At 66.9% G+C, this 230,686-nt stretch carries 198 protein-coding genes, 1 other RNA gene, 1 pseudogene and 1 riboswitch (1 of these 201 cut by a window edge); of the genes and pseudogenes, 83 read left to right on the top strand and 117 right to left on the bottom strand.

What is annotated here, in order from left to right; translation table 11 throughout:
* From WIX41_RS12910 to WIX41_RS12855, 12 genes are all read right to left on the bottom strand, one after another.
* Positions 1 to 1,303 carry the 5' portion of a BatD family protein gene (locus tag WIX41_RS12910; protein ID WP_339448142.1) on the bottom strand. It extends 368 nt beyond the left edge of the window, so 1,303 of the gene's 1,671 nt are visible here — the first part of the coding sequence; the start codon lies at positions 1,301 to 1,303; its stop codon lies beyond the left edge, outside the window.
* Positions 1,300 to 3,024: a VWA domain-containing protein gene (locus WIX41_RS12905; protein ID WP_339448141.1), complete on the bottom strand. Its 1,725-nt coding sequence runs from the start codon at positions 3,022 to 3,024 to the stop codon at positions 1,300 to 1,302. The genes WIX41_RS12910 and WIX41_RS12905 overlap by 4 nt, the downstream gene beginning before the upstream one ends.
* Entirely contained in the window at positions 3,021 to 4,028 is a 1,008-nt protein-coding gene (locus WIX41_RS12900; RefSeq protein WP_339448139.1) for a vWA domain-containing protein, read from the bottom strand. The genes WIX41_RS12905 and WIX41_RS12900 overlap by 4 nt, the downstream gene beginning before the upstream one ends.
* The gene (locus WIX41_RS12895; RefSeq protein WP_339448137.1) at positions 4,025 to 4,486 is read right to left on the bottom strand and encodes a DUF4381 domain-containing protein; all 462 of its coding nucleotides are present in this window, start codon (positions 4,484 to 4,486) and stop codon (positions 4,025 to 4,027) included. The genes WIX41_RS12900 and WIX41_RS12895 overlap by 4 nt, the downstream gene beginning before the upstream one ends.
* Entirely contained in the window at positions 4,483 to 5,409 is a 927-nt protein-coding gene (locus WIX41_RS12890; RefSeq protein WP_339448135.1) for a DUF58 domain-containing protein, read from the bottom strand. Before WIX41_RS12890 ends, WIX41_RS12895 begins: the two co-directional genes overlap by 4 nt.
* A gap of 7 nt (positions 5,410 to 5,416) precedes the next feature.
* Complete coding sequence (locus WIX41_RS12885) at positions 5,417 to 6,448, bottom strand: AAA family ATPase (protein WP_409187389.1); 1,032 nt, start codon at positions 6,446 to 6,448, stop codon at positions 5,417 to 5,419.
* A gap of 98 nt (positions 6,449 to 6,546) precedes the next feature.
* Entirely contained in the window at positions 6,547 to 6,828 is a 282-nt protein-coding gene (locus tag WIX41_RS12880; RefSeq protein WP_339448133.1) for a YkgJ family cysteine cluster protein, read from the bottom strand.
* A gap of 148 nt (positions 6,829 to 6,976) precedes the next feature.
* Positions 6,977 to 8,953, bottom strand: coding sequence for a type IV pilus secretin PilQ (locus WIX41_RS12875; protein WP_339448131.1), 1,977 nt, complete (start codon positions 8,951 to 8,953; stop codon positions 6,977 to 6,979).
* A gap of 20 nt (positions 8,954 to 8,973) precedes the next feature.
* Positions 8,974 to 9,474, bottom strand: coding sequence for a pilus assembly protein PilP (locus WIX41_RS12870; protein ID WP_409187501.1), 501 nt, complete (start codon positions 9,472 to 9,474; stop codon positions 8,974 to 8,976).
* Positions 9,475 to 9,509: 35 nt separating this feature from the next.
* Complete coding sequence (locus tag WIX41_RS12865) at positions 9,510 to 10,184, bottom strand: type 4a pilus biogenesis protein PilO (protein WP_339448127.1); 675 nt, start codon at positions 10,182 to 10,184, stop codon at positions 9,510 to 9,512.
* Positions 10,181 to 11,005, bottom strand: a complete 825-nt coding sequence (locus WIX41_RS12860; RefSeq protein WP_339448125.1) for a PilN domain-containing protein — start codon at positions 11,003 to 11,005, stop codon at positions 10,181 to 10,183. The genes WIX41_RS12865 and WIX41_RS12860 overlap by 4 nt, the downstream gene beginning before the upstream one ends.
* Positions 11,005 to 12,063 (bottom strand): pilus assembly protein PilM, encoded by a 1,059-nt coding sequence (locus WIX41_RS12855; protein ID WP_038686523.1) that lies wholly within the window; start codon positions 12,061 to 12,063, stop codon positions 11,005 to 11,007. Before WIX41_RS12855 ends, WIX41_RS12860 begins: the two co-directional genes overlap by 1 nt.
* Positions 12,064 to 12,286: 223 nt before the next feature.
* Here WIX41_RS12855 and WIX41_RS12850 point away from each other — a divergent pair, with 223 nt between their 5' ends.
* Together WIX41_RS12850 and WIX41_RS12845 are read left to right on the top strand one after the other, a co-directional pair.
* A complete protein-coding gene (locus tag WIX41_RS12850) occupies positions 12,287 to 14,707 on the top strand; it encodes a penicillin-binding protein 1A (RefSeq protein WP_339448122.1) in 2,421 nt (806 codons plus the stop codon).
* A 92-nt stretch (positions 14,708 to 14,799) separates the two neighbouring features.
* Positions 14,800 to 15,447: a hypothetical protein gene (locus WIX41_RS12845; RefSeq protein ID WP_339448120.1), complete on the top strand. Its 648-nt coding sequence runs from the start codon at positions 14,800 to 14,802 to the stop codon at positions 15,445 to 15,447.
* A gap of 17 nt (positions 15,448 to 15,464) precedes the next feature.
* Here WIX41_RS12845 and WIX41_RS12840 read toward each other — a convergent pair whose 3' ends face one another.
* From WIX41_RS12840 to WIX41_RS12775, 14 genes are all read right to left on the bottom strand, one after another.
* Positions 15,465 to 17,105, bottom strand: a complete 1,641-nt coding sequence (locus WIX41_RS12840) for a YadA-like family protein (protein WP_339448118.1) — start codon at positions 17,103 to 17,105, stop codon at positions 15,465 to 15,467.
* Positions 17,106 to 17,117: 12 nt separating this feature from the next.
* The gene (locus WIX41_RS12835; protein ID WP_339448116.1) at positions 17,118 to 17,819 is read right to left on the bottom strand and encodes a hypothetical protein; all 702 of its coding nucleotides are present in this window, start codon (positions 17,817 to 17,819) and stop codon (positions 17,118 to 17,120) included.
* 17 nt (positions 17,820 to 17,836) lie between these two features.
* Complete coding sequence (locus WIX41_RS12830; protein ID WP_339448114.1) at positions 17,837 to 18,964, bottom strand: CfaE/CblD family pilus tip adhesin; 1,128 nt, start codon at positions 18,962 to 18,964, stop codon at positions 17,837 to 17,839.
* Positions 18,961 to 21,654: a CS1-pili formation C-terminal domain-containing protein gene (locus WIX41_RS12825; protein WP_339448112.1), complete on the bottom strand. Its 2,694-nt coding sequence runs from the start codon at positions 21,652 to 21,654 to the stop codon at positions 18,961 to 18,963. Before WIX41_RS12825 ends, WIX41_RS12830 begins: the two co-directional genes overlap by 4 nt.
* Before the next feature lie 51 nt (positions 21,655 to 21,705).
* On the bottom strand, positions 21,706 to 22,218 hold the full coding sequence (locus WIX41_RS12820; RefSeq protein ID WP_339448110.1) for a CS1 type fimbrial major subunit: 513 nt from the start codon (positions 22,216 to 22,218) through the stop codon (positions 21,706 to 21,708).
* 431 nt (positions 22,219 to 22,649) lie between these two features.
* Positions 22,650 to 23,927: a citrate synthase gene (locus tag WIX41_RS12815; protein ID WP_339448108.1), complete on the bottom strand. Its 1,278-nt coding sequence runs from the start codon at positions 23,925 to 23,927 to the stop codon at positions 22,650 to 22,652.
* A 323-nt stretch (positions 23,928 to 24,250) separates the two neighbouring features.
* Positions 24,251 to 24,517, bottom strand: coding sequence for a type B 50S ribosomal protein L31 (locus WIX41_RS12810; protein ID WP_339448106.1), 267 nt, complete (start codon positions 24,515 to 24,517; stop codon positions 24,251 to 24,253).
* Between the two features lie 113 nt (positions 24,518 to 24,630).
* Complete coding sequence (locus tag WIX41_RS12805; RefSeq protein ID WP_339448104.1) at positions 24,631 to 25,569, bottom strand: nucleoside hydrolase; 939 nt, start codon at positions 25,567 to 25,569, stop codon at positions 24,631 to 24,633.
* A gap of 197 nt (positions 25,570 to 25,766) precedes the next feature.
* Positions 25,767 to 27,878, bottom strand: a complete 2,112-nt coding sequence (recG, locus tag WIX41_RS12800; RefSeq protein ID WP_339448102.1) for an ATP-dependent DNA helicase RecG — start codon at positions 27,876 to 27,878, stop codon at positions 25,767 to 25,769.
* A 7-nt stretch (positions 27,879 to 27,885) separates the two neighbouring features.
* Entirely contained in the window at positions 27,886 to 28,272 is a 387-nt protein-coding gene (locus tag WIX41_RS12795; RefSeq protein WP_339448100.1) for a RidA family protein, read from the bottom strand.
* A gap of 368 nt (positions 28,273 to 28,640) precedes the next feature.
* Entirely contained in the window at positions 28,641 to 30,800 is a 2,160-nt protein-coding gene (locus tag WIX41_RS12790; protein ID WP_339448098.1) for a RelA/SpoT family protein, read from the bottom strand.
* Positions 30,801 to 30,913: 113 nt separating this feature from the next.
* Entirely contained in the window at positions 30,914 to 31,213 is a 300-nt protein-coding gene (gene rpoZ, locus WIX41_RS12785) for a DNA-directed RNA polymerase subunit omega (protein ID WP_409187388.1), read from the bottom strand.
* 112 nt (positions 31,214 to 31,325) lie between these two features.
* Positions 31,326 to 31,991 (bottom strand): guanylate kinase, encoded by a 666-nt coding sequence (gene gmk / locus WIX41_RS12780; RefSeq protein ID WP_339448096.1) that lies wholly within the window; start codon positions 31,989 to 31,991, stop codon positions 31,326 to 31,328.
* Positions 31,988 to 32,848, bottom strand: a complete 861-nt coding sequence (locus WIX41_RS12775) for a YicC/YloC family endoribonuclease (RefSeq protein WP_409187387.1) — start codon at positions 32,846 to 32,848, stop codon at positions 31,988 to 31,990. The genes gmk and WIX41_RS12775 overlap by 4 nt, the downstream gene beginning before the upstream one ends.
* 120 nt (positions 32,849 to 32,968) lie before the next feature.
* Between WIX41_RS12775 and rph the strand changes: the two genes are divergently transcribed.
* From rph to pepQ, 7 genes are all read left to right on the top strand, one after another.
* The gene (rph, locus tag WIX41_RS12770; RefSeq protein ID WP_339448093.1) at positions 32,969 to 33,697 is read left to right on the top strand and encodes a ribonuclease PH; all 729 of its coding nucleotides are present in this window, start codon (positions 32,969 to 32,971) and stop codon (positions 33,695 to 33,697) included.
* Entirely contained in the window at positions 33,694 to 34,083 is a 390-nt protein-coding gene (locus WIX41_RS12765; protein ID WP_339448092.1) for a VOC family protein, read from the top strand. Before rph ends, WIX41_RS12765 begins: the two co-directional genes overlap by 4 nt.
* Positions 34,080 to 34,673, top strand: coding sequence for an RdgB/HAM1 family non-canonical purine NTP pyrophosphatase (gene rdgB / locus WIX41_RS12760; RefSeq protein WP_339448091.1), 594 nt, complete (start codon positions 34,080 to 34,082; stop codon positions 34,671 to 34,673). Before WIX41_RS12765 ends, rdgB begins: the two co-directional genes overlap by 4 nt.
* 58 nt (positions 34,674 to 34,731) lie before the next feature.
* Positions 34,732 to 35,937, top strand: coding sequence for a radical SAM family heme chaperone HemW (hemW, locus tag WIX41_RS12755; protein WP_409187500.1), 1,206 nt, complete (start codon positions 34,732 to 34,734; stop codon positions 35,935 to 35,937).
* Between the two features lie 83 nt (positions 35,938 to 36,020).
* The gene (locus WIX41_RS12750; RefSeq protein WP_339448088.1) at positions 36,021 to 38,528 is read left to right on the top strand and encodes a DUF1631 domain-containing protein; all 2,508 of its coding nucleotides are present in this window, start codon (positions 36,021 to 36,023) and stop codon (positions 38,526 to 38,528) included.
* Entirely contained in the window at positions 38,525 to 38,872 is a 348-nt protein-coding gene (locus WIX41_RS12745) for a PilZ domain-containing protein (protein ID WP_339448086.1), read from the top strand. Before WIX41_RS12750 ends, WIX41_RS12745 begins: the two co-directional genes overlap by 4 nt.
* Positions 38,873 to 38,954: 82 nt before the next feature.
* On the top strand, positions 38,955 to 40,280 hold the full coding sequence (pepQ, locus tag WIX41_RS12740) for a Xaa-Pro dipeptidase (RefSeq protein WP_339448084.1): 1,326 nt from the start codon (positions 38,955 to 38,957) through the stop codon (positions 40,278 to 40,280).
* A 527-nt stretch (positions 40,281 to 40,807) separates the two neighbouring features.
* On the opposite strand, the gene WIX41_RS12735 is transcribed toward pepQ, so the two are convergent.
* Positions 40,808 to 42,136, bottom strand: coding sequence for an aminopeptidase P N-terminal domain-containing protein (locus WIX41_RS12735; protein ID WP_409187499.1), 1,329 nt, complete (start codon positions 42,134 to 42,136; stop codon positions 40,808 to 40,810).
* Positions 42,137 to 42,143: 7 nt separating this feature from the next.
* Positions 42,144 to 42,692 carry a UPF0149 family protein gene (locus tag WIX41_RS12730; protein ID WP_339448080.1) on the bottom strand — a complete coding sequence of 183 codons (549 nt, stop codon included), beginning with the start codon at positions 42,690 to 42,692 and terminating at the stop codon, positions 42,144 to 42,146.
* 130 nt (positions 42,693 to 42,822) lie between these two features.
* Here WIX41_RS12730 and WIX41_RS12725 point away from each other — a divergent pair, with 130 nt between their 5' ends.
* From WIX41_RS12725 to WIX41_RS12690, 8 genes are all read left to right on the top strand, one after another.
* Positions 42,823 to 43,044: a TIGR02449 family protein gene (locus WIX41_RS12725; RefSeq protein WP_214901773.1), complete on the top strand. Its 222-nt coding sequence runs from the start codon at positions 42,823 to 42,825 to the stop codon at positions 43,042 to 43,044.
* The gene (locus WIX41_RS12720; RefSeq protein ID WP_339448073.1) at positions 43,041 to 43,334 is read left to right on the top strand and encodes a cell division protein ZapA; all 294 of its coding nucleotides are present in this window, start codon (positions 43,041 to 43,043) and stop codon (positions 43,332 to 43,334) included. The genes WIX41_RS12725 and WIX41_RS12720 overlap by 4 nt, the downstream gene beginning before the upstream one ends.
* Positions 43,335 to 43,438: 104 nt before the next feature.
* Positions 43,439 to 43,623, top strand: a non-coding RNA gene (gene ssrS, locus WIX41_RS12715) — 6S RNA.
* Between the two features lie 70 nt (positions 43,624 to 43,693).
* The gene (locus tag WIX41_RS12710; RefSeq protein WP_339448071.1) at positions 43,694 to 44,269 is read left to right on the top strand and encodes a 5-formyltetrahydrofolate cyclo-ligase; all 576 of its coding nucleotides are present in this window, start codon (positions 43,694 to 43,696) and stop codon (positions 44,267 to 44,269) included.
* Positions 44,270 to 44,277: 8 nt separating this feature from the next.
* Positions 44,278 to 44,754: an EVE domain-containing protein gene (locus WIX41_RS12705; protein ID WP_339448069.1), complete on the top strand. Its 477-nt coding sequence runs from the start codon at positions 44,278 to 44,280 to the stop codon at positions 44,752 to 44,754.
* Between the two features lie 25 nt (positions 44,755 to 44,779).
* Positions 44,780 to 45,427 (top strand): ribose-5-phosphate isomerase RpiA, encoded by a 648-nt coding sequence (rpiA, locus tag WIX41_RS12700; RefSeq protein ID WP_339448067.1) that lies wholly within the window; start codon positions 44,780 to 44,782, stop codon positions 45,425 to 45,427.
* Positions 45,428 to 45,473: 46 nt separating this feature from the next.
* Positions 45,474 to 45,929: a DUF192 domain-containing protein gene (locus tag WIX41_RS12695; RefSeq protein WP_339448066.1), complete on the top strand. Its 456-nt coding sequence runs from the start codon at positions 45,474 to 45,476 to the stop codon at positions 45,927 to 45,929.
* A gap of 120 nt (positions 45,930 to 46,049) precedes the next feature.
* Positions 46,050 to 46,895 carry a SirB1 family protein gene (locus WIX41_RS12690; RefSeq protein WP_409187386.1) on the top strand — a complete coding sequence of 282 codons (846 nt, stop codon included), beginning with the start codon at positions 46,050 to 46,052 and terminating at the stop codon, positions 46,893 to 46,895.
* Positions 46,896 to 46,977: 82 nt separating this feature from the next.
* Here WIX41_RS12690 and WIX41_RS12685 read toward each other — a convergent pair whose 3' ends face one another.
* Positions 46,978 to 47,169 carry a rubredoxin gene (locus tag WIX41_RS12685; RefSeq protein ID WP_339448064.1) on the bottom strand — a complete coding sequence of 64 codons (192 nt, stop codon included), beginning with the start codon at positions 47,167 to 47,169 and terminating at the stop codon, positions 46,978 to 46,980.
* Positions 47,170 to 47,241: 72 nt separating this feature from the next.
* Between WIX41_RS12685 and thiE the strand changes: the two genes are divergently transcribed.
* Together thiE and hemL are read left to right on the top strand one after the other, a co-directional pair.
* Entirely contained in the window at positions 47,242 to 47,889 is a 648-nt protein-coding gene (gene thiE, locus WIX41_RS12680) for a thiamine phosphate synthase (protein ID WP_339448062.1), read from the top strand.
* A complete protein-coding gene (hemL, locus tag WIX41_RS12675; RefSeq protein ID WP_339448060.1) occupies positions 47,886 to 49,178 on the top strand; it encodes a glutamate-1-semialdehyde 2,1-aminomutase in 1,293 nt (430 codons plus the stop codon). Before thiE ends, hemL begins: the two co-directional genes overlap by 4 nt.
* Before the next feature lie 143 nt (positions 49,179 to 49,321).
* Here hemL and azu read toward each other — a convergent pair whose 3' ends face one another.
* Positions 49,322 to 49,780, bottom strand: coding sequence for an azurin (azu, locus tag WIX41_RS12670; protein WP_409187385.1), 459 nt, complete (start codon positions 49,778 to 49,780; stop codon positions 49,322 to 49,324).
* A gap of 114 nt (positions 49,781 to 49,894) precedes the next feature.
* Here azu and WIX41_RS12665 point away from each other — a divergent pair, with 114 nt between their 5' ends.
* Positions 49,895 to 50,509 carry an HAD-IA family hydrolase gene (locus WIX41_RS12665; RefSeq protein WP_339448057.1) on the top strand — a complete coding sequence of 205 codons (615 nt, stop codon included), beginning with the start codon at positions 49,895 to 49,897 and terminating at the stop codon, positions 50,507 to 50,509.
* Positions 50,510 to 50,543: 34 nt separating this feature from the next.
* Here WIX41_RS12665 and WIX41_RS12660 read toward each other — a convergent pair whose 3' ends face one another.
* Positions 50,544 to 51,773: an acetylornithine transaminase gene (locus WIX41_RS12660; protein WP_339448056.1), complete on the bottom strand. Its 1,230-nt coding sequence runs from the start codon at positions 51,771 to 51,773 to the stop codon at positions 50,544 to 50,546.
* Between the two features lie 64 nt (positions 51,774 to 51,837).
* Here WIX41_RS12660 and WIX41_RS12655 point away from each other — a divergent pair, with 64 nt between their 5' ends.
* A complete protein-coding gene (locus tag WIX41_RS12655; RefSeq protein WP_339448055.1) occupies positions 51,838 to 52,710 on the top strand; it encodes an ion transporter in 873 nt (290 codons plus the stop codon).
* Between the two features lie 345 nt (positions 52,711 to 53,055).
* Positions 53,056 to 53,448: a hypothetical protein gene (locus WIX41_RS12650; RefSeq protein WP_339448054.1), complete on the top strand. Its 393-nt coding sequence runs from the start codon at positions 53,056 to 53,058 to the stop codon at positions 53,446 to 53,448.
* Between the two features lie 963 nt (positions 53,449 to 54,411).
* Here WIX41_RS12650 and WIX41_RS12645 read toward each other — a convergent pair.
* Complete coding sequence (locus WIX41_RS12645) at positions 54,412 to 55,230, bottom strand: SDR family oxidoreductase (RefSeq protein WP_339448052.1); 819 nt, start codon at positions 55,228 to 55,230, stop codon at positions 54,412 to 54,414.
* A gap of 108 nt (positions 55,231 to 55,338) precedes the next feature.
* Here WIX41_RS12645 and WIX41_RS12640 point away from each other — a divergent pair, with 108 nt between their 5' ends.
* Complete coding sequence (locus WIX41_RS12640; protein ID WP_339448051.1) at positions 55,339 to 56,046, top strand: hypothetical protein; 708 nt, start codon at positions 55,339 to 55,341, stop codon at positions 56,044 to 56,046.
* A gap of 234 nt (positions 56,047 to 56,280) precedes the next feature.
* Here WIX41_RS12640 and WIX41_RS12635 read toward each other — a convergent pair whose 3' ends face one another.
* A complete protein-coding gene (locus WIX41_RS12635; protein ID WP_339448049.1) occupies positions 56,281 to 56,943 on the bottom strand; it encodes a phosphotransferase in 663 nt (220 codons plus the stop codon).
* A gap of 56 nt (positions 56,944 to 56,999) precedes the next feature.
* Here WIX41_RS12635 and WIX41_RS12630 point away from each other — a divergent pair, with 56 nt between their 5' ends.
* Positions 57,000 to 58,991, top strand: a complete 1,992-nt coding sequence (locus tag WIX41_RS12630) for a bifunctional DedA family/phosphatase PAP2 family protein (protein ID WP_339448047.1) — start codon at positions 57,000 to 57,002, stop codon at positions 58,989 to 58,991.
* 24 nt (positions 58,992 to 59,015) lie between these two features.
* Here WIX41_RS12630 and WIX41_RS12625 read toward each other — a convergent pair whose 3' ends face one another.
* From WIX41_RS12625 to WIX41_RS12615, 3 genes are all read right to left on the bottom strand, one after another.
* A complete protein-coding gene (locus tag WIX41_RS12625; protein WP_339448045.1) occupies positions 59,016 to 59,627 on the bottom strand; it encodes an LON peptidase substrate-binding domain-containing protein in 612 nt (203 codons plus the stop codon).
* A 10-nt stretch (positions 59,628 to 59,637) separates the two neighbouring features.
* Positions 59,638 to 61,002, bottom strand: a complete 1,365-nt coding sequence (gene mpl / locus WIX41_RS12620) for a UDP-N-acetylmuramate:L-alanyl-gamma-D-glutamyl-meso-diaminopimelate ligase (RefSeq protein WP_339448044.1) — start codon at positions 61,000 to 61,002, stop codon at positions 59,638 to 59,640.
* 262 nt (positions 61,003 to 61,264) lie between these two features.
* Complete coding sequence (locus tag WIX41_RS12615) at positions 61,265 to 61,828, bottom strand: adenylate kinase (RefSeq protein WP_339448043.1); 564 nt, start codon at positions 61,826 to 61,828, stop codon at positions 61,265 to 61,267.
* Positions 61,829 to 61,966: 138 nt separating this feature from the next.
* On the opposite strand from WIX41_RS12615, the gene WIX41_RS12610 reads away from it, so the two are divergent.
* Positions 61,967 to 63,223 carry a 6-phosphofructokinase gene (locus WIX41_RS12610; protein ID WP_339448041.1) on the top strand — a complete coding sequence of 419 codons (1,257 nt, stop codon included), beginning with the start codon at positions 61,967 to 61,969 and terminating at the stop codon, positions 63,221 to 63,223.
* A gap of 361 nt (positions 63,224 to 63,584) precedes the next feature.
* On the opposite strand, the gene WIX41_RS12605 is transcribed toward WIX41_RS12610, so the two are convergent.
* Positions 63,585 to 64,088, bottom strand: a complete 504-nt coding sequence (locus tag WIX41_RS12605; protein ID WP_339448039.1) for a hypothetical protein — start codon at positions 64,086 to 64,088, stop codon at positions 63,585 to 63,587.
* Between the two features lie 348 nt (positions 64,089 to 64,436).
* On the opposite strand from WIX41_RS12605, the gene WIX41_RS12600 reads away from it, so the two are divergent.
* Positions 64,437 to 66,464 carry a sodium-translocating pyrophosphatase gene (locus tag WIX41_RS12600; RefSeq protein WP_339448037.1) on the top strand — a complete coding sequence of 676 codons (2,028 nt, stop codon included), beginning with the start codon at positions 64,437 to 64,439 and terminating at the stop codon, positions 66,462 to 66,464.
* Between the two features lie 90 nt (positions 66,465 to 66,554).
* Here the strand turns inward: WIX41_RS12600 and WIX41_RS12595 are convergent, their stop codons facing one another.
* From WIX41_RS12595 to WIX41_RS12580, 4 genes are read right to left on the bottom strand one after another with little or no spacing between them, the layout of a single operon-like run.
* Positions 66,555 to 67,223, bottom strand: coding sequence for a hypothetical protein (locus WIX41_RS12595; protein WP_339448035.1), 669 nt, complete (start codon positions 67,221 to 67,223; stop codon positions 66,555 to 66,557).
* A 44-nt stretch (positions 67,224 to 67,267) separates the two neighbouring features.
* Positions 67,268 to 68,491, bottom strand: coding sequence for a helix-turn-helix domain-containing protein (locus WIX41_RS12590; protein WP_339448033.1), 1,224 nt, complete (start codon positions 68,489 to 68,491; stop codon positions 67,268 to 67,270).
* Between the two features lie 9 nt (positions 68,492 to 68,500).
* Positions 68,501 to 69,007, bottom strand: a complete 507-nt coding sequence (locus WIX41_RS12585; protein WP_339448031.1) for a hypothetical protein — start codon at positions 69,005 to 69,007, stop codon at positions 68,501 to 68,503.
* A 24-nt stretch (positions 69,008 to 69,031) separates the two neighbouring features.
* Positions 69,032 to 69,556 (bottom strand): hypothetical protein, encoded by a 525-nt coding sequence (locus WIX41_RS12580; RefSeq protein WP_339448029.1) that lies wholly within the window; start codon positions 69,554 to 69,556, stop codon positions 69,032 to 69,034.
* A gap of 184 nt (positions 69,557 to 69,740) precedes the next feature.
* Between WIX41_RS12580 and ppa the strand changes: the two genes are divergently transcribed.
* Entirely contained in the window at positions 69,741 to 70,277 is a 537-nt protein-coding gene (ppa, locus tag WIX41_RS12575; protein WP_068853925.1) for an inorganic diphosphatase, read from the top strand.
* A 153-nt stretch (positions 70,278 to 70,430) separates the two neighbouring features.
* Positions 70,431 to 71,552, top strand: a complete 1,122-nt coding sequence (locus tag WIX41_RS12570) for an HDOD domain-containing protein (protein WP_339448026.1) — start codon at positions 70,431 to 70,433, stop codon at positions 71,550 to 71,552.
* A gap of 151 nt (positions 71,553 to 71,703) precedes the next feature.
* On the opposite strand, the gene WIX41_RS12565 is transcribed toward WIX41_RS12570, so the two are convergent.
* The 5 genes from WIX41_RS12565 to thiC form a co-directional block, all read right to left on the bottom strand.
* Positions 71,704 to 74,556, bottom strand: coding sequence for a TonB-dependent receptor (locus WIX41_RS12565; protein ID WP_339448024.1), 2,853 nt, complete (start codon positions 74,554 to 74,556; stop codon positions 71,704 to 71,706).
* Between the two features lie 68 nt (positions 74,557 to 74,624).
* A complete protein-coding gene (locus tag WIX41_RS12560) occupies positions 74,625 to 75,506 on the bottom strand; it encodes a helix-turn-helix transcriptional regulator (RefSeq protein WP_339448022.1) in 882 nt (293 codons plus the stop codon).
* A gap of 123 nt (positions 75,507 to 75,629) precedes the next feature.
* Positions 75,630 to 77,936: a winged helix-turn-helix domain-containing protein gene (locus WIX41_RS12555; protein ID WP_339448020.1), complete on the bottom strand. Its 2,307-nt coding sequence runs from the start codon at positions 77,934 to 77,936 to the stop codon at positions 75,630 to 75,632.
* Between the two features lie 272 nt (positions 77,937 to 78,208).
* Positions 78,209 to 78,886: an ion channel gene (locus WIX41_RS12550; RefSeq protein WP_339448018.1), complete on the bottom strand. Its 678-nt coding sequence runs from the start codon at positions 78,884 to 78,886 to the stop codon at positions 78,209 to 78,211.
* Between the two features lie 89 nt (positions 78,887 to 78,975).
* Positions 78,976 to 80,853: a phosphomethylpyrimidine synthase ThiC gene (gene thiC / locus WIX41_RS12545; protein ID WP_339448016.1), complete on the bottom strand. Its 1,878-nt coding sequence runs from the start codon at positions 80,851 to 80,853 to the stop codon at positions 78,976 to 78,978.
* A gap of 113 nt (positions 80,854 to 80,966) precedes the next feature.
* A riboswitch (TPP riboswitch) is annotated at positions 80,967 to 81,068 on the bottom strand.
* 98 nt (positions 81,069 to 81,166) lie between these two features.
* Between thiC and WIX41_RS12540 the strand changes: the two genes are divergently transcribed.
* Positions 81,167 to 82,738: a BCCT family transporter gene (locus WIX41_RS12540; protein WP_339448014.1), complete on the top strand. Its 1,572-nt coding sequence runs from the start codon at positions 81,167 to 81,169 to the stop codon at positions 82,736 to 82,738.
* A 186-nt stretch (positions 82,739 to 82,924) separates the two neighbouring features.
* Here WIX41_RS12540 and ggt read toward each other — a convergent pair whose 3' ends face one another.
* Positions 82,925 to 84,643, bottom strand: coding sequence for a gamma-glutamyltransferase (gene ggt / locus WIX41_RS12535; RefSeq protein WP_339448013.1), 1,719 nt, complete (start codon positions 84,641 to 84,643; stop codon positions 82,925 to 82,927).
* An 87-nt stretch (positions 84,644 to 84,730) separates the two neighbouring features.
* Positions 84,731 to 85,063, bottom strand: a complete 333-nt coding sequence (locus WIX41_RS12530; protein WP_339448012.1) for a hypothetical protein — start codon at positions 85,061 to 85,063, stop codon at positions 84,731 to 84,733.
* Here WIX41_RS12530 and ilvC point away from each other — a divergent pair.
* From ilvC to leuB, 9 genes are all read left to right on the top strand, one after another.
* Positions 85,049 to 86,113, top strand: a complete 1,065-nt coding sequence (ilvC, locus tag WIX41_RS12525; protein WP_339449480.1) for a ketol-acid reductoisomerase — start codon at positions 85,049 to 85,051, stop codon at positions 86,111 to 86,113. The two genes, WIX41_RS12530 and ilvC, sit on opposite strands and share 15 nt — an antisense overlap.
* Before the next feature lie 38 nt (positions 86,114 to 86,151).
* On the top strand, positions 86,152 to 87,888 hold the full coding sequence (gene ilvG, locus WIX41_RS12520) for an acetolactate synthase 2 catalytic subunit (RefSeq protein ID WP_339448011.1): 1,737 nt from the start codon (positions 86,152 to 86,154) through the stop codon (positions 87,886 to 87,888).
* Entirely contained in the window at positions 87,872 to 88,132 is a 261-nt protein-coding gene (locus tag WIX41_RS12515; RefSeq protein ID WP_339448010.1) for an ACT domain-containing protein, read from the top strand. The genes ilvG and WIX41_RS12515 overlap by 17 nt, the downstream gene beginning before the upstream one ends.
* 201 nt (positions 88,133 to 88,333) lie before the next feature.
* Complete coding sequence (locus tag WIX41_RS12510) at positions 88,334 to 89,431, top strand: threonine dehydratase (RefSeq protein ID WP_409187498.1); 1,098 nt, start codon at positions 88,334 to 88,336, stop codon at positions 89,429 to 89,431.
* Positions 89,428 to 90,981: a 2-isopropylmalate synthase gene (locus WIX41_RS12505; RefSeq protein ID WP_339448007.1), complete on the top strand. Its 1,554-nt coding sequence runs from the start codon at positions 89,428 to 89,430 to the stop codon at positions 90,979 to 90,981. Before WIX41_RS12510 ends, WIX41_RS12505 begins: the two co-directional genes overlap by 4 nt.
* Positions 90,982 to 90,991: 10 nt before the next feature.
* Entirely contained in the window at positions 90,992 to 91,774 is a 783-nt protein-coding gene (locus WIX41_RS12500; RefSeq protein WP_339448005.1) for a methyltransferase domain-containing protein, read from the top strand.
* Between the two features lie 48 nt (positions 91,775 to 91,822).
* On the top strand, positions 91,823 to 93,244 hold the full coding sequence (gene leuC, locus WIX41_RS12495; RefSeq protein ID WP_339448003.1) for a 3-isopropylmalate dehydratase large subunit: 1,422 nt from the start codon (positions 91,823 to 91,825) through the stop codon (positions 93,242 to 93,244).
* Complete coding sequence (gene leuD / locus WIX41_RS12490) at positions 93,244 to 93,822, top strand: 3-isopropylmalate dehydratase small subunit (protein ID WP_339448001.1); 579 nt, start codon at positions 93,244 to 93,246, stop codon at positions 93,820 to 93,822. Before leuC ends, leuD begins: the two co-directional genes overlap by 1 nt.
* Entirely contained in the window at positions 93,812 to 94,870 is a 1,059-nt protein-coding gene (gene leuB / locus WIX41_RS12485) for a 3-isopropylmalate dehydrogenase (RefSeq protein WP_339447999.1), read from the top strand. Before leuD ends, leuB begins: the two co-directional genes overlap by 11 nt.
* 282 nt (positions 94,871 to 95,152) lie before the next feature.
* Here leuB and WIX41_RS12480 read toward each other — a convergent pair whose 3' ends face one another.
* Together WIX41_RS12480 and WIX41_RS12475 are read right to left on the bottom strand one after the other, a co-directional pair.
* Entirely contained in the window at positions 95,153 to 98,311 is a 3,159-nt protein-coding gene (locus tag WIX41_RS12480; protein WP_339447997.1) for an efflux RND transporter permease subunit, read from the bottom strand.
* Between the two features lie 4 nt (positions 98,312 to 98,315).
* Complete coding sequence (locus WIX41_RS12475; protein ID WP_339447995.1) at positions 98,316 to 99,446, bottom strand: efflux RND transporter periplasmic adaptor subunit; 1,131 nt, start codon at positions 99,444 to 99,446, stop codon at positions 98,316 to 98,318.
* A gap of 123 nt (positions 99,447 to 99,569) precedes the next feature.
* On the opposite strand from WIX41_RS12475, the gene WIX41_RS12470 reads away from it, so the two are divergent.
* From WIX41_RS12470 to WIX41_RS12460, 3 genes are all read left to right on the top strand, one after another.
* A complete protein-coding gene (locus WIX41_RS12470; RefSeq protein WP_339447993.1) occupies positions 99,570 to 100,241 on the top strand; it encodes a TetR/AcrR family transcriptional regulator in 672 nt (223 codons plus the stop codon).
* 136 nt (positions 100,242 to 100,377) lie between these two features.
* Positions 100,378 to 101,025, top strand: coding sequence for a protein-L-isoaspartate O-methyltransferase family protein (locus tag WIX41_RS12465; RefSeq protein WP_339447991.1), 648 nt, complete (start codon positions 100,378 to 100,380; stop codon positions 101,023 to 101,025).
* A 16-nt stretch (positions 101,026 to 101,041) separates the two neighbouring features.
* Positions 101,042 to 102,406 carry a TolC family outer membrane protein gene (locus WIX41_RS12460; RefSeq protein ID WP_339447989.1) on the top strand — a complete coding sequence of 455 codons (1,365 nt, stop codon included), beginning with the start codon at positions 101,042 to 101,044 and terminating at the stop codon, positions 102,404 to 102,406.
* 188 nt (positions 102,407 to 102,594) lie between these two features.
* On the opposite strand, the gene waaA is transcribed toward WIX41_RS12460, so the two are convergent.
* Positions 102,595 to 103,893 carry a lipid IV(A) 3-deoxy-D-manno-octulosonic acid transferase gene (waaA, locus tag WIX41_RS12455; protein WP_339447987.1) on the bottom strand — a complete coding sequence of 433 codons (1,299 nt, stop codon included), beginning with the start codon at positions 103,891 to 103,893 and terminating at the stop codon, positions 102,595 to 102,597.
* 97 nt (positions 103,894 to 103,990) lie between these two features.
* Between waaA and WIX41_RS12450 the strand changes: the two genes are divergently transcribed.
* Entirely contained in the window at positions 103,991 to 104,911 is a 921-nt protein-coding gene (locus WIX41_RS12450; RefSeq protein WP_339447985.1) for an LpxL/LpxP family Kdo(2)-lipid IV(A) lauroyl/palmitoleoyl acyltransferase, read from the top strand.
* A gap of 149 nt (positions 104,912 to 105,060) precedes the next feature.
* Here the strand turns inward: WIX41_RS12450 and WIX41_RS12445 are convergent, their stop codons facing one another.
* From WIX41_RS12445 to WIX41_RS12425, 5 genes are all read right to left on the bottom strand, one after another.
* Positions 105,061 to 105,495 carry an REP-associated tyrosine transposase gene (locus WIX41_RS12445; RefSeq protein ID WP_339447983.1) on the bottom strand — a complete coding sequence of 145 codons (435 nt, stop codon included), beginning with the start codon at positions 105,493 to 105,495 and terminating at the stop codon, positions 105,061 to 105,063.
* A 199-nt stretch (positions 105,496 to 105,694) separates the two neighbouring features.
* Positions 105,695 to 107,043 (bottom strand): IS3 family transposase gene (locus WIX41_RS12440; RefSeq protein ID WP_409187384.1). Its coding sequence is split into 2 segments (ribosomal slippage): positions 105,695 to 106,587 and positions 106,587 to 107,043, totalling 1,350 coding nucleotides; the frame shifts between segments, so codons are not numbered across the junction.
* A 61-nt stretch (positions 107,044 to 107,104) separates the two neighbouring features.
* Entirely contained in the window at positions 107,105 to 108,427 is a 1,323-nt protein-coding gene (locus WIX41_RS12435) for an O-antigen ligase family protein (RefSeq protein ID WP_409187497.1), read from the bottom strand.
* On the bottom strand, positions 108,408 to 109,520 hold the full coding sequence (locus WIX41_RS12430) for a glycosyltransferase (protein WP_339447977.1): 1,113 nt from the start codon (positions 109,518 to 109,520) through the stop codon (positions 108,408 to 108,410). Before WIX41_RS12430 ends, WIX41_RS12435 begins: the two co-directional genes overlap by 20 nt.
* A 16-nt stretch (positions 109,521 to 109,536) precedes the next feature.
* On the bottom strand, positions 109,537 to 109,734 hold the full coding sequence (locus WIX41_RS12425) for a zinc-finger domain-containing protein (RefSeq protein ID WP_339447975.1): 198 nt from the start codon (positions 109,732 to 109,734) through the stop codon (positions 109,537 to 109,539).
* Positions 109,735 to 110,060: 326 nt separating this feature from the next.
* On the opposite strand from WIX41_RS12425, the gene WIX41_RS12420 reads away from it, so the two are divergent.
* Positions 110,061 to 113,402 carry a GH92 family glycosyl hydrolase gene (locus WIX41_RS12420; RefSeq protein WP_339447973.1) on the top strand — a complete coding sequence of 1,114 codons (3,342 nt, stop codon included), beginning with the start codon at positions 110,061 to 110,063 and terminating at the stop codon, positions 113,400 to 113,402.
* Between the two features lie 493 nt (positions 113,403 to 113,895).
* Here the strand turns inward: WIX41_RS12420 and WIX41_RS12415 are convergent, their stop codons facing one another.
* Positions 113,896 to 116,184: an NADP-dependent malic enzyme gene (locus tag WIX41_RS12415; RefSeq protein WP_339447971.1), complete on the bottom strand. Its 2,289-nt coding sequence runs from the start codon at positions 116,182 to 116,184 to the stop codon at positions 113,896 to 113,898.
* A 253-nt stretch (positions 116,185 to 116,437) separates the two neighbouring features.
* A complete protein-coding gene (locus WIX41_RS12410; RefSeq protein ID WP_409187383.1) occupies positions 116,438 to 117,787 on the bottom strand; it encodes a dicarboxylate/amino acid:cation symporter in 1,350 nt (449 codons plus the stop codon).
* Positions 117,788 to 118,049: 262 nt separating this feature from the next.
* Between WIX41_RS12410 and WIX41_RS12405 the strand changes: the two genes are divergently transcribed.
* The 4 genes from WIX41_RS12405 (at position 118,050) to WIX41_RS12390 (ending at position 123,283) form a co-directional block, all read left to right on the top strand.
* Positions 118,050 to 119,216, top strand: coding sequence for an OprO/OprP family phosphate-selective porin (locus tag WIX41_RS12405; RefSeq protein WP_339447969.1), 1,167 nt, complete (start codon positions 118,050 to 118,052; stop codon positions 119,214 to 119,216).
* A gap of 154 nt (positions 119,217 to 119,370) precedes the next feature.
* The gene (locus WIX41_RS12400; protein WP_339447967.1) at positions 119,371 to 119,568 is read left to right on the top strand and encodes a hypothetical protein; all 198 of its coding nucleotides are present in this window, start codon (positions 119,371 to 119,373) and stop codon (positions 119,566 to 119,568) included.
* The gene (locus WIX41_RS12395) at positions 119,565 to 120,548 is read left to right on the top strand and encodes a hypothetical protein (protein WP_339447965.1); all 984 of its coding nucleotides are present in this window, start codon (positions 119,565 to 119,567) and stop codon (positions 120,546 to 120,548) included. Before WIX41_RS12400 ends, WIX41_RS12395 begins: the two co-directional genes overlap by 4 nt.
* An 86-nt stretch (positions 120,549 to 120,634) precedes the next feature.
* Positions 120,635 to 123,283 carry a hybrid sensor histidine kinase/response regulator gene (locus WIX41_RS12390; protein WP_339447963.1) on the top strand — a complete coding sequence of 883 codons (2,649 nt, stop codon included), beginning with the start codon at positions 120,635 to 120,637 and terminating at the stop codon, positions 123,281 to 123,283.
* Positions 123,284 to 123,438: 155 nt separating this feature from the next.
* Here WIX41_RS12390 and WIX41_RS12385 read toward each other — a convergent pair whose 3' ends face one another.
* From WIX41_RS12385 to WIX41_RS12365, 5 genes are all read right to left on the bottom strand, one after another.
* On the bottom strand, positions 123,439 to 124,101 hold the full coding sequence (locus WIX41_RS12385) for a hypothetical protein (RefSeq protein ID WP_339447961.1): 663 nt from the start codon (positions 124,099 to 124,101) through the stop codon (positions 123,439 to 123,441).
* A gap of 233 nt (positions 124,102 to 124,334) precedes the next feature.
* On the bottom strand, positions 124,335 to 124,991 hold the full coding sequence (locus tag WIX41_RS12380) for a response regulator transcription factor (RefSeq protein ID WP_339447959.1): 657 nt from the start codon (positions 124,989 to 124,991) through the stop codon (positions 124,335 to 124,337).
* Positions 124,992 to 125,052: 61 nt separating this feature from the next.
* A complete protein-coding gene (locus WIX41_RS12375) occupies positions 125,053 to 126,111 on the bottom strand; it encodes an ABC transporter substrate-binding protein (RefSeq protein ID WP_339447957.1) in 1,059 nt (352 codons plus the stop codon).
* Complete coding sequence (locus tag WIX41_RS12370) at positions 126,108 to 127,493, bottom strand: sensor histidine kinase (protein WP_339447955.1); 1,386 nt, start codon at positions 127,491 to 127,493, stop codon at positions 126,108 to 126,110. Before WIX41_RS12370 ends, WIX41_RS12375 begins: the two co-directional genes overlap by 4 nt.
* Positions 127,480 to 128,169: a response regulator transcription factor gene (locus tag WIX41_RS12365; protein WP_339447953.1), complete on the bottom strand. Its 690-nt coding sequence runs from the start codon at positions 128,167 to 128,169 to the stop codon at positions 127,480 to 127,482. The genes WIX41_RS12370 and WIX41_RS12365 overlap by 14 nt, the downstream gene beginning before the upstream one ends.
* 215 nt (positions 128,170 to 128,384) lie before the next feature.
* Between WIX41_RS12365 and WIX41_RS12360 the strand changes: the two genes are divergently transcribed.
* The 3 genes from WIX41_RS12360 to phbB are packed head-to-tail and all read left to right on the top strand — an operon-like array spanning position 128,385 to position 131,677.
* Positions 128,385 to 129,566, top strand: a complete 1,182-nt coding sequence (locus WIX41_RS12360) for an OprO/OprP family phosphate-selective porin (RefSeq protein WP_339447951.1) — start codon at positions 128,385 to 128,387, stop codon at positions 129,564 to 129,566.
* Positions 129,567 to 129,594: 28 nt separating this feature from the next.
* Positions 129,595 to 130,920, top strand: a complete 1,326-nt coding sequence (locus WIX41_RS12355; protein WP_409187496.1) for a CitMHS family transporter — start codon at positions 129,595 to 129,597, stop codon at positions 130,918 to 130,920.
* Between the two features lie 16 nt (positions 130,921 to 130,936).
* Entirely contained in the window at positions 130,937 to 131,677 is a 741-nt protein-coding gene (gene phbB / locus WIX41_RS12350; RefSeq protein ID WP_339447947.1) for an acetoacetyl-CoA reductase, read from the top strand.
* A 90-nt stretch (positions 131,678 to 131,767) separates the two neighbouring features.
* Here phbB and WIX41_RS12345 read toward each other — a convergent pair whose 3' ends face one another.
* Both WIX41_RS12345 and rsgA read right to left on the bottom strand, forming a co-directional pair.
* A complete protein-coding gene (locus tag WIX41_RS12345) occupies positions 131,768 to 133,036 on the bottom strand; it encodes a flavohemoglobin expression-modulating QEGLA motif protein (protein WP_339447946.1) in 1,269 nt (422 codons plus the stop codon).
* 129 nt (positions 133,037 to 133,165) lie between these two features.
* Positions 133,166 to 134,257: a ribosome small subunit-dependent GTPase A gene (rsgA, locus tag WIX41_RS12340; RefSeq protein ID WP_339447945.1), complete on the bottom strand. Its 1,092-nt coding sequence runs from the start codon at positions 134,255 to 134,257 to the stop codon at positions 133,166 to 133,168.
* 148 nt (positions 134,258 to 134,405) lie between these two features.
* Here rsgA and WIX41_RS12335 point away from each other — a divergent pair, with 148 nt between their 5' ends.
* Genes WIX41_RS12335 through WIX41_RS12320 form a run of 4 tightly spaced genes read left to right on the top strand, consistent with a single transcriptional unit; the run spans position 134,406 to position 137,347 of the window.
* A complete protein-coding gene (locus WIX41_RS12335) occupies positions 134,406 to 135,680 on the top strand; it encodes a pyridoxal phosphate-dependent aminotransferase (protein ID WP_339447943.1) in 1,275 nt (424 codons plus the stop codon).
* 1 nt (position 135,681) lies between these two features.
* Positions 135,682 to 136,305, top strand: coding sequence for an SGNH/GDSL hydrolase family protein (locus WIX41_RS12330; RefSeq protein WP_339447941.1), 624 nt, complete (start codon positions 135,682 to 135,684; stop codon positions 136,303 to 136,305).
* A gap of 17 nt (positions 136,306 to 136,322) precedes the next feature.
* Positions 136,323 to 137,003 carry a methyltransferase domain-containing protein gene (locus WIX41_RS12325; protein WP_409187495.1) on the top strand — a complete coding sequence of 227 codons (681 nt, stop codon included), beginning with the start codon at positions 136,323 to 136,325 and terminating at the stop codon, positions 137,001 to 137,003.
* A complete protein-coding gene (locus WIX41_RS12320; protein WP_339447937.1) occupies positions 137,000 to 137,347 on the top strand; it encodes a hypothetical protein in 348 nt (115 codons plus the stop codon). The genes WIX41_RS12325 and WIX41_RS12320 overlap by 4 nt, the downstream gene beginning before the upstream one ends.
* Positions 137,348 to 137,558: 211 nt before the next feature.
* On the opposite strand, the gene WIX41_RS12315 is transcribed toward WIX41_RS12320, so the two are convergent.
* Positions 137,559 to 138,338: a polysaccharide deacetylase family protein gene (locus tag WIX41_RS12315; protein WP_339447935.1), complete on the bottom strand. Its 780-nt coding sequence runs from the start codon at positions 138,336 to 138,338 to the stop codon at positions 137,559 to 137,561.
* Between the two features lie 57 nt (positions 138,339 to 138,395).
* Between WIX41_RS12315 and grxD the strand changes: the two genes are divergently transcribed.
* Positions 138,396 to 139,322, top strand: a complete 927-nt coding sequence (grxD, locus tag WIX41_RS12310) for a Grx4 family monothiol glutaredoxin (RefSeq protein WP_339447933.1) — start codon at positions 138,396 to 138,398, stop codon at positions 139,320 to 139,322.
* A 170-nt stretch (positions 139,323 to 139,492) separates the two neighbouring features.
* Here grxD and WIX41_RS12305 read toward each other — a convergent pair whose 3' ends face one another.
* The gene (locus WIX41_RS12305) at positions 139,493 to 140,032 is read right to left on the bottom strand and encodes a DUF924 family protein (protein ID WP_339447931.1); all 540 of its coding nucleotides are present in this window, start codon (positions 140,030 to 140,032) and stop codon (positions 139,493 to 139,495) included.
* A gap of 53 nt (positions 140,033 to 140,085) precedes the next feature.
* Positions 140,086 to 140,862 carry an AMP nucleosidase gene (locus WIX41_RS12300; protein ID WP_339447929.1) on the bottom strand — a complete coding sequence of 259 codons (777 nt, stop codon included), beginning with the start codon at positions 140,860 to 140,862 and terminating at the stop codon, positions 140,086 to 140,088.
* A 185-nt stretch (positions 140,863 to 141,047) separates the two neighbouring features.
* On the opposite strand from WIX41_RS12300, the gene WIX41_RS12295 reads away from it, so the two are divergent.
* The 6 genes from WIX41_RS12295 (at position 141,048) to WIX41_RS12270 (ending at position 146,986) form a co-directional block, all read left to right on the top strand.
* The gene (locus tag WIX41_RS12295) at positions 141,048 to 142,457 is read left to right on the top strand and encodes an amidohydrolase (protein ID WP_339447927.1); all 1,410 of its coding nucleotides are present in this window, start codon (positions 141,048 to 141,050) and stop codon (positions 142,455 to 142,457) included.
* 41 nt (positions 142,458 to 142,498) lie between these two features.
* A complete protein-coding gene (locus tag WIX41_RS12290) occupies positions 142,499 to 143,752 on the top strand; it encodes an amidohydrolase family protein (RefSeq protein WP_409187494.1) in 1,254 nt (417 codons plus the stop codon).
* An 80-nt stretch (positions 143,753 to 143,832) separates the two neighbouring features.
* Entirely contained in the window at positions 143,833 to 144,468 is a 636-nt protein-coding gene (locus WIX41_RS12285) for a 2-hydroxychromene-2-carboxylate isomerase (RefSeq protein ID WP_339447923.1), read from the top strand.
* Positions 144,469 to 144,551: 83 nt separating this feature from the next.
* Complete coding sequence (locus tag WIX41_RS12280) at positions 144,552 to 145,496, top strand: DegV family protein (RefSeq protein WP_339447921.1); 945 nt, start codon at positions 144,552 to 144,554, stop codon at positions 145,494 to 145,496.
* Between the two features lie 105 nt (positions 145,497 to 145,601).
* Positions 145,602 to 145,940, top strand: coding sequence for a hypothetical protein (locus WIX41_RS12275; protein ID WP_339447919.1), 339 nt, complete (start codon positions 145,602 to 145,604; stop codon positions 145,938 to 145,940).
* 185 nt (positions 145,941 to 146,125) lie between these two features.
* Positions 146,126 to 146,986, top strand: a complete 861-nt coding sequence (locus tag WIX41_RS12270; protein ID WP_339447917.1) for a PA4780 family RIO1-like protein kinase — start codon at positions 146,126 to 146,128, stop codon at positions 146,984 to 146,986.
* Positions 146,987 to 147,077: 91 nt separating this feature from the next.
* Here the strand turns inward: WIX41_RS12270 and fghA are convergent, their stop codons facing one another.
* The 6 genes from fghA to WIX41_RS12240 form a co-directional block, all read right to left on the bottom strand.
* A complete protein-coding gene (gene fghA, locus WIX41_RS12265) occupies positions 147,078 to 147,908 on the bottom strand; it encodes an S-formylglutathione hydrolase (RefSeq protein WP_339447915.1) in 831 nt (276 codons plus the stop codon).
* Between the two features lie 17 nt (positions 147,909 to 147,925).
* The gene (locus WIX41_RS12260) at positions 147,926 to 149,035 is read right to left on the bottom strand and encodes an S-(hydroxymethyl)glutathione dehydrogenase/class III alcohol dehydrogenase (RefSeq protein WP_339447913.1); all 1,110 of its coding nucleotides are present in this window, start codon (positions 149,033 to 149,035) and stop codon (positions 147,926 to 147,928) included.
* Between the two features lie 55 nt (positions 149,036 to 149,090).
* Positions 149,091 to 149,366, bottom strand: a complete 276-nt coding sequence (gene frmR / locus WIX41_RS12255) for a formaldehyde-responsive transcriptional repressor FrmR (protein ID WP_339447911.1) — start codon at positions 149,364 to 149,366, stop codon at positions 149,091 to 149,093.
* 173 nt (positions 149,367 to 149,539) lie between these two features.
* Entirely contained in the window at positions 149,540 to 149,689 is a 150-nt protein-coding gene (locus tag WIX41_RS12250; protein ID WP_339447909.1) for a hypothetical protein, read from the bottom strand.
* A gap of 38 nt (positions 149,690 to 149,727) precedes the next feature.
* The gene (locus WIX41_RS12245; RefSeq protein WP_339447907.1) at positions 149,728 to 150,711 is read right to left on the bottom strand and encodes a glycoside hydrolase family 43 protein; all 984 of its coding nucleotides are present in this window, start codon (positions 150,709 to 150,711) and stop codon (positions 149,728 to 149,730) included.
* 105 nt (positions 150,712 to 150,816) lie between these two features.
* Entirely contained in the window at positions 150,817 to 151,653 is an 837-nt protein-coding gene (locus tag WIX41_RS12240; protein WP_339447905.1) for an outer membrane beta-barrel protein, read from the bottom strand.
* 272 nt (positions 151,654 to 151,925) lie between these two features.
* Between WIX41_RS12240 and WIX41_RS12235 the strand changes: the two genes are divergently transcribed.
* Complete coding sequence (locus tag WIX41_RS12235; protein ID WP_339447903.1) at positions 151,926 to 152,330, top strand: VOC family protein; 405 nt, start codon at positions 151,926 to 151,928, stop codon at positions 152,328 to 152,330.
* 9 nt (positions 152,331 to 152,339) lie between these two features.
* Here WIX41_RS12235 and WIX41_RS12230 read toward each other — a convergent pair whose 3' ends face one another.
* On the bottom strand, positions 152,340 to 153,245 hold the full coding sequence (locus WIX41_RS12230; RefSeq protein ID WP_339447901.1) for a LysR family transcriptional regulator: 906 nt from the start codon (positions 153,243 to 153,245) through the stop codon (positions 152,340 to 152,342).
* Positions 153,246 to 153,348: 103 nt separating this feature from the next.
* Between WIX41_RS12230 and WIX41_RS12225 the strand changes: the two genes are divergently transcribed.
* Positions 153,349 to 154,401, top strand: a complete 1,053-nt coding sequence (locus WIX41_RS12225) for an NAD(P)-dependent alcohol dehydrogenase (protein WP_339447899.1) — start codon at positions 153,349 to 153,351, stop codon at positions 154,399 to 154,401.
* Positions 154,402 to 154,581: 180 nt separating this feature from the next.
* Here WIX41_RS12225 and WIX41_RS12220 read toward each other — a convergent pair whose 3' ends face one another.
* The gene (locus WIX41_RS12220) at positions 154,582 to 155,946 is read right to left on the bottom strand and encodes a glutamate--cysteine ligase (RefSeq protein WP_339447897.1); all 1,365 of its coding nucleotides are present in this window, start codon (positions 155,944 to 155,946) and stop codon (positions 154,582 to 154,584) included.
* 233 nt (positions 155,947 to 156,179) lie between these two features.
* Here WIX41_RS12220 and WIX41_RS12215 point away from each other — a divergent pair, with 233 nt between their 5' ends.
* Complete coding sequence (locus WIX41_RS12215) at positions 156,180 to 156,878, top strand: VIT1/CCC1 transporter family protein (protein WP_339447895.1); 699 nt, start codon at positions 156,180 to 156,182, stop codon at positions 156,876 to 156,878.
* A pseudogene (locus WIX41_RS12210) lies at positions 156,878 to 157,003 on the top strand (AraC family transcriptional regulator); the annotation flags it as partial. The gene WIX41_RS12215 and the pseudogene WIX41_RS12210, both read left to right, overlap by 1 nt.
* A 35-nt stretch (positions 157,004 to 157,038) precedes the next feature.
* Here WIX41_RS12210 and yihA read toward each other — a convergent pair.
* A complete protein-coding gene (gene yihA, locus WIX41_RS12205; RefSeq protein ID WP_282244244.1) occupies positions 157,039 to 157,662 on the bottom strand; it encodes a ribosome biogenesis GTP-binding protein YihA/YsxC in 624 nt (207 codons plus the stop codon).
* A gap of 155 nt (positions 157,663 to 157,817) precedes the next feature.
* Here yihA and WIX41_RS12200 point away from each other — a divergent pair, with 155 nt between their 5' ends.
* The 4 genes from WIX41_RS12200 (at position 157,818) to WIX41_RS12185 (ending at position 161,096) form a co-directional block, all read left to right on the top strand.
* Positions 157,818 to 158,612, top strand: coding sequence for a c-type cytochrome (locus tag WIX41_RS12200; protein WP_339447893.1), 795 nt, complete (start codon positions 157,818 to 157,820; stop codon positions 158,610 to 158,612).
* A 108-nt stretch (positions 158,613 to 158,720) separates the two neighbouring features.
* A complete protein-coding gene (locus tag WIX41_RS12195; protein WP_339447891.1) occupies positions 158,721 to 159,368 on the top strand; it encodes a thiol:disulfide interchange protein DsbA/DsbL in 648 nt (215 codons plus the stop codon).
* A 106-nt stretch (positions 159,369 to 159,474) separates the two neighbouring features.
* Positions 159,475 to 160,305 carry a thiol:disulfide interchange protein DsbA/DsbL gene (locus tag WIX41_RS12190; protein ID WP_339447889.1) on the top strand — a complete coding sequence of 277 codons (831 nt, stop codon included), beginning with the start codon at positions 159,475 to 159,477 and terminating at the stop codon, positions 160,303 to 160,305.
* Between the two features lie 53 nt (positions 160,306 to 160,358).
* Complete coding sequence (locus tag WIX41_RS12185) at positions 160,359 to 161,096, top strand: endonuclease/exonuclease/phosphatase family protein (protein ID WP_409187493.1); 738 nt, start codon at positions 160,359 to 160,361, stop codon at positions 161,094 to 161,096.
* Positions 161,097 to 161,129: 33 nt separating this feature from the next.
* Here the strand turns inward: WIX41_RS12185 and WIX41_RS12180 are convergent, their stop codons facing one another.
* The 3 genes from WIX41_RS12180 to WIX41_RS12170 form a co-directional block, all read right to left on the bottom strand.
* On the bottom strand, positions 161,130 to 162,008 hold the full coding sequence (locus tag WIX41_RS12180) for an EamA family transporter (protein WP_339447885.1): 879 nt from the start codon (positions 162,006 to 162,008) through the stop codon (positions 161,130 to 161,132).
* A 43-nt stretch (positions 162,009 to 162,051) separates the two neighbouring features.
* The gene (locus WIX41_RS12175; protein ID WP_339447883.1) at positions 162,052 to 162,921 is read right to left on the bottom strand and encodes an EamA family transporter; all 870 of its coding nucleotides are present in this window, start codon (positions 162,919 to 162,921) and stop codon (positions 162,052 to 162,054) included.
* Positions 162,922 to 163,060: 139 nt separating this feature from the next.
* A complete protein-coding gene (locus WIX41_RS12170; RefSeq protein WP_339447881.1) occupies positions 163,061 to 163,537 on the bottom strand; it encodes a VOC family protein in 477 nt (158 codons plus the stop codon).
* Between the two features lie 313 nt (positions 163,538 to 163,850).
* Between WIX41_RS12170 and fhuE the strand changes: the two genes are divergently transcribed.
* Positions 163,851 to 166,019 (top strand): ferric-rhodotorulic acid/ferric-coprogen receptor FhuE, encoded by a 2,169-nt coding sequence (fhuE, locus tag WIX41_RS12165; RefSeq protein WP_339447879.1) that lies wholly within the window; start codon positions 163,851 to 163,853, stop codon positions 166,017 to 166,019.
* A 95-nt stretch (positions 166,020 to 166,114) separates the two neighbouring features.
* On the opposite strand, the gene WIX41_RS12160 is transcribed toward fhuE, so the two are convergent.
* Together WIX41_RS12160 and WIX41_RS12155 are read right to left on the bottom strand one after the other, a co-directional pair.
* Positions 166,115 to 168,985 (bottom strand): TonB-dependent receptor, encoded by a 2,871-nt coding sequence (locus WIX41_RS12160; protein WP_339447877.1) that lies wholly within the window; start codon positions 168,983 to 168,985, stop codon positions 166,115 to 166,117.
* Positions 168,986 to 170,242: 1,257 nt separating this feature from the next.
* A complete protein-coding gene (locus tag WIX41_RS12155) occupies positions 170,243 to 170,731 on the bottom strand; it encodes a hypothetical protein (RefSeq protein ID WP_339447875.1) in 489 nt (162 codons plus the stop codon).
* Positions 170,732 to 170,773: 42 nt separating this feature from the next.
* Between WIX41_RS12155 and WIX41_RS12150 the strand changes: the two genes are divergently transcribed.
* Positions 170,774 to 171,049: a hypothetical protein gene (locus tag WIX41_RS12150; protein ID WP_339447873.1), complete on the top strand. Its 276-nt coding sequence runs from the start codon at positions 170,774 to 170,776 to the stop codon at positions 171,047 to 171,049.
* 532 nt (positions 171,050 to 171,581) lie between these two features.
* Here the strand turns inward: WIX41_RS12150 and WIX41_RS12145 are convergent.
* Entirely contained in the window at positions 171,582 to 171,995 is a 414-nt protein-coding gene (locus tag WIX41_RS12145) for a hypothetical protein (RefSeq protein WP_339447871.1), read from the bottom strand.
* Between the two features lie 675 nt (positions 171,996 to 172,670).
* On the bottom strand, positions 172,671 to 173,078 hold the full coding sequence (locus WIX41_RS12140; RefSeq protein WP_339447869.1) for an ExbD/TolR family protein: 408 nt from the start codon (positions 173,076 to 173,078) through the stop codon (positions 172,671 to 172,673).
* 204 nt (positions 173,079 to 173,282) lie between these two features.
* On the opposite strand from WIX41_RS12140, the gene WIX41_RS12135 reads away from it, so the two are divergent.
* Complete coding sequence (locus WIX41_RS12135; protein WP_339447867.1) at positions 173,283 to 175,262, top strand: transglycosylase SLT domain-containing protein; 1,980 nt, start codon at positions 173,283 to 173,285, stop codon at positions 175,260 to 175,262.
* A 199-nt stretch (positions 175,263 to 175,461) separates the two neighbouring features.
* Positions 175,462 to 176,703 (top strand): multifunctional CCA addition/repair protein, encoded by a 1,242-nt coding sequence (locus WIX41_RS12130; RefSeq protein WP_339447865.1) that lies wholly within the window; start codon positions 175,462 to 175,464, stop codon positions 176,701 to 176,703.
* Here WIX41_RS12130 and WIX41_RS12125 read toward each other — a convergent pair.
* The 6 genes from WIX41_RS12125 to WIX41_RS12100 form a co-directional block, all read right to left on the bottom strand.
* Positions 176,700 to 179,678 (bottom strand): autotransporter domain-containing protein, encoded by a 2,979-nt coding sequence (locus WIX41_RS12125; RefSeq protein WP_339447863.1) that lies wholly within the window; start codon positions 179,676 to 179,678, stop codon positions 176,700 to 176,702. The two genes, WIX41_RS12130 and WIX41_RS12125, sit on opposite strands and share 4 nt — an antisense overlap.
* A 150-nt stretch (positions 179,679 to 179,828) precedes the next feature.
* Positions 179,829 to 180,896, bottom strand: coding sequence for an acyltransferase family protein (locus WIX41_RS12120; protein WP_339447861.1), 1,068 nt, complete (start codon positions 180,894 to 180,896; stop codon positions 179,829 to 179,831).
* Positions 180,893 to 182,041 (bottom strand): N-acetylglucosamine-6-phosphate deacetylase, encoded by a 1,149-nt coding sequence (nagA, locus tag WIX41_RS12115; RefSeq protein WP_339447859.1) that lies wholly within the window; start codon positions 182,039 to 182,041, stop codon positions 180,893 to 180,895. The genes WIX41_RS12120 and nagA overlap by 4 nt, the downstream gene beginning before the upstream one ends.
* On the bottom strand, positions 182,041 to 183,069 hold the full coding sequence (locus tag WIX41_RS12110; RefSeq protein WP_409187382.1) for an SIS domain-containing protein: 1,029 nt from the start codon (positions 183,067 to 183,069) through the stop codon (positions 182,041 to 182,043). The genes nagA and WIX41_RS12110 overlap by 1 nt, the downstream gene beginning before the upstream one ends.
* A 7-nt stretch (positions 183,070 to 183,076) precedes the next feature.
* Positions 183,077 to 184,144 carry a LacI family DNA-binding transcriptional regulator gene (locus tag WIX41_RS12105; RefSeq protein WP_339447857.1) on the bottom strand — a complete coding sequence of 356 codons (1,068 nt, stop codon included), beginning with the start codon at positions 184,142 to 184,144 and terminating at the stop codon, positions 183,077 to 183,079.
* 42 nt (positions 184,145 to 184,186) lie between these two features.
* On the bottom strand, positions 184,187 to 185,479 hold the full coding sequence (locus WIX41_RS12100) for a sugar MFS transporter (protein ID WP_339447855.1): 1,293 nt from the start codon (positions 185,477 to 185,479) through the stop codon (positions 184,187 to 184,189).
* 370 nt (positions 185,480 to 185,849) lie between these two features.
* On the opposite strand from WIX41_RS12100, the gene WIX41_RS12095 reads away from it, so the two are divergent.
* The 3 genes from WIX41_RS12095 to WIX41_RS12085 all read left to right on the top strand — a co-directional run bounded on the left by WIX41_RS12095 (position 185,850) and on the right by WIX41_RS12085 (position 192,175).
* Positions 185,850 to 186,866 carry a glucokinase family protein gene (locus tag WIX41_RS12095; RefSeq protein WP_339447853.1) on the top strand — a complete coding sequence of 339 codons (1,017 nt, stop codon included), beginning with the start codon at positions 185,850 to 185,852 and terminating at the stop codon, positions 186,864 to 186,866.
* Between the two features lie 152 nt (positions 186,867 to 187,018).
* The gene (locus WIX41_RS12090; RefSeq protein WP_339447851.1) at positions 187,019 to 189,724 is read left to right on the top strand and encodes a TonB-dependent receptor; all 2,706 of its coding nucleotides are present in this window, start codon (positions 187,019 to 187,021) and stop codon (positions 189,722 to 189,724) included.
* A 117-nt stretch (positions 189,725 to 189,841) separates the two neighbouring features.
* Complete coding sequence (locus WIX41_RS12085) at positions 189,842 to 192,175, top strand: beta-N-acetylhexosaminidase (protein ID WP_339447849.1); 2,334 nt, start codon at positions 189,842 to 189,844, stop codon at positions 192,173 to 192,175.
* 218 nt (positions 192,176 to 192,393) lie between these two features.
* Here WIX41_RS12085 and WIX41_RS12080 read toward each other — a convergent pair whose 3' ends face one another.
* The gene (locus tag WIX41_RS12080; RefSeq protein WP_339447848.1) at positions 192,394 to 192,768 is read right to left on the bottom strand and encodes a VanZ family protein; all 375 of its coding nucleotides are present in this window, start codon (positions 192,766 to 192,768) and stop codon (positions 192,394 to 192,396) included.
* Positions 192,769 to 192,784: 16 nt separating this feature from the next.
* Entirely contained in the window at positions 192,785 to 193,969 is a 1,185-nt protein-coding gene (locus WIX41_RS12075) for a class I SAM-dependent methyltransferase (protein WP_339447847.1), read from the bottom strand.
* A gap of 55 nt (positions 193,970 to 194,024) precedes the next feature.
* Here WIX41_RS12075 and WIX41_RS12070 point away from each other — a divergent pair, with 55 nt between their 5' ends.
* Positions 194,025 to 194,762, top strand: a complete 738-nt coding sequence (locus WIX41_RS12070; RefSeq protein ID WP_339447845.1) for a pteridine reductase — start codon at positions 194,025 to 194,027, stop codon at positions 194,760 to 194,762.
* 474 nt (positions 194,763 to 195,236) lie between these two features.
* Here the strand turns inward: WIX41_RS12070 and folK are convergent, their stop codons facing one another.
* Positions 195,237 to 195,722, bottom strand: coding sequence for a 2-amino-4-hydroxy-6-hydroxymethyldihydropteridine diphosphokinase (folK, locus tag WIX41_RS12065; protein WP_339447843.1), 486 nt, complete (start codon positions 195,720 to 195,722; stop codon positions 195,237 to 195,239).
* Positions 195,723 to 195,806: 84 nt separating this feature from the next.
* On the opposite strand from folK, the gene WIX41_RS12060 reads away from it, so the two are divergent.
* The gene (locus WIX41_RS12060; protein WP_339447841.1) at positions 195,807 to 196,544 is read left to right on the top strand and encodes a peptidase; all 738 of its coding nucleotides are present in this window, start codon (positions 195,807 to 195,809) and stop codon (positions 196,542 to 196,544) included.
* On the opposite strand, the gene WIX41_RS12055 is transcribed toward WIX41_RS12060, so the two are convergent.
* The 4 genes from WIX41_RS12055 to WIX41_RS12040 form a co-directional block, all read right to left on the bottom strand.
* Complete coding sequence (locus tag WIX41_RS12055; RefSeq protein WP_339447839.1) at positions 196,515 to 198,071, bottom strand: ATP-binding response regulator; 1,557 nt, start codon at positions 198,069 to 198,071, stop codon at positions 196,515 to 196,517. The genes WIX41_RS12060 and WIX41_RS12055 overlap by 30 nt on opposite strands.
* Before the next feature lie 3 nt (positions 198,072 to 198,074).
* Positions 198,075 to 198,515: a response regulator gene (locus WIX41_RS12050; RefSeq protein ID WP_339447837.1), complete on the bottom strand. Its 441-nt coding sequence runs from the start codon at positions 198,513 to 198,515 to the stop codon at positions 198,075 to 198,077.
* Complete coding sequence (locus WIX41_RS12045; RefSeq protein ID WP_339447835.1) at positions 198,512 to 200,332, bottom strand: sensor histidine kinase; 1,821 nt, start codon at positions 200,330 to 200,332, stop codon at positions 198,512 to 198,514. Before WIX41_RS12045 ends, WIX41_RS12050 begins: the two co-directional genes overlap by 4 nt.
* A 194-nt stretch (positions 200,333 to 200,526) precedes the next feature.
* On the bottom strand, positions 200,527 to 200,910 hold the full coding sequence (locus tag WIX41_RS12040) for a BON domain-containing protein (protein ID WP_409187492.1): 384 nt from the start codon (positions 200,908 to 200,910) through the stop codon (positions 200,527 to 200,529).
* 161 nt (positions 200,911 to 201,071) lie between these two features.
* Here WIX41_RS12040 and WIX41_RS12035 point away from each other — a divergent pair, with 161 nt between their 5' ends.
* On the top strand, positions 201,072 to 202,115 hold the full coding sequence (locus WIX41_RS12035) for an oxidoreductase (protein ID WP_339447831.1): 1,044 nt from the start codon (positions 201,072 to 201,074) through the stop codon (positions 202,113 to 202,115).
* Positions 202,116 to 202,132: 17 nt separating this feature from the next.
* Here WIX41_RS12035 and gnd read toward each other — a convergent pair whose 3' ends face one another.
* From gnd to WIX41_RS12000, 7 genes are all read right to left on the bottom strand, one after another.
* Positions 202,133 to 203,038: a phosphogluconate dehydrogenase (NAD(+)-dependent, decarboxylating) gene (gene gnd, locus WIX41_RS12030; protein ID WP_339447829.1), complete on the bottom strand. Its 906-nt coding sequence runs from the start codon at positions 203,036 to 203,038 to the stop codon at positions 202,133 to 202,135.
* A gap of 3 nt (positions 203,039 to 203,041) precedes the next feature.
* A complete protein-coding gene (locus tag WIX41_RS12025) occupies positions 203,042 to 204,328 on the bottom strand; it encodes a hypothetical protein (protein ID WP_339447827.1) in 1,287 nt (428 codons plus the stop codon).
* A 13-nt stretch (positions 204,329 to 204,341) separates the two neighbouring features.
* The gene (locus WIX41_RS12020; protein WP_339447825.1) at positions 204,342 to 205,016 is read right to left on the bottom strand and encodes a DUF2242 domain-containing protein; all 675 of its coding nucleotides are present in this window, start codon (positions 205,014 to 205,016) and stop codon (positions 204,342 to 204,344) included.
* Between the two features lie 127 nt (positions 205,017 to 205,143).
* A complete protein-coding gene (locus WIX41_RS12015; protein WP_339447824.1) occupies positions 205,144 to 207,321 on the bottom strand; it encodes a carboxy terminal-processing peptidase in 2,178 nt (725 codons plus the stop codon).
* Between the two features lie 607 nt (positions 207,322 to 207,928).
* On the bottom strand, positions 207,929 to 208,939 hold the full coding sequence (lipA, locus tag WIX41_RS12010) for a lipoyl synthase (protein WP_339447822.1): 1,011 nt from the start codon (positions 208,937 to 208,939) through the stop codon (positions 207,929 to 207,931).
* An 18-nt stretch (positions 208,940 to 208,957) separates the two neighbouring features.
* Positions 208,958 to 209,665: a lipoyl(octanoyl) transferase LipB gene (gene lipB / locus WIX41_RS12005; RefSeq protein WP_409187381.1), complete on the bottom strand. Its 708-nt coding sequence runs from the start codon at positions 209,663 to 209,665 to the stop codon at positions 208,958 to 208,960.
* Positions 209,653 to 209,931 carry a DUF493 family protein gene (locus WIX41_RS12000; RefSeq protein ID WP_339447820.1) on the bottom strand — a complete coding sequence of 93 codons (279 nt, stop codon included), beginning with the start codon at positions 209,929 to 209,931 and terminating at the stop codon, positions 209,653 to 209,655. The genes lipB and WIX41_RS12000 overlap by 13 nt, the downstream gene beginning before the upstream one ends.
* Positions 209,932 to 210,124: 193 nt before the next feature.
* Here WIX41_RS12000 and WIX41_RS11995 point away from each other — a divergent pair, with 193 nt between their 5' ends.
* Positions 210,125 to 211,186, top strand: a complete 1,062-nt coding sequence (locus WIX41_RS11995) for a lipid A deacylase LpxR family protein (RefSeq protein WP_339447818.1) — start codon at positions 210,125 to 210,127, stop codon at positions 211,184 to 211,186.
* A gap of 486 nt (positions 211,187 to 211,672) precedes the next feature.
* Here WIX41_RS11995 and WIX41_RS11990 read toward each other — a convergent pair whose 3' ends face one another.
* The 8 genes from WIX41_RS11990 to WIX41_RS11955 all read right to left on the bottom strand — a co-directional run bounded on the left by WIX41_RS11990 (position 211,673) and on the right by WIX41_RS11955 (position 221,915).
* On the bottom strand, positions 211,673 to 212,890 hold the full coding sequence (locus WIX41_RS11990) for a D-alanyl-D-alanine carboxypeptidase family protein (protein ID WP_339447816.1): 1,218 nt from the start codon (positions 212,888 to 212,890) through the stop codon (positions 211,673 to 211,675).
* Between the two features lie 99 nt (positions 212,891 to 212,989).
* Entirely contained in the window at positions 212,990 to 214,201 is a 1,212-nt protein-coding gene (locus WIX41_RS11985; protein ID WP_339447814.1) for a septal ring lytic transglycosylase RlpA family protein, read from the bottom strand.
* Positions 214,198 to 215,343, bottom strand: coding sequence for a lytic murein transglycosylase B (gene mltB / locus WIX41_RS11980; RefSeq protein WP_409187380.1), 1,146 nt, complete (start codon positions 215,341 to 215,343; stop codon positions 214,198 to 214,200). The genes WIX41_RS11985 and mltB overlap by 4 nt, the downstream gene beginning before the upstream one ends.
* Before the next feature lie 603 nt (positions 215,344 to 215,946).
* Positions 215,947 to 217,059: a rod shape-determining protein RodA gene (rodA, locus tag WIX41_RS11975; RefSeq protein WP_339447812.1), complete on the bottom strand. Its 1,113-nt coding sequence runs from the start codon at positions 217,057 to 217,059 to the stop codon at positions 215,947 to 215,949.
* Complete coding sequence (mrdA, locus tag WIX41_RS11970) at positions 217,056 to 219,119, bottom strand: penicillin-binding protein 2 (protein ID WP_339447811.1); 2,064 nt, start codon at positions 219,117 to 219,119, stop codon at positions 217,056 to 217,058. The genes rodA and mrdA overlap by 4 nt, the downstream gene beginning before the upstream one ends.
* Before the next feature lies 1 nt (position 219,120).
* On the bottom strand, positions 219,121 to 219,606 hold the full coding sequence (mreD, locus tag WIX41_RS11965; protein WP_339447810.1) for a rod shape-determining protein MreD: 486 nt from the start codon (positions 219,604 to 219,606) through the stop codon (positions 219,121 to 219,123).
* Positions 219,603 to 220,691 carry a rod shape-determining protein MreC gene (gene mreC, locus WIX41_RS11960; protein WP_409187379.1) on the bottom strand — a complete coding sequence of 363 codons (1,089 nt, stop codon included), beginning with the start codon at positions 220,689 to 220,691 and terminating at the stop codon, positions 219,603 to 219,605. Before mreC ends, mreD begins: the two co-directional genes overlap by 4 nt.
* Positions 220,692 to 220,868: 177 nt before the next feature.
* Complete coding sequence (locus WIX41_RS11955; RefSeq protein WP_038686189.1) at positions 220,869 to 221,915, bottom strand: rod shape-determining protein; 1,047 nt, start codon at positions 221,913 to 221,915, stop codon at positions 220,869 to 220,871.
* 274 nt (positions 221,916 to 222,189) lie between these two features.
* On the opposite strand from WIX41_RS11955, the gene WIX41_RS11950 reads away from it, so the two are divergent.
* On the top strand, positions 222,190 to 223,128 hold the full coding sequence (locus tag WIX41_RS11950; protein ID WP_339447805.1) for a carbohydrate kinase family protein: 939 nt from the start codon (positions 222,190 to 222,192) through the stop codon (positions 223,126 to 223,128).
* Between the two features lie 279 nt (positions 223,129 to 223,407).
* Here the strand turns inward: WIX41_RS11950 and WIX41_RS11945 are convergent, their stop codons facing one another.
* From WIX41_RS11945 to ubiE, 4 genes are all read right to left on the bottom strand, one after another.
* Positions 223,408 to 224,139, bottom strand: a complete 732-nt coding sequence (locus tag WIX41_RS11945) for a hypothetical protein (RefSeq protein ID WP_339447803.1) — start codon at positions 224,137 to 224,139, stop codon at positions 223,408 to 223,410.
* Between the two features lie 207 nt (positions 224,140 to 224,346).
* Positions 224,347 to 226,278 (bottom strand): M1 family metallopeptidase, encoded by a 1,932-nt coding sequence (locus tag WIX41_RS11940; protein WP_339447801.1) that lies wholly within the window; start codon positions 226,276 to 226,278, stop codon positions 224,347 to 224,349.
* 60 nt (positions 226,279 to 226,338) lie between these two features.
* Positions 226,339 to 227,205 carry a GGDEF domain-containing protein gene (locus WIX41_RS11935; RefSeq protein ID WP_339447799.1) on the bottom strand — a complete coding sequence of 289 codons (867 nt, stop codon included), beginning with the start codon at positions 227,203 to 227,205 and terminating at the stop codon, positions 226,339 to 226,341.
* Between the two features lie 68 nt (positions 227,206 to 227,273).
* Positions 227,274 to 228,035 (bottom strand): bifunctional demethylmenaquinone methyltransferase/2-methoxy-6-polyprenyl-1,4-benzoquinol methylase UbiE, encoded by a 762-nt coding sequence (ubiE, locus tag WIX41_RS11930; RefSeq protein WP_339447798.1) that lies wholly within the window; start codon positions 228,033 to 228,035, stop codon positions 227,274 to 227,276.
* A gap of 71 nt (positions 228,036 to 228,106) precedes the next feature.
* Here ubiE and WIX41_RS11925 point away from each other — a divergent pair, with 71 nt between their 5' ends.
* The gene (locus WIX41_RS11925) at positions 228,107 to 228,559 is read left to right on the top strand and encodes a nucleoside deaminase (protein WP_068854054.1); all 453 of its coding nucleotides are present in this window, start codon (positions 228,107 to 228,109) and stop codon (positions 228,557 to 228,559) included.
* A gap of 337 nt (positions 228,560 to 228,896) precedes the next feature.
* Entirely contained in the window at positions 228,897 to 229,229 is a 333-nt protein-coding gene (locus WIX41_RS11920; protein WP_339447796.1) for a hypothetical protein, read from the top strand.
* A gap of 36 nt (positions 229,230 to 229,265) precedes the next feature.
* Here WIX41_RS11920 and WIX41_RS11915 read toward each other — a convergent pair whose 3' ends face one another.
* On the bottom strand, positions 229,266 to 230,660 hold the full coding sequence (locus WIX41_RS11915) for an efflux transporter outer membrane subunit (RefSeq protein WP_339447794.1): 1,395 nt from the start codon (positions 230,658 to 230,660) through the stop codon (positions 229,266 to 229,268).
* Positions 230,661 to 230,686: the final 26 nt, after the last annotated feature.

Raw genomic sequence — 230,686 nt, 5'->3', positions numbered from 1 at the left:
CCCAGACCAGGGTCAGCAGCCACAGCACGGCGAAGCCGACCGCCGCCGCGATCCAACCCCAGGGCCGGCGATCCGCTGCGGCCACCATCACCGCGTCGGACGGCGTTGGCGCGGCGCCGGGCAAGGCAGAGGTGGTATCCAGCGCGGTCGGAGCAGGTGCCGTGGCCGGGGCACCGGCCGCCACGGCCACGCTCAGGTCCGGCAGCGTGGCGGTGCGCGCCTGGCTGCCGCGCACGTCCCACCACGCCATGCGCGGCCCGGGAATGACCAGCGTGCCGGGCTGGCGCGGCACCACCGAATAGCGGCGGGTGAGGGTCAGCCGCGGGGTGCTGCCGTTGAAGGTTTCGTCGTACTGCGGCGGCTCGGCGAACACCTGCGCGCCCGGGCCGACATCCAGCGGTGGCAGTTCGGGGAACTGCGCGCGGGTGGCGCCGTCGGCAACGGCCTCCACCACAACCGTGACCGCCTCGCCTGCGCGGCCCTGCGTGGGCGCGGCGGTATAGCGCAGGCGCAGGTCGTGCAGCGGCAGCCACGGCAGTGGTGCGGCGTCGGGCTGCGCGCGCACCTGCAGGGTGCGATCAGGCGCGTTGGCGCGAAGCCGGCCATCGCCGCCGAACAGGTCGTCGAAGAAGCCGCCGGCGCTGCGGCCGTTGAAGCGCGCGCCGCGCAGCACCAAGGGGCCGCTGCGTTCGGGAATCAGCAGGTAGCGGCGCTCGACCAGGTTGTAACGACGCCCGTTGATTTCACGGACCAGGCTGCGGTCTTCGCCGACGCGCTGCATCGACGCGCCTTCCGGCGCATCCACGCCCAGCTCGCCGGACAGCAACTGCGAGGCGTAGTACAGCCGCACCACCACGCCTACGCTCTGCTGTACGTATGGATTGGGGTCATCGACCTCCATTTCGACGAACGCGGTGGCATTGCCAGGCGCGGATGCGCTGGCCGCCACCGTCAGGCGCAGCGGCGCGGTCCGCGCCGCGCCCACCTGCAAGGCAGGAATGGTCAGCACGCCACTGCGCCGCGGGCTGAGTGCCACGCCGTACAGCGAGCGCGATTGCATGGCGCCCTGGCTCCACTGCACCTGGCGGCTGCTGGTCTGGCCACTGAGTTCGAAGTCGGCCTGCAGCGGCGCGTAATCCGGCGCGCCGGCATCGGTCTCGATGTTGAGCGTGACCGTGTCGGTGTCGCTGATCGCATCACGGTCCAGCCAGGCGCGGGGCTGCGCATGGGCCAGACTGCTCGCGCCGAGCAGCAGCCAGGCGCAGGCACGCCACCAACGTCGCGTGGAGGTTGCTGCGCTCATTGTCCTTCCCGTTTCCTGCGTTCGTTTTCCAGTTGGAATTTCTTGCGCAGCAGGTTGCCCGGTTCATCGGGCACCCGCCGCATCCACGCTTCGACCGCCTGCCGCTGCTCGCGCTGCTGCGGGGTCTCGGACGACTCGCGGCGCTGCGCTGGCGTTTTCCCGGCCTCGACCTGCTGCTTCTCCAGCGCCTGGCGCATGCGCTCGCGCTGGGCTGCATCGGCACGCGCCTGTTCGGCGGGGTCCGGCTTGCCGGCGTCGGGATCCTGCGGTGGCGTGCCCTGCCCCGGCTTCGGCTGACCCTGTTCGCCCTGCGTGGTGGGATCCTGCTTCTGTTGTTGCTGCTGCGACTGCTGCTGTTGCTGTTGCTGGTTCTGCTGCTGTTGCTGCTGTTGCTGCTGTTGCCCGGCACCCGGTGGCGGCTTGCGCTTGCGTGCGGCATCCACGGCAGCGCGGTTGGCCACGGCATCCGGCATGCCCGGGCGCAGTTTGAGCGCCTGGTCGTAGGCGGCAATGGCCGCGTCGTACTGCCCCTGCCGGGCCAGCGCGTTGCCCAGGTTGTAGCGGGCCTCGGCGCCGTTCACGCCTTCGAACTGCTGCTGCGCCGCCTGGAAATCGCCGCGTCGATAAGCATCGACCCCTTCGGCCACGCGCTGTTGGTCGCGCTGGTCGTCGCGCTGCCACCAGGAGCGTTCGGCGGCGTGCACGGGCGCCGGCAGCGCCATCGGCAGCATCACGCACAACAGGGCCACGGCCGCCACGCCGCGACGGCGGAAGGCCCACAGCGACAGCAGCATCAGCGGCGGCAGCAGCCAGAACCCTTCATCGCGCCAGGCCAGGCCCTGCCCCTGCGGGCTTTCGCGTTCGCCTGCACCGGTGCGGGGCTTCAATACCCCCAGCGACTGCAGGTCGCCATCGTTGTCGGCCATCGGCGCATAGCGCCCGCCGCCGGCATCGGCCACGGCGCGCAGGATGTCCGGTTCCAATTGCGCGCGGGCGATCTGGCCATCGCTGCTGCGGAAGGCCGCGCCCGCGGGCGTGCCCAGCCCGAGCACGGAGACGTGGATGTTCTGCGCCTTTGCGGCGGCGGCCGCAGCGCGCGCCGCGCCGTCGGCGCGGTCGGTCAACAGCAGGATGTCGCCGCCCTTGGCGCCGGACTGCTGCAGCAACAGCACCGCCGCTTCGATGGCGCGGTCGGCGCGTTGGCCATCGCGTGGCATCACATCCGGTGCGAGCGCATCCAGGTACAGGGCCACGTTGGCCGTGTCGTCGGTCAGCGGTGCAACGGTGAAGGCATCGTCGGCGTAGGCCAGCAGCGCCACTTCGCCTCCGCTGCGCTCGCGCAGCAGCGTGGCCAGCTTGGCGCGCGCCTGCAGCAGGCGCGATGGCGGCAGGTCGGTGGCGGTGATGCGCGAGGACAGGTCCAACGCCACCACCAGCGGCGCAGGCGATTCCCACAAGGGCTGGGGAAGCTGGCGCCAGCCGGGCCCGGCCAGGGCCAGCACCGCGAGCGTCCAACCGACCAGCAGCACCGCCAGGCCACCCCAGGCGCGGCGCCCGCCGGCCACCAGCAGGTGCGGCAACAGGTGCGCATCCACGTTCTGCCGCCACACGCTGCTGCGGTGGCGGCGCCAGGACCAGAGCAGCGCTATCAGCGGCAGCGCGGCCAGCGCCCAGAGAATCTCCGGGCGCGCAAGGTGCACGTGGGTCATCAGGGCGTTCATGCCCAACGCCTCGGCAACAGCCAGGCCAGCCCGCCCAGCAGCATGGCCAGGGCCAAGGGCCAGGCATAGCGTTCGATGTACGGGCGCACCGCGGCGCCTTCAGCGGTGATCGGCTCCAGGCGGTCAAGCTCGGCGTAGATGCCGGCCAGTTCGTCGGTATTGCGCGCGCGGAAGGCGCGGCCGCCGGTGAGTTCGGCAATGCGACGCAGCGTCGCCTCGTCCACCGGATCGTCGCCTGCGGCGATCTGCACGCCGAACAGGCTCATGCCACCGTCGCCACCGAACGCCACGGGATACACCCGTACGCCCTCTGCTTTGGCCAGTTCGGCCGCACGCAGTGGCTGCAACACGCCGGCATTGCTCACGCCATCGGTGAGCAGGATCAGTACGCGCTGGCCCTCGGGCTGTTCACGCAGGCGCTTGACCGCCAGCGCGATGGCATCGCCGATCGCGGTATCGCGCCCGGCCAGGCCCACTTCGCTGTCGGCGAGCTGGTTGCGCACGGTGGCCAGATCGGCGGTGATCGGGGTCAGGGTGTAGGCACGTTCGCCGAAGATCAGCAGCCCCACCCGGTCGCCCGCGCGTCGATCAAGAAAATCGGCCAGCACCGCCTTGGCGGCGGAAAGGCGTTCCACGACCTGGTTGCCCAGCATCATGTCCGGTTCGCTCATGCTGCCGGAGACGTCCACGGCCAGCATCATCTGACGCCCCTGCTGTGGCGGGCTGACCGGTTCGCCCAGCTGCTGCGGCCGGGCCAGCGCCACGCACAGGCTGGCCCAGGCCAGCCACAGCAACAGGCGTCCAACCCGCCACGGGCCTCCGCCACCGGCCTGGCCGAGCGCGGCCAGCGCGCCGGCGGCATAGGGCACGCGCAGCGCAGGTGACGGTGCGTTGCGACGCGGCCACCAGCGCATCAGCCACGGCAGCGGCAACGCCAGCAGCGCCCACGGCCAGGCCAACAGGTCCAACCACGGCAGCACGGAAGACAGGGTCTGCGCCATCATCGCGCGCGCCCGCTGATCAGGTCGAGGAAGCGGCCGCGCGCAAGGGCGCGCACGCGCTGGACAGCGGCGGCATCGAGCGTGCGGCGGTAGCCGCCATCCAGCAACAGCCGGCCCTCACCGTCGGAGAAGGCCCGGCTGCCGGGTGCATCCAGGAATTCAAGCCAGGCCTGGCCCTGCAGCAGTTCCGCGCCGGGTGAGTGACCGCGCGCGGCGCGGCGCAGCAGTTCGGCCATCGCGGCGACCTGGGCGCTGCTGGTATCGGCCGCGTCGACGGCGCTGTCGAACAGCTGCAACCATCGGCGTTGCTGGCGCCGACGATGCGCGCGCCACGCCCATGCCAGCAGCGCGGCCAGCGCCAAGGCGGCCAGCACCAGCCACCCGCCAGGCGGCAGCGGCCACCAGGACGGAACGGCAGGCAGATGCACGTCACGCAGTGGCAGCGAGGCGGCCGCGCTCATGCCACAACCGCCGATGGCAGCGGCCCGAGCCAGCAATCGCTGGCATCATCGGTGCTGACCACGTGCACCTGGATCCGGCGCGCACCGAGGCTGCGCTGCAGGGCTTCCAGCGGCTCCACGAAGCGTGCGCGCCAATGCTCGCGCACCGCGCTGTCGTGCAGGTCCAGCACGACCTGTTGGCCCTGCGGGAAGAACGGCAGGATGCCATCGGGCGGCGCAAGCTCCAGGGGATCGGCCAGCAGCATCAGCTGTACTTCGTGGTGCATGGCCAGGGCGGTCCAGCGCGGAACGTCGATCGCGGCGGCGCGTGCGGGGTCGGCCAGCACCACCACGCGCGCACCGGGACGCAGCACGCGCGCGGCCTGCTGCAGCGCGTGGTCCAGGCCCGCATCGTCTGGCGGTGGCGCGGCGTACCAGCGGGTCAGCGCATCCAGCACGCGCAGCACGCCGCGGGTGCCGCCGGCAGGCGGGACCGGCGCTTCAAGGCGGCTGCCACGCAGCGCGGACAGGCGGTCGCCCTGGCGCTGTGCCAGCCACGCGGCCACGGCACCGACCCGCGCAGCCTGCACCGATTTGAAACGCACCCGGGTGCCGAAGTACAGCACCGGGTCGGTATCGGCGACCAGCAGGGTCAGGCGCTCGCGCTCGGCCTGGAACAGTTTGGTATGCGCGCGCCCGGTGCGTGCGGTCACGCGCCAGTCGATGTGCCGCGCATCATCGCCGGCCACGTACTCGCGCGATTCGGCGTATTCCATGCCGCGCCCGCGCATCGGCGATGGCGCCTGGCCGGCATGGGCCAGGCGGCCACGCCGCGCCGGTGCCAGCCGGTGCGCGCTGCGGCGCAATGCGACCAGTTCGGCCAGGGTCGGCTGCACGCCGTTGCCCGCCAGCGCGGTGGCAACCGTGTCGTCCGAAGCGGTCATGCCGGTCTCAAGGCACCGGCACGCGGGCCAGCAGTTCGGCCACCAGCCGCTCGCCATCCCAGCCTTCGGCGGTAGCTTCATAGCTGGGCAGCACACGGTGGCGCAGCACGTCCGGGGCCACGCTGCGGACGTCTTCGGGGGTCACGAAGTCGCGGCCAGCCAGCCAGGCGCGCGCACGTGCACAGCGCTCCAGCGCGATCGAGCCGCGCGGGCTGGCGCCCCAGGCGATGCGCCGTGCCAGCGCCGGGTCGTAGCGGCCCGCGTCGCGGGTGGCCAGCACCAGTTCAATGAGATAGCGCTCCAGGGCCGGGGCCATATGCAGCGACAGCACCGCGCGACGGGCAGCGAATACGTCCTCCAGCGGCATGCGCGCCGGTGCGCCCGGGGGCGTGCCCAGCGCATCGCGGGCGCGCTCGCGGGCCAGGCGCAGGATCTCGGCTTCGGCGTTGGAATCGGGATAGCCGATCCGCACGTGCATCAGGAACCGGTCCAGCTGCGCTTCGGGCAACGGGAAGGTACCCTCCTGCTCGATCGGGTTCTGGGTGGCCATCACCAGGAACAGCGATGGCAGCGCATAGGTATGCCGGCCCACGGTGACCTGGCGTTCGCCCATGGCCTCCAGCAGCGCCGACTGCACCTTGGCCGGGGCTCGGTTGATCTCATCGGCGAGCAGGATGGGATGGAAGATCGGGCCGGGCACGAACTCGAAGCGACCTTCCTGCGGGCGCCAGATCTCGGTGCCGGTCAGGTCGGCCGGAAGCAGGTCCGGGGTGAACTGCACCCGCGAGAAATCGGCTTCGAGCCGGGCGGCCAGAGCCCGGATGGCGGTGGTCTTGGCCAGACCGGGCGCGCCCTCCACCAACAGGTGGCCATCGGCCAGCAAGGCCGTCAGCAGGCGCTCGACCAGGGCGTCCTGGCCGACGATTTCAGCCGACAGCGAATCGCGCAGTGCAAGGAAACCGGCATGCAGGCGGTCGTGTTCCGGGGCGGTGATGAGGGGCGTGGGGTCGATTGCGGGCATGGGGGGTGGCAGGTTCATGGCGTCCGTCTGACCCACGCAACAGGCGTAAGGTTCCGCACACATGATGGCAGGGCTGGCCACGCAAAGGGATCAAGATTGCCTGAACGCGACAACGGTTACCGGCCGGGAGGGTCATCGGCGGCGCCAGCGAAGATGGCGCGGCAGTAAGGACCGGCCATCCTGAAACGTCGACAGACCTGCGGCCGTTCGTCGTAGATGCCGCAGTTCATGCTGGCCCGGTCCAGTGCCGCGCACCAGCCGTCCGCGTCCTTGGCCATTACCCGCAGTCCTCCGGCAATCCGGGTGGTCAGCTGCGGCGGGATGCACTCGGTCGCATCCAGGACCACGGTCAACCGGCAACATTGCGCGGTACAACGGGAGCAATGGGGGGCTGACATGCGGGCCAGCATAGCGCGTAGCCCCGCCGCTGACCGCGAAGGGCGCCAAGCGCCCAAGTCGGCACAGCCCGCTGCCTTGACCCAAAAAAAGATCCGGTGCCACCATGGGCACCGGATCCTTTCACCAACCGCCTGCTGAAACGGCGATTTAGTTGGTTTTTGCCACGCGCAGCACCTTCGGGGTGACGAAGACCAGCAGTTCGGCCTTGTCCTTGTTGCGGCTGCGCTTCTTGAACAGGTTGCCCAGGAAGGGAACGTCGCCCAGGAACGGCACCTTGTTGACGCTGTTGCGGTCGGTGAACTCGTACACGCCACCGATCACGACGGTCTGGCCATCATCGACCAGCACAGCGGTGTTGACTTCGCGGCGGTTGATCGAGGGAACCTGGCCATAGCCGTCCAGCACGATGTAGCTCTCGACTTCATCCTTCTTGACCGCCATGTTCAGGAACACGCGGTTGTCGTTGGTGATGGTCGGGGTGACCCTCAGCTCGAGCAGCACTTCCTTGAACTGCACATTGGGCGTGGCTGCCTGGCCGCCGGTGCCACCGGTGATGGTGACGTAACCAATTTCCTTACCCTGCTTGATCACCGCTTCGCGCTGGTTGGTGGTCACCACGCGCGGGTTGGAGATCACTTCACCACGCGATTCCTGCTGCATGGCCGACAGTTCGACGTCCAGCAGGTAGCCGGCGTTGAGGATCGACAAGGCCAGCGAGCCCGGGTTGCTGGCCGCTGCAACCGGCAGATTCCAGTTCAGGCCGGGCGTGATGCTGCGCGGCGCACGCACCGGCACCGGGCCGGTACCACCGCCTGCGGCCCACTCGTTCAGCGCTTCCTGGTACTCGGTCGCGTTCTCGCCATCGCTGGTGATGTTCTTGTGGTTGGCGTCCGTGTTGCCGCTGAAGTACACGTTGTCGCGGCTGCCGGTGATACCGAACTTGGCACCCAGTTCACGCGCGAAGGTGTCGGTGGCGATCACGATGCGGCTTTCGATCAGCACCTGGTCGACCGGGCGGTCGATGACGCTGATCAGCTCGCGCATGCGCGCGACCTTCTTCGGGATGTCGCTGATCATCAGCGTGTTGGTGCGCTCGTCGGCCACCAGACGGCCACGCGAGGACAGGAAGCCGCTGTCTTCCTGCGAACTGCCGCCACCACCGCCACCGCTACCGCCGCCACTGCCGCCGCCGATGCCCTTGGCTTCGGTCAGCGCTTTGAAGATCTGCGCGGCGTTGTGGTAGTTGATCTGGACATAGTCGGTGATCAGGTCCTCACGATTTTCAATCGCGATGCGGGCGTCTTCCTTGTCCTGCTCGAACTTGGCCAGCTCGGCCTGCGGTGCCACCCAGACCACGCCGCCATCGCGACGCTTGTCCAGGCCTTTGGCACGCAGCACGATGTCCAGCGCCTGGTCCCAGGGCACATTCACCAGTCGCAGCGTGACATTGCCCTCGACCGTATCGGAAGCGACAACATTGAGGTTGGACTCCTCGGCGATCAACTGCAGCACGGTGCGTACCGGCACGTCCTGGAAGTTGAAGGTCACCGGCTTGCCGCTGTAGCCACGCTGGGCGATCGCAGTTGCCGCCTGGGTCACCGTGGTGGCGTTGATCGCACCGGTAGCCGGGGCGCTCTTGCGTGCGCTGATCTCAACCACATACTCGTTGCCGGTCTGGTAGGCCAGCGACTCGAAGGCCGTGTTGGTATCGAGCACCAGCTGCGTGCCGCCGCCGTAGGGCCGGGGATCGATGCGCTGCACCGGAGTGGCGAAGTCGACCACATTGATCGATTTCTGCAGGCTCTCCGGCAAGGTCGCGTTGCCGACGTCGATCACGACGCTGTTGCCCTGGCTGCGCAGGTCCGGATTGGCGCCCTTTCCATCGAACTGCAGGATCAGCCGGCCGCTGCCGTCTTCACCGCGTTTGAAGTCAATCTTGGACACCGCCAGCGAAGCCGGTGCGGCGGCCGGCGCAGCGCCAGCCCCCTGGGTCGTGGCTGCGGCCGCCGGCGTGGCGGCCAACAGGGTGCCATTGGCCACCATGAGCGCGACTCCCAGCGCGCACAGGTGGATCAGCTTCGGGCGCCGGACGGGGCGCTGCAGCATGGCGTTGGAAAAGGTCATCGTGCTATCCCCATAATCATTCATTGATCTTCAAGCGCAAGCGATGCAGGCCGTTCCAGCCAGCCGCCCGCGCCATCCGCCACCAGTTCAATCAGTTCGATCCGGTCTTCGAAGACCCCGGTCACCCGGCCGTCGCTCTGCCCCAGATAGACGCCCGGACGCACCCGATAGGTGACCTTGTCCGGTGCCATCACCAGCGCGACGAGTGCGCCGCCCTTGCCGATCGAACCCACCATGTCCAAGGCGTCCAGCGGGAAGGCTTCCAGCGGCTCCTTGCGGCGGTTCGGATCCGGGCGCAGTCCCGAGCCACCACCGGCCTGGGGATTGGCCCAGGCGTCGGTGAACGGATCGCGCATGCCCTGCGCGGAATACTCGAAGGTTTCGAACTGCTGCATGACGGGCAGCGGTTCCAGTGGCGGTGCCGGGCGGGCACGCACGTCGGCCACCCACTTTTCCAGGTTCGGCGCGTCACCGGGCGTGCTGGTGATGCTGCGTGCGCAGCCCGCCAGCAGGACCAGCATCAGCAGACCACAGACCCGTGCGGTACTGGAGAGACTCATCGCTTGCCTCCCTTCGGTGCTGCTGCCTGGGCGGCCGCTTTCTCCTGCGCTTCCATTTCCACGTCGTCCAGGTAACGGTAGGTCTTGACCGTGCCGGAAAGTTCCAGCGCACCGCTGCGCGCGGTGATGCCGGTCTTGGGGTCCTTGGGCTTGAGGTTGATGTCGTGCATGGTCAGGATGACCACGCGCGGCAACGAGGCCACGCCGCTGACGAATGCACCGAACTGGTGGTAGCTGCCCACCATGCGCAGGGCGATCGGCTTCTCGGCGTAGAACTCCTTGGGCACTTCCCCACCCGGCTGGAACAGCTCGTTGACCAGGCCGCTGGACAACGCGGTCTGCGAGATGTCGATGATCAGGTCCGGCATTTCGGTCTTGCTGGGCAGCTGGCGCAGCATCTGCTGCAGCACCTGTTCCATCTGGGCCAGCTGCTGCTTGAGCGGCTCCAGGTTGACCGCGCGGCCCTGTTCCTTCTCGAAATCGGCGCGCAGCGAGACTTCGGTCCGCTCCAGGGACTGCAGCTCTTCACGCTTGCCGCTGATCAGCACGAACCAGGCCAGCACGACGATCACCAGCGACAGCAGCGCACAGAAGACGATCTTCGCCCGCTGCGGCCAACTGCCGATGTTGTTGAAGTCCAGGTCCTTCAGGTTGACTTTCTTCTGGCTCATGCGGCCCCCTTCTGCGGCGTGCTGGACGCCGCCGGTTCGGTGGCCGGGGCGGGAACGATACGGCTGCCCGATGGCGCTGGCGCGGCGGGCTCGGCTGCCGGTGCGGGCGTGGCTGCCGGTGCAGCGCTTCCGGCCGGGGCCGGTGCCAGCGGGGCCACGGCGGGGGCGGCCGGCGCGGCATTCGGGTCGGTACCCGGTGCCACCACGGTGCCATCCAGCGCGATACCGTCAACCGCTTCGCTCTGCGCCGGCAGCGTCACCTTGACCACGAACACGTACGGCAGCGCGGAGATATCCGAAACGGGGCCGATCGGCTTGTTCTTGTCTGTTTCCGGCTTCCTGGCCTCGATCACCGACAGTTCCGGCTTGGTCATCCAGCCCGAATTTTCCAGGTTGCGCATGTAGGCGCTGACCCGGGCGTTGGACTGGGTGCGACCTTCCAGGGTCAGGACGTCGCCTTCCTGTTTCAACGCGGTCAGCACCAGGCCATCGGGAATGGTCCGGACCAGCGCGTCGAACAGGTGCACCATCTGCGAGCGCTTGGCCTGCAGCTGTTCGATCACCTTCTTGCGCGCCAGCAGGCGGTCCTTCTGGCGATCCAGGCGGTCGATTTCCTTGTTCTGCTCCTTGACCCGGGCGATCTCGGCCGTCAGGAAGGTGTTGCGATCGCTCTGGCCACTGATCTGGCGATCGTAGTAGAACCAGATCAGCGCAGACAGCACCACGCCTGCGATGGCCGCAAAGCCCAGCATGGTGATGAACTCACGCTGGCGTTGCCTGCGCCGCTCGGCGCGCCAGGGCAATAGATTGATTCTTGCCATCAGTCAAAGCTCCTCAGCGCCAGACCGGTGGCAATCATCAGCGCCGGGGCGTCCTGGGCCAGGGCATGTGCCTGGACCTTCGGACCCAGCGTCATCTGCGCCAGCGGATTGGCCACCACGGTGGCCACGCCCAGCTGTTCCTCCACCATCTCCGGAAGACCGGCCAGCGCCGCGCAACCGCCGGCCAGCACGATGTGGTCGACCCGGTTGAACTCGCTGCCTGCATAGAAGAACTGGAGCAGGCGGCTGATCTGCTGGACCGTGGCTTCCTTGAACGGCTCGAGCACTTCCATCTCGTAGCTTTCCGGCAGCCCGCCCTGACGCTTGGCCAGCCCGGCTTCCTCGTAGGTCAGCCCGTAGCGGCGCATGACCTCGTCGGTGAGCTGCTTGCCGCCGAACACCTGTTCGCGGCTGTACAGGCTGCGCCCGCCGCGAAGCACGTTCAGGGTGGTCATGGTGGCGCCGATGTCGACCAGCGCGACCACGCCATCGCTGGCGATCGGCAGTTCGCTGGCCACCAGCGCGAAGGCGTTTTCGACCGCGAAGGCCTCCACGTCCATCACCCGGGCGGTCAGGCCACCAAGCTCCAGCGCCGATTGGCGCAGCTCCACGTTCTCCGAGCGCGAGGCGGCCAACAGCACCTGGACCATTTCCGGGTTGTTGGGAATCGCGCCGAGCACCTCGAAATCGAGGTTCACTTCCTCGATCGGGTAGGGGATGTAATTGACCGCTTCGAGCTCGACCTGGGCTTCCATGTCGTTCTCGTCGAGGTCGGCCGGCATCGGGATGAGCTTGGTGATGACCGCAGAGCCCGCCACGGCTGCGGCGGCATGCCGGGCCTTGGTACCTGAACGGTTCACCGCACGCCGGATGGCCTCACCCACGGCCTCCACTTCCACGATGTTCTTTTCCACGACCGCATTCGGCGGAAGTGGTTCCACAGCATAGTGTTCCACACGGAAACGATTGCCACTGCGGGAAAGCTGCAAGAGCTTTACTGCAGTCGAGCTGATGTCGACGCCAATAAGCGGCGACTGGCTTTTTGGGATAAGCCCCACGGTTTCTCCCCTGCCGACGGGCACTTGGACGCACAACTGCGCCCGCGCATTAATAACGGTTTATTTGCAAATCGCAACCATCAACGTGCAAAACGCGCAGTAGCTCACGTTTCACTCGTCCCCTGACGGTAATCGAAATGCTCTCCCCGGGAACAACCCCAGCCGTTCCCTTGCGTAATCTATACTCTGCGGCCACGAAATTCGCAATCGGAATCTGACACTGATGACTCGCCTTCGCCGTTGGCTGCGCTGGTTGCTGGTCGCCTTCCTGGTCCTGGCACTGATCGGCGCTGCGGTCGCCGGGGGCCTGTACTACGCCATTTCCTCCCGTCTACCGGACGTGCAGACCCTGCGCGACATCGAGATGCAGGAGCCGATGTACGTCTATGCCGCCGACGGCAAGCTCATGGCGGTCTTCGGCGAGTCCCGGCGCACCCCGATCACCATGAAGGAGGTCCCGGAGCGCCTGAAGCAGGCCTTCCTGGCCACCGAGGACGCCCGCTTCTACGAGCACGGCGGGGTGGACTACAAGGGCATCGGCCGCGCGGTCTGGCTGCTGGCCACCACCAACGACAAGCGGGTGCCGGGTGGGTCGACCATCACCCAGCAGGTGGCCCGCCAGTTCTTCCTCAGCTCCGAGTACAGCTACACCCGCAAGCTGGCCGAGATCCTGCTGGCGCGCAAGATCGAGCAGGAACTGAGCAAGGACGAGATCTTCGAGCTGTATCTGAACAAGAGCTTCTTCGGCAACCGCGCCTACGGCGTGGCCGCGGCGGCCGAGTTCTATTACGGCAAGAAGCTGGGCGAACTGAGCCTGGATGAGATGGCTTCGCTGGCCGGCATCCCCAAGTTCCCCTCCAGCGGCAACCCGATCAGCAACCCCGAGCGCGCCCGCGAGCGCCGCGACTATTACGTGCTGCAGCGCATGGCCAACCTGGGCTTCATCAGCCAGGCCGAGGCCGATGCGGCCAAGGCCGTGCCCATGCACGCCAGCGCGCATGAGCCGCCGGTGCAGGTGGAGGCGCCCTACGTGGCCGAACTGGTCCGCCAGGAGATGATCGCCCGCTTCGGCGGCGACGTGCTCAACAAGGGCTACCACGTCACCACCACCATCAACGCCGACATGCAGACCGCTGCCAACCTGGCCGTGCGCGATGGCCTGCTGGAATACGACCACCGCCACGGCTGGCACGGGGTGGAGCAGCAGGTGGCGCTGGGCGCGGGCGACGATGCCGCCGCCCTGGCCGCGCACCTGCGCGGCATCAGCGCCCAGTCGGGGCTGCTGCCGGCCATCGTGGCCGGCACCGGCGCCGATGGCAGCGCCACGGTGGTGCTGGCCAACCGCACCGAGCAGGTACTGCCGGCCTCGGCGGCCAAGTGGACCAACAAGACCCCGGCCAAGCTGGTGCAGCGCGGCGATATCGTGCGCGTGCGCGCCGGCGCCAAGGAAGGCGAATGGCTGCTCGACCAGATCCCGCGCGGCCAGTCGGCGCTGGTCTCGCTGGACGCCGAAACCGGCGCGCTGAAGGCGCTGGTGGGCGGTTTCAGCTTCTCCGGCAACAAGTTCAACCGCGCCACCCAGGCACGTCGCCAGCCCGGGTCGAGCTTCAAGCCGTTCATCTACGCCGCCGCGTTCGACAAGGGCTTCAATCCCGCCTCGATCGTGCTCGATGCCCCGGTGGTGTTCCGCGACCGCCGCGGCAAGACCTGGCAGCCGCAGAACGACGGCGGCGGCTTCCGTGGCCCGATGCGCCTGCGCGAAGCGCTGGTGCAGTCGCGCAACCTGGTGTCGGTGCGCCTGCTCGATGGCATGGGCGTGGAGTACGCGCGCAAGTACATCAGCGAATTCGGCTTTGCCGAAGCCGAGCTGCCGCCGAACCTGTCGATGTCGCTGGGTACGGCGTCATTGACCCCGCTGTCGGTGGCGCGCGGTTATGCCGTGTTCGCCAACGGTGGCTCGCGCGTGGATACCTGGCTGATCGACCAGGTCAGCGACCGCGACGGCAACCTGGTGTTCAAGGAAAACCCAGCCCGGGCCTGCCGCGAGTGCGTGGGCACCAGTGGCGGCGCCCCGGTGAGCCAGGTGGTGGACGGCTTCAACTTCGGTGCCGCCGCCGCGCCTGCGCCGGCCGGACCGGCCAAGCCGGAGCAGCCGGCCGCACCGGCGGCGCCGGTGGATCCGAACGCGCGCACTGCGCCGCGCGCGATCGATGCGCGCACCGCCTACCAGCTGGTCTCGATGATGCGCGATGTGGTCCAGCGCGGCACCGGCACGGCGGCCAAAGTGTTGGGCCGCGAAGACGTGGGCGGCAAGACCGGTTCGACAAACGACCACCGCGATGCCTGGTTCTCTGGTTTCGGCGGCCCGTACGCCACCACCGTGTGGGTGGGCCGCGACGACTTCCGTTCGCTGGGGTACCGCGAGTACGGCGGCCGCGCCGCGTTGCCGATCTGGATCGACTACATGCGGGTGGCGCTGAAGGACACCCCCATCGCGCAGAACGAGCCGCCGTCCGGGATGGTCCAGGCCACGCTCAATGGGGCTACCGAGTGGGTCAAGGTGGAGGACATGGAGAAGCTGGCCGAGTACGACTTCAACACCCAGACCCCGCAGGCCGACGACGCGGCGTTTGATATTTTCTGAGCGCAGATGTGGTGCCGGCCGGCGGCCGGCACCACATCGATGTCACACGATCGGTGTACATTCGGTGGCAGGTCGTACGGGGACAAACGCTCATGCATCGGGCACGACAGCATGCGGAGAGCCAGACCCGCGAGCGCCGCCACCGGCTCGCCCACGAAGCCGCCCGGCTGATGGCTGAAGGCGGCATCCGCGATTACCACCAGGCCAAATTGAAGGCCGCCGGACGGCTGGGCATCCATGACGATGCCTCGTTGCCGCGCAATACCGAGATCGAAGACGCCCTGCGCGAGTACCAGCGCCTGTTCGCCGGTGCCGGGCATGGCGCGCAGCTGCGGCAACGGCGCGAAGCGGCGCTGCGTGCGCTGGAGTTCCTGCACGGTTTTGCCCCGCGCCTGTGCGGGCCGGTGCTGGACGGCACCGCCGATGCCAACAGCCCGGTGCAGCTGCAGCTGCACTGTGACGACCCCGACGCGGTGCAGCGCTTCCTGGAAGAGCACCGCATTCCGGCCGAATCGCGCATGCGCCGCCTGCGCCTGGACCGCGAACGCACGCTGGATGTGCCGGTGTGGGTGTTCAGTGCGGAGGAACTGACGTTCGACATGGCGGTGCTGCCCTACGATGCGCTGCGCCAGCCGCCGCTGTCGGCCATTGATGAGAAGCCCATGCGGCGCGCTTCGGCGGCGCAACTGCGCACGCTGCTGGCCGATGACGAGATCAGGGGCTATCTGGACAGCCCCTAGCCTCGCTTCGCAACGCCTTACCAGCCGATGCCCACGCCCAGCGCCACGGTGCTTTCGCCGCCCTGGCTGAAGGCGCCATTGAGGCTGAAGGTGGTGGCGGCACGCCGCTCCAGCACGCGCTGGTAGCCAACGGCCAGCGCCGATTCGCCATCGGCGTGGCCGATACCGGCGCCCAGCCGGTTCCAGGTGGGCAGCCCGGCGGTGTTCATGGCCATGGCCGCCTGCGCGCTGCCCATCGCCACCATCCGGTTCATCCGGCGGTCGAGGCGGTCGAAGCGGCGGTCGACCCCGGCCATCGCCTGGTCGGTATAGGCATTGGCGCGCTGCACGGCTTCGTCCACGGCGCGCGTATCAACCGGTGGCAACGGAGGCTGTACGGTAGACGCGGCCGATGCGGAAGCACCCTTGACGGCGCCCAGGACGGACGCGACCTCGGCGTCGGCGGGCACGCCGGGCGAGGCGTCGGGCACTGCGCCATCGGCCGCAGCGACCGCCTCGCCTGCTGCATCCGGCGCGGGCCGTGCAGTCGATGCGGCCCCCGGCTCGCCCCTGTCGCCGAGCGCGTCCTGCGTCGCGCTCACCGCATCATCGAGCGCGCCCAGCGCGCCGGCCACGGTGCCATGCCATTTGCCCTGCACGGCGAAGCCAGGTCCACGCACTCCACCTTCGGCGTCGATCCCGGTGCCAAGCACCGCCGCCAGAGCGGACAATTGCCGCAATGAAACGACGTCGTCGGCGGCGATGCCGGGCATCACGTTGGTGATCCGCCGGCGCATGCCCTGCCCGCCCACCGACACTTCGAACGGCTGCTGGACGATCGAGCCGAAGCCCAATGCCACGCTGTCGTGCGCCCCTTCCCAGACCTGGGTGGACGCGCCGATGGCCATCCCGTTTTCGGCCAGCACGCGCGAGCGCGAGCCAAGCGAGAAGCCGTCGTGGGCATCTTCCAGGACGATCGCCGCACGCCCCAGTGCGACCGAATTCCTGCCCAGCGAGGTGGCGAAGCTGCCGATCGCGGTCGAGCCTGCGCCCTGCGCCCGGGCATCGCTGCCCATCGCGGTGCCCAGGTGCCCGGCCTGCGCCGGCAGGCTCTGGTCGTCGGCCCCGACCCGGACATACCGCTGGGTGTACTCCAGCGCGGCCACGCGCCGGGTGGCGGCAAACAGCTGCGCACCGTTGATGGCCTGGCGGCTGTCGGCGCTGATCTCCCCCTCGCCCAACGCCACCAGCCGCGCACCGCGCAGGTGCACGGTGGCGTCCTTGCCGAAGCGCACCACATCGCCCAGGTCGGCGCTGACGCCCAGCACGCTGTCGCGCAACAGGCCGATGTCGGTGCGGTTGCGGGCGATCTGCGTGCCATTGCTGTTGACCTGCCAGAGCGCGTCGGACCACTCCGGGATCGAGGCCTGCACCGGCGGCGGCGCCTCGCAGTGGATCACGCGATCACGCGCGGGGTAACGCCCGTACACACCGGCCACGCCCACGCCCACCCCGAGCCCGCCAAGGAAGGACAGCGCGCGCGCCGAGGGCGACACGCCGTCGTCCTGTACGGCGCCCGGTGCCGGGTCAGGCGGCGCGGAAGGCAAGGTGGCGCCAGCAGGTCCTGGCAGCATCAGCGACAGCCCGATGGCGCCGGCAATGGAATGAAGGAGGTGCATGGTGGTTTCCTTTCAGGGCAGCAGGGTCTGCTGGTGTTCGCGATAACCATCGCGGCTGAGGCGGTAATGCACGCGCAACCGCGCGCCGGCCGCAGGCTGGAACGGCAGCGCCAGCGCGTCGCCCGGATAGACGCTGCGTTCGATGTCATGGGTGGTGCAGGTCGTGCCCGCACAATGCTCGATGCGGTCGATGCCCAGCCGCAGCGTGCCGCGGTTGTGCAGGCTGCCGTCGGCCAGCTGCATCTCGACCCGTCCCTCGGCGGGCAGAACGTTGACCAGTACGCCCCAGACCAGGCTGACCCCGATGGTGGCGCTGGCTGTCTCCGCCGTGTCGTCAGGTGCGTCAGGGTCCACCCCGCGCACCCCTTCGAAGTACACCCGGAACGCGGTTTCCTGCTCCACCGGCGTCAGCGCGATCACCCGCACCAGCCGGCTGCCGCCGCCGGCCAGGGCGAACATTCCCGGGGTCACGGCAATCGCTGCGGCGTCGCCGGGCGGCGCGTCCACTTCGTGTTCGACATCAGTCGCAGGCGAGACTACCCGCTTGACCGTGGCTTTGACGTACTGCGTGCGTGGTGTCTGCGCCTGCACGCGGATGCTGGTGGTGCGGCCAGCGTCGACGTGCACGCGCATCGGGTGCACGTCCAGATTGGCCGATACCGGTGCGGCAGGAAGCAGGGACAACAGCAGGACGGTAATGCGATGCGGGCGCATGGAAGCCTCGATGGAGTTCAGGGGCGGCGGGTCGGCAGGCGCATCTCGAGCGTGAGATCGCCCTGGTAGCGTCCATCGCGTTTTTCGGCGGCCGGTACCCGGGGGGTGATGAAGGTCAGCGGGGTGGGAACGCAGTGCACGGTCTGGTCCATGCCCGGCAGCAGCACCGGCCGCAGTTCGGCGCTGTCGATGTCGGCCAGCAGCGTGTCTGCACCGGGGTGCAGCGCGATCGATTGGCCGGCATGCAGCAGCTGCAGGCGGTAGTCGACGCGGTCGTGCGTCTGGCGCCCACCGCCCTGGTGCCAGACTGAAAAGTACTCGCGTGGTCGCCCGGGGGCGTCGGGTCCGCCATCGCGCGCGATCAGCACCAGCTGGCTGCTCAGCGAGCCCAGGCCGTCATACAGGCACATGTCCAGCACCCCTTCCCCACCCACGCTGGCCGGGGGCGGCTGTGCGCGCAGCTGCAGCTGCAGGTCCATCAGCGCGGCCGATGCGCCATGTTCGGGCAGGTAGATGGCGGCGCGGCCGGGATCGGTGACGTTCACCTCCAGCACGAACGCATGCCGGCCCAGCACGGCGCCGCCCAGGCCACTGCGCACGTCCAGGTGCAGCTCGGCCTGCCAGCGCCCCGCCACCAGCGCCCCGATCTCCGACGCCGCCACCTGCAGCGTCGCGGCGGTGCCCGCCGGCGCGACATGGCACTCGCGGGTCGCCGATGTCCACAGGGGGTACTCGGATTTGTCCCAGTAGTCGTCGCTGCAGGTCCGCTCCCACTCGACGCGCTCCAGCCACCCAGTGACGCCCACCTCCCGGCGCTGGCCACTACGCGGTTCGTGGAATTCCAGCAGGATCGGCTGCCGCCCGCCGGGGCCTTCGCCGCTGTCGCCGCGCGGGCACCGGCCGCGTGCCGGGGTATCGGTGCAGGTGACATGCAGGCGGCCGTGGCCGTGCTCCACGTTCTGGAAGCCCAGCAGGGTGCGCGGCGCCCACAACTGCAGCGGCTGCGGCGCCGCGCGGTCGAAAGCATGGGTCAATGTAGTGGTGGTGGTTCCGGGTGATGGAATGGTCACCGGTGGCCGCTGCGCGAGCGCCGGCACGGCGGGCAGCAGCGCCAGCATCACCGCCAGGGCGCGGACCGGGCTCATGGCGGACCTCGCAGAAGGCCCAGGGCGACCGGCGCGGATTCGTCCAGCAGCCGTTGCACGCGCGGCTGTTGCGCGATGCTGGGCGGCAGGGCCTCGCGCGCCAACGCCGCGCAGGCTACCTGCCCCACCAGCTGCACCACGCTGCGCTGTTCGCGTACGAGCAGCGGACACTGCAGCACGCGCCCGTCGAGCAGCAGGTACAGCACCGCTTCACGCTGCGGGAACTCGGCGATGAAGCCACCGTCGTGCCCGAGTCGCGGTACGGCAGCGTTGAGGATGCGTGCACCGGTCAGCGCGGTGCCCGTCGCATCGCGCGCGCTGCCGATGTAGGTGAAGGTTGCTTCCACGCCCACCGGCAATGCGAGCACGCGCCCGGGCAGCAGGAAGGGCTGGTGCGCCGCGCCAGGCCGCGCGACACGAACGGCGACGTCATGGTCGTGGCCGGCAACATCGTGGACTTCGACCCGATGCCGCTGGTAGCCACCGAGTGGCAACAGCCGGCGCTGACCGAAATGAAGCACCTGGCGTCGATTGGCGCCGGCCTGTACTTCGGCCGCTGCGCCATCCAGCCCCGCGGCATCGGCTTGCTCCACACTCACCGCCAGCCCCGCATCGGCGCCAGTGGCGCTGCCCCAGTAGACGCCACGCGGCGACACCGCCAGCGCCGACGCATGGCTGAAGCTGTAGGCAGTGCCGCTGTCGTGCGACTGCCGGTAGTGCGTCAGCACCGCACCGGTGTGGCCAAGGGGGGTGTCGGCGCGCACCGCCAGCAGGCCATCGGCGGCGCCGTTGTCCTGCACGCTGAGCTCGGCGGCGGCCTCGCGTGCGGCGCCTGCCTGCTCCTGCCGCCAGGACCGGGCCAGCAGCAGGCGCTGCTCCGCATCGCCATGGCGGGGCTGGTGGGCTTCCACGCCGATGCGGCGCAGGCGGCTGGTGCCGGCGCTGTGTTCCAGCCGCGACAGCGTGACCCCGAGCTGCAGGCCCTGGTCGCGTCCGTCTCCGCCCTGTCGCCAGGCGCCGAAGCGGGTAGCGACGCTCACGCCGCGCCATTGCCCGGTGAGGCTGAAAGTGGCCTGGACGCTGCGGGTGCGCTGCGCCACCGGTGCACCCACGGCAGGCGTGGCCGGTTCGACGTCAGGCCAGCGGTCGTTGTCGCCCGCAGGCGCGTACCACGCCTGTGCCGCCGTCCGCCGGCGGGTGTGCCCCACGTACAGGCTGCCGCCGGCGAGCGGCACGGTCAGCGACGCGCTGAGCGCGTCGGCGCAGCCAAGTCGGTCGCGGCTGGCTGCGGTGCCTGCGCGGCAGCGACTGCCGCGCAGACGCTGCCGGTACAGGCTCCAGGATGCTGAATTACGCAGGCTGAGCTGCTGCTGGTGGCCGCGGCTGCCGTCGCTGCCGATGATCGCCCCCATCTCGGCATGCAGATCGTGCGTGCCAACGCGATGGCGGGTACCGGTGCGCACTTCGGCGTAGCGACCATCGGCCATGTGCGCCACGCCCAGGCTCATGCCGAGCTGGCGAGCAAGCGGCAGGCGCAGGCCGGCCTGCAGGGCGCCGTTGCCGGCGTGGGCGGCGTTGTGGCGCGCACGTTGGCGGCCCCCCTGCACGAACCATTGCAGACCGGGCTCGCCCCAGTCCTGCGCGCGCGCGAACGGGAGGGTTTCGCTGCGCGCCAGGTGGCCGTCTTCGTGGATGCGCAGGGTGACGTCGTAGCTGCCAGCGGGAAACTGGCGGGTATCCAGGTCGCTGGCACCCGCGGGAAGATAGAAGGTCTGCAGCAGCCGCTCGCCATCGAATGCATCGACCCGCGCCGGGCGTGCCAGCAGTACGGTGAGCGGCGCGGCATCGATTGCCGCGTCCGCATCCACGTATGCCTGGGTGGTGCCCACGCGCAGCCCGTCGAAGCGCTCCAGCGGAAGCAGGCCCAGTCCGAACTGGCCGCCCTGGGTGCTGGCCAGGTTGCGGCGGTCCATGCGCCCGGCCTGCAGGTAATGGCGCCGCGCCAGGTCGTGCCGGTAGTAGAGGTCATCGAACTGGCCATGCGCACGCGTGGGTTGCCCCGGCCAGGCCTGTCGCGCGTAGTTCCAGCTGCCGCCGAGGTGGCCGGCGCGATCCACGCCCAGTACCGCGCTGCCATGTGCGTTGAGGGCGTATCGACGGCCACTGCCGCTGAGGGTGAGGCTCTGCTGGTGCAGCAACGCGTTTTCCGCCTGCTCGCTGAGGGCGTGCAGGCCGGCATCGGCGTGCTGCACGCGCGGCAGCCAGCGCAGGGCGGGAAACAGCAGCAGCGCGCCGTCGCCTTCGTCAAAGATGGCATGCACGTGGGTGGGATCCTCGGGCGGGGCGCGCCAGCCGCAACCGGGCTGCGGCTGGGCATGGGCACAGGCCAGGTGGCTGTCGCGCGGCAGCGGTGCACTCAAGGCCGGCCGCAGGGCCTGCTGCGCGGCCGCAGACAGATCAAGTGCGGCCAGCACCTGTTCGGGTTGTTCGAGTTGGATGTGGTCGAGGGTCACCCACGCGGGCCACAAGCCAGCCGACCGCCCAAACGCGCGCACGTCGACGCGTTCGCGCTGACCACTGACAAGATCTTCAAAACCGGCCGGCACCGGGCTCGCCTGGGCGGCCATGACGGCCAGCAGCAGGACGAGCGCCACCGCCAGCCGGACAAGGGCGGGAGCAGGAATGCGCATGGTGGAGCCGCACGGATGCCGACCCGCGAGGGTCGGCGCCGGCGTGGCAGGTCAGAGGCTGCTGGCCTTCTGCACAAGCACCAGGCTGACCGGGCCGTCGTACAGGCCGGCGGCGGTGATCGGGCCTGGCGTTGCCTGGGCCACGGTCAGCGGCATTTCGATGGAGGCACCGGGAATGGCGCCCTGGAACAACTCGTCGGCGGTGAACGCGATCGGCGCCAGGCCCAGTTCACGGCCATTGAGGCTGACCGCCAGCGGCACATCGACGGCGCCGGCCGCGGTGACATTGGGCTTCAGTACGGCCGATTCGGCCAGCCGCACATCCACGTCGAGGTTGGTGTCGTTGGAGAACACGCGCACGCGCTCGCTCCAGCTGCCCAGGCCGTGCCCGGGACGGTAAGGCAACTGCGCGGTATCGGGAAGCGAACTGCCGTCGGCCTTGAGCAGCGACAGGGTCGGGTCGACGTTTGCCCAGACCGTGATGTGCGCTTCGGCGGCATGGACGGACAGTGCGGCGGTAAAGATCGCCAGGCCCAACGCGGCCTGCTTCAGAGTGCGGTACATGTGTTTCTCTCCCGTGATTGAAAAGCGCCTCGTTCGAGGCGGTCATGGGCACGGCCAAGCGCAGTGCCGACGACACGGTCACGTTAGGCAAAGCGCGTGGTCGTCCCCACGCAACCATTCTTAAACCCGGCAAGCGGGAACCGGTTCTGCGACAGCGCGCGCGATACCGCTGCAACGCAAGCATTCCGAGCTGCTGCGATGCGCATGCAACGCTTGCTTGCCCTATGCTCGCCGCGGCACGGCGTGGTGTTGTGCGGTTGCTGAAGGCGACATTGCGGGTGCGAAGTGCGAAGTGCAGAAGCCTTCATTTGCGGAATCCTGCGCGCAGGGCCGGCAAACGAAGACCTTTGCTTCGTGCATTTGCTCCTGCCTTTCGCACCAAAAAAAACGCCCCCTTGCGGAGGCGTTCTTTCATGCATCACCGAGGCCGATCAGCCCTGGTAGTCACGCACGTCGTGGCCGGTGTAGACCTGGCGCGGACGGCCGATCTTCATTTCCGGGTCGACCTGCTGTTCCAGCCAGTGCGCGACCCAGCCGGAGGTGCGGCCCAGGGCGAACATGACGGTGAACATTTCGGTCGGGATCTGCAGCGCCTTGTAGATGATGCCGCTGTAGAAATCGACGTTCGGGTACAGCTTGCGGGCAACGAAGTAGTCATCCTGCAGCGCGGCCTGTTCCAGCTTCACGGCCACGTCCAGCAACGGATCCTGCACGCCCAGCTGCTTGAGCACCTTGCCGGTCATCTCGCCGATGACCTTGGCGCGCGGGTCGAAATTCTTGTACACGCGGTGGCCGAAGCCCATCAGGCGGAAGCCGGAGGTCTTGTCCTTGGCCTTGAGCACGGCCGATTCGACGTTGTCGGCCGAACCGATTTCTTCGAGCATCTTCAGCACGGCTTCGTTGGCACCGCCATGGGCCGGACCCCACAGCGCGGTGACGCCAGCGGCGACCGACGCGTACGGGTTGGCACCGGTCGAACCGACCAGGCGCACCGTCGAGGTCGAGGCGTTCTGCTCGTGGTCGGCATGCAGGATGAACAGCAGGTCCAGCGCCTTGACCACGTCCGGGTTCAGCTCGTACTGGCCATCGGCCGATTCGAAGGTCTGCTTCAGGAAACGGCTGACGTAATCCAGCGAGGTGTCCGGCGTGTTGGCCGGCAGGCCCTTGCCGTGGCGGTAGATCAGCGCCGACAGCGTCGGCACCTTGGCGATCAGACGCACGGCCGACTGGCGGCGCTGTTCGGCGTCGGACAGGTCCAGCGAGGCGTGGTACTTGGCCGACAGCTGCGCGATGGCCGCTGCCAGGATGGCCATCGGATGGGCATCCTTGTCGAAGCTGGCGATCAGGGCATTGATCGAGGCATCGACGTTGGCTTCGGCGGCCAGCTCATCGGTGAAGGCCTTCAACTGCTCGGCGCTCGGACGCTCGCCGTTGATCAGCAGGTAAGCCACTTCGACGTAGCTGGACTTTTCCGACAGCTGTTCGATGGGGTAGCCGCGATACAGCAGCACGCCCTTGTCGCCGTCGATATAGGTGATGGCGGACTTGCAACTGGCGGTGGCGGTGAAGCCGGAGTCGTAGGTGAAGAGACCGGTTTCCTTGGTCAGCTTCGAAATATCGACACAATCGTTGCCGAGCGTGGGTTTGATGACAGGCAGAACAACCGACGTGTCGCCGGCGTTGAGCGTGACCTGATCAAGATCGGACACTGTGTGCGCTCCTCAGGGGAAGGCGCCCACCCAAGCGCATGGGGCAGGCACGTGAAAGAAGTCCACAACCTGTGCTGTGGATCACGTCATTATCGCACAGCAACATTTGCCACGCCCTAGGACGGAAGTCGTAGACGCGCAGCCGTCCGGCCTTGTTGGCGCAGGCTCCATGGCACTCCAGCCGGGCCGGAATGGACACTGCGTTCCGCCTGGCAGCAGTAATTTATGAACCGCCGTTCATCCGCCAGCAGGGTTTCCCGCGCGCACAAAAAAACAACGGCCGCCGAGGCGACCGTTGTTTGCGTGCAGCAGCTTCGAAAAGCTTATTCGGCAGCAGCAGCCGCAGCCGGCTTGCCGAAACGCTTCTGGAACTTGTCGATACGGCCGCTGGTGTCGATCACCTTGTGCTTGCCCGTGTAGAACGGGTGCGAAGCGGAGGAGATTTCGATCTTGACGAGCGGGTACTCGTTACCGTCTTCCCACTTCACGGTTTCTTTCGACGCCATGGTGGAACGGGTCAGGATCTTGAAATCGGAGGTGACGTCCTGGAAAACGACGTCACGGTAGTTCGGATGGATATCGTCCTTCATGGGGCACACACCGTAAATAAGGTCAGGGAAACGCAAGAGCGGCATTATAGCCGGAGCCGCCGCCAGGGGCAAGCCAAGACCATATCCCGCGTGAAGAGACCGCCGCTGCGGCGTCAGACGACGCCGAGCGCACTCCGGACCTGGGCTTCAAAGCGCCCCTGGTCATAGGCCATCAGCAGCTGGGTGTTGTCCGGCTGCCCGGTCTGGCGGTTCCAGTCGACTATGGTAGCACCCCGGCTGTGCACACCGGCCAGTTCCACGTTCAGCGGGCGCGATTCGACCCGCAGCGCACCTTCCGGCTGCAGCGCCCAGGCCATGGCCAGGGCATCGGCAGCGAACCAGCGCTCGCCGCGGCTGTCTTCGGACCACAGGCGGGTCTGGCGCGAGATCAGCTCGTAGAAGCGGGCCTTGTCGCTGTCGAAGGCCAGCCACTGCTCGACATCCTTGTGCAGCAGGCCGTGGGCGACGGTGGCTTCCCAGTCGGCCACTTCGATGTGCGGGAAGCCGGTGAACACCACGTGGGCCGCTTCCGGATCGAAGGCGATGTTGAACTCGGCCGCCGGGGTGATGTTGCCGTGGCAGGTCACCGCCCCACCCATGACCAGGAAGCGCTTCACGCGCTGCGGCAGGGTCGGGTCGAGCTTCAGTGCCAGGGCAAGGTTGGTCAGCGGGCCAAGGGCGACCAGAAACAGCTCGCCGGCATACTCATGCGACAGGCGCAGGATGGCCAGCGCGGCATGCTCGGCCTCGGCCTGGCGCTTGGCGGCCGGCAGGTTGACGTCGCCGAAACCATCGGCGCCGTGCACGTGCGCGGCATCGACCGAGGGGTGCAGCAGCGGATCGGCGGTACCGGCGAACACCGGCACGTCTTCACGCCCGGCCACTTCACACAGTTTCAGCGCATTGCGGACCGTGTGGTCCAGGCCGACATTGCCGGCGGCAATGGTCAGGCCGACCACGTCGTGGCGCTCGTCGGCAAAGGCCATCAACAGGGCCAGGGCGTCATCGACACCCGGGTCGGTGTCGATCAACAGCGGAATCTTCTTGGTCATGCGTGCCGTCTTTGATGTAGCGGCAAGGGACTTTGGCACCCTCGCATGACAAATACAAGGCAGGGTCCGGCAGCGTCGTGGCCGGCCAACGGCCGGCGCTACCGGGTCGATTGATCCCGACGGTCGATTGATCCCGATCCCAATGGGCCCGTAACAGTTCGTAGCGCCGGCCGTTGGCCGGCCCATGCATGACCGTGCTACGCCGACGCATATCTGACCGCAGATCCGATCCAGCGCTCCACCACCCGATCGGCCACCACCGGCGCCTCGGCCAGCAACCGTTCGGCCAGCGCATGCACTCCCGGCAGCAGGTCTGCGTCGCGGGCCAGGTCGGCCATGCGGAACCCGGCCAGGCCGGTCTGGCGGGTCCCCAGCAGCTCGCCGGGACCGCGCAGTTCCAGGTCCTTTTCGGCGATGACAAAGCCATCGTTGGTCTGCCGCATGGTTTCCAGGCGTTCGCGCGCCATGGCCGACAGCCGCGCTTGGTAGAGCAGCACGCAGCGCGATACCGCCGACCCACGCCCGACCCGACCGCGCAGCTGGTGCAGCTGCGCAAGCCCCAACCGCTCGGCGTTCTCGATCACCATCAGCGAGGCATTGGGTACGTCCACGCCCACTTCAATCACGGTGGTGGCCACCAGCAGATCGATCTGCCCCGCCTTGAACGCGACCATGGTGGCCAGCTTCTCGCTGGCTTTCAGCCGCCCGTGCACCAGCCCCACCCGCACGCCCGGCAGCAGCGCCTGCAGCGACTCGAACGTGGCCTGCGCCGGGGTGGCATCAAGTTCTTCGTTTTCCTCGATCAGGGTGCATACCCAGTACACCTGCCGACCTTCGCGACATGCCAGGGCGATGCGCTCGATCAGTTCGGGGCGACGATCATTGTTCAGTGCCACGGTCTGCACCGGGGTGCGCCCGGGCGGCAGCTCGTCAATCGCCGACACATCCAGATCGGCGTATTCGGACATCGCCAGCGTGCGCGGAATCGGCGTGGCAGTCATCACCAGCTGGTGCGGCACACTGCGCCCGCCCGGCCCCTTGTCGCGCAGCGCCAGCCGCTGGTGCACGCCGAAGCGGTGCTGCTCATCGACAATGGCCAACGCCAGGTCATGGAACACCACTGTTTCCTGCATCAGCGCATGGGTACCCACCACGACCTGCGCCTGCCCGTTGGCGACCTGTTCGAGCACCTTGCTGCGCGCCTTGCCGGTGACCTTGCCGGCCAGCCAGGCGACCTGTACGCCCAGCGGTTCCAGCCAGCCGCGCAGGTTGGTGAGGTGCTGTTCGGCCAGCAGTTCGGTCGGCGCGGCCAGCGCGACCTGCTTGCCCTGCTCCACCGCCAACATGGCCGCCAGGGCGGCCACCACGGTCTTGCCCGAGCCGACATCGCCCTGCACCAGCCGCAGCATCGGGCGGGGTTGCGCCAGGTCGTCGCGGATCTGGGTGAACACCCGCTTCTGCGCGCCGGTCAAGGCGAACGGCAGCTGTTTGAGCAGGGCCTTGGCCAGCTTTCCGGGGCCGGCCAGCGGGGGCGCGTGGTGCGCCTGCAGGGCAATGCGCTGGCGGCGCAGGCTCAGGTGATGGGCCAGCAGCTCTTCCAGCGCCAGCCGGCGCTGTGCGGGATGGGTGCCTGCGGCAAGCGCGGCCAGGTTGGCATCCGGTGGCGGGCGGTGCACGGTCATCAGTGCGCTGCGCAGCGAGGGCAGCGCCAGGCCATCGAGCCAGCCAGGCGGCAACAGTTCCAGAGTGGATTCTTCGGGCAACCGGTCCAACGCCTGGCCGATCAAGCGGCGCAGCGTGGCCGGGCCGATGCCTTCGACGGTGGGATACACCGGGTCCAGGCTGTCGCCCAGCGCCGGGTCATCGGTACGGCCGAGGACCTGGTAACTGGGGTGCACGATCTCCAGCCCCAGCTGGCCCGGCTTGGGCGTGCCGAAACAGCGCAGGCGGGTGCCCACCGCGAACTGGGCCACCTGCTGCTGGCGGAAGTGGAAGAAGCGCAGCACCAGGGTGCCCTGCCCTTCGTCTTCCACCGCCACCTTCAACGTCGGGCGGAAGCGCATGCCGCGGTCCACCGCCACCACGCGGACTTCCACCTGCGCCGGCACGCCGCTGCGCAGATCCTGGATGCGGGTCAGCGCGGTGCGGTCTTCATAACGCAGCGGCAGGTGCAGCCACAGGTCCTGCAGCGAGGACAGGCCGCGCGCCGCCAGTTTGGCGGCCACGGCCGGCCCCACGCCAGCGAGCGCCGCCAGCGAGGCTTCGCCGGACGGCGCCAGCGCCGGGGTGACCGCCGGTCTGCGTGCCACGTGGCGGTCAGTCGATGACCATCACCGCATCAACCTCGAAGTTGGCGCCCTTGGGCAGGCCGGATACTTCGATGGTGGAGCGGGCCGGGAACGGCGCCTGGAAGTAGTCCTGCATGACCGCATTGACCTTGGCGAACTCGGCCAGGTCGGTCAGGTACAGGCCCAGGCGGACCACCTTGTCCAGCGAGCCGCCAGCGGCTTCGGCCACGGCCTTGAGATTGTCGAAGGCGCGGCGGGCCTGGGCTTGGACATCACCAACGCCGACGATGTCGCCGGTGGCCGGGTCCAGCGGAATCTGGCCGGAGAAATACACGGTGTTGCCGGCACGCACGGCCTGCGAATACGGACCGATCGCGGCCGGTGCGTTTTCGGTATTGATGATCTGGCGGGACATGGGGTGCCTCGTTATGTCGAAAGTGATGGGACATTGTACCGCCCCATGGTCGAGCCATCGGGGCGTATCGATCCCCATGGTGGGGCTATCGGGATGCATCGAAACCACGTAACCGTGGGTGTAGGTCCACGCCGCGCCCAATGACCCGATGGGCGCCATGTGGATGAACGCGTCGCCACGCGCCCGGGGAAATCCGCGTCAGGTGGGGCATGATTCTGTTGCGTGGACACCGCGCGCAGCGCGGCGCAAGCGTCCGAAGCCGGTTCCAGGCGGCGCCAGCGTTTTACCGACGTTTAGCGCCGAACGAAGCATGCCCGGACGTTCATGACGCCCGAGCGGAGAGCAGCCACGCAGGGCGTGGCTCTACGTCACTGGCGGCGTACGGATTGGACTACCGACAATCTGCGCAGGCGGCGCATCACTTCGGCCAGGTGGTTACGGTCGCGGACCTGGATGCTGAAAGCCAGCACCGCCGCGTTGAAATCGCGGTCCAGGTAGTCCACCCGCTCGATGTTGGAGTGGCTCTGCGCGATCGCTGCGGCCAGCTGGGCCAGCACGCCGGTGCCGTTCTCCACTTCCACCACCAGTGCGGTGTCGTAGTCGCCGGACACAGCGGTGTCCCAGCCGATCGGCACCCAGCGCTCGGGCGACTTGCGCAGCTCGGCCAGGTTCGGGCAGTCCATGCGATGTACCACGATGCCCTTGCCGGCAGTGTGATAGCCCATGATCTCGTCGCCGGGGATCGGCTGGCAGCAGTTGGCGAAGCTGACCACCCCACGCTCGCTGCCGTTGATCAGGATCTTTTCCTGCGAATGCTTCGAATGCGCGCCGCCGCGCAGTTCGGCATAGGCCATCAGCGCCTGCGCGGCCTGGTTGGGCATCCAGTTGCCCAATGCCACTTCGGCCAGCAGGGCCTCCAGGCGCGGGTAACGGTGTTCGGCCAGGAATGCATCCAAGCGCCCCTTCGGCAACCGCTCCAGCGAGCTGTCCATCGACTCCAGCGCGCGGTCGAGCATGCGGTGGCCCAGTTGCACGGCGTCTTCGTGTTCGAGCTGCTTGAGCTGATGGCGGATCGCGGTGCGCGCCTTGGAACTGACCACGAACTCCAGCCACTGCGGCTTGGGCGTTGCCGAACGCGCGGTGATCACTTCAACGGTCTGCCCGCTGACCAGCTTGGTGCGCAGCGGTACCAGCTTCTTGTCCACGCGCGAGGCCACCGCCATGTTGCCCACGTCGGTGTGCACCGCATAGGCGAAGTCCAGCGCGGTGGAATTACGCGGAAGCGCGAGGATCTTGCCCTTGGGGGTGAACAGGTAGACTTCGTCCGGGAACAGGTCGACCTTGACGTTGTCCAGGAACTCCAGCGACGAACCGGCGGCGCGCTGCGAATCGATGAGCTCCACGATCCAGGCGTGCGCCCGGCTCTGCGCGCTGTTGGGGGTGTCGCCACCGAACTTGTAGGTCCAGTGCGCGGCCACGCCGCGCTCGGCGATCAGGTCCATTTCCTCGGTGCGGATCTGCACTTCGATCGGCGAGCCGTACGGGCCGAACAGCACCGTGTGCAGCGACTGGTAACCGTTGGCCTTGGGGATGGCGATGAAATCGCGGAAGCGCCCATCCAGCGGCTTGAAGGTGGCATGCACCGAGCCCAGCGCGTGGTAACAGTTGGGAACGCTGCGCACGACCAGGCGGAACCCGAACACATCCATGACCTGGTCGAAGGATTTGTTCTCGTCGCGCATCTTGTTGTAGATGCTCCACGGGGTCTTGATCCGACTGACCAACCGGTGCTCCAGTCCTTCCTTGGCCAGCCGCTGCGACAGCTGCACTTCCACCTGCGCCATGGCCTCGCGGCGGACCACCGGCTGGCTGCGGATGTGCTTTTCCAGGATCGCATGGCGCCACGGGTACAGCGCCTTGAAGCCCAGGTTCTGCAGCTCGCTCTTGACCAGGCTCATGCCCAGCCGCTGCGCGATCGGGGCGTAGATTTCCAGGGTCTCGCGGGCGATGCGGCCACGTGCCTCACTGCTCTGCGCGCCCAGCGTGCGCATGTTGTGCAGGCGGTCGGCGAGTTTGATCATGATCACGCGCAGGTCGCGCGACATCGCCAGCAGCATCTTGCGGAAGCTTTCGGCAGCCGCTTCCTGGCGGTCGCGGAACTTCAGCTTGTCCAGCTTGGTGACCCCGTCCACCAGCTCGGCCACGGCTTCGCCGAATTCGGCAGCCAGCGCTTCGCGGGTCAGCGGGGTGTCTTCGATGGTGTCGTGCAGGATCGCGGCAATCAGCGCTTCCACGTCCAGGCCAAGCTCGGCCAGCACCTGCGCCACTGCCACCGGATGGGTGATGTACGGTTCGCCGGACTTGCGGGTCTGCCCGGCATGCGCGGAAGCCCCTACCTCCCAGGCACGACGCAGCAGCGGCAGCTGCTCGGGCGGCAGGTAATGGGCTGCACGTTCAAGCTGGAGGACATAGTCGGGTACGGCCGCGCCGGGGGACGTGGCGACCTTGGCAGAAGGGCCTGGGTTCATGGCTGGAAGACTATTCCAGCGACGGGATAACGGCAAATCATTGCCTCATGACCCAATGCAAACAGCCCGCACATGGCGGGCTGTCTGTGGCAACAACGAACGATCGCGTGCGATCAGTCGTCGTTCTTGGACATGTCTTCGTCGGCGACGACTTCGGCAGCGGCCCATTCCAGTGCTTCACGCTCGGCGCGCTCGCGTTCGGCCTTCTCGACTTCGTCGATCAGGGCGTTGTCGATCTTGCGGGCAGCAATTTCGCGCAGGGCGAGTACGGTCGGCTTGTCTTCGGATTCGCTGTTGTCCAGGGTGGCCTGGACGCCGTTGGCCAGCTGACGGGCGCGCTTGGACGCCATCATGACCAGCTCGAAACGGTTATCCACGACTTCCAGACAATCTTCTACGGTGATGCGGGCCATGCGGGCTCCCGGCAGCCGGTAAGGGCTGCTCAATCGAATGAGGGAAAGGGGACGGATTGTACCTGCCGGGACTGGACAAAATCAAGCCGACCGGTTACCCACCCCTTGTGAATCAGTCAGTTGCCGTTGCGTCCTGGGTCAACAGGGCCTGGATCAGGCCCGCGTGGCGGACCTTCTGGGCCTCCCGGCGCAGCCGGCTGGCGGTGAAGATGGCGCACAGTTCGTCCACGGCGGTCTCGAATACCTCGTTGACGATCACGTAGTCGAAATCGTTGAAGTGCAGCATTTCCTCACGGGCAGCGGCCAGGCGCTGGGCGATGACCGCCTCGCTGTCCTGCCCGCGCTTGCGCATGCGGTCCTGCAGGGCCTGCTTCGAGGGCGGCAGGATGAACACCGTGACCGTGCCCGGGACCAACTGGCGCACCTGCTGCGCCCCCTGCCAGTCGATCTCCAGCAGCACGTCCTGGCCGGCCGACAGCTGCGGCTCGACCGACTGGCGGGCGGTACCCTTCCAGTCGCCATGCACCCAGGCGTGTTCAAAGAAATCGCCCGCAGCGATCATCCGTTCGAACTCCGCGGCGCTGACGAAGTGATAGTGCTCGCCGTTCACCTCGCCCGGCCGCATGACGCGCGAGGTGAACGAGATCGACAGCGCGATCTGCGGGTCGCGCGCCAGGGTGGCGTTGACGATGCTGCTTTTGCCGGCCCCGGACGGGGCGGCCACGATGTACAGCGTGCCGCGGGCCGGCTCCGGGCTCTGGAGGGGCTGGCTGCTCATTCGATGTTCTGCACCTGTTCGCGGATCTGGTCGATCAGCACCTTCAGCTCGACGGCGGCGTTGGAGGTGCGGCTGTCCACCGACTTGGAGCCCAGCGTGTTGGCCTCGCGGTTGAACTCCTGCAGCAGGAAGTCCAGGCGGCGGCCGACCGGCTCGCGCTGCTTGAGCACGCGGCGGATTTCCACGATGTGGCTGCGCAGGCGGTCGAGCTCCTCGTCCACGTCCAGCTTCTGCAGCCACAGCACCAGTTCCTGCTCGGCGCGGCCGGGGTCGACCGGGTGCGGCAGGTCGGCCAGGCGCGCAGACAACTTGGTGCGCTGGCCTTCACGGATCAGCGGAATCAGGGTGGTGACCTCGGCGGCAATGCGCTCCACGCCATCGACGCGTTCCTGGATCGCCGTGGCCAGCTTGTCGCCCTCACGCTCGCGGGCGGCGACGAAGCCGTCCAGGCTTTCGTCCAGCAGGGCCAGCGCCTCGGCCTGCAGCGCAGCGGCGTCGACCGCCTCACCCTGCATCACGCCCGGCACCTGCAGCAGCTCGGTGAAGCTCACCTGCAGGCTGGGGAAACCCGGGGCCAGCCGGGACGCCAGCTCGCCGAGCTGGGCCAGCAGCACATCGTTGACCACCAGCGCACCGGTGACCTCCGGCGCGCGCAGGCGCATGACCAGATCGATCTTGCCGCGGCTGCAGCGGTTCGCGACACGTTCGCGCAGCTGCGGCTCCAGCGCACGCAGTTCCTCGGGCAGGCGTACGCCCACCTCCAGGAACCGGTGGTTGACCGAGCGCAGCTCACAGGCCAGCGTGCCCCAGGGTGTGGCGCGCTCGCCGCCGGCGTAGGCGGTCATGCTTCGAATCATGCGGGTTTCCGGTGCTCTCAAAGTGCAAATGGTACCCTAGCGCTTCCTTTGGAGCCTCCTCGCCTGCCGGTCCCCGGTCCGGGCGCGGTCCCGCATCCCTCGTCTTACCGGAAGCCATCCATGTCCGATCCCCGTCCCAGCGGCCGCCAGGCCGACCAGTTGCGCGAAGTGCGCATCGAACGCGCCTTCACCCGCCATGCCGAAGGCTCGGTGCTGGTCAGCTTCGGTGAAACCCGCGTGCTGTGCACCGCCAGCGTGGAAAACCGCGTGCCGGGCTTCCTGCGCGGCAAGGGCGAAGGCTGGGTCACGGCCGAATACGGCATGCTGCCGCGCTCCACCCACACCCGCAACGACCGCGAAGCGGCCCGTGGCAAGCAGGGTGGCCGCACGCTGGAAATCCAGCGTCTGATCGGCCGCACCCTGCGCGCCTGCGTGGATCGCGGCGCGCTGGGCGAACGCACCATCACCCTGGACTGCGACGTGCTGCAGGCCGATGGCGGCACCCGCACCGCCGCCATCACCGGTGCCTACGTGGCGCTGGTGGATGCGGTGAACTTCCTGCTCAAGCGCGGCGACATCAAGCGCAACCCGATCTTCGGCGCCGTCGCCGCGGTGTCGGTCGGCATCTATCGCGGCACCCCGGTGCTGGACCTGGATTACGCCGAAGACAGCGATTGCGACACCGACATGAACGTGGTGATGAACGACGGCGGCGGCTTCATCGAACTGCAGGGCACCGCCGAAGGCCACGCGTTCCGCCGCGAAGAGCTGGACGCGCTGCTGGCCCTGGCCGAAAAGGGCATCACCGACCTGTTCGCGGCCCAGCAGGCCGCGCTGGCGCAGCCGTGAACCGGCGCCTCGCCCTGGCCACCCTGGTGGTGGCCGATTACGACGAGGCGATCGCCTGGTACACGGGCAAGCTCGGCTTCCACCTGATCGATGACATCGACCAGGGCAGCAAGCGCTGGGTGGTGGTCGGCCCGGCCGATGGCAGCGCTGCCGCGCTGCTGCTGGCCCGCGCCAGCAACGAGGAACAACAGAGCCGGATCGGCAACCAGACCGGTGGCCGGGTCGGCTTCTTCCTCAACACCGACGATTTTTACCGCGACCATGCCGCCATGACTGCGCGCGGCGTGGAATTCCTTGAAGCCCCGCGCGAAGAGCCCTACGCCACCGTCGCGGTGTTCCGCGACCTGTACGGCAACACGTGGGACCTGCTGGAGCCCAAGCAATGAAACTGGTACTGGCCAGCGGCAACGCCGGCAAGCTGAAGGAACTGCAGGCCATGCTGGCCGGCCTGCCGCTGCAGATCGTGGCGCAGGCCGAGCTGGGCGTGAGCGATGTGCCCGAAACCGGCCTGACCTTCGTCGAGAACGCACTGATCAAGGCACGGCATGCCTGCGCGAGCACGGGCCTGCCGGCGCTGGCCGACGACTCGGGGCTGATCGTGGATGCGCTCGACGGCGCGCCCGGTCTGTACAGCGCGCGCTATGCAGGCAGCCCGACGAATGATGCGGCCAACAACGCCAAGCTGCTCGAGGCGATGCGCGATGTGCCGGCCGAGCGCCGCACTGCGCGCTTCTACGCGGTGATCGTGCTGCTGCGTCACGCCAATGATCCGCAGCCGCTGATCTGCGAAGGCAGCTGGGAAGGCGAGATCCTTGATGAACTGCGCGGCAGCCATGGCTTCGGCTACAACCCGCTGTTCCTGGACACGGTGCTGGGCCAGACCGCCGCTGAAATGGCGCCGGACGTGAAGAATGCGATGAGCCACCGCGGCAAGGCGCTGCAGGTGTTGAAGCAGAAGTTGTCGGCGTTGATTTGAATCGTTTGTTGACCATTTCCTGGGGGCCGGCCAACGGCCGGCGCTACCGATGAGCACGATGTCAGACCACCATTGCCACCCGGGCGAACGCTGCGACCACGACCACAGCGTGTCGCTGGTGCCGCCACCGCTGTCGCTCTACGTGCACCTGCCCTGGTGCGTGCGCAAGTGCCCGTACTGCGATTTCAATTCGCACCAGGCCAAGGGTGAACTGCCGTTCGAGGCCTACATCGATGCGCTGATCCGCGACCTGGACCAGGACCTGCCGCTGGTCTGGGGCCGGGTGGTCAACAGCGTGTTCTTCGGCGGCGGCACGCCCAGCCTGTTCCCGCCCGAGGCGATCGACCGTTTCCTGCAGGCGGCCTCGGCACGCCTGCGCTTCGCACCGAACCTGGAAGTGACCCTGGAAACCAATCCGGGCACGGCCGAACATGGTCGCTTCGACCGTTACCGCGCGTCCGGGGTAAACCGCATCAGCTTCGGCATCCAGACGTTCAACGATGAAGCGCTGCAGCGGTTGGGCCGCATCCACGACAGCGGCGAAGCCGAGCGGGCGGTGAAGCTGGCCCAGGACGCCGGCTACGACAACTTCAACATCGACCTGATGTACGCACTGCCACAGCAGACACTGGCCCAGGCCGAGCACGACCTGGAACGCGCGTTCGCGCTGCAGCCCACCCACCTCTCGCACTACCAGCTCACCCTGGAGCCGAACACGGTGTTCTTCGCGCGACCGCCGCAGGGCATTCCAGACGACGATTCGGCGTGGGACATGCAGGAACACTGCCAGCGCCTGCTGGCCGAGGCAGGCTACGCGCAGTACGAAGTGAGCGCCTATGCGCGGCCCGGGCGGCAAAGCCAGCACAACCTCAACTACTGGCGCTTCGGCGATTACCTGGGCATCGGCGCCGGCGCCCACGGCAAGATCAGTTCCGGTGCCGGACAGCAGGTGCTGCGCCGCTGGAAGCACAAGCACCCGCAGACGTTCATGGACACGGCCGGCACGGCCGCTTCGATCGGCGGCGATGAGGTGATTGGTGCCGACCGCCTGCCCTTCGAGTACATGCTCAACCTGCTGCGCCTGCATGAAGGCTTCCGGTTCAAGGATTTCGAGTCGCGCACCGGGTTGGACCGGGCACGGATCGCCGCGCCGCTGCAGGTCGCCCTCGCCAATGGCTGGATGACGGTGCGGGGCGACCACGTCCAGCCGACCGAGCTGGGCCGGCGCTTCACCAATGATGTGGTGGAATTGTTCCTGGGCTGAGGGTGTCGGGAGATCCCTTCTGGCGGGGGCCTTGGGAAAACGTTAGATTCTGTGCTCTCAGGGGAGCCGGAACCTAACAACGGATGTCTGCGTCCGCACCTTCATCGCCACCCGATCCGACCCGGTTCGCCAGCGTCAATGCACCCCCGCGCGTGCGCCGCCTGCTGGCCGCGCTGCACGCCCTGGCCGTGCAGACCCTGAGCACCCCGCTCAAGCTGACCATCGTGGAGCTCGAGCGCGAACTGTTCGGCGACGCCGAGCGCGCGCGCAACAGCCAGATCCAGGCCGATATCTACGCCCAGGCCCGGCGCCTGCACGATATCAACGCGCAGTTCGCGTCCCGCTTCCTGGACGCGCTGGCCACGACCCTGGCCAACCTGCGCGAACCGCGGATGCGGCACGCCTCCACCTCCAGCGCGCCGGTGTCGGCCACTACGCTGACCCTGGTCACCGACACCGATATCGACCGCGACATCGTGCTCGCCGACATCACCCGGCGCGAAGCGCAGCGCTCGGCCAGTGCGCTGCAGCTGCTGGGGCAACGCTTTGGCGTGCTGGCCGCCGGCCCGGCGTTCGACGTGGAGGACCTGCCATTCGGTCCCTACGCGCTGTGCCGGATCACCCGTGAGCTGGGCGAAGCGTTCGAGCTTGGCCTGGAAACCCAGCTGGCGCTGTACCGCGTGTTCGACCGCCAGCTGCTGGAACGGCTGGGCGAACTGCTGGAACGCGCCAACGTCCTGCTTACCCATGAAGGCGTGCTGCCCGGGCTGGTCTATATGCCGTACCTGGCACGCTCGGCCACCACCCGCCGCATCGTTACCGGCCCCCAACGCGGCCCGGGCACTGCGCCCGCGCGCGAACCCGGCGCGGTCGGACGTCCGCTCACCGGCTGGAGCGGCTCGCCCAGCACCGGCAGCTGGGCGGCGATGACCAGCGAAGCGATCGGGCAGATGGCGCCGCAAGCGGCGGCGGACGGCCCCGCCCCGGCGGCGCCGCCAGTGCCGGCGGAAGGCGTCCCGGACGACATGAACGCCCCGGCGCTGTCGGCCCTGCATCACCTGCTCGACGCCGCCCGCAACACCCAGGGCGCCGCCGGTCTCGGCCACGGCGGCCCTGTCGCCGCCGCAGGCACTTCGGTGGCAGGCGGCGACCGTGCGCCGGGCACCGCGCCGGATCAACCAGGTGCCGCCCCAAGCCCGGCTGCGACGGGCACACAGACCCCGGGCGCGTCGTCGTCCCAAACCGATCCTTCCGTGGACGGTGAGCGCCCGCCACCCGTGGCGATCTCCAGCGGCAACCTGCACGCCACCCTGGCCAAGCTGCAGGCGCAGTCGGCCGGCGTGCGCCGGACCATGGCCGACCTGCACAACGCGCTGCTGGCGCAGGTGCGCGCCGATCACGGGCCGCAGGCCTCGCTGACCGTCAAGGACACCGATACCTTCGACCTGCTGGACATGCTGTACGGGCAGATCCACCGCGAAGTCCGCCCCGACGCGGCCGCCGTGGACCTGCTCACCCGCCTGCAGGTGCCGGTGGCACGCGCGGCCCTGACCGACCCGGCATTCTTCGTCCGCGACCAGCATCCGGCACGCGAGCTGCTCAATGCGGTGGCCGAAGCCGGGGCCAACTGGCTGGGCGAGGACGATGTCGACCCGCAGCTCGTACAGAAGCTGGACCGCGCCGTTGACAAGGTGGTGACCGACTATGCAGGCGACGCGGCGGTCTTTGAAGCAGCCAACGACGAAATCCAGCAGCACTTCCGGGCCCTGGCGCACAAGGCCGAGCTGGCCGAGCGCCGCCATGTGGAAGCGGCGCGCGGCAAGGAACGGCTGGAATCGGCCAAGCAGCAGGCCGGCGCCAGTATCGAACAGCTGTGCGCGCAGGCCGCCCCACCGCGGTTCGTACAGTCGCTGCTGAAGCAGGCCTGGTCGGACGTGCTGACCTTGACCCTGCTGCGCAACGGCGAGGGCTCCGAACAATGGCAGGCGCGCGAACAGGAAACCGCCCGCATCGCCGAGGTCACCTGCCAGCCGCCCGGCAGCGCCGACAGCGATACCCAGCTCGGCCAGCAGGTCGAAGCGGCACTGCTGCAGATCGGTTACCACCAGGATGAAGCGGCGGCGATCGCGCGGCGGCTGTCCACCCCGGGCGGCGAAGACGACAGCAGCTCACGCACTGAACTGACCGCCCGCATCCGCGCGCGCACCCGGCTGGGAGAGCCGGCCGAAGGAAACGAAGCGCGGCGCGAGGCGCCGCTGGCACGCAGCCCCGCCGAGGAAGACTGGTACCGCCAGCTGCGCACCCTGCCGTTCGGCACCTGGTTCGAATTCACCACCAACCAGCAGGGTGACCTGCGCCGCCAGCGGCTGTCCTGGTACAGCCTGATCACCGACAACGCGCTGTTCGTCAATCCGCGCGGACAGAAGGTGGCCGAGCATTCACTCGACGGCCTTGCCCGGCTGATGGCGCATGGCCAGGCGCGCCTGGTCAGCGAGGGCAAGAGCCGCCTGATCGACCGCGCCTGGCAGGCCACCCTGCGCACCCTGCGCTCGCTGGCCGGCCCCCCGGAGACTGCGGAGACTGCCGAATGAACGACGACACCCGCCGTGCCCCCCGCCGCGAGGTGGCCGATCAGGTGCCGGTCACCGACATGATGACCGAGGCCGTGATCGGCCGGCTGGGCAATGTGTCCGAGACCGGCATGCTGATGATCTGCTCGGTACCGATGACGCCCGACGCGCTCCATCAGTTCCGCTTTGCCATCCAGGGCACCCACGGCCAGCCCGTGCAGGTGGACGTGGGCGCGCACCTGCTGTGGAACGAAAAGAGCAATGCCCCCGGCCAATCCTGGGCCGGCTTCCGCTTCCTGACCCTGAGCGGCGAGCACCGCGAACAGCTGCGCGCCTGGATCGCCGAGGAATCTTCGGCGGTGTGAGTGCCGGTTCCGGCACAGCGCGCGCGGGCTGATTGCGGCAGAATCAGGGACTGCATTCCGCACTGCCCTGTGAGCCTCCGCGATGAACCAGCCCGACCTCGGCGCCCTGTATTCCCATCATGTCCGCGTGCTGTGCCAACGCGCCGACGAAGCGCTGGCGCGCGGCGGCTTCGACCACCTGGTGATTCCCAGCGGCACCCTGCATTACCAGGCCTTCGACGATCGCGACTATCCCTATGCGGTGAACCCGAACTTCAAGGCCTGGTTGCCACTGACCAAGGTGCCCAACAGCTGGCTGGTCTACACCCCGGGCCAGCGCCCGAAGGTGATTTTCCACCAGCCGTTCGATTACTGGCACGTGGTGCCCGATGCGCCCAACGGCTGGTGGGTGGAACACTTCGACATCGAGATCATCCGCACCCCCGACCAGGCGCTGGCGCTGCTGCCGCGCGACGCGGCGCGCTGCGCGGTCCTGGGCGAGCCGCAGAGCGCGCTGGGCGCGTTCACCCCGAACAATCCCGAGCCGGTCATCCACTACCTGGACTGGCACCGCGCCAGCAAGACCCCGTATGAAATCGCGCTGATGCGCCAGGCCCAGCAGCTGGGCGTGCGCGGCCACCGCGCCGCCGAGGCGGCGTTCCGCGCCGGTGCCAGCGAGTTCGAGATCCACATGGCCTACTGCCGCGCGGTCGGCCAGGATGCCAACGAGCTTCCCTACGGCAACATCATTGGCCTGAACGAACACGCCGCCGTGCTGCATTACACCGACCTGGGCCGCAGCGCACCGCAGCCGCTGCGCAGCTTCCTGATCGACGCCGGTGCCAGCGCCTTCGGCTATGCCAGCGATATCACCCGCACCTACGCGGCCGCCGGCCATGATGAGTTCCAGGCGATGATCGACGCAGTCGACGCTGCCCAGCAGAAGATGGGCGTCGGCGTACGCGCGGGCGTGGACTACAAGCAGCTGCACATCGATGCGCATCTGTCGCTGATGGGCATCCTGAAGGATTTCGGGGTGCTGAAGGTTTCGCCGGAAGCGGCGCTGGCCACCGGCGTCAGCGCGGCCTTCTTCCCGCACGGCCTGGGCCACCTGATCGGCCTGCAGGTCCACGACGTGGCCGGCTTCGCCGCCAGCGACCGTGGCGGCCGCGTCGAGCGCCCGCAGGGCCATCCGTACCTGCGCCTGACCCGCGTGCTGGAACCGGGCATGGTGGTGACCATCGAACCGGGCGTGTACTTCATCGACATGCTGCTGGACGAAGTGAAGCAGCGTGGCCACGGCGACAGCATCGACTGGGCTCGCGTGGACTTCTTCCGGCCTTACGGTGGCATCCGCATCGAAGACGAAGTGCTGTGCACCGAGGGCGATGCGGACAACCTGACCCGCCCGGAATTCGCCAAGGCGTAACGTCGGTCGATGCTTTCCCATGCTGCCGGGCTTTGCCCGGCAGCTTCATGCATTCTTGCGAACAGCCGGTGGTCATCGCATGGCCTGAGCTGGGCCGGCGGGTGCGGGGGTACGGGGGGCGCCGTGAATACGTCCGTGTAGGCTCTTGCGAAACATCCATGTTTCGCAAAGCCCCCGTACCCCCGCCCCCGCCGACCCTCCACGGTGTGCTGGTGGCCACGGAAGATCAACGGCGGCGCCGTGCGATTCCATGCGTTACCGGACGGTGATGCGTTCCGTGCGTTCGTTCGGGAACCGAACCTACCTGCAGCACCGCGTAGAGCCACGCCCTGCGTGGCTGCTCTTTGCATCCGCACGCGATCAACCATCGGGGGAGGCCGGCGGGCAGCCCCTGTAGGGACTGTCAAAAACATGGATGTTTTTGACAAGCCTACAAGGATGTATTTACGGCGTGTCCCGTAAGGGGCTGCCCGTCGGCCTCCCCAGCACGTAGCAACTGAAACGCCGCTCTTCGCCTTGGACTCGAATCAGCCAGCAGCGTTCATTTCCTGCTCGATCTCATCAGCACTTCGCGCCAAACCAGCCGTCAACACGTGATGCCCGCTGTCGGTGATCACCACGTCATCCTCGGTACGAATGCCGATCCCACGCCAGCGCGCTTCCACGCTGTGGTCGTCGGCACTGATGTACAGGCCCGGTTCGATGGTGAACACCATGCCCGGTTCCAGCAGCCGCGAATCGCCCGCCAGCCGGTAATCGCCCACATCGTGCACGTCCAGGCCCAGCCAATGGCCGGTCTTGTGCCGGTAGAAACGCTGGTAGTGGCCGTCGGTGATGTTCTCTTCCAGCGTGCCGGTGAGCAGGCCCAACCGCAGCAACCCTTCGGTAAGCGTCTGCACCGCCGCCAGATGGCCGGCCTCGTACGGCACGCCCGGCTTGGCCTGCGCCAGCGCCGCCGCCTGCGCCGCACCGACCAGATCGTGCAGCGCGCGCTGCTCGGCCGTGAAGCGGCCATTTACCGGGAACGTACGGGTGATGTCACTGGCGTAGCCGCGGTACTCCGCGCCGGCATCGATCAGCACCAGCTCGCCATCGCGGCTGCGCGCGTTGTTGGCGCGGTAGTGCAGGATGCAGCCGTTCGCACCCGTGCCGACGATGCTGCCGTATGCCGCCCACGCATCGTTGGCGCGGAACTCGCGCTCCAGATCCGCCTGCAGTTCGTACTCGTGGATACCCGGCCGCGCCGCACGCATCGCGGCCCGGTGCGCCTGCACCGTGATGTCGGCAGCGCGCTGCATCAGTGCGATCTCCGCACCGGACTTGAACAGCCGCTGCTCATGCAGCAGGTGGCCCAGTTCCAGGAACTCATGCGGCGGCTGCGCACCATGTCGCACCTGCGAACGTACCCGGTTCACCCAGCCGATCAGCTTCAGGTCGAACTCGGCATCGCGGCCGAAGTGGTAGTACACCCGCGAACGCCCTTCCAGCAGCCCCGGCAGGATGTCGTCCAGATCGTCGATCGGGTACGCATCATCCATGCCGTACTGCGCCACTGCACCTTCCTGGCCGGCGCGTGCGCCGTCCCAGGCTTCGCGGTCGGCGTCGCGCTCGCGGCAGAACAGGATCACCTCGCCGTGGCGGCGGCCGGGAATCAGCACCAGCACCGCGTCCGGCTCCGGGAAGCCACTCAGGTACCAGAAGTCCGAATCCTGCCGGAACGGATAATGCGTATCCAGGCTGCGTACCCGCTCCGACGCGGCCGGCAGCACCAGGATGGCGTCATCGCCGGCCATTTCCATCAACGCCTGGCGGCGCCCCGCGTATTCGGCCGCGCTGATGCCGGTCAACTCGCGGATGCCCATCTCAGTTCAGGCTTTGCCGGTGGCGCGCGGCCATCACGCAGTCGCCGTGCAGGATCAGCACCGCCACGCGGATGAATTCTTCGATCTCGGCAAGTGCATCCTCGTCGTCATCGTTGCCGCTCTCAAAATCCTCGCTGGAGGCCTGGGCCAGCTTGGCCAGGTCGTTGAGCGCTTCCTCGCCTTCTTCAGACAGCGTGGGACGCTGCTGGCCCGCACCCAAGCCGAAGCCACCCAGGAACGCGCGCGCCCAGGTGAACAGCGCATCGGCCTGCACGGCGGTGTCCTCGGCATCGCTGAGCAGCAGTTCGAAGGCGAAATCGCGGTCCTCCAGCTGCGCCACGCTGGCGCCCAGCAGTTGGTCCAGCGCACCGCCTTCGGCCGGGGTAGGCAGGTTGTCATCGGCCAGCACGAACGCCGGCCAGCGCCGATCCGGCGCTCCACCGGCCGACAGCCAGCCGCACAGGCCACCGTGGAGCTCGGCGGCAGTAGCGCCCAGGCCCGCCGCCTGGCTGGCCTGGTTAACGTCGTTGACACTCGGAAGTTCGGTCATCTTGGGGCTCGATCAGGTGGGTCGGCGGCGCAGCCGGCAACCCTGGGGTTGGCAGCGCCACAGTGTATCAATCCGTCCCCCTTCATTATTCGCTTGACCGCCTCCACCCCCCTTGCCTATCGTGCCGGACATGGAACCCGCCGATGCCATCGCCCAATTGCAGGCCTTTGCCGCCCGGGTGGAGGCATTGCTGGAACGCAACCAGCGGCTTGCCGAGGAAAACCGCAGCCTGCGCCACCAGCAGGAACAGCTGGTCAACGAGCGCTCGCAACTGCTGGCCAAGAACGAGCAGGCCCGCTCGCGGGTGGAGGCGATGATCACCCGGCTCAAATCCCTGGAGCAGCACACATGAGCCAGACCGAACCGGTCAGTGTCCGCATCCTGGATCGCGAATACACGGTAGGCGTGGGCGCCGACGAGCGCGAAAGCCTCACCGCTGCGGCACGCCTGCTGGATGCCAAGATGCGCGAGATCCGTGGCAGCAACCGCATGGCCGCCGTCGACCGGGTGGCAGTGCTGGCCGCGTTGAACCTGGCCCACGAACTGCAGCAGCTGCGCGACGACCACGCCCGCCAGGCGGTGGCCCTGCAGCAGACGCTGGCCGATCTGAACAGGCGATTGGATCGGGCGATCGACGGTTGAGGGCTTCGGCGGCCCCACAGCGTTCCTTCATTGTTCTGAATTGGCAGGTAATCGGGCCGACGAACGGGGTATCCGATCCGGTGCGGTTGGCTATAATGGCCACGCGTTCTCTGCTGTGAACGACGGCGTGTGCAAACATTCGCCTTGTCCCTTAATTACGACCACGGGTGCGCGACGGCGCCGGGAGTGCAGGTCCGCCTTGTAGCGGGAAGCCCGAAGGAGCCCCAGCGTACCCACTTGAACCCCGGGTTCAAGGTCGTTTCGCACGCATCGTCACCGCGGAGAATGCAGTATTCCGGCAAGAGCGGCGTTCCACTGGAACGTCGCTCTTGTTTTATCCGGCCCCAACGGACCCAGGCATGACCGACCCGCGCTCCGCACTGCGCCAGCAGCTGCGCCAACGCCGCCGAGACATTCCCGCCGCGCAGCGCCTGGCCGCCGCCGAACAGCTCGCCGATGCCCTGCTTGCACTGCCATTTGCGCCAATCCACGGCCACGTTGCCGGCTATTGGGCACTGGATGGCGAAATCGCGTTGCACCGCTGGCAGATGCGCCTGCCCGACACCGCCACCTACTGCCTGCCCGTGCTGGCCGGCGATACGCTGCGCTTTGCGCCGTGGCGCCCGGGCCAGCCGCTGACCAGCAACCGCTTCGGCATTCCCGAACCCGATGTTGCCGTGGACGACACCCTGGCACCGGAACAGATGGCACTGGTGGTGGCCCCGCTGGTGGGTTTCGACGCGCAGTGCCGGCGGCTGGGCATGGGGGGCGGCTGGTATGATCGCAGCTTCGCATTCCGTAATCAGCGCCCGGCCCCGCCGTGGCTGGCCGGCGTCGGTTTTTCGGTGCAGCAGGTCGATGTTCTTCCGGTGCAGCCGTGGGACGTCGCCGTGGATGCGATCTGCACCGACACCACCACGTACCTTCCCCGATAGAACGACGCATGACCGCACGCAAGCGCTACTGGCTGATGAAGTCCGAACCGGACGCCTTTTCCATCGATGACCTCAAGCGCGTGGGCCAGGAACCCTGGAACGGCGTGCGCAACTACCAGGCGCGCAACTTCATGCGCGACGGCATGAAGGTCGGCGACGGCGTGCTGTTCTATCACTCCAACACCAAGGTGCCGGGCATCGTCGGCGTGGCCACGGTCGCCAGCGAGGCGTACCCGGACGAGACCCAGTTCAATCCGAAGTCCGATTACTACGATCCCAAGGCCACCCGCGAAACACCGCGCTGGTTGCTGGTGGATGTGGCCTTCGAGCGCAAGTTGCGCGACACCATTTCGCTGGACGAGATCAAGCTGCACGCCGACGCGCTGGGCGAAGGGTTTCCCCTGATCGCGCGCGGCAACCGGTTGTCGATCCTGCCGGTGACCGCCGCGCAGTGGAAGCTGCTGCTGTCGCTGGAAAAGCACTGACCCTTTCTTTCACGAGTTTCCCGCCATGTCCGAAGCCAAACGCCTTGCCGCAGAAAAAGCCCTGGAGTACGTCGAAGACGGCATGATCGTCGGGGTCGGCACCGGTTCCACCGTTGCCTGGTTCATCGACGGCCTGGCCCGTATCCAGCACCGCATCAAGGGCACCGTGTCCAGCTCCGAGCAGAGCACCGCGCGCCTGAAGCAGCATGGCATCGAGGTGCTCGAACTCAATCACACCGGCGCGCTGTCGCTGTACGTGGACGGGGCCGACGAGTGCGACGGCAACAAGTGCCTGATCAAGGGCGGCGGCGCGGCGCTGACGCGCGAGAAGATCATCGCCGAGGCCAGCGAGCGCTTCGTGTGCATCATCGACCCGAGCAAGCAGGTGCCGGTACTGGGCAGGTTTCCGCTGCCGGTGGAAGTGATCCCGATGGCGCGCAGCCTGATCGCCCGCCGCATCATGGACATGACCGGTGGCCAGCCGGCCTGGCGCGAAGGCGTGGTCACCGACAACGGCAACCAGATCCTGGACATCCACCACCTGCAGATCACCGACCCGGTCGCGCTGGAGCGCGAGCTCAACCAGCTGCCCGGCGTGGTCGCCGTGGGCCTGTTCGCGCGCCGCCCGGCCGATGTGGTGATTGTTGGCGGTGAACCGCCGATGGTGTTCTGATACCCCCGCCGGCACGTCCGTGCCGGCTCTCCTGCGAGGTTTGCCCATGCCCTTGATGCGTCTGCTGCTGCCCCTGCTGTTGCTGCTCACCCTGTCCGGCTGCGCCAGCACCGGTACCCGCCATTGGGTGGAACTGGGTGGCGCCCGCTACCAGGTGGAGCTGGCCAACAATGATGAAAGCCGCGCGCGCGGCCTGATGTTCCGCGACGAGATGGCCGCCGACCACGGCATGCTGTTCGTGCACGACCGCCAGGAACCGCTGGCCTACTGGATGAAGAACACCAAGATCGCGCTGGACATCCTGTATTTCGACGACCAGCGCCGCCTGGTCAGCCAGCAGCGCGACGTGCCGCCATGTTCGGCCGGCGATCGTTGCCCGCCCTACCCCAGCAGCGGCCCGGCCCGTTACGTGCTGGAACTCAATGCCGGTCAGGCCGAGAAACTGGGCCTGCAGGATGGCGCGGTGATCACCTTCGGCCCAGGCATCGCCGACAAACCTTGAGCCCAGCCACCAGGCACACCCCGCCAGCCCCGTCAGGGCGCTGGCGGACGCTTTCAGCGCCCGGAATGTTTTCACGCCGCCCCGCTTGAATCGGGTCGCGTTTGTCGCCAGTCTGTAGGCATGCAGGCGACCATGACATTGCCGGCGTGGGACTCCCTGGCCGAACTGGACGACGAGGCGCTGCCGCTGTTGCCCACTGCCCTGCTGATCGCCCGCGACGAGTACCCCGACCTGGACCCGCAGGTTTACGAGGCGCTGGTGCAGAGCCATGCCGACCACCTGCGGACCGAGGTGGACACCATCGAACACTGGCCGCTCAAGATAGCCGCAGTCAATCGCCACCTGTTCGATGAACTCGGCTATGGCGGCGACCATGGCGAGTACTACGACCCGCGCAACAGCTACCTCAACCAGGTGTTCGAACGCCGGCTGGGGAACCCGATCTCATTGGCCATGGTGCAGATGGAAGTGGCGCGGCGGCTGGGCATTCCGCTGGATGGGGTGTCCTTCCCCGGGCACTTCCTGGTACGGCTGCCGGTCGATGATGGAATGCTGGTGATGGACCCGTTCAATGGCGGCCGGCCGCTGGACGTGGAGGAGCTGCGTGAACGCGCGCGCTCGCACCTGGGCGGCGAAGTGCCCGACGACAACGTGCTGGCGCAGATCCTGGATGCGGCCCCGGCACGGGCGATCCTGATGCGGATGCTGCGCAACCTGCATGGCGTGTACGTGGAGCGCAGCGAGTGGGACCGCGCCGCGCGCAGTGCCGACCGCCTGCTGAAGCTGGCCCCCGAACAGGACGATGCCCTGCGTGATCGCGGGCTGGCCTACCTGCAGCTGGATTACCAGGCAGGGGCGCGCCAGGACCTGGCGCTGTATCTGCAGCGCAACGGCCAGGCCAATGATGCGCAGTGGGTGCGCGAGAAGCTGGTGGAAATGGGCGGCCGCGTGCCGAGGTTGCATTGAAAGCAAGCCGGGCAGAGCCCGGCTCTACAAGCATGCATCGCCGGACCCGACGTAGCGCCGGGCTCTGCCCGGCTGCCTGCAATCAATCGACCTCGACCATTTCGAAATCGTCCTTGGTCACGCCGCAGTCCGGGCACGTCCAGGTATCGGGCACGTCTTCCCAGGCGGTGCCCGGGGCGATGCCCTCTTCGGGAAGTCCGTCTTCTTCGCGGTAGATGAAGCCGCAGACAACGCACATCCAGGTGCGGAAAGTGGGAGCGGTGGCGTCGGTCATCGGATAATCAGGCGTGGGACAGTACGGTCATAGGCCATTGTCCCACTCCCGCCGCCCTACCGGTAGCCATCGATGACCGCCCCAACTTCCCCGGCCGCGCCCGCGCGCGGCGTGTACCTGATCACCCCCGACGAAGCCGATACCGCCCGCCTGCTGGCCCGCGTGGCGCCGCTGCTGGCCGCCGGCCCGACCTGGCTGCAGTACCGCAACAAGACCGCCAGCGACGCGCTGCGACGCGAGCAGGCGGCAGCCCTGCAGGGCCTGTGCGCGGGCCATGGCGTGCCACTGATCATCAACGATGACCCGCACCTGGCCCGCGACGTGGGCGCTGCGGGCGTGCACCTGGGTGGTACCGACGGCGACATCGGCACGGCGCGTGCCCTGCTCGGCCCGGACGCCATCATCGGCGCCTCCTGCTACGACCAGCTGGCCAACGCCGAACAGGCCGTAGCCACCGGGGCCAGCTACGTGGCCTTTGGTGCCTTCTTCCCGACCACCACCAAGGTCACCAGCAGCCGCGCCCAACCGGCGTTGCTGCGGCAAAGCGCCGCACTCGGGGTGCCGCGGGTGGCGATCGGGGGGCTGACGCCGGACAATGTGGGCCCGATCATTGCCGCCGGTGCCGATCTGGTGGCCGTGGTCAGCAGCGTGTTCGCCGCCGCCGACCCGGTGGCCACCCTGCACGCCTACCTTGCTTGTTTCCAGGACCCTTCCGCATGAAGCACGACCAGTCCCACGCCCTGTTCACCCGCGCCCAGGCCCTGCTGCCGGGCGGCGTCAATTCGCCGGTGCGCGCGTTCAAGTCGGTGGGCGGCGAACCGTTCTTCGTCGAGCGCGCCGACGGCCCCTACCTGTACGACGTCGACGGCAACCGCTACATCGACTACGTGGGCTCCTGGGGCCCGATGATCGTCGGCCACAACCACAGCGCCGTGCGCCAGGCGGTCAAGCACGCGATCAACAATGGCCTGTCGTTCGGCGCGCCGTGCGCGGCCGAAGTCACCATGGCTGAAACCCTGACCCGACTGGTGCCGTCGTGCGAGATGGTACGCATGGTCAATTCGGGTACCGAAGCCACGCTGTCGGCGATCCGGCTGGCGCGCGGCGCCACCGGCCGCAACCGTATCGTGAAGTTCGAAGGCTGCTACCACGGCCACGGCGACTCGTTCCTGGTCAAGGCCGGCAGCGGCATGCTGACCCTGGGCGTGCCCACTTCGCCGGGCGTGCCGACGGGCCTGAGCGAACTCACCCTGACCCTGCCCTACAACGATTTCGAGGCCGCCACCGCCTTGTTCGCCGAACAGGGCGCGGACATCGCCGGTCTGATCATCGAACCGGTGGTGGGCAACGCCAACTGCATTCCGCCGCGCGCAGGTTACCTGCAGCACCTGCGCGCGCTGTGCACGCAGTACGGCACGGTGCTGATCTTCGATGAAGTGATGACCGGTTTCCGCGTGGCCCTGGGCGGCGCGCAGGCGCATTACGGGATCACCCCGGACCTGACCACCTTCGGCAAGATCATCGGCGGCGGCATGCCGGTGGGTGCCTATGGCGGGCGCCGCGAGCTGATGTCGCAGATCGCCCCGGCCGGCCCGATCTACCAGGCCGGCACGCTGAGCGGCAACCCGGTGGCAATGGCCGCCGGCCTGGCGATGCTGGAACTGGTACAGGAACCGGGCTTCCACGAGCGCCTGTCGGCGGCCAGCGCGCGCCTGTGCGCCGGGCTGGAAGCGGCTGCGGCCGAGGCGGGCGTGGCAGTGACCACCAACCAGGTGGGCGCGATGTTCGGGTTGTTCTTCACCGACCAGAAGGTGGAGACCTACGCCCAGGCCACCGCCTGCGACACGGCGGCGTTCAACCGCTTCTTCCACGCGATGCTGGAACGCGGCGTATTCCTGGCGCCGTCAGCGTACGAAGCCGGGTTCCTGTCGAGCGCGCACGATGACAGCATCATCGACGCGACGATTGACGCCGCGCGCGAAGCGTTCAAGGTGGTTGCGGCTGGGTGATGCGGCTTCGGTGGGCGTAAACGCCGGTTGGCGAATCGCCGCCGGTGATGGATTGGCTTCGGACGTACGGTGGTCCATGCCTCGGTAGCGCCGGCCGTTGGCCGGCCCGCATGAACCCATCATCGCGCGGACGGACGTGGCCCTCAGCCGAACACCAGTTTCCCTTTCATCATCGCGAAATGCCCGGGGAACGAGCAGAAGAACGTGTAGTCGCCGCCCTTGCGCAGGGCGGCGGTGGAAAACGTCACGCTGGTGCGCTGCCCACCACCGATCACCGCCGTATGCGCCAGCACTCGGGGATCTTTCTTCGGCAGGTAACTGTCAGCCAGCGTCATCCGCATCCCCGCCATCGCCACCGGCGGGTAATCGGCCGTCTTCGTCAGCACCCAGTTGTGCCCCATCGCCGTGGCCGCCAGCTTGCCGGTGTGGCGCAGGGTCAGCGTCACCTGGCTGCAATCGGCCGCGACCTTGATCTCCCTGGTGCTGAAGCTCATCTGGTCGGTGCTGTCCAGGTTGACCGCGCACACGCGCGCCTGCGCGGCAGGCGCCAGGGCCAGGCCAGCCAGCATCACGGGGACAAACACTCTCACGGCACTCTCCATCCTTCAGTCACTGCAATTCTAGGCAGCCGGACTCTGGATGAGGTGCGACGGGATGTCGCAGCGACGCCCGGGAGTGCGGTAACGTCGGTTGTCGCTTCGCACACGAGTGGAACCATGCCGGCCGCCCTGGACTGCCTGCTGCTGGATTTCGATGGCGTACTGGTCAACTACGCAAGGCACCTGCGCGTGCGCCATCTGGCCGACACCTGCGCGCGCACGCCCGCACAGGTGCACGCGGCATTGTTCGACAGCGGACTGGAACGGCAGTTCGACCTGGGTCTGGACAGCGCCAGCTACCTGCAGCAATTGGGCGATGCGCTCGGCGTGTCGATCAGCATCGCGCAATGGCAGGATGCCCGCATTGCCGCCTCACCACCGCAGACCGGCGTGATCGAGCGCGTGCAACGCATCGCGCAGAAGCTGCCGATCGCCATCCTCACCAACAACGGCGCACTGATGGCGCAGACCATCCCGCGCATCCTGCCCAGCCTGGTGCCCATGCTTGGAGGGCGCATCCTGTGCAGCGGCGAACTGGGTGGCCGCAAACCCGACCCGGCCGTGTTCCTGCGGGCGGTGGAACGACTCGACGCGCGCCCCACCCGCACCCTGTTCGTCGACGACCTGTTCGTCAACGTACGCGGCGCCCGCCAGGCGGGCCTGCACGCCGACACCGCAAGCGACAGCCGCAGCTTCGGCAAGCTCATGCACCGCTACGGCATCAACGCCTGATGCCGGGCAGTGCCCGGCGCGCTGCTGCGTAACCTCAACGCGACGCGATGAACGACTGCACCGCGGCCCGCAGCCGCTTCAAACCCTCGGCAATCTCTTCATCGGTAATGTTCAACGCCGGCACGAACCGCAACACATCCGGCCCGGCCTGCAACGTCAGCAACCCGTGTTCGGCAGCATGGTCGAGAATCGCCCCCGCCTGCCCGGCGAAATCCTTGTCCAGCACCGCGCCCAGCATCAGCCCGCGACCGCGCACCTGGCTGAACACCTTGAACTCGTCGTTGATCCTGCCCAGCCCATCGCGCAGCGCCTGCGACTGGCGGCTCACATTACGCGCGATCTCCGCCGAAGACAGCTTGCGCAGCGCCACGCGCGCCACCGCTGCCGCCAGCGGGTTGCCGCCGAAGGTGGTGCCGTGCGCGCCGAACTGCATGGTCTCGGCCACCTTGGGCCCGGCCAGCATCGCGCCGATCGGGAAACCGCCACCCAGCGCCTTGGCCAGGGTCACGATGTCCGGCTTGACCTCATCCTGCCAGTGCGCGAACAGCGTGCCGGTACGCCCCATGCCGACCTGGATCTCATCGAGCACCATCAGCGCGTTGTGCTGGTCGCACAGTTCACGGATGCGCTTCATGAAGCCCGACCTGGCCGGCATCACCCCGCCCTCGCCCTGGATCGGCTCCAGCATCACCGCCGCCACATCACCGGCGGCCATCGCCGTTTCCAGCTGCACCTCATCGTTGAAGTCCACGTAGCGGAAGCCACCGGGCAGCGGCTCGTAGCCTTCCTGGTACTTCGGCTGCGCGGTGGCGGTCACGGCGGCCAGGGTGCGGCCATGGAAACTGCCGCGGAAGGTGACGATCACCCGCTGATGGGCCGGGCGGCCCTGCGAAGCGGCCCACTTGCGCACCAGCTTGATCGCCACTTCGTTGGCTTCGGCGCCGGAATTGCACAGGAACACACGCTCGGCGAAGCGCGAAGCGGTGACCAGCTCTTCGGCCAGGCGCAGCGGCGGTTCGCTGTAGAACACGTTGCTGGTGTGCCACAGCTTGCCGGCCTGCTCGATCAGCGCGGCCTTCAGGTCCGGATCGTTGTGGCCCAGGCCGCACACGGCGATGCCGGCGGCCAGGTCGATGAACTCACGGCCCTGGTTGTCCCAGACGCGGGCGCCCTGGCCACGTTCAAGCACCACCTGGCGCGGCTTGTACACCGGCAGGTAGTAATGCGACAGGGACAGGAGCGGGTCGGGGGCAGCGGCGGTCATGGCGGTCAGGGGTCCTGGAAAGGCTCCATTCTCCCCTTCCACCGCCTGGGGCACAATGCGGCCCATGCACCCCTTCCGCGCCCCCCAGCTCAATCCCGCCACCGAATCCGGCTGGCGCCGGACCTGGTTCGACATCATCTACCGCCACGATACCCGGCCCTCGCGCAACTTCGACCTGCTGCTGGTGTACGCCATCATCGCCAGCGTGCTGGTGGTGATGTTCGACAGCGTGCAGCGCTTCCACATCGAGCACGCCAGCTGGCTGTACGTGGTCGAGTGGGGTTTCACCCTCCTGTTCACCGCCGAGTATCTGCTGCGGCTGGTGGTGGTCAAGCGGCCGCTGCGCTATGCCTTCAGCATCTGGGGCATCATCGACCTGGCCTCGATCCTGCCCACCTATCTGTCGCTGTTCATCCCCGGCGCGCAGAGCCTGCTGGTGGTACGCGCGCTGCGCATCCTGCGCGTGTTCCGCATCCTCAAGCTGACCCGCTACATCGAAGAAAGCGGCGTGTTGATGGAATCGTTGTGGCGCAGCCGGCGCAAGATCCTGCTGTTTCTGTTCACCGTGGTCACCATCACGATCATTGCCGGCACCTTGATGTATGTGATCGAGGGGCCCAACCACGGGTTTACCAGTATTCCCAGCGCGATGTATTGGGCGGTGGTGACGATGGCCACGGTGGGGTTTGGCGATATCGTGCCGCAGACGGTGTTGGGGCGGTTTGTGACCTCGGTGTTGATCCTGATCGGTTACAGCATCATTGCGGTGCCGACCGGGATCTACACCGCCGAGCTGGCCAACACCATGCGTGATGCCGAACGCGCCGCCAAACGCGATGCGCGCGGGTGCCCGCAGTGCGGGCTGGAAGGGCATGAAGCGGATGCGAAGCATTGCCGGGCGTGTGGGGCGGGGTTGCCGGAAGCGTTCAATCATTGAACGACCCCGCGCGAAACGGACAAACGCGGGGTTTGGGTGCGTAGATCCACGCCCTGCGTGGATGCGCTTCGTTCCGTGCTCATGAACACCTGAGGGTCTTCTTCGGATCGTCTAAACGTCGGTCGCCGATCGGGGGCCCACGGCATATGGCTTCGGAGGCTTGTGCCGCGCTGCGCGCGGTTGCCACGCAGGGCGTGGCACTACGAATTGTTACGTGCGCAGGACGATGGCGACAGCAAAGCGCCAGGCGCCTTGTTGCCGGGGCGCGATACGGACTGATGCAAAATGATCGGAAGCTTGAAGGCTCTCGGCGTTCTTCAGCGGACACTATGTGCTCGTTCATACATGCGCGCTACTTTCATGCAACCTGCCAACCTTTCCGCCCCATGCTCCATGCGCGCGCCGAGCGCCATAGCCAATCCGCGCGTTGAATCAACCTCGGCCGCCTTGGTTCCCTCTGCGACTGCGCCGATCGCCGTCAACAATTCAGCCGTGATCGACGCGCGGGCGACGGTGACCGACGCCCGGGCCACGGTCGACCGCACGAATCAATGGCAGCGTGACGCACTTGAAGCAGTCCCCCAGGGTGAATCACGCGATGAGATGCTGCACGCGGCGAATGTGGCGAAAGAGCGGGCGATGAATGGACTGATCGCTGCCGAGAACAATCTCCGTATCCTTGAGAATGTGGCCGAACATCGCAGGGAATTGGACATGGCGTTCGTCTACAAGTTGTGACCAGGCGCCTGTCCCGAGCCAGGCCTCGGAGACGTGAGGCATTCACGGCGTAGAGCCAGGCCCTGCGTGGCTGCTCTTCGTTCCGGGTCATGATGTCGAACGGGCGGCTTCGATTCTGCGGCCAGCGCGCACGAATGATTGAATTTTTGAAGGATGAGGGCTCGTGCGCAGGGAGAATCTTCTCCCCCATCCTCTGGTGCGCCTGCCGACATGCAACCTGCTTCGAACCTCCCCACGAGTCTAACGTCCCTTAGGGTTCCGGCGCCGGCGCGTGCCAGCTCCGCGGAATTGCGTGCTGGCGAAGCGCTCGCCAAGCCAGTGCCATCGACCGTTCATAACGGCGATTCACCGGCGTGCTCAGAGGTCAATCTGAAAAATGTGTCCTCCGCCTTTCTGGAATATCTGTCGATACCGGCATCCAAATCGCAGAACCCTTCCCATTCCTGGTGCGATCAATTCATCGTCTTCCTGGAAGAGGCTCCGCGATTCATTGACACGCGCGCTGATAGACGCCTGACTCGCGAAGACGAGATCTCAGTAAAGCATTTCAAAACCTACCTGGACTCCAAATGCATCGCGTCCAAGGATTTCTTGAAATCTACCGATGGCAATAGTTATATTCATGGCATACGGAATCTGTCAAAATAATTGCCACCTCAATCACGCTGCTTCGGCGTGTGCCAACCCAATGAGCCGAGGCGCGCCCATCGATCATTGGGCGCGGCGTGGACCTACGAATTGGTACTGGCGTAGATCCACGCCCTGCGTGGATGCTCTTCGTTCCGTGGTCATGAACGCCTGACAGTCTTCTTCGGATCGTCTAAACGTCGGTCGCCGATCGGGGGCCCACGGCATATGGCTTCGGATGCTTGTGCCGCGCTGCGCGCGGTCGCCGGGCAGAGCCCGGCGCTACGAATTTTTACGTGCGCAGGACGATGGCGACAGCAAACGCGGGGCGCGCGGTCAATCCAGGAACAGATCCGGCAACAACGGGCGCGTCGGATCCACCGCATACCCGGACAGATCCGTGATCCCGGCCTGTGCCAGCACCTCGTCGTCCAGCAGGAATTGACCGTTGAAACCCGCCGCCTCGCGCGTCAGCACCGCGTGCGCGGCGGCGGCCAGGATCTCCGGGGTGCGGCAGCCGCCGACATCCACGCCCGGAATCATGTTGATTGCGTCAGTGGCGATTACCGTGCGCGGCCACAGCGCATTCACCGCCACGCCCTGCGGCCCGAACTCTGCCGCCAGGCCCAGGGTGACGAAGCTCATGCCCATCTTGGCCAGCGTGTAACCTGTGTGCGGGCCCCACCACTTCGGGTCCAGGCTCGGCGGCGGCGCCAGGCTGAGAATGTGCGGGTTGGGCGCCTGCAGCAGGTGCGGCAGGCAGGCCTGCGCGCACAGGAAGCTGCCGCGTGAATTGACCTGCTGCATCAGGTCGAAGCGCTTCATTGGCGTATCCAGCGTGCCGCGCAGCCAGATCGCGCTGGCGTTGTTGACCAGGATGTCGATGCCGCCAAAGGTGTCCACGGTGGCGGCCACCGCTGCGCGCACCTGGTCTTCCTCGCGGATGTCGCACTTCAACGCAAGGCCCTGGCCACCTGCAGCCGTGACCGCCTCGACCGCGCTGTGAATGGTGCCGGGCAGTTTCGGGTTGGGCACTGCGGACTTCGCTGCAATGGCAATGTTGGCACCGTCGCGGGCCGCCCGCAGCGCAATGGCCAAGCCGATGCCGCGCGATGCGCCGGTAATGAATAGGGTCTTTCCCTGCAGACTCGCCACGTCCAGTACTCCCGCGAATTCATGGTCGGCCCAGTATGCCGCGCCTACGCGCAATTAACCGCCTCCTGACGATAGTGACAGCCTGGTTACCGCTGCGAGGTGTCTGCCATGCGCCGTTCCTGCTCACTGCTCTCCGTCCTCGGCTTCATCCTTCTTACCAGTGCCTGCCAGCGCGGTCCGTCCGAGCCTGCAGCGGCAACCGCCGATCCCAGCGCATCCGGCGCTGCAGCGACCGCACCCGCTGGGCAGGCGCCGGCCAACGGCACCCTGCGCTGGAGCAATGCGGTGGTCTGGAGTGGCGACCTCAACAGCTGCCGCCAGGGCGAGGCCGCGGCCACACGGGAGTGCCTGGTCAAGGCGATGCGGGGCGCGGGCGCCAGCGCAGATGCGATCGCGGCCGCCGAACAGCTGTCCAGCGGGGGCGAGCTGGCGTTTGTCAGCGCCTGGCACGAACAGGACGGCATCGGCGTGGCCACGGTGACCTACCCGTTCCGCGCCAACACCAACGAGGGCACCCGCCTGATCGATGCCAGCGGCAAGCGCATCGACGTGGACAACGTGCAGCTGGATGACACCCTGCGCGCCGACCCCGGCGTACAGGCGCTGTTGACCACCGATCCGCAGGCTACCCCGTTCGCTCCGGCACAGGCGGCAGGCAGCGCTCCCTTGGACGGCGGCGGCGTTCGCCTGCTATACCGCACACCGCTGCGCGAGTGCCATGCCTGTGTGGATGTGGGCACCGTGCAGATCGGGTATGACTTTGATGCCAAGCGCAATTTCATCGCGCAGCAGGCCGTTCCGTCAGCGCTCAAATGAGGAGCAGCCACGCAGGGCGTGGCTCTACGCTCTGACAGCGCAATCCTCCTGTGTACGTAGCAACTCGTAGTGCCACGCCCTGCGTGGCAACCGCGCGCAGCGCGGCACAAGCATCCGAAGCCGTATGCCATCGGCCTCGGATCACTGACCGGCGTTTAGACGGTCCGAAGCGGATGGTCGGGCGTTCATGACCCGGAGCGAAGAGCGTCCACGCAGGGCGTGGACCTACGCCCCTCACGGCTTCGGCCCCTGCCCTTCATTGTCTTCCCAGTGCAGGATCTTCCGGGTCACGAACCGGTATACCGGCTTGCCGGTGCGGAACCACAGGTCGCGTACCCACGAGTGGCGCTTGAGCACGCGCTTCTCCACCGGGGTCAGCGACTCGCGGCAGTACATGCGCTTGTGTTTGAGCAGGTGGCGCAGGTCTTCGCGGGCCAGCAGGCGCATCCAGCGCGAGCGCGGGTTGCCGATCACCGCCAGCTGGAAGTCGATCAGCGCCGGGCTGCCATCTTCGCGGACCAGCCAGTTGGCTTCCTTGGCCAGGTCGTTGTGGGCGATGCCATGGCGGTGCACCCGCTGCAGCAGCCGGCGCGCGGCGCGGAAGTAGGCAAGGTCGCCGCGCGGCGGGCGCTGGTACATGGCGTCGCCGGCCATGAAGCTGCGGTCCAGCCAACGGCCGTTCCACGCCAGCAGCGCCGGAGTGCCGGGCATGCCGTCCAGGTGCGCCAGCGCGCGCGCTTCACGGCGGGCCAGCCACCAGGCCGGCAGGCGCAACCACCACGGGGTGGCGAGCAGATCGCGGCGGACGAAGCGCTTGCCGCCCTCTTCCATCAACAGGATGCGGCCGAAGCTGTCGGCCTTCAGGGCGTGTGAGGCGGGCGGGAGCGGGCGATTCATGGCGGCCATTCTAGCTGGCCGGCAGTCAGTCACTTTGGCCCCTCTATAATCCCCCGATGGACTCGTCATGGATCGATGCCACGCTTGCGTGGATCTCAGCTCACCCGGTGCTTGCCGGCGCGGTCATCTTCCTCATCGCCTTCTGCGATGCGGTGATCGTGCTTGGCGCCATCGTGCCCGCCCTGCCGCTGCTGTTCGCGGTGGGCGTGTTCATTGGCCTGGGCCAGATTTCCGGGCCGTACGCGGTGGCGTGTGCGGCACTGGGCGCGTTCGCCGGCGATGGCATCAGTTACTGGATCGGCCGGCGCTGGGGTGACCGGCTGCGTGGCTTCTGGCCGTTCAACCGCTACCCGCAGCTGCTCGACCGCGGCGAGACGATGTTCCGCCGCAACGCCTTCAAGAGCATCCTGATGGCGCGCTACGTGGGCGCGATCCGCCCGTTCGTGCCGGCCATCGCCGGCATGATGAACATGCCGGCCATGCGCTACGTGCAGGCCAGCGGTATCGCCAGCATTTCCTGGGCGGTGCTGTTCCTGGCCCCGGGCTGGGTGCTGGGCGAAGCGTATGACGCGGTGGCTGCCGTGGCCGGGCGGTTGGTGATGGTACTGGCGCTGGTCGGCGTGGTGATGGGCGTGGTCTGGGCGATCGTGCTGTACGGCTACCGCTGGTCGGCCGCGCGCATGGACAGCTGGCTGGCCAGCCTGTTGCGCTGGTCCCAGCGTCACCCCACCCTGGGCCGCTATTCGGTGTCCGTGTTCGACCCGCAGCGCCGTGAATCGGTACCGCTGGCGATGCTGGCGCTGATGCTGCTGGTGCTGGGCTGGGGCTGGTTCGCGCTGTTGATGGCCGTGGTCGCCCATGGCGAGCCGCTCAGCCTGGACCTGGCCGTGCACCAGGCGATGCTGGCGCTGCGCAACCCGCTGGCCGATTACCCGATGGCCGCGCTGGCCTCGCTGGGTGCCTGGCCGGTGCTGCTGCCGGCCACCGCGGTCACCATGGGCTACCTGATCTGGCGCCGACGCTGGATGGCGGCGGCGCATTGGCTGGCGGCGCTGGCCTTCGGGCTGGCGCTGACCAAGCTGCTCGGTGCCACGGTGCACGTGGTGCGCCCGCCGGATGCGAGCAGCGGCTTCGGCTTCCCGTCGGTATCGGTGACCATGGCCACCATCACCTTCGGCTTCTTCGCAGTGCTCATCGCCCGCGAGCTGCCCGGCCGCACCCGCGTGTGGCCGTACCTGCTGTCGGGCATCATTGTCAGCCTGATCGGCTTTGCCCGCCTGTACCTGGGTGCGCACTGGCTGAGCGACGTGATCGGCGGGATGCTGTTCGGCATCTTCTGGCTGCTGGTGCTGGGCATCGCCTACCGCCGCCGCTTCAACCGCTCGTTCTGGGTCAAGCCGGTGTCGTTGCTGTTTTACGGCACCTTCGCGGTGGCCGCGCTCTGGTATGCGCCGCGCAACATCGCGGTGAAGCTGGAACGGTTCGAACCGGCCCAACCGGCACCTGCCAACGTGGCCGCGCAGGATTGGTGGGGCAACCAGTGGCGCACTCTCCCGTCGCGCCGCAATGAGTTCGACGACGACCAGCGCTGGCCGCTGGATGTGCAGGTGGCCGGGCCGCTGGCGCCGCTGCGCGAGCGACTGGAAAGCCAGGGCTGGCGCGTGCAGCCGCAGGCCGGCTGGGAACAGGCGCTGCTGATGCTGGACAAGTCGGCCACGCCGGACGAAGTGCCGGTGCTGCCGGCCACGCTGGATACCCAGGTGGAATCGCTGCTGCTGCTGCGCCCGGGCAATGCGCCCAACGAAATCTTCGCGCTGCGCCTGTGGCCGGCGCCGGCGCAGCTGCAGCCAGGCGACCACCCGTTGTGGCTGGGCAGTGCGCAGACGCTGCACTACCAGCAGCATTTCCATCTGATCGGGATGTGGCGGCCGATGCGCGGCATCGATCCGTCGTTGAAGGCGGTGCGCGAGGCACTGGCAGGGTTGCCGCAGGAAGTGGACACACATCCGGAAACCGGGATGCCGGTGTTGCGCGTAAGAACCTATTGAGAAGTCACGACCAACGGTCGTGACCTACCAATTCTCGTCGATGGGCGTTGAGTTGGCCGGCATCCAGCGTAGCAGCGCATCCAGGCGCTGGTGCGGGTCGTCGTGCTGCAGCAGTTGCAAGCGCTGCGATTCTTCCAGCGGCAGCAGCTCGGCCAGCCGCCAGCCAACCCAGGCCGCTTGATCCATCAGCGCGGGGTGCGCAGGCGCGAAGGCGGTGCCGGCCTGTTCGATGATGTGGCCCAGCACGGTGGACAGCAACGCGTGTTCCGGGCGCAGTTCGTCGTCGTGGTCGGGCGTGCTCCATTCCACGTCGGCCATGATCAGGCCGTTGTCACGCACGCGTACCTGGCGTACATGGAAGCGGCGGTGGCCACGCAGGCGCAGCACCAGCACGCCATCGGCGCCCATGTCGAAATCATCGATCCGCGCTTCCACGCCGTGCGCGGCGGGCGTGGCCGGCGCGCCGACCTCGTTGCCGTCCAGGATCAAACAGACCCCGAAGTGGGTGTTGTTGCGGCTGCACTCGCGCAGCATGTCCAGGTAGCGACGCTCGAACACGCGCAGGCCCAGCGCGGCGCCGGGCAGCAATACCGCATGCAGCGGGAACAGGGGCAGCGTGGCAACGGAATCGGTCATGGCCAACCGATTATCGCGCCTGCAGCTGCGCCAGGAAACGGCGCGGCGCGCCGTCGAAGCCGCCATTGGACATGAACACGACATGGTCGCCCGGCTGCACGCTCGCGCCGAGCTGTGCCAGCAGCGCATCGGTATCGGGCACGGCATGCGCCTGCCCGCGCACGGCGGCAATGACGCTGGCCGCATCCCAGGCCAGTTCCGGCCGGTGCAGGAACACCACCGCGTCAGCCAACGCCAGCGACGGCGCCAAGGCGTCGGCATGTGCGCCCAGACGCATCGAGTTGCTGCGCGGTTCCATCGCCACCACGATGCGACGCTCGCCGACCTTGGCGCGCAGCCCTTCCAGCGTGGTGTGGATGGCGGTGGGATGGTGGGCGAAGTCGTCGTACACGGTAATGTCGCCGGCCACGCCGATCACTTCCATGCGGCGCTTGACGCTGCGGAACCGGGCCAGCGCCGGGATCACCGTCGCCGGCTCAACACCCACGGCATGCGCGGCAGCCAGGGCAGCCAGGCCGTTGAGCACGTTGTGGCGACCCAGCAGCGACCAGCGCACTTGGCCCATCGCCACGCCACGGTGATGCACGATGAAGGCACTGCCGTCGGCATTGACCAGCTCGGCGTGCCATTCCAGCCCGGGATCGAAACCGAACCGCTCCACCGGCGTCCAGCAACCCATCGCCAGCACCTCGGCCAGGTACGCATCTTCGCCGTTGACGATCAAGCGGCCACGCGCAGGCACGGTGCGCACCAGGTGGTGGAACTGGCGCTGGATCGCGGCCACGTCCGGGAAGATGTCGGCGTGGTCGTATTCGAGGTTGTTGAGGATCGCCACCAGCGGGCGGTAGTGCACGAACTTGCTGCGTTTGTCGAAGAACGCGGTGTCGTATTCATCGGCCTCGACCACGAACTCGCGGCCCTGCCCCACGCGTGCGGACACGCCAAAGTCCTCGGCCACGCCACCAATCAGGAAGCCCGGCTCGCGGCCGGCGGCCTGCAGCAGCCAGGTCAGGATGGTGGTGGTGGTGGTTTTGCCGTGGGTACCGGCCACGGCCAGCGTGTCGCGGCCCGGCAGCACCTGTTCGGACAACCACTGCGCGCCGGAAATGTAGCGCTGCCCGGCATCCAGCACTGCTTCCACGGCCGGATTGCCGCGCGACAGCGCGTTGCCGACCACGACTTCATCGCAATCGCGGGCCACGCTGTCGGCGCGATAGCCCGGGTCCAGGGCGATGCCCAGCTGTTCCAGCTGGGTGGACATCGGCGGATAGATCGCCTGGTCGCTGCCACGGACCGTATGGCCCCGTTCCCGCGCCAGGGCGGCCACGCCGCCCATGAAGGTGCCGGCAATTCCAAGAATGTGGATCGTGCTCATCACCCGATTGTCGCCGATCGCAATCCGAAGGCGTAGCCCCGGCCGTTGGCCGGAACGCGGGATGTCGGGAGAATCCCGATAGCGGCCTACTGTGAACACGTCCACAATTCGTCGTGCCAGCCGCGGTACCCCCGTTGGTCCTACTCCCCAAGAGGCCATCCCCAGGGGGGCTCATATTGTGGGGCTCTGAGCAAGCCCGATCGCTGGCGCCTTACACCGCACGCCCGGTTCCGATAGGACCGGGCGTGCGCGTGTAGGTTGATCAGCGCTTGAGCGCCGCGTGGATGCGCGCTTCCACTTCTTCCAGTTCACCGACGCCATCAACGCGCGTCAGGGTGCCCCGGCCAGCATAGAAATCCACCACCGGCGCGGTCTGTTCGTTATAGACCTGCAGGCGCTGGCGCACGGATTCGGGGTTGTCATCGGCGCGGCCCTGTTCCTTTGCACGGCCGGCAATGCGCTCGACCAGCAGCTCGGTCGCCACATCCAGCTGCACCACCGCATCCAGCGGCTGGCCGATCTTGGCCAGCAGGGCGTCCAGCGCGTTGGCCTGGGCCACGTTGCGCGGGTAACCGTCCAGGATGAAGCCATTGGCCACGTCGGCCTGGCCCAGGCGTGATTCCAGCATGCCCAGCAGGATGGCGTCGGACACCAGGTTGCCGGCATCCATCACGGCCTTGGCCTGCCTGCCCAGCTCGGTACCGGCGGCCACTTCGGCACGCAGCAGGTCACCGGTGGAAATATGCGCAATGCCGAGGTGTTCCTTCAGGCGCGTCGCCTGTGTCCCCTTGCCCGAACCGGGCGGTCCCAACAGAACCAATCGCATCAACCTGACTCCAACTTGGTAAAAAATGGAAGCGCGTGCGGCGGGTTTGTCCACAATCACGCTGCACCGCAATAGGCGCACTTTACCTCATACCGGTAATGTCCCTGCAATGTCCTTCCCCCCGACAAAGGTCCCACCATGTCCAAAGGTACCCTGTTGTATGCCCAGTCAGGCGGCGTCACCGCCGTCATCAACGCCACCGCATCAGCGGTGATCAGCACCGCCAGGGCCAAGGGAATCAAGGTGTTGGCCGCGCGCAACGGCATTCTGGGCGCGCTCCGCGAGGAGCTGATCGATACCTCGAAGGAGTCGGCGGCGGCCATTGCGGCGCTGGCCCATACCCCCGGCGGGGCCTTCGGCTCGTGCCGCTACAAGCTCAAATCGCTGGAGGCCGACCGGGCCCGCTATGAGCGGCTGCTGGCGGTGCTGCGCGCCCACGACGTGCGCTGGTTCCTCTACAACGGCGGCAACGACTCGGCCGATACCGCCTGGAAGGTCTCCCAGCTGGCCAAGGCGTTCGATTACGACCTGACCTGCATCGGCGTACCCAAGACGATCGACAACGACCTGGCGGTGACCGACACCTGCCCGGGCTTCGGGTCGGCCGCCAAATACACCGCCGTGTCGGTGCGCGAAGCGGCCTTGGACGTGGCGGCCATGGCCGAAACTTCCACCAAGGTATTCGTGTACGAGGCCATGGGCCGGCATGCGGGCTGGCTGGCGGCTGCGGCCGGGCTGGCCGGAAATGGACCGGACGAGGCCCCGCACATCATTTTGCTGCCCGAGCGCGCCTATGACGAGGCCGCGTTCCTGGCCAAGGTGAAGCAGGTGGTGGAACGCGTGGGCCACTGCGTGGTGGTGGCCTCCGAAGGCATCCAGACCGCCGATGGCCGGTTCGTGGCCGATGCCGGCGGCGGAAAGGATTCGTTCGGGCACACCCAGCTGGGCGGGGTGGCCTCGCCGTTGGCCGCGCGGGTCAAGGACACGCTGGGCTACAAGGTGCACTGGACCCTGCCCGACTACCTGCAGCGTTCGGCGCGGCATATCGCCTCGAAGACCGACTGGGAACAGGCGCAGGCGGTGGGCAAGGCGGCGGTGCAGTATGCGCTGAAGGGCCAGAACGCGGTGATGCCGGTGATCGTGCGCAGCAGCGATGCCCCATACCGCTGGAAGATCGAGCCGGCGCCGCTGCACAAGGTGGCCAACCATGAAAAGAAGATGCCGGCCGGGTTCATCCGCCGCGATGGCTTCGGCATCACCGACAAGGCCCGCGCGTACCTGTCGCCGCTGATCAAGGGCGAGGCACCGTTGCCCTACGGCGCCGATGGCCTGCCGAAATACGTGACCCTGAAGAATGTGGCGGTGAAGAAGAAGCTGCCGGCATTTGAGGCGTAACGGAAACCCGGGCACCGCCATGCATCCGGCGCCACGGTTGTTTAATCCGGATCCCAATGGACCCGTAACAATTCGTAGCCCCGGCCGTTGGCCGGACACCGCGCGCAACCCACCTTCCGGCGTTTAAACCAGCCGAAGCCAACCGTAGCGCCGGGCTCTGCCCGGCCGCTCTTCGTTCAGAGGTCATGAACACTGATGGATGTCTTCGGTTGGGTATACACCCGGTTGGATCGCCGCCAATGGCGGCACGCCGGGCTCCGGACGCTTGCGCCGCGCTGCGCGCGGTGTCCGGCCAACGGCCGGACCTACGAATTCTCCCGAACGCAAGCAGATCCGGATACGTCGGGACCAGAAGCCAGCGTTACCGGCAGGCCTTGCCTTCGATGCTCATCTGCGCAGCGAACATCGGAATCCTGGCGATCTGGCCGGCGGCGGCCTGCTTCTTCGCCTCTTCCAGGTAGATGCGCGACTGCCCTTGGCCGTCAAGCTCGGGCTTCTGCTCCACCGGCAGGCGCCAGACCCGTACCACCGCCTGCTGTGCGGGACAGGCGGCGCTAGGCACCCGGATCACGTCGTTGAGTTTCCAGCCCTTGGCTTCGCTGGGCTGCGCCTTGTCGTAATCGACAAATCTGGCGCGCGGCTGGCACTGCTCGCTGGTGCGGACCACGGCGAACGTGTAGGGCGCGGCGGTATCACCGGTAAACGTGCCTTCCAGGCGCGTGCACGCCTCGGGAATCTGGCGCAGGGTGTGGGTGACGTTCACTGCCTGCGCTGCGCCGACCGGGCGCTGACGTTCGGGGGTTTCGGCAGCGGTGGCGACAAGGGAGGGAAGCAGGGCCAGCAGGATGAGGTGGCGGGGGGACATGGGCGGGGCCTCCTTGGGGATGGGGGGAGGCTGGCATTGGGTGGATGAATGGTGTGGCAAGGGGGGCGCTGGTGGTCGGGGGATTACGCCAAGTGCCGATCCGGCCAACGGCCGGGGCTACCGCCTCGTGCGCGACGCAAACGGTTGTCGCCACACGCATTGGCGCATGTGGTGGGCAGGGCTGATCATTTCCCGGCATACTCGGGGGGCACCAGGATTGCTGAACAAAGCCACACGCTTGATGACCGGGCACGGTCTGAACGGGTTGGTCCATCGTTGCAGCCCGTTGTGCCCCGCGTGGTGAGGTTCATCCGTCGACTGGATGCCATCCATCACCCGGGAGGGGACATGCTGGAACGTTATGGGCTTTCTCTGGCGCTGTTCTGCGCCATTCTCGCGATTCTCTACGGCATCGTGTCGGCACGCTGGATCCTCCGGCAACCGGCTGGCAATGCCCGCATGCAGGAAATCGCCGCCGCCATCCAGGAAGGCGCGCGCGCCTACCTCAACCGCCAATACCTCACCATCGGCATCGCCGGCGCGGTGCTGTTCGTGCTCGTCGGCATCTTCCTCAGCTGGTACACCGCGATCGGGTTTGCGATCGGTGCGGTGCTGTCCGGTGCAGCCGGCTACATCGGCATGAACGTGTCGGTGCGGGCCAACGTGCGCACCGCCGAAGCGGCGCGCAAGGGGCTGAGTGCGGCCATGGACGTGGCATTCCGCGGCGGGGCGATCACCGGCATGCTGGTGGTCGGGCTGGGCCTGCTCGGCGTGGCCGGCTATTACGCGCTGCTGCTGCGGCTGGGGCTGGATACGGCGGCGGCGCTGCACGCGCTGGTCGGGCTGGCGTTCGGTTCGTCGCTGATCTCGATCTTCGCGCGGCTGGGCGGCGGCATCTTCACCAAGGGCGCCGATGTGGGGGCGGACCTGGTCGGCAAGGTGGAAGCCGGCATTCCCGAGGATGACCCGCGCAACCCGGCGGTGATCGCCGACAACGTCGGCGACAACGTCGGCGACTGCGCCGGCATGGCCGCCGACCTGTTCGAAACCTATGCAGTCACGGTGATCGCCACCATGCTGCTGGGCAGCCTGATGATCGCCGAAGCCGGGCGCAACGCGATCCTGTACCCGCTGGTGCTGGGCGGGGTGTCCATCATCGCCTCGATCATCGGCGCGCTGTTCGTCAAGGTGAAGCCGGGCGGCTCGATCATGGGCGCGCTGTACAAGGGCGTGATCGTATCGGGCGTACTGGCCGCCATCGCCTTCTACCCGATCACCCTGCAGCTGATGCCGGACAACGCGCACGGGGCTACGAATCTGTATATCTGCGCGCTGATCGGGCTGGTCCTGACCGGGCTGATCGTGTGGATCACCGAGTACTACACCGGCACCCAGTACAAGCCGGTGCAGCATGTGGCGCAGGCCTCCACCACCGGCCACGGCACCAACATCATCGCCGGGCTGGGCGTGTCGATGAAATCCACCGCGTTGCCGGTCATCGCCGTGTGCCTGGCGATCTGGCTGGCGCATCTGCACGGCGGCTTGTATGGCATCGCCATCGCCGCCACCGCGATGCTGTCGATGGCCGGCATGATCGTGGCGCTGGATGCGTACGGGCCGATCACCGACAACGCTGGCGGTATCGCCGAAATGGCCGAACTGCCACCGGAGATCCGCAGCATCACCGACCCGCTGGATGCGGTCGGCAACACTACCAAGGCGGTAACCAAGGGCTATGCGATCGGCTCGGCCGCACTGGCCGCACTGGTGCTGTTTGCCGACTACACCCACAACCTGCAGGCCGCCCATCCAGGTGAAGTGTTTGCCTTCGACCTGTCCGACCACACGGTGATCATCGGCCTGCTGATCGGCGGGCTGATTCCCTACCTGTTCGGCGCGATGGCGATGGAAGCGGTGGGCCGTGCAGCCGGTGCGGTGGTGGAGGAAGTGCGCCGGCAGTTCCGCGAGATTCCCGGGATCATGCAGGGCACCGGCAAGCCGCAGTACGACCGCGCAGTGGACATGCTGACCCGCTCGGCGATCCGCGAAATGATCGTGCCTTCCCTGTTGCCGGTTGCGGTACCGGTGGTGGTAGGCCTGCTGCTCGGGCCACGTGCGCTGGGCGGGCTGTTGATCGGCACCATCGTGACCGGCCTGTTCGTGGCGATTTCGATGACCACCGGCGGCGGCGCCTGGGACAATGCCAAGAAGTACATCGAAGATGGCCATTTCGGCGGCAAGGGCAGCGAGGCGCACAAGGCGGCGGTGACCGGCGATACGGTCGGCGATCCGTACAAGGACACCGCCGGGCCGGCGATCAACCCGCTGATCAAGATCATCAACATCGTGGCGCTGTTGCTGGTGCCGTTGTTGTAGGACGTATCAGGTGCACCCGACCAACGGTCGGGTGCACCTCCCGCACCCTGCTCACGCCAGGCACGCAGGGCCGGTTCGGTTGCGCGCTGATCAAGCGCGCGGGCGGCGCACCGCACGGACCTTGCCGCTGCGCCCGCCACCGGCGTAGAACAACCCTGCACCGTCTGCCTCCAGCCCGCTGACATGCATGCCCGCGGGCATGCGCAACTGTTCCAGTACCTGCCCGCTGCCAGCATCCACGCGACGGATGTCGCTGCGTTCGCCATCATCGGTGCCATGCCAGAGCTGGCCGTCCACCCAGGTCACGCCGGTGACGAAGCGGTCCGATTCGATCGTGCGCAGCACCTTGCCCGTGGCTGGATCGACCTGATGGATGCGGCGTTCGCGGTACTGCCCCACCCACAAGCTGCCCTCGGCCCAGGCCATGCCCGAATCGGTACCGGCGCCGGGCGACGGAATCGAAGCCAACACCTTGCCGGTCTGTGGGTCGATCTTGTCGATGCGCGCTTCGGCGATCTGGTACAGGTGGGTGCCGTCGAATGCGGTGCCGGCATCGCAGGGTACGGCCAGCGTGCGAACCGGTTTGCCGCTGTCCGGTTCCAGGGCGAGCAGCGCCGTGCCGGTGGCGGCCCAGACATGCGTGCCATCGAAGCTGACGCCGTGGATGCAGTCGGCACCGTCGAAGGGACCGTATTCGTGCACCACTTCGGCGTCGCGCACGCGCGGGGCAATGGCAGGGCTCAGCGTTTCAGTATTCATTGCAGCGTCTCCTGGCACATCGGAAGGGGTGCCTGCCAACCACCCTAGTCGCCCGGCAGCGAGGCGGGGAGTAACAAGATCGTCGTGAATCCGGACAGCGGCGCGGCCAGCCAGCGCTGCGTGCGCCCACGCCCGGTCGCGCGCACCTGGCCGGTGCTTTCAAGCGACACCAGCGCGCGCTGCACCGTGCGCTGGCTGGCGCCCAGCGCCAGGGCCAGGGCCGAGCTGGACCAGGCCGCCCCATCGCCCAACAGCGCAGCGACCGCGCCCGGTTCCCCCTCGATCGGTGGCATCAGTACCGCAACTTCGTTGCCGGGCGCTGCCACCAGCCGGTAACCGCCAGTGGTCGCTTCGACCTGAAGCAGCCCCTGCACCGCAACGCGGACACGCCCGATTTCCACACGCAGCCGCGCGCGGTGGGTGTGGTCGCCATCGCGTGTGCGGAACACATCAGCAATCAATACGTCCCGTTCGACATCCCCGGGCCAGGCCTGGCCCAACGCACGCAGCAACGCGAACAGCAGCGGCCGCCGTGCCAGTGGCCGCCAGCGGCCGCCCACCCACAGGCCGCGCCGGCAGCCGTCGACCACGCAGGCCGATGAGGCAAGCAGATGCTGCACTGAATGCAGATCCAGCAGGCGGTCAGTACTGTCGCGCGCCACCCGACGCGCTGCCGGCTGGGCGAGGTGGATGCGTGCCTGCGCGACTTCCGCCTGCAACGCTGTGATGCCCGACGCCTGCGCGGCAGCGGTCGCCGCTTCCAGCGCGGCCGCTGCCTGCGGCACCTGCAGCGCACGTGCAGCCAAGGCCGCTTCGGTCAGGCCGGCCATGGCTGCCAGGGCCGGCGTCAGTACCTGCGACTGCAGCTGCGCCAAGGCCGCTTCGGCTTCCTTCCGCCGCCCAAGCAACAACCAGCGGCGGGCCAGGATCAACCATGCCTGCAGCGCATTGTGGGGATCGGCACGGGCCTCCAGTGCACGGGCTGCAGCCAGCAGTGGCGCGGGGCTGCCGGCCAGATCACGCAGCGCCAGCCCCACTTCCGCCTCGGCGACGACACAACGCGCCCGGGCCAGTACCTCGTCGGTACCGAAGCCGCGCCAGGCCAGACGCAGCAGTTCCCGAGCCCGTTCCAGCTCGCCCAGCTGGGCCATGGCGACACCGCGCAGTGCCAGTGCCGGCGGATCACTGCGCAGGGCCACATGGCCCAACGCCGTCAGTACATCGCCTGCGGTAAGGGCACGTGCGGCGGCGGCAAGCAGGGAGTCCATGCGTGCAGGCTAGCGCAGGCAGTCTCCCAGCGCCTCGAACAGGGTCTCCCCCGTACCGGGAAGACGCTGGAACAGCGGTTGCGGTCCCTCCATTGCCGCCAGCAACGCCGCTACGGTGGTTCCGCCCCCGATCGGGAAATGGCACAGCCAGGTCGGTTGCTGCCGCTGCAGCGCCCCGGTCGACGGATCGACCCGCAGCTCGCTGGCGGCAAATGCCCACCCGCAGACGTTGACCCTGCCAGTGGCCCGCTCGACCGAGCAGCGCAGCTTCAACGGTTGGTAATCGGTGTATTCACCTTCGCAGAAGGTGTCGGGACAGACGTCGTCGAACCCGGCTTCAAGGCGGTGGCGCAGGTCCCGGAACGCGGACCAGTTCGCCTGCGGCGTGGGGTAGTCGACCAGGTCGACGTGCAAGGGCGGAACACCCGCTGCGGCGCGCGCCGCCGAGGCAGGAAGCAGGAACAGCAGCGCGGCGGACAACAGGGAACACCGGATCAGCAAGGGAATGACAGGCATGGTGGTTCTCCTCGGGTCAGGACATCAGGGCAGGCAGCGGCGCAGCACGTCGAACAGCGACTGCGACGAGCCGGGCAGGCGGTTGAACAGGTAGCCGGAACTGTCCGGCTGCAGCGTGGTCATGGCCGAGAGGAACGCCGCCACCGGCAATCCCGGCGGCAACGGCACCGGGCAGTACCACTGGCTGAGCTCGGTGGTGATCGCCCCGTTGCCGGGGTGCACCCGACTCTGGCTGGCGACCACGGCAAACCGACAGGCGTGGATCTGGTCCTGGCGGGTATCGACCACGCAGTTCAGGCGCAGCGGGCGGTAGTTGTCGAACGCGCCTGCGCAGAAGGCATCGGGGCAGGCATCGGTGAACTCGCTGGCCAGCCACCGGTTCAGGTCCTGGTAGGCGGTGTCGTCGGCGGGCTCGCCGGGTTCGAGGCGCTCGGCCAGATCGATGTAGCGCGGCGGGCTGGCCGCGGCCGGGCCCGCAACGGACAACGCCAACAGGATCAGGCTTGCCAAGGGCAGCGACGGGTGGCGGGAAGGCAGGGAAACGGTCATGGGCGGACTCCGTGAAGGGAGTTCCACCGTGCGCCTGCGCGCGCCCCGGCGGGATCAGGTGGGTGCGCAGGCGCAGGTCGGTGATCTCCACTGCGGCCGGTCGGATACCCCCCACCCTGCACGTTGGCCGGCAAAGGCATAAAATGGGAGGTCTTATCGCGCATCCCCCCTCTCGGAGCACACCATGGGTCTGGAACTCGTCTCGCCCGGCAAGAATCCGCCGGAAGAAATCAACGTCATCATCGAGATCCCGAAGGACTCGGAGCCGGTCAAGTACGAAGTGGACAAGGAAACCGGCGCGATCTTCGTCGACCGCATCCTTTCCACCCCGATGCGCTACCCGTGCAACTACGGCTACGTGCCGAGCACCCTGTGCGGCGACGGCGATCCGGCCGACGTGCTGGTCGTGCTGCCGCTGCCGCTGGTGCCGGGTTCGGTGGTGCGCTGCCGTCCGGTGGGCGTGCTGAAGATGAGCGACGAGGCCGGCGGCGACGAGAAGATCCTGGCCGTGCCGATCTCCAAGGTGTTCAGCGGCTACGCGCACGTGGAAGACATCGAACAGGTGTCCAAGCACTGGCTGGAGCGCATCGGCCACTTCTTCGAGCACTACAAGGACCTGGAAAAGGGCAAGTGGGTCAAGCTGGACGGCTGGGGCGGCGCCGCTGAGGCCAAGCAGATCCTGGTGGAAGCGCACCAGCGCTACCTGTCCAGCAACAGCTGAGACTGAATGACCACCGCTCCGGCGCCCAGCGGCGGAGCGATGGCCATCACGTTTTTACAATGAGGCCCATCACTGTTTGGGCCGAATTGGGTACATTGCGACTTCTACACCGTCCACGGTGCATTCCACCGTGGTCACCCAGGGGACTGTGTCGTGCGTATTCTGCTAGTTGGGGACGAAGCCAGCCTGTCGGCTGAGCTGTTGGAATTCATTGCCGATCTTGGGGAAGAGTGGCAGCCGTTGACGGCCGCCGATGGCCAGACGGCCATGAGCATCGTGGCGGCTTCGCCGGTCGATGCGGTCATTGCCTGCCCCACCCTGCCCGATCTGACCGCGACCACGCTGCTGGGCCAGATCCGGACCCTGCGCCCGGAGACGATCCGCATCGCGCTGGTCGAAGCGCCGCAGGGCAACCGGCCGCCGCCGGCCCGCCTGATCGGCGTGGCGCACCGGTTCCTGCCGCTGCCGCTGGCCCCCGAAGTGCTGCTGGAAGCGCTGACCAGCCTCGAAGAGCTGCGCGAACTGCTCGACAGCGAGCGCCTGCGCAGCGCCATTGGCCGCATCGAGAAGCTGCCCTCGCCGCCGCACCTGTACCTGAGCCTGACCCAGGCGCTGGAGCACGACGACGACACCGACACGGCCGACGTGGCCAAGCTGGTCTCGGCCGACCCGGCGATTGCAGCCAAGGTGCTGCAGTTGTCCAATTCGGCGTTCTTCAACAGCGGCCGCACCATTTCCGACCTGCGCAGCGCGGTGACGCGGCTGGGCCTGGCCACGCTGCGCGACCTGGTGCTGGCCAGCGAAGTGTTTTCGGCGTCGGCGTTGTCCGGCGCCGAGCGCAACGCGTTGCAGCAACGTGCGCTGATGGCGTCGCGGCTGGCCGCCAAGCTGCTGCCGGAATCGAGCGCCGAACTGGGCGCGACCGCCGCGCTGCTGGCCGATATCGGCCTGCTGCTGCCGGGCGTGCGCAACGAACGCAGCGAGCCGGCCAACGATGCCGACCCGCGCCCGGGCCACAGCGAAGCCGGTGCCTACCTGCTGGGCCTGTGGGGCCTGCCGATGCCGATCATCGAAGCGGTGGCGTTCCACCTGCAGCCGCAGCGTTCGAACACGCGCAGCTTCTGGGTGACCGGCGCGGTGCACGTGGCGCTGGCGCTGGTCAACGGCGACCCGGTGGACGAGGAATACCTGCAGCGTGCCGGCGTGCTGGGCAAGCTGCCGCAGTGGCGCGATCATGCCAATGGGTTGATGGGGTTGGCTGCAGCTGACGCCTGATTCCTTTTTACGGAAGGTCAACAGCCGGCCAACGGCCGGCGCTACCGAAAAAGCCGACCTCGCAGGTCGGCTTTTTCTTTGCTCTTCGGGCAAAGAAGAAGGGCGGGCCTTGCGGCCCGCCCTTCTTTCATTGCACCAATGCTTCGATGGATCAGAAGCGCTGGGTGTACTTCATGTACAGGAAGCGACCAATATCGAAACCGCCGTAGTAGGCGAAGCTCGAATTCGGTGCCGAGTACATCAGCGGACCCTTGTGGTCGAACACATTGTTCGCGCCCAGGGCGATGGTGGCATCCCACGGCGCCTTCCAGCTGACCTGCAGGTCGTGGAAGGTGTTGGAGCCGGTCTTGCGCAGCGGATCAGCTTCGCCATTGGCCATGTGGTCCGGCGCATTGCACCAGAACTCGCCGGTGTCGATGCAGCCTTCCTTCATGCCCGAGTAGTAGCGAGCGGTGTAGTTCACACCGAAATCGCCGTACTGCCAGTTCACGCCCAGGTTCGAACGCACGCGGAACAGGCCGGCTTCGCCGACGCGACCGATCATGATGTTGTCGCCGGCAGCGTTCTGGCCCTGCTCGTCGTACTTGGCCATGTAGCTGGTCTGCCAATCGATGTTGAACTGGCCGATGGCCAGCTCCGGCAGACGGTACTTGATGCCCAGGTCGTAACCTTCGGTTTCCATCATGCCGAGGTTGGCGGTGCCGTAGGTGATCGCGCTGACGTGGCCGTCATCGGCACGCACGACGCTTTCGCAACGCGCGCTGTTGCCCAGCACGTAGCAGTCACGCAGGATGCGGTCGACGCTGTCAGCAATGATCATGTTGCTGATTTCGTAGCGGTACCAGTCCAGCGAGACGTCCAGGCCCTGCACCCAACGCGGGCTCCAGACCAGGCCCATGGTCTTGCTCTTGGAGGTTTCCGGCGACAGGTTCGGGTTGGCACCCGAGATGAACTGGTCACCCGACTGGCACGGCAGGGTCGAGCACGGCTTGTTGCCCTGGCCCAGCTGCACGTAATCGGCCGGAACGCCAGCGGCGGAGCAGGCGGCATTGCCGGCAACGCTGCCCGGCGCGGTGGTGCCGCACGGGTCGATGTACGACTCGAAGCTCGAGCTCAGGCCACCGTACAGGTCGCTGATGGTCGGAGCGCGGAAGCCCTCGGCGTAGGTGCCGCGGACCAGCAGTTCATCCAGCGGACGCCAGGTGATGCCGAACTTGCTGTTGGTGGTGCCACCGAAGTTGCTGTAGTCCGAATAACGGCTGGCAACGTTCAGGGTCAGTTCCTTGGCGTACGCCATGTCGGCCAGGATCGGCACGTTCAGTTCGAGGTAGACCTCGTTCAGATCGTACTCACCCTGGGTCGGCTTCTGGCCCAGGCCGGTGGACATGCCCGACTGCGCGAAGGCGTCCGGCACGTAGCTGCCCTGTTCCTTGCGGTGCTCCACGCCCACGGCGAAGCCGAGGTCGCCAGCCGGCAGGGTCACGATGGAACCGGCCAGGTTGGCGGTGAAGCTGGTGGTCTTGGTTTCACCACGGGTGGTGTAGGTCGGGAACAGGAAGCTCACCAGTTCCGGATCCGACAGCGAACCGGCGCCGGCAACGCCGTACGGCAGCAGCGGGTTCCACGGACGGCAGTCGCCCAGGGTCGGGCTGGCGGCGGTGCCGCAACGGGCAACGCCGCTACCGTCGATGAACGACGGGCCCAGCGCCTGCTCGGCGGCGATCAGGCTCATGTCGCCGTAGTTGGACTTGACCGACTCGTTGCGGTTCCACAGCGCGCCGACGTCCCAATCGAAGGTCTTGCCGGCCAGCTCGAAGTAGCCGCTGACAGTCGGGGCGAAGCGCAGGGTCTTCAGCTGGCTGTCGGTGGTGCGCGGCACTTCCCACAGGCGGCGACGGAAGTCGACGTTCTGGCCAACCGGATTGAAGGCGCTGCCAGCGGTCAGCGGGGTGCCGAACGAGGAGGACTGGTACGGGTAACCGGCGATCTGCTGGAACGTCTTGCGCTCGTTGTAGAGCACGTCGGTGTTCAGGCTGATGGTGTCGGTGAAGTCGTAGGTACCGTTGACGTACAGCGACTTGCGCTCAACGCCGGTCAGCAGGGTCATCTGCTCGTTGGAGTTGGCGTACTCGGCCGGGGTCAGCTCGTGGTAGTCGTTCGGGTTGTTCGGGTTGCCACCCTGGTTCAGGGTCTGCCACACCGCCGTCTTGGAGGTGCGCGAGCAGTCGGAGGCCAGCGGGTTGCACCAGCTGCCGTTCTGGCTGATCGGGCTCCAGTCGTCCGGAGTGGACAGCGGGCCCAGGCCGCCATCGCGGCTGTACCAACGGTCCTTGGCCCACACCGGATCCTGCTTGTTGTACTCGGCCGACAGCGTCAGGCTGCCGCGTTCGCCGGTAGCACCCAGGGTCATCGCGTAATTCTGGGTTTCACCGTCGCCCTTGTCGTACTGGCCGACATAGACGTTGGCTTCGCCGCCATCGAAGTTCTTGCGGGTGATCACGTTGACCACGCCGGCAATGGCGTCGGAACCGTAGATGGACGATGCACCGTCCTTCAGGATCTCGATGCGCTCAACAGCCGACATCGGGATCTGGCTCAGATCCTGCAGACCGGCGGTGGTGGCGCCCAGGCGCTTGCCGTTCATCAGCACCAGGGTGCGCTCGGCGCCCAGATTGCGGATGTCGACGTAGTAACCGCCCACGTTCTCGCCCGAAGCCAGCGATTCCGAACGCGAGATGGCCGGCGAACCGGCCGAGGTCAGGTTGTTGAGCACGTCTGCGACGCTCGAGAAGCCCTGCTTTTCCAGGGTTTCGCGGGTCATCGTCAGGATCGGCTGCTGGGTCTCCATGTTGGCGCCGCGAATACGCGAGCCGGTGACCGAGATGCGATCGAGGTCAGTGGTGCCGGAGGCTGCTTCCTGTGCCGAAGCGAAGCTCGGCACGAGCGCCAGCGCAATGCCGGCAGGCAGAAGACCCAGCCGCACTGCGGGAGTACGAAAATTCATCAATCTCTCCAAGGTACGTTAGTAGCGTGTTAAACCGCCTCGGAAAGTTACGATTGCGTTACCGTTAATTATTTGCGCGATGCAACCGTACTCTTTGCCGACTTTGGCGAAAGCGATCCACCGGTCTGCCGATAGCCCGACGCCGACTGGCCGTAACGGGCGCGGAACGCACGCGCGAAGCTGCAGCAGTTATCGAAGCCGCTGGCTGCAGCCACTTCGCCGATCATCATGTCGGTGTCGCGCAGCAGGTCCGCCGCGCGCTCCAGGCGCAGGCGCGCCGACAACGACTGCGGGCTCTCTTCGTACAGGCTCTGGAACGTCTTGGACAGGTACCAGCTGGAGAAGTTGGTCAGCTCGGCCAGTTCGCCGATGCGCACCACGCGGTGGCTGTTGCCTTCCAGGTACAGGCGCGCACGCTGCATGCGGCCGAACACCTGGCGCTTGCGGATGCGCGAACGGCCCGGGCAACGCTGCACGCCGGTGGCCATGCCACGCTGCATCGACGCCAGGTGCAGCAACACCGGGCGCAGGGCCTGCGCGGGCTGGCCGCTGGCCAGCGCATCACGCCACAGGCGCAGCGCCACCCGCACTTCGCCGCGCGTCATGCTGCCGCGGCCAGCGTACAGGCTGCAGTCGGCCAGCTCGCCCAGTGCGCGCAGGGCCTCGGGTGCCAGGCTCAGGCCGATGCACAGGCCATCGCGCCCCGCCTGGATCATCGGCCTGGATTCCTTTTCGAACGCGATCCACTCGCGCTGGCGCAGGCGGAAGCGGCCCTCCTTGGATTCCACCCACGCGCTGCCCCGCAACTGCATCCACACGGTGAAGGTGGTGCCAGCGGTCTGCAGGCTGCCCAGCCGGGCCACGCCCAGGCAGGTCGGCAGCAGACCGTCGTCGACGATCTTGTCCAGGGAGAGCGATTGGCCGCGATCGGCGAGGGAAAGCTGACGCATGACGTACACCGGGGTTTGCCGTTACGGGGCACCCGTTTTGCCAAATCAGGCCGTCTGCGTCAGGACGATTCGACGAGATTGATCCGAAATCGTCACGACGCCATCACGAAAGAAGTACGAAGACTACTTTCCCTTCCAGAACAACTGGTTGGGTGCCAACGAGAACACCGGGCGCGTCGGTTCGGGCAGCGTCATCACCCCGATGTCGGCGCCATCGGCGACCGCCAGGGCCAGGTACAGCGCGCTGCCATCGGGCTGCGCGCTGAAGCCGTTGCCGGCGCTGAGCCGATGGGCATCCAGGCAGTACCCGGCACCTTCGGAGGGATCGTTGATCCGTGCGAACACGGTCGAACAGTCGGCCCGGCTGGACAGGTAGTCCAGGCTGCCGCCACGGGCCACCGCCCAGGCACGGTAACGCCAACGCGAAGGCCGATCCTCGCTGACCTGCTGGATGCTGGCCGGCGTCAGCTGCAGATCGGCCGACCACAGCCCCCCTGCCGCCAGACGGGTGAACAGCACGCGCTGGTTGGCCGCATCCAGGCGCGCCTGCGATACCCCGTCCACGTGGCCAAGCAGTTTCCACGGCGCAGCGCGGCGATCGAACAGCAACAGGCGCATGCGCTCGTCCTCGTCGCGTTCCACCACCAGCACGTGGTCGTTATCGCCGGCATACAGCGCCTGCAGCGGCTGCGCCACTGGTACCGGCAGCGCCACGATCTGTTCATCGCGCGGCGAAACCTCGTAAATCACCGGTCGCGCCTGCGCATCGCGGCCGGACACCAGCAGGCGCGTGCTGTCCGGGGACCAGTCGGCGGATTGGCGGGTTTCCGGGCGCAGGCCGTCCACCGGGCGCAGCGACTCGGGGCGGGACAGGTCGGCCCACCACAGGCCGTAGTTGCCCGAACGATCGGAGGTGAACACCAGTTGCCGGCCATCCGGGGCCAGCATCGGCTGGCCATCGCGGCCGTTGGAGGGGAACAGGCGTTCTGGCGTACCCGGGCGCCCGTCCTTCACCGGGACCCGGAACAACCCGAACTGCGCCTTGCGGTGCACGAAGGCCAGCATGTTGTTGCTGCGCGACAGCGCCGGAGACTGGGCATCGTCCAGCCCAACGTCGCGCAACGTACGCGTCTGGGTATCCAGTTCGTACAAGCGCGCTTCGCTGTCCACCCGGCGCCCGAACACGATGTGCCGGCTGTCGCCGCGCCAGGCCCAGCCACGGATCTCCGCCGAATCGTTGGTGAGCTGTTCGGGCACGCCGCCGCCGGCTGGCATCCGCCACAGGTCGCCGATCTGCGGGTTGCGCACGAACACGATCCAGCGGCTGTCCGGCGAAAAACGCGGCGCGTAGTCGAAACTGTCATCGGCCATCGGGTAGTCGATCGAGGCCCAGGCGCCGCTGGCGATGTCCAGCACGCGGATGCCGCGATGGGCATGGCGACCGGACAACGAGCCGAACACCAGCCCGCGCCCGTTGGGCGTCCAGTCGAAACTGAGCAGCTCGGTGCCGTCGCAGCGCGTCACGTGGCGGATCGCGCCGCCCGTGGCGCTGGCGATCAGCACCTCACAGCTGGCGTCCGGCCCGAATCGCGCAAACGCGATATCGCGCCCGTTCGGCGACCAGTTGGGGAAGCGGTCGGAATGACCCGAAGGCGTGTCGGCAAGCAGGCGCGCCGGTGCATTGCCGGAGGTCTGCACCTTGATTGCGCTACCGCCGCCCACGGCGTCATCGGCCTCATAGGCGACCTGCGAGCCATCCGGCGATACGGTCGGGTAGGTTTCGAAGCCCGCCGTGGCGGTGATCAAACGATACGGACGCTGCGGGCTGCCGACCACGCGGCTGCCATCTTCCAGCACGCCACTGCCACCGTGCTCCTGCGCTGGGCGCTGCAGCAGCAGCGCGGTGAGCACCAGCAGTGCAACGGCCATGGCCAGCCCGATGGCCAGGAACACATGGCGCCGTGTGCGCCGCCAGTGGCTGCGCGGACGCGGCACGGGGCTGGCAACGGCAGATTCCGCGGCCAGCGCGTGGCGTTCATTCTCATTCGGGGCCGGGTCGGCATCGGCCACAGGCTCGACCAGCGCCGTCACCGGCTGCAGCAATCGATACCCGGACTTGGCGATGGTCTCGATGTAGGCCGTCCCCGCCTCGTCATCGCGCGAGAACACCTTGCGCAACTGGGTGATGGCCTGGGTCAGCACGTCGTTGGTAGGCAACGTATCGGGCCAGACCTCGGCGAACAGTTCCTCGCGGGTCACCACCGCACCGGGAACACGCATGAGCACCCTGAGCACGCCCAACGCCTTGGGCGTGAGCCGGCGCGGAAGGCGCGCGCCCTCCACCACCACCTCACGCGACGACAGCGTGATGGTGCAATCGCCGATCCGGAAGCGGTCGGCAGCGGGTGTCTCACTATCCAGGTTGATCATTCCGGTGCTACGCACAAACAACTGAACAACAGGAACGCAGCATTCATCGAATCAACCACCGATCGAACGAACCGCCAGATTCCGCACAAGGCATCAGCGCAAAGGGCAAAAACACTGAAGCGCGCGAATACTAGCCTATGCCGGTTAACTGCGCCTATGCGCGCAGAGGACATCAGGCCTCTCTCGCCGACGAATCCACATAAATCGCTTCAACATTCGCGCCCTCTGGCGCGATTTTTTTATCTGCGATTCAGTAATATTTTATCGTCTATTCAGTTTCGCGCGTTACGGATCATGGTCAGCCCGACCAGACGCGACACCACCAACGCTACGTACATCACGCCTGCAAACTGTGCCAGCATCACCAGTGCGCGTGCCTGCGGGTGCACCGGTACCACGTCGCTCAACCCCACCCCCGACAACAAGCTGAAGCTGAGATAAAGCAGCTCCATCCAGGTGCGCAATTCGCTCTCGCTGGTGGCCACGAAACTGCCCGGATACCAGTACTGGCACACCGCGAAAGCAAACGCGAATGCCCAGGCCAGCAGTGTGAAGGTAGCGCCTGCGGCGAATAGTTCGTCGCGGGTCACCTTATGGTCCTGCAGCATGTACGCGATCAGGCTGCCGGCAGTGTAGAAGTACAGCAGGCATTCGAGCAGCTGCGCGGTGGTGACCAGCGCCGGTCGCCCCAGCAGCGCCCCCGAAACGGAGAACACCACCGAGGGGATGGCCAGCAGCAGCGCCAGCCACATCCCCAGCGGACTGCGTCGCACCACCCACAACGCCAGGCCCAGCACCGCGATGCCGAAGGCGCCGAACAGCGCGCGGCTCGCCCCGGACTCGTCCATGGCCGGGTACAGCAGCACGCCCAGCAACTGCACGCCCAGCAGCCAGGCCGAGGGATGCCGGCGGGCGATGGCCAGCCATCGGGTGGTGCGTGCTATCGCCATCGTCGTGGTCCTCGCCCCTGTGTCGGTGGGCCGAAGCTTACCGGCTGCGGTGCCGAGGCAGCATGATGGCCATGCTGCCCCTCCCCTGCTTATTCCTGCCGGTACACCTGGGCACCCTGCGCGCGGAACTCGGTCGACTTCTCGGCCATGCCCACCGCCAGCGCCTCCTGCTCGTCCAGGCCCTGCCCGGCCGCGTAGTCACGCACGTCCTGGGTGATCTTCATCGAGCAGAAGTGCGGCCCGCACATCGAACAGAAGTGGGCCAGCTTGTGCGCGTCCTTGGGCAGGGTCTCGTCGTGGAATTCGCGGGCCTTCTCCGGATCCAGGCCCAGGTGGAACTGGTCTTCCCAGCGGAACTCGAAGCGCGCCTTGCTCAGCGCGTTGTCGCGTACCTGCGCGCCCGGATGGCCCTTGGCCAGGTCGGCAGCATGGGCGGCGATGCGGTAGGCCATGATGCCGTCACGCACGTCCTGGCGGTTGGGCAGGCCCAGGTGCTCCTTGGGCGTCACGTAGCAGAGCATGGCGGTGCCGTACCAGCCGATCATGGCTGCACCGATGGCACTGGTGATGTGGTCGTAGCCCGGCGCGATGTCGGTGGTGAGCGGCCCCAGCGTATAGAACGGCGCCTCGCCGCATTCGCGCAGCTGCTTGTCCATGTTCTCCTTGATCAGCTGCATCGGCACGTGGCCGGGGCCTTCGATCATGGTCTGCACGTCATGCTTCCAGGCGATCTTCGTGAGCTCGCCCAACGCTTCCAGTTCGCCGAACTGCGCGGCATCGTTGGCATCGGCGATGCAACCTGGGCGCAGGCCGTCACCCAGCGAGAAGGTCACGTCGTAGGCCTTCATGATCTCGCAGATATCCTCGAAGTGCGTATAGAGGAAATTCTCGCGGTGGTGGGCCAGGCACCACTTGGCCATGATCGAACCGCCGCGCGAGACGATGCCGGTAACCCGGCGTGCGGTGAGTGGCACGTGGCGCAGCAGCACGCCGGCATGGATGGTGAAATAGTCCACGCCCTGCTCGGCCTGCTCGATGAGGGTGTCGCGGAAGATTTCCCAGCTGAGTTCTTCGGCGCGGCCATCGACCTTTTCCAACGCCTGGTAGATCGGCACCGTACCGATCGCCACCGGCGAGTTGCGCAGGATCCATTCCCGCGTTTCGTGGATGTGCTTGCCGGTGGACAGGTCCATCACCGTATCGCCGCCCCAGCGGATCGCCCATACCAGCTTTTCCACTTCCTCGGCGATGCCCGAAGACACTGCGCTGTTGCCGATGTTGGCGTTGATCTTGGTCAGGAAGTTGCGGCCGATGATCATCGGCTCGCTTTCAGGATGGTTGATGTTGTTGGGCAGCACCGCGCGCCCGCGGGCGATCTCTTCGCGCACGAACTCCGGCGTGATCGAGGCCTGGATGGAGGCGCCGAACGATTGGCCCGGGTGCTGCATCAGCAGCGCCTTGTCGCCGATCGCCTCGATGCGCTGGTTCTCACGGATCGCCACGAATTCCATTTCGGGGGTGATGATGCCGCGCCGCGCGTAGTGCATCTGGGTGACGTTGGCGCCGGCCACGGCGCGGCGCGGCTGCAGGCGCGAAGGGAAGCGCACCGCATCCAGGCGTGTGTCGGTTTCGCGCGACCGCCCGAAGGCCGAGCTGAGCCGGTCCAGCAGCTCGGTGTCGCCCCGTTCGGCCACCCAGCCCGCGCGCAGCGCCGGCAAGCCGGTGGACAGATCGATGCGGGCATCCGGATCGGTGTACGGGCCGGAGGTGTCATACACGGTCACCGGCGCGTTCTCTTCGCCGCCGAACAGGGTGGGCGTGCGGGTCAGCGCGATTTCGCGCATCGGCACCTGCAGGTCGCTGCGTGAGCCCTGCACATGGATCCTGCGCGAGCCGGGAATGGGTCGCGTGACCGATTCAGACAGCTGCTGGGCCTGTTGCTGCAGGGCGGAAGGGTGTGCGTTCATCGGGCATCGTCCTGGGTTATCGGTGCGAGGGTTCGCACGGCAAGGGACGAAGCGGCGGCGCACGGCAGGCGCACGGCGCGCGGTTTCCAGGCGGGGGCTGGGCGGCGCGGTGCATCGGCTGTTGCGAAGCTTCCCTACGCCGGTATCAACCGGATCAGGTTCGAAGGGACTGTCTCAACCGTGGCCACATGGCCGCGGTACCCCCGCTTCGGGGCGGATTAGACCACAGCTGCGCCCGGTTTGTGCAGCCGGTGGCGACCGGCACGGGAAATGTGAACAGCCCGGTCATGCTGCCTTGGCTACACTGCCGCGCATGGTATTTCGACTTTCCATCGCGCTGGTGGTGCTGCTGGTGCTGGCCGCCGGCATCGCCCCGGACCCGTTCAACGAGGTAGTGCGCGGCGGCCTGGTGCACATCATCCGCAGCGCCGGCTGGCTGTACCTGCTGGTGGTGTTCATCACGCTTTCGTTCCTGCTGTACCTGGCATTCGGCCGGCTCGGCTCGCTGCGGATCGGCGGCGAAGACGCCGAACCGGATTTCTCCAATGCCAGCTGGATGTCGATGCTGTTTGCCGCCGGCATGGGCATCGGGTTGGTGTTCTGGGGCGCGGCCGAACCGGTCTCGCACTTCGTCACCCCACCCGAAGGCCTGCCCCCGCAGAGCATGGAAGCGGCCCGCGCCTCGATGCGCTATGCGTTCTTCCACTGGGGCCTGCACCCGTGGGCGATCTATGCGCTGATCGGGCTGGCGATGGCCTGGTTCCAGTTCAACCGCAATGGCCGCGGGCTGATCAGCGACCTGCTGCAACCGCTGATCGGCGTGCACCACCGTGGCTGGATCGGTACGGTTGTCAACGTGGCGGCGGTGGTGGCCACCGCGATCGGCGTGGCGACCACGCTCGGTTTCGGCACCATCCAGATCGCCGCCGGGCTGCAGCGCGTGTTCGGCATCCACGCCGGCGCGCCGCTGCAGCTGACCATCATCGCGGTGGCGTTCGTGCTGTACATGGCCTCCACCGCCAGCGGCGTGCACCGTGGCATCAAGTGGCTGTCCAACTTCAACCTTGGGCTGGCCGCAGTGCTGCTGGCACTGGTCCTGGTGCTGGGCCCCACCGCCTTCATCTTCGATACGTTCACCACCACCATTGGCTCCTACCTCAACCAGCTGGTGACCATGAGCCTGCGCATGTCGCCGTTCTCCGGCAGCACCTGGGTGGCCGACTGGACGATCTTCTACTGGGCGTGGTGGATCGCCTGGGCGCCGTTCGTGGGTTCGTTCATCGCACGCGTGTCGCGCGGGCGCAGCATCCGCGAGTTCGTACTCGGCGTGGTGATCGCGCCCAGCGTGCTGGGCTTCCTCTGGTTCTCGGTATTCGGCGGCACCGCGCTGTGGTCGCAGATCTTCGGCCATGTCGACCTGGTGCAGGCGCTGGGCACCGGCTACGAGACCGTGCTGTTCACCATGTTCGACAGCCTGCCCATGCCCACCGTGCTGTCGGTGATCGCATTGGTGCTGCTGGTGATCTTCTTCGTGACCTCCGCCGATTCGGCGGTGCTGGTACTGGCCAGCATGTCCACCGACGAAGCCGGCGACCCGCCCTTGTCGCGGCGGATCACCTGGGGCGTGGCGATCGCGCTGATCGCCGCCGTGCTGCTGCTGGCGGGCGGGCTGGATGCGCTGCAGGGCATGATCACCATCGCCGCCCTCCCCTTCGCCCTGCTGATGCTGGCGGTGATGTGGTCGCTGTACCGCGTGCTGGACCTGGAGTACCAGTTGCAGCACCGGCGCGCCAGACGCGCGCGGCAGATGATGGATGCGTGGATCGAGCGCGAGATTGCCGCGCAGGAAGAGACGCGCGATGAGGCGTCGCGGGCGGATACGTAGCGCTCAAGAGCAGTGTTTCAGTTCATCCGTGCAGGGCGGCCGTCGGCCAGCCACGCTCCGGGACACGCCGGCCCAGCTCAGGGCATGCGAGAACCACCGGCTGTTCGCCCAAATGCATGAAGCAGCCGGGCAGAGCCCGGCTCTACGTAAGATTGCAATCATGAGCAGCCGTGCAGGCGGGGACCGTTAGTACCCTGCCGCTTGTCCATCCTTGCGGCTTTCCGAGGCGCCGTAATACACGCCGGTTTCCGGGTCGCGCATGATCGCCTGGTAGCCGCCATACGGGCCGTCGGCGAACGTTACGCGGTGGCCCTTGCGCATCAGCGCGCGCACCGTCTCGTACGGGTAGCCGGTTTCCAGGTTCACTTCGCCGCCGTCGCTCATCGCCGTGGCCTGGCCGGTCGGCTCGGTCGAGCCTTCATGCTGGATGCGCGGCGCATCGCCGGCTTCCTGCAGGTTCATGCCAAAGTCCACCAGGTTCATCACGATCTGCGCGTGGCCCTGCGGCTGCATCGCGCCCCCCATCACGCCAAAGCTCATCCACGGCTTGCCATCCTTGGTCACGAAACCTGGAATGATGGTCTGGAACGGACGCTTGCCCGGCGCGTAGCCGTTGGGATGATCCTTGCGCAGCACGAACATCTCTCCGCGATCCTGCAGGATGAATCCCAGCCCCGGCGGCGCCATGCCACTGCCCATGCCGCGGTAGTTGGACTGGATCAGCGACACCATCATGCCGTCGGCGTCGGCCACGGTCATGTAGATCGTGTCGCCCTCTTCCAGCTGCTTCGGCGTGCCCGGCTGCACTTCACGCAGCGCCTTGTCCATCGAGATCAGCTTGCGGCGCTCGGCCGCGTATTCCTTCGACACCAGCCTGGCCACTGGCGCCGGCTGGAACGCCGGGTCGGTGTAGAAGCGCGCACGGTCGGCGAAGGCCAGTTTCTTGGCCTCCACGAACAGGTGCACATGTTCCGGTGAGCCGAAGGGAATCTTCGAGAAATCGTATCCCTCCAGCACGTTCAGGATCTGCAGCGCCGCGATGCCCTGGCTGTTCGGCGGCAGCTCCCACACGTCATAACCACGGTAGTTGCTGCTCACCGGCTCCACCCATTCGCCGTGGTGGCTGGCCATGTCCTCGTAGCTCAGGTAGCCGCCATTGGCCTTGAAGTACGTCCCGATGGTGCGCGCGATGTCGCCCTTGTAGAACGCATCGCGGCCGCCCTGGGCGATCTGCTCCAGGGTGTTGGCCAGGTTCGGGTTCTTCCACAGCTCGCCCTTGCGCGGGGCATGCCCGTTGATCGTGAACTGCTCCTTGAAGCCGGGGTACTGCGACAGCTTGGGCACCGAACGGTCCCAGTAGTAGGCGATTACTTCAGCCACCGGGTGGCCCTCGCGCGCGTAGCGGATCGCCGGCGCCAGGTTGTCGGCCATCGGCTTGCGCCCGAACCGGTCGTGCAGCGCGAACCAACCATCCACCGCGCCCGGCACCGACACCGGCAGCGGACCGGTGGCCGGGATGTCCTTCAGCCCACGGCGCTGGAACTCGGCCAGGGTCAGCGACTTCGGCGAACGGCCCGAGCCGTTGTAGCCGTACAGCTTCTGCGTCTTGGGGTCCCATACGATCGCGAACAGGTCCCCACCCATGCCGTTGCCGGTGGGCTCCATCAGCCCCAGCGCGGCGTTGGCGGCAATGGCCGCGTCCACCGCCGAGCCGCCGCCCTTCATCACATCCAGCGCGATCTGGGTGGCCAGCGGCTGCGAGGTGGCGGCCATCGCGTGCGGGGCGATCACCTCCGAGCGGGTGGCAAAGCCATGGCCGGTGACCCGGTCGGCAGCGGAGGAGAGCAGCGGCAGCGCACACAGCAGCGCAGTGGCAAGTACGGCACGGGCAAAGGGTCGGGGCACGGGGAGCGGTTCCTGGAGGGATGGCAAGCGCTCGATGGTCGCCGCTGCGGCCTGCTGCGCACATCCGACAATGGTCATGCACGGGGGTCATCCGCGACAGTCCGATCCGCGCAGAAACTGCGCTTCAAAACTTGAATTGGCGTTCACCAGAACGATTTCAGTCGCAACCATCGTTACGTGGCGGGGCTTTGCGCTGGATACAGCCGAAACCGTTGGAAATTGTGGCAACACGGTTGACAGCGACAAAACCGCTGTGGTTTTCTCGATCACATGTTGCAGCGCCACACACCCATTCGCGAATCCATCGAGCACGCCGATCCCGGCGCGGCCTCCATCCGTTCGCTTCTTGTCCTCGTACTTATTACCCAACCAACAGGTGCGGGACGGACCGGCGTGTAAGCAGAACTGCCAGGTATCCATCAAAACCCGCACCCACCCTGGTGCGGGTTTTTTCGTTTCAGAACCCTCCAATTCTTCCTCCAAAGGACCTCCCCCATGAGCACCAACGACCTGCCCCAGATCAAGATCGCTGTTGTCGGCTACGGCAGCCAGGGCCGCGCCCACGCCCTCAACCTGCGTGAATCCGGTTTCGATGTGGTCATCGGCCTGCGCCCGGGCGGCCCGACCGAGGTCAAGGCCCAGGCCGATGGCTTCACCGTGAAGGCACCGGCCGAAGCAGTGAAGGAGGCGGACCTGGTCGCGGTGCTGACCCCGGACATGGTGCAGAAGAAACTCTACGAAGACGTGCTGGCGCCGAACATGAAACAGGGCGCGGTGCTGTTGTTTGCCCACGGCCTGAACGTGCACTTCAACATGATCGCCCCGCGCGATGACCTGGACGTGGTGCTGGTCGCGCCCAAGGGCCCGGGCGCGCTGGTCCGCCGCGAATACGAAATCGGCCGTGGCGTGCCGTGCATCTGGGCGGTCTACCAGGACCGCAGCGGCAAGGCCGCCGAATACGCGCTGGCCTATGCGGCCGGCCTGGGCGGCGCCCGCGCCAACCTGATCCAGACCACCTTCAAGGAAGAAACCGAAACCGATCTGTTCGGCGAGCAGGCCGTGCTGTGCGGTGGCGCCTCGGCGCTGGTCCAGGCCGGGTTCGAGACGCTGGTGGAAGCCGGCTACCAGCCGGAAATCGCCTATTACGAAGTACTGCACGAACTGAAGCTGATCGTGGACCTGTTCTATGAAGGCGGCATCACCCGCATGCTGGAATTCATCTCCGAAACCGCGCAGTACGGCGATTACGTGAGTGGCCCGCGGGTGATCGACGCCGGCACCAAGGAACGCATGAAGGCAGTGCTGGCCGACATCCAGGACGGTACGTTCACCAAGAACTGGGTGGCCGAATACGAAGCGGGCCTGCCGAACTACAACAAGTTCAAGCAGGCCGACCTGGAACACCCGATCGAGAAGGTAGGCAAGGAACTGCGCGCCAAGATGGTCTGGTTGCAAAGTCAAGCCGCGTAACCGCGCGGCTCCCCCACCGCTTTCGCAAAGGTCACCGCATGAACACCTCCGCACACAGCACCGCGCCCCGCAACGGCGCACGCTGGTTGACGCAGGCCCTGGAAGCCGAGGGCGTCGATACGCTGTTCGGCTATCCGGGCGGCACCATCATGCCCTTCTACGACGCCCTGGTGGATTCGGGGCTCAAGCACATCCTGGTGCGCCACGAACAGGGCGCCGCCCTGGCCGCCAACGGCTATGCCCGCGCCAGCGGCCGGGTTGGCGTGTGCGTGGCCACCTCCGGCCCGGGCGCGTCCAACCTGGTCACCGGCATCGCCGATGCGATGCTGGATTCGGTGCCCATGGTCTGCATCACCGGCCAGGTCGCCACCCCGCTGCTGGGCACCGACGCGTTCCAGGAACTGGACGTGTTCGGGCTGACCCTGCCGATCGTCAAGCACAGCTGGCTGGTGCGCTCGGTCGACGACCTGCCCCGGGTGGTCCGCGAAGCGTTCCGGATCGCGCGCGAAGGCCGCCCCGGCCCGGTGCTGATCGACCTGCCCAAGGATGTGCAGGTTGCCGACGCCAGCCACCTGCCGGCGCACGTGCCGGAAACGGTCAACCCGCCGGCGGCGCCGAGCGATGCCGCGCTGGCTCAGGCCATTGCCGCGATCCAGACTGCCGAAAAGCCGGTGATCTACGCTGGCGGCGGCGTGGCCCTGGGCGATGCGGTGGAGGACTTCCGCGCCTTCGTCGACGCCACCGCCATACCCACCGTGCTGACTCTGCGCGGGCTGGGTGCGCTGCCGGCGCAGCACCCGCACTACCTGGGCATGCTGGGCATGCACGGCACCCGCGCGGCCAACATGGCCGTGCAGGAAAGCGACCTGCTGGTGGTGGTCGGCGCACGCTTCGACGACCGCGCCACCGGCAAGTTGAACGAGTTCGCGCCGTTCGCCCGGGTCATCCATATCGACGCCGATGCGTATGAGATCTCCAAGCTGCGTACCGCCGATGTGGCGGTGCCGGGCAACGTCGGCACCGCGCTGCGTGCGCTGACTTCCGCACTGACCCACACGCCCGCATCGCAGGATGCATGGCGAAAGCGCTGCGCCGGGCACCGCGAGCGGTTCGCCGCCCGCTACGACGCACCGGGCGCGCACATCTACGCCCCGGCGCTGCTGAAGCGGTTGAGCGAAGTGGCCCCGGCCGACGCGATCATTGCCTGCGATGTCGGCCAGCACCAGATGTGGGTGGCCCAGCACTGCCGCTTCAACCATCCGCGCAACCACCTGACCAGCGGCGCGCTGGGCACCATGGGCTTCGGCCTGCCGGCGGCGATGGGCGCGCAGTTCGCCTGCCCGGACCGCACCGTGGTGCTGGTCTCCGGCGACGGCAGCTTCATGATGAACGTGCAGGAGCTGGCCACCATCGCCCGCTGCCGCCTGCCGGTGAAGATCGTGCTGCTGGACAACAGTTCGCTGGGCATGGTCCGCCAGTGGCAGGAACTGTTCTTCGCCGAGCGTTACAGCGAGATCGACCTGTCCGACAACCCGGACTTCGCTGCATTGGCCAAGGTGTTCGGCATTCCGGCCACCCGCATCGACGCCCGCGACGATGTCGAAGGCGGCCTGGCCGCGCTGCTGGCCGAACCTGGCCCGGCCCTGCTGCACGTGGCCATCGACGCGCGCGCCAACGTGTGGCCGCTGGTGCCGCCCAACAACGCCAACAGCACCATGCTGGAAAGCAACCCCGCCCATCAGCCCCAGGAGTTCCCCCATGCAATACCGGCTTGACCTGGTGCTGGTTCCCGCCGAAGGCGCGCTGCTGCGCGTGATCGGCATGGCCGAACGCCGTGGCTTTGCGCCACGCGCGATCGTCGGTGCGCCCAATGCGGCCGATGACGGTCGCTGGCACCTGCAGCTGGTGGTGGACAGCAACCGTCCGCCGGAGACGCTGTGCCGGCAGATCGAGAAGATCTATGACTGTGTTTCGGTGCGGATCAGTGCGCTGGAATCGGGTAGTGGAGTCACTGTATGAACGCCCGTGCCGTGGTTCCGGTGCCGGTACGGAGGGGTCTTCTTCCGGAGGGCCTGTTGGTCCGCGCAGCCACGCGTGAATCACGTTCCGTCCCTGCGGCGGGTTCCGCGCGCATGGCGATGCGTTCATCGCACAGGCGCCCGCTGGTCATGGGGCGCGGCGTGGCTCTACACCATGGCCGCCGCAGGCACCGGGGTGGTCATGCCGGCTAGCCGTGCGCCGCAGGAATCGGAGGTGGGCGACGTAAGCGTCGCCGATGTGCTGGCCGCGCAGGCGCGGCTGCGCCGGTTCCTGCCGCCTACGCCGCTGCATTATGCGGAGCGGTTCGGTACGTGGCTGAAGCTGGAAAACCTGCAGCGCACCGGGTCGTACAAGGTGCGCGGTGCATTGAACGCGCTGCTGGCCGGGCGCGAACGCGGCGATGACCGGCCGGTGATCTGCGCCTCGGCCGGCAACCACGCCCAGGGCGTGGCGTGGTCGGCCTACCGGCTGGACATCCCGGCCATCACCGTGATGCCGCACGGGGCCCCGGCCACCAAGATCGCCGGGGTCGCTCACTGGGGCGCCACCGTGCGCCAGCACGGCAACAGCTATGACGAGGCGTACGCGTTCGCGCGCGCCCTGGCCGACCAGCACGGCTACCGCTTCCTGTCCGCATTCGACGATCCGGACGTGATCGCCGGCCAGGGCACGCTGGGCATCGAACTGGCCGCGCACGCACCGGACGTGGTGATCGTGCCGATCGGCGGCGGCGGATTGGCTTCCGGTGTCGCGTTGGCGCTGAAATCGCAGGGCGTGCGCATCGTCGGCGCACAGGTCGAGGGCGTGGATTCCATGGCCCGCGCGATCCGCGGCGATGTACGCGAAATCGCGCCGGTCGCCACCCTGGCCGACGGCGTGAAAGTAAAGATTCCCGGCACCCTGACCCGCCGCCTGTGCAGTGCGCTGCTGGATGACGTGGTGATCGTGCGCGAAGCCGAGCTGCGCGAAACCCTGGTCCGGCTGGCGCTGGAAGAACACATCATTGCCGAGGGCGCCGGTGCGCTGGCGCTGGCCGCCGGCCGCCGCGTGGCCGGCAAGCGCAAGTGCGCGGTGGTCTCCGGCGGCAACATCGACGCGATGGTGCTGGCCCAGCTGCTTTCCGACATCCGCCCGCGCCCGCCGCGCAAACCGCGCCGCCGCGCCAGCGAGCGGACACGGCCACCGCTACCAACCGTGCTCGCACCACCCCCGAATTCCCTAGTCCTTCCTTCCCCTGCCTTGCCATCCGACCTTGCCGTCGAGGAGACCTCCTGGTGACCACGCCCAACTCCCCCCGAATTCGAATTTTCGATACCACCCTGCGCGACGGCGAGCAATCGCCCGGCTGCAGCATGAGCCCGCAGCAGAAGCTGGTGATGGCCCGCGCGCTCGATGAGCTGGGCGTGGACGTCATCGAGACCGGCTTCCCGGCCAGCTCGCAGTCCGACCGCGACGCCATGGCGATGATCGGCCGTGAGGTCCGCCGCCCGACCCTGGCGGTGCTGTCGCGCTGCCTGGCCGCCGATATCGAAACCTCGGCCAAGGCCCTGGAATCGGCCGCCAATGCGCGCCTGCACCTGTTCCTGTCGACCAGCCCGCTGCACCGCGAGCACAAGCTGCGCATGAGCCGCGAGCAGGTACTGGAATCGGTGCACAAGCACGTAAGCCTGGCACGCAGCTACATCGACGATGTGGAGTTCTCGGCTGAAGATGCCACCCGCACCGAAGAAGACTTCCTGATCGAAGTGGCGCGCGTGGCCGTGGCCGCCGGTGCCACCACCATCAACCTGCCCGATACGGTCGGCTTCACCACCCCCGAAGAGATCCGCGGCATGTTCCAGCGGGTCATCGCCGGGGTGCCCGACAGCGACCGCATCATCTTCAGCGCCCACTGCCACAACGACCTGGGCCTGGCCGTGGCCAATTCGCTGGCCGCCATCGAAGGCGGCGCGCGCCAGGTGGAGTGCACCATCAACGGCATCGGTGAGCGCGCCGGCAACTGTTCGCTGGAAGAGCTGGCGATGGTGTTGAAGGTGCGCAATGCCTTCTACGAGGAAGACACCCGGATCAACACCCCGCGCATCGTCTCCACCTCGCAGCTGCTGCAGCGCCTGGTCGGCATGCCGGTCCAGCGCAACAAGGCGATCGTGGGCGCCAATGCGTTCGCGCACGAGTCGGGCATCCACCAGCACGGCATGCTGCGCCATCGCGGCACCTACGAAATCATGCGCCCGGAAGACGTAGGCTGGGAAAACTCGCAGATGGTGCTGGGCCGCCACAGCGGCCGCGCTGCGGTCGAGGCGCGCCTGCGTGCGCTGGGCTTCTGGCTGGAGGAAGAAGAGCTGAAACTGGTGTTCGAACAGTTCAAGGCCCTGTGCGAGCAACAGCGCGTGGTGACCGATGCCGACCTGCAGGTATTGATGCAGGGCAGCTCCACCCAGAACGGCTACCGCCTGGCCTCGATGACCATCAGCGACGTGGGCAGCCGCGCCAACGCGCTGGTCGAGCTGTCCGACCCGGATGGCAACCGCGTGGCCGAAACCGCGCAGGGCGATGGCCCGGTGGACGCGCTGTTCGGCGCGCTGGCTGCCGCCACCGGCGTGCAGCTGATGCTGGACAGCTACCACGTGCACAGCGTGGGCATTGGCGCCGACGCGCGCGGCGAGGCCAACCTGAGCGTGCGCCATGACGGCGCGGAGTACGAAGGTACCGGTACCAGCCGCGACATCATCGAAGCCTCGGCCCTGGCCTGGCTGGACGTGGCCAACCGCCTGCTGCGCCAGCGCCAGGCCGGCGCCGGACAACCTGCGGCCACCGCCGCCGCCTGAGGAAGCAACCATGAGTGCCTTCGACAGCCCCTACACCGCCGACGCATCCCAGCACTGGAATGCCCAGGACTACGCCATCGACGCCGGCTTCGTGCCGGTGCTCGGCGGCGCGGTGGCGCGCCTGCTCGACCCGCAGCGCGGCGAGCGGATCCTCGACCTGGGCTGTGGCGATGGCGTGCTGAGCTTCGACCTGGCGCTCAGCGGTGCGCACGTGACCGGCGTGGACAGCTCGCCCGAGCTGATCGGCGGCGCCCGCGCTCGTGGCATCGATGCGCAGCTGATGGATGCGCACGCGCTGACCTTCGAGCGCCGATTCGATGCGGTATTCAGCAATGCCGCCCTGCACTGGATGCGCGAGCCGGACAAGGTGATCGACGGCGTGCGCCGTGCCCTGCGTCCGGGCGGCCGTTTCGTCGCAGAGATGGGCGGCCAGGGCAACGTCGCCACCATCACCAGCGCCCTGCAGGCCGCGCTGTGCAGCAACGGCCATGCGGTGCCGGCATTCCCGTGGTACTTCCCCAGCGCCGACGCGTACGCAGAACGCCTGCGCGCGCATGGCTTCCAGGTGCGCCATATCGAATGCCTGGCGCGTCCCACCGTGCTGCCCACCGGCATGCAGGGCTGGCTGCGCACCTTCGCCCCGCCGTTCCTGGTCGGGCTGGATGCCACCCAGCGTCAACGCGTGCTCGACGACACCGTGGCGCTGCTGGCACCGACCCAGCGTGATAAGCATGGCCAGTGGAGCGCCGATTACGTGCGGCTGCGCTTCGATGCGCGGCTGCGCACTTCCTGACCGACCCGAACCACCCTATCGTCACATGAACCACAGCAAGGCCATTCCATGACCCCAGCTCCCCGCACCCTGTACGACAAACTGTGGGACGCCCACGTGGTCGTGCCCGAATCGGACAGCGCGCCCGCCGTGCTGTACATCGACCTGCACCTGATCCACGAAGTGACCTCGCCACAGGCCTTCACCGAACTGCGCGAGCGCGGCCTGGCGCCGCGCCGCCCGGACCGGACCAAGGCCACCATGGACCACTCCACCCCGACCCTGCCGGCCGATGCCGACGGCAAGCTGCCCTACGCCAGCGCCGCCTCCGAAGCACAGGTGGCGATGCTGGCGCGCAACTGCGCCGAACACGGCATCGAGCTGTTCGACCTGCAGTCGGCCAACCGCGGCATCGTGCACGTGATCGCGCCCGAGCAGGGCTTCACCCAGCCGGGCATGACCATCGTCTGCGGCGACAGCCACACCTCCACCCATGGAGCATTTGGTGCATTGGCGTTCGGCATCGGCACCAGCGAAGTCGGCCACGTGCTGGCGACCCAGTGCCTGCTGCAGCGCAAGGCGAAGACCATGGCGATCACCGTCGATGGCGCGCTGGCGCCAGGCGTGGGCGCCAAGGACGTGGTGTTGCACATCATCGGCGTGATCGGGGTGAACGGCGGCACCGGCCATGTGCTGGAGTTCCGTGGCAGCGCGATCACCGCGATGGACATGGAGCAGCGCATGACCCTGTGCAACATGTCCATCGAAGCCGGCGCACGCGCCGGCATGGTGGCGCCGGACCAGGTCACCTTCGACTGGGTGGCCAACACCCCGCGCGGCCCCAAGGGCGTGGCGTTCGACGAGGCCGTGGCGCAATGGTCGCAGCTGCGCAGCGATGCGGGCGCGCGCTTCGACGTGGAAGTACACATCAACGCCGCCGACATCCGCCCCACCCTGACCTGGGGCACCCACCCGGGCACGGCCATCGCAGTGGACGCGCCGATCCCGGCGGCCAACGATGCGGCCGACCAGAAAGGCCTGGACTACATGCACTTCCAGGCCGGGCAGACCCTGGCCGGCACCCCGGTGGACGTGGTGTTCGTCGGTTCGTGCACCAACGGCCGCCTGAGCGACATGCGTGAAGTGGCGCAGGTGCTGCAGGGCCGCCGTGTTGCCGCAGGCGTGCGCATGCTGGTGGTGCCGGGTTCGGAAATCGTCAAGCGCCAGGCCGAAGCCGAAGGTATCGACGCCATCGTGCGCGCCGCTGGCGCCGAATGGCGCGAACCAGGCTGCTCGATGTGCATCGCCATGAACGGCGACCTGGTGGCGCCCGGGCAGCTGGCGGTGAGCACCAGCAACCGCAACTTCGAAGGCCGCCAGGGTCCGGGCTCGCGCACGCTGCTGGCCTCGCCGATGACCGCCGCGTGGGCGGCGGTGAACGGCCGCGTAGCCGACCCGCGTGAACTGTATGCCAGCCAGGAGGTGGCCTGATGAGCAGCTTCCGTACCCTGACTTCGACCAGCGTAGTGCTGCGCGAAACCAACATCGACACCGACCAGATCATTCCGGCGCGGTTCCTGTCCACCACCGAACGCGCCGGGCTGGGCAAGCACGCCTTCAACGACTGGCGCTGGCAGGCCGACGGCACGCCCAACCCGGGCTTCGCCTTCAACCAGCCGCACAACGCCGGGCGCAGCATCCTGCTGGCCGGGCGCAACTTCGGTTGTGGTTCCTCGCGCGAACATGCGCCGTGGGCGCTGGCCGACCTGGGCCTGCGTGCGATTGTGAGCAGCGAGATCGCCGACATCTTCCGGGGCAACGCGTTGAAGAACGGACTGCTGCCGATCGTGCTGGACGAAGCGGACGTGCAGACGCTGATGCAGCGCCCCGACGATGCGCTGACCGTGGACATCGCCGCGCGCGAACTGCGCACGCCCGATGGGCGTGTGTATACCTTCCCGCTGGACGGCTTCTCGCAGACCTGCCTGCTGGAAGGCGTGGACCAATTGGGGTATCTGTTGGGCCGTACCCCTGACATTGAACGTTACGAGAGTGAACATGCACGCTGAGATTGTCGTATTGCCCGGTGATGGCATCGGTCCGGAAGTCGCTGCCGCCGCCGTCGCGGTGCTGGGTGCGGTCGCCGAACGCTTTGGCCACACCTTCCAGTTCAGCGAACACGATATCGGCGGCATCGCCATCGACCGCCACGGCGAGCCGCTGCCGGCCGCCACGCTCGATGCCTGCCGCCAGGCCAAGGCGATCCTGCTGGGCGCGGTGGGCGGCCCGAAGTGGTCCGACCCGAACGCCAAGGTGCGCCCGGAACAGGGGCTGCTGGCGATCCGCAAGGCGCTGGGGCTGTATGCCAACCTGCGGCCGGTGCGCACCCACCCGGCCGCACTGGGCGCCTCGCCGATCAAGGCCGAGCTGCTGGAAGGTGTGCACTTCGTGGTGGTGCGCGAGCTCACCGGCGGTATCTACTTCGGCGAAAAGACCCGCACCGCCGACACGGCCAGCGATCTGTGCAGCTACAGCGTGGGTGAGATCGAGCGGGTGATGCGCAGTGCGTTCCGGTTGGCGCAGCAGCGCCGTGGCAAGGTCACCTCGGTGGACAAGGCCAACGTGCTGGAAACCTCACGCCTGTGGCGTGACGTGGCGGCGCGGATCGGTCGCGAGGAATTCCCGGAGATCGCGCTGGAGCACCAGCTGGTGGATTCGATGGCCATGCACCTGCTGGCCAAGCCGCGCGAGTACGACGTGATCGTGACCGAGAACATGTTCGGCGACATCCTCACCGATGAGGCTTCGATGCTGGCCGGCTCGCTGGGGCTGCTGCCGTCGGCGTCATTGGGAGAGCCTGGGGCGGTCGGGATCTACGAGCCGATCCATGGGTCTGCGCCGGATATCGCCGGAAAGGGCATTGCCAACCCGTACGCCACGATCTTCAGTGCTGCGATGCTGCTGCGGCATTCGCTGGGGTTGGAGGCCGAAGCGGCTGCCGTTGAGGCGGCCGTGCATGCCGCCTTGGATGATGGGGTGTTTACTGCTGACTTGGCGGCGAAGGGCCAAGCGGTGAGCACGACCCAAGCAACCGACGCGGTGTTGGCGCGTCTATAAGCTGGAACGCGCAGGTTCCATGGCCCGAAGGGTGCTCACCAGGACGGCGGGCATAACGTTGGCCGGACACCGCGCGCAGCGCGGCTCGAGCCTCCGGAACCGGTGGCAACGATGCCCCAATCAAATCATCCGACGTTTAAATCCGGCCGAAGCCGCCCGGACGATCGCGCGGTGCCGGGTTCACGAGGGCCGGCCAACGGCCGGCGCTACCCGGCGTGACACCCCGCCGGGGTGTCACGCCGGGCGTCACGCCCGAGGGGCGTGACGCCGCCGGATGAAGCCCTATCGGGCTTCATCCGGCTTCACCCGGAACCACGCCGCATACAGCGCCGGCAGGAACACCAGCGTCAGCACGGTGCCCACGATCAACCCGCCCATGATCGAGATCGCCATCGAGCCGTAGAACGCGCTGCGCGACAGCGGGATCATCGCCAGCACCGCTGCCAGCGCGGTCAGCACGATCGGGCGGAAACGGCGCACCGTTGCATCGATGATCGCGTGCCAGCGGTCGTGGCCGGCGTCGATGTCCTGCTGGATCTGGTCGATCAGGATCACCGAGTTGCGCATGATCATGCCCGCCAGCGCGATGGTGCCCAGCAGCGCCACGAACCCGAACGGTGCGCGGAACAACAGCAGGAACAGCGTCGCCCCGATGATGCCCAGCGGTGCGGTCACCAGCACCATCGCCGCCCGCGAGAAACTGCGCAGCTGCAGCATCAGCAACGTCGCCACCACGATCAGGAACAGCGGCATGCCCGCCTTGATCGAATCCTGCCCGCGTGCCGAATCTTCCACCGTGCCGCCGGTCTCCAGCAGGTAGCCGGCTGGCAGCCCGGCACGGATACCCTCCAGCGTCGGCAGGATCTGCTGCACCACGTCCAACGGCTGCTTGCCATCGCCGATATCCGCGCGCACCGTCACCGTCGGCAGCCGGTTGCGGTGCCAGATGATGCCGTCCTCGAACACGTACTCCAGGCGCGCCACCTGCGACAACGTCACCGACGTGCCGCTCGCCGTGGGAATGGCCAGGCTGCCCAGCATGTCCAGGCGCACGCGTTCGTTGTCCGGCCCGCGCAGCAGCATCTCGATCAGGCGGTTGCCCTCGCGGTAGGTGCTCACGCTCATGCCCGACAGCGACGTGCCCAGCAGCTGGCTCACCTGCGCACTGCTGACGCCCAGCGCGCGCGCACGGTCCTGGTCGATCACCAGCCGTACCACCTTGCTCGGCTCGCTCCAGTCCAGGTTCACGTTCATCACGTGCGGGTTCTCGCGCACCTTGGCTTCCACCTTGCGCGCGATCGCCTGCACCTGCTCGATGTGCTCGCCGGAAATGCGCATCTGCACCGGGTAGCCGACCGGTGGGCCGTTCTCCAGGCGGGTCACGCGCATCTGCACGTCCGGGAACTGCGGAATGACCTCCTTCAGCAGCCAGTCGCGCGTGGCCTCACGTGCCTCTGCGTTCTCGGTCAGCACCACGAACTGCGAGAAGTTGGTGGCCGGCAGCTGCTGGTCCAGCGGCAGGTAGAAGCGCGGCGAACCGGTGCCCACGTAGGCCACGTAGTTGGTGATGCCCTCGCGGCCCTTGAGCAGCTTCTCCAGTCTGCCTGCCTGCGCCTGGGTGGCCTGCAACGACGCGCCTTCGGCCAGTTCGATATCCACCATCAGTTCCGGCCGGGTCGAATCGGGGAAGAACTGCTGCGGTACGAAGCGGAAGATCAGCAACGAGAACACGAACAGCGCCGCGGTGGCCGCGATCACCCACCAGCGGTGGCGCAGGCACATGTCCAGGAAGCGGCGGAAACGCGCATAGAACGGCCGCTGGTAGGGGTCGTGGTCGTGCGCCAGCTCCTTCGGCGCAATCCAGCGCGCGAACGCCGGGTGGCGGTCGGCCCACTGCAGCCGCTTCGCACGCCAACGCCCGGCCAGGCTCTCCGGCTTGGGCGGCTGCGGATTGAACAGGTCCGGCAGCATCTTGTCGCCCAGGTACGGAATGAACAGCACCGCCGCGATCCACGACACCACCAGCGCGATGGTCACCACCTGGAACAGCGAACGGGTGTATTCACCGGTGCTCGATGCTGCCGTGGCGATCGGCAGGAAGCCGGCGGCGGTGATCAGCGTGCCGGTCAGCATCGGGAACGCGGTGCTCTCCCAGGCAAAGCTGGCTGCGCGCAGGCGGTCGTAGCCCTGCTCCATCTTGGTGGCCATCATTTCCACCGCGATGATCGCATCGTCCACCAGCAGGCCCAATGCCAGCACCAGCGCACCCAGCGAGATCTTGTGCAGGCCGATGTCGAAGTAATGCATGACGAAGAAGGTCATCGCCAGCACCAGCGGAATGGTCACGCCCACCACCAGGCCGGTGCGCAGGCCCAGCGAGAAGAAGCTGACCAGCAGCACGATCACCACCGCTTCGGTGAGCACCTGGACGAACTCGCCGACCGACTCTTCCACTGCATGCGGCTGGTCGGATACCTTGCGCAGCTGCATGCCGGCCGGCAGCGTTTTCTGCAGGCGTTCGAACTCGGCATCCAGCGTGGCGCCCAGCTTGAGGATGTCGCCGCCGTCTTTCATGGCCACCGCGATGCCGATGGCATCTTCGCCCATGAAGCGCATCTTCGGCGAGGCCGGGTCGGCGAAGCCGCGCTTGACCTCGGCAATGTCGCCCAGGTGCACGGTGCGGTCGCCGGCCTGGATCGGGAAGCGGCGGATGTCGTCGATGTTCTGGAACTGGCCGGTCACGCGCAGCTGCACGCGGTCGGTGGGGGTTTCAAAGAAGCTGGTGGCGGCAATCGCGTTCTGGTCGGCCAATGCCTGCTGCACCTGCTGCAGCGAAACGCCCAGGGTGGCCAGCTTGGTGTTGGACAGTTCGATCCAGACCTTCTCGTCCTGCAGGCCTTCCAGCTCGATCTTGCCCACGTCGGGCACGCGCTGCAGTTCCAGCTGGATGCGGTCGGCGTAGTCACGCATCACCGCATAATCGAAACCCTGCCCGGTCAACGCGTAGATGTTGCCGAAGGTGTCGCCGAACTCATCGTTGAAGAACGGGCCGACGATTTCGCGCGGCAGGGTCGGTTTGATGTCGCCCACGCGCTTGCGCACCTGGTACCACAGGTCCGGAATCTGCCTGGAGCGGAGGCTGTCGCGGGCCATGAAGATCACCTGCGATTCCCCCGGGCGCGAGTACGAGCGGATGAACTCGTACTGCCCGGTGTTGAGCAGCGCCTTCTCGATCGGCTCGGTGACCTGGCGCGAAACCTGCTCGGCGGTGGCACCCGGCCACATCGTGCGCACCACCATCACCTTGAAGGTGAACGGCGGATCCTCGGACTGGCCCAGGTGCTTGTACGACCACGCGCCGATGATGGCGAAGGCCAGCATCGCAAACAGCACCAGCGCGCGGTTGCCCAACGCCCATTCGGAAAGATTGAAGCGGCGCACGGGGTCAGTGCCCCTTGGCTGCGGCAGCGGGTGCGGCGGCAGGCTTCAGCACCGGGCGGTTCTGCCGGTCCACCGGCGTGACCGCCTGACCCTCGCGCAGCAGGTGCCCACCGGCGGCCACCACCCAGTCCTGCGCGGCCACGCCGGACAGCACCGGCACCGCGTCGGGGCCATACGCCCCCACCGTCACCGGCGTGGCCTTGATCGCGCCGTTGGAAGGATTGACCACCCACACGCTGGCCTTGCCATCGGCGCCACGCAGCACCGCGCCCAGCGGCAGCTGCAACGTGCCGGTGCGGCCAGCGGTGGCGAATACGCGCGCACTCTGGCCCAGTTCCACTTCAGCCGCCGCTTCCGGCGCCAGGCTGACCCGGGTGGCGTAGGTGCGCGCCTGTGCATCGGCGGCCGGCGCGATCTCGCGGATCGTTCCCGGCAGCATCTGGCCCGGCTTGTTCCACAGTTCCACCCGCACATCCTGGCCGACCTGGTAATCGCGGATGTTGCTTTCCGGCAGGGCGATCAGCACTTCGCGGCCACCGTCGGCGGCCAGGGTGAACACCGTCTGCCCGGCGCCCACCACCTGCCCGGCTTCGGCCTGGCGGCTGGCGATCACGCCGTCGGCCGGGGCGCGCAACTGCGCGTAACCCGTCTGGTTACGGGCCACCGCCAGGTTGGCGCGGGCGGCATTGGCCTGGCCCTGCGCGGCTTTGAAGGCAGCGGTCTGCGCATCCAGCGTGGACTGGCTGACCAGCTGCTGTTCGGCCAGCTTGGCGTAGCGCTTCTGGTCATCGCGGGCGCGCACCAGGTCGGCTTCGGCCGCGGCCAGCTGCGCCTGCGAGGCGCTTGCCTGCGAGGCGAAATCGGCCGCGTCCAGTTCGGCCAGCAGGTCGCCCCTGCGCACGCGCTGGCCGGCATCGACATGCCGCTTGACCAGGTTGCCCCCGACCCGGAACGACAGCGGGCTTTCCTCGCGGGCATGCACCTCGCCCGGGTAAGCCGCCACTTCCTGGCCGCTGACCGTGCCCGGCTGTACCACCAGCACCGGAATCGGTGCGGCCGGCTCGGCATCCTGTCTGCCACACGCCGCCAGCATCAACGCCAGCAGGCCACTGCCCATCCATCGCAAGTTGTTCATGAGGTCCTGGACCTTGAAGTACCGGGGGGGACCGCGTGGAAGCGACACTCTATTCCACGACGGCAAATAGTGAACCAGCCGGTATAGTATAAATATCGAACCGATTGGTCTAGTATTGTTTGCATGACCGTTTCGACCACTTCCGCCGTGCCGTCCAAGCCTGCCGCCAAGGCGGCTGGACCCGGCCGCCCGAAGGATCTGGGCAAGCGTGCGGCGATCCTGGATGCAGCCAAGGCATTGTTCGTCGACCAGGGGTATGGCGGCGTCAGCATGGACAGCATTGCGGCCCAGGCCGGGGTGTCGAAGCTGACCGTTTACAGCCATTTCGGCGATAAAGAGACGCTTTTCACCGAAGCTGTGAAGTCCACCTGTGTCGAGATGCTGCCCGACGCGCTGTTTGTCACCGACGCTGACGGTGCACTGCGCGAGCAGCTGCTGGGCATCGGCCGCGCGTTCTTCACCATGATCACCTCGCCGGCCGCCGTGGCGGTACAGCGGGTGATGATGGCCCCGGATACCGACGACCGGCTTCGCGAGATGTTCTGGGGGGCCGGCCCGCAGCGCACCAGCGATGCCCTGGCCGAGTTCCTGCGCGCCCGCACCGAACGTGGCGAACTGGAGATCACCGACTTCCAGACCGCTGCCCTGCAGTTTTTCACCCTCATCAAAGGCGAGCTGCATACGCATATGATGTGCGGGCTGCGAACGGCCCCGGCCGAGTGCGACGCCGACGCCCACGTGGAGGCCAGCGTGACCTTTTTCCTGAGGGCTTACGCCACCCGCCCCGGGCGTTGATGACAACATGAATGGACCGGAGGTCGCGGTGACTTCCGGCACTGCGACCCCGGCGCGACGGCAGCGATGCTCTCAACGCGCCGCCGGCTCCCGGCACCGGTAAAATGGCCGGCCCACTGCGCTGGATTAGAACCTCATGACGATCGATTACGCCCATGCCCGCGAACTGATGGTTGAACAGCAGATCCGTCCCTGGGACGTGCTGGACATCCGTGTGCTCGAGGTACTGGCACGTTTGCCGCGGGAGGCGTTTGTCGCCGAAACGAACCGCGCCCTTGCCTATGCCGACATTGAGCTGCCGCTGGGCAACGGCCAGAAGATGATGAAGCCGGTCATCGAAGGCCGCACCCTGCAGGCGCTGAACCTGCAGCCGGGCGATGAAGTGCTGGAAATCGGCACCGGCAGCGGCTTCCTCAGCGCGTGCATGGGCGAACTGGCCCGCGAAGTGCTGAGCCTGGAAATCGACCCGGCCCTGGCCGAGGCTGCGCGTGCGCGCCTGGATGCCGCAGCATTGGGCAACAATGTGCGCATTGAAGTGGCCGACGCACTGAGCTGGGACACCGAACGCCGCTTCGATGCCATCTGCGTCACCGCCGCGGTGGATACCATCCCGGCCCGTTTCACCCAGTGGCTGCGTCCCGGCGGCCGCCTGTTCGTGATCCGTGGCCATTCGCCGGTGATGGAAGCGGTGCTGGTCAACGCCGATGGCAGCATTGATTCGCTGTTTGAAACCGATATCGATTACCTGCGCGGTGCCGCTCCGGCACCCCAGTTCCAACTCTGAGTCCAAGGAAGCCGCAATGATCCGCCGATCCCTCGCTATTGCGCTGGCCGCCGCCCTGCTGCCCATGACCGCCTCTGCCGCCGACCTGCTGCAGGTCTACGAAATGGCGCGCAACGGCGATCCGCAGCTGTCTGCCGCAGAATCGACCCGCCTGTTCGACAAGGAAGGCGCCGTGCAGGCGCGTGCCGCGCTGCTGCCGCAGATCAACGGCGAGGCCTCGCTCACGCAGAACCGCACCACGCCGAACCATGACGTGAGTTCGACCTCGTTCACCACCAAGAACCGCAACTACGGCTTGAACGCGTCGCAGACGCTGTTCAACTGGACGCAGATCTCCAACCTGCGCTCGCAGCGCGAGCTGAGCAAGGCAGCGGATTTCACCCTGGATTCGGCCAACGACGACCTGATCGTGCGCAGCTCGGCGGCGTACTTCAACGTGCTGGTGGCCATCGAGTCGCTGTCGGCGGCGCAGACCAACGAAGCGGCGGCCAAGAAGCAGTTCGACTTCGCCGACAAGCGCCTGGAAGTGGGCCTGGCCCCGATCACCGACGTGCATGAAGCGCGCGCCCAGTACGACCAGGCCCGCGCCAACACCATCATCGCGCAGAACACCCTGGCCGACGCCTACCAGGCGCTGACCGAACTGACCGGCCAACCGGTTACCGACCTGCGCGCACTGCCGGCCGACTTCCGCCCGGAACTGCCACCCAAGTACGCCACCGTTGACCAGCTGGTCAACGAAGCGGTGGCGCAGAACCCGGCGCTGAAGGCGCAGGAGCTGAAGGTGAGCGCGGCCGAGTCAAGCGTGTCCGCCGCCCGTGGTGGCCACTACCCGACCCTGTCGCTGGGTGCCACCGCCGGCCGTTCGGCCAGCTGGGGTGACGTGGTGGGCAGCAGCTCCAACTTCAGCCCGGACCAGCGCAGCAACAGCATCGGCCTGACCCTGAACGTGCCGATCTTCTCCGGCGGCGCCACCCAGTCCGGCGTACGCCAGGCCCTGGCCCAGCGCGACATCGCCCAGGACGGTTACGAGCAGCAGAAGCGCGCCCTGGACCGCAACACCCGCAACGCCTACCAGACCCTGGTGGCCGGCATCAGCGAAGTCGAAGCGCGCCGCCTGGCCGTGGTGTCGGCCCAGAGCGCCTACGACGCTTCGCAGGTGGGCCTGGAAGTGGGTACCCGCACCGTGCTGGACGTGATCCAGAACCAGCGCATCCTGTTCGCGGCACAGCTCGAGTACGCCAACGCCCGTTACACCTTCCTGCAGAACCGCCTGCAGCTGGGCCAGGCGATCGGCACGCTGGACATCGCCGACCTGCAGGACATCAACCGCCTGCTGACCCAGCAGGCCGCCACGCCGAGCACCACGGTCAATAATTGATCGGGGTGTAACGCGGAAACGAAAAGGCCACCTGCAAGGGTGGCTTTTTCGTGGCAATTCTTCAACGACTGCGGGTCTACTGGACGTAGAGCCACGCCCTGCGTGGCTGCCTTTCCGTCAGGCACCGCGCAGCCACGCAGGGCGTGGCTCTACGCCGCTGGTCGGAATCGGCGTTGTGCGGCGGCCGTTCATTCCACCGGCGGCGGCAACTGCGGGGCGATCAATTCGACCGTGCGCTTGAGCGCACCTCGGCCATTGCTCACCAACGCACATCCTGCGCTGGCCATGTCTTCCCGCGCTTCCGGATCGCGCAGCAGGGTGAGCAGCGCATCGCCCACGCCGGTTACGTCGTCGGCGATCAGTACCGCGCCTGCTTCACGCATGCGCCGGGAGATCTCGGCGAAGTTGTGCAGATGCGGGCCGGTGACCGTGGCGGTGCCCATTGCCGCCGGTTCGAGCAGGTTGTGACCACCAATCGGCTGCAGGCTGCCGCCGACGAAGGCGACCTGCGCACAGCCGTAGAACGCCATCAGTTCGCCCAGCGTATCGATCACGAACACGTCGCTGTCGGCCTGCGGCCACTGCTGCTGGCGGCGGGTGCTGACCTTCCAGCCCTGCTCGCGCGCCAGCGCTTCAACGCGCGGGAAGCGTTCGGGATGGCGCGGCGCCCACAGCAGCAACAGGCCGGGAATCTCCTGGCGCAGGCGGCGGTGCAGGTCGATCGTGGCCTGCTCTTCGCCCTCGTGCGTGCTGGCGGCGATCCACACCGGGCGCGTGCCGGGCACGGCCGCATGGAAATTGGCGGTGAACTCGCGCACATTGGGCGTGGCGATATCGAACTTCAGGTTGCCCAGCGGCTGCACCTGCTCGGGCAGCGCACCGAGCTGGATGAAGCGTTCGGCGTCGTCGGCCGACTGCGCCGCCACGCAGGTGACGGTGCGCAGCGTGCGCCCAATCAACGGGCGCAGCAGGCGGTAACCGCGCAGCGAGCGGGCCGACAGCCGCGCGTTGAGGATGTACACCGGAATGCCACGATCGCGGCAGCCGAACAGCAGGTTCGGCCACAACTCGGTTTCCAGGATCAGCGCCAGGCTGGGTTTGAAATGGCCCAGGAAGCGACCCACGCTGCCCGGTACGTCATACGGCAGGTACACGTGGTCGACCGCATCGCCCCACAGCGCGCGCACCCGTTCCGAGCCGGTCGGGGTGATGGTGGTGATCACCCAGCGGATGTCCGGGCGCAGCTCGCGCAGCGCGTTGACCAGTGGCGCGGCCGCGTTCACCTCGCCCACCGACACCGCGTGCAGCCAGACCCGCGGCTGCGCGCTGGAATGAGGGTAGGAGGCGTAGCGCTCGTCCCAGCGCTGGAAGTATTCGCGCACCCGGAAACCGCGCCAGACCAGGTGGTACACGGTGATCGGCAACAACAGGTACAACACGGCCGAATACAGGCCGCGCAGGATCCATTCGACAGGGCTTTTACGCATGCGCAGAGGATACGGGAGCAGCCGCGGGAAAGACATGCAGGACGGTATCCCGGCGCTGCAGGCGCACCTTCGCGGACGCATGACTTAGAATCGGGGCATGTCAGACAACCCTTCCACCGCCCCCCGGCCGTCCCTGCGCAATCCCCGCCACTGGCCGACCTTCGCCTTCATTCTGGCCGCCTTCGTGGTCGCCCGCCTTCCCTGGGGTCTGCAGCGCGCGCTGGGCCGTGGCGTGGGCACCGTGGCCTACCGGCTGGCCGGCAGCCGCCGGCGCGCGGCCGAGGTGAACCTCAAACTGTGCTTCCCCGAGAAGGACGACGCCTGGCGCCAGCGCCTGCTGCGGGACAGTTTCGACGCGCTGGGCGTGGGCATCTTCGAATTCGCCCGGGCCTGGTGGGGCAGCATCGACAGCATCCGCCCGAAGGTGCAGGTCGAAGGCCTGGAGCACCTGCACCGGATGCAGGCCGAGGGCCGCGGCGTGCTGCTGGTGTCGGGCCACTTCATGACGCTCGAAATGTGCGGCCGGCTGCTGTGCGACCACGTCGACCTGTCGGGCATGTACCGCAAGCACCGCAACCCCGTGTACGAATGGGCGGTGAAGTTTGGTCGGCTGCGTTATGCCAAGGCGATGTATGCCAACGAGGACATCCGGGCCACGGTGCGGCACCTGAAGAAGGGCGGGTTCCTCTGGTATGCGCCGGACCAGGACATGCGTGGCAAGGACACGGTGTTCGTGCCGTTCTTCGGGCACACCGCCTCGACCATCACCGCTACCCACCAGCTGGCGCGGATGACGGGGTGCGCGGTGATTCCGTACTTCCATCGCCGCGAGGGTGGCAGGTACTTCCTGAAGATTGGCGCGCCGCTGGAGAATTTCCCCAGCGACGATGTGGAAGCCGATACCGCGCGGGTCAACCAGGCCATCGAAGCGATGGTGCGCGAAGCCCCGGACCAGTACCTGTGGATCCACCGCCGCTTCAAGCGCCAGCCCGGCGGCCGAAGCGATTTCTACAAGTAGAGCCACGCCCTGCGTGGCTGCGCGACATCGATTCTTGCCGTAGAGCCACGCCCTGCGTGGCTGCTCTTCGTCGGGCTCCGCGAAGCCACGCAGGGCGTGGCTCTACCCGTCGGGGATCTGGCTCCCGCGAAGCCACGCAGGGCGTGGCTCTACAGGTCCCAGCGGCACCAGGCGTAGGGGTATTCGCCGATGTTTTCGGCGAGACCGGCGCGCAGCGGATTGGCGATGATGTAACGCGCTGCATGTTCCAACGATTCGTCAGTGCGCACGGCGTGGTCGTAGTAGCCCAGCTGCCAGATCTTCCCAACACCAAGCTTGCGGCTGCTGTATGACTTGAACACGTTCATGCAGGTGGCGAGGGTGCCGCGCCGCAGTTCCATCAGCCAATGCACGTGATCGGGCATCACTACCCACGCCATGGAACGGCTGCGGCCGCAGCGTTCGACGTGGCGTAGTGCATCGATCACCACCTCTGCGTTGACAGGATCATCGAACAGGCGGCGTCGACCGTCCACGACGGTGGTGAGGATGTACACGTAGCCGGTTTCAGAGACGCGGCCTTGGCGGAGACGTGGGCTGGACATGCCGCCACGATGGGGATGTGTGGACAGGCGCGGTATCGCCGAATGACGCATCAACGCGTCAGGAACCGACAGGGCATATTGCCACGCCGTGGAGGCTGGCGATGACGGGACGTAGAGCCACGCCCTGCGTGGCTTCGCGATGCCGGAACGAAGAGCAGCCACGCAGGTGAACTGACCCCCAAATGTTGGACAGGTGGGGCTAGGGCACGGAAGCTTGGGTCCGGTACTGAACCGGACTCATGCCATTCAGGCCCAGCTTGATGCGTGTGTGATTGTAGTACCGGATATAGCCATCTAGTCCGCGCTTCAGCTCGTCCATGCTGGCGAAGCTTTTGAGGCGAAAGCATTCCTCCTTCAGCGTGCCGAAAAAGCTCTCCATCGCAGCGTTATCGAAGCAGTTGCCCTTGCGGGACATGCTTTGCGAGATGTTCCGGTCTGCCAGCAGACGCTGATAGGTAGGGTGTTGGTATTGCCAGCCCTGATCGGAGTGCAGCAGGGGTGCTTCCACAGGTTCCAGCTTTCGGAAGGCTTTTCCCAGCATGTTCTTGATCATTTCCAGCTTGGGACTTGTGCTGATCTGATAGGCCACAATTTCCGCATTGAATAGATCCATGATCGGCGATAGATAGAGCCTTTTGCCGCCTACGTTGAATTCAGTGACGTCAGTGACCCATTTCTGGTTGGGCTGCGATGCTTGGAAGTTGCGATCCAGATGGTTAGGCGCGACCGTGCCCACCGATCCGCGATAGGACCGATATTTCTTTACGCGCACGATGGATTTCAGGCCCATCAGCCTCATCAAGCGCTGCACTACCTTGCGGTTTATCTGTTTGCCTGTTGTCCGGAGCGCCTCAGCAATACGCCGATATCCATACCGACCTTCATGGCGGTGATAGATGGTTTTTATCTCGCGCTTGAGCTTCGCATTCCCATCAGGGCGCTCGGCGACTTGCACCTGGTAGTAGAACGTACTGCGCGAAAGAGTTGCCGCCTTGAGCAGAAGCGACAGCTGATGCTCATGCCTCAATCCTTGGACGGCTTGCGCTGTTGTGCGCGCTCGGTCGCCTGCTCTTCCCGGATCAAGGCATCGTATTTTTTTAGGAACGCGTTCTCCGCGCGCAGGTACTCCAGCTCCTTGAGCAATTCCTTTGGGGTCATGTCTTCAGGTCGCTTGGGAACGGCAGGCTTCTTTTTCATTCGGGGTTGATCTCGAACAGGGGCCAAGGCGCTCATACCCCCCAAATCATACTGAGCTCGCCACCTCTTGATCGCAGTTGCACTGCCTATCCCGAACTTGACCATCGCCTGCCTGACCGACAGGCCATCCCGTTCCATCCGCTTGAGAACAGAAACCTTGAATTTGGGGGAGTAGCGTCGTCCTCGAAGCCCCACGAAGCTTTCTTGGCCGTGCTGGCGATAGGTCTCAATCCAGCGATGGACCATGGTTCGGTCCAGGCCATATCGGCCAGCAAGTGCACTTGCCGGGAGGGTGCTTGCGGCGCCCTCCCGGGCGACCTTGAGCTTGAAACGTCCGTCGTATCGGATCATGAACAAATCCCAGAGGCTGGATGGGTGTCCAACTTCTGGGGGTCAGTTCAAGGGCGTGGCTCTACGGTTCGTCGCTGGCCAGCAGGCTGCCTGCGTACAGCGCGGCCAGCAGCAGGGTCAGGCCGCCCCAGAAGGTGGAATAGAACGCCAGGTGGGTGTTGAGGGGGAAAATGGTGACCGCCAGCGCCAGCATCGCCGGGCGGGCGCGTTCGCGCGCGGGCAGCGGGGCGAAACGCCAGGCGCGCCACGCCTGCGCTGCGGCGGCCAGCCACAGCAGCAGGCCCAGCACGCCGGTTTCAGCCAGGATTTCCAGCAGGATCTGGTGCGCGTGCAACGCCGGGCCTGCGCCCCACACTTCCTGCTCCTCCGGGCGCGGATTGCACTCCGGGTACGCATCGCGGAAACCGCGCGCGCCCACGCCGTTGATCGGGTGCCGCTCGATCATGCAGCCAGCAGCCGCCCAGATCTGCGCACGGCCTGACAACGCCTGGTTCACGCCATCGCTTTCGCCTTCCCAGGCCATCGCGGTACGTTCCAGGCGCTCACGCACCTGGTGCGAGCCGACGCCCAGCGCCACCGCCACGGCCAGGCCGACGGCCACGCAGGCCAACAATCCGCGCACGCCGAGCAGGCGCCAACCGGAAAACACCAGCACCAGCGCGTAGGTCAGCCACGCCGCACGCGAACCTGCCAACACCAGCACCACGCCAACGGCGGCCGCCACCAGCATCCAGCCCCAGCGGCCAAACCGCGCGGCGGCGGCAAACAGCAGGAACGGCGACAGACTGGCCAGTACCTGGCCGAATTTCAGATTGCACGGCCCGAGTACGCCGCTCAGGCGGTCGGCGGCAGCCATCTCGTCAGGCGCACACAATCCATGCCCGCTGATCGCCCACTTCAACTGGTCCATCGACCAGAACAGCGGGCTGGTGCCGAAGGCGGCCTGCGCCAACGCATCCAGCGTCCACGCACCGGTGATGACCGCAATGCCCCTCAGGGTCAACGCGCGGCGCTCCGGCGTGGCCACCGCGATCGCCACCAGCCACATGAAGGGCAGATAGCGCAGGCCGGCGGCGGTCTTGCGCCAGGCGGTACCCGGATCGATCGCATCGAAGGTGGAAAACGCCTGCGGCAGCCAATAGCCCAGGAACAGGATGCTGGTCAGTGCCCACGCCGGGCTGCTGAGCATGCGCTGCTTGCCCTGCAGGCGCAGTTGCACCATGCGTGCGGCCGCGTACAGCGCGCCCAGCCCCAGTGCGGTTTCGGCAATGCCCGGCAACGGCAGCAGCGCCACGAAGGCGATCACCCACCACGGTGCCCAGCGGCCCGCACGGAAGCCCGGCGAACCTGGCGCCTTGACCGGCTCAGCCAGCGAGGGAGGTATAGAGCTGGAGCGTGTCACGTTGCATCGCCTGCAGGGTGAACGGAATACGCGAGGGCAGCGAAGGCGGCTGCGCCAGCAGTTGCAGCGCACGCACCTGCAATGCCCCGGCGTCGCCCAAGGGTACCGCGCCAGATGGCTGCAGGTGTTGCAGCAGTTCGCCGACGCCGCCCTGGTTCCAGCCCAGTACAGGTCGGCCGACCGACAACGCTTCGACCACGGTACGGCCGAAGGCCTCGGGCTTGTCAGACAGCTGCAGCACCAGATCACTGGCCGCATAGGCCTCGGCGATGCGCGAGGTGGGGGGCGTCATCAGCACCGCCTCGGCGATGCCCAGGCTGCGCGCCTGCGCTTCCAGCTCAGCCACATAGCGCTCACGCCCCGGCTCGCGGGTGCCCGGCATCCACAGCAGCGCCGGCACACCGGCTGAGTGCAATCCGGCCAGCAGCCCCAGCGCGTGATGATGCCCCTTGAGCCGGGTGCCACGCCCAGGCAACAGCAGCAGCGGTGCCTCGCCGGCCAGCGCGGGATACTGCGCGGCCACCGCCAGGCGCGGCCGCCGGTCCTGTCGGCCCACGTGCGGGAACTGCGCGGTATCCACGCCACGTGGAATCACCTGCAGGCGCTCTGCTGGCACGCTCGGGTACTGCTTGAGCACAAAGTCACGCACGCAGTTGGACACGCAGATCACCCGTTCGCCACTGGTCATCACCGCGCTGTAGCGGCTGGGCGAATTCAACCCATGCACGGTGGTGACCCAATGCGGGCGCGTGGCCGCCGGCAGGTTGCGCACGGCATAAAAACCGAGCCAGGCCGGCAGCCGCGAACGCGCATGCACGATGTCCGCGCCGGTTTCTGCCAACAGGTTGCGCAGCGTACGCACGTGGCGCAGCGTCCATAGCGACTTGCGGCCGATATCCAGGGTGAGGTGTTCGGCGCCACTGGCCAGCAGCGGCTCGACCAGCCGGCCGCCGGCCGATACCACGATGGCGCGGTGCCCGGCCGCGACCAGCGCGGCGGCAATTTCCAGCGTCGAGCGCTCAACCCCGCCGGAGTGCAGCGCCGGCAGCAGCTGCACCACGGTCAGTCGGCGCACGTTCGGTTCCGCCTGCTCAGTCGGCCAGCACGAAGACCGAACCGCAGTACGGGCACTGCGCCTCGCAGTTGGTCTCATCTGCGATCGGCAGGTACACGCGCGGGTGCGAGTTCCACAGCGCCATTTCCGGCGTCGGGCAGCTCAGCGGCAGGTCGCTGCGGTGCACGGTGTAACGCTTTTCGGCATTGGCAGGCGCGGTGACGGTATGGCTCATGGCGGGGGCACGGAAAGGGATTGCGAGGGGCTCGATTCTAACACCCGGGGCGCCGGGCGCGGCGCGGCCGGTTCCGTGCAGCACGTCACGGGGAAAACGCCGATATGCGATTTTTACGGGTTTAGATCGAACTAATTTCACTTGCCAGACCCGCTCCGGGTGTTGCAGGATCAGGATCGTTTCGATCAAACACCCGATCGCATGGCCCGTCCCCCGCCGGACCCGCATCGCTTCGACTGCCCCCGTGGGCGGCCGGCGTGATGCTGTCTGCCGAGGTCGCCGATGCGGGCTTCGCCTGCTGCCTGTCCCACCCGGGAGATCCCTGCATGACCCTGCCGCACCCCCGCCCTGTCCGCCGCGCCCTGCTTCCGCTGGCCCTCGCCCTGGTCTGCGCGCCGGTGGCCCTGCCCGCCTTCGCGCAGGGCCTGCAGACGTCCTTCGAACCGGGCGAACCGACCCCGCAGGCCAGCCAGGGCGGCGTGCAGGTGAAGATCGGCAAAGGCCCGCAGGCGCCCTATGCGGCCAAGCCCGGGGTCGGCTACAGCGGGCTGCGCGCCCTGCATTACGCCAGCGCTGGCGGCACCGCCACCACCAGGCTGTTCACCACCGATGTGACCATCGAGGCCGACACCACCCTGTCCTGGCTGGTGCTGCCGGAGATCGTCGGCGACGACACGGTGGCCTCCACCTATGTTTCGCTGGACCTGGTGCTGGACGATGGCAGCCGCGTCTCGGCCAGCACCGCACGCGACCTGCATGGCATCGCGCTTGGCGCCAGGGCGCAGGGCGACTCCAAGACCCTCTACCCGCAGCAGTGGGCGCACAAGTCGGTGCGACTGGGCGATGTGGAAGCACTGCGCGGCCGCCGCGTGGTGGCCATCGAACTGGCCCTGGCCAGCGCCGCCAACGCGCCGGTCTCCGGCTGGATCGATGACGTGCGTCTGGACAGCCAGCCGCGCAACGCCCCGTCCCGCCCCTCCGACTGGGTGCTGACCACCCGCGGCACGCAGGCCAATGGCACCTTCTCGCGCGGCAACAACTTCCCCGCCACCGCCATGCCGCACGGCTTCAACTTCTGGACCCCGGTGACCGACGCCGGCGCGCTGAACTGGCTGTACCGCTGGAACGAACAGAACAACGCGGCCAACCGCCCGCAATTGCAGGCGCTGGCGCTGAGCCATCAGCCCAGCCCGTGGATGGGCGACCGCCAGACCTTCCAGGTGATGCCCTCGGCCAGCCGGGGCGTGCCGGAGGCGGATCGCACCAAACGTGCGCTTTCGTTCTCGCGCGACAACGAAAGCGCGCGCCCGTACCGCTATGCGGTGCGCTTCGACAACGGCATCGCCGCGGCCATCGCACCAACCGACCACGCCGCGCTGTTCCAGTTCGATTTCCCCAAGGACGGCGATGCCAACCTGCTGTTCGACAACGTGGACGCGCGCGGTGGGCTGACCCTGGATGCGGCCACGCAGACGCTGTCGGGCTACACCGATACGCGCAGCGGCCTGTCCAACGGCGCCACCCGCATGTACGTGGTGGCCAGCTTCGACAGGCCGTGGCGCAGCAGCGGCCGCATCGCCAGCGGCCGGCCCACCGGCTACATCAAGTTCGACCCGGGCAGTGACCGCCGCGTGACCATGCGCATCGCCACCTCGCTGATCTCCATCGACCAGGCCCGCCACAACCTGGCGCTGGAACTGGCCACCGACGACACCCTCGCCACCGTTGCTGCCCGCGCGCAGGATGCATGGGACCAGCGCCTGGCCCGCTTCGATATCGGGCAGGCCAGCGACGACCAGAAGACCACGCTGTATTCCAGCCTGTATCGCCTGTACCTGTATCCAAATTCCGGCTACGAGAATGCCGGTACCGCCGCTGTCCCGGACTGGCGTTACGCCAGCCAGGCCAGCGCCGCCGAGGACAATACCGATGGCAGCGCGGTGCGCAGCTTCGCGCCGATCCGCGACGGCAAGGTGTACGTCAACAACGGCTTCTGGGACACCTTCCGCACCACCTGGCCAGCATATGCACTGTTCACCCCGGACGATGCCGGCGCGCTGGTGCAGGGTTTCCTGGAGCAGTACCGCGCCGGGGGCTGGGTGGCACGCTGGTCCTCGCCGGGCTATGCCGACCTGATGGTGGGCACCAGTTCGGACGTGGCCTTCGCCGATGCCTACCTGAAGGGCATCAAGGGCTTCGATCCGGATGAGGCGTACCAAGCCGCATTGAAGAACGCCACGGTGGTGCCACCGGACCGCCATGTCGGCCGCAAGGGCATGGACAAATCGACCTTCCGTGGCTACGCCAGTGCCGACGTGCATGAAGGCATGTCGTGGACGATGGAAGGTGCGCTCAACGATTTCGGCATCGCCAACATGGCCACGGCGCTGGCAAAAACCGCCGACAGCCCGGCCGCGCGCGAGCGCTACACCACCGAAGCGGCGTATTTCCGTGCCCGTGCCGGCACCTACGCCACCGTGTTCGATCCTGCCGCCGGTTTCTTCCAGGGCCGCAAGGACGATGGCAGTTGGCGCGTGGACGCGAAGGACTACGACGCGCGCGTGTGGGGCCACGATTACACCGAATCCAATGGCTGGACGTTCGCCTTCACCGCCGCGCATGACGGCGAAGGCCTGGCTGGCCTGTACGGTGGCCGCGAAAAGCTGGCCGAAAAGCTGGACACGTTCTTCAGCACGCCGGAAACCGCCGACCCGACGTTCTCCGGTTCCTACGGCGGCACCATCCACGAAATGACCGAAGCGCGCGATGTGCGCATGGGCATGTACGCGCACAGCAACCAGCCCTCGCACCACATTCCGTGGATGTACCTGTACGCCGGGCAGCCGTGGAAGACCCAGCAGCACGTGCGCGAGATCCTGTCGCGGCTGTACGTGGGCAGCGAGATCGGCCAGGGCTATCCGGGCGATGAAGACAACGGCGAGACCTCGGCGTGGTACGTGCTGGCCTCGCTGGGCCTGTACCCGCTGCGGATGGGCTCGCCGGAATACGCGATCGGCTCGCCGGCCTTCAAGCATGCCAAGGTGGAACTGCAGGGTGGCGCGGTGCTGACCGTGAACGCACCGGAGAACTCGGACCGCAACATCTACGTGCAGTCGTTGAAGATCAACGGCCAGCCGTGGACGAAGACGTGGGTGCCGCACGAGGTGATCGCCAAGGGCGCGACGCTGGACTTCGAGATGGGCCCGACGCCATCGACCTGGGGCACCGGGCCGGAGGATGCGCCGCGTTCGTTGACCGCGCGTGGGGAGCGGCCGGCAATCCTGCACGACCTGTTGGGTAGCGGCGCGCGTGCGCAGCTGGATGATGGGCGGGTGCTGGCGGCGCTGACCGATGATGATGCAGGGACGGTGGTGCCGTTCGGTGGCAAGGGCAGCATCGTGTTCACTGGCGTGACCGATGGAACGCCGGTGATGTACACGCTGACCAGTGGCAATGCGCCGATCCGTGGCGGCACGTGGACGCTGGAAGCGCGCAAGGCCGGTGGCAGCTGGGTTGCGTTGGACCAGCGCAGTGGCGAGACCTTCGAGTGGCAGCAGCAGACCCGCCCGTTCCGGATTGCCAAGCCGGGCCGTTATGCCGAGTACCGGTTGCGGATCGAGGGGCCGGGGCGGATGCAGCTGGCCGAGGTGGAGCTGCTGGCGCAGTAACCTCACCCGATGACGTAGAGCCACGCCCTGCGTGGCTGCTCTTCGGCCGGGCCCGCGCAAGCCACGCAGGGCGTGGCTCTACCCGGTGGGGGATACCGCCCCACCGGGTGTTCGTTACCGGTCAGCGGGCGCCGACCAACCCTGCATACAACGCCAACAACTGCTTGAAGTACCGCTTTGCAGGACGAGTGCGCATGGCGCCGTTCCAGAGGGGGGAAGTGGTCGGGCCCAGGGTGGCGGGGTCCAGCGGACCACCGCCACGGCCGGGCCGCGTGGGGGTATTTGGCCCGTTGGAGGTTGCACGGGAGTGACCGTGGGACTGCGGGAAAGTGTCCGGTAGCGCCGGCCGTTGGCCGGCCCACGGGAACCTCAAAAGCAAAAGGGATCGGTGCGGTGCACCGATCCCTTCCTTTTGGAGCATCCGGCCAACGGCCGGGGCTACCCGTTTCGCTGCGCGAAACCAACGCACTGCGTGCGTTGGGCTGAAAAGGCCTCAGGCCTTTTCAGCCTCCAATTGCTTGCGAATTTGCGCATCCACCGCGGCAATGGCGGTCATGTTGAGCACGCGGCGCGAGGTCGCGCTGGTGGTCAAAATGTGCGCCGGCTTGGCCACGCCCATCAGGATCGGGCCGATCGCCACGCCGTCGGTGAACACGCGCACCAGGTTGTAGGCGATGTTGGCCGCTTCCAGGTTGGGCAGCACGAACAGGTTGGCACGGCCCTTCAGCGTGCTGTCGGGCAGCAGCTTCTGGCGCAGCGCTTCATCCCATGCGGTATCACCCTGCATTTCGCCGTCCACGTTCAAACGCGGGTTGCGCTTGAGCAGCAGCTCGCGCACGGTGCGCATCTTCAGCGCGTCCCTGGAATCGTGGCTGCCGAAGTTGGAGTGCGACAGCAACGCCACCTTCGGTTCGATCCCGAACAGCTTCATGCGGTAGGCCGCCTGCAGCGTGGCTTCGCAGATCTGCTCGGCAGTGGGGTCTTCCTGCACGTGGGTGTCCACGAAGAAGAACACGCCCTGCTGGTTGATCACACCGGTCATGGCCGAGGTCGAGGTGACCTTCGATTCCAGCGGCAGCACGCTGCGCACGTAACCCAGCTTCTTGTGGAAGCGGCCCACCACGCCGGTGAGCAGCGCATCGGCTTCACCGCGTGCCACCATCACCGCCGCGATCAGGGTCGGGCGCGAGCGCATCAGGTTCTTGGCCGCCGCCACCGTCACGCCGCGACGGCCGGTGAGGTTGTGGTAGTACTGCCAGTACTCGTTGAAGCGCGGGTCGTCGTTGATGTTGGTGACGTCGAAATCAACGCCGGCCTTCATGCGCAGGCCCATGCGCTCGATGCGCGATTCGATCACGTCCGGGCGGCCGATCAGGATCGGCAAGGCCAGGCCTTCATCGACCACGTTCTGCACCGCGCGCAGCACCACTTCTTCCTCGCCTTCGGCGTACACCACGCGCTGCTTGTCGGCGCGCGCACGGTCGTACACCGGCTTCATCATCAGGCTGGTGCGGTACACGAACTGGGCCAGCTTCTCGCGGTAGGCGCCCATGTCGGCCACCGGGCGCGTGGCCACGCCCGAATCCATCGCGGCCTGGGCCACGGCGGCCGACAGCTCCACCAGCAGGCGGCGGTCGAACGGGCGCGGGATCAGGTAATCGCGGCCGAAGCTCGGGGTGTCATCGCCATAGGCCGAACCCAGGTCGCTGGCTTCACGACGTGCCATCGCAGCGATCGCATGCACGCAGGCGATCTTCATTTCTTCGTTGATCGCCGTGGCGCCCACGTCCAGCGCACCGCGGAACAGGTACGGGAAACACAGCACGTTGTTGATCTGGTTCGGGTAGTCCGAACGGCCGGTGCCGATCAGCGCATCCGGGCGCACCGCGCGCGCCACTTCCGGCATGATTTCCGGGGTGGGGTTGGCCAGCGCGAAAATCACCGGGTCCTTGGCCATGGTCTTGACCATGTCCGCGGTGAGGATGCCCGGGGCCGACAGGCCCAGGAAGATATCGGCGCCATCGACGATTTCGGCCAGCGTGCGCTTGTCGGTATCGCGGGCATAGCGCTTCTTTTCCGGGTCCAGGTCGGCACGGCCGGTGTGGATCACGCCCTCGCGGTCGAAGGCCAGGATGTTCTCCGGCTTCAGGCCCAGCGAGACCAGCATGTTCACGCACGACACGCCAGCGGCGCCCATGCCGGTGGTGGCCAGCTTCACCTCTTCGATCTTCTTGCCGGTGACCACCATGGCGTTGAGCACTGCCGCGCCGACGATGATCGCCGTGCCGTGCTGGTCGTCATGGAACACCGGGATGTTCATGCGCTCGCGCAGCTTGCGCTCCACGATGAAGCATTCCGGCGCCTTGATGTCTTCCAGGTTGATGCCGCCGAAGGTCGGCTCGAGCGAGGCGATGATGTCGACCAGCTTGTCCGGGTCGTTTTCGTTGATTTCGATGTCGAACACATCGATACCGGCGAACTTCTGGAACAGCACGCCCTTGCCTTCCATCACCGGCTTGCCGGCCAGCGGGCCGATGTTGCCCAGGCCCAGCACGGCGGTACCGTTGGAGATCACCGCCACCAGGTTGCCGCGGGCGGTGAGCTCGCTGGCCTGCTGCGGGTCGGCCAGGATGGCTTCACAGGCGTGGGCCACGCCCGGCGAATAGGCCAACGACAGGTCGCGCTGGGTCAGCATCGGCTTGGTCGCCGTGACCTTGATCTTGCCCGGCGGCGACATGCGGTGATAGTCGAGGGCGGCCTGTTTGAAATCTTCGTTGGACATCGCTTTCTGCAGATGAATGGGCGTGAGGAACAGGGGATCATACCCCCGTTGGCGATGTTGGACCTGTCGCTACGCTGTCGCGATCATGCTGCGACCGCACATCGGGCAGGCCGTGCGTCGGCGTATGCCACGCCAGCCTGGCGGACTCCGATGACAACTTACATCACCGGAAACCCCTATGAAAAAGCAGGCCGTGCCGCCCAAAGGGGACGGCACGGACCTGCTTGCACACACATCGGGGGGAGGGGCGTGTTCAGCGCGCCGGGGCGGCCAGCGGCGACGGCAGGTCGTCGGTGGCCAGCGGCGGCAGTTCGGCCTCGCGGCCGTCCAGGGCCAGCGCCAGGCGGTCGCGGTCCAGGGCGTTTTCCCAGCGCGAGACCACCACGGTGGCCACCGCATTGCCGATGAAGTTGGTCAGCGAACGGCATTCGCTCATGAAGCGGTCCACGCCCAGGATGAGCGCCATGCCGGCCACCGGCACCTCCGGCACCACCGCCAGGGTGGCGGCCAGGGTGATGAAGCCCGCCCCGGTCACGCCGGCCGCGCCCTTGGAGCTCAGCATCGCCACCAGCAGCAGTGCGATCTGGTGGCCCAGGGTCAGTTCGGTGTTGGTGGCCTGGGCAATGAACAGCGCGGCCAGGGTCATGTAGATGTTGGTGCCGTCCAGGTTGAACGAGTAACCCGTGGGGACCACCAGACCCACCACCGACTTGCTGCAGCCGGCCTTTTCCATCTTTTCCATCAGCGACGGCAGCGCCGATTCCGAGGACGAAGTACCCAGCACCAGCAGCAGTTCGGCCTTCAGGTAGCGGGCCAGCTTGAACACCGAGAACCCGCACAGGCGGCAGACCACGCCCAGGATGACCGCCACGAACAGGAACGCGGTGAGGTAGAACGAACCCACCAGCCAGGCCAGGTTGATCAGCGCGCCCACCCCGTACTTGCCGATGGTGAAGGCGATGGCACCGAAGGCACCGATCGGAGCGGCCTTCATCAGGATGTGGACCAGGCGGAACACCGGCGCGGTCAGCGCCTCCAGGAAGCTCAGCACCGGGCGGCCGCGCTCACCCACCAGGGCCAGCGAAATGCCGAACAGCACCGCCACGAACAGCACCTGCAGGATGTTGCCATCCACGAAGGCGCTCACCAGCGTGGCCGGAATGATGTCCATGACGAAGCCGGTGAGGGTCAGCTCGTGGGATTTTTCCACGTAGCTGTGCACCGCCGTCTGGTCCAGGTCGGCCGGGTTGATGTTCATGCCGGCGCCGGGCTGCACCACGTGCGCCACCACCATGCCCACGATCAGCGCCAGGGTGGAGAAGAACAGGAAGTAGGCCATCGACTTGGCGAATACCCGGCCCACGGTACGCAGGTGGGTCATGCCGGCGATGCCGGTGACGATGGTGAGGAAGATCACCGGGGCGATGATCATCTTCACCAGCTTGATGAAGCCATCGCCCAGCGGCTTGAGCGATTCGGCAAACGCCGGCTCGTAATGGCCGAGGGTGGCGCCCAGCACGATCGCCACCACCACCTGGAAATACAGCTGGCGGTAGAACGGCAACGGCTTGGCCGCAAGGGGGGCAGCGGTGGGAACGTGCATGGAAAACTCCGGCAGTGTCACGGGGATGCCGGCCGCAGGCGGCGGCATCGGGCGTGGCCTTTTTACGCCGGCTGCATCGCCACGCAGATAACCTATTGGTAGTAGCCCCCCTGTTCAGCCAAGCGCAGTGCCTACACTGCAGGGGCACCGCGCCCCCACGGCGGCGGGTGGCCGTGTCGTTGCGGGCCTTGTGGCCCAACAGTTTTCCCGCTCGCGGCCGTTGTTGTTCTGCCCCACTTATTTTGAAGCCAGACCATATTCCATGCGCCTGACCCCCCTGTTCATTGCACTTTCCGCCCTGTCCGCCCCCCTCGCCGCGTCCGCCGCGGATTGGGACAACTGGCCGACCAAGGTTACCTTCAGCGACGGCACCGAACTGGCCGCCACTGGCAACATCGCCTACGACCTCAACAACTTCTCCGGTGCCGACGTCTTCGAAGATGACGATGCGGTGCGCCGCAAGGAGTTCGGCGCGACCCTGAAGAAGAAGGGCGTGTACGACGCGATGGTGTACTACGACTTCCAGGCCGACACCTGGCTGGACGTGTTCTTCCGCTTCGAGAGCAAGGCCGTGTTCGGCAAGGACATCGGCCGCTTCCGCTTCGGCTACATCAAGACCCCGGTGGGCCTGGATTCCAACACGTCCTCGCGCGCCGGCAGCTTCATGGAAACCGCCCTGCCCGTGCAGGCCTTCTACGCCGGCCGCCGCACCGGTGCCGAGTGGGTGCTGGAGCGCCCGCAGTACCTGATGCAGGTAGGCGCCTATGGCGGCAAGGACCTGCAGGGCGACAACCCCGGCACCACCCAGGCCGTGCGCGGCGTGTGGACCCCGGTGAAGGCACCGGGCGACGTGATCCACCTGGGCCTGGCCTATTCGCAGGAAAACCCGCGCGGCTACCGTGACGGCCGCGATGTGCACTTCGACGCCAGCGCCCGCCTGCGTGCGCGCCCGGAAGCCGGCCTGACCGACATCCGCCTGGTGGATTCGGGCGCGCTGGTCACCGCCGACCAGATCCGCCGCACTGGGCTGGAAGGCATCTACATCCACGGCCCGTTCTCGGTGCAGGCCGAAGCCCTGCGTACCACCGTCACCCGTGATGGCAAGCCCGATTACACCGGCGATGGCCAGTACGTCATGGGCAGCTGGATCGTCACCGGCGAATCGCGCCCGTACAGCGCCGGCGCGGTGGCCAACGTGAAGCCGGCCCATGATTACGGCGCGGTGGAACTGCTGGCCCGCTACAGCCGCATCGACCTGGACGACGGCGACGTGTTTGGCGGCCGCCAGAACGACTGGACCGTGGGTGCGAACTGGTACCTGACCAGCCACTTCAAGTTCCAGGCGAACTACGTGTGGGCCGATGCGAGCCGCCGTGGCGTGCGGACCAAGCCGGAAATCTTCGAGCTGCGCGCACAGGTGCATTTCTGATGGCGTGAAGGCGGCGGGGTGCCTCTCGGCACCCCGCCTCCAGAGCACGCCAAATGGGGCGAATCTGACGCAGGAATGGGTGAAGTGCCTCTGTTGCGTACGCCGGGTGCGGCGTAACATCTTCGAACACCCCCGGCGAAAGCGTCCATCGGTCATGAAACGATTTTTCAGCCAGTTCAGCATTGCCAAGCGCGGCCACAACGAGAGCTGTTACGACGTCAATCGAGATGGCTCTCTTGTGCTTAATCGGGAGGATCTCCTGAAGTCTGGTCGAATGAAGCGCCAGCTGGATGCGGCACGCGATCTCCGCGCTCTCTACCTGGCGGCAGAGAAGGACCGCTCCACGAAGTGACCAGCCTTGTCCTGCTTGCCGTGCTGTTGGCCGCAGGGTGGTATTTCTACCGGCAGTGGCGCTACACGCGCTTCGAAGCACTGCATCACCCGGGTCATCCACAGTACTTCGGCGCTGCGCTTTGCTCCGTTTATCTGTCTGGCATGAGCGTCGGCCTTCACGCGTTGGCGATGAGGTACTCAGACTACGGCCTGTATCTCGGCAAACTGCAGGCGATGCTGCCCTTGCAGGTGATTGACAAGCAGACGGCCGAAGGACTGACCCTGCACTTGGGGCTGACCCTATGGTGCCTGTCGTTAGCGACCGTGCTTCCCATCATTCTCAATGACCCGTTGGTCCGGGTCCGGTCGCTTGCGCAGCTGATCGCGTCGAGACTTGGGGGCATCGACGCGATCGAGGATCTTGCAATGCAGTGCTATGAGAATGGGTCGTTGACTGCGTTGACGTTGAAAAGCGGTAAAGTCTACGTGGGGTATCTGGATGAATTCACAGGCCCAACAGTCGGCAAGGATTGGGTTGGCATAACGCCCGTCGCGTCAGGGTTTCGGAACGATAAAGCGAAGCTCAGCCTGACCACCTTCTACGACATGAAGCTACCAGAAGAGGCATCGTTCGAAATCTTCCAAGTCATCATTTCGATGAGGCAACTCGTCTCGGCGCAGGCATTCGACTTGGACCTTTATAAAAGGCTTCAACAGCCTGATGCTACAGACCAACAAACAGCCGACATGCAGAAATTTGTCTTCCGGCGTTCGACATTGGTCGTCGACAGCACAAGGCACGGCTTCTACCTCGGCCTGCCTGTACTGCTGCTTCTGGCGCCATACGCCGGGTTGAAGTCGACCGTGGGCGGGCTCACATTGGTCCTACTGGCAGGCGTCAGCAGCTTGGTCGCAGAGAGGCTGCGAATCAGCGCGACGAAGAGCGAGATCGAAGAACACACGCCCACTCCAGAGCATGACCAGGCGCTGACCGTCTAGGCTGGTTGCTCGATTGGTCTATTTTTGGATCGCCGTCAACAGGGGAAGGAGCCGGTATCCTTGCCTCACCACCCCAAGCGCCGGCCATGTACAGGACTTCCCGCTATCGCCCCCTGTTGCTGACCCTGCTCGTCATGGTCGGCGGCACGCTGCTGGCCGCACTGGTGGCTGGCCGCTATGCCCAGCAACGCGCCCTGGCTGCGGAGAGCACCCAGGTTCGCCGCCAGCTGGATCTGTACGCGCAGACGCTGCAGCAGCGCATCGACCGCTTCCGCACCCTGCCGCAGCTGCTGGCACTCGATCCGGACCTGCAGCAGGCGGTGAGCCATCCACTGGATGACGCCGGGCGCCACCGGCTCAACCTGAAGCTGCAGGAAGCCAACAACGTCACCCGCGCCTCCACCCTCACCCTGATCGACCATCACGGCGTGGCAGTGGCCGCCAGCAACTGGGACCAGCCCACCACCAACGTGGGCGAGGACTACAGCTACCGGCCCTACTTCCAGCAGGCCATGGCCAAGGGCACCGGGCGCTTCTATGGCATCGGCATGACCACGGCGGTGCCGGGTTACTTCCTGTCGCAGGCGATCCTCAACGACAAGGGCGACGTGCTAGGTGTGATTGCCATCAAGATCGAGCTGCGGGCGCTGGAACAGGAATGGCTGCAGAGCCCCGACATCGTGATGGCCAGCGATGCGCATGACGTGGTGTTCCTGGCCAACCGCGATGCATGGCGTTACCGCCTGCTGCGCCCGCTCTCCCCGGCCGAGCGCAGCGAGATGCTGGCCACCCGCCAATACGCAGACCGTTCGCTGCAGCCCCTGCAGGCGCGCACGCTGGATATGCTGGCCGATGGCGGCCGCATGGTGCGGCTGGAGCAGCCCTCGCTGCCGCGCCCGATGCTGTGGCAGACCTACGTGCTGGATGATCCCCAGTGGAAGCTGCACCTGCTGCATGATGCCGGCGCCAGCGCCGCCGTGGGCCGCAGTACCGCGCTGGCGGCCGGCGGCATCTGGCTGGCGCTGTGCTTCCTCACGTTGTTCATCCAGCAGCGGCGGCGCCTGGCCTCGCATCGTCAACGCAGCCGGTTGGAGCTGGAAGCGGTACTGCAGCAGCACGCGCAGGAACTGCGTACCGCACAGGACGGCGTACTGCAGGCCGCGCAGCAGGCAGACAGCGGACTCAGCCGCAGCCTGGCGCACCTGCCGCAGGGCGTGGTGGTGATCGACAACGAGCAACGGCTGGTGGCGTGGAATGCGCGCTACCTGGAGCTGTTCCGCTTCCCGCCGGATTTGATCCGGGTGGGCGTGCCCATCGCCGAAGCGTTCCGCTTCAACGCGCGCCGTGGCCTGTTGGGCCCGGGGCCGATCGACGAGGCCATCGAGCGCCGCCTGAATCACCTGCGCAGTGGCCGGCCACACATGCGCGAGAGCGAGAAGGACGATGGCACGGTGCTGGAGATCCGTGGCAACCCGCTGCCCGACGGCGGCTTCGTCACCAGCTATGCTGATATCACTGCCTACAAGAACACTGCGCGCGAGCTGCGCTCGCTGGCCGACGCCTTGGAACATCGCGTGGCCGAGCGTACCCGCGACCTGGACGAGGCACGCCGCGAGGCCGAGCGGGCCAATCGTTACAAGACCCGCTTCGTGGCCTCGGCCGTGCATGACCTGCTGCAGCCGCTCAATGCCGCGCGCATGTTCGTTTCCGTGCTGCGCGGCAAGCTGGGCGGCGATGCGCGGGAGTTGAGCGAGCATGTGGATGCAGCGCTGGCCGCGCAGGATGCGATTCTCAACAGCCTGCTGGATATCTCGCGGCTGGAATCGGGCACGTTGCAGACGCATGTGCGCGCGTTCGCGCTGTCGCCGTTGCTGGAAACGTTGGCGCGTGAGTTCGGCATTGCCGCACAGGCACGTGGGCTGCGGTTGGATTGGGTGGATACGCGTGCGGTGGTGGTGAGCGATGAGGCACTGCTGCGTCGCATTCTGCAGAATTTCCTGTCCAATGCGCTGCGCTATACGCCGCGTGGGCGGGTGCTGCTGGGCTGCCGCCGGGTGGGCAACCAGCTGCGCATTGAAGTGCATGACCAGGGCCCGGGTATTCCGGAAAGCCTGCAGGGCGAGATCTTCGAGGAGTTCCGGCGGCTGGATGACGGTGTGGACCAGGAGCGCGGGGCCGGACTGGGCCTGGCCATTGTGGAGCGCATCGGGCGGCTGCTGGGGCACCGCATCACGCTGCGTTCCACGCTCGGCAGCGGCAGCGTGTTTGCAGTGACCGTGCCGCTGGGCGATGCCGATGCGATACCGGCGCCCGCCCCTGCCCCGGCGGTGTCTGCCGATTCTGGCGATGACAGCCCGTTGCGGCAGTGCCGGGTGTGGAGCATTGATGACGACCCGCGCGTCTGCGCCGCTACCCGGGCACTACTGGAACGCTGGGGCTGCAGGGTGGAGCTGGCGGATGGCCCGCATGCCGCACTGGAGATTGCCTCGGCACTGAACGTGCCGCAGTTGGTGCTGCTGGATGTACGCATGGGCCAGTGGCATGGGCCGGATCTGTACGGGCAGCTGTGCGAACTGTGGCAGGCACGGCCGCCGGTGATCCTGGTCACTGCCGAACGCGACGATGCGTTGAAGGCGCAGGCGGCGGAGAACGGCTGGGGCTTCCTGTCCAAGCCGGTGCGCCCGCCGGCCTTGCGGGCGCTGATGACGCAGTTGCTGGTACGGCACCGGGCTTGAACCGGCGTCCAACTCACCGGCCCCGAGTGCTGCTCCGGTAATTGGATGGACTCACCCCTCGCCGAGGCGTCTGGGCGCCATGGTGGCAACCTATAGCCACCAACAGCGAGGGACGAGTCCATCCAATTACCGGTCGGCGCGCGAATGGCCCGCGTCTACTGCTGCCCCTGGTTGCACCTCAGCGCCTCTGCTGTGCTGATGATCTTCGCATCCAGAGTATCAAACGACGTCGGCAGCTTTTCCCTGGCAAAGTACGAGTACGTAACCTCGTAGTCGGGACCCAGCATGATTCTGTGGCAGAAGTATCCACGGTATCCTCGCGCCTCACTACACACAGCCATCAATTGATCATCTGCACGCATACCCGTGTGGGGCGTCGCGTCCATGCGCCAGACATACCAGTTGCGGTAGTCCCTGTTTGGCGCGTCGAGAATCGCCATCATATCGGCACTCAACACCATTGCGTTCGCTTCTTCCTCAATGGCGAAATCGCCTATATAAGCACCTGGGCCGAAATCAGCAAATCTCCAACCGTGATGGTCCTTCCGGCTCCCGACAGCCATCGAGAGAAGGCTCTGCGGTCCCATGCACGCCTTGCCCTGCCGGTTCCAACATCCGCCGAGGGCAAAGCCACCTTGGACAACGTTCCCCGAACCGGGGCCTGGCAATGTTACATCCACCGAACCCGGTACGCAGAAGTCACCCTGTGCGCCCTCGAATCGATACGTTGTGGTGGAATCGCCGCAGCCAGCAAGCAGCATGGCTGCCATGAACACAGCCATCTTGATCGGCACGAATTGGTTGCGGTCGGCAGCCATGAAAATCCCCTGATTGCCCAGGCAAAAATGCCCGCCACCGACACCGCGCCACTCCCCGCGACCGGCAGCCCCTCGGTAGGGTCGCACACCTGTCGACCGCCGGTAAGGGTGCCGGATGCGGCGAAGGCATGACCACTGAACAAAGAGCGCTCTTTCGCCGGGGCTCATGCCACAACCGAATGTTGGAAATAGGGTCGGCAGTCGATTGGGATGCGACCCTACCGAGCCCCCGCCTATCCTTCGAGACCCACGCCTGCGTCGCCTTCTGGTTCCAGTGCTTTTACCAGCACGGCTGCCTGCGTGCGGCTGTGGCATTCGAGCTTTTTCAGGATGGCGGTTACGTGGACTTTTACGGTGTTTTCGGCAAGGCCCAGTTCGTAGGCGATCTGCTTGTTGAGCAGGCCGTCGGCGAGGCTCAGGAGCACGCGGAACTGTTGCGGGGTCAGCTGCGCGAGGCGCGCTGCAAGCAGTGCATCGGATTCGGAGCGCTCTGCGGCCATGGCCGGGAACCAGAGGCCGCCGTCGAGGACGGTTTCTACGGCCTTGCCGATGGCGTCTGCGGGGGCGGACTTCGGGATGAAGCCGGCCGCACCGAACTGCTGGGCGCGGCGGATGACGCGCGGGTGGTCGTTGGAGGAGACGATGACCACCGGGATGTCAGGGTGCGAGCCGCGCACGTGGAGCAACGAGGAGAAACCGCGGGCGCCGGGCATGGTGAGGTCGAGCAGGACCAGCTCTATTTCCGGGTGCTGGTTGAGGGCCGCTTCGAGCGATTGGGCGCTGGCGACTTCGATGACCTGCACCGCCGGGAGGGCCTGGCGTAGGGAGTGGACTACGGCGGCGCGGAGTAGCGGGTGGTCGTCGGCGACGAGGATGGTGATTTCGCTCATGGCTGCATTGTAGGGGTCATTTCTTGGGCTGCGGCGCAGAGCGGCCACGCAGGGCGTGGCTCTACGGGTGATCCGTGGGTGGCTGTTGGCGGGTGCTGCCTCGCCAGGCGTCGAGGAATTGACGGCGCTTCAGCCCATCCAGGTAGACGAGCAGGCCCGGGCCCAGGAGGATCGGGCGATAGCTGCGGCCGGGGGCGCGGCCGCGTTGGGCGGGGAGGATCGACATCAGGCGCGCTTCGCGGGAGAGCACCTGCTGGCCGCGTGGGGATAGCAGGTAGTCGAGGAAGCGGCGGGCTTCTGCGGCGTTGAGCGCGGTGCGGGGGATCACGGCGGTGCGCAGGACGACCAGGGTGTAGTCCTCCGGTTCGACGATGCCCAGCGGGGCGCCGGCGTCGATGCGGGCCTGGGCGTAGGAGCCCAGTACGTTGTAGACGAGGGAGAGTTGGCCACTGCTTACGCGGTCGAGGAGGACGCCGGTGCGCTCTTCGAACTGCACCTGGTTGTCGCCCAGTGCACCCAGCAGGGCGCCGGCCATGCTGCCGCGCTGGCCGTCCTGGGTGGCGAGCAGGTAGCCGACGCTGCTGCGTTCCACGTCGTAGGTACCTACCTTGCCGGCCAACGGAGCATCCGGGGCGCGCAGCAGTTCCAGCAGCTGGCGGCGGGTTTTCGGTACGCGGGCCGCTGGCAGGGTGCGGGTGTTGTAGACCATCGCCACCGGTTCGTAGCTGATGCCGAACGCTTCGTGCCGCCACTGCGCCCACGCGGGCAGCGCGTTGGTCTGTGGCGAGCGGTGCGGCAGGGCGTAACCGTCGTTGACCAGCTTGGCCTGCAGGTCCATGCCGCTGCTGATCAGCATGTCCGGGCCGGTAGGGTCGTGGCGCTCGCGTACGTAGCGGGTGTACATGTCCTGGGCGATCACGTCTTCGTAGATGATCTCGGTGCCCGGGTGCAGCCGCTGGTAATCAGCAATGACGGTGCCGAACACTTCGATGTCGGTGGAGCCGTGCAGGCGCAGCTGCGCGGTGACCTGCCCTTTGGCGGGGAAGCGCTGCACATCGCCGGGCGCGGCCATCGCCGGCCCTGCCAGCAGCAGGATCATCAGCATTAGTGGGCGGATCATGCGTGCAGTCTCGGCAGGCGGATGGTGGCGACCAGCCCGCCGCTGGGCCGGTTGCTCAGGTCGATCTGGCCGCCATGGCTGTCAACCACGCGCTTGACGATGGCCAGGCCCAGGCCTGCCCCGCCCGGCGCGGCGTCCTCACCGCGGGCGAACCGTTCGAACACGCGTTCGGCATCGCCGGGGGAAATGCCGGGGCCGTGGTCGGCGATGGTGACCACGCTGTACTTGCCTTCTTCGGTGAGTGCGACCTGCAGCGCGCCGTTGCCGCCGTACTTGAGGGCGTTGTCGATCAGGTTCTTGATCGCCTCACGCAGCAGCAGTGCGTCACCCTGTACGCGCGAGGAGGCAACGCCCACGGCCAGCTGCACGCGTGGGGCCGGCAATGCCTGCGGGAGGGCTTCATGCAGCGCCTGGTGCACGGTTTCCACCATGTCCACCAGGGCGAAACGCTGCAGGTTGGAGCGGTGGATCACGCTCGCATCGCTGAGCAGCTGGTTGAGCAGGCGGCTCATGTGGGTGGCGTTGCGGTCGATGGCGACCAGGCTGCGGTGCATGTCTTCAGGGTCTTCGTCATCCAGTGCCAGCTGTGCCTGTGCACGCAGGGCGGCCAACGGGGTGCGCATCTGGTGGGCGGCTTCGGCCATGAACGCGCGCAGGGTTTCGTTGCTGCTGGACAGGCGTGCCATGAAGCGGTTCAGCGCCGCCACCATCTGGTCCATCTCACGCGGCACACGTGCATCGAGCGGGCTCAGGTCGGAGGGCTCGCGCCGCGACAGTTCGCGCTCCACCTTCACCAGCGGGCGGAACGCACGGTGCACGCCGAAGGCCACCAGCGCGAGCGACAGCAGCGAGAGCAGGCCGATGGCCAGCAAGGCGCGATTGACGATGTCCTGCGCCACCGCTTCGCGCGCGCGACGAGTCTGGCCGACCTGCACGCGTACTTCGGCCTGCGCCGAGGGCGAGGAGACCCGCCGCGACACCACCACGAAGCGTACGGTTTCGCCGCTGTAGTGCGCGTCGAACAACTGCGGTTCGTCGGTAGGCGTGCGCAGCGGCGCGGGCAGGTCCGGGTAACCGGTGACGGTACGGTTCCTGGTATCGAATACGCGGTAGAACACGCGGTCATCCGGCGCCATCGCCAGCAGGTCGAGCGAGGTATACGGCAGGTCGACCTGCCACTGCGCGTCCACCAGCGCCACCGAGTCGATGATCGACAGCGCCGAGGACACCAGCAGGTGGTCATAGGAACGGTTGGCGGCGCGCTGGCCGTAATCGCGCGCGGCAAACAGCAGGGCCACGGCGAACACGGCCAGCAGCACGCCCAGGTACAGCGTGAGGGTGCGCCGCAGCGAGCTGGGTGCGCGGGCGTCAGCCTTGGGCATCGGGCGCGCCGTCGATGGCCTCGAGCAGGTAGCCGCTGCCGCGCACGGTAACGATGTGCAGCGGCGCGTCGGCCAGTTTGCGGCGCAGGCGGCCGACATACAGTTCGATGGCATTGGGGCCGGCTTCGTCGTCGAAGCCGAACAGGCCGTTGCCAATCTCGTCCTTGCCCACCACGTGGCCGAGCCGGCCCATCAGGATTTCCAGCAGGCGGTATTCGCGGTTGGGCAGTTCGATCGGCTGGCCATCCAGGCTGACCCGGTGCGAGGCGTTGTCGAACTGGAAGCCGCCGATCTGCACCACCTCACTGGCCTGCCCGCGCGTGCGCCGCAGCAGCACGCGGCAGCGCGCTTCAAATTCGCGGAAGTCGAAGGGTTTGCCCAGGTAGTCGTCGGCGCCTACGTCCAGCGCCTGCACGCGGTCTTCGATGCCGTCGCGGGCGGTGAGCATCAGCACGGGAGTGGCATCGCCGCGCTCGCGCATGCCGGCCAGCACGCGCAGGCCATCGAGCTTGGGCAGGCCGATGTCCAGCACCACCAGGTCGAAGCTCTGGTAGCGCAGCACGCTGGCGGCGGCCAGGCCGTCGTTCTGCCAATCCACCGCGTGGCCACTGCGGCGCATGCGGCGGACGATGGCGTCGGCCAGGTCCGGGTTGTCTTCTACCAGCAGGATGCGCATCGGGCGGGAACAGGCGGGGGTGCGGGAATCCTAGCGCGAGCGGCGTGTTGGGTGGGTTGCGCTGCGCTGCAGCAGGCGCCGACAGGTGGATGACAGCTTCCCCGCACTAGGCTGCGCCATCGCCAGGCACCCCGGTGCGGACGCGTCCCGACAACCTGCGGGCTGGCACGGCCACATGGCCCTGCCCGCCCACTGCCATGTACCTGGGAGGGTTCATGCACTTCAATCTCCTGCGTTGCCGCGGGCTCGCCGCCTGCGCCCTGTTGTTGCCCATCGCCCCGCTCTGGGCCGCCGACGATGCCGAGGCGGACCGCCCGGTCACCGCCACCTTCGGCGGCCGCCTGCACCTGGATTTCGCCGATTTCGACAACGATTCGCGCGGCACGCCAAACAAGGATGACACCGAGATCCGGCGTGCCTGGCTGGACATGTCCGGCAGGTTCTTCGTGGTGGATTACAAGCTGGAAGCGGACTTCTCCGGCGACCAGGTGGAAGCCAAGGACGTCTACATCAGCCGCGATTTCAGCGGCGGCAAGCTCAGCGTGGGCCAGTTCAAGCAGTTCTTCTCGCTTGATGACCGCACCGGCTCCAACTACGGCAGCTTCCTGGAACGCGGCAACGCCGGCACCACGCTGGCGCCGCTGTACCGGCTGGGCGCATCGTGGCAAGCGGCCAAAAACGACATGACCTGGGCCGCCAGCGCCTACAGCCTTGAAAGCATCGATGCGTGGCAGGTGAAGGGCCGTGCAGCCGGTGGCCGTGCCACCTGGGCACCGGGCGCCACCGCAGGCGATGTGCTGCACCTGGGTCTGTCGCTGGCGCACGAGCGCTACGACACGCCCGGCGCCAACGGGGTGCCGGCGCTGAAGATCCGCCCGCGCCCGGCCGGGCACCTGTCCGACAACAGCCGCCTGACCCTGATCGACTTCTCGTCCGGCCGCGATACCGACGTCAACAAGTGGTCGCTGGAATACGCGCAGGTGCGTGGCCCGCTGTCGTGGCAGGGCGAGTTCAGCGGCGCCACCTTCGATGACGGCAGCCAGCGCGGCACGGTGCTGGCCGGTTACGGGATGCTGAGCTGGTTCGTCACCGGCGAATCGCGCGGCTACGACCGCAAGACCGGGCGCTTTGCACGCATCAAGGACATCCGCCACAAGGCTGGTGCCTTCGAGCTGGCGCTGCGGTACGACCAGATGCGCGGTGAGCAGCACCTGTTCGGCCAGCCGGACCTGATCGATGCACGCACCGAAGCCTGGACGCTGGGCGGCAACTGGTACATGCGCCCAAACCTGCGTTTCATGCTCAACCTGATCGACAGCCGCAACCGCGACTACATCGCAGCGGCCACCGTGGACCACACCCGCGCGGTCACCGGCCGCCTGCAGTTCGATTTCTAACCTCCCCTTGCAAGGAAACCCGCAGATGATGCTGAGCATCCTCGGCTTTGGCATGGTCATTACGTTCATGTACTTGATCATGAGCAAACGACTGTCGCCCCTGGTCGCGCTGATCACCATTCCCATCGTGTTCGCACTGATGGGTGGTTTCGGTGCGGACATCGACCAGATGATGCTCGACGGCATCAAGAAGATCGCGCCCACCGGCGTGATGCTGATGTTCGCCATCCTGTACTTCGGGGTGATGATCGATGCGGGCCTGTTCGACCCGCTGGTGCGCATCATCCTGCGCCTGGTCAAGGGCGACCCGATGAAGATCGTGCTGGGCACGGCCGCGCTGGCGATGCTGATCTCGCTCGATGGCGACGGCTCCACCACCTACATGATCACCGTGTCGGCAATGCTGCCGCTGTACCAGCGGCTGGGCATGAACGCGTTGAACATGACCTGCGTGACCATCCTGGCCGGCGGCGTGATGAACCTTACCCCGTGGGGCGGGCCGACCGCGCGCGCGGCCACGGCCCTGCACGTGGACCCGGCCGACGTGTTCGTGCCGCTGATTCCGGCGATGGTGCTGGCCTGCATTTCGGTGTTGCTGCTGGCCTGGTATCTGGGCCTGAAAGAGCGCCGCCGCCTGGGCGTGGTGACCTTGCCGAAGGGCGGCAGCTGGATGGATGCCAGCGTGTCCGATGATGGCGCGCTGCCTACGGTGGAGGATGCCGAAGACACCAAGCGACCGAAGCTGCTGTGGGTGAACCTGGGCCTGACCTTGGCGCTGATGACCGCGCTGGTGATGGGCGTGCTGCCGATGCCGGTGCTGTTCATGGTCGGCTTTGCGATCGCGCTGGTGATCAACTACCCGAACCTGGCCGAGCAGCGCCGTCGCGTGGTGAACCATGCGGGCAACGTGCTGTCGGTGGTATCGCTGATCTTCGCGGCGGGCATCTTCACCGGCATCCTCAACAACACCGGCATGGTGGAGGCGATGTCGCACAGCTTCCTGGCGGTCATTCCCGATGCCTGGGGCCCGTACCTGGCGGTGATCACCGCGCTGGCCTCGATGCCGTTCACCTTCTTCATGTCCAACGACGCCTTCTACTTCGGCGTGCTGCCGATCCTGTCCGAAGCGGCAGGCACCTACGGCATCACCCCGGTGGAAATGGCGCGCGCTTCGCTGGCCGGCCAGCCGGTGCATCTGCTCAGCCCGCTGGTGCCGTCCACTTACCTGCTGGTGGGGTTGGCCAAGGTGGAATTTGCCGACCACCAGAAATTCACCCTGAAGTGGGCGGTGCTGGTGTCGCTGGTGCTGATGGCCGGCAGCCTGCTGTTCGCGCTGTATCCCCTCGCTGCTTGACCCTGGAGATTCCGAGATGACCCTTCGTATCGCATACGTCACCAGCGGCATGGGCAGCGTGGGTACTGCCATCTGCCAGAAACTGGCCCGCACCGGCCACACGGTAGTGGCCGGCTGCGCCCCCAACTCGCCGCGCAAGGCCGGCTGGCTGCGCGAACAGCGCGAGCTGGGCTTTGATTTCATCGCCTCCGAAGGCAACGCGGCAGACTGGCAATCCACGGTGGCTGCCTTCACCAAGGTCAAGGCAGAAGTCGGCGAGATCGATGTGCTGGTCAACAACGCCGGTGGCAGCCGCGACGTGCTGTTCCGGCAGATGACCCAGGACGACTGGAACGCGGTGATGGGCTCGAACCTGCATGCGCTGTTCAACATCACCAAGCAGGTAATCGATGGCATGGCCGCGCGCGGCTGGGGCCGGATCATCAACATCGGTTCGGTCAGCGCGCACAAGGGCCAGATCGGCCAGGTCAATTTCGCCACCGCCAAGGCGGCGATGCACGGTTTCAGCCGTGCGCTGGCCAACGAAGTGGCCACGCGCGGGGTAACGGTGAATACCATCTCACCGGGCTACATCGCCAGCCAGTCGATCAGCAGCTTTCCGCCGGACGTGCTGGACCGCCTTGCGGGCTCGGTTCCGATCCGCCGCCTGGGCAAGCCGGAAGAGGTGGCCAGCCTGTGTGCGTGGCTGGCCTCGGACGATGCGGCGTATGTGACCGGTGCCGATTACGCGGTCAACGGTGGGTTGCACATGTTTTGAAACCAGGCATTCATGCCCCGGAACGAAGAGCAGCCGGCCAACGGCCGGCGCTACCGGGCCAGGATGCCCGCATGTGGGTTGCCACGGCATTCATTCCGCCGCGAGCTGATCCATGCGGATGCGGTTGGCGAACAGCGAGAACGCCAGCATGCCAGCCAGGCCGTTGGCGCGACTGACCCAATGTGGCAACCAGCGCGGTGGGCGCAGGATGCCTTCTTCGAACAGCGGGGCGAAATCCATCGCGTCGGTCAGCGACATCTTGCCGGCGAACAGCCAACGGCAATTCTGCAGGCGGTCTTCAGCCAGCATGTGGCGGAAGAAGGTGTGCACGGAAACCAGGCCGCGCAGGTACACGGTGTCCTTGGTGAACGCCGCGCCACCGGTAGCAGGCACACCACGGAACACGCGCTGGGCCGAGGCGAAGCTTTCCTCGTTGTTCTGCCCGGCATCGCAGAAGTAGCGGAACACCTGGATGAAGTCCGCCCCTTCGCGCGCCATGGCGATGGCTTCTGTGCGCAGGCTGATCCGCTTGAGCCGTTCGATGTCGATGCTGCCGGTGATCTGCTCGGCAAACGTGGCCAGTCCTTCCTGGGTGGCCGTCACGCGCGGCGAAGACAGTGCCAGGCTGGGCAGGTGCGGCTGTTCACGGCCGTTGAGCGCGGTGAGCGAATGCACCAGCGCTTCATGGTGGAACAGCTGCGCACGGTCGTAGGCGCTGAAGCGTGCGCTGGTGCGCAGGCGGATGCGGGTGGGCCCGGCGGCGGCCTTGGAGATCAGCTCCGGGTCCAACTGCACGCTGATGATGCGGGATTCAAAGAACGAATCCAGGTCGCTCTGCAGTTGCAGTTGCAATGCGGTTGCCGAGACCGGCACCTGTTCTTCCGGCGCCAGCAGTTCGTGGTCCAGTTCCTGGGCGATCTGGATGAAATGGCGGGCCGCCTCGCGGGTGCTGGGGCCATTGCCCGGCAGCGGCTGTTCGGGTGAGCCGAACAACTCCACCGAGTAGCGGTCCACAGCGGCGGTGCCCAACGACTCCAGCAGGCCGGCAGCCAGGTCCCAGCTGTGCGCGGAGCGGCGGATATACAGGCCGATCGGGTGGCTGGGGTCGCATTGGGCGCTGATCGCAGCCAGTTCGCGGCGGGTGTCGGCGAAGTCCAGCGTGGGGTAGTCCAGCACCGGCAGCACCGGTTGGCCTCGGGCCACGCTGGCCAGGAACGGAGCCTGCAGGGCGGCCGGCCAGCTGGTCAGGCCCAGCAGCCGGATGCCGCCTACGGCTTCCACCAACCGGGCGTCGAGCGCGGTGTGGTGGGCCACGTCACGATCCACGGCCATCGGCGGGCGGTGAGGAGCGATGCTCATGAAGCGGACCTTAGCAATGTCGGCCCCTCACCGGTAGAGCCACGCCCTTGCGTGGCTGCGGGGCATCGGGCGGGGCCGCAGGAGGCCGCGAAGAGCAGCCACGCAGGGCGTGGCTCTACCGGCTTTTCGTCAGCGTTTTTTGCCGGGCGGGCGCCATTGCGCGCCCTTGCTTACGTGCTTGCGCTCCAGCGCCTGCTGGGCCTGGCGTACGGCCAGCTTGGCGGCGGCAGCGGCCACTTCTTCCTTCAGCTTGAAGTAGTTGAGCAGGCGCTCTTCGTCCAGTTCGCCCGAGTCGATCGCGGCACGTACCGCGCAACCCGGTTCACGCTGGTGGGCGCAATCGCGGAAGCGGCACTGTGCGGCCAATGCTTCGACATCGGCGAAACCGGCTTCGCCCAGCGCCTCTTCGCCGGTGGGCTTGAGTTCGCGCATGCCGGGGGTATCGATCAGGCAGGCGCCAGCCGGCAGCGGGATCAGCGCGCGGTGGGTAGTGGTATGGCGGCCCTTGGAATCATTGCCACGCACTTCGGCGGTTTTCATCCGCTCCTGGCCCAGCAGGGTGTTGGTCAGCGTCGATTTGCCCGCGCCGGACGAGCCGACCAGGACCACGGTCTGCCCGGCACCCAGCCACGGCAACAGGGCGCTGGCGCTGGCCGGGTCGCGGCCGTTGATGGCCAGCAGCGGGATGTCCTGCGCGGCCAGCTCCTCCAATACCGCCAGGGCATCTTGGCTGTATTCGGTCTGGTCGGCCTTGGTCAGCACCACCACCGGCTGCGCACCGCCGCCACCCACCAGCATCAGGTAGCGCTCGATCCGGCGCGGGTTGAAGTCCGCATCCAGCCCGCAGACGATGAACACGGTATCGATGTTGGCCGCGATCACCTGCTGGTGGTAATGCTCGCCAGCCGCGCCGCGCTTGATGGCGGTACGCCGCGGCAGCAGGGCCACGATCAGTTTGCCGTCCAGCAGCACCCAATCACCCACCGCCGCACGTTCGTGGCTGGGGAAGCGCGGGCGCTGCCATTCGGCGGGCGATTCGGTCTTGATCGCCGCGCCCGGGGCGTCGGCCACCACGTAGCCGGTGCGGTGCTGTTCGACCACCCGGCCCGGACGGGCCTGCGGGTGCTGCTCGAACAGGGCCTGCCAGGCGGGCAGCTCGGGGGCGCCTGCCCAGGGCCAGCCCATGGTCTGCAGGGCGCGGTAGTCGATCGGTTCGCTCATCCGCCCATTCTAGGGGTCCACCTCCCCCGGCGTCTCAGCCATCGGCGGCAACTGCCTGCCAATACTGGGAATTTGCCCCGCAGCCCTTGCCCTGCATCGCAGCATTTCCGCTAGTATGCGATTTCCATGCCCGACCCACGGCCCCGTCATGTCCACGCCCCCGCTGAAGCCGCTTGCCACCCGTGAGCGCCTGTCCGAAGTCCGCTACGAGATCCGGGGCGAACTGGCGCGGCGAGCGCGTGAGCTGGAGGCGCAGGGGCGCAAGCTGATCAAGCTGAACATCGGCAACCCGGGCAACTTCGGGTTCCGCGCGCCGGAGCACCTGCAGCGCGCCATTGCCGACGACATGGGCCGCACCGATCCGTATACCCACCAGCAGGGCCTGCCCGAGGCGCGCGAGGCGATTGCCGCCGTATACGCACGCCGTGGCGCGCCCGATGCGCACCCGGACCGGGTGTTCATCGGCAATGGGGTGAGCGAGCTGATCGATCTGTCCCTGCGCGCCCTGCTCAACCCGGGCGACGAAGTGCTGGTGCCCTCGCCCGACTACCCGCTGTGGTCGGCGGCAACCATCCTCAACGACGGCCGCCCGGTGTATTACCGCTGCGCGCCGGAGAATGGTTTCCAGCCGGACCCGGTCGAAATCGAAACGCTGGTGTCCTCGCGCACCCGCGCGATCGTGCTGATCAACCCGAACAACCCCAGCGGCGCCAGCTATTCGCGCGAGCTGCTGGAGCGCATCGTGGCGATTGCGGCCAAGCACAACCTGCTGCTGATGGTCGATGAGATCTACGACCAGATTCTGTACGACGGCGCGCAGTTCCAGCCGGTGGCCCCACTGGCCGGCGAGCACCCGTGCATCACCTTCAGCGGCCTGAGCAAGGTGCACCGCGCCTGTGGTTGGCGCGTGGGCTGGGCGATGCTGTCCGGCGCCGCCGAACGGCTGGGCGAATTCCGCGCGGCGATGGATCTGCTCAGTGCGCTGCGCCTGTGCGCGAACGTGCCAGGGCAGTATGCGATCGATGCGGCGGTGAATGGCCCGGATACGGTGTCGGCGCTGTGCGCCCCCGGCGGCCGCCTGTACGAAACCCGCCGCGCGGTGATCGAGGCGTGCAACGCCAGCGAGCATCTGTCGCTGGTTGCCCCCGCAGGTGCGCTGTACGCGTTCCCGGCGGTAGTGGGCGCGGCCGCGCGCAGCTTCGACGACCATGATTTCGCGCTGGAACTGATGAACGAGGAAGGCGTGCTGGTGGTGCCGGGTTCGAGCTTCAACGTGCCCTACCGCCACCATTTCCGCGTGACGCTGCTGCCGGAAGCGGAGGTGATGCGCGATGTGTTCGCGCGCATCGACCGGGCGCTGGCGCGCCGCGCCGAAGCCAACACCAAGGTGGTTCCGCTCAAACCGCGCAGCGCGGTGGCCTGAGGTGGCGCTGTCCTACCTGGCGCTGGGCGATTCCTACACCATCGGTGAAGGCGTGGCCCCGGCCGGGCGTTGGCCGGTGCAGTTGGCCACGGCGTTGCAGGAAGCCGGCCACGTGGTGGCCGAGCCGCAGATCATCGCCACTACCGGCTGGACTACCGACGAGTTGGACACGGGCATTGACTCCGCAGCGCCGCAGGGGCCATTCGGGCTGGTGAGCCTGCTGATCGGGGTCAACGACCAGTACCGCGGGCGCAGCGTGGACCAGTACCGCCCACGCTTCACCGCATTGCTGCAGCGCGCGCTCGGCTTTGCCGGCCAGCAGCGGCGGTGCGTTCTGGTGCTGTCGATTCCCGACTGGGGCGTGACCCCGTTCGCGCGCGACAACAACCGCGACCCCGCGCAGATCGCGCACGAGCTGGATGCTTACAACGCGGCCGCGCAGGCGATCTGCGCCGAATACGCGGTAGCGTTCGTGGACATCACCGCAATCAGTCGCGAGCGCGGTGCCGAGCCGGCGATGCTGGTCGAGGACGGCCTGCATCCGTCGGCTGCGATGTATACCGAATGGACGCGCCGGGCCTTTCCGGTCGTTCGCGCCCACCTTGATGACGAGGCAGCACGCTGAGCACGGACGCGTTACCACTGGCCAGGGAGCAGGCTCGCCGCATCGCCGATGCCTTCATGCCGGCACGGCGCTTGGGCAACCGCCGCGATTACTACTACAGCCGGGGCAAGCTCGGCAGCGACCCGCTGTATCCGGGCGTACTGCGCGCGTTGGCGCCATGTTCGCAGCCGCTGCTGGATATCGGCTGCGGGCTGGGGCTGCTGGCCCATGTGTTACGGCAGAACCAGCGTACGCAAGCCTATTTCGGCGTGGATATCGATGCGGACAAGATTGCCCGTGCGCAGCGCGCGGGGGCGCGTGCAGCGCTTGCTGACGCGCGTTTTGCGTGTGTGGATGCCAGCGCCGACCTGCCCGACCACCTTGGCAGCGTGGCGCTGCTGGACGTGCTGCAGTACCTGCCGGCCGAAGCCCAACCGGTACTGCTGCACGATGCGGCCGCGCGGGTCGCGCCCGGTGGGCGGCTGGTGATCCGCACCACGCTGGCCGACAACAGCGGCCGCGACCGTACTACCCGCATTACCGACATGCTGGCGCATCTGGTGGGCTGGATGGGCACGCGCCCGCGCCACTACCCCGATGCGGCCAGTGTGCGGGCGCCGTTGGAAGCGGCGGGGCTGCAGTTGGAGATGGTGCCGCTTTATGGCAATACGCCGTTCAACAACTGGCTGGTGACAGCGGTACGTGGGGACGGCACGTGAACGATCCGCGCCCGCGGCATTCCGCTTTGGGCATCGCGGCGCTGGTGGTGAGCCTGGTGGCGCTGGTGGTGTTTGCCGTTACTGCGCATGTGGCGCACCTGCCGCGCCATGCGGGCATGCACGAGGTGCCGGTGGCGGTACTGGTGATGCTGTTCGTGGGGCTGGGGGTGACGGTGGTTGGCCTGTTGCTGGGCATCGGCAGCGCGCTGCAGCACCAGCGGCGCCGGGTGACCGGGGTGCTGGCGCTGGGGTTGGCGATCACGTTGTTGTGGGCGCAGGCGTCGCTGGGGAGCTGGGTGCACCAGCAGTGGCAAGACGCGCACCCGAGCGTGGATGGGTCATGAATGCCTGACGGATGGCTTCGGTGGGGTTAAACGCCGGAAACGTGATCGCGGCGTGGTGTTGATCGATTTCGGATGCCTGGGCCGCGCTGTGCGCGGCGTCCGGCCAACGGCCGGGGCTACGAATTGTTACGGGCCCATCAGGATCGGGATCAATCAACCAAGGGCGCCGGGAACCCTCGGTAGCGCCGGCCGTTGGCCGGCCCACGGGATATCACGACGTCGGCAGCGCCGCACGGAGGCCGCGCGCCTGGATTGCCTGCAACACCCCCTCGATGATGGCCAGGTTGTGGCCGTGGGCGGCGCCTTCGTGCAGCAGGATGATCGCGCCGGGGCGCAGGTCTGCGACGACGCGGCCGATGACCTGCTGCGGCTGGCAGTCCACGCCGTCGAACCCGCGTGCGCTCCAGCCGACCCGGGTCAGGCCCCACTGCTTCAACGCCGGGGCGACGAACGGGTTGGTCATGCCCACCACCGACCGGTACCAGCGCGGTGGGCTGCCGGCGATGTCGGTCAGGGCCTGCTGGCACTGCGCGATCTCCTCGGCCATGGTGGCCGGGCCGAGCCGCCAGAAGCGGGTCTGCGGGTGGCGGTGGCTGTGGTTGCCCAGGTCGTGGCCACGGGCCAGCACCTGCCGGACCAGCTCCGGCCGCGCGGCGGCGCGCTCGCCGACCATGAAGAAGGTGGCCTTGGCCTGGTAGCGGTCCAGCAGGTCCAGCACCGCCGGGGTCTCGGCCGAGGGGCCGTCGTCGATGGTCAGCCAGACCTGTTCAGCCGGTTCCGGCAGGTGGCTCAGCACCGGCGCGTAGAAGCGGCTGTTGGGCAGGAATACCGGCACCATGAACAGTGCGTGGGAGGCCACCATCAGCGGCAGCCCGATGGCCCAGCCCCAGCCCCACCAGGCCAGTACCACGGCCAGCTGGGACAGCAGCAGCCAGGGCAGCCAGCGCCACGGGCGGCGGGGAATGCGATGCAACGTTTCCGGTACGGTCATGCCCCATGATGCCATGCCGCGTAGAATGTACGGTTCGAAACTCCGGACCCGACCACCATGTCCCTTGATCCCGCCCTGCGTTCGCGCATCGAATCCATTCTTACCGCCAACCGCGTCGTGCTGTTCATGAAGGGCCAGCCGACCATGCCGCAGTGCGGGTTCTCGGCCAAGGCCGTGGGCGCGCTGCAGGACCTGGGCGTGGAGTTCGCCCACGTCAATGTGCTGGCCGACGCTGAAATCCGCGAAGGCATCAAGGCCTACGGCGAGTGGCCGACCATCCCGCAGCTGTACATCGACCGCGAGCTGGTGGGCGGCAGCGACATCATCCTGCAGATGGCCAGCAGCGGTGAGCTGAGCAGCGTGCTGGGGCTGTCCGCGCCGGACCGCACGCCGCCGGGCATCACGGTGACCCCCGCGGCGGTGGAAATGCTGCGTGGCGCGTTGGCCGATGCACCGGGGGCGTCGCTGCAGCTGAGCATCGATGCCAGCTTCCAGCCGAACTTCCAGCTGGCCCCGCACGATGACAACGCCATCGCCGCTGAATCCAACGGCCTGCGCGTGCAGTTCGACCTGGCCAGCGCGCGCCGCGCCGACGGCATCACCATCGATTGGGTGGATGACATCCGCGGCAAGGGTCTGGCCATCGACAACCCGAACGCGCCGAAGGCCGTGCAGGAACTGGCTGTTCGCGACGCCGACGACCAGCGCCGTGCCGGCACCCTGACCGTGGTGGACGTGCGCCCGGCCGACGAGCGCGCCATTGCCGCGATCGAAGCGCCGTTCGAAACCTTCGACGGCGACAATCGTGCCCGCCTGGAAGCCCTGCCCAAGGACACCCCGCTGGCGTTCCTGTGCCACCACGGTGGCCGCAGCGCGCAGGCGGCCGAGCAGTTCCGTGCGCTGGGTTTCAGCAAGGTGTTCAACATTACCGGCGGCATCGATGCCTGGTCGGATGCGGTGGACAACAGCGTGCCGAAGTATTGATCGCGGGTTGAATCGCGCATGATGAAAGAACGCCGGCATTGCCGGCGTTTTTTTGATCATTCTCCGGCGTTGCCGGGCGTGGGGGCGGTCACGGCAGTCGTTTGGCCCCCTCACCAGCCCCCGCCCCGTAGAGCGACGCCCTGCGTCGCTGCGCACCGCCCATCACTGCATCAGCCCGCAAACCCGCCCTCGGCGAGATAATCCAGCTCTTCGGGCGTAGGCATCCGCCCCAGCACCGCATTGCGGTGCGGGAAGCGGCCGAAGCGGCGGATGATGTCGCGGTGCAGTTCGGCGTACTGCAGGTATTCCTTGTCGCCCAGTGCGTCGAACATCGCCACCGAGCGCTCCTGGTCCTGCGGGTCTTCGGAATGCTCGAACGGCAGGTAGATGAAGGCGCGCAGCTTGGGCACCAGTTTCAGGTCCAGGCCCTCTTCCACCGCGCGCATGGCGTAGTGGCGGGCCAGGCCGTCGGTCGCGTAGGAATGGGCGGTGTCGCGGAAGCAGTTGCGCGGGAACTGGTCGAGCAGGATCATCAGCGCCAGCGCGCCGTCGGCCGATTCCAGCCAATGCTCGCGCGCGCGCCGCGCGGCGGCGTAGTGTTCGTCCAGGAACACCTCGCGGAAACGCGCATCGAACGCGTCATCGCGCGCGAACCACTGCTGCGGTCCCGCGTCGCGCCAGAATTCCACTACTTGTGCCGCCACGTCCATTCATTACCCCTGCGGGCGGCGCGCCTTCCGGGCGCCCACCCAAGCCAATGCCATCACTCGTCAAAGCGCAGGTGGCGGACCGACTTGCCGTTGCGCCGTATTAGCTTAAGCGCCTCGATACCAATCTGGATATGGTTTTCGACGAACTGGGAGCTGACCTTGGCATCGGAGGCTTCGGTTTTGACCCCGTCGGGGATCATCGGCTGGTCGGATACCAGCAGCAGCGCGCCAATGGGAATGTGGTTGGCGAAGCCGGCCGCGAACAGGGTGGCCGTTTCCATGTCGATGGCCATGCAGCGCATCAGCCGCAGCTTTTCCTTGAACGCCTCGTCGTGCTCCCAGACCCGCCGGTTGGTTGTGTAGACGGTACCGGTCCAGTAATCGTGACCCAGGTCGCGGATCATGGTGGAGACCGCGCGCTGCAGCGCGAACGCCGGCAACGCCGGCACTTCCGGCGGCAGGTAATCGCTGGAGGTGCCCTCGCCGCGGATCGCCGCAATGGGAAGGATCAGGTCGCCCAACTGGTTCTTGCGCTTGAGTCCGCCGCACTTGCCCAGGAACAGCACCGCCTTGGGCATCACCGCCGACAGCAGGTCCATCACGATGGCCGCGTTGGGGCTGCCCATGCCGAAGTTGATCAGGGTGATGCCATCGCTGGTGACGCTGGCCATCGGCCGGTCCAGGCCCTGCACGGGTGCGCCAGTGAGATGGGAAAACATGTGCAGATAGCCGCCGAAGTTGGTCAGCAGCACGTGCGGGCCGAACTGGTCCAGCGCCACGCCGGTATAGCGCGGCAGCCAGTTTTCGACGATTTCCTGTTTGTTCTTCATGGTGCGGTCCGGTCCTTCTTCCTGTTGCCTGCGGCAGCCGGCCAACGGTCGGCGCTACCGGCAATTGTCCTGCGCTGCAACGAATAAGCAAGCCAACAATGGTGCGGCATGCATTTGGCCACTTGGCAACGCGCTGGCCAGCGGCTAGCGTCGCGGGGGATCTTTCACGCCGTATCGGGGACGACATGCGTACACGATTGACCGCCGGGCTGGGCCTGGCGCTGTTTACCTTGGCTGCGCCCTCTGCGTCGGCCGCATCGCGCTTCACGCAGGATCCGTACCCGAGTACCTATGCGCCGATCGCCTCGGCCCCGGTACTGATCCGCAACGCTACCGTGCTCACCGGCACCGGCAGCCGCCTGGAACAGACCGACCTGCTGCTGCGCGACGGCCGCATTGCCGCACTTGGCACCGCGCTGGACGCGCCCGCCAATGCGGTGCAGGTCGATGGCACCGGCAAGTGGGTCACCCCCGGCATCATCGACGTGCACTCGCACCTGGGCGTGTATCCCAGCCCCGGGGTGAGCGCGCACAGCGATGGCAATGAAATGACCGCACCGGTCACCGCCAATGTGTGGGCCGAGCATTCGGTATGGCCGCAGGACCCGGGCTTTGCCGCGGCGCTGGCCGGCGGGGTGACCTCGATGCAGGTCCTGCCCGGCTCGGCCAACCTGGTCGGCGGGCGCGGGGTGACGCTGAAGAACGTGCCGGCCACCACCTACCAGGCGATGAAATTCCCCGGTGCGCCGTGGGGCCTGAAGATGGCCTGCGGCGAGAACCCCAAGCGCGTGTACGGCGGCGGCAAGGGCGTGGCGCCGGGCACGCGCATGGGCAACGTGGCCGGCTACCGCGCCGCCTTCATCGATGCCAGCGAATACCTGGCCAAGAACTCGCCGAAGAAGGTCAAGAAGAAGCGCTGGTTCGGCGGCAGCGACAAGGGCGACAGCGCCGGCGATACCGGCGGCAAGCGCGACCTGAAGCTGGATACGCTGGCCGGTGCCATCGATGGCGACATCCGCGTGCACATCCACTGCTACCGCGCCGATGAAATGGCCACCATGCTGGACCTGTCCAAGGAGTTCGGCTTCAAGATCGCCGCGTTCCACCATGGCGTGGAAGCCTACAAGCTGGCCGACCGACTGGCCGCCGAAGGCGTGTGCGGGGCACTGTGGGCCGACTGGTGGGGCTTCAAGATGGAAGCCTTCGACGGCATCCAGGAAAACATCGCGCTGGTCGACCGCCCGGCCAACAGCTGCGCGATCGTGCATTCGGATTCGCCCGAAGGCATCCAGCGGCTCAACCAGGAAGCGGCCAAGGTGATCGCCAACGCGCGCCGCGCCGGCATGCAGATCGCGCCCGAGCGCGCCATCGGCTGGCTGACCTCCAACGCCGCCCGCTCGCTGGGCGTGGAGAAGCAGACCGGCAGCCTGGAGGTGGGCAAGATGGGCGATGTGGTGGTGTGGAACGGCAGCCCCTTCAGTTCCTATGCGCTGGCCGAGAAGGTCTACATCGACGGCCACCAGGTCTATGACCGCCAGGATGTGCGCCGCCAGCCGCTGTCGGACTTCATGCTCGGCCAGGAGGCACGCCCGTGACCGTTCGTAACGCTCAACCAAACACGCACCGCGCGCGGGTCCTGCGGCGCGGCCTGCTGGTGCTGGCCCTGTTCGGCGCCGCACCGGCCGGCTGGGCGCAGGATCTGCTGATCCGCAATGCCACGGTACACACCGCCAGTGCGCGCGGCAGCCTGGAGCACGGCGATGTGCTGGTCCAGGGGGGCGTCATCCGCGCCGTTGGCGCCGGTCTGGCGGCCCCGGCCGGCGCCACGGTGGTGGAAGCCAATGGACGCCCGCTGACCCCGGCGTTCTTTGGCGGCATCACCGATATCGGCATCGACGAAGTCTCCGGCGAGTCCGCCACGGTGGACAGTTCGCTGAAGCTGGAAGACCAACCGATGCGGCCGGAATTCGACGTCACCCTGGCCTACAACCCGGCCTCGGTACTGATTCCGGTCGCACGCCTGGACGGCATCGGCTTCACCGCGCTGGGCGCCAACACCGACGGCAGCTTCATTGCCGGCCAGGGCGGGGTGATGCGGCTGGACGGCAGCGCCGACCCGATCGGGCCGCGGGCGCTGTTCATCCGGCTCGGCTCGTCCGGGGCCGAGCTCACCGGCAGCTCGCGCGCGGCACAATGGATGCTGCTGGAGCAGATGGTGAGCGAAGCCCGCAACCGGGTGCCGGTCGATTCGCCGCATGCCCTGCTCACCCCCGCCGGCCGCGCCACGCTGGCGCGCTACCTGGCCGGCCAGGGACGGCTGGTGGTGGAGGTGGACCGCGCGGCGGACATCCGCCAGCTGCTGCGCTGGGCTGCGCGCGAGAAGGTGAGCATCGCCATTGCCGGCGGCGCCGAAGCGTGGCGGGTGGCGCCACAGCTGGCCCAGGCGAACGTACCGGTGTTCGTGGATGCGCTGGGCAACCTGCCGGCCAGCTTCGACCAGCTCGGCGCGACGTTGGAAAACGCCGCGCGGCTGCATGCCGCCGGCGTGCAGGTCAGCTTCGCCCAGCGCGACGATGCCTCGCACAACGCGCGCAAGATGCGCCAGCTGGCCGGCAATGCCGTGGCCAACGGCCTGCCCTGGCAGGACGGCCTGGCCGGTCTGACCCGGGTACCGGCGCAGGTGCTGGGCGTGGGCGACAGGCTGGGCAGCATCGAGCCGGGCAAGCTGGCCGACCTGGTGCTGTGGGAAGGCGACCCGCTGGACGTGGGCCATTACGCCGAGCAGGTCTGGCTGGGCGGCCGCGCGATGCCGATGCGTTCACGCCAGACCGAGCTGCGCGACCGCTATGCGGCGCCAGCCGGCAGCGAACCCAGGGCGTATTCGCGGTAAGGTCCCCCCTGACGCCGGCCCCACCCCGGTCAAGCCCCGTAGAGCCAGGCCCTGCCTGGCTGAAGCCGCCAAGGAACGCCATGACCCTGCGCTGGTACTTCGACTTCGTTTCGCCCTTCGCCTACCTGCACTGGCAGCAGCTCACCACCCTGCCGCAGTTCGAACGGATCACCCCGGTGCCGATCGCACTGGGCGCGGTACTGCACCACCTTGGCAACCTCGGCCCGGCCGAAATCCCGGCCAAGCGCCGCTTCACCTACCGCCAGGTGCTGTGGCAGGCGCAGCAGCAGGGCACCCCGCTGCGCTTCCCGCCGGGCCATCCGTTCAACCCACTGGCGGCACTGCGGCTGTGCCTGGCGGCGGGCGCCACACCGGCGTCGGTGGACATCCTGTTCAACTGGATCTGGCGCGACGGCCATGCCGCCGACTCCCCGCAGGCGCTGGCACTGCCCGGCGCGATGCTGGATGTAGGTGACGTCGCGGCGGCGGTATCGGCGCCGGCGGTGAAGGAGCAGCTGCGCCAGAACACCGAGGCGGCCATCGCCGCGGGGGTGTTCGGGGTGCCCACCCTGGCCATCGACGGCGAGTTGTTCTGGGGCAACGAAAGCCACGCCCTGATGGCAGCGGTGCTGGCCGACCCGGCCATGCTGCAGCAGCCGGAATGGCAGCGGATCGACACCCTGCCGGTGGCGGTGGAGCGCAGCCGGCCAAGCTGACCGGCGCGGTCAGGCAACCGGACGTGTTTTGAGATAGCTTTCACACTTTCGAACGGACACCCTGCCTGGAGGGGGCAAACAGGATGCGCATCGGAATCGTGGTCGACTCTGCCTGTGATCTACCGCAGGACTTCATCCAGCAGCACAACATCGTGCTGTTGCCCATTACCGTCCGGATTGGCGAGGCCGTGCTGGCCGACCACCGCGACGAACAGGCCACCCTGAGTTTCCTGCATGCCCACGTTGCCGAACACGGCGCCGAGGCCGAAACCATTCCCTTCAGCGTGGTGCAGATCCGCGATCTGTTCCTGGGCAAGCTGGTGATCGATTACGACCATGTGTTCTGCATGACGATCACCAAGACCCGCAGCCCGATCCACGACAACGCGATGCAGGCCAGCTTCGCGATCCTCAACGACTACAAGCCGGTGCGCCAGGCGGCAGGCTACAACTCGCCGTTCGCGCTGCGCGTGCTGGATACCCAAAACCTGTTCGCCGCGCAGGGCGTGACCGCAGTGGAGGCGGTGCGCCTGCGCGACAGCGGTGCCGGCGTGCAGCAGATCCGCGAGCGGCTGGAGCAGCTGGCGCTGAACGTGCACGGCTACATGGTTACCCGCGACCTGTACTACATGCGCGCCCGCGCCCGGCATAAGGGCGACCGCAGCGTGGGCCTGATCAGCGCCGCGCTGGGCAGCGCGCTGGACATCAAGCCGGTGCTGCACGGTTACCGGGGCGCCACCGGCCCGGTGGCCAAGATCAAGGGCTTCGACAACGCGGTACAGAAGCTGTTCGATTTCGTCGGCCAGCGGGTGCGGGGCGGGCTGATGACCCCGACCGTGTGCGTGAGCTACGGCGGCGAACTGGCCGACCTGCAGGCACTGCCGGGCTTTGCCAGCCTGCGCGAGACCTGCCGGGCGCACGGGGTGGACGTGTACGAATCGGTGATGAGCCTGACCGGCATGGTCAACGTCGGCAAGGGCGCGGTGACGATTGGTTTTGCCGACGAGCCGCACACCTTTACCGCCTGAGCCAACAGACCGGACCGTCGCCATGACGGTCCGGGCAGCGGCCGGTTTCTGCACACCGGTTGCACCGCACATCTGCCAGCCTTGGCGCATTCAACGGAGACCACCATGTCCCAGTATTTCATCAGCCTGCCCGACCCGGGAGAGGCACACGGCAGCGATCGCGAGCTTTCCTTCCACTCCAGCGGTGCAGCCGGTTTGGCCGAGGAGCTGCAGGAGGCCCTGCAGACCACCAGGCTGTTCGACCGCTGGCGCGCCAAGCAGCAGGATCCCGAAGCGGTCGAACCGCAGTGGGGCGTCACCGATCCGAACGCCACCGTCACCGGTGAACAGAGAGACCTTCGCATCAACCTGGTCGTCACCACCACCATCGACAGCGACGTATTCAAGCAACGCATGCGCCTGCTCGCCGGCCACCATTGGGAACTGCGCGACGTGCGTTTCTAGAGCCGGCTGCCCGTCGGCCGCCTTGGCAGGATGGGCTCCCAAACGCCTGCTGGGCCCCGCCCGACCGGCCTGGCTGAACCGGAATGGGGTTCGAAATTGGCCCGGCCGCCGCGAAGGTGCGAGAATCGCCGGCCCTCCCTTGTCGGCTGGCGCATTGGCGCCGCCTCCCCTCTGACCGAGATTACGTGAAGACCCCCGAAAGCCTGCAGGCGCTGATTGAAGACGGCGTGATCGATGAAGTGCTGCGCCCGCTCAAGAGCGGCAAGGAAGCGGCCGTATATGTCGTGCGCAGCGGCGACGACGTGCGCTGCGCCAAGGTCTACAAGGACATGGCCCAACGCAGCTTCCAGCAGCGCGTGCAGTACCAGGAAGGCCGCAAGGTGCGTGGCAGCCGCGAGGCACGCGCCGTGGGCAAGGCCAGCAAGTACGGGCGCAAGCAGCAGGAAACCGCCTGGAAGAACACCGAGGTCGACGCGCTGTACCAGCTGCGCGACGCCGGCGTGCGCGTGCCTGAACCGCATGGCTACTTCCACGGCGTGCTGGTCATGGAACTGGTGACCGACGCAGAAGGCTTCTCTGCTGCGCGCCTGGGCGAGATCGAGCTGGATGCCGACCAGGCCCGTGAGTTCCACCAGGTGCTGGTGCGCCAGGTGGTGCTGATGCTGTGCTGTGGCCTGATCCACGGCGATCTGTCGCCCTACAACGTGCTGGTCGGACCGGACGGCCCGGTGGTGATCGACTTCCCCCAGGTGGTCAGCGCCGGCGGCAACAACGCCGCGCGCAGCATGCTGCTGCGTGACGTCAACAACCTCACCGCTTACCTGGGCCGCTCGGCGCCCGAACTGCTGGACACCTGGTACGGCGAAGAGATGTGGGCGCTGTTCGAAGCCGGCGAACTGCTGCCGGACAGCCCGCTGACCGGGCAGTTCGTCCATGACGAATCGACCATCGACCTGGACAGCGTGCGCCACGCCATCAACGATGCCCGCGAAGAAGCGCTGATCCGCCAGCAGGGCCGCGAGGCGGCGGAAGAAGAAGACGCCTGATGGGCACAGCCACGCAGGGCGTGGCTCTACGCATTATCGTCCCACGTCCGTAGAGCCACGCCCTGCGTGGCTGTGCGATGTCCAGCGCAGATCAGGCGTGCAACGCTTTCGCGTGGTACGCGATGTGCTCACCGATGAAGCTGCTGATGAAGTAATAGCTGTGGTCATACCCCGGCTGCAGGCGCAGCTGCAGCGGATGCCCTGCCGCCGTGCACGCGGCCTGCAGCCACTGCGGCTGCAGCTGGCTGTCCAGGAACTCATCGCCCGCCCCCTGGTCGACCAGCAGCGGCAGCCTTTCCGCCGCCGTTGCCACCAGTTCGCTGGCGTCCCACTGCGCCCAGCCGGCGCGGTCTTCACCCAGATAGGCGCTGAAAGCCTTCTGCCCCCACGGCACCCGGGTCGGGGCCACGATCGGCGAGAACGCCGACACGCTGCGGTAGCGCCCCGGATTGCGCAACGCAATCACCAGCGCACCGTGGCCGCCCATCGAATGCCCGCTGATGCTGCGCGCGCCACTGGCCGGCAGGTGCGCCTCGACCAGCGCCGGCAGCTCATCGACGATGTAATCGTACATCCGGTAATGCGCCACCCACGGCTGCTCGGTGGCATTGAGGTAGAACCCGGCGCCTTTGCCCAGATCGTAGCCCTCCGCATCGGCGACATCGTCGCCACGCGGGCTGGTATCCGGCGCGACCAGAATCACCCCATGCTCGGCGGCATAGCGCTGCGCGCCGGCCTTGGTGATGAAGTTCTGCTCGGTGCAGGTCAGCCCGCTCAGCCAATACAGCACCGGCAAATTCTGCGTGGCCGCCTGCGGCGGCAGGTACACCGCCACCTTCATTTCGCAGTCCAGCACGGTAGAGCGGTGCTGGTAGACGTCCTGCCAACCGCCGAAGGCGGCGCGGTGTTCGATGCGTTCCATGGGCATACCCGCCGTGATCAGTAGTGGACGACCGAGCGGATCGACTTGCCTTCATGCATCAGCTCGAAGGCTTCGTTGATCTTTTCCAGTTCCATGGTGTGGGTGACGAACGGCGCCAGCTCGATGTCGCCCTTCATCGCATCTTCGACCATGCCCGGCAACTGACTGCGGCCCTTCACGCCGCCGAAGGCGGTGCCCTTCCACGAGCGGCCGGTGACCAGCTGGAACGGACGGGTGGAGATTTCCTGACCCGAGCCGGCCACGCCGATGATCACCGACTGGCCCCAGCCACGGTGCGCGCATTCCAGCGCCGCGCGCATCACGTTGACGTTGCCGATGCACTCGAAGGTGTGGTCCACGCCCCAGGTGGTCATTTCAACGATGACCTGCTGGATCGGCTTGTCGAAGTCCTTCGGGTTGACGCAGTCGGTGGCACCGAACTGCCTGGCCAACTCGAACTTGGAGGGGTTGGTGTCGATGGCGAAGATGCGGCCGGCCTTGGCCTGGCGCGCGCCCTGGATTACCGCCAGGCCGATGCCGCCCAGCCCGAACACGGCCACCGAATCGCCTTCCTGCACCTTGGCAGTGTTGTGCACCGCGCCGATGCCGGTGGTCACGCCACAGCCCAGCAGGCACACGTGCTCCGGGTTGGCGTCCGGGTTGATTTTGGCCAGGGAGACTTCAGCCACCACGGTGTACTCGCTGAAGGTCGAGCAGCCCATGTAGTGGTAGATCGGCTGGCCGTTGTAGGAGAAGCGGGTGGTGCCATCTGGCATCACGCCCTTGCCCTGGGTGGCGCGCACGGCCACGCACAGGTTGGTCTTGCCCGAGGTACAGAACAGGCACTGGCCACACTCGGCGGTGTACAGCGGAATGACGTGGTCGCCCGGCTTCACGCTGGTCACGCCCTCACCCACTTCCACCACGATGCCGGCGCCTTCATGGCCCAGCACGGCGGGGAACAGGCCTTCCGGATCATCGCCGGAGAGCGTAAAGGCATCGGTATGACAAACCCCGGTGTGGGTGATGCGCACCAGCACTTCGCCCTTCTGCGGCGGGGCAACGTCGATCTCGACGATTTTGAGCGGTTCGCCAGCGGCGAAGGCAACGGCAGCACGGGATTTCATGGGGAGGTCTCCAGGACAGATGACAAGGCAGGACAGCGCGCGGCAGGACGCGCGCTTACTTCAGGTAGGAACGGATAAGCGCGCTCATGTCGCGCACGCGTTCGGCACGCTGCGCGTCGGACTGCGCCGGTTGGCCGAATTCTTCGCGCAGGTGGGCTTCCATCACTTCGGACATCAACCCGTTGACCGCGCCGCGGATCGCCGCGATCTGCTGCAGCACCGGGCCGCAATCGGCACCGGATTCCAGCGCGCGGTCCAGCGCATCGCACTGGCCGCGGATGCGCCGCACCCGGGCCAGGACCTTCTTCTTTTCTTCAGGGGAATGAGGCACGGCACCGCGACCATGAAACTATACTGGGGGATAGTATACATGGACGACGAAAGCCCGGTGCACAGTGCAGGTGCAGGTGCAGGTGCAGGTGCAGGTGCAGGTGAGTCAGCGTGGCGACCTTGCCTGCGGGCAGGGCCGCCACGCTGTGGCACCGGTGGTGCGAACGGAAGGGTTCAGGTCGGTGCGAAACCGCGCGTGTTCTTCTTCTCGTTCTTTTCCGCCTTCTTTTCCTTCGCAGTTTTGGCAGGCTTCTTCTTCTGCTCTTTCTGCTTGTCCAGACCCTTGGCCATGGCGGCATGCTCTCTGTTGGTGGGGAGCAGCATGGCACATCCCAGGGGCGGCCGGGTGGCACGCCCCCGCGTCAGGGCAATGGATGCGCCGGCACCCCGTCGTGGGTCATCTTCACGGGCAGGATGTGCCCCTGCGCATCGAACACCATGCGGTCGATGGCGGTGGCACGCTGGTTGCGGTCGGTCAGGCCCAGCGGGCGCCGGTGGTAGACGATGTACCAGCTGTCATCGTCCGGGGCGTGAATGAGCGAATGGTGGCCGGCGCTGGTGGCGATGGCCGGGTCCTGCTGCAGGATCCGCCCGATCCGCTTGAATGGACCGGTCGGCGCATCGGCGATGGCGTACGCCACCGAGTAGTCCGGCTCGCCCCAGCCGCCTTCGGACCACATGTAGTAGTAGCGGCCGCCGCGCTTGAACATCAGCGAGCCTTCGACATACTCCGGTGCGGGGGTGATTTCCTTGTACAGCGTGCCATCGGGCAGCGGCTCGATGCCGGTGAAATCGTCCTTGAGCCGCACGATGTTGGCGTGCTTCCAGCCGCCATAAAGCATGTACCAGGCACCATCGTCGTCCTTGAACACGAACTGGTCGATGGGCTGGGCGCCGTTGTGGAACGAGCCGATCAGCGGCTTGCCAAGCAGGTCGCGGTACGGGCCCTCGGGCCGGTCGGCCACGGCCACGCCGATGCCACCCAGCTCGCTGTCGTTCTTGATGTCGTTGGCGGAAAAGAAGAAATAGTACCTGCCGTCCTTCTCGACCACCGACGGCGCCCACAGCGCTTCCCTGGCCCAGGAGACCGCTTCGATCTTCAGCACACCGGGATGCCGGGTCCACTGCACCAGGTCGGGCGACGAGAAGGCATCGAACGCGGTCTGCTCGGCATACGGGCGCGAGCTGGTCGGGAAAATCCAATAGGTCTTGCCGAACACCGCCGCTTCGGGGTCGGCGTACCAGCCGGGCAGGATCGGATTGCCCGACATCGGCGCGGCCACCGCGCCAAACGAAACTGCTGCCGCCAGTGCGGCGGCCACCATCATCGTGCTGCGAACCCCCATGCCCTGCCCTCCCGTGCCAGTTCATCGAAGGACCAGTTTAGATCGATTCAAGCCCTGGGTTTGTGCGCACTGCAACATAGGGGCGCGCCGCGCGGTATCCGTGCGTCAGAACCGGTACACCAACCCCAGGCGCAGGCCGGCATCCTTGAAGTCAACATTGCCGCTGAAGCTGTCCCTGTCGGCGTCTGCTTCGATCCGGGTGTAGGTGTAGTCGAGGGTGAAGCCGGTCCGCTCCCACGGGAACCACTCCACACCTGCACGACCGAAGTAGATGTCGCCGTCGATGTCGTCGAGGCTGACGGTGAAATAGCCCACATCCGCCGACAGGCGCCAGTCGTCCGACGGCGTCCAGCGCCAGCCGGCGCCGATCATCGGCGCCGGTACGTCCGCCGAGACCCTGCTGCTGGCAGAACCTCCGCCCTGGTTGCCGCCCACGTCCACATCCAGCTTGATGCCCAGCTCCATCCGGTACCAGACCAGGCCAACGCGCGGACCCAATGCCCATTGGGTATTGGACGCCGCCCACCAGGTATAGGAGGCCTCGTAGGCATCGATGTCCACGTCCGTGCGTACCGTACTGGAGGCTTCGTAAAGACGTCCGTCGAACTCGATGTCGCGGTCGATCCGGCGCGTCGCATCCGCACTCTGCGTGTAGTACGAGGCGGCGAACTCATGCTTTTCCCACGGCCGCCAGGTGAGGCCGACGGTAGCCACGAGATTGTCGTCGCCCAGGCCAAGGTCGCGGTGCAGGTCGATGTCGGTACCGCGCCGGCCTTCGCCATCGGCGCGGATCTCGGTATCGAACGAGGTCACATAGCCGCTGACGTGGACGCTGAAGGTGTCCAGCGGTTCCACGGCGTGGGCTTGGGGAGCGAACACCAGCGCCAGGGTCGGCAGGCAGAGGGCGATGAGGATGTTGCGGAACGGCAGGGAGAGCGACATGTCCGGGGCTCCGGGATGGCCGAGCTCAAACTGGATGTTGCGGGTCCGCCAGTCTGGAAACCATGGTTGCACCACGGGGGGCGGTTGGAAAGGTGATTTTGGCTGGGGGGGCGCCAGTAAATGTACTTACGGTTGGGGCTGCGTAGCAGCCAGGCAGGGCCTGGCTCTACGATGCTGCTTTACGTGGCAGCCAGGCAGGGCCTGGCTCTACGATGGTGCTTTACGCGGCAGCCAGGCAGAGTTTGGCTCTACCTGCTGCTTGAGGGTCTGGCATGGATTTTCTGGTCAATATCGATGTGGACAATCTGGATGCTGCGGTGGCGTTTCATACGCGTGCGTTCGAGCTGCGTGTTGGGCGCCGCTTCGGGAACGATGGGGTGGAGCTGTTGGGCGGGCCGGCACCGATCTACCTGCTGGCCAAGCCAGCAGGCAGCACCGCCACGCCGCAGGTGCGCGACCGCCGCGACTACCGGCGGCACTGGACGCCGTTGCACCTGGACTGGGTGGTGGACGATCTGGACGTCGCCCTGGTGCGCGCGGTCGCCGCCGGCGCACGCGTGGAACAGGCACCGGCAACGCACGCATGGGGCCGGATCGCCCTGCTCGCCGATCCGTTCGGCCACGGCTTCTGCCTGCTGCAGTTCCTGGGTCGCGGCTACGACGAGATCAGCGGCTGACGCGCGCCATCAGTCCGACACCGGATCGGTCGTCTCGCGCAGCATATCCACGAAGGCGCGCAGCGCCGAGGACATCTGGCGCTGGCGCGGGTAATAGAGCACCCAGCCGACGAACGGTTCGCTCCAGTCCTCCAGCACCGCCACCAGCCGGCCGTCGTCCAGGTACGGACGTGCCGCGTCCTCCAGTACATAGGCCAGACCCAAGCCGTCCAGCACTGCCTGCAGGATGGTGTGCTGGTCGCCCAGGGTGAGCCGGCCCGGCACATCGATGTCCAGGGTCTGGCCATCGCGCTCGAACTGCCACTTGTACAGATGCCCGCTGGCGAACCGGAAACGCACGCACTCGTGCTGGGCCAGTTCGCGCGGATGCCGGGGCACCGCGCGGACCTGGAGGTAGGCCGGCGACGCCACGATCAGTCCACGCAACGACGGACCCAGCGGCACCGCCACCATGTCTTCCGGCACGAACTCATGCAGCCTCACCCCGGCGTCATAGCCTTCGGCCACGATATCCACCAGCCCGTCGTCCTGTGCCACCTCCAGCCGCACATCCGGGTGCGCGCGCAGGAAGCGCGCCAGGCGCGGCCCCAGCTGGGTGTGCACCGCCGCGCGGGTGGCATTGATCCGCAGCAGCCCAGCCGGCGCCGCGCGGAAGTGGTTCATCTCCTCCAGCGCGTCGTGCACCTGGCCCAGCGCCGGCTGCAGGCGGTCGAGCAGGCGCTGCCCGGCCTCGGTCAGGGCCACGCTGCGGGTGGTACGGTGAAACAGGCCCACCCCCAGGCGCTCTTCCAGTGCGCGGATGGCATAGCTCACCGCCGAGGTCGACAGCGCCAGCTCCGCCCCCGCGCGGCGGAAGCTGCGGTGGCGGGCCACGGCCGCGAACGCAGCCAGGTGGGTCAGGTTGTCAGTCGCCACAATTGTGCAGTCTGCCTTGATGAATCATGCCGATATTCTGACTGTATACCCATGATGAGCGGGCGTATTGTAAAGCGCCTTTCCACAAATCCAGGATACCCCCATGTCGCTTGCCCATGGCTACGCCGTGCACGACCAGACCGCCCCGCTGGTGCCGTTTTCCTTTGAACGCCGCGCGGTCGGCGCCAACGATGTCCGCATCCAGATCCTCTACAGCGGTATCTGTCACTCCGATCTGCACCAGGCCCGCGACGACTGGGGCGGCGCGCAGTTCCCGATGGTGCCGGGCCATGAAATCATCGGGCGCGTGACCGAAGTCGGCGCCAACGTCACCCGCTTCAAGGTCGGCGACTTCGCCGGCGTGGGCTGCCTGGTCGACTCCTGCCGCCACTGCGATGCCTGCGACCACGACCTGGAGCAGTACTGCGAAAAGGGCCCGACCTACACCTACAACAGCACCGAACGCGGCAGCGACCAGCTCACCTTCGGCGGTTACTCCGACCATATCGTGGTCGAGCAGCGCTTCGTGGTGAAGGTGTCTGAAACCCTGGACCTGAAGGCCGCCGCCCCGCTGCTGTGTGCCGGCATCACCACCTATTCCCCGCTGCGCCACTGGAAGGTCGGCCCCGGCCAGAAGGTCGGCGTGATCGGCCTGGGCGGTCTGGGCCACATGGGCGTGAAATTCGCCAAGGCCATGGGCGCCACCGTGGTGATGATCACCACCACCCCGGAAAAGGGTGCCGATGCCAAGCGCCTGGGCGCCGATGACGTACTGGTCTCACGCGATCCGGCGCAGATGAAGGCACACGCCAACAGCTTCGACTTCCTGCTCAACACCATCCCGGTCAGCCACGACACCAACCCGTACATGTCGCTGCTCAAGCGTGACGCCACCATGTGCCTGGTCGGCGTGATCACCGAACTGGACCCGCCGCTGATGGGTTCCAGCGTGATCTTCGGCCGCAAGCACGTGACCGGCTCGGCGATCGGCGGCATGGCCGAAACCCAGGAAATGATGGATTTCTGCGCCGAGCACAACATCGTCAGCGACGTGGAAGTGGTCGACATCAAGACCGTCAACGAAGCGTGGGCACGCATGGCGAAGAACGATGTGCGGTATCGGTTCGTGATCGACATGGCGACGTTGGCGGCATAACCGCGGCGTCGAGCAAGGTGACGACCAACATTCGTCACCTACCGGTTTTGATTTTTTTCATGCGTTACCGGGCGCGGAGGGTTTCCCGGCAGTATCGCGCAATGCAAGAGGGGCGGCCCGTTGGCCGCCCCAGCACGTAACAATCGAAACGCTGCCGTTCGCGCGACCAGCGACGAAGAATCAATACGCGAACTGCTTGAACACCGGGTCCACGCTCTGGTTCCACTCGCCGTGGTACAGCGCCAGCTTGCGCTCGGCCGGGGTGATCCCCGAGGCGACGATTTCCTGCAGTACATCCAGGAAGTGGCTTTCATCCTGGCCATCGGCGTTGCGCGCCGCGCGGCGCTGCAGGCCGGCCACGGCGATCTTCAACGCCTCGGCCGCCAGATCACGCACCGTGCCGCCGCGGAACGGCAGGTTCAGCGCATGCTTCGGCACCCCATCGCGCAGCGCATGGCGTTCCACCAGGCTGAAATCGCGCACCAGGTCCCACGCCGCATCCAGCGCCGCATCGTCATACAGCAGGCCGACCCAGAACGCCGGCAGCGCACACAGACGCGCCCACGGGCCGCCATCGGCACCGCGCATTTCCAGGTACTTCTTCAGGCGCACTTCCGGGAACGCCGTGGTCATGTGGTCCGACCAGTCGCTCAACGTCGGCAGCTGACCCGGCAGCACCGGCAGCTTGCCCACCATGAAATCGCGGAAGCTCTGCCCGCTGGCATCGTGGTACACACCATCGCGATAAGAGAAGTACATCGGCACATCGAGCAGGTAATCCACGTAACGCTCGTAACCGAACCCATCCTCGAACACGAAGTCCAGCATGCCGGTGCGGTCAGCGTCAGTGTCGGTCCAGATGTGCGAACGGTAGCTCAGGTAACCGTTCGGCTTGCCTTCGGTGAACGGCGAATCGGCGAACAGCGCCGTGGCGATCGGCTGCAGCGCCAGCGACACCCGGAACTTCTTCACCATGTCCGCTTCGGTGGCGTAATCCAGGTTTACCTGCACCGTGCAGGTGCGGGTCATCATGTCCAGGCCGAGCGAGCCGACCTTGGGCATGTAGTCGCGCATGATGCGGTAGCGGCCCTTGGGCATCCACGGCATTTCTTCGCGCGTCCACTTGGGCTGGAAGCCCATGCCAAGGAAGCCCAGCTCCAGCTCGGCAGCCACCTGGGCCACTTCGTTGAGATGGGTGCCGGTTTCCACGCAGGTCTGGTGGATGCTTTCCAGCGCCGCACCGGAGAGCTCCAGCTGACCGGCCGGCTCAAGCGTGACCGAAGCGTTGTCGCGCAGCAGCGCGATGGTGCGACCGTTCTCCTGCACCGGCGCCCAGCCGAAGCGGGTCAGCCCGGTGAGCAGCGCTTCGATACCGCGGTCGCCATCGAACGTGGGCGGGCGCAGGTCGTCCAGCCGGAAGCCGAACTTCTCGTGTTCGGTACCGATGCGCCATTGCGCCTTGGGCTTTTCGCCGGAGGCCAACGTGGCGACCAGTTCATTGCGGTCGGTGATCGGCGTCGCGGCGACGTGGCTGGGGCTCGACAAGGGAAGGCTCGCAGGGATTCTGGACTGGACGGGGATGTGGGGCTCATCGCCCGGCATCGCAAGGGCGCAGTATAAGGTGGCCGTTCCGGCCGTCGTGCCACCGTGACGGTTTTCTGCATCCTACTGGGAGCTACTTGACGCTGCCGATGCCCCGCCACGCCGGTGTTGCTCCCCTGCCAACGCAGCTGCGTCGCGTTCCTGCACGCAGCCCGGCCCCGGCCTAGACTGTCCGCATGAGTCGATCCAGGCATCCTGAAGTGCACCGCTCCGACCGGGTTGGCTGGCTGCGCGCGGCCGTGCTGGGGGCCAACGATGGCATTGTCTCGGTGGCCGGGCTGGTGGTGGGCATCGCCGCCAGCGGCGCCAGCGCCTCCACCGTATTGGCCACCGGCATCGCCGGCACCGTGGCCGGCGCAATGTCCATGGCCGCTGGCGAATACGTGTCGGTGCAGTCGCAGGCCGACACCGAGCGGGCCGACCTGGCCGTCGAACGGCGCGAACTGCACGAAGACCCGCACAGCGAACTGGAAGAGCTGGTGGCGATTTACCACCATCGCGGCCTGAGCGTGGAACTCGCGCGCGAGGTGGCCGTGCAGTTGACCGCGCACGACGCCCTGGCCGCCCACGCGCGCGACGAACTGGGCATCACCGAAGAACTGCGCGCCCGCCCGCTGCAGGCGGCACTGGCCTCGGCCGGCGCGTTCGTCAGCGGCGCCGCACTGCCGGTGCTGACCGCCTTGCTGGCACCGCACGACCACGTCGCCCAGGTCACCACCGCCGCCACGCTGCTGGGCCTGGGCGTGACCGGTGCCCTGGCCGCGCGCGCCGGTGGCGCGCCGCCGCTGCGCGGCGCACTGCGCGTGATGTTCTGGGGCGCGCTGGCGATGGGCGCGGCGGCATTGATCGGCCAGTTGTTCGATACTGCGCTGTAATGGACATGCCTGTTCGCCCCGATCCGCTGCTGGCCGAGATGGCCAGCCTGGCCGACTGCCAGCGTGCGGGCGGCTATGCCTGCATTACCGCGCGCCGCGAACACGGCGCGCAGTCGGTGGACATGGGGAATGCGCGCCGTTGCCGGTGCGATGACCGGGGTTACGGCGCCTCGGGCGCCGGTTTGTTCAGGCCCAGCCAGCCACCGATGATCCCGCGTGCCTCGTCCACGCCCTGCCGGGCCGGGCCGGAGAAGGTCTGCACACTGACGGTGTCGCCGAAGGCGGACTGCAGCTCCTTGCGCACCTTCTGCAGGGCAATGCCCTGCTGGCCACGGCCGAGCTTGTCGGCCTTGGTCAGCAGCGCGTGCGCCGGCAGCCCGCGCCGAACCGCGTAGGCCAGCATCTGCCGGTCGTAGTCCTTGAGCGGGTGGCGGATATCCATCACCACCACCAGCCCGCGCAGGGCCTCGCGGGTGCGGAAGTACTGGTCGATGAAGGCCTGCCAGTGCGCCTGCAGGTCCAGCGGCACCTTGGCATAGCCGTAACCGGGCAGATCGACCAGTTTGGCGTCCGGGGTGACTTCGAAGAACACCAGCTGCTGGGTGCGCCCGGGGGTCTTGGAGACCCGGGCCAGGCTGTTCTGGCGGGTCAGGGCGTTGAGGGCACTGGATTTGCCGGCGTTGGAGCGGCCGGCAAAGGCCACTTCGGCCCCCACGTCGTCCGGCAATTGCCGGGTATTGTGGGCCGAGAGCAGGTAATGGGCACGTTCGAGGAGCAATGACATGGGCATAGGATCGCATGTCCGGGCCGGCCGCGTGCTGTCGGTCACCGGTTTTGCCGCACTGCCGCGTTGACCCCGGCGTGAAACGGCGTGGATAATCGGGTGATCCCCGCGTGTGCAGCCTGCACATGCCAGGCCGGTCCACACGGAGCTTTCGCATGCGCCATGCTCGCGTTCTTGCCGTTTCCGCTGTCGCTGTATCGTTGCTCGCCGCCGTTGCATACGCCCAGACCGCGGTAACCCCGTTGCCGGACAACACGCCGGTGAGAACGGCGTCGCTCGACGTCGATTTCAGCAAGACCACCTGGGGCGATGCCAAGGCGGGCCAGGCCAAGGCCGCCGCGTGCGCGGCCTGCCACTCGGCCGACGGCAATGCCACGGTCGAGATGTACCCCAGCATCGCCGGCCAGAGCGAACGCCACATCGCCCAGCAGATGGCGTTGATCGCCAACGGCCAGCGCACCTCCGGGGCCTCGGCGGCGATGGTGCCGTTCGTGCAGGACCTCAGCCCGCAGGACATGCGCGACATCGGTGCGTATTTCGCAACGCAGAAGGCCAGCGCCGGGCTTGCCGACGACAGCCTGGTAACCGAAGGTCCTTACAAGGACAAGAAGTTCTACGAGATCGGCCAGCAGCTCTATCGCGGCGGCGATGCCCAGCGTGGCATTCCGGCGTGCATGGCCTGCCACGGTCCCACCGGTGCCGGCAACCCGGGCCCGGCCTACCCGCATGTGGGTGGGCAGCACGCCTCATATGTGGCGCGGCGACTGCAGGAGTACCAGGCCGGCGTGACCCAGGAAACCGACAAGACGCACTTCCAGATCATGGCCAGCATTGCCAAGTCGCTGACCGAACAGGAGATCCAGGCATTGGGCAGCTACCTGCAGGGCCTGCATAGCCGCGCCGATGACGTGGCCACCGCCACGCCGCGCGCCGGTGCAGCACGGCAGTGAGGACGCACCGGGCCCGATGACAGATGCGCCCCGCCGCAGCGGCGGGTTATGTTCACCGCCACGCCGGCACTGGGCCGGCGTTGTTTTTTCCGATGGAGATGGATGTAGATGACGTTGATGCCCCGCCTGATGCTGTTGCTGCTGGCCCTGAGCCCCCTGTCCGTGCTGGCCGCGCCCGCCCCCGCCGCGCTGGTGGAAGGCAAGGATTACGAGGTGATCGAGGCGGCGGAGCCATGGGCGCCGCTGGCCGGCAAGATCGAGGTGGTGGAAATGTTCGGCTACACCTGCCCGCACTGCGCGCATTTCGAGCCGATCCTGGAGGCCTGGCAGAAGAAGCTACCCAAGGACGTGCGTTTCACCGCAGTACCCGCCGCATTCGGTGGTCATTGGGATTCCTACGCCCGCGCCTACTACGCCGCCGACCAGCTGGGCGTGGCCCAACGCAGCCATGCCGCCATGTTCAAGGCGCTGCATGAGGAGGGCAAACTGCCGATGCAGAACGTGTCCTCCGACGAACTGGCCGGCTTCTACAAGGATTACGGCGTCACCGCTGCCCAGTACACCGCAGCCCTCAAGAGCGAAGCGGTGGACAGCAAGGTCACCGCCGCCCGGAAGTTCGCCCAGCGCACCAAGGTGCCAGGCACCCCCTCGCTGATCGTCAACGGCAAGTACCTGGTCAAGGGCACCTCCTTCGAGGACATGCTGCGCAACGCCGATGCCCTGATCGCCCGCGAGCGCGCGGCGGAAGCTCGCTGAACCATCACGCACCCTGCACGTGGCGCCCCGGCGGCCGCGTGTCATCATTCCCCCTTGGCCGGCGCCCGATGCGGCGGCCCCAACATGCTCTGCTGGAGACGCTTCGATGAAGACCCGTTTCGCCCTCATGCTCATGGCCCTGCTGCCCATCCTGGCCGCCTGCAAGGCCCAGGACGGCACCACCAACACCACTGCGCCGACCGAACCGGCCGCGCCGACCAGCACCCCGGCCGCCGAAACCACCCCGGCCCCGACCGAGGCCGCACCGGCGGCCAGCGGTGAAACCGCCGCCGCCGAAACCGCCGCTGCCGAAGCCACCACCCCGGCACCGGCACCGGCTTCGTCGCGCCCGACCGGTCCGGAACCGGTGGAAGGCACCGACTACCTGGTCATCGCCGACGGCAAGCCGTTCCAGCCGGCCACCGGCAAGATCGAAGTGGCCGAAGTCTTCGGCTTCGTCTGCCCGGCCTGCGCCGCGTTCCAGCCGCTGATCGGGCCGTGGAAAGCCGGCCTGCCCAGCGATGTGAACTTCGTGTACATACCGGCCATGTTCGGCGGCACCTGGGACGATTACGCCAAGGCGTTCTATGCCGCGCAGTCGCTGGGCCTGGAAGACAAAACCCATGAGGCGCTGTACAGGGCCATCCACGTCGACCAGTCCCTGAAGGGCGAGCGCGGTCGCGATTCGGTGCAGGACATCGCCGCCTTCTACGCCAAGCACGGCGCCGATGCGAAGCAGTTCGAAGCGGCCATGTCCAGCTTCGCGGTGAGCGCCAAGACCAGTGCCGCCAAGCAGTTCGCCCTGCGCAGCAAGATCCAGAGCACGCCGTCGGTGATCGTCAACGGCAGGTACCTGGTCAAGGGCAAGAGCTTCCCGGACATGCTGCGCATCGCCGATCACCTGATCGCCCGCGAACGCGCCGCCAAGGGCAACTGAGCCATCCAGAGCAAGCTACCGTCGTGACTTCCCCCAACACGCGGACCCTGCGCCTGCTTACGGCCAACATCCAGGCCGGCTCAAGCACCCGCCGCTACAGCGACTATGTGACCCGCAGCTGGTCGCATGCGCTGCCGGCGGGCCGCAAGCGGACCAGCCTGGACGCCATCGCCCAGCTGGCCCGCGGTCACGACATTGTCGGCCTGCAGGAGGCCGATCCCGGCAGCCTGCGCTCGGGCTTCACCAACCAGACCCATTATCTGGCCGAGCGCGCCGGCTTCAATTACTGGAGCCACCAGCCCAACCGCCGCATGGGCGGGGTCGCCTCCAGCGCCAACGGCCTGTTGAGCCGGCTGGAACCGGTGGAAGTACAGGACCACGCCCTGCCCGGCCGGATCGGCGGGCGCGGCGTGCTGCTGGCCAAATTCGGCGACGGCACCGAGGGCCTGGCCGTAGCGGTGGCCCACCTGTCGCTGGGTACCAACTCGCGCATGTCGCAGCTGGCCTTCATCGCCGACCTGCTGTCCGAGCACTCCAACGCAGTGCTGATGGGCGATTTCAACTGCCTGGCCGAACGCCCGGAAATGCAGGTGCTGTACCAGAAGACCAACCTGCAGCCGCCCGGCTGTGCGGTGCCCACCTTCCCGAGCTGGCGCCCGGACCGGGCCATCGACCACATCCTGCTCAGCAGCGGCCTGCAGCAGCGCAGCGCCGAAGCGGTGCCGGCCGCGTTTTCCGATCACCTGGCGTTGGCCATGGCGATCGATGTGCCCAGCGACGCCTTGCGCTGACCGCCTGATACACCGGTGAAGCGGTGATGGGGTTTACGCCGTCGGCTCGGCAAACACCGGCTCGCGGCGCTTGGCGGTCACCGTACTGCCAACCGATGCCACCACCGTGCAGCCGATCGCCGCCCATTGCAGCGGCGTCAGGTGCTCGGCCAGCAGGCCCATGGCCAGCAGCGCGGCTACCGCCGGTTCCATGCTGATGAGGATGCCGAACGTCTCTTTCGGCAACCGCTTCAACGCGGCCATTTCCAGCGACATCGGAATCGCACTGGAAACCACCGCTACGCCCAGCCCGAACAACAGGATCTTCGGGTCCAGCAACGCCATGCCCGCGTGCGCCACGCCCACCGGCACCACCACCAGCGCCGCCGCGCACAGCCCCAGCGATACCGTGTGCCCGGCATGCAGGTGGCCGGCGCGCTTGCCGAAGATGATGTACAGCGCCCAGCACACCGCCGCGCCCAGCGCATACAGCACCCCGGCCAGGTCCAGCGGCTCGCCGTGGCCCAGCGGCAACAGCAGCAGCAGGCCGGTGGCCGCGCAACCGACCCAGACGAAATCGATCGGCCGGCGCGAGGACCACATCGCCACCGCCAGCGGGCCGCAGAATTCGATCGCCACCGCGATGCCGAACGGGATCGTGCGCAGGGCCATGTAGAACAGCAGGTTCATCACCCCCAGGGTGATGCCATAGCGGAAGATCGCCCCTGCGTCGGCACGGGTGGTGGTCCAGCGCCACGGCCGGAACACCGCCAGCAGCACCAGCGCGGAAAAGCCCACGCGCAGCGCGCTGGTGCCCTGCGCACCGATCAACGGGAACAGCTGCTTGGCGAACGAGGTACCGACGGACAGGGCCGTGACCGAACCAAGTACGGCCAGCACCGGGAACAACGTGGAGAGGCGGGAGGTAGACATCGTGGCAGGATACTCCGGCGGCCGGCCCGTGGATCGAAGTGCGTCAGGTGATGATCCCGGTCGTTGCCCGCCTCGAGGTCAACGTGCTGCCCACCGATGCCACCACCGTGCAACCGATCGCCGCCCACTGCAGCGGCGTCAGGTACTCGGCCAGCAGGCCCATCGCCAACAACGCGGCCACCGCCGGTTCCATGCTGATCAGGATGCCGAAGGTTTCTTTTGGCAGTCGTTTCAGCGCCGCCATTTCCAGCGACATGGGTATCGCGCTGGACACCACGGCAACGCCCAGCCCGAACAGCAGCAGCTTCGGGTCGAGCAATGCCATGCCCGCGTGTGCCACTCCCACGGGCACCACCACCACCGCGGCGGCCAGCATGCCCAGCGACACGGTGTGCCCCGCTCGCAGGTGCCCCGTGCGTTTGCCGAAGATGATGTACAGCGCCCAGCACACCGCTGCGCCGAGCGCGTACAGCATTCCGGCTGGATCCAACGCGCTGCCCTGCCCGAGCGGCAGCAGCAACAGCAGGCCGCCCAGCGCACAACCGACCCACAGGAAGTCGACCGGGCGTCGCGAGGACCACATCGCTACTGCCAGCGGACCCGAGAACTGGATCGCCACCGCAACGCCGAACGGAATGGTGCGCAGTGCCATGTAGAACAGCAGGTTCATTGTTCCCAGGGTGAACCCATAGCGGAGAATCGCGCCGGCGTCGACGCGGGTGGTGGACCAGCGCCACGGGCGAAACACCAACAGCAGCACCATAGCGGAGAATCCCACGCGCAGCGCACTGGTGCCCTGCGCTCCGATCAACGGGAACAACTGTTTGGCGAACGAGGTTCCGATGGCAAGCGCGGTTACCGAACCGAGTACGGCCAGCAAGGGGAACAGGGCAGGAAGGCGGGAGGTGGACATCGCGCGAGGATACGCACGCGCGCGCGCCGGCAGAAGAGTCGAACCCGTCGTTTCGACACACCGTGCGTGTCCCACGGAAACCCCGACACCACGTTATCGCGAACGATGCGGCACCGCGTGGGACACGCGTGGCGTGTCGCTACGCGATTGCTGCCTTGATGGTGGCTACGTCGATCTTCTTCATGGTCATCATCGCTTCGAAGGCGCGCTTGGCTACCGCCGGGTCCTTGCCGGTGAAGGCCTCGGTCAGCACCCGCGGAGTGATCTGCCAGGACAGCCCCCACTTGTCTTTGCACCAGCCACAGTCGCTCTCCTGCCCGCCATTGCCGACGATCGCATTCCAGTAACGGTCGGTCTCGGCCTGGTCGTCGGTGGCCACCTGGAAGGAAAAGGCTTCGCTGTGCTTGAAGGCGGGGCCGCCGTTGAGGCCGATGCATGGAATCCCGAGCACGGTGAAGTCCACCGTGAGCACATCCCCCTTCTTCCCCGACGGGTAGTCGGAGGGTGCGCGATGCACCGCCTGCACCGCGCTGTCGGGGAAGGTGGCGGCGTAGAACGCGGCGGCTTCCTCGGCGGTGCCGTCGTACCAGAGACAGAGGGTGTTCTTGGCGATCATGGGTGGCATTCCTGGAAGGGGACCGGCCCCGGTGCACCAACCCTAGGCGCGTGGTCGTTAAGGCCGGGTCGGCCGCGCCCGGCCGACGTGTCGCAATTCGCACCATTACGACGCATCGCCACATTGCGACTGAGAGTGATTCGCATTATCATGCCGTGATCCCGTTCGCGCCAGGGAGGTGCAGCGACGATCAGTTGCCAACGCCCGTGCCGGCCATCCGGCACCCGCCAGTCGCCTACTGACCCCCACTTTGTCCGCAGCGCCTGGCATCCGAGGATCGCCGCCTGGTGCGCGCCGCCGCCAGGAAACCCTGATGACCCGTACTGCCGTTGTGCTGTCCCGCACCCTGCCACAAGGCCGCCTGCCGCAGGCGCTGCTGATCGCGCTGGCCGCCGCCGCCCCTGCCCTTGCCCAGGAGGCGGCCGTCGACGCCACCACCCTGGACAAGATCGTGGTCAAGGGCGAGCGCGCCGAAGGCTATTCGGTCCGCCGCACCTCGGCCGGTACCCGATTCGACCTGGCCCCGCGCGAGATTCCACAGTCGGTCAGCATCATCAGCCACCAGCGCATCGAGGACCAGAACCTCGACGACATCATCGACGTGCTGGCCAACACTACCGGCATAAGCAGCACCCAGTCCGATACCGAGCGCACCGAGTTCTATTCGCGCGGCTTCTACATCGACAGCTACCAGTACGACAACCTGCCCACCCAGATGGTGCAGAACTGGAGCTACGGCGATTCCGGCCTGGATCTGGCCCTGTACGACCGCGTGGAAGTGGTGCGCGGCGCCACCGGCCTGCTCACCGGCGCCGGCAATCCGTCGGCCTCGGTCAACCTGATCCGCAAGCATGCCGACAGCGCCGAACTGACCGGCAGTGTGTCGGTCAACGTGGGCAGTTGGGGCCGCACCCGCAGCACCGTGGATGTGACCACCCCGCTCAATGCCAGCGGTTCGGTGCGCGCGCGGGTGATCGGCAGCTACCTGGATACCGAATCGCAGATGGACCGCTACAACCAGCACAAGACGCTGGGCTATGCGGTGATCGATGCGGACCTGACCCCCGACACCCAGCTCAGCGTGGGTTACGACTACCAGCAGAAGCGCGCCAACGGCGCCACCTGGGGCGGCTTCCCGATGCTGTTCTCCGACGGCAGCCCGACGCCGTACGACGAGTCGTTCAATTCGGCCGCCAAGTGGACCTATTGGGACACCACCAGCAAGCGTGCATTCGCCACCTTGGAACACGGCTTCGCCAACGACTGGAAGGTGCGCGTCGGCGCATCGCATGACGAAACCAAGGCCGATGACAAGCTGTTCTACCCGGCCTACAACGACTGGGTGACCGGGGCCTCGCTGTTCGATCCGGTCACCGGCACGGGAATTTCCCCGTCGGCCGGCTTCTACAACACCAGGCGCAAGGTCGACGCCGTCGACGGCTACGTGGAAGGTCCGTTCCAGCTGTTCGGCCGCGAGCACCAGCTGATGGCCGGCGTGAGCTACAACAAGCGCGACTACGCCAACTACGGTGACTACCAGGTAGGCGGCCCGGGCATGACCTGGGACCCGTTCACCAGCTATCTCAACTGGACCGGCAACATCAGCGAGCCCAACTGGAACCCGCTGAGCCTGGCCAGCGAGGGCACCATCACCCAGAAGGCAGGTTATGCCGCCACCCGCCTGTCGCTGGCCGACCCGCTGAAACTGATCCTCGGCGCGCGTTACACCGACTGGAAGAGCGAGGGCGAAGGCGCTGACCGTTCGCACAAGGTCACCACCCCGTATGCCGGCCTGGTCTACGACCTCAACGACACCTGGTCGACCTACGCCGCCTATACCGAGATCTTCCAGCCGCAGACGCTCAAGCAGCAGAACGGCAGCTACCTCGATCCGGTGGACGGCAAGAGCTACGAAGTGGGCGTCAAGGCCGCGTGGTTCGACAACCGCTTGAACGCCTCGCTGGCGGTGTTCCGCATCGAGCAGGACAACGTCGGCCAGGCCACCACGATTCCAGTGCAGGGCAGCCCGAACGAGTTCGCCTACACCGCCGCGCGCGGCACGGTCAGCCGTGGCTTCGAGCTGGAATTGAACGGCGAACTGGCCGCGGGCTGGAACGCCACCTTCGGCGCCTCGCGCTACGTGGCCAAGGACATCAACGGCGCGGACATCAATACCAACCTGCCGCAGACCACCCTCAAGCTGTTCACCAGCTACACCCCGCAGGCGCTGACCGACCTCACGGTGGGCGGCGGCGTGAACTGGCAGAACGGCATCTACTACCCGGTGCCGGCGTACGGCCGGATCGAGCAGGACGGCTACGCGCTGGTCAGCGCCTTCGTGCGTTACCGCCTGGCCCCGCAGTTCAGCGTGCAGGCCAACCTCAACAACCTGCTGGACAAGCAGTACTACTCGCAGATCAACGGCTACGGTGCCTACGGCGACGGCCGCAACGGCTCGATCACCTTCACCTGGTCGTTCTGATGCGTAAGCCGGGCAGAGCCCGGCTCTACATCCGGTAGCGCCGGGCTCTGCCCGGCAAACAGGGGCGCCATGGGCGCCCCTGTGCTTTTCCAGCCTTAGAACCGCAGGTCCGCCCGCAGGTACCAGTAGCGCCCACGCGGGATGTCGTAGGTGGACGCGTCGTAGCCGTTGAGCGAGCACGACAGGCAGATCGGCGGATCCTTGCCAAACACGTTGTTCAACCCGGCCGTGAGCTGCAGCCCCTTCATCCAGTCGATCTTGTAACCCACCTGCGCATCGTGGAAGGTCGTCGCTTCCAGCTCGTTGGTGCCGGCGGCCTGGTCGCTGCAGACCGGGAATGCCACCGCATCGCCACACTGCTCAGTGAGCTTGGAAATGTGTCGCACCGTCCAGGAGGCGCTCCAGTTGGACAAGGTCCAGCCCAGCGTCGCGTTGCTGGTCCATTCGGGGATGGAGCTGTCGTTCACCTCCACGCCCGGCTCCTGCGGCTGGCGCTGGCCAGCGGCACCGATTGCCTCATAGCGACCAACGAAGGTGTTCTGCCAGCCCAGCTTGAACTGTCCCGCATCGCTTTGCGGGAACGTCCAGAACAGGTCCACGTCCCAGCCATCGGTCTTGATCGAGCCCAGGTTGGTAAGCCGGTTGTTGAAGCCGCTCACCGCACCGGTGGAGGCACGGGTGATGCCGCCGCAGTAGAGCGGATCGAGCGTGTCCACGCACAGGTCGAGCTGGGTCTGCGCGTTGATTGCCTGGATCGCGCCTTCGATGGTGTGGCGGTAGAAGGTGACTTCCACGTCGAAGCGCTCGGACCACGCCGCATCACTGCCGAACCACGGGCTCCAGACGAAGCCGGCGGTGAAGCTGCGCGAACGTTCCGGGTCCAGCTGGTCGTTGCCGCCGGTGGTCACCGATATCTGCGAATTGGCTTGCTGGAACCCGGTCGGCACGCCGAGCGCGGCGCAGTTGGCGGCACTGCCGCGCGGCGGCGTACCGCCCAGCCCCACCGAGCACGGGTCGAACAACTGCAGGTCGGCGCGCGCGGCCGAACCGTACAGCTCACCGATCGACGGCGCACGGAAGCCTTCGGCATAGCTGGTGCGCAGCACGAAGTCGTTGCTCACCTGCCAGCGCAGGCCGTACTTGGGGGTGAACTCGCCACCAAAGGTGGAGTAATCCGAATAGCGCCCGGCCAGGCTCAGATCCAGCCGTTCGCCGCGGTCGGCCCTGGCGTAGATCGGCACCGCCAGTTCCAGGTACGCCTCGTTGACATCGTAGGAACCCGCGGTGGGCAGCGAGGGCACGCCGTTGTAATGCCCGGCCACCGTGATCGGATCCGGCTGGTACTCACCTTCGTACTTGCGGTACTCGTAGCCAGTGGCGAAGGAGACCGGACCGGCCGGCAGCGTGAACAGATCGCTGCTCAGGTTGGCGGTGAACAGGGTGAGCTCGTTCTGGCTGCGGTCGCGCACCACCGGCTGGATCCACGCCAGCATTTCCGGGGTGATCGTGCCCGGCCCACCGAAGATATTGAGTGGCACGCAGCCCGGGGTGGCCGCACAGACGGCCGGATCGCCCAGCGCCATGTTGACGTTGAAGATGTTGTAGCTGCCGTAGTTGGTCTGTTCGGCCTTGTTCTTGCTGTACATGCCGTTGACGTCCCACGACCAGCTGCGGTCGGCGGCGTCGAACAACCCGGTCAGGCCGGTGGCAAAGTACTGGGTGTCGACCTGCTGCTCGAACACGCGCGGGCCGCCTTCGACCGGGCGACGGCCGATCATGATCAGGTTGTCGGCCGAATCCAGGTCGAAGCCGAACGGGTTGTACGGGTTGAGCGCGGAGATCACGATGTTGTCGGCCAGCGGGTTGCCGGTGGCGCCATCAGGCCCGAAGAACAACGGTTCCGGACCGGCCTGGTTGGTCGATTCGCGGCGGTTGCCCAGCGCCTTGATGTACCACTGCATATTGTCGGTGATGTCGAAGCGGAACTGGCCGAAGATGCCCTTGCGCTCGGACGGCGTCAGCAGCATGTTGTATTCGGCGAAGTTGAAGCGGTCGGCGGTGGCGAAGCAGTGGTAATCGTCGGTGCGCACGCAGCCGTCGCCGCCGTTGAACACCGGCGAGGTCGCCCCGGTATTCGGGGTCAGGTCGTGCTCGATGCCGGTGTTGGGGTCGGTGAAGATGAAGCGCCCGGCCGGCGTGGCCGAGCTGCCGAAGGCCAGCCCGGTCTGCGGGATCGGGTAGCGCGATTGCTCACGGGTGTTGGCATACACCGGATCCTGTTTGGTCCAGCTGGCACCGAGGAACAGGGTGTAGCGGTCGCCGCTGGTGCCCCAGGCCAGGTCCACGCCTTTCTGGGTGCCATCGCCCTTGCTGTATTCACCGTAGTTCACGGTGACCTGGCCGCCGTCGAACTCGCGGCGGGTGATGATGTTGACCACGCCGGCAATCGCGTCCGAACCGTACAGCGACGAAGCGCCGTCTTCGAGCACTTCGATGCGCTCGACGATGGCCAACGGAATGGTGTTGAGGTCGGTGGCCGCGCCCACGCCCGAAGCGGAGGACTCATTGACCCAGCGGATGCCATCCACCAGCACCAGCACGCGCTTGGCGCCCAGGTGACGCAGGTCGACCTGGGCCGAACCAGCGCCGACACCGCTGCCATCAGGCGGGAAGCCGAAGTTGCCCGATGAGTTGAACTTGGCGTTGAGCGCCGAACCGGAGCCGGTCAACTGCTGCAGCACCTCGCCGATGGAATTCAGGCCGGTGCGTTCGATCTCGCTGCGGGTGAGGGTCTGGATCGGCACCTGGCCTTCGACCTCGGCCCGCTTGATGCGGGTACCGGTGACTTCCACCCGGTCCAGATCAGTGGTGGTGCGGGGAGCGTCCTGCGCGGTGGCAAGAACGGGAACGGACAGCAGGCACAGCGCTACGGCAGCCGCCAAGGGGCGGTAATGCAGGGTGTTCATTCGCTCTCTCTCCAAAGGAATGGCTGGCTGGGACCACCGCGCCTCCCCTTGAAGCGCGGCAGCGTCTCCTTTGTAAACAACCTGTAAAGATGAAGGCGTGATGAAAGTGTGGATTTCACGCGGACGTTACGGACGCGGCACCAAGCGGCGTATCTGGGCCGACGAGCGGCCTCTACCCGGGCAATATCCAGACGATATTTGCAAACGCCGTATGGAACCTGGTTTGAACCCGGACCTACGGCGCAGCCACCGAGGAATCGGTAGGGTCGTGCCCCGGCCGACTGCAGGCACAGATGATCGACGCACCGAAGGCATGACCGAAGACGCAAGGCGTCGCTTTCACCCTTCGGACATTGCGGATCGAGGTCTCGTCTGGAACGCGGTCAAACCCACTGCTGTAACAGATGGACGCGGAGTGTCGTGGCCAATGGATATCGCTGACACGCCGGACGGCTTGCCACCGGCGGGGTTCTATCCCGACCTCTCGGCATCACCGAATGACAACTGCATGGAGGGTTCCTCAAGTCGAGCGTGATTGACCTGCGTACGAAACTTGTGGCCAATCAAGCAGTGAGTTCGGTTGGGATCACATCCGGTTCGTACCAACTTCGGCGTACCGTCGCCGACGGCTTGTATCCATGGGCGCTGTGCGGTCGTCCCTTCGAAGAACAGAAAAATCGCCTGCTCTTAACGACAGCGTCGTGCTGGTTAGCAGCGTGCTGCGCGCTCCGAAACAACCACTGTCACGAAGGCGCCTCGGGAAAAATCCCGGGACGCCTCGGGTCACGACAATGGCGGCTATCGCTACGAGAACTTCACCTGCACGACGCGGCTCAGCCACCACTACAGAGAGCCAGCACCCGATTCACAGTACGAACGTGTGCCTTGTACCTCTCAAGCTTAACAACCAGCCCTTCGCAATCTACCGTTACTGACACACCACCGGGATAGACAAGCAGCCCCCCCTGACTATCGACTCCATCCAGGTAGAGCGCTGCGCACTGGCCACCATTGACCGAAACTCGAGCTGCTCGGCTTCGAAGTTCGCTCAACTCCTTCACGCCCTCCCCGCACATCTCACCGTAGTAAAGACCACTTAGGTCTCCATATATCTCCTTTGTATCAAGCTCACCCCGCACCCCGTTGTCACACCCGCCAAGGAGCACCGCAAGTAGCGTCAATGGTAGTATTGAAGCCACCTTCCTGGAAACATCAAGGATAATGAATCCCCCAATAGAGCTCATACGCCTGAACAGGTCACTTGACTGCATCGAGAACCGCCTGCGGAATATCTCCACCCTTAGGCATGAAATGATACTTGGCGCCCTCGATCAGCATAAGCTCTTGAAACACTATCCCGGGAAGCGGAGACCTATCGTCTATTAGCTTAGTCGGAATCAGCGAATCGGCGACTGCTGTGGCGCAATTGCGACTCCTTACGTTGTATGTACTCTTATCATGGGTCTTCATTACCTTCTCGATCATCGTTTCTTGCTCCCGCGTTGTATCGAATGTAACCAGCTCAACATTGCGGCTGGCGACTTGCGATTGGATGTACTCAACGGTAGGTGACCCGTATGGATGAGCCGTCCCGAAGCTGTATGCACTCGGCGAAGTTGCTATCGCGATGTGTCCAAATGAATAGTTTCCGCTAACACCGGGAATCCCCCCCGGCTCTGATCCGGACAAGATGCCAACACTGTTCAGGCCAAGATGGTCAGTCCTCACGATGAGCTGGCCAGTCATGCGGCACAACCGATCCGCAGGGCCTGTGCACGCGGGTGCGTGATGCCTGACCAGTTGGTGCTGCATGCCGACAACGGTGGCCCGATGAAGGGCGCCACGATGCTGGCGACGCTGCAGTCATTGGGGGCGGCTACATCTTTCAGCCGTCCCTCGGTCAGCGATGACAATCCGTATTCCGAAGCACTGTTCCGCAGGCTCAAATACACCCGACGTATCCGGCCAAGCCATTCCAGGACATCGCTGCAGCACGCATCTTGGTGCAGCGGTTTGTCGGCTGACGCAACACCGAGCATCGTCACAGCGCAATCCGTTTCGTAACGCCGGAGCAGCGCCACGGCGGCTGGGACGCTGCCCTGCTGGGGCACCGCCACAAGGGCTGCCAGCGAGCCAAAACGCTCAACCCGAGCCGGTGGCGTGAACGAGGCACCGCAACTGGAACCCTGTCGGCGAGGTATGGCTCAACCCGGAAAAATCTGAGGATCCCGCTGCATCAAACCTGCCATTCGCGGCATGAAATCGCGGACAACTTTGTTGACAATCACCGATTGCACCGGGATAGCGCATAGTCCCAGCTACCACCTTGGTCCATGCAACCATCAATGTCCAGTTGTCCTCGCAGCCACAATCCAGCAGCGACAAGCGATACAACGATCGCCAGGATGATAGAAATTCTGAGAAACCTTTTCATCGCTAGTAACTTGGCGGAAGATCATTTGGTCGAAGATCGGAGCATACCTCCGAGCCAGTCCAGCTTCTTGGTAATTTCATCGCTCCGCATCTCAGGGTGCCGAATCCTTAATGAGATTCTGAACCGCGCAGACCCATTCATGGTGGAGTGTGCGCATTAGATCTACTCATCATCCGGATAGAGCTCCACAGACAACCCGATGTCCAACACCGCAAACTTCTCCACGAGCCCTGGCTCGAGACGAAAGCCACCCAACCCTTTCAGGAAGATGCTGACATAAAATTCAACCTCTCCACCTGTTTCAACAATCTCTTGAATGAAGGCGTGACGCTCTCGCAGATCTTCGTAGCAAGCGTTCAGTTGCATCCCAAGCTCCACGCGTTCCTTGTAGACAAGCCTAGCCCAAGCATACGTCTGTTCATTCACCCCTCCAAGCAACCGCCCATTGGGTGCTGCTCGGGGCTCACCAATACTTCTGAAGTATTCTGGAATGAGCCCCAGATGAGAAGATACATGCGCGGCAGACATCTGCGGATGCCAGACCCGAACAGAGACGTTTGATAGCAACTGACTCATTTCGTCACCTCGTCACAATACTCAATCGCTGCTCCAACTCCCGGAAAGTCACGCGTACTACCCATGCGCGTCTCCTCGAATCCAAGATTCTAGCGGTTGTTCTTTCCCTTACGACCGCGCCTGTAGTCATCGACATGACCTTCCACTGGGCTTCCCTCTCTGTGTTCTTGGGTTGGCCGAAGGCGGCCATGGTTTCCCACTTCTTCTCCACTTCCTGCGCATACGCGAACGGGGCACAGAAAAGTGCGATGAGAACAACGAGCACACGTTGGCGCGTGCGGTGCGGGGTTGAGCTGGACATCCCTGTACTCCTTCCTGGAGGCAGACTGCGCGTTTGACGGGCAACATCATTCGGGCGTCACCGCGTGTGCCGACTATGCGGGCGGTGAGTGACAGGAAGGTTTATGCACGATGGGGGTGCTTGGGACAAGGTGGAAAAGCGTGACCACTCGCACTGATTGAAGTGGCGGGCGCTGAATCTGCCTTGATTATGGGATTTTCTTACATGCTCGCGCGAGGTTTCCCTACGCTGACGCGTGCGCATTGATAGAGGCTGGTGACGGGGCGTGTGTCGGCTTCGGGGTGGTCTCCGGGGGGACCGACCAACGGTCGGGACTACCGGGGTGCCCGTTCGTGACGCAGGGCGGCCCGTCGGTGGGCGGGCCGCCCTGTCTGCTACGGATTGACGAAGGCGATCTTTTCCATGTGCGCGTTGTTGGCAGCCGCCAACACCTTGGCCATCACGTCGTACTCGGCGTTCGGATCGGTGGCGATGCGCAGTTCGGGGATGTTGCCGGTGTTGGCCTGGGCCGCGTCCTGCATGCGCTGCTGGAGCGCGGCGACGGCGACCAGCTGGCCGTTCCAGCTGACCTGGTTGCTGGCGTCCACCCGAAGTTCAATCGGCGGCGGCGGGGCGGTGGGTGGTACCACGTCGGTGGGTTGCGGCAGGTTGACCGGGATGGGCATGGACACCATCGGGGCGGTCACGATGAAGATGATCAACAGCACCAGCATTACATCCACCAACGGGGTGACGTTGATGTCGGCCAGTGGTCCGGCGTTGCCTGCTGCACTGAATGCCATGGTGTGGGTCCTTGTTGTTGGTTTTCCTGCGGGCCGGCCAACGGCCGGCGCTACCGTTTCGCTTGAGTCTCCTGCAGCCGTTGGGGCTGGTGGCTTTGACATTACGCCCGTGCGTCGCGCCTGTTCAGGGGGGTGACGGGTTTCGTTCATCATTGAGTTGGCTTGCCGTCACCGGCTTTCACCCCCGCCCGCTATCCTTTCGGCATGAACCGACTCCCCCTGTTGATCCTCAGTTCCGCCACCCTGCTTGCCTGCACCGGGGTGAGCGCCGATGCGGGCGCCCAGAGCCTGGATGCGCAGCGCGCGCAGATGAAGGCGGCCATCGAGAATGCCGAGCGTGGCCAGTTCGACCCTGCCCAGGCGGCGGGGCTGAGCAGGCACCCGCTTTACGGCTGGCTGGAATACGCCAACCTGCGCCGCAACATCGATACGATCACCAGTGCCCAGGCCCAGGACTTCCTCAAGCGCTACAACGGCCAGGCCGTGGCCAGCAGCTTCCGCAGCGTGTGGCTGCCGGCGGTGGCCCGCCGCGAGGACTGGCCCACCCTGCTGGCCAACTGGGCACCCACCGACAATGTCGGCCTGCGCTGCGCCCAGCTCAATGCGCGCCAGGCCACCGGCAAGGCCGACGCGCAGTGGGTAAGCGAGGCGCAGGCGATCTGGCGCAGCACCGGCAAGTCTCTGCCCGATGCCTGCGACCCGGTGTTCGCGGTACTGGATGCCAAGGGCGGGTTGAGCGCGGAACTGCGCTGGGAACGTATCGATGCTGCTGCCGATGCGCAGCAGCCGGCGGTGATGCGCAGTGCCGCCCGCGGGCTGCCGGCTGCCGACCTGGCGCTGGCCAACACCTATGCGGCCTTCGTCGACAAGCCCAATGCCAGCGCGTTGAACTGGCCGCGCAACGAACGCAGCCGCCGCATCGCCACCGATGGCCTGGCCAAGCTGGCCAAGGCCGACCCGGACGCGACCGAGCAGCAGTTGCCGCAGTACGCCAACGCGCTGCAGTTGAGCGCGGCCCAGCAGGCAGACGTGAAGTACCAGATCGCGCTGTGGACGGTGGCCTCCTATGGGCCCGATTCCGCGCGCCGGCTCAACGCGGTGCCGGATTCGGCCTATGACGAGCGGCTGCACGAATGGCGCGCGCGCGAGGCGATGTCGCGCGGCGACTGGCCGGCCACGCTGGCGGCGATCCGCAGGATGGGCCCGACCCAGCGCAGCGACTCGCGCTGGCGCTATTTCGAGGCACGCATGCTGGACAAGACCGGCAAGCACAACGAGGCGCTACCGCTGTACCGCGAAGCGGCCCGCGCGGCGACGTTCCATGGCTTCCTGGCGGCCGACCAGCTCGGCCAAAGCACCTATACGCTGTGCCCGGTGGAACCCAGGGACAGTGCGCAGGCGCAGGCCACCGTGGCGCGTGATCCGGCGATCGTGCGCGCGATGGAGCTGTTCAAGATCGAACGTTCGGGCTGGGCCGTGGCCGAATGGAACGATGCGCTGACCCGCTTTGACACCACCCAGCGCCGCATCGCGGTGGAAGTGGCCCGCGACAACGGCTGGTTCGACCGCGCGGTGTTTTCACTGGGCAAGACCCCGGAGGAGCAGCGCCTGTACAGCCTGCGCTTCCCCCTGCACCACGACGATGCGATCCGCCGCGAATCGGCGCGCAACGCTATCGACCCGGCCTGGGTGGCAGCTGAAATCCGCGCCGAGAGCATCTTCAACCCGAAGGCACGTTCGCCGGCCAATGCGATGGGCCTGATGCAGGTGCTGCCGGCCACCGGTGCGAGCGTTGCCAAGGCGATTGGCTTGAACAACTATGGCGGCGCGGCCAGCCTGTATGACGCCGACACTAACATTGCCATCGGCACCGCGTACCTGCGCCAGCTGATGAACAAGTACGAAGGCCTGCCCTACGTGACCATTGCGGCATACAACGCCGGGCCAACCCCGACCGCGCGCTGGCAGTCCCAGCGGCCGGGCTTCGATCCGGATATCTGGATCGAGACGATCAGCTACAAGGAGACCCGCGAGTACGTGGCGCGGATCCTGGCCTTCAGCGTGATCTACGACTGGCGTTTGAACGGCGACGCGCTGCCGGTGACCGACCGCATGAACGGGCGGCTGCAGGCGAAGCGAAAAGCCTTCGCGTGCGCGAGCGACGCGGACAAAGGCGGGGATTGAACACGGGCGACACGCGAACGCATCCGGCACGGGAACGACGACTGCAACGGTAGCGCCGACCGTTGGTCGGCCCAGGAGGTGCCGGGACGTTACGTGGGCCCGCCGCCCCGAGGCGCCGCACGTTACGTGGGCCGACCAACGGTCGGCGCTACCGTCGGTGTTACCGGCACCCCGAGGAACGCCGTGGCATCATTCCCCCATGAAGATCTATCTCGTTGGTGGCGCCGTGCGCGACCGCCTGCTGCAGCGTCCTGCCGGCGACCGCGACTGGGTGGTGGTCGGCGCTACCCAGCCGGAAATGGAGGCGCTGGGCTATAAGGCCGTTGGCAAGGATTTCCCGGTGTTCCTGCACCCGGACACGGGCGAGGAATACGCGCTGGCGCGGACCGAACGTAAATCCGGGCGCGGTTACCGTGGCTTCGTGGTCGATGCCGATCCATCGGTGACGCTGGAAGAAGACCTGCTGCGCCGCGATTTCACCATCAACGCCATCGCCTGCGATGAGGCCACCGGCGAGCTGGTGGACCCTTATGGCGGAGTGCGCGACATCCAACAGCGCGTGCTGCGCCATGTGGGCCCGGCCTTCGTGGAAGATCCCCTGCGGGTGCTGCGGGCGGCGCGCTTCATGGCACGCTTTGCGCCGTTGGGCTTCACCGTGGCGCCTGACACATTGCAGCTGATGCGGCAGATCGCCGAAAGCGGCGAACTGGATGCACTGGTTCCCGAACGCGTCTGGCAGGAGCTGCGCCGCGTACTTGGCTCGGCGCAGCCGTCGGCATTCCTGCGCACGCTGCACGATGCCGGTGCGCTGGGTGCGGTGCTGCCGGAACTGGAGGCGCTTTATGGGATACCGCAGCGCGCCGAGTACCACCCGGAAGTGGATACGGGCGTGCACCAGGAAATGGTCAGCGACATGGCTGCGCAACTGGCACCGGGCGATGACCTGGTCGGTTTTGCCGCGCTCACCCATGACCTGGGCAAGGCGCGGACGCCGGCGGCGGAATGGCCGCGCCATGTGATGCATGAGCAGCGCGGGCTGAAACCGCTGCAGGCGTTGTGTGATCGGTTGAAGGTGCCGCTGGACCACCGCCAGCTGGCCGAGGCGGTCTGCCGCGACCATCTCAACGTGCACCGGATAGACGAACTGCGTGATGCCACGGTGCTGGAACTGCTGGGCCGCTGCGATGGCTTCCGCCGTCCCGAGCGCATCGCGCGCATTGCCCTGTGCTGCGAGGCGGATGCGCGTGGCCGGCTCGGCTTCGAGGATCGGCCTTACCCGCAAGGCGAAACGCTCAAACGCCTGCACCAGGCGGCCCTGTCGGTGCAGGCGCGCGATCTGGATCTCGCGCATTTGAACGGCCCTGCGGTCGGCGAAGCGCTGGTCCGGGCCCGCATCAAGGCGATTGCCGCAGCCCGGCAGCAGGATCCGTTTCGCAGCTAGAAGTCGAACCGCATGCCGATGTTGCCTTCGATGACCTTGCGCTCCTTCTGCTGGCTGCTTTCCAGGTCGCGGGTGTAATCGGCTACCGCAAACGCGCTGACGTTGGCATTGAAGCGTGCCACCACGCCGAACCCGACCTCCAGCGCGCGCGAATCCTGCTGGTTGGTGATCCGGTTGGTGTCGAAATCGATGCGATCTTCGCCGTCGAGCGTCTGCCAGTAGTTGAGCTTGAAGTAGGGTTGCCAGCCGTTGCCGGCGATCTCGTAGTCCGCAGCCAGGCGTACCCCGGCGCGCCCGGTCCAGGCGTTGTCGGCGTTGAAGCGCAGCTGCGCGATACGGTCGGCGGTATCGTCCACCGAGGTGCGCTGCCAGATCACCTGGAGTTGCGGCTCCAGCCACCAGGCGGACTGGCCGAAGCGCAGCAGCGGCTTGCCCACTTCCACCGATGCGGTGGTGCCATCGCCATCCACGTCGATGCCGATGCCGCGTGCGGAGGTCGCCTCACCGTCGTAGCGGCTCTGCATCACCACCACGTCGAGATAGCCGCCGGCGCTGCCGGCACGTGTCCAGTACAGGCCCACGTGCTTGTCGTCCAGACGGGTGCGCCCGACCGCAACATTTTCCCAGCCGATCGCAAAGCCGTTGACGTTGCCCTGCGCGCGGGTCCGGCCGACGAACACGCCGAACTGGTCGCGGTGCGCATCCCCTGCGTTTGCATAGAGGTCCAGGCCCGCCTGCACACCCTGGATGTCACCATCGAATCCAGGTTGGGCATCGCCCTCCCAGTACTGTTCATGGCTCTGCCCGACCAGGCGCGCCCAAGCGGCCCGCACGCCGCCCTGCCCGGCGAGGATGCGCTGCTCACCCTGGCGCTCGTGGAAGGTGCCCAGGCTGGCCAGGCTGGCTTCGCGCAACAGCGGCGGCACCACCGAGTAGAGGCCGGTTTCCAGCCGGTACAACGGCACGATGGCCGCCTCGGACGGACGCGCATCCGGCGTCGGCGGCACCGCCAGCGGACCGGGCACGGCAGCTGCCTCGGTTGGCACGGGCGGCGGCACATCGTCCTGGGGCGCAGGCACCGGGGGCGGCGCGGCCGGTTCCGGCGGCGGCGCAGGTTCGGCGGCCAACGGATCAGGATTCTCGGGCACATCCGGCGAGGGGGGCGGCGGCAGCGCAGGCGGCGGCGTCCCCAGCGCCTCCGGCGGCGGTGGCTCAGGTGTCACCGAGCCCAGACCGGTCGGCGGCGCAGCGCGTCCAGCGACCACACCATTGACCAGGGTCGAACGCAGATACCAGTTCTCGCCACTCCCTGCGCTGACGCCGCCCTTGAACAGGAAGTACTCAAACGCTCCGGCCGCGACCGGGGCGTACAACGCGAACGCGTTGGCGCCGGTGCTGGCGCCGTTGATGGCCTGCACCACCAGGATGCCGTCGGCGACCGTCTCGGCGCCGGCACCACCCGCATTGAGGATGCCTACGCCGGTGGTGCCAGCGGCAACGCCGTTGGAGATCACCAACCGGTCCGACGCTGAATCGTCCGCGCCCAGGACGGTGTCCAGATAAAGCGCGCCGCCGTTGCCGGTGTAGTTGCCGGCGATGGTGAATGCATCGCCGGCACCCGTGCTGCCGTTGCTCAGGTCGATGCGCCCGGCGTTGGTTACGTTCACCGGCAAGCCACCGGTGGATGCAACGATGCTGGCATTGATGCCACCGGCGAAGAGCGCGCTCGTTGCGTCCACATCGAGTGTGCCCGAGCCGCTGCCACTGTCGCCCAGGGTCAGGTCGCCATCGAAGGTCAGCTGGCTGTCATTGCGCAACGCCAGCGCTTCCCAACCGGTGAAACGGGCGACACCGTTGGTCTTGACGTTGTCCATGCTCAACGTATCGGCGCCCAGGCCACCGCTGAACCCGGGCAATGCGCCCAGGTGGGAAACATTGAGATCGGCCAGCGCAGCGGTATCGTCGCCTTCGCCCAGGTCGACCAGGCCATGCACCACGCCACCACCACTCCAGTCGACCCGGTCGTTGCCGAAGCTGAGGCGGATTTCGCCACGCACGGTGCCGCCGGTGATGGTGACCGAATCGTCGCCGCCGCTGACGCTGATGTTGCCGCCGATGTAGCCATCGGACAGCACGATGGTGTCCTTGCCGAAGCCGGTGACGAGGTTGCCGTCGATGGTGCCGCCGGACATCAGGAAGGTGTTGTCGTCCAGCTTCATGTTGACCCGGCCGATGCGTCCGCCGGTCATTTCGGCGTAATCGCCGTCTTCGAACGCACCCACGATGCGTCCGTCGGTCATGCGGAAGCGGTCCAGTCCATCGCCCTGCAGCAGGGCACCGATGGTGCCGCCGGTCATCAGGAAGTCATCGACCCCCGACCCCTGCTGGACGCTGCCGGTCACCGTGCCGCCACTCACCTCAAGGCTGTCCAGGCCGTCGCCCTGGTCGATGCTGTTGATGGTGCCACCACTGATGACCACTGCGTCGTTGCCGGCGCCCTGCAGCACGCCACCGGCGATGCTGCCTGCGAGCATCTCCAGACGGTCGTTGCCCGCACCAGACACGACGCCACCGGTGGTACCGCTGATCACGCCGCGGTTGACCAGCCGCGTCGCGCCGGTCAGCAACAAGCCGGTACCGGCCGTGGCGACAATGCTGCCGTCGTTGGTGACGGTGTGCCCGCTGCCGCCCTGGAGCGTGATCGCATTGCCGCTGGGCACGGCGAGCTGCGCGCCGGTGCCTACGTTGACGGTGATGTTGGCCGCATCGGCCACGCTGGCCACCGGCGTGGTGACCGGATTGGGAGCGGCGCTGGTGCAGGTAACGGTCTGCCCTGCAGTGGGCGCCGTGGTGTCGCAGCCCGCCCAGACCGGTGCGGTGGTGGCCAGCAGGATGCTGCCGCAGGCCAGGCGCAGGCTGCGCGAGATGCCTGCCGCCAGCCGGGAACGTGGCGGAATCTCTTTCATGGGGCGCATAGACCGTTCCTTTTCCAATGAAGGGAATTACGGTTGCCGATGCGTCCCCCGTTACCAACGCAGACCGACGCTGGTACTTTTACTGGCCGGATGTGAGGTGAAGGTAAAAATTGGGCGGTTTTCGGACAACCGCCACAACTTTCCGCGCATTCATATTTTCAGATATACCCGTCGGCGATCCAACGCCCACGCGACCCACCACCAGAACAGGACAAATCCGACCGCACAGAGCAGCGAGGCCAGCTCCGGCATCGCCGGCAGCGCCGTGGCCAGCGCGGCGTAACACGCCGCCCAGGCACCACTGGCGATCAACACCAGTGCCATCACCGACGAGCCCAGGTAGGCGGCAATCGCATTGACCCCGAAGCGGCGGCCCAGCGCCGGCCAGTGGCAGCGGTCAACCAGCAGGTGCGCCAGCAACAGCGCCACAATGGACAGGCCGCCGGTCAAGAGCACGTAGCTGGGCGTCCACAGGTTCTTGTTGAACGGCAGCACCGGCCCCAGCAGCAGGCCGCCGCCGAGCAGGACGAGCCCAAGGCCGGCCAGCGCGCCCACGCTGCCAGCACGCAGCCAGCGGCCGGCAATCAAGCCCAACAACGTGGTGGCGAGGGCACCGGCGCTGCTGAGCAGGCCTTCCGGGTCGTGCCCGAGCCGGGTGACGGCGTCGTACTTGTACAGGAACGGCGCGAACAGCGCGGTATCGGCACGGCTGACCGGGTTGAGCCAAGGCTCCAGCGTATCGGCACCGAGCAGCAATGCCGCATAGCCCAGCAGCAGGCCGCCCAGTACCAGCCATTGCGTGCGTTGCCGGGTGTGGATGGCCAGCATGCCCACCACCGCCACGCACAGCGCGATCCGCTGCAGCACGCCCCACAGCCGGTAGGCCGGCAGTTCAAACAGCCACCACGCCAACACGTGCAGCAGTGCGCCCGCGACCAGGATGCGCAGCGCGCGTTGCAGCAACGTGCGGCTCAGGGCCGGGCGCGCGATGGGATCGGCAGCGCGCGGCACCAGGCTGAAGGCCAGTGAGACGCCGGCGATGAACAGGAACAGCGGGAAGATCAGATCGGTAGGCGTGAAGCCGTGCCACTGCGCATGCAGCAGCGGCGCGTACACATGGCCCCAGTCGCCGGGATTGTTGACCAGCAGCATCGCCGCCACAGTGAGCCCGCGCAGGGCATCGATGGAGCCCATGCGCGACGACAGGGAAGTGTTCATGCGTCCTCGCGCTGGCCGGCAATCCAGGTGGCGCGCACCTGCAGCGCGTCGTCCAGCAGCACCAGGTCGGCCTGGTAGCCCTGCGCGATCTCGCCCAGGCGGTCATCCACGTTGAGGAACTGCGCCGGATAACGGGAGGCCATGCGCGCGGCTTCCTCCAGCGACAGGCCGAGCAGCTGCACCGTGTTGCGCACGGCGGTGGCCATGTCCAGTGCGGAACCGGCCAGCGACCCGGCCGCATTGCGCACCACTCCATCCACGGCGGTGATCACTTCACCGTAGAGTTCGTAACTGGGGTTGTCGGCACCCACCGGCGGCATCGCATCGGTGACCAGCATGACCTTGCCCTGCGGTTTGGTCGCCAAGGCCACGCGCAGGCTGGCCGGGTGCACGTGCACGCCGTCGGCGATGATGCCGACCCAGCTGCCGCGATCTTCCAGCGCCGCGCCCACTGCACCGGGTTCGCGTCCGGTCAACGGCGACATCGCGTTGTACAGGTGGGTGAAGCCGCGGATGCCGGCATCGAGCCCGGCGCGGGCTTCTTCATACGTCGCGGCGGTATGTCCGGCGGCCACGATCACGCCACGCTCTACCAGCGCGCGGATGCTTTCCAGCGGCACCCGTTCCGGCGCCAGCGTCAGCAGCGTCACGCCGTTGTCGAGCGAGGCTGCCATGGCGATCTCGGCGGCATCGGGCACGCGGAACTTATTGGCATCGTGCGTGCCCTTGCGTGCCGGTGCGATGTACGGACCTTCCAGGTGGATGCCGATCACCCCGGGCACGCCGTCGGCAATCGCCTGGCGGGTCGCATCGATCGCCTTGCGCATGACCTGCACATCGTCGCTGATCAGGGTCGGCAGCAGCGCGGTGGTGCCAAAACGGCGATGCGCGGCGGCCAGCGTGCGCAGGCTCTCGACATCGGGTGAGTTGTTGAACAGCACGCCACCGCCACCATTGACCTGCGCGTCGATGAAGCCCGGCAGCAGCCAGCCACCGCCCAGATCCACCTGCTCTGCGGCGTTACCCAGCTGCGGTGCGGCGTCGGAGACCAGCGCGCTGATGCGCCCGGCTTCGATCACCACCGCCAGGTCATCGCGGAAGCCGTCGGCGGTAAGGATGCGGGCATTGCGCAGGACGGTCTTCATCAGACGGTCTCCGTGACCTTGTTCAGGTGCGGCGGCAGGTCCGGATTGTGTCCGCGGCGCAGCGCCAGCGCGTTGATCGCCTTGTAGAACGCCTGCACGGTCAGCAGCGGTGCGCAGGCCGGGTGCGGCGCCTGCGGCAGCGGCAGGTCGCCGTCCGGTGCGGCCAGCCACACCTGCGCATCGCGCGCGGCGAACTCGGCGGCCACCGCACGGGTACCCGCGCCGGTTTCATCGGGCTGGGCGAAGGCCAGCACCGGGAAGCCCGGGCCAACCAATGCCATCGGACCGTGCTTGACCTCGGCCGAGCTGTAGGCTTCGGCGTGCAGGCCACAGGTTTCCTTGAACTTCAGCGCCGCTTCCTGCGCCGCGCCCAGGCCGAGGCCACGGCCGACCACGAACAGGTTGTGCGCCGGCACCAGGCCATCGGTGAGTGCGGACCAGTCGCTGCCCCAGGCTTGGCGCAGCGCATCGGGCAGCGTGCGCAGCGAGGCGATCAGGCCGGCGTCCTGGCTCCAGTACGCCACCAGCTGCAGGATCGCCGACAGCGAAGCGAGGTAGCTTTTGGTGGCCGCCACGCTGCGCTCGGCGCCAGCACCGAGCGGGATGACCGTTTCGGCCAGCTGCGCCAGCGGCGAATCTTCCACGTTGACCAGCGCCACCACGCGTGCGCCCGCCGCGCGCGCGGCCTCGGCGTTGCGCAGCAGGTCCGGGCTCTTGCCGGACTGGGAAATCACGATGTACAACGCCCCGCGCAGCTGCAGCGGCGCTTCGTATACCGAACCCACCGATGGCGAGGCCGAGGCGGTAACCAGGCCCAGCCGGGTTTCCAGCAGGTACTTGGCGTAGGTGGCGGCGTGGTCGGAACTGCCGCGCGCGCAGGTCACCACGAACGGCGGCGGTGCCGCGCGCAGGGTCGCGGCCAGCGTCTGCACCGTCGCTTCGTTGCGCGCGAACTGCGCGGCGATCACGTCGGCCGCTTCGGCGGCTTCGCGGAACATCAGGGTGTCGTGCGGGGCTGGCAGGGACATGCGGGGCTCAGGTGGTTTCAGGGGTGGGAGGCCGCGTGCCGACCGGCCGCATCGGCGCGGTGGAACCGCGCACGACCAGCTGCGGTACGAAGCCCTGGTTCTGCAGCTGCAGCGGCGCATCGTCGTACGCATCGCTGCGCAGCTGTGCGATCAGCAGGCGCGCGGCGTGGCGCGCGATGTCTTCGGTAGCCTGCTTGGCGGTGGTCAGCGGTGGCCACGACTGGCGCGAGAACGGGCTGTCCTCGAAGCCGGCGATGGACAGGTCATAGGGCACGTTCATGCCGGCCGACTTGGCCGCAGCCAGCACGCCGGCGGCGATTTCATCGTTGGAACCGAAGATCGCGGTAGGCGGCTCGCGCAGCGCCAGCAGGCGACGCGCGCCGCGGAAGCCGTCATCGAAGGTGTAGTCGCCCTGAACCACCAGGTGCTTGTCGATCATCATGCCGTAATCGCGCAGGGCGGCCTCATAGCCGGCATGGCGCTCGCCACTGGAACGGTGCGAGGAGCCGCCCCAGAGGAAACCGATGCGCTGGTGGCCGAGCTGGATCAGGTGTTCGGTGATTTCGTAAGCGGCCTCGCGGTCGTCCACGAAGACGCAGGCACCATCCTGCGGATCGGCGGTGGCGGCGATGATGCGCACCAGCTTGATGCCGCGGGCGGTCAGCGCGGCCACCAGGTCGCGGCGCTCGGACATGGGTGCGGTCAGGACCAGCCCGGCCAGGCGCGAACGCTGCACCCAGTCAGCGAGCTCTTCGGCCAGCATCGGCGAACTGGAATCGCAGGGATGGATCTGCAGGCCGAAGCCGGTCTCACGGCAGGCGGCAAGCACGCCGTTCTGTACGCCGATGATGTGGTACGGGTTGGGGTTGTCGTACACCAGCCCGATCACCAGCGTGGTGCCGGTGCGCAGGTTGCGCGCGGCCGGATCCGGTTCGTAGTCCAGCTCGGCGATGGCGCGCAGCACGCGCGCGCGCGTGGCCTGCATCACCGACGGTTCGTTGTTGATGACACGCGAGACGGTCTTCAACGACACCTTGGCCCGTTCGGCGACGTCCTTGATGGTCGCTCTGCGCATGCTCTTTTCCTGGCTCACCGGTTGGGCATCCATGATCGCCGATCACTGCCCGTCGCGGGGCAGCCCGACCCGATGGCCGCGCAGGGAGTAGAACAGGATGTACAGGTAGCACGGCACCATCAGGCCGGCGAACACCCACTGGAAGTCGAAGTGCTGCTTCAGCACCGCGAACGCCTGCGGAATGATCGCGCCGCCAGCGATGGCCATCACCAGCAGCGCCGAGCCGGTTTCGGTGAAACGGCCCAGGCCGCGGATGGCCAGTGGGAAGATCGCCGGCCACATCATCGCGTTGGCAAAGCCGAGCGCGGCGACGAAGCCCACCGAGACGTAGCCATGGGTGAACAGCGCGCCGATGCAGAACAGCACGCCCAGGCTGGCCGAGAGGCTCAGGTAGCGCGACTGCGAGACCATGTGCGGGATCAGCGCCAGGCCGGCGAGGTAGCCCACCAACATGGCAAACAGGGTGATGGAGGTGAACAGCTTGGTCTGGTCCAGCGGCAGCCCGAAGCCATGCCCGTAAGTACCGATGGCATCACCGGCCATCACTTCCACGCCCACGTACACGAACAGGCACAGCACGCCCAGCCACAGGTGCGGGAACTGGAAGATGCTGCTGCGTTCGGCCAGGCCCGGCGCGCGCGCCGGGGTGGCGTTGGCTTCGGCGGTCCTGATTTCCGGCAGCGGCGAGAACAGCACGCCCACCGCCAGCACCACCAGCAGGCCAGCCATGGCCATGTACGGCATCTGGATCTTGGCCGCGAAGGTATCCAGCAGCGCATTGCGGGTGACCGGGTCGGCGCTGGCCACCTGCCCGGACAGATCGCCAATGCCGTGCAGCACCAGGGTGCCGATCAGGAACGGGGCGATCATGCCGGCGATCTTGTTGCAGATGCCCATCAGCGCGATGCGCCGCGCAGCGGTCTCGATCGGGCCCAGGATGCTGATGTACGGGTTCACCGCGGTCTGCAGCAGGGCCAGGCCGCTGCCAATGATGAACAGGCCGCTGAGCGCTCCGGGGTACCAGCGCTGTTGCGCGAAGTGGGCGAACACCACCGCGCCGGCGGCCATCACCAGCAGGCTCAGGCTGAGGCCCTTCTTCATGCCCGTGCGTTTGAGGATCCACGAGGCCGGCAGCGCCAGGAAGAAGTAGGACAGGTAGAACACCATCAGCACCAGGAAGGCGCCAACCTCATCCAGCTCGAAGGCCAGTTTGACGAAGGTGATCAGCGGGCCGTTGAGCCAGGTGAAGAAGCCGATCAGGAAGAACAACACGCCGATGATGAGGATCGAGGTGGCCACGCTCGAACGCGCGGTAGCAGCAGGCACGACAGACATCTGGAAGGCTCCTGCATCGACGGCACGCGGGCGGCGTCGGAAGAGTGGCTGGGAACAACGTTGTCACATTTATTCGATGGGCCACCCGGCTTTGTCAACAATTGGTTTCTGCGCCCACTGCGGGAAACCCCCATGCTGCACCTGCGCAGAAACGCCGCAATGCCCCGCCCTGCCTTCACGCGGCCAGTGATTGCAATGGGTTTACGAAATCTTGACGGGAGTGGGCTGAAAACGTTTTCTTGTGACGACGACCGTTGCGGCGCAGCATCGAAAGTGTGAGGTTATCGTTGACATCGTTGTCAGAACGATTACAGACTCCGCTCAATCGCCGGGGTCCAGACCTGGCCGTACGTATCCCAAGGGAGCCCGTGTGACCGCAGCCGCCCACGCCGTATCGGCCAACGCCCCCCTCTCGACGCCGCCTTTCCTGGCGGCCGACGTGGGCGGCACGCATGTCCGCGTGGCCCGTGTGCAGGCCAGCCAGGATCCAGCCCATCCGGTCCAGCTGCTGGAATACCGCAAGTTCCGCAATGCCGACTACGCCGGCCTGAGCGCGATCCTGCGTGCCTTCATCGCCGATGGCGAGCGCCCCGCACATTGTGTGGTGGCCACCGCCGGCTACGCCCGTGAAGACGGCACGGTGATCACCGCCAACGTGCCGTGGCCGCTGTCGGCGCGCCAGATCGAAGCCGACCTGGGCCTGGAAACGGTCTACATCGTCAACGACTTCGAGGCCGTGGCCTACGCCGCCGCCCAGGTCGATGCCAGTGGTGTGCTGCAGCTGACCGGCCCGGCCACCGCCCCGCGCGGCCCGACCCTGGTGGTCGGCCCCGGCACCGGACTGGGCGCGGCGTTGTGGATTCCCACCGCACATGGCGCGGTGGTGCTGGCTACCGAAGCCGGCCAGCCGACGCTGGCAGTGAGCACGGAGCTGGAAATGGCGATCGTGCGGCAGATGCAGCGCGAGCTTGCGCACGTATCGGTCGAACATGCGCTGTCCGGCCCGGGCCTGATGAACCTCTACCGCGCGCTGTGCGCGATCGAAGGCCAGCCGGCCGTGCTGGCCACGCCCGATGCGATCACCGCAGCGGCCGTGAACAACCAGGACGTGCTGGCGCGCCAGAGCCTGGAAGTGTTCTGTGGCCTGCTCGGCAGCACCATCGGCGACATGGCCCTGCAGTACGGCGCCCACGGTGGCGTGTACCTGGCCGGTGGGATCCTGCCGCAGATCCGCGAATTCCTGTTGAACAGCACCTTCGTCGCCCGCTACCTCAACAAGGGGCCGATGCGCGAGGCGCTGGAACGCATTCCCGTGAAGGTGGTCGAGCACGGGCAGCTGGGCGTCATCGGCGCCGCCAGCTGGTACCTCGGCCGCACGGACGCTTGAGTCACCGCGCCGCCCCTCCCGGGCGCATGGCACCGCAACACGTAGTACGTGGAAGGTAAGTCGCGCACCGGCAACGGTCGCTGGGCAAGGTCGCACGCATCGCAAACCGCACGCCGTCGCTGGCGCACAAACGATTGATGAGGAGAGACATCATGAACCACCGCAAGAGCCTGCTTTCGGCAGCCATTTTCAGCTGCATCGCCTTCGGCGCCCACGCGCAGGACGCACAACCCACCCCGACGGACCTGGACACCGTGATCGTCACCGGTATCCGCGGTTCGATGGAGAAATCCCTCGACACCAAGCGTGAAGCCAACGCACGCCTGGAAGTGGTGACCGCCGAAGACGTCGGCAAGCTGCCGGCGCACAACGTGGCCGACACCCTGCAGCGCCTGCCTGGCGTGAACATCAGCTCGGCCAGCGCCGACGAAGGTGGCTTCGACGAAGCCGACCGCGTCAGCCTGCGCGGCACCAGCCCCAGCCTGACCCAGACCCTGATCAACGGCCACAGCGTCGGCTCGGCCGACTGGTTCGTGCTCAGCCAGGGCAACAACGTCGGCCGCAGCGTCAGCTACTCGCTGCTGCCGTCCGAACTGGTCAGCTCGGTGGAAGTGAACAAATCCTCGCAGGCCAAGCTGCAGGACGGCGGCACCACCGGCACCGTGAACATCATCACCCGTACCCCGCTGGGCTTTGCCAAGCAGTTCACGGCCGAAGCCTCGGTAGGCGCCGTGCGCTCGGACCAGGCCGACTCGACCGATCCGCAGTACTCGGCCCTGTTCAACTACAAGAACGACGCCAACACCTTCGGCGTGCTGGTACAGGGCTTCTACCAGGAGCGCGAACTGCGCCGTGAAGCGCAGGAAATCCCGGGCGGCTTCTTCGCGCTCAAGGCGACCGACCCGGTGGTGGCAGGCATTCCCGACCCGGCCAACCCCGGCCAGTTCCTGCAGGCGCCGCGTCCTGACCTGGAAGGCCTGTCCATTCCCGGCCTGCTGGGTTCGACCCTGTTCGAGCAGACCCGCAAGCGCAAGGGTGGCATGGTGACCCTGCAGTGGAAGCCGATCGATACCCTCACCCTGGGCCTGAGCGGGTTCACTTCCGAACTGGAAGCGAACAACTACAACCGCAACTTCATGATGTTCGGCAGCGGTTTCGGCAAGACCCAGGCGCCGGACCCGGGCTACACGGTGGTCGATGGGGTCATCACCAACGCGACGTACACCGGTGTGCCGGGCACCAACTACGGTGTGTACGACATGATCTACCGTGAGGCCACGGCGAAGACCAGCTACGTCACCTTCGACGCGGATTGGCAGATCAACGACAACCTCACCGCAAAGTTCCAGGCCGGCACCACCAAGGGCACCGGCGAAACCCCGCGCCAGTTCATCGCCGAAGTCACCGTGGGCCAGGGCGGCGGCGCATCCTACGCCACCCACGGCGCCGGTTCGCCGGTGGATTGGAACATCGGTGGCGACCTGAGCGAAGCCGGCGTCAGCAGCTTCGGTACCTGGGGCAACCAGCTGGTCAAGGCCGAGGACAAGGAAGACTGGGCGTCGCTGGACTTCAACCAGTACTTCAGCAACGGCGGTTCGCTGAACTCCATCGACTTCGGCCTGCGTTTCGCCGACCACGAACGTGAAGCGCTGTCGCCCGAAGGCGCCACCCCCGGCGACATCTGGTCGGCCCTGCAGGGCAGCGCCACCGGCCAGTACCCGGGCAATTTCGCCAGCGGCATTGGCGGCAACTTCCCGCGCAACATCTGGTACTACACCCCGGATTCGCTGAAGACCGCCATCATCAACAACTCCACCTGGCTGAGCGGCAATGACGGTCCCGATGGCCGCCACAACTATGGTGCCGAGTGGAAGGTGAAGGAAAAGAACTTCGCCGGCTACGTGCAGGCCAACTTCAGCGGCGACTGGTGGAGCGGCAACGTCGGCCTGCGCTACGTCAACATCAAGCAGGACATCGATACCTACCTGGCCGTCAGCGACCCGGCCCGCGCCGACGTGCGCAGCCTGTTCGGCATGTGGCAGCGCCAGGCCTTCGAGAACAAGCACGACCGCGTGCTGCCTAGCGCCAACATCAAGTTCGACCTGGACGACGATCTGGTGCTGCGTGTGGCCGCCTCGCAGACCCAGACCCTGCCGGACTACTCGGCACTGGGCGCGTCCTCGTGGGGCTCGGACCTGAACAAGACCGGCGGTGGCGGCAACCCTGACCTGAAGCCGACCCTGTCCAGCAACCTGGACGCCAACCTGGAGTGGTACTTCACGCCGCGCGGCCTGCTGTCGCTGGGTGCCTACCACATGCGCCTGAAGGACTACATCGCCTTCGACGTGGTGCAGCGCCAGCTCTTCAGCGAGCTGACCAACCAGCTGGAAACGTACGACATCTCCACCCCGATCAATGCCGACGGGCAGGTCACCGGCGTGGAAGTGGCCTACGAGCAGCCGATCGGCGACTACTTCGGCGTGAATGCCAATTACACCTACGCCAATGGCAAGACCAACCACACCTGGGCCGATGGCTCGAACAACCTGCTGGGCACCTCCAAGAACACCTACAACGTGGGTGCGTACTTCGAGAACGAACGCTTCGGCGCACGCGTCAGCTACACCCGCCGTTCGTCGTTCCTGATCAGCCTGTCCGGTGCCAACCCGTACTACCAGGATGATTTCGGCACGCTGTCGGCATCGTTGAGCTACAAGGCCACCGACTGGCTGAGCATCAGCCTGGATGGCCTGAACCTCAACAACCCGACCTACAAGTACTACCAGAGCTCGCTGATTCCGACCTCGTTCTACTCCAATGGTCGCCAGTACTATCTGAACTTCCGCTTCAAGTACTGATGTGGCATTGGTGTGCCGGCCAATGGCCGGCGCTACCCGTGGGCCGTACCGGCCCACTGAAAACGGGCCCGGAACCGGGCCCGTTTTCTTTTCACACCGCACCAAAGGAATGACCCGATGCACACCCGCACCCGTCGTACCTCGCTTTCGCTGCTGCCGTTGGCACTGGCGTTGTCGCTGGCCCCGCTGGCGCATGCCACCGACGCGCAGGCCCCCGATGGCCCGCGCGCCCTGCCCGGTTCGCTGCCGCTGATTCCCGCGCCCGCCCAGGTCGAACGCCTGGACGGTGCCGACTACACCGTAACCACCTCCACCGCGCTGCGCGCGCAGGGCGCGGCCGCGCAACGCGTGGCAGGGCAGTTCGCCACGCTGCTGCGCCAGAGCGGCGGCCCCACCCTGCAGCCGTCCAACGCGCGCGGCACCGATGGCATCCGCTTCGTGCTCGATGGCGCGCTCAAGACCGGCGCCGAGGGCTACCAGCTGCGCAGCGATGCGCACGGTGTGACCGTGCAGGCCGCCACCGAGGCCGGCCTGTTCTATGGCGCGGCCACCCTGTCGCAGCTGCTGACCGGTGGCAGCAATGGCGCAGTGCCCGCGCTGCGCATCGACGATGCACCGCGTTTCAGCTGGCGCGGCCTGATGCTCGATTCGGCCCGCCACTTCCAGAGCCTGGACGAGATCAAGCGCGTGCTCGACGCGATGGCCGAGCAGAAGCTCAACACCTTCCATTGGCACCTCACCGATGACCAGGGCTGGCGCATGGAGATCAAGCGCTACCCGAAGCTCACCGGCGTGGGCAGCTGCCGCATTCCGGCCGGCGATGGCGGGCTCGACCCGGCCACCGGCGCACCGCGCCCGTACTGCGGGTTCTACACCCAGGAACAGATCCGCGAGGTGATCGCCTATGCGGCCGCGCTGCACATCCAGGTCATTCCCGAGATCGACGTACCCGGCCACGCCACCGCGGCGATTGCCGCCTACCCCGAGCTGGGCACGATCGATACCCCGCTGCAGCCGCTGAGCGAATGGGGCGTGTTCCCCAACCTGTTCAACACCGAGGAAGGCACGTTCCAGTTCCTGGAAAACGTGCTGGAGGAAGTGATCGAGCTGTTCCCCGCCAGGTACGTGCATGTCGGCGGCGACGAAGCGGTCAAGGACCAGTGGGAAGCGTCGGCGCGGGTGCAGGCGCGCATGCGCGAGCTGGGCGCCAACGATGAGATGGCCATGCAGAGCCATATCATCAAGCGCCTGGAAACGTTCCTGGAAAAGCACGACCGGCGCCTGATCGGCTGGGATGAAATCCTCGAAGGCGGCCTGCCGCCAGAAGCCACGGTGATGTCCTGGCGCGGTACCGAAGGTGGCCTGAAGGCCGCCAGCGAAGGCCACGACGTGGTGATGTCGCCGGTCACCGACATGTACATGGATTACCTGCAGACCAACTCGCCCAATGAGCCGCCGGGCCGCCCGGCGACCATTCCACTGGCGCGCGTGTATGGCTTCGAGCCGGTGCCCGACGCGCTGGCCAGGGACAAGCAGCAGCACATCCTGGGCCTGCAGGCCAACATGTTCACCGAGCACACGCGCAGCTACGCACGCCTGCAGCACAACCTGTTCCCACGCCTGGCCGCGGTGGCCGAAACCGGCTGGTCGCCGCGCGGCCGCCGCGACTACGCCGACTTCCTGGCCCGGCTGCCGTCGCAGCTGCAACGCTGGCAGGCGATGGGCATCGATTACGCGCAGACCCCGTTCGAGGTGGAGCTGGACACGCGCGATGAGCGCAGGGCCGGCACCGCGACGCTGACGCTGCGCACTCCGCTGGGTTATCCGATCCATTACAGCGTGGACGGCACGGTCAGCGCGCAGTCGCCCGCCTTCGCCGCGCCGCTGCAGCAGAAGCTGCCGGTGGCGCTGCAGGCGGCCACGTTCTTCGACGGCCGGGCGCTGGCACGTGCGGCCAGTCGCTTCGAGGTGACTGCGGCATCCTTGCTGCGCCGTACCGACGAGCAGCTGGCGCTGTGCCCGGGCGAAGGCAAGCTGCTGCTGCGGCTGGAAGATGACGGCCCGGCGGTGGGTGAGCGCGCGATCTTCAACGTGAACATCTTCAACCCGTGCTGGCTGTGGGAAGGGGCGGACGTGGATGGCATCGCCAAGCTGCGGATCCGCGCGGGGCAGATTCCGTACTACTTCCAGCTGGCCCATGACGAGCCGCAACGACGCTTCGTGCCGGCACGCAGCGCGCACGGCGAGATGGACATCCTCAATGCGCAGTGCGACGGCAAGCCATTGGCCAGCGTGCCGCTGCCGGCGAAGCCGGGGGCCGATGGCTTCATCACCCTGGAGGCGGCGTTGCCGCGTTCGCTGAAGGGTCGCCAGGACCTGTGCGTGCGCTTCACCGGTGATACGCGGCCGACGATGTGGGTGCTGGATACGCTGGAACTGGTGCCGCGTTGAGCGAGGTTGCCGGCCAATGGCCGGCCCTCCGGGAGAAGCTGCAAAGCCCGTAGGCTTGGTTCCCAAACGACCGCCGTGAAACCATCAACGTCCGGTGGCGCATGACCCGCAACGGAGCAAACGCCGTTGCCGTTGATTGCAATGCGTTACCGGGGTCCCAGCCGGTATCGGCAGTCGTTCGGGAACCGACTCTACCGCCGTGGGCAATCCGTGGCCGATCACCCGCGCAGGCGCAGCAACAGATCGCGCAATGGCGTCAGCGCGATGGCCATGCCGGCCACTACGCCAATGCTGTTGGCCAGCGCATCCATCGGGTCGGCCATGCGCGTGGTGGTCAGCGCGCCCTGCAGGAACTCAATGCCCACGCCCAACGCTACCAACCCGGCACCGGCCCATAGCAGCGCAGCACGTGTGCGGTAGATCTGCACCGCCGCCGAGGCCAGCAGGAAATACGCCAGGAAATGCTCGACCTTGTCGCTGTTCTGCGGCAGCGCCAGCGGCGGCGGTGGCATCAGGCAGACCACGATCGTGGCGATGATCGCCAGCCACCACAGCCCCAGCCACACCCGCGGGAAGCGCAACGGCTTCAACATCCCTGCCGCCGTCATCTCAGAGCCGCCAGGTCAGGTCGCCGAGCAGGAACGCCGCGTCGAAATCCACCTCGCGCTGGAAGCCCATCACCTGGAAGCGTTCGCCCATTTCACTGGGAAGGGTGAGCTTCTTGACCTGGTCGCGCAGGCGCATCTTGCCGATCTCGTCGGCGCGCGCTTCGGCCAGCGCCAGCAACCCATCCAGGCCGTTGCCCAGCAGGAAACTGGACTGGGTGCAGTAGCCGGCCAGCTCGAACCCGGCATGCGTGCCGGCCTCGGCCAGCGCGGTGAAATCCACCGACGCGGTCAGGTCCTGCAGGCCCGGCCACAGGAATACGTCGTTGTGTACATGGTGGCGGTAGAACGCCCGCACGGTGCCATCGTCGCGGTCGTCGCGGTAGTACTCGTTGCGCGGGTAGCCGTAATCGACGAACAGCATCGCGCCGCGCTTCAGGCCCCCGGCCACCGCCTGGATCCAGTACGGCAGGTGTGGCAGCAGCTCGGAACGGTAACCATCGGCAAATGGCTTTTCACGGTAGCGTTCCAGGTGCCGCACCGCCGAGGTCAGCATGGCATCGGCCGGCTGCGCCCCGCGCATGAACCGCCCGTCGGCATCCAGCTCCACGGTTTCCTCGTAGATCATGCCGTCGCGCGCGAGGAAGCGCGGGGTCGGCAATGCGTCGATCACCTCGTTGGCAAACACCACGCCGTCCCAGTCGTCGTCGAACGGGCCGTCCAGCCATTCCACCAAAGCAAACAGCGGTGGAACCAGCGCCTTCTCCAGGCGCTCGCGCTGGCGCTCGCGCAGGTCCGCGCTGGGTTCCAGGATCGCGTAGCGCTCAGGCAGCGCATCCAGTTCCAGCATGCGCTTGAGCAGGATCTCGGCGAACGCGCCGCTGCCGCCGCCCAGCTCCAGGAACCGCGCCTGCGGGCCAAGCTGCTGCATTACCGGGGCGATGGCGTTGGCCAGTGTCGCAGTGAACAGCGGGCCCAGTTCCGGCGCGGTGGTGAAATCGCCGGCGGCACCGAACTTGCTGGCACCGGCACTGTAGTAGCCCCACCCCGGCGCATACAGGCTCAGCTCCATGAACCGGGCGAACGGCATGGCGCCGCCATTGGCGAGGATTTCCGCGCGCAGGGCGGCAGCCAGTTCGTCGCTGTGGGCCAGGGCGTCGGCATCGGGCGTGGGCAGGGAAGAATGCATGGTGCGGGCAATTGCGGTGACAATGCACAGCATAGCCGAGCAGGAAGGAGCCCCGATGACCGCCACCACACCCGTCGTGCTGATCACCGGCAGCGCGCGCCGGATCGGCGCGGCCATTGCCCGCCAGTTCCACGGGTGCGGCTGGTCGGTGGTGCTGCATGCGCACACCTCCACCGCCGAGCTGCAGCAGATGGCCTTCGACCTGGACATGCTGCGCCCCGGCAGCGTGCTGGCCCTGCAGGCCGACCTGCGCGATGCCGAGGCCCTGCCCGACCTGGTCGAACAGACCGTGGCCCAGTTCGGCCGGCTGGACGCGCTGGTCAACAACGCCTCCAACTTCTACCCCACCCTGCTCGGCCAGATCACCGCCGAACAGTGGGACGACCTGTTCGCGGTGAACGCCCGCGCCCCGCTGCTGCTGGCCCAGGCGGCAGCGCCGCAGCTGCGCCGGCACCAGGGCTGCATCGTCAACCTCACCGACCTGCACGGCACCCAGCCCATGCGCGACCACCCGGTCTACGCTGCGGCCAAGGCCGCGCTGGAAATGATCACCCGCTCGCTGGCGCTGGAACTGGCGCCCAAGGTGCGGGTCAATGCGGTGGCGCCCGGCGCGATCCTGTGGCCCGAACAGGGCAAGGACGACTATGCCCGGCAGGCGCTGCTGGCGCGCACCCCGCTGGGCCGCACCGGCACGGTGGAGGAGATCGCCGAGGCGGTGTACTGGCTGGTCAACGACGCCCCGTTCGTGACCGGGCACACCCTGCGGGTGGATGGCGGGCGGATGTTGACGTGATGCCAGGGCCGGCCAACGGCCGGCGCTACCGGGACCTCGCCGCCATGCATCCGAAGCCCCGGGTTGATTGATCCGGATCCCAATGGGCCCGTAACGGTTCGTAGCCCCGAAGAGAACGGCAGGAGCCGTTCTCAACATCGCACAGCGATGGCCCGAAGGGTGCCCGCCAGGACGGCGGGCATAACGTTGGCCGGACACCGCGCGCAGCGCGGCCCAAGCGTCCGGAGCCGGTCACTCGATGGTTGTGGCCAACACCCCGGCGTTTACACGTTCCGAAGCCGCGCGTCAGGCGTTCATGACCTCTGATATACGATTTCGTTCTGGTTGCACACCCGGGCGCACGGCCGCAACCGACCGTATACCAGTCTCCGGACACTTGGGCCGCGCTGCGCGCGGTGTCCGGCCAACGGCCGGGGCTACGAATTGTTACGTAACGTCCGGAGATCGGGATTAACCAACCATGGGCCCCACGGTTTACCCCAGTTCGACGACCTCGAATGCGTCGTCATGTTGCCGGTGCGCCCGCCACAACGTCGCCAGGTCCAACCCGCTGACCGGGTCGACGAACGCCGGCGCGATATCCGCCAACGGCTTCAGCACGAAGGCATGCTTCAGCTCAGGTCGGGGAATCCGCAGGTGCCCAGGCCCTTCCACGATCAGGTCGCCATAGAACACCACATCGATGTCCAGGGTGCGGTCGCTGAAGCGCGGCCCGCTGCGGTCGCGGCCATGGGCGTCTTCCAGGGCGTGCAGCCACTGGTCCAGCGCCTCCAGTGGCTCGTCGGTCTCGATCGCCACCGCGTTGTTGAGAAAGGCCGGGCCCTCGAAGCCAACGGCGGCGGTGCGGTACGCCGGGGACACCCGGATATCGCCGAAACGCCCGCGCAGCGCGGCCACCGCAGCGTGAAGATGCTGTTGCGGTTGCAGGTTGCTGCCCAGGCTCAGGAGCACAGTGGTCATGGTATTCAGCGTACTTGGGGCGAATCCACACGGGGCCAACAGGGCCACCGCATAGAATCGGGGTGCACATCATAGGACACCGACATGACCTATTGCGTCGGCATTGCGGTGGATGAAGGCCTGGTCTTCGCCGCCGATACCCGTACCAACGCGTCGCTGGACGACGTACGCGTGCACCGCAAGCTGCACGAGTTCGAGTTTCCGGGCCAGGCCGTCTTCGTGATCATGGCCGCCGGCAACCTGGCCACCACCCAGCTGCTGATCTCGCGGCTGCACCGCGACGTGGAGGAGCAGCGGCCGGAGAACCTGCGCGCCTATCGCCATCTCTTCGAGGTGGCCGAGTACGTAGGCCGGGTGCTGGTGGACAGCCAGGTCAAGTGCATCCACCCCGAGCACGGCCATGACGGGGTCAACACCCAGGCGACCCTGATCCTGGGCGGACAGGTCGGCGGCGAGCACCCGGGGCTGTACATGATCTACCCGCTGGGCAACGCCATTGCCGCTTCGCCGGAGACGCCGTTCCTGCAGATCGGCGAATCCAAGTACGGCAAGCCCATCCTGGACCGCATCATCCGCCCGCAGACCCGTCTGGACGATGCGGCGCGTACGGCGGTCGTGTCGCTGGATTCGACGATCCGCTCCAACCTCTCCGTCGGCCTGCCAGTGGACCTGGTGCTGCTGCGCAGCGGCGACCTGCGCATCAGCCACCGCATGCGCCTGGCCGGCGACAGCCCGCTCTACGCCGAAATCCACGGCAACTGGTCGCGGCGATTGGAGCAGGCGGTAGCGAGCCTACCCGGTTTCCCTTGGGAAACCGGGTAGGCTGGCCACCTCCCCCCCCGCCAACGCCTCGGCCACCGAGCGGAACACCTGCTGCATTTCCAGCGGCTTGCGCAGCACGTGCACCTCGACACCGTCGGGGAAGGTTTCCAGCGGCACCGCGACTTCTGCCTCTTCCAGTACCAGCGCCGGCCCGCGGTAGCCCAGCGCGGCCATCTCATCAAGCAGGTGGCTGGCCGAGAGCAGCTTGGCGCCGGCATCTGCGATCACCAGCGCCGGCATCGCTTCCTGCTGCATCCAGCGCAGCGCGGCGCCGCCATCGGAAGCCAGCTGCAGGTGGTAGCCCTGGCTGGACAGGGCGTTGCCCAGCAGCGACAAACGGGTTGCTTCGCCGTCGACCACGAGGATCGATTGACCGGTACCTGGCGCCACCGGCTGTTCCTGCGGCGCATCGTCGGTGGGCTCCTCGCGCATCGGCAGGCGCAGGTCGAAGCGGCTGCCCACGCCCGGCGTGCTGTCCACCTGGATGCTGCCACGCGCACCTTCGATGATGCGCTTGCACGACATCAGGCCCAGGCCGGTGCCGTTGGCCTTGGTGGTGAAGAAGGGATTGAACAGGTGCGCCAGCACCTCCGGGCTCATGCCCACGCCCTCGTCGGACACTGAGATGCGCAGCCAGTCCTGCCCGTGCGCATCGGCGTCGGCCACCGCACGCAGGGTCAGGCGGCCACCGTTGGGCATGGCCTGGATCGCATTGAGCGCCAGGTTCAACAGCACCTGCTGCAGCTCGGTGTAGTTGGCATCCACTGCCAGAGCGGGATCGTCCACGTCCAGGTGCAGGCTGACCTGGGATGGCAGGGTGCTGCGCAACAGCAGTTCCATCGCCTCGAACAGATGGGCGATCCGGATCCGTTCGCTCGGGCTGCGCGAGCCGCGCACGAACGACAGCATCGATTCGGCCATCTCGTGGCCGCGCCGGCCGCATTCGGCGATGACATCGGCCAGGTGGTGCAGCTGGGGGTCGTCGGTACGGGCCTTGAGCAGCTCCGGCATGATCAACAGCGGCTGCAGGATGTTGCGCAGATCGTGGCTGAGCCCAGCGGCCAGCAGCGACAGGCTTTCCAGTCGCTGCGCGCGCATGAGCTCGGCTTCCACCCGCTGGCGATCGATCGTGCCGCGCGCCTCGCGTACCGCCCGCTCCACCGCCGAGGGCAGCCGCGCCGGCTGGTGCTTGATGATGTAGTCGTTGGCACCCTGGTGCAGTGCGGCCACGGCGTTCTCTTCGCCGATCGTGCCCGACACGAAGATGAAGGGTACGTCCGGGTGCCAGCCGCGCACGATCTCCAGCGCCAGGTTGCCGGAAAACCCGGGCATGGCCAGGTCCGACAGCACGATGTCCGGTGCAAAGCGCAGCAGCGCATCGCGCAGTTCAGCGGCGGTTTCCACCCGTTCAAAGCTGGCCTCGAGCCCGGCGTCGAGCATCTGCCCGCACATCAGCTCGGCATCTTCGGACGAGTCCTCCACCAGCAGGATGCGCAGGTGTCCCAGCGAGGGGCCGGTGAGCGGCATGGGCTACTCGACCTCCGGGGCCTGGTTGATCACCGCCCAGAATCTGCCGAGGGTCTGCACGGCACCGAAGAACTGGTCCACATCCACCGGCTTGACCACATACGCATTCACCCCCAGGTCCCAACTGCGGGCCAGGTCGCTTTCTTCGCGCGAGGACGACAGGATCACCACCGGCAAGCGCTTGAGTTCCTCGGTTTCGCGAATGGACCGCAGCACTTCAAGCCCGTCCATGCGCGGCATCTTGATGTCCAGCAGCAGCACCGCCGGCAGGCCCTCCTCGCGGTTGGCGAAGGCACCGCGGCGCAACAGATAGTCCATCGCCTCCACGCCATCTTCGACATGCACGATGGGGTTGGCCAGGCGCGCTTCCTTCAGGGCGTCGACCGCCATCTCGGCATCGGCGGGGCTGTCCTCGGCAAGCAGGATGGTACGGAGAGCGGTCATGCGACAGGTCCTTTGCTGAGTGCGTCGAGGGAGGAAGGAAGCAGGATGTGGAAGGTGGCGCCCTGGTCCACCGCCGATTCGGCCCAGATACGGCCGCCGTGGCGGGTGAGCACCCGACGCACGCTGGCCAGGCCGATACCGGTACCGGGGTAATCGCTGGCTTTGTGCAGCCGCTGGAACACGCCGAACAGTTTGTCGGCGTACGCCATGTCGAAACCGGCGCCGTTGTCGCGCACGCTGAACAGGTGGCTGCCATCGGGCTGCCGCTCGTACTCCACCTCGATACGGGCCGGATCGACCTTGGCCGAGTACTTCACCGCGTTGCCGAGCAGGTTCAACCACAGCTGCCGCATCATGTTGGCGTCCGACACGAGGATCGGCAGCGCGGCGATCTTCCATTCGATGCGCCGCGACACCCCGGTATGTTCGACATCGCTCCGTACGTTGGCATCCAGCAGTGCGCGGGTGTCGGCCACCACCGATTGCATGTCCACCGCCTGCAGGCGCATCGCGGCGCGACCGAGCCGCGAGTACACCAGCAGGTCATCGATCAACGCGGCCATGCGCCGGGCCGAGTCGGCGATCACGTCCAGGTAGTGCTGCGACTTCTCGTCCGCGCCATCGCCCAGGTGCCGCGCCAGCTTGTCCGAGAAACCGGCCACGTGGCGCAGCGGCGCGCGCAGGTCATGCGACACCGAATAGCTGAAGGCTTCCAGCTCACGGTTGACTTCCGACACCTGCTCCACCTTGCCTTCCAGCTGGCGGTTCAGTTCTTCCACGCGCTGCTGCACGGCGCGCTGCACGGTGACATCGCTGACCGTCATCAGCACCACTTCGTCATCGCGGTCCGGCAGCGGCATGCGTCGGGCATTGATCAGCATGGTACGCACCTGGTCGTCGTCGGTGCGCTGTTCGTGTTCGAAGTCCCACAGTTCGCGGCCACGCAGCAGCACGTCCATCAGCCGCTGGCGCACCGCCGGATCGCTCCAGGCGCCATCGCCCAGCGTTTCCAGGGCACGGCCGTCGGTGGACGCGTCATCGTGCAGTCCATACAACTCCGAGAACGCCGGGTTGTGCAGCTGCACCTTCAGTTCGCGGTCAAGCAGCACGATCGGCTCCCGCACGGTATGCAGCACCGATGCCGCACGTGCCGAGGCACGCCGCGTGGCACGTTCGGCGGTGGCGCGGTGCAGTATCTGCCGATGCAACAGCCACAGCACCAGGCCAAGCAGCAGCAGCTGGACGACCAGCGCGGTCCACGAGACCAGCTCGCTCTGGCGCTGCTGCTGGGCGAACACCGCCGAACGCTGGGCCAGCAGCGCTTCCTCGCGGCCCTGCAGTTCCTCGATCAGGCCGCGGATCGGATAGCGGGTGGTCAGGTCCTGCACCAGTTGGCGCTGGTCGTCGTCGGGCCTGGAGCGTGCCAGCTCGCGGGCCAGCTCCATGCGCCGGTCCAGCAGGGACTGGATGCGGCCGATGCGAACCAGCTGTTCGGGGCTGTCGCGGGTCAGCTCGGTGAGCCGGGCCAGCCGCTGCGGAATGTAGCTGGCCTGGTCAAGCCGCTCGCGCAGGCCCGGGGCATCAATGCCCTTGGACAGGGTCAGCGCCGCCGATTCGACGTCACGCACATCGGCCTGCAGCTGGTACACGGCCACGCCGACGTCCTGGGTGTGGGTGACCCAGCGCATCGCGTCGAGATTCTCCTCGGAGAGTTTGCGCAGCGTCAGCCATGGCACCACGATGATGGCGACAGCCGCCAGCCCGAGGGCCGGCAACCGCCAGCGGTCCCAGAGTTCATCACTGAAAACCAGCGCCATAGACCCTCGTCAGCTCGCATGTTCCCCCTCCCCGCCGGCCCTACCCCCGATCCGGGAGCGACGCCTTGCGGGGGCGAAGTCCTGAATATACTCCACACCAACGTGAATGCGGGATACGAGCGGACACGGATCGCACGGGATGAAAAAGGGCGCGCCTGACGGCGCACCCCGGGTGTCTGTCGCGACGTCGCCGATCAGCGCTTGGCAGCGGCCGTGGAGACCGTCAAGGCACCGGCATCGACGCTCTTGACGCCCTTGATGGCCTTGGCCTTCTTGATAGCATTGTCGTGCTCGGCCTGGGTGGCCACGGTGCCGGACAGCGATACAACGCCATTGACCGTTTCCACCTTCACGTCGGTGCCGGAAACGGCCTTGCTGGTAACCAGATCACCCTTCACCTTGGCGGTGATCCAGGTGTCGGATACCGGCTCGGTCGATTCATGCTTGTCGGCATGGGTCATGGGATGGTCGGTGGTCTTCGGCGGATCCTGGGCCATCGCCGCCGAGGTACCAAGCAGCATGCCGACAGCGAGCGAAGCAGCAAGCAGATTACGGGTAGTGTTGGTCATGTGCGGTATCTCCTGGTGTGTGCAGCCAGTGTCGATGCCGGCACGTACACAGCACGTCGCTGCCAGATCACGTCACCGTGAACCGCTCAGGTTCAGCCATAACGATTCAGGTTTCCGCAGTGCATCATCTGCAATTATTCCTGGACGCGACAACGCAGCAGGTGGAACGCATGACGACGATCACGCAGGTGGGTTTGATCGGATACGGGTTGGCCGGCAGCGTGTTCCATGCGCCGTTGATCCAGCACACGCCCGGGTTGAAATTGCACGGCATCGTGAGTTCGCAGCGCGACCGGCTGCTGCGCAGCTTCACCGATGTGCATATCCATGACGAGGTGGAGTCCTTGTTGGCCGATCCTGCAGTGGATGCGGTGGTGATCGCCACGCCCAACGAGCAGCATGCACCGTTGGCGCTGGCCGCGCTGCGCGCGGGCAAGCATGTTCTGGTCGATAAACCATTTGCGTTGAGCAGCGCCGAAGCGGTGGCTGTGGTCGATGCCGCGCGCGAGGCCGAACGCGTGGTGAGCGTGTTCCACAACCGGCGTTACGATGCCGACTTTCTCAGCCTGTGTGGCCTGCTGGAAGCGGGCACGCTCGGACGCATTGCGGAAATACACTCGCATTTCGACCGGTTCCGCCCCCAGGTACGCGACCGCTGGCGTGAGAGCGATGCGCCGGGCAGCGGGCTGTGGATGGACCTGGGCCCCCACCTGCTGGACCAGATGCTGCAGCTGTTCGGCTGGCCCGAGGCGATCAGCGCCGACATTGCCGCGCAACGCGAGGGCGCGCGCAGCGACGACTACTTCCATGCGGTACTGCATTATCCCGGGCTGCGCGCGATCGTGCATGCCGGTTCGCTGGTGGCGGCGCCGGCGCCGCGGTTTGCGGTGCACGGCAGCCAGGGCAGTTATCTGAAAGAAGGCCTGGATGTGCAGGAAGACCAGTTGCGCCAGGGCATCGCGCCGGGCGCACCGGGCTGGGGCCTGGATCCGCAACATGGGCAACTCGTGCAGGTCGATGCCGATGGCCAGGTGCATCGCCACAGCGTGGACAACGCCGTAGGCGATTACCGCCGCTTCTACGCCGCGTTCCGCGATGCGATGCGGGGCGAAGGCGAAGCGCCGGTCAGCACCGGGCAGGCGCTGCAGGTGATGCATCTGCTGGAAGCGGGGCACAAAAGCGCCGACAGCGGCCGGCGCGTGGACCTGCGGTAGCCAGCAGCGGTGGCCCTTTACTCCTTCACCATCGCGTGCCCGCCGAACTGGTTGCGCAGCGCCGACAGCATGCGGTCGCTGAAGGAATTCTTCTCGCGTGAGCGCAGCCGCTCCAGCAGCGACAAGGTGATCACCGGCGCGGACACGTCCAGGTCGATGGCCTCTGCCACGGTCCAGCGTCCTTCGCCGGAGTCGGGTACGAACGGCGCGATACCGTCCAGCTGCGGGTTGCGGTTCAACGCGTCGGCGCTCAGGTCCAGCAGCCACGAACGCACCACGCTGCCGTGTTGCCAGGCAGCCGCCACCTGGCCGAGGTCAAGCTCGAACTCGGTCTTGCGCTGCATCAACGCGAATCCTTCGGCGTAGGCCTGCATCATTCCGTACTCGATGCCGTTGTGGACCATCTTGCAGAAGTGCCCTGCACCGCTGGGCCCCACGTGCGCCCAGCCACGGTCCTCGGCCGGTGCCAGGGCGCGGAAGATTGCGCCGACGCGTTCGGACGCCGCGGCATCGCCACCAATCATCAGGCTGTAGCCTTCCTGCAGGCCCCACACGCCACCGCTGGTGCCGCAGTCGAGGTAGGTCACGCCTTCTTCGAGCAGTTGCGCGGCGCGGCGCATCGAATCCTTGTAGTACGAGTTGCCGCCGTCGATCACCACGTCGCCCTCGGACAGGTGCGGCGACAACGAAGCCAGGGTCTGGTCGACCACCTCACCGGCCGGAACCATCAGCCACACCACGCGCGGCACCGACAGCTTCGCCAGCGCCTCGGCCACCGATGCGCTCACCTCGAAGCCGCGCTCGGCAGCGCTGGCGCGGGCCGCGTCACCGGGGTCCACGCCGATCACGCGGTGGCCGCCGCGGTGCAGCCGTTCGGCCATGTTGGCGCCCATGCGCCCCAGTCCAATCATTGCGATGTCCATGACTCACCTTTGCTCGGGTTGCGAATATGTCGACGCTGCCGTGCACTGCTGGAGTTGCGACTGGATCCAGCGGTGGTACAGCGTGGTATGCAGGTTGTGCAGGCCCAGCTCGAACGCGAACGGCGTGCGCGGATTGCGGTCGAGCAGGCGTGCGATGTGATAGCCCACCGGACGTATACCGCGTGGGTGCACATAAATCACGAACTCCCGGTAGAACGGATCGTCCAACAGCGCGTCCAGTTCAGCCAGCAGCGGCTGCTGGTCGGCCGGCAACCCGGCGCGCAGCACCGGGTCGCGCTCGGCCAGCAGCCGCTCGAAGCGACGTAGCCCGGGCCCCGGCATGCGCCCAGCCACTTCCCAGATGCGACGGTTGATGCGGTCGTAATAAGCAAAGCCCTCGTGCGCGCGCAGCGCGTCGGCCGCCGCCGCACTCACATCGACGATGACGAAGTTTTCGGCCTGGTTGTTGCTGTCGTCCAGGTATACCGGATCGAAAACGTGTTCGATGAAACCCGGCGCGCCGACGAAGGCCTGGCGCCCGCGCTGCGAGGTCCGCACGGCCTTGCCGTCGGCAAGGAATTCGCCCGCGCGATGCCCCAGCAGGATGCTGTCGGTGTCGTGCAGGGTCAGGAAGGTACCGATCGACAGTTCGCCCGGGGTGAACGCCGTATCGAACGCCGCATCGCCGTACAGCTCGCGCTGGGTGGCCAGCTGCGCTACCTGCCTGCCGACACCGCACTCGCTGCGCACCCGGCCGTCATAGAACGCCTGCAGGGCCACGCTGTTGGGTCCGTGCGGCTGGTAGCCGCGGCCAAAGCTGCGGAAGCTCTCCCAACCCTGCGCACGCGCACCCCCGGGACCGAAGCTGATCCAGCCCAGCTGCAGCGCCGAGAAACGGTAACCGGGGTTGTCCTGCAGGCGCGTGGTGGCGCGACGGGTGGCCTTGCCCAGTTCAAAGGCGTAGGCGCACACGGTCGCCGGATCGTCCAACAGTGTGTGCAGGAAGCGCTCGCGCTGCGCGGCGGGCCACGTGCGTGGCAGCTGCACGCGCAGATCGCCGGCGGCCTGCGCCTGGCGCAGGTCGGCACGTTCGCAGACGGGACCACCGTGCACGCGCGGCACGGCGATGTCGGCGTCCAGCTGCCGCCAGCCGAGGCGCTCAAGCAGCGATTGCACGCAGCCGCCTGCGTCGGCCCGGCCCTCGGCCGCCGGAAGCAGTCCCAGCATCAGGGCCAGCAGCAGGCCCGCAGCGCGCGGGCTGGGCGTTGGATGGCGGCCCCTGCGCGGCATGCTGCGCGTCCGCTCAGTGCGTGGCGCTTGGTGTATCGGCAGCCGGAATCGGAGGTGGCGGCGGTGTGGCGGACGGTGCTGGAGCTGGCGCCTGCGCAGGCTCGGGAACAGGCGTGGCCGGCGGCGCCGGGGCCGGCGGAACCGGCTCGGGCGCCGGCACGGGCGTGCTGGCTTTCGCCGCTGGCAGGTACTGCTGCAGGCGAGTGAAGAAGCGGCGGTAGAAGTCGCCATCCTGCACGGTGCTGCTGGCCACCTTCACCAGCGAATCGTCGTTGCTGCCGAACGGCAGCGACACCGAACCCAGCGCACCCACGCCGACGCTGGCCGAGGTAGGACTCTTCTTCAACGCATAGCGGTCCTGCACCGCACTGATGAACACCAAGGCCTCGTCGCCGCGCGACGCACAGGAGATGCGCAGCACCAACTGCTCATGCGCGTCCTCGCGCGGCTGGAAGTTCTTGTTTCCCTCCACCGCATCCGGATCGGCACGGATGATCGCGTAGCCCTGGCTGAGCAACGTGCGCCGCGCCGCCTCGCAGGCCTGGGCCGGGGTGCCCGGGACGGTGCGCGAGTACATGTCGCCCGAATCGAAGGATTCGCGCAGCAGCGTACTGTTGGCCGCGTGGCCGCCACAGGCGCTCAGGGTTACGGCCAGCACGCTGGCTGCCAATGCATGGGAAGACCGCATGGGCGCTCCTGCAGGATGGGATCACCCCAGCATAAGCCGAGCGGCGTATGCGTAGGGTCTAAATAGGAAAGGGCCAGCGTTTCCGCCGGCCCTTCGTTTTCGCCTGGTTCACGCGGTCACGACCCGATCAATCGGCCCAGCGGCCTGCCGCGGTCGACTGCGGCAGCACCTGTGCCGACAGCGGGCGGTCTTCGGCCAGCAGGTTCACCGCATCGGCCAGGATCGCGGCCGATTCGCGCAGCAGCGGGTCCGGGCGCTTCTCGGCGGCCTTCTCGCGGGCGGCGTCCTTGACGATGTCGCGCTCGTTGCCGGTCAGGCCATCGTCGTTGCTGTCATCGGCCAGCGGGTCCAGGTCCAGGCCCAGTTCCTTGCGGATGGCCTGGCGCTGCTTGCGCTGGGTTTCCTGGCGCTCGCGTTCGGCACGGCGTTCGCCCTCGTTGAGCGAGATGTACTTCTTGGCCGCTTCGGTGCGGAACTGCTCCACATCCTCATTCCACCACTGGAACTCCTTGTCCGAGGCGATGCGCGAGGCATGCAGGGTTTCCAGCTTGGGCAGCAGCGGGCCGAAGTTGCCGTACTGGGTGTGCGGCACGGCGGCGATGCGGGTCCACGGCAGGGCATTGTCGTAGGTGCTTTCACCGTACTCGGTGGCATCCACGCTGGCCGGGAAGGCCAGGTCGGGCACCACGCCTTTGTGCTGGGTGCTGCTGCCGCTGACGCGGAAGAACTGCGCGATGGTCAGCTTGACCTGGCCGAAGCGCTGCGCTTCGCCGCTCGGCCAACGGTCCAGGTCCACGATGTTCTGCACCGTGCCCTTGCCGAAGGTGGTTTCACCGATCACCAGCCCGCGACCGTAATCCTGGATGGCACCGGCGAAGATCTCCGAGGCCGACGCCGAACCGCGGTTGATCAGCACGGCCAGCGGGCCGTCCCATGCCACTGCTTCGCTGCGGTCGTTGTTGACCGTGACCCGGCCACCGGATTCGCGCACCTGGACCACCGGGCCCTGTTCGATGAACAGACCGGTGAGCTCGATCGCCTCATCCAGCGAACCGCCGCCGTTGTTGCGCAGGTCCAGCACCACGCCATCGAGCTTGTCGGTCTTGAAGCCGGCCAGCAGCTTGGCCACATCGCGCGTGGCCGAGGCGTAATCGGTTGCGTTGCGGCGACGGCCTTCGAAGTCCTGGTAGAACGTGGGCAGCTTGATCACGCCGACCCTGCGCTCCGGCGCCCCATCCCTGGCCGGGATGGTGAGCGTTTCGCCCTTGGCGGCCTGTTCGGCCAGGCGCACCTTCTGCCGGGTCAGCACCAGCATGTGCGGCTTGCCATCCACGCCTTCCTCTGCCGGAATGAACTCCAGCCGCACCTGCGTATCTTTCTTGCCACGGATCTTGGCGACCACGTCATCGATACGCCAGCCGATGACATCTTCAACCGGGCCCGACTTGCCCTGGCCGACGCCCACGATGCGGTCGCCCGGCTTGAGCGTGCCGTTGACCGCCGCCGGACCACCGGCGATGACCTCACGGATCACCACCATGTCGTCCTGGCGCTGCAGCTGTGCGCCGATACCTTCCAGCGACAGCGACATGGCCTGGTTGAAATTCTCGGCCGTGCGCGGGGTGAAGTAATCGGTGTGCGGATCCACCGCACTGGTGTAGGAATTGAGGAAGAACTGGAACACGTCCTCACCCTTCAATTCGTTGACCGACTTCTCCAGCTGCGCGTAACGCTTGTCCAGCGTCTTGCGGATGTCCGCCGGCTGCTTGCCGGCCAGCTTCAGGCGCAGCCAATCGTTCTTGACCGACTTGCGCCACAGGTCATCGAGCTCGGCGCTGCTGGCCGCCCACGGCACGTCCTTGCGGTCGTACTCGAAGCGCTCATCGCTGCTGAAATCGAAATCCTGCTTGAGCAGCTTGCGCGCGTAACCCACCCGCTCGCCCACGCGCTGCTTGTATACGGCAAACACCTGGAACGCCGGCTCCAGCTCGCCACCGCGGATCGCGGAGGAGATGTTGGCCTCGAACGGCGCGAACTTCGTGATGTCCGCCTGGGTGAAGAACTGCTTGCTGCCGTCCAGCGATTCCAGGTACCGCTTGAACACGTCCTTGGAAGTGGCCGCATCCAGCGCGCGCGGGCGATACGCATAGCGGCTGTCCGACAGCAGCCCGTACACCAGCTTGGAGGTGGTCACCTGGTCGGCCGTGGCCGCCGACGGCAGGGCCGGCGAATCGGCGTAGGCAGCCAGTGCCAGCGGCGCGGTCAGCGCCAGGGCCATCAGGAATGCGGGGGCTTTGAATTTCATCGACTTGCTCATGGCACCTTGCCAACGGGGAGACTGCGTGCGGATCTGACCACACGACAGTGCCGAAAGTTGCGGGGTTTGTCATCCGCCGCGACAGAACGCGGATTTCCAGCCTAAACGCGGGGCTGTATCAAATTGTGAATGACGCGGAATTGCCGCGGGAAATGGGGTTTACGGGCTGAACCGCGCGGCGGCCTGGACCATTTGGCGGTCGGCAGGCATTCAGGCCGGAGCAGCTTGATGATCTTCGATCAGGTCCATCGCGAGCGTTGAGGGCCCCGCCGCGGCCGGCAGGCCCCTGTGCAAATGTCCCCCGGCGGTCGCCCTGCGGCGACGGCCTCCTCCTTTACTTTGCCAGGAGCCTGCCGGCCGCGACGGGGCTCGGCTTGCGGTTCGCACTGGAAGAGCAAGAGCCAGGGGGCCAACGCCGGTGGGTCGAGTGCCGGGTCGCCATACCCTTGGAGGCGAATTAAAGGAGGAGGTGTCGGCCGCAGGCCGACGCCGGGGGACATTCGCCGGAAAGGGTATGGCGACCCGGCGCTCGATTCACCGGCAGCCGCGTCTGACCGGAGCGCGCGCTCCAATCAGACCGGAGAAGAACCAGGGCTCAGGCGACGCCAGCGCCCTTTGCCTGGACGTCGGCGTGGTACGAAGAACGCACCATGGGGCCGGAGGCCACGTGGCTGAAGCCCAGCTCGTAACCGTAGACCTCCAGTTCCTTGTATTCCTCGGGCGTCCAGTAGCGCAGCACCGGGTGGTGGTGTGCGGTCGGCTGCAGGTACTGGCCGATGGTGATCATGTCCACGTCGTGCGCGCGCAGGTCGCGCATGGTCGCGCGCACCTGGTCCATGTCCTCGCCCAGGCCCAGCATGATGCCCGACTTGGTGGCGATCGACGGGTGCTGGGCCTTGAAGTTCTTCAGCAGCGTCAACGACCACTGGTAATCCGCACCCGGCCGCACGTTGCGGTACAGGTCCGGCACCGTCTCGATGTTGTGGTTGAACACATCCGGCGGGTTGGTGGCCAGGATGTCCAGCGCCCGCTCCATGCGGCCCTTGCCGCGGAAGTCCGGGGTGAGCACCTCGATGCGCGTGTTCGGCGATTTGGCCCGGATCGCGCCGATGCAGTCGGCAAAGTGCTGGGCACCGCCGTCGCGCAGGTCATCGCGGTCCACGCTGGTCACCACCACGTACTTCAGGCCCATGTCCGCCACGGTCTGCGCCAGGCTGGCCGGCTCACCCGCGTCCGGCGGCTTCGGTCGCCCGTGGGCCACATCGCAGAACGAGCAGCGCCGGGTGCAGACCTCGCCCAGAATCATGAAGGTGGCGGTGCCGTGGCTGAAGCACTCATGGATGTTGGGGCAGCTGGCTTCCTCGCAGACCGTCACCAGGCGGTTTTCGCGCAGCTTGGCCTTCAGCGTCTGCACCGCGTTGCCCGACGGAATCCGGACCCGGATCCACGACGGCTTGCGCAGTACCGGCGCATCGGCGAACTGCACCGGCGAGCGGCCGATCTTGTCACCGCCCAGCTGTTTGACCCCGGCCTGCAACGGCGCGGCGGACGGCGTGTCGCCCTGCACGATCTGCAGGGGAATGATGCGAGCGGTGGTTTCAGTCATGGCCTTGGTCGGCGGCACTCAGGCCGCGTCAGTAAGATCGGGCAGGTCCGTGGCAGGCTGGAGGTCCAGGCCGAACTGGCGGGCCAGATGGCCCAGCAGTACCGGCTTGACGGCCGCCATGCCGGACGGTCCCCCCAAGTCTACCACCGAGGTTACCTGCAGCCCTTGGTAGCCACAGGGATTGATGCGGTGGAACGGCTCCAGATCCATCGCCACATTGAAGGCCAGACCATGGAAAGTGCAGCCGCGGCGGACCCGGATGCCCAGCGCGGCCACCTTGGCCCCGCCCACGTACACCCCCGGCGCGCCGTCCAGCCGTTCAGCGCCGATATTCCATTCGTCCAGCGTGTCGATGATCGCCTGTTCGATCCGGCACACGTAATCGCGCACCCCGATCCCCAGCCGCCGCAGCTGCAGCAGCGGGTAGACCACGATCTGGCCCGGCCCGTGGTAGGTCACCTGGCCGCCGCGATCCACATGCAGCACGGGAATGTCGCCCGGCGCCAACACGTGCTCGTCCTTGCCGGCCTGGCCCAGGGTGAACACCGGATCGTGCTCGACCACCCACAGCTCGTCGGGGGTGGTGTCGGTACGCGCGTCAGTGAAACGCTGCATTGCATGCCAGACCGGCGCGTAGGGCTGGCGGCCCAGGTCGCGCACGATGGCCGGCTGCGCCGGGCGCTGGCCCGGGGCGGCGGTCGAATCGCCGCGGGTTACAGCGTCCACTTTACTTCCGGGTGGCCGCGCAGCGCCTCGTGGGCGAGGTCCAGCTGCTCACGGCTCTCGGCCCTTAAGACCAGCTTCACGGACACGTACCTGTTGTTGGATGAGGTCCGCCAGGTGATGCGCTCGGTGAGCACCTGGATGCCGGCAGCCTGCAGAAGTTGCGGAAGTTGATGCTCCAGGCCGATGTTCGCCGCGCCCATGGCGCTGAGCTCGAACTCACCGGGGAACTGGAAGCCGTGTTCGGGATTGTCAGACTTGATTTCCATGTCCGCGATTATGGGGACGGATGCGCCTGAACCCAAGCGGGGCATGATCGTGCCCACAGCTGCGCCGAACAGTACGTGAAGATCGGCCTTCACGAACAAGACGCACCAGTGCGCGCGCGGTGCTGGTCATGGCACCACGCCCTGACTACCCTGCTGCTGCCTGAAAATGATCAAGACCATCAGCGGGAACCCCATGTTTTTGAAGCGATACGCGTTGCCGGCCGCACTTGCCGGCGCCCTTGCAGCCGCCGCGCCTGCGGTACAGGCAGCCGAACAATGCGGGCCCGACGCCATGCGCGAGCACCCGCCGCAGATCAATTTCCGCGTCGACAACGATCTTTTCGGCGGCGCCGACCAGGACCAGGGCTACACCAACGGGGCACAGATCACGTTCGTCTCCCCCAACCTGGTCGACTACACCGACGATCCCTGCCTGCCGCGCCTGGCGCGCTGGGTCAACCGTCACCTCGAACGCCTGGCCCCCGGCGAGTTCGAGCAGCAGAACATGATCTTCAGCCTGGCCCAGGGCATCTTCACCCCCACCGACTTCACCCGCAAAGACCTGATCGAGGATGATCGGCCGTATGCCGGCGTGTTGATCGGCAGCTTCGGCTACAACGCCCGCCGCGGCGACCGGCTGCAGACCACCCAGCTGGCGCTGGGCGTGGTCGGGCCGTGGGCATTGGGCAAGGAAGTGCAGGACGCCGTGCATGACGCGCTGGGCGACGAGAAATTCCAGGGTTGGGACAACCAGCTGCGCAACGAGCCGGTCTTCATGCTGACCCATGAGCGCATGCACCGGTGGGGCGACGCCGAGGACAACCTGGCCGGCTGGGGGTGGGATGCGATCAGCCACTACGGTGGCGCGGTCGGCAACCTCGCCACCCACTTCAATGCCGGTGGCGAAGTCCGCTTTGGCTGGAAGCTGCCCGACGATTTCGGCAGCACGCCGCTGCGCCCGGCCGGCGAAAACACCGCGCCTACCCGCGGCGGCAAGCCCACCGGGTGGTCGTTCCACCTGTTCGCGACCACCGATGCTGCCTGGGTGATCCGGGACATCACCCTGGACGGCAACACCTTCCGCAACAGCCACAGCGTGGACAAGCGCAACTGGGTCGCCCAAGGCGGTTACGGCCTGGCGGTGATGTACAACCGCTGGAAGTTCGCCCTCGCCCGCTACCACAGCACCCGCGAGTTCGACCTGCAGGACCAGTCGCCGATCTATGGGTCCTTCACGATCAGCCGGTCGTTGTAAACCACCAGAATCCCCACGGGCCCGTAACGGTTACGGGCTCATGGTTGATTGATCCTGATCCCAATGGGCACGCATGAATTCGTAGCCCCGGCCGTTGGCCGGACACCGCGCGCAGCGCGGCCCAAGTGTCCGAAGCCGGTCACTCGATGGTCGTGGCCACCACCCCGGCGTTTACACGTTCCGAAGCCGCGCGTCCGGCCTTCATGACGCCGGATCGAAAAGCAGCCGGCCAACGGCCGGCGCTACCGCCGGCTTCGGATCGTCTAAACGTCGGACGGAGTATCGGAGCCGCGGTTCGCCGGCTCCGGACGCTTGGGCCGCGCTGCGCGCGGTGTCCGGCCAACGGCCGGGGCTACGAATTGTTACGTAACGTCCCCGGATCGGGATCAATCAACCAAGAGCAAGGAACCGTTACGGACCCATTGCGCGACAAAAAAAAAGACCGGCGCGAGCCGGTCTTTTTTTCATTGAATACGGAAGGAACCGTTATTCCGATTCCCACCACATCCAGAAGCTGTCCCACAGGCGCTTGAAGAAGCCGGCTTCTTCCACTGCAGCCACCGCCACCAGCGGGGCCTGCGCCACCACCTTGCCATCCAGCGTGACCTTCAGCGTGCCGACCTGCTGGCCCGCAGTGAACGGCGCTTCCAGGGTCTTGGGCACATCGATGCTCGGCTTGAGGTCGTTGTAGCGGCCGCGCGGCACGCTCACCAGCAGCGGCTGGGCCACGCCCAGCTGCAGCGTATCGGCCTTGCCCTTCCACACCTTGTGTTCGGCCACGGCCTTGCCCGGCTCGTACATGCGGTGGGTTTCGAAGAAGCGGAAGCCCCAGTTGAGCAGCGCCAGGCTGTCATCGGCACGCTGCTTTTCAGAAGCACCGCCCAGCACCACGGCGATCAGGCGCTGGTCGCCGCGCTGGGCCGAGCTCATCAGGCAGTAGCCCGCTTCGGAGGTGTGGCCGGTCTTGATGCCGTCCACGCTCTGGTCGCGCCACAGCAGCAGGTTGCGGTTGGGCTGGGTGATGTTGCCCACGGTGAATTCCTTCACCTTGTTGTAGGCGTAGGTTTCCGGGTAGTCCCGCACGAACGCACGACCCAGCAGCGCCAGGTCGTAGGCGGTGGTGCGGTGGCCTTCGGCGCTCAGGCCGTGGGCGTTGACGAAGTGCGAGTCCTTCATGCCGATCCTGGCGGCGTAGCTGTTCATCAGCGAGGCGAACGCTTCTTCGCTGCCGGCCACGTGTTCGGCCAGTGCGATGGCGGCGTCGTTGCCCGACTGGATCGCCATGCCCTTTTCCATGTCTTCCAGACGCGCGGTCTGGTTGACCGGGAAGCCGCTGTAGCTGCCGTCGGTGCCGGCGCCACCTTCGCGCCAGGCGCGCTCGCTCATCATCACCTGGTCGTCGGTACGGACCTTGCCGTTCTTCACTTCGGCGGCAACCACATACGAGGTCATCACCTTGGTGATGCTGGCCGGGGCCAGCGGTTCATGGATGTTCTCGCCGGCCAGCACCTGGCCGGTGGCGTAATCCATCAGCACCCAGGCCTTGGACACGCTGGGCTTGGGCGCCGGCGGCGTGGCGACGGCGGTCGGCGCGGCGGCGGCAGGAGCGGGTGCCGGGGCCGGGGTCGGCAGGGGGGTCTGGGCGGAGACCATGCCCACGAACAGGGTCGTGGCCATGGCAGCAGCGGCAAAGCGGAATTTCATCGGACAGCAAGCTCCAGGAGGGCGCCAAGGGGGATTACAGGGGACGGCCATTGTAGGCCCATGGGGTGGCCGGACGCAGAAGCGCCCGGCGGGACGCATTCACTCTTTCACGATCTGCGGCGACCCGAATCCCAGACCGGCAATGCGGCCGGCAAGTTCCGAGGCACTGGCATGGTCGGCTGCCGGCACGCGCAGGCGCCACAGGGTACGGCCACCGCTGACGATGTCGCTGATGCTGGCGCCGACGATGCCCGCCGAGGACAGCTGGCCCAGCGCCTTGGTCGCGTTTTCGCGGCTGGCGAAGCTGGCCACCTGCAGCAGCACGTTGCCGACCTGCTGCTGGAGCGAGGGGCTGGGTGCCGCAGCGGCTGCGGGTGCAGGCAGGGGACGTGCCACGGCAACGGCCGGCGCGGCGGCAGGCAGCGAGCTCACCGTGACCGGGCCGGCATCCAGCGTGGCGGCCTGGGTGGCGGCCGGCTGGCCACTGCCCACGGGACGCGCAGCCGGGGCCGGCAACGCGCCGACCAGTTTGTCCATGTCGCTGGCGCGGCGGACCGTAGCCGCCGCAGCCGCGCGGCGTTCGCGGCGCGACGGCTTGTCGGCCAGCGGCTTGTCTTCACCCGGCGTCAGCGCGCGCACTTCGACGTTGCCAGTGCCGCGCTGGGTGATGCCCAGGCGCACGGCGGCGGCGTAGCTGAGGTCGATCACCCGGCCGTCGTGGAACGGGCCGCGGTCGTTGACGCGCACGATCACCGATTCGCCGTTGTCCAGGTTGGTCACCCGCGCGAAGCTCGGCAACGGCAGCGTCTTGTGCGCGGCGGTGAACGCGTACATGTCGTACACCTCGCGGTTGGAGGTGAGCCGGCCATGGAACTTGGCGCCGTAGTAGGACGCGGTGCCCTTTTCGGCATAACCCTTGGGCCGGTCCAGGACCTGGTAACTCTTGCCCAGCACCACGTAGGGCGATTTGTTGCCGATCGTCGAGCGCGGCAGATCAACCACATCCGGCTCGGGGATGCAGGCCACGTTGGGAATGTAGGTCGGCGTGCTGTCGTTGACGCCTGGCTTGTACAGCCCGCCCGCGCGGTAATTGCCGCGCGTCCCGGGGTCCTCGGCGGCCGCCTTGTACGGCGAGCCTTCCGGGCAATGGGCGGGCCGCCCGCCCCTGCCCTGCCCCTGCACCAGCGTGCCACCGGGCTTGCCGGCACCGCTGCTGGCAGTGGGCGGCTTCTTGGGCGCACTGCTGCAGGCGGCCAGCGCCAGGATCAGCAGGCCGGGAACCGCCCATCTGCAGCGTGCGCGTACGTTCATGCCGGTGGCAGCTCCTGTCCGGCGATGGCCTGGGACAACTGGTAGACGGCCATCGCGTACATCTTGGAAAGGTTGTAGCGGGTGATCGCGTAGTAGTTCTGGAAGCCCAGCCAGTACTGCTTGCCGTTGCTGCCTTCAAGCGTGATCGGGGTGGCGGTCAGGCCGGCAGGCACCGGCGCAGTGGGCTGGTAGCCGCGCTGGGCCAGGTCGGACAACGTCCAGGTCGGGGTCCAGTCGGTGGGATCGAACGGCGCCCGGCCGGCGGCCAGCGTGGCCGGCACCGCGACCGGGCCGCCGCGCACCCACCCGCCCTTCTTGACGAAGTAGTTGGCGATCGAGGAGAACACGTCGTCGTAGCGGGTGAACAGGTCGCGGCGACCGTCGCCGTTACCGTCCACGGCGAAGTCCAGGTAGCTGGACGGCATGAACTGCCCCATGCCCATGGCACCGGCATAGCTGCCCCTGATCGCGAGGATGTCCAGCTTCTCGTCGCGGGCCAGCACAAACAGGCGCGCCAGCTCATCGCGGAAGAACAGCTCGCGGCGCACTTCGCGTTCGAGTTTGGCCGGATCGCCGCTGCGCGGGTACTTGAACGCCAGCGTATACAGCGCATCGAGCACGCGGTAACTGCCGGTATTGGCGCCGTAGCTGGTTTCCACGCCGATGATCGCCACGATCACTTCGGCCGGCACGCCGGTACGTTCCTGCACGCGCATCAGTTCATCGCGGTGCTGGGCCAGGAATTTCCTGCCGCCATCGATCCGCGCCTGGCTGATGAACATCGGCCGGTACTCGTTCCACGGCTTGACCCGCTCGGCCGGGCGCGACATGGCGGCAATGATCGGATCGCGCACCTGCGCCTGGGCCAGCGTGGCCTCGATCTGCGCAGCCGGAATGCCGTAGCGCGCAGCGGTATCGCGCACGAAGTTGGCACGCGCCACCTCGAACGGTACCGGGGTCAGGTCCACCGGCGGCGCCGTAGCCGCAGCCCCCTCTGGCGCTGCTTCGGCCGGCCCCTTGTGGGCCACCCCCGGCTTGTTGGGCGCACCCGACGCCTGTGGCGGCGGTGACGGGGAGTGCGGCTGGGTCGCGCAGGCAACCAAACCGAGCGTAAGCATGCAAGCCAAAGTGCGTCGAATCATCGCCGCAGGTTAGCAGGTCAAAGGTGAAATAAAACCCCTAACACCATGAATCCCAACGATTTGCCCGAAGATATCCTGCTTCGTTAAGTCCACGTGTAGATCCATCTTCCCATGGGCCGGCCAACGGCCGGCGCTACCGGGGTGGATCAGGCGAGGAGCCCCCTTTGTTAAAAGGTATACCGGTTGCGCCCCCATCCCCATGGGCGCAACCGGGCTACCGACCCGGTCGATACCAGCGCAACGTGCAACTCCCCAGCGCACGCCGCGCTCCCTGTATCTGTTTGGTCAACTACTTCCCGCCAGCGCCCTTGCGCATCGCTTGGCTCAATGCGCAGCTGCTTGCGGGCCGCCATTGTGCCGGCCGATTACGACATGTCCATTGATCCTGATCAATCGCATTCATATTTGTGCACCACATCTCACTTTTTTGCCGATTTATTGACGCAACCTCCACCTCGACCGTCGGATTTGTCGCATCCGGCACGATCCAATGGCGATTTCTGCGCAGACACGGGCGTTCCGCAGGCGGACTTTTGACCCTAACGGGTGACGTCGTGTAGCCGCTGTGGCGGCATGTCGTCGCGGCGCGCTGCCGAGGCAGGCTCAGCTGTAGCCGCCGTGCACCGGGTTGTGGCTGCGGGCGGCCATCACCAGCCCGAAGCCGGCCAGCAACGAAACCGCCGAGGTACCGCCGTAGCTGATCAGCGGCATCGGCACGCCCACCACCGGCAGCAGGCCTGAGATCATCCCGCCGTTGACCAGTACGTAGACGAAGAAGGCCAGGCCGGTGGCACCCGCCAGCAGGCGGGAGTAAGAATCGCGCGACTGCGAGGCGATCCACAGGCAGCGCCCGATCACTACCAGGTACAAGGACAGCACCACGGCCACGCCGATCCAGCCGAATTCCTCGCTGAGCACGGAGAAGGCGAAGTCGGTGGTCTGTTCGGGAATGAAGTTCAGGTGCGACTGCGATCCCTGCCCCCAGCCCTTGCCGTCGAAGCCACCGGAGCCGATCGCGATCTTGGACTGGATGATGTTCCAACCGGCGCCCAGCGCATCCATCTCCGGGTCCAGGAACATCATGATGCGGTCCTTCTGGTACGGCCGCAGCAACCAGATCCAGGCCACCGGCGCCGCAGCGGCGCCCCCCCCCACCGCCACGCCCACCCACCACCACGGCAGGCCGGCCAGCAACAACACGAACGCGCCGCTGGCGGCGATCAGCACGCCGGTGCCGAAGTCCGGCTGCAGCATCACCAGCCCGGTGGGCACACCGATGATCACCGCGCTGACCATCACCGTGGAGAACCGCGGCGGCAGCGGCATGCGGTGCAGGTACCAGGCCACCATCATCGGCAGGCTGACCTTGAGCAGCTCGGCCGGCTGCAGGTAGAACAGTTTCAGGTCCAGCCACTGCCGGCCGTACTTGCCGGTGCCAAGCACGAACACGGCCAGCAGCGGAATCATCGACACGGCGTAGATCAGCGGCGTGGCCGAGCGGATGCGCAGGATCGGCATGCGTGAAATCGCCCACATCGCCCCCAGCCCCACCACGAAACGCGCGCCCTGGGCGAACACCAGGGAATCGCCGCCCGCGCTCTTGAGCACGGCAAGGCCGATCAGCATCAGCGCGCCCAGCGCCAGGCACAGCACCCAGTCCAGGGTGCTGCAGAAGCGCACGACCATGTCGCTGGCCCAGCGCAGGAAATCCTTCATCGGGCGCGCTCCGGCGGGGCTGGCGGGTGGGCGGCTGGCGCCAATGGCGTACCGGGCAACGGTGCAGGCGCGGGAACCGGTTCCGGCAGGCCGACCAGCACCGGCATCGATTCCAGCACGGCAGCGGCGACATCACCGGCCTGGCGTGCGGCGCTGTCGCCTTCAAATGCGGTGATGCCGATCGCGGTAGTGCCGCGCACGCTGTCCAGCGGCTCCATGCCTTCGGGCATCTTGCCCAGCAGCCAGGCATCGAACAGCTTGCGCGCGATCGGCGCCGCCGCCGAACCGCCGTAGCCACCGCCTTCCACGGCGATCGCCAGCACGATCACCGGGTTTTCGGCCGGGGCGAAGCCCACGAACAAGGAGCGGTGGCGCAGGTGCATCGGCAGGCTCTTGGGGTTCACCGCAGCGGTGCCACGCCGGCTGATCACCTGCGCGGTGCCGGTCTTGCCGGCAATGGTGTACGGGGCGCCAGCGGCGGCGCGTGCGCCGCTTCCGCCCGGACGCATGGTGCCCATCATGCCTTCGCGCACGGCCTGCAGGTTGCCCGGGCTGGGGCTCACCGCCTTGCTCTTTCCAACCGGGGTGGACACCCAGTCCGAATCGAAGCTCTCGCGCTGCTGCATGACCAGGTGCGGGGTACGCAGCTGGCCATCGGCGATGCCGCCCACGCCGTGCACCAGCTGCAGCGGGGTGACCTTCCAGTCGCCCTGGCCGATGCTGACGTTGACCGTATCGCCGGGATACCAGCGTTCCTTGCGCGCCTTGTACTTGTTCTGCGGCGAGGGCAGGATGCCGCCGATCTCGCCGGTGAGGTCGATGCCGGTGGGCTCGCCGAAGCCGTAGTAGCCCATGTACTGGTCGAACCGCTCGATGCCCAGGTCCAGCGCCAGCTTGTAGTAATACGTGTTGACCGACTGGGTGATCGACTTGCGCAGATCGGTCCAGCCGTGGCCGCCGCGGTTGGCATCGCCCCAGCCACGCGAGGTGCCCGGCAGGTAGAACATGCCGGTGGAGAGGATCTTGTCTTCGGGTTTGCGCACGCCGCTGTCCAGGCCGGCCAGGCCGATCAGCGGCTTGATGGTCGAACCGGGGGCCACGCCGCCCAGCACAAGGCGGTTGAACTGCGGCCGCGAGGGGTTGTCGTTGAGTGCCTTGAAGTCGGCATGCGAGATGCCGTTGACGAACAGGTTCGGGTCATAGGACGGCAGGCTGACCATGGCCAGGATTTCGCCGGTGCGCGGGTCCATCGCCACGCCGGCGCCGTCGAAATCGCCGAAGGCCGCCACCATGGCGCGCTGCAGGTCGGCATCGATGGACAGGCGCAGATCGCTGCCCGATTGCGCGGCGACCCGGCCGATGGTGCGGATCGCCCGACCCTGCACGTTGGTTTCGACCTGTTCGTAGCCGACCTTGCCGCGCAGCTGCTGCTCGTAATAGCGTTCCAGGCCGGATTTGCCAATATGGGTCAGCGCGGCGTTGCCCTCGCCCAGCATTTCCAGGTCCTTGTCATCGACCCGACCGACGTAGCCGATGATGTGCGCGAACAGGTCGCCGTAGGGGTAGCGGCGGGTCAGGTAGGGTTCCAGCTCCACGCCGGGATAGCGCCAGCGGTCCACCGCGAAACGCGCCATTTCCTCATCGGTGACGCGCAGCTTGAGCGTCACCGGCAGGAAGCTGCGGCGGGCCTTGCGCGACCTGTTGAAGGTTTCCAGGTCTTCGGGGGTCAGGGTCAGGATCTTCGCCAGCCCGGCCAGGGTGGCATCCATGTCCTTGACCTTGTCCGGAGTGATGTCCAGCCGGAACGCGGGCACGTTCTCGGCCAGCAGGCGTCCGTTGCGGTCGTAGATCATGCCGCGCCCGGGAACGACCGGCCGTGGCTTGATGCGGTTGGCTTCCGAGCGCGTGGTGTAGACCTCGTGGTCCAGCACCTGCAGCTTGAAGTACCAGCCGCCCAGCCCGACCAGGCAGACCAGCACGCCGAGGAAGCCCAGCGCGGCGCGGCGCCGGAACTGCTCGGCTTCGGCGCGCGGATTCTTGGCCTGGCGGCGCACGTACATGTCAGCGCCCGCGACGTCCGAAGCGGACTGCATCGAGCAGCACGAACACCAGCGGCCACAGGCCCATGCCCAGCAACGGCGCCCACCAGTACGACCATGGCAGGGTGGGTTCGCCCACGGCGATATGGACCACGGCGCTGACGATGCGGTCGTTGAACAGCAGGCCGCCGATCGCCAGCACCTGCTGGGACATCGGGAAGAAACGGATGCGCGCGCGGAAGCGCTGCAGGATGAAGGTGAGCATCACCAGCCGCAGCGCCTGCTCGCCGAGCACGCCGCCGTAAAGCAGGTCGGCGATCACGCCGCACGCGAAGGCCATGCCGAGGCCGACCCGGTCCGGTGCTTCGATCACCCAGTACGCCAGCACCAGTGCCAGCCAGTACGGGCGCAGCGGCTGCAGCAGCGCCGGCAACGGCAGCAGGCCCAGCAGCAGCGCCAGCACGATGCTGACCGGCAGCACCCAGGGTTTGTCGCGCAGGCGGCTCATTGGTGTGCCTCCTGCGGAGGCGAGTTGCCCGGTGTCCGGCCAACGGCCGGGGCTACCGCTGGCTGCGGTGGGTTTTCCGTGGGCCGGCCAACGGCCGGCGCTACCGAGGACCCGTCTGGAGGAGAGCCCCCTTCTTGTTGAAGGGGGTGCGCCGAAGGCGCGGGGTTAAGGGGGGATGCCCCCCCGGCAGCCGGATTCGTCGCAGACGCATCCGGCTGAAGCAGTTCGCGTGCCACAGGCACGCGAATTGCGGCACCTGGCCTCAAGAGCAACACGTCGCGGCCGCGGTCGAGCTGGGCGGCGGGTTTGAGTTCGCCTACCAGGAAGGCGTGGGTGTCGTCGGGGCGCAGGGCCGTGATTTTTCCTACCGGGAAGCCGGCCGGGAAGCGACCACCGAGGCCGGAGGTGACGATTTCATCGCCTACCTCCACCCCGGCGCTGAGCGGGATGTCGCGCAGTTCCAGGGTATCGCCGCGGCCGTATACGATCAGGCGCACGCCGTTGCGGGCCACGGTGACCGGCACTGCGTGGTCCGGGTCGGTGAGCAGCAGCACGGTGGCGTTGCTGCCGGTGGTGGCGATCACCTGCCCCATCAGGCCGCCAGCATCGATCACCGCCTGCCCCATGTGCACGCCATCGCGGCTGCCGGCCGCCAGCACCAGGCGCTGGCGGACCGGGTCCAGGTCGATGTCCAGGATCGGGGCCAGCTGCACGTCCAGCCCGCTGCGCTCGGCCACGTTGAGCAGCTCGCGCAGCTGCGCGTTGTCCAGCGCGGCGGTCTGCAGGCGGGTCAGGCGCGCGTTGGCGATCAGCAGCTGGTTGCGCAGCTCGCGGTTCTCATTCACCAGCTGGCCGTGGCTGGCGGCATTGTCCTTGACCTGGGTACCGAGCCGGCCGGGCAGGCCAGCCAGCGCCCACACCGGCTGCACCAGCACGCTGGCCTGCGCGCGCGCGCGCGCCAGCCAGCCGGCCTGGTCGTCGAGCACGATCAGGATGATGGCCAGGGCCAGGTAGGCGAGCAACCGCAGTGGGCTGCTGGCATCACCCTGGCGGGAGGCTATGGGAGGACCGGCGTAGGGCGGCACGAGGAGGTTCGATTGATCAAGGGGCGGAAGGCAGCGGGGCAGAACCCCGCTCTACGGGAAACGGCAGAACGGGGCAACAGGATGCGACAACGCCCCGGCGCTGCGATGCCCGGCGTGGCAGGCACGCAGCGGGCATCACGCCGCAGGGGCGCGTCCATGGAACTGCAACGGTACGGCTTACTCCGGCGCAAAGAACTCGTTGCCGTGCATGTCCACCAGCTCCAGCGCACGACCGCCACCGCGGGCCACGCAGGTCAGCGGGTCGTCGGCCACCTGCACGTGCAGGCCGGTTTCCTCGGAGATCAGGCGGTCCAGGTCGCGCAGCAGGGCGCCACCACCGGTCAGCACGATGCCGCGCTCGGCGACGTCGGCGCACAGTTCCGGCGGGGTCTGCTCCAGCGCCAGCTTGACCGCGCTGACGATGCCCGACAGCGGTTCGTGCAGGGCTTCGAGCACTTCGTTGGAGTTGATCTTGATCATCTTCGGCACGCCCTCGGCGAGGTTCCTGCCGGAGATTTCCATCTCGATGACCTCGGCCTGCGGGTAGGCGCAGCCCAGCTCCACCTTGATCCGCTCGGCGGTGGCTTCACCGATCAGCATGCCGTGGTTGCGGCGTACATAGTTGGTGATCGACTCGTCGAAGCGGTCGCCGCCAATACGCACCGAGGCCGAATAGACGATGCCGTTCAGCGAGATCACCGCCACTTCGGTGGTGCCACCGCCGATGTCGATGACCATCGAGCCACGGGCTTCGGTGACCGGCATGCCGGCCCCGATGGCAGCGGCCATCGGTTCTTCGATCAGGAACACATCGCGGGCGCCGGCTTCTTCGGCCGATTCCTTGATGGCGCGGCGCTCGACCTGGGTCGAGCCGGCCGGCACGCAGACCAGCACGCGCGGGCTCGGGCGCAGGAAGCGCGACTTGTGCACCTTCTTGATGAAGTGCTTGAGCATCGCCTCGGTGTAGGTGAAGTCGGCGATGACGCCATCCTTCATCGGGCGGATGGTGGTGATGTGGCCCGGGGTACGGCCCAGCATCTGCTTGGCTTCGGCGCCGACGGCGGCCACCGAACGGGTGCCACCGATGGCACGGTCCTGGCGCACGGCCACGACCGACGGTTCGTTCAGCACGATCCCCTGCCCGCGCACGTAAATGAGGGTATTGGCCGTGCCCAGGTCGATGGACAGGTCATTGGAGAACATGCCACGCAGTTTCTTGAACATCTGGGAGTTGATCCTGAGGGGTGTCGCGCCCAACGCGGGATGGCGAAAAAATGGGCAGAATTCGAGGTCGACAAGACTAGCAATCCCCCTGTTCGCGAGCAAGGAGAAATGTCCCCCAAACCCAGCCTTGGCGGCCATTCAGTCGAAACCGGACAGCCGGGGTTCTGGCCCTGCGGCGCCGCACCCGTTAACCTTTGCGCCATTGGGCGCCTCAGGGCGCCGTTTCGTTGCCCGCCTGCCGGGCCTCAAACCCATTCCGCATAGGCCTTAATCGATGTCCGCTTTGATCTGTGGTTCTCTTGCCTTCGACACCATCATGGTGTTCCCGGACCAGTTCAAGAATCACATCCTGCCGGACAAGGTGCACATCCTGAACGTGTCGTTCCTGGTGCCACGCATGCGCCGCGAGTTCGGTGGCTGCGCCGGCAACATCGCCTACAACCTGCACCTGCTGGGCGGCGAGCCGATCCCGATGGGCACGGTGGGCTCGGACTTCGGCCCGTACCGCGAGTATTTCCAGGGCCTGGGCATCGACCTGAGCCGGATCAAGGTGATCGACGAGCTGTTCACCCCGCAGGCGTTCATCACCACCGACCACGACAACAACCAGATCACCGCCTTCCACCCGGGCGCGATGATGCGTTCCTACGAGAACCACGTGAGGGACGTGCCGGGCGTGACCCTGGGCCTGGTCGGCCCGGATGGCCGCGAGGGCATGATCCAGAACTCGCAGGAGTTCTTCGAAACCGACGTACCGTTCATCTTCGACCCCGGCCAGGCCATGCCGCTGTTCAACGGCCCGGAGCTGCGCACCTTCATCGAGCAGGCCGACTACGTGGTGGTCAACGACTACGAGTCCAATCTGCTGCAGGAGCGCACCGGCTGGGACGAAAAGGAGATCGTGAGCCGGGTCAAGGCCTACATCACCACCCGCGGCCCGAAGGGCGCGGTCATCCACACCCCGGAAAAGACCTACGACATCCCGCCGGCGCACGAGCGCCGCGTGGTCGACCCGACCGGCTGTGGCGACGCTTTCCGCGCCGGCCTGATCTACGGCATCGAGAAGGGCTACGACTGGCTGACCATCGGCCGCATGGGCAACCTGATGGGCGCGCTGAAGGTGGAACATCCCGGCACGCAGAACCAGCGGTTCACGTTCGAAGAATTCAATGAGCAGTTCAAACAGCAATTCGGTTACGCGCTCAACGGTTGATCCGCTCGGTGGCGCCGGCCGTTGGCCGGCGGCGCTTTGTTCCAAGGTAATGAACACCTGACGCCCGGCTCCGGTTCGTGTCAACGTTGGACGGAATACGGGGCGGTGATTCTTCCGCCTCCGGATGCTCGGGCCGCGCTACGCGCGGTGTCCGGCCAACGGCCGGACCTACGAATTGCTACGTGCCCATTGGGATCGGGATGAATCAACCATGGGCTCCGGACACCGGTAGCGCCGGGCTCTGCCCGGCTGCCTTTCGCGCGGTGGATCACCGTCCGGTCAATTCCACCCGTTCGGCATTCTGCTGGCGTCTACGCCGCCGGTTTCGAAGATGGCCGTGCGGGTGCCGCCGGCCTTGACCGGGAATTCGATGCTGATGCTCTTCGCCTTGCGTGCCAGCTTCCACAGTGCCTTCTGGTCGGTGATGAACATGGCGATGGCTTCGTCGGTCTTCGGGCGCCAGGCGGCCATGGGGATCGGCTTGCCGTTGTCCACCGTCACCTTCACCGTGCACTGCGGGCAACGGAAATCACCGGCCTGCAGCACCAGGTAGGCATGGCGCTTCCACTCGGGGTGGTCGCGGAAGATCAACTGCACCGGCTTGGGGCCGCTGCCGTCCACGTCCACCCGCTCCTTGCTGTAGATCGAGGCCGAGACCTGGTTGCCCTTGCTGCCCACCGGCACCTGGTTGTACTGCCACAGGCCCTGCATGCGGCGCAGTTCGCGCGCGGTTTCAGCCTTGGCCTTGACCTCGGCGTAGCCCGGCTCGATGCGCGCGGCCACGTCGGTGTCCTTGTACTGGTCCAGCAGCGAACCGCCATGGATGCGCGCACGCTCCCAGTCCTGCGCGGCCACGGCCATGTCGTACTGCTTGGCCACGCCTTCGGCCTTTGCTTCCTGCTGCGCCTTGGCGGCAGCAGCGGCAGCCTCCTGCGCCTTACGCTCCTCTTCCGGGTTGCTGCAGGCAGCCAGGACAAGTGCGCAGGCGGCGGCGAGGATCAGTCGTTTCATTGCAGGCTCCCAGGGTCGACGACGGCACGCGTCACCCGCCTACTGTAACGGGGAGACCGGTAAGGTCGCATCCCGATCGACCGCCGATAGCGCGCCAACGCGCGGGTGCGGCATGACCCCCGAACGAAGAACGCGCAGCCGCCGCATGCCCCCGGACACGACAACGGCGGGTTTCCCCGCCGTTGTCGTTCAACGCATGGCCGGCAGTTACTTGCCGGCGCTTGCCTTGTCCAGCATGTCCTGCACCGATGCGGTGGTGATCGGGTGGTAGCTGGGCTTGGCCTTTTCGAAAGCGGCCTTGGCGAACGCCAGGCCTTCCGGGGTCTTCACCAGCTCGGCGTAGATCGGCAGGATCAGCTTGCGGCGGCCCACACGTTCGATGAAGGCACCGGCCGCTTCATTGGCCTCCGCGTACCCGCTGCGGATCGCCAGCGGGTACCAGCGCATGGCGATTTCGCCGTTGGCGGTGCCGGTGAACTTGTACGCGCGGTCCAGCGCGGCCAGCTTGTCGACCGGCAGGGTCTTGCCCAGGCCGTCGATGAAGTGGACCCATTCCTGGGTGCCCCACTCGCTGGTGATCTGCGCGCTCGGCAGCGTGCCGCTGCCCTCCCACGCAATGCGCGCGGTATCGACGATGGAGAAGTTGCGCGAACGCGCCTTGGTGGCGAAAGCCGGAATGCCCGGCTCGTCCAGCCATGCCTTGAGCTCGGCGTCGGTGACCGCACCGGGCTTCTTCGACAGCAGGTTCTTCTTCAGGTACGCGACGAACTGGTCGGTGTTGGCGCTCTGGAAGGCGTGGTCATCGAACCAGCCACGCAGGAACGGATCGAACACCTCGCGGCCGAAGCGCTGTTCCAGGAACTGCAGGAACCACGAACCCTTGACGTAGGCCACGTTGCTCAGCGCCTCGTCCGGGTCGCGCTCGGTCAGCGGCGGCAGGGCCAGGGCCTGGTCGGCCGGGCTCATGTCCTTGACCTCGCCCAGCAGATCGTTCTGGTCGATCTCGCGCTCCATCTCGGCCATTTCCTGGCCATACAGCGCTTCGGTGATGCGGCCCTGCACGTAGGTGGTGAAGCCTTCGTTGAGCCAGATGTCCTTCCAGCTCGAATTGGTCACCAGGTTGCCCGACCAGCTATGCGCCAGCTCATGGGCGACCAGCGAGACCAGCGACTTGTCGCCCACGATCACGGTCGGGGTGGCGAAGGTCAGGCGCGGGTTTTCCATGCCGCCGAACGGGAACGACGGCGGCAGCACCAGCATGTCGTAGCGGCCCCAGCGGTATTCGCCGTACAGCTTCTCGGCCGCACCGATCATCTTCTCGGTATCTTCGAACTCCTTGGCCGCCTTGCCGACCATGGTCGGCTCGGCCCACACGCCCGAACGCCCGGAGATCGGCTCGAACACCAGGTCGCCGGCGGCGATGGCCAGCAGGTAGGACGGAATCGGCTGCGGCATCTTGAAGGTGTAATCACCGTCACGCGCGGCCTTGGGATCGTTGTCGGCGCTCATCAGCACCATCACGTCCGGGCGCGAGGCAACGTGCGCGCTGTAGGTGAAGCGCACGCTGGGCGTGTCCTGCAACGGCACCCACGAACGGGCGTGGATGGCCTGGGACTGGCTGAACATGAAGGGCAGCTTCTTGCCCTCGGTCATCGACGGCTCCAGCCACTGCAGGCCCGAGGCGGTCGGCGCGGTGTGGTAGGTCACCAGTACCTTGCCCGGCTGTTCCGGCGCTTCGATGGTCAGTTTGCTGCCGAACACCTTGTCGGCCGGTGCCAGCGCGAACTGCAGCGGCGCGGTGCTGCCGTCGGCGGCCACCGCTTCCACCTTTTCAATGGTCAGCTCGCGGGTGTCCAGCACCAACTGCGTTGCCGCCTTGTCCTTCCACTCCAGGGTGTAGGTGGCGGTGCCGCCGATCTGCCTGCTGTCGAAATCCAGCTTCAGATCCAGGGCCAGGTCCTTGATGACGACCTTGTCCGGTTCGGCGTACGAACTTTCATCGTGGCTGCGGTTGGCGGCTTTCACGGCGGTGTCGGCGCTCGGCTGGGCGGCGGGGGCCGCGGTCGGGGCGGCGGGCTCTTTGGAGCAGCCGGCGGCAAGCGCGACGGCCAGGGGAATCAGCAGGAACGGGGATCGCATGAATCGGGACCGATCAGGGTGAAACCGCCAGTTTACCCCCGTCCGTGGCCCATTCCCCATTCAGTCATCTTCACACAGCAGCCGGGCACCGCCGGCCGCCTTGGCCCGGTACATCGCGGTATCGGCGCGCCGGTACAGCTCGCGCAGGTCCTCGCCCGACCGGTAGCCCGCCGCCCCAGCGCTGGCACTCAACGGCGGATCGGCCGGGTCGTCCGGCACGGCCAGCCGATCCAGCCACTCGCGCAGCCGCGCGCAGGCCACCTCATGGCTGTCATGCACCGCCAGCAGGAATTCATCCCCGCCCCAGCGCCCGATCCAGTCGCCGGGCCGCAGCCACTGCCGGGCAGAGACCACCAGCCGCACCAGCACCTGGTCGCCGGCCAGGTGCCCGTGCGCATCGTTGATCGGCTTCAGATTGTCCAGGTCCACCACGAACAGGGTCAGTGGCTGCAGCCGCGACTGCGCCTTCCGGGCCGAGTCGGCCAGTGCCTGTTCGCAACCACGGCGATTCAGCGCCTGGGTCAGCGGGTCAAGCAGCACGCTGCGGCGCAGGTCGCGCAGGCCCGCATCCACCCCGTGCAGGCTGCGGTTGATCCCGCGCAGCAGCCGCCCGATCTCGTCGTGGCCCAGGTCGGGCAGGTGCGGCAGGCGTTGTTCGTCGTAATACGCTTCCAGCGCCTCGGCGGCCTGGCGCAGCGGCGCCATCAGCCGGTACAGCGCCATCATCGCCATGCCGGTACCGATCAGGGTGGCGCCAAACACCACCGCGACCACGGCCCACATGGCTTCCTGCTGGTAGCGGCCACTGAAGACCATCCACAGCAGCAGCACCAGCAGCGGCACGTGCACGCCGATGAACACCACCGTCATCAGCTTGGCGCTGAATGAACGGGGAAACACGCGGGCCAAGCCGCGGTAGAGACGCATGGCAGGCCCTCTCTGACAGCCTGCCTGCAGTGTGGACGAGCTCCCTCAGCGGGAACCGGACCGGTGTCTCAAACCTTGTAGCCGGAGTGAATCGATACGATGCCGCCGGTCAGGTTTTTGTAATGGCAGCGCGCGAAACCGGCCTCGCCCATCATGGTCTTGAGCTGCTCCTGCGGCGGGTGTTTGCGGATGCTCTCGGCCAGGTACTGGTAGCTGTCGCCGTCGCGGGCGAACAGCTGGCCCAGCCTGGGCAGGATCTTGAACGAATGGAAATCGTAGATCGGCTTGAACCAGTCGGCGGTGACTTCGGAGAATTCCAGCACCCGTGCCTGGCCGCCCACCTTGAGCACGCGGTACATCTCGCGCAGGGCGGCGTCCTTGTCGGTCACGTTGCGCAGGCCGAAGGCGATGGTCACCAGGTCGAAGCTGGCATCGGGGAACGGCAGCGCTTCAGCGTTGCACTGTACGAAGTCCAGGCCCGACACCAGGCCACGGTTGGTCAGCCGGTCACGGCCCACGGTCAGCATGCCGGCGTTGATGTCACCCACCACCACCTGGCCCTCGTCGCCCACGCGCTCCTTGAGCAGCGCGGCGATGTCGCCGGTGCCGCCGGCCAGGTCGAGCACGCTGTCGCCCGGCTTCACCTGCGCGGTGGCCACGTAGTAGCGCTTCCACGCCCGGTGGATGCCCAGGCTCATCAGGTCGTTCATCAGGTCGTAATTGCGCGCGACCGAGGTGAACACGTCGCCCACCAGCTTCTGCTTGTCCTTGGCGGCGACATCGCGGAAGCCGAAATGGGTGGTGCCGGTCTTGTAGGGGGATTCGCTCATGGCCCCGATTATCGCACCGCCGGCCGGCCGGCGGCACCTTATGATGGCCCCTTCAGTTGAACGGACCGCCCATGATCACCACCCCCGACTACGCCGCCCTGCTTGAAACCGCCATCGCCGAAGCCCGCCAGGGCCTGGCCGAGGGCGGCATTCCGATCGGTGCGGCGCTGTACCACAACGACGGCCGCCTGCTCGGCTGCGGCCACAACCGCCGGGTCCAGGAAGGCGACCCGTCCGTGCATGGCGAAACCGACGCGTTCCGCAAAGCCGGCCGCCAGCGCCGTTACCAGGACACCATCATGGTCACCACCCTGGCCCCCTGCTGGTACTGCAGCGGGCTGGTCCGCCAGTTCAACATCGGCACGGTGGTGGTGGGCGAATCGGTCACCTTCCAGGGCGGCATCGACTGGCTGCGCGAAAATGGCGTGCAGGTGATCGACATGCAGAGCCAGGAATGCATCGACCTGCTGGGCGGATTCATCTCGGCCCACCCCGAGGTCTGGAACGAAGACATCGGCGAGTAACGCCGCCGCATCCTGCGCAACCGCGCAACGATGCGTGCCGATTGCGCCGCACCGCCTTCCGGCGGCGCCGCGCAGTCATGAATGCTTCAGCTGCACCCCACGGCGCGCATGCCGTGCTGCGGCTCGCTCTGCGCTTCCTCCATCCGCCGTCAGTGCGGCGTGAGCAAACACCCAACACACCACGCTAACAACCTTGCGTTCGCCCGCGCGCAGGATGAAAGCGCGCGCCGATACCGCTGCAAAATCCCACGCCTGCTGCACATTGCCATGACACGGCATGCACCGCGCGTTACGCACTATCGGGGGTGCCCTTCCTTCCTATCGAATCGAAGCAACCATGTCCTCCGTCCCGCTTTCCATCCCCGCCGTGATCAATGTGGACGCTGAAATCGACTACTGGCGCCAGAAGCACATCGGCGGTCATCTCAGTTCCGCCTCGTTCGGGCATTACATACCCTGGATCAAATTTGCCTGCGATTCGCTGATCACCCATGCCAAGGCCAGCGACGAACAGCGTGACTTCGCCTTCCAGGATCACTACGCAGCGCAGATAATGGCGAAACTGAGCCAGGACGTGGCCCGGGACTTCGTCGAAAAAGTCTGGGAACACGTGTACCTGACCAGCCACCACGACCAGAATGCCCGTCCGCGCCTGAGTGCGCGTGCCTGAGCCACGGCTGCACTACGAATTGCTGGACCTGCCCCATCACCGGGCGGCGACGTCCCCACGCTCGTACCACCCGCCCCCCAGCACCTTGTACAGCGCCACCTGATTGGACAGGCGCGTCAGCTGCGTGGTCACCAGCGACTGCCGCGCGGTGTACGCCGTCCGCCGCGCATCCAGCAGGGTCAGGAAGCTGTCCAGGCCCGCGTCATACCGCGCCTGCGACAACGTGCGCGCCTGCTCGGCCGCCGCCACCAGCGCCTGCTGGGAGGCCAGCTGCGCATCCAGGCTGTCGTTGAGGGCCAGCGCGTCGGCGGCCTCGCGGAAGCCGGACTGGATCGCTTTCTCGTACTGCGCCAGCGCGATGTCGCGGTTGGCATTGGCCACGCCCAGCCCGGCGCGCAGCTTGCCGCCCTGGAAGATCGGCAGGTTCAGCGTGGGCATGAAGCTCCACGCGCGGGTGCCGGAATCGAACAGCCCCGACAGTTCCGACGAGCTGGACCCCACGCTGCCGGTCAGGCTGATCGAGGGGAAGAAGGCCGCACGCGCCGCACCGATGTTGGCATTGGCCGCCAGCAGCGTGTGCTCGGCCGCCATCACGTCCGGGCGGCGCAGCAATACGTCGCCCGGCACGCCAGCGGGCACCGCACGCACGGCGGCCACGTCATTGGCTTCGCTGCCGGGCAGCAGCGCTTCGTCGATCGGACCACCGGCCAGCAGCGCCAGCGCATTGCGGTCCTGGGCCACCTGCCCCTGGAAACGCGCAACGTCGGTACGCGCGGTTTCCACCAGCGTACGGGTCTGGCTCAGTTCCAGCGCCGAGGTGCCGCCCAGCTGGTGCCGCGCCTCGCTCAGGCGCAGCGAATCTTCGTAGGTGGACAGCGTGGCCTGGGCGATCTGCAGCTGCTCGCTGTCCGCACCCAGGGTCAACCATGCGTTGGCCACTTCAGCCACCAGCGACAGCTGCGCGTTGCGGCGGTTGGCCGCCTCGGCGAAGTACTGCTGCAGGGCCGCCTGGCTCAGGTTGCGCACGCGGCCGAACAGATCCAGCTCGAACCCGACCACGCCCAGGTTGGCGCTGAACTGTTCGGTGACCGGTACGTCGCCGCCGCTGCGGGTCATCTGCCCCTGTACACCGAGCGCAGGCACGCGGTCGGCACGCTGGATGCGGTACTGCGCGCGCGCCTTTTCCACGTTCAGCACGGCCACACGCAGGTCGCGGTTGTTCTCCAGCGACTGGGCGATGAGCGCCTGCAGGCGCTCGTCGACGAAGAAATCGCGCCAGCCGATGTCAGCCACGTCCACCGCCGCAGCGGTGGACGTGGTGGCCGGCCATTGCGCCGGAATCGCCGGGGCGACCTCGGTGCTGCGCGGTTCCAGTGAGGCGCAGCCGGAAAGAAGTGCAACGAGAGACAGTGCGAGGTAAGTGGGTTTCATTGAATGGATTCCGTTTGAGACCACCT

The organism is Stenotrophomonas sp. AB1(2024) (assembly GCF_037482345.1).
GTDB lineage: Bacteria > Pseudomonadota > Gammaproteobacteria > Xanthomonadales > Xanthomonadaceae > Stenotrophomonas.
The sequence above is the reverse complement of the archived record's forward strand: the minus strand, read 5'-3'. Positions and strand labels throughout refer to the sequence as shown.

Coding starts and splice junctions, on each gene's coding strand:
- WIX41_RS12315 (WP_339447935.1), bottom strand. CDS start 138,338: ATGACCGTACCGGAAACGTTGCATCGCATTCCCCGCCGCCCGTGGCGC.
- WIX41_RS12250 (WP_339447909.1), bottom strand. CDS start 149,689: ATGCTGCTCCCCACCAACAGAGAGCATGCCGCCATGGCCAAGGGTCTG.
- WIX41_RS12585 (WP_339448031.1), bottom strand. CDS start 69,007: ATGCCTGTCATTCCCTTGCTGATCCGGTGTTCCCTGTTGTCCGCCGCG.
- WIX41_RS12805 (WP_339448104.1), bottom strand. CDS start 25,569: ATGACCAAGAAGATTCCGCTGTTGATCGACACCGACCCGGGTGTCGAT.
- WIX41_RS12155 (WP_339447875.1), bottom strand. CDS start 170,731: ATGACTGGCCAGCTCATCGTGAGGACTGACCATCTTGGCCTGAACAGT.
- leuC (WP_339448003.1), top strand. CDS start 91,823: ATGACCCCAGCTCCCCGCACCCTGTACGACAAACTGTGGGACGCCCAC.
- WIX41_RS12215 (WP_339447895.1), top strand. CDS start 156,180: ATGAGTCGATCCAGGCATCCTGAAGTGCACCGCTCCGACCGGGTTGGC.
- WIX41_RS12015 (WP_339447824.1), bottom strand. CDS start 207,321: ATGAAATTCAAAGCCCCCGCATTCCTGATGGCCCTGGCGCTGACCGCG.
- WIX41_RS12360 (WP_339447951.1), top strand. CDS start 128,385: ATGCACTTCAATCTCCTGCGTTGCCGCGGGCTCGCCGCCTGCGCCCTG.
- WIX41_RS11940 (WP_339447801.1), bottom strand. CDS start 226,278: ATGCGATCCCCGTTCCTGCTGATTCCCCTGGCCGTCGCGCTTGCCGCC.
- WIX41_RS12100 (WP_339447855.1), bottom strand. CDS start 185,479: ATGTCTGTCGTGCCTGCTGCTACCGCGCGTTCGAGCGTGGCCACCTCG.
- thiE (WP_339448062.1), top strand. CDS start 47,242: ATGACCGCCCCAACTTCCCCGGCCGCGCCCGCGCGCGGCGTGTACCTG.
- WIX41_RS12850 (WP_339448122.1), top strand. CDS start 12,287: ATGACTCGCCTTCGCCGTTGGCTGCGCTGGTTGCTGGTCGCCTTCCTG.
- WIX41_RS12475 (WP_339447995.1), bottom strand. CDS start 99,446: ATGAACAACTTGCGATGGATGGGCAGTGGCCTGCTGGCGTTGATGCTG.
- leuB (WP_339447999.1), top strand. CDS start 93,812: ATGCACGCTGAGATTGTCGTATTGCCCGGTGATGGCATCGGTCCGGAA.
- rdgB (WP_339448091.1), top strand. CDS start 34,080: ATGAAACTGGTACTGGCCAGCGGCAACGCCGGCAAGCTGAAGGAACTG.
- WIX41_RS12305 (WP_339447931.1), bottom strand. CDS start 140,032: ATGGACGTGGCGGCACAAGTAGTGGAATTCTGGCGCGACGCGGGACCG.
- WIX41_RS12905 (WP_339448141.1), bottom strand. CDS start 3,024: ATGAACGCCCTGATGACCCACGTGCACCTTGCGCGCCCGGAGATTCTC.
- WIX41_RS12370 (WP_339447955.1), bottom strand. CDS start 127,493: ATGCCCAAGGCTGACGCCCGCGCACCCAGCTCGCTGCGGCGCACCCTC.
- WIX41_RS12810 (WP_339448106.1), bottom strand. CDS start 24,517: ATGAAGGACGATATCCATCCGAACTACCGTGACGTCGTTTTCCAGGAC.
- WIX41_RS12470 (WP_339447993.1), top strand. CDS start 99,570: ATGACCGTTTCGACCACTTCCGCCGTGCCGTCCAAGCCTGCCGCCAAG.
- WIX41_RS12635 (WP_339448049.1), bottom strand. CDS start 56,943: ATGAATCGCCCGCTCCCGCCCGCCTCACACGCCCTGAAGGCCGACAGC.
- fghA (WP_339447915.1), bottom strand. CDS start 147,908: ATGGAACGCATCGAACACCGCGCCGCCTTCGGCGGTTGGCAGGACGTC.
- WIX41_RS12745 (WP_339448086.1), top strand. CDS start 38,525: ATGAACGACGACACCCGCCGTGCCCCCCGCCGCGAGGTGGCCGATCAG.
- ubiE (WP_339447798.1), bottom strand. CDS start 228,035: ATGAGCGAATCCCCCTACAAGACCGGCACCACCCATTTCGGCTTCCGC.
- WIX41_RS12820 (WP_339448110.1), bottom strand. CDS start 22,218: ATGTACCGCACTCTGAAGCAGGCCGCGTTGGGCCTGGCGATCTTTACC.
- WIX41_RS12835 (WP_339448116.1), bottom strand. CDS start 17,819: ATGCGCCCGCATCGCATTACCGTCCTGCTGTTGTCCCTGCTTCCTGCC.
- WIX41_RS12560 (WP_339448022.1), bottom strand. CDS start 75,506: ATGCGTCAGCTTTCCCTCGCCGATCGCGGCCAATCGCTCTCCCTGGAC.
- WIX41_RS12540 (WP_339448014.1), top strand. CDS start 81,167: ATGGTATTTCGACTTTCCATCGCGCTGGTGGTGCTGCTGGTGCTGGCC.
- hemL (WP_339448060.1), top strand. CDS start 47,886: ATGAAGCACGACCAGTCCCACGCCCTGTTCACCCGCGCCCAGGCCCTG.
- WIX41_RS12385 (WP_339447961.1), bottom strand. CDS start 124,101: ATGGCTGCCGACCGCAACCAATTCGTGCCGATCAAGATGGCTGTGTTC.
- WIX41_RS12090 (WP_339447851.1), top strand. CDS start 187,019: ATGAACCACCGCAAGAGCCTGCTTTCGGCAGCCATTTTCAGCTGCATC.
- WIX41_RS12260 (WP_339447913.1), bottom strand. CDS start 149,035: ATGAAATCCCGTGCTGCCGTTGCCTTCGCCGCTGGCGAACCGCTCAAA.
- WIX41_RS12590 (WP_339448033.1), bottom strand. CDS start 68,491: ATGGACTCCCTGCTTGCCGCCGCCGCACGTGCCCTTACCGCAGGCGAT.
- WIX41_RS12690 (WP_409187386.1), top strand. CDS start 46,050: ATGCAGGCGACCATGACATTGCCGGCGTGGGACTCCCTGGCCGAACTG.
- WIX41_RS12720 (WP_339448073.1), top strand. CDS start 43,041: ATGAGCCAGACCGAACCGGTCAGTGTCCGCATCCTGGATCGCGAATAC.
- WIX41_RS12795 (WP_339448100.1), bottom strand. CDS start 28,272: ATGTCCCGCCAGATCATCAATACCGAAAACGCACCGGCCGCGATCGGT.
- WIX41_RS12625 (WP_339448045.1), bottom strand. CDS start 59,627: ATGACCGATTCCGTTGCCACGCTGCCCCTGTTCCCGCTGCATGCGGTA.
- WIX41_RS11950 (WP_339447805.1), top strand. CDS start 222,190: ATGTCCGCTTTGATCTGTGGTTCTCTTGCCTTCGACACCATCATGGTG.
- WIX41_RS12875 (WP_339448131.1), bottom strand. CDS start 8,953: ATGACCTTTTCCAACGCCATGCTGCAGCGCCCCGTCCGGCGCCCGAAG.
- rodA (WP_339447812.1), bottom strand. CDS start 217,059: ATGAAGGATTTCCTGCGCTGGGCCAGCGACATGGTCGTGCGCTTCTGC.
- WIX41_RS12465 (WP_339447991.1), top strand. CDS start 100,378: ATGACGATCGATTACGCCCATGCCCGCGAACTGATGGTTGAACAGCAG.
- WIX41_RS12380 (WP_339447959.1), bottom strand. CDS start 124,991: ATGAGCGAAATCACCATCCTCGTCGCCGACGACCACCCGCTACTCCGC.
- WIX41_RS12705 (WP_339448069.1), top strand. CDS start 44,278: ATGACCGCACGCAAGCGCTACTGGCTGATGAAGTCCGAACCGGACGCC.
- WIX41_RS12190 (WP_339447889.1), top strand. CDS start 159,475: ATGAAGACCCGTTTCGCCCTCATGCTCATGGCCCTGCTGCCCATCCTG.
- WIX41_RS11925 (WP_068854054.1), top strand. CDS start 228,107: ATGATCACCACCCCCGACTACGCCGCCCTGCTTGAAACCGCCATCGCC.
- WIX41_RS12175 (WP_339447883.1), bottom strand. CDS start 162,921: ATGTCCACCTCCCGCCTTCCTGCCCTGTTCCCCTTGCTGGCCGTACTC.
- WIX41_RS12080 (WP_339447848.1), bottom strand. CDS start 192,768: ATGTTGAAGCCGTTGCGCTTCCCGCGGGTGTGGCTGGGGCTGTGGTGG.
- WIX41_RS12390 (WP_339447963.1), top strand. CDS start 120,635: ATGTACAGGACTTCCCGCTATCGCCCCCTGTTGCTGACCCTGCTCGTC.
- WIX41_RS12555 (WP_339448020.1), bottom strand. CDS start 77,936: ATGATCAACCTGGATAGTGAGACACCCGCTGCCGACCGCTTCCGGATC.
- WIX41_RS12140 (WP_339447869.1), bottom strand. CDS start 173,078: ATGGCATTCAGTGCAGCAGGCAACGCCGGACCACTGGCCGACATCAAC.
- WIX41_RS12605 (WP_339448039.1), bottom strand. CDS start 64,088: ATGTCCCCCCGCCACCTCATCCTGCTGGCCCTGCTTCCCTCCCTTGTC.
- WIX41_RS12275 (WP_339447919.1), top strand. CDS start 145,602: ATGTCCCAGTATTTCATCAGCCTGCCCGACCCGGGAGAGGCACACGGC.
- WIX41_RS12615 (WP_339448043.1), bottom strand. CDS start 61,828: ATGCGATTGGTTCTGTTGGGACCGCCCGGTTCGGGCAAGGGGACACAG.
- WIX41_RS12075 (WP_339447847.1), bottom strand. CDS start 193,969: ATGCATTCTTCCCTGCCCACGCCCGATGCCGACGCCCTGGCCCACAGC.
- WIX41_RS12125 (WP_339447863.1), bottom strand. CDS start 179,678: ATGCGCCCCATGAAAGAGATTCCGCCACGTTCCCGGCTGGCGGCAGGC.
- WIX41_RS12500 (WP_339448005.1), top strand. CDS start 90,992: ATGAGTGCCTTCGACAGCCCCTACACCGCCGACGCATCCCAGCACTGG.
- WIX41_RS12365 (WP_339447953.1), bottom strand. CDS start 128,169: ATGCGCATCCTGCTGGTAGAAGACAACCCGGACCTGGCCGACGCCATC.
- WIX41_RS12345 (WP_339447946.1), bottom strand. CDS start 133,036: ATGAGCATCGCTCCTCACCGCCCGCCGATGGCCGTGGATCGTGACGTG.
- WIX41_RS12285 (WP_339447923.1), top strand. CDS start 143,833: ATGACCCTGCGCTGGTACTTCGACTTCGTTTCGCCCTTCGCCTACCTG.
- WIX41_RS12830 (WP_339448114.1), bottom strand. CDS start 18,964: ATGAGCCCGGTCCGCGCCCTGGCGGTGATGCTGGCGCTGCTGCCCGCC.
- WIX41_RS12450 (WP_339447985.1), top strand. CDS start 103,991: ATGTCAGACAACCCTTCCACCGCCCCCCGGCCGTCCCTGCGCAATCCC.
- WIX41_RS12640 (WP_339448051.1), top strand. CDS start 55,339: ATGCGCCGTTCCTGCTCACTGCTCTCCGTCCTCGGCTTCATCCTTCTT.
- WIX41_RS12240 (WP_339447905.1), bottom strand. CDS start 151,653: ATGTCGCTCTCCCTGCCGTTCCGCAACATCCTCATCGCCCTCTGCCTG.
- WIX41_RS12085 (WP_339447849.1), top strand. CDS start 189,842: ATGCACACCCGCACCCGTCGTACCTCGCTTTCGCTGCTGCCGTTGGCA.
- rpoZ (WP_409187388.1), bottom strand. CDS start 31,213: ATGGCCCGCATCACCGTAGAAGATTGTCTGGAAGTCGTGGATAACCGT.
- WIX41_RS12150 (WP_339447873.1), top strand. CDS start 170,774: ATGCCTGACCAGTTGGTGCTGCATGCCGACAACGGTGGCCCGATGAAG.
- WIX41_RS12750 (WP_339448088.1), top strand. CDS start 36,021: ATGTCTGCGTCCGCACCTTCATCGCCACCCGATCCGACCCGGTTCGCC.
- WIX41_RS12145 (WP_339447871.1), bottom strand. CDS start 171,995: ATGAGTCAGTTGCTATCAAACGTCTCTGTTCGGGTCTGGCATCCGCAG.
- WIX41_RS12865 (WP_339448127.1), bottom strand. CDS start 10,184: ATGAGCCAGAAGAAAGTCAACCTGAAGGACCTGGACTTCAACAACATC.
- nagA (WP_339447859.1), bottom strand. CDS start 182,041: ATGAAGACCGTCCTGCGCAATGCCCGCATCCTTACCGCCGACGGCTTC.
- hemW (WP_409187500.1), top strand. CDS start 34,732: ATGTCAGACCACCATTGCCACCCGGGCGAACGCTGCGACCACGACCAC.
- WIX41_RS12245 (WP_339447907.1), bottom strand. CDS start 150,711: ATGGGGGTTCGCAGCACGATGATGGTGGCCGCCGCACTGGCGGCAGCA.
- WIX41_RS12050 (WP_339447837.1), bottom strand. CDS start 198,515: ATGACCGCTCTCCGTACCATCCTGCTTGCCGAGGACAGCCCCGCCGAT.
- WIX41_RS12135 (WP_339447867.1), top strand. CDS start 173,283: ATGAACCGACTCCCCCTGTTGATCCTCAGTTCCGCCACCCTGCTTGCC.
- WIX41_RS12445 (WP_339447983.1), bottom strand. CDS start 105,495: ATGTCCAGCCCACGTCTCCGCCAAGGCCGCGTCTCTGAAACCGGCTAC.
- WIX41_RS12610 (WP_339448041.1), top strand. CDS start 61,967: ATGTCCAAAGGTACCCTGTTGTATGCCCAGTCAGGCGGCGTCACCGCC.
- WIX41_RS12665 (WP_339448057.1), top strand. CDS start 49,895: ATGCCGGCCGCCCTGGACTGCCTGCTGCTGGATTTCGATGGCGTACTG.
- WIX41_RS12410 (WP_409187383.1), bottom strand. CDS start 117,787: ATGCACGTTCCCACCGCTGCCCCCCTTGCGGCCAAGCCGTTGCCGTTC.
- WIX41_RS12725 (WP_214901773.1), top strand. CDS start 42,823: ATGGAACCCGCCGATGCCATCGCCCAATTGCAGGCCTTTGCCGCCCGG.
- WIX41_RS12710 (WP_339448071.1), top strand. CDS start 43,694: ATGACCGACCCGCGCTCCGCACTGCGCCAGCAGCTGCGCCAACGCCGC.
- WIX41_RS12695 (WP_339448066.1), top strand. CDS start 45,474: ATGCCCTTGATGCGTCTGCTGCTGCCCCTGCTGTTGCTGCTCACCCTG.
- WIX41_RS12900 (WP_339448139.1), bottom strand. CDS start 4,028: ATGATGGCGCAGACCCTGTCTTCCGTGCTGCCGTGGTTGGACCTGTTG.
- mpl (WP_339448044.1), bottom strand. CDS start 61,002: ATGAGCACGATCCACATTCTTGGAATTGCCGGCACCTTCATGGGCGGC.
- WIX41_RS12110 (WP_409187382.1), bottom strand. CDS start 183,069: ATGTCCCTGCCAGCCCCGCACGACACCCTGATGTTCCGCGAAGCCGCC.
- pepQ (WP_339448084.1), top strand. CDS start 38,955: ATGAACCAGCCCGACCTCGGCGCCCTGTATTCCCATCATGTCCGCGTG.
- WIX41_RS12160 (WP_339447877.1), bottom strand. CDS start 168,985: ATGAACACCCTGCATTACCGCCCCTTGGCGGCTGCCGTAGCGCTGTGC.
- WIX41_RS12400 (WP_339447967.1), top strand. CDS start 119,371: ATGAAACGATTTTTCAGCCAGTTCAGCATTGCCAAGCGCGGCCACAAC.
- WIX41_RS12595 (WP_339448035.1), bottom strand. CDS start 67,223: ATGAATACTGAAACGCTGAGCCCTGCCATTGCCCCGCGCGTGCGCGAC.
- WIX41_RS12860 (WP_339448125.1), bottom strand. CDS start 11,005: ATGGCAAGAATCAATCTATTGCCCTGGCGCGCCGAGCGGCGCAGGCAA.
- WIX41_RS12405 (WP_339447969.1), top strand. CDS start 118,050: ATGCGCCTGACCCCCCTGTTCATTGCACTTTCCGCCCTGTCCGCCCCC.
- gnd (WP_339447829.1), bottom strand. CDS start 203,038: ATGGACATCGCAATGATTGGACTGGGGCGCATGGGCGCCAACATGGCC.
- WIX41_RS11915 (WP_339447794.1), bottom strand. CDS start 230,660: ATGAAACCCACTTACCTCGCACTGTCTCTCGTTGCACTTCTTTCCGGC.
- WIX41_RS12845 (WP_339448120.1), top strand. CDS start 14,800: ATGCATCGGGCACGACAGCATGCGGAGAGCCAGACCCGCGAGCGCCGC.
- folK (WP_339447843.1), bottom strand. CDS start 195,722: ATGACCACTGTGCTCCTGAGCCTGGGCAGCAACCTGCAACCGCAACAG.
- WIX41_RS12565 (WP_339448024.1), bottom strand. CDS start 74,556: ATGAATTTTCGTACTCCCGCAGTGCGGCTGGGTCTTCTGCCTGCCGGC.
- WIX41_RS12035 (WP_339447831.1), top strand. CDS start 201,072: ATGACGACGATCACGCAGGTGGGTTTGATCGGATACGGGTTGGCCGGC.
- rsgA (WP_339447945.1), bottom strand. CDS start 134,257: ATGAGCGAACCGATCGACTACCGCGCCCTGCAGACCATGGGCTGGCCC.
- WIX41_RS12105 (WP_339447857.1), bottom strand. CDS start 184,144: ATGCGCAGAGCGACCATCAAGGACGTCGCCGAACGGGCCAAGGTGTCG.
- WIX41_RS12060 (WP_339447841.1), top strand. CDS start 195,807: ATGACCTATTGCGTCGGCATTGCGGTGGATGAAGGCCTGGTCTTCGCC.
- WIX41_RS11920 (WP_339447796.1), top strand. CDS start 228,897: ATGTCCTCCGTCCCGCTTTCCATCCCCGCCGTGATCAATGTGGACGCT.
- WIX41_RS12130 (WP_339447865.1), top strand. CDS start 175,462: ATGAAGATCTATCTCGTTGGTGGCGCCGTGCGCGACCGCCTGCTGCAG.
- phbB (WP_339447947.1), top strand. CDS start 130,937: ATGACCCTTCGTATCGCATACGTCACCAGCGGCATGGGCAGCGTGGGT.
- WIX41_RS12195 (WP_339447891.1), top strand. CDS start 158,721: ATGACGTTGATGCCCCGCCTGATGCTGTTGCTGCTGGCCCTGAGCCCC.
- mltB (WP_409187380.1), bottom strand. CDS start 215,343: ATGATTCGACGCACTTTGGCTTGCATGCTTACGCTCGGTTTGGTTGCC.
- WIX41_RS12235 (WP_339447903.1), top strand. CDS start 151,926: ATGGATTTTCTGGTCAATATCGATGTGGACAATCTGGATGCTGCGGTG.
- rpiA (WP_339448067.1), top strand. CDS start 44,780: ATGTCCGAAGCCAAACGCCTTGCCGCAGAAAAAGCCCTGGAGTACGTC.
- WIX41_RS12045 (WP_339447835.1), bottom strand. CDS start 200,332: ATGGCGCTGGTTTTCAGTGATGAACTCTGGGACCGCTGGCGGTTGCCG.
- WIX41_RS12885 (WP_409187389.1), bottom strand. CDS start 6,448: ATGAACCTGCCACCCCCCATGCCCGCAATCGACCCCACGCCCCTCATC.
- WIX41_RS12550 (WP_339448018.1), bottom strand. CDS start 78,886: ATGGCGATAGCACGCACCACCCGATGGCTGGCCATCGCCCGCCGGCAT.
- WIX41_RS12120 (WP_339447861.1), bottom strand. CDS start 180,896: ATGAACACTTCCCTGTCGTCGCGCATGGGCTCCATCGATGCCCTGCGC.
- lipA (WP_339447822.1), bottom strand. CDS start 208,939: ATGACTGAAACCACCGCTCGCATCATTCCCCTGCAGATCGTGCAGGGC.
- WIX41_RS12225 (WP_339447899.1), top strand. CDS start 153,349: ATGTCGCTTGCCCATGGCTACGCCGTGCACGACCAGACCGCCCCGCTG.
- WIX41_RS12600 (WP_339448037.1), top strand. CDS start 64,437: ATGCTGGAACGTTATGGGCTTTCTCTGGCGCTGTTCTGCGCCATTCTC.
- WIX41_RS12895 (WP_339448137.1), bottom strand. CDS start 4,486: ATGAGCGCGGCCGCCTCGCTGCCACTGCGTGACGTGCATCTGCCTGCC.
- WIX41_RS12180 (WP_339447885.1), bottom strand. CDS start 162,008: ATGTCTACCTCCCGCCTCTCCACGTTGTTCCCGGTGCTGGCCGTACTT.
- WIX41_RS11945 (WP_339447803.1), bottom strand. CDS start 224,139: ATGAAACGACTGATCCTCGCCGCCGCCTGCGCACTTGTCCTGGCTGCC.
- WIX41_RS12415 (WP_339447971.1), bottom strand. CDS start 116,184: ATGTCCAACGAAGATTTCAAACAGGCCGCCCTCGACTATCACCGCATG.
- rph (WP_339448093.1), top strand. CDS start 32,969: ATGTCCGATCCCCGTCCCAGCGGCCGCCAGGCCGACCAGTTGCGCGAA.
- WIX41_RS12775 (WP_409187387.1), bottom strand. CDS start 32,848: ATGATTCGAAGCATGACCGCCTACGCCGGCGGCGAGCGCGCCACACCC.
- WIX41_RS12730 (WP_339448080.1), bottom strand. CDS start 42,692: ATGACCGAACTTCCGAGTGTCAACGACGTTAACCAGGCCAGCCAGGCG.
- WIX41_RS11995 (WP_339447818.1), top strand. CDS start 210,125: ATGTTTTTGAAGCGATACGCGTTGCCGGCCGCACTTGCCGGCGCCCTT.
- WIX41_RS12530 (WP_339448012.1), bottom strand. CDS start 85,063: ATGGATACCTGGCAGTTCTGCTTACACGCCGGTCCGTCCCGCACCTGT.
- WIX41_RS12580 (WP_339448029.1), bottom strand. CDS start 69,556: ATGACCGTTTCCCTGCCTTCCCGCCACCCGTCGCTGCCCTTGGCAAGC.
- waaA (WP_339447987.1), bottom strand. CDS start 103,893: ATGCGTAAAAGCCCTGTCGAATGGATCCTGCGCGGCCTGTATTCGGCC.
- WIX41_RS12650 (WP_339448054.1), top strand. CDS start 53,056: ATGCGCGCTACTTTCATGCAACCTGCCAACCTTTCCGCCCCATGCTCC.
- WIX41_RS12870 (WP_409187501.1), bottom strand. CDS start 9,474: ATGCTGGTCCTGCTGGCGGGCTGCGCACGCAGCATCACCAGCACGCCC.
- yihA (WP_282244244.1), bottom strand. CDS start 157,662: ATGTCATTGCTCCTCGAACGTGCCCATTACCTGCTCTCGGCCCACAAT.
- mrdA (WP_339447811.1), bottom strand. CDS start 219,119: ATGTACGTGCGCCGCCAGGCCAAGAATCCGCGCGCCGAAGCCGAGCAG.
- leuD (WP_339448001.1), top strand. CDS start 93,244: ATGAGCAGCTTCCGTACCCTGACTTCGACCAGCGTAGTGCTGCGCGAA.
- WIX41_RS11955 (WP_038686189.1), bottom strand. CDS start 221,915: ATGTTCAAGAAACTGCGTGGCATGTTCTCCAATGACCTGTCCATCGAC.
- WIX41_RS12375 (WP_339447957.1), bottom strand. CDS start 126,111: ATGATCCGCCCACTAATGCTGATGATCCTGCTGCTGGCAGGGCCGGCG.
- WIX41_RS12200 (WP_339447893.1), top strand. CDS start 157,818: ATGCGCCATGCTCGCGTTCTTGCCGTTTCCGCTGTCGCTGTATCGTTG.
- WIX41_RS12055 (WP_339447839.1), bottom strand. CDS start 198,071: ATGCCGCTCACCGGCCCCTCGCTGGGACACCTGCGCATCCTGCTGGTG.
- WIX41_RS12510 (WP_409187498.1), top strand. CDS start 88,334: ATGCCGGCTAGCCGTGCGCCGCAGGAATCGGAGGTGGGCGACGTAAGC.
- fhuE (WP_339447879.1), top strand. CDS start 163,851: ATGACCCGTACTGCCGTTGTGCTGTCCCGCACCCTGCCACAAGGCCGC.
- ppa (WP_068853925.1), top strand. CDS start 69,741: ATGGGTCTGGAACTCGTCTCGCCCGGCAAGAATCCGCCGGAAGAAATC.
- WIX41_RS12355 (WP_409187496.1), top strand. CDS start 129,595: ATGCTGAGCATCCTCGGCTTTGGCATGGTCATTACGTTCATGTACTTG.
- WIX41_RS11935 (WP_339447799.1), bottom strand. CDS start 227,205: ATGCGTCTCTACCGCGGCTTGGCCCGCGTGTTTCCCCGTTCATTCAGC.
- mreD (WP_339447810.1), bottom strand. CDS start 219,606: ATGAGCCGCCTGCGCGACAAACCCTGGGTGCTGCCGGTCAGCATCGTG.
- WIX41_RS12070 (WP_339447845.1), top strand. CDS start 194,025: ATGACCGCCACCACACCCGTCGTGCTGATCACCGGCAGCGCGCGCCGG.
- WIX41_RS12890 (WP_339448135.1), bottom strand. CDS start 5,409: ATGACCGCTTCGGACGACACGGTTGCCACCGCGCTGGCGGGCAACGGC.
- WIX41_RS12825 (WP_339448112.1), bottom strand. CDS start 21,654: ATGCGCATTCCTGCTCCCGCCCTTGTCCGGCTGGCGGTGGCGCTCGTC.
- WIX41_RS12025 (WP_339447827.1), bottom strand. CDS start 204,328: ATGCCGCGCAGGGGCCGCCATCCAACGCCCAGCCCGCGCGCTGCGGGC.
- WIX41_RS12170 (WP_339447881.1), bottom strand. CDS start 163,537: ATGATCGCCAAGAACACCCTCTGTCTCTGGTACGACGGCACCGCCGAG.
- WIX41_RS12335 (WP_339447943.1), top strand. CDS start 134,406: ATGTCCACGCCCCCGCTGAAGCCGCTTGCCACCCGTGAGCGCCTGTCC.
- WIX41_RS12460 (WP_339447989.1), top strand. CDS start 101,042: ATGATCCGCCGATCCCTCGCTATTGCGCTGGCCGCCGCCCTGCTGCCC.
- WIX41_RS12300 (WP_339447929.1), bottom strand. CDS start 140,862: ATGAAGAACAAACAGGAAATCGTCGAAAACTGGCTGCCGCGCTATACC.
- WIX41_RS12630 (WP_339448047.1), top strand. CDS start 57,000: ATGGACTCGTCATGGATCGATGCCACGCTTGCGTGGATCTCAGCTCAC.
- WIX41_RS12515 (WP_339448010.1), top strand. CDS start 87,872: ATGCAATACCGGCTTGACCTGGTGCTGGTTCCCGCCGAAGGCGCGCTG.
- azu (WP_409187385.1), bottom strand. CDS start 49,780: ATGGAGAGTGCCGTGAGAGTGTTTGTCCCCGTGATGCTGGCTGGCCTG.
- WIX41_RS12790 (WP_339448098.1), bottom strand. CDS start 30,800: ATGAACCCAGGCCCTTCTGCCAAGGTCGCCACGTCCCCCGGCGCGGCC.
- WIX41_RS12425 (WP_339447975.1), bottom strand. CDS start 109,734: ATGAGCCATACCGTCACCGCGCCTGCCAATGCCGAAAAGCGTTACACC.
- WIX41_RS12840 (WP_339448118.1), bottom strand. CDS start 17,105: ATGCACCTCCTTCATTCCATTGCCGGCGCCATCGGGCTGTCGCTGATG.
- WIX41_RS12295 (WP_339447927.1), top strand. CDS start 141,048: ATGCGTACACGATTGACCGCCGGGCTGGGCCTGGCGCTGTTTACCTTG.
- thiC (WP_339448016.1), bottom strand. CDS start 80,853: ATGAACGCACACCCTTCCGCCCTGCAGCAACAGGCCCAGCAGCTGTCT.
- WIX41_RS12655 (WP_339448055.1), top strand. CDS start 51,838: ATGCACCCCTTCCGCGCCCCCCAGCTCAATCCCGCCACCGAATCCGGC.
- WIX41_RS12880 (WP_339448133.1), bottom strand. CDS start 6,828: ATGTCAGCCCCCCATTGCTCCCGTTGTACCGCGCAATGTTGCCGGTTG.
- WIX41_RS11990 (WP_339447816.1), bottom strand. CDS start 212,890: ATGAAATTCCGCTTTGCCGCTGCTGCCATGGCCACGACCCTGTTCGTG.
- grxD (WP_339447933.1), top strand. CDS start 138,396: ATGTCCCTTGATCCCGCCCTGCGTTCGCGCATCGAATCCATTCTTACC.
- WIX41_RS12685 (WP_339448064.1), bottom strand. CDS start 47,169: ATGACCGACGCCACCGCTCCCACTTTCCGCACCTGGATGTGCGTTGTC.
- gmk (WP_339448096.1), bottom strand. CDS start 31,991: ATGAGCAGCCAGCCCCTCCAGAGCCCGGAGCCGGCCCGCGGCACGCTG.
- WIX41_RS12660 (WP_339448056.1), bottom strand. CDS start 51,773: ATGACCGCCGCTGCCCCCGACCCGCTCCTGTCCCTGTCGCATTACTAC.
- WIX41_RS12420 (WP_339447973.1), top strand. CDS start 110,061: ATGACCCTGCCGCACCCCCGCCCTGTCCGCCGCGCCCTGCTTCCGCTG.
- WIX41_RS12000 (WP_339447820.1), bottom strand. CDS start 209,931: ATGGAAATCAAGTCTGACAATCCCGAACACGGCTTCCAGTTCCCCGGT.
- ilvG (WP_339448011.1), top strand. CDS start 86,152: ATGAACACCTCCGCACACAGCACCGCGCCCCGCAACGGCGCACGCTGG.
- WIX41_RS11985 (WP_339447814.1), bottom strand. CDS start 214,201: ATGAACGTACGCGCACGCTGCAGATGGGCGGTTCCCGGCCTGCTGATC.
- WIX41_RS12020 (WP_339447825.1), bottom strand. CDS start 205,016: ATGCGGTCTTCCCATGCATTGGCAGCCAGCGTGCTGGCCGTAACCCTG.
- WIX41_RS12280 (WP_339447921.1), top strand. CDS start 144,552: ATGCGCATCGGAATCGTGGTCGACTCTGCCTGTGATCTACCGCAGGAC.